Raw genomic sequence first — 179,671 nt, 5'->3', positions numbered from 1 at the left:
GTCTGGGGGCTGAAGTTACCCGTGGCCTCTCCAGGATGGAGATGGGATTAGGCCTTCGAGCGGGCCTGGCCATTGTCGCTATTGCGCTGCTGTTGGATCGACTGTCACGGGGCGCGTTACAGCGTCACTCCCCCAGCAAACTCCTTTGAAAGGGCATCAGTATGAGACGCAGCTTTTTTTGCATTGATTCGCACGCGTGCGGCAACCCGGTTCGGGTTGTAGCGGGCGGAGCACCGCTGATGCCCTCCGTATCGATGGCGGAGCGTCGCGATATTTTCGTGCGTGACCACGACTGGGTACGCACCGCATTGATGTTCGAGCCTCGGGGGCACGACATCATGTCTGGCGTCATTGTTTATCCATCGGTACGTGATGACTGCGACTTCGGTGCGCTGTTTATCGAAGTCAGTGGCTGCCTGCCGATGTGTGGAGCGGGCACCATCGGATTATCGACCGTGGTCATTGAAGAGGGCTTGGTGACACCTCGTGAGCCGGGAAAACTGGCGATTGAAACACCGGCGGGACGGGTCAATGTCGAATACACAATGGGCGGCGAGTTTGTTGAGTCGATTCGCTTGTTCAACGTAGCCAGCTACCTGCACAGCGCCGATGTGGTGGTGCAAGTACCTGGAATTGGTACGTTTACGGTGGACATCGCCTACGGCGGGAATTTCTATGCGGTGGTCGAACCACAGGAGTGCTGGACTGGATTCGAAGGGCAGACGACGGCTGACATCGTGGGGATGAGCCAGAAGCTGCGCGCAGCGCTCTCGGCCATTTGTGACCCTGTGCATCCAGAGAACAGCAGAATCAGTGGTGTTCATCACGTCATCTGGTGTGACAAACCACAGAGCAGAACCGTGCATGGCCGCTGTGCAGTGTTCTACGGTGATAAAGCTATTGATCGTTCTCCCGGCGGTACCGGTACCTCGGCCCGGATGGCTCAGCTCTTCGGAAAAGGTCGGCTGAACGTCGGCGACGTTTATCGACTCGAAAGTCTGATCGGTACAATCTACGAAGGAAAAGTGGAGGCGTCGGTAAAGGTCGGAACCTTCGACGGCATGAATCCAAGTGTCAGCGGCTGGGCTGAGGTGATAGGTCACAACACTATTTTCGTCGATGACAAAGACCCTCTTGCCCACGGGTTCCAGCTCGCATAAACAGTACGGTCACGGCGCCAGCGGTTGATTCTTCGCAAGTGCAGATTCAACCGTGGTTTGCACAAAGGCTGCATTCGTCAGTGTAAAGAAGCGAGGCGTAAAGTGAGAGAACGACGAGATTTCAGCGGGTGTATGAAAGGTAAAAACCTGCGCTATCTGGAAGAGACTCGTAGTGAGCCGACGGCTCATGCTCGGGCAGGATTTTTACTGCTCGAGCACTTCTCGTTGCCTGCATTTACGCAAGCGCTCGATACGATTGTCACTGCCAACCTTTTGCGTCCTACGTTGTTCTCTTCACGTACCTTCGGGTTGCAGGACGGAGAGGTTACCAGCGACCTTGGCCTGGTCATTCGACCGGATGCGCGTTTGGACGTGGCAGCACTCAAAGACCTTAATTTGCTGGTCATATGCGGCGGCTATCGCACCGAACTCAAAGTCAATCACGAGCTGATCAGCATCCTTAAAACGGCATCAGAACTTGGTATCACCCTGGCAGGGCTGTGGAATGGGGCGTGGTTTTTGGGCGTATCAGGTTTGCTTGAGGGGTATCGTTGTGCGATTCATCCCGAACACCGACCTGCGCTCGCAGAAATTTCAAAAGTCACGCATGTCACCAGTGAAGCATTTGTCATGGATCGAGACCGGCTCACGGCTTCGAGTCCGGCGGGTGCTTTTCATATGGCTCTCGAGTGGATCAAAGGGCTGCATGGCAAGGCGCTTGTCGAGGGCATCGAAGACATTCTGTCTTTCGAAGAGTCGCGGTATCGGCGTATCAAACCGACACAGAACATCTCGTTGAGCGCCCCCCTCAAGGAGGTGGTCAAACTGATGGACGCCAACCTGGAAGAACCGTTGCAAATGGACCAACTGGCGGTATATGCCGGACGTTCCCGTCGACAAATAGAGCGCTTGTTCAAAGAACAACTGGGTACCACGCCGCAACGGTATTACCTGGAATTGCGCATTACCGAAGCGCGGCGATTACTTCAGCACACAGAGCTGTCTCAGGTTGATGTGCTGGTCGCATGCGGCTTTGTTTCACCGAGCCATTTCAGCAAATGCTACAGCTCGTATTTTGGTTACCGGCCTTCGAGAGAAACACGGCTGGTGAAGTAAAAAAGGGCTGTCGCAAAAATTTTAAGGAGGAGGGCATGACCGAGTTGCGATTGAAGTGCGACCGAACAGAAAATGCTGCGCCCACCGTTGCTGCTAGTCCTGGGGTCGCAAGGCCCCAACTCGGGATCTTCTTATGCCTGCTTTCAATGCTTATCTTTGCGAGCCAGGACGGACTAACCAAGGTGCTTGTCAAAGACTTCCCGGTTGCCCAACTGGTCATGATGCGCTATTGGGTGTTTGTCGTTTTTGCCCTCGGATATGCCGCCTACCAAGGTAGGGGCAAAGAGTCATTTCGCAGTAAGCACCCTGGGCTCCAAATCATTCGAGCGCTGTTAGCCGTGGGTGAAACCATACTGTTTGCAGTAGGGCTACGATATTTGGGCCTGGCCGAAATGCATGCGCTCTACGCCGTATTTCCGCTGATGGCACTGGCATTGGCGGGGGCCGTGCTTGGGGAGTTCATAGGTCTGCGGCGCTGGATTGCCGCCGCCATAGGGTTCACCGGGACACTGATCATCCTTCGACCAGGCGCGGGCGTTTTCGAACTCGCGGCGCTGATTCCCCTGCTGGCTGCTTTGGCGTTCGCGGTGTTCAACGTATTGACGCGCCGGATTAGCCAACACGACTCCTTTGCTACGAACATGCTCTTTATGGCAAGTGTGGGTGCCCTGACAGTCACATTTGCGGGGCTACCCGCATGGGTTTCTCCGACTCCGGTCCAGGGCCTCTTGATGGGGATCCTGTCATTGACGGGTGTAGTCGCTCAGATTCTGTTCATTCAAGCACTGAAATACGCAACCGCTTCTACCCTGCAGCCTTTCAACTATGCGCTTCTGGTGTTCGCCACTTTGATTGGTGTGATCGTTTTTGCCGAGCGCCCGGATACCTGGGTGGTTGTCGGAGCCACGTTGGTGATTATTGGGGGGCTGTATGCGATTAAGGCAAAGGCGTGAACGTACCTGAGTGTATGAAGTAATCAATGTTTCCTGGATGAGCACGGCCATAAAAAAGGGCCGCTCAAAGCTGCCCTTTTCCCAACCTACTCCTTAGGCGGCGCTAAACAGCTTGTGCGGATCCATGACAAATTTCTTCGGCACCCCGGCATCGAACTCGTGGTAACCGCGCGGCGCGTCGTCCAGGCTGATCACCTGCACGCCGACGACCTCGGCAATGTTGATCCGGTCCCACATGATCGCCTGCATCAGCTGACGGTTGTACTTCATCGTCGGGGTCTGGCCGGTGTGGAAGCTGTGGGACTTGGCCCAGCCGAGGCCGAAACGGATGTTCAGGCTGCCATGCTTGGCGGCTTTGTTGACTGCGCCCGGGTCTTCGGTGACATACAGACCCGGGATCCCGATATTGCCGGCGACCCGCACCACGCCCATCAGCGCGTTGAGCACGTCGGCCGGGGCCTCGTGCTGCGCGCCGTCATGGCCGTGGCCACGGGCTTCGAAGCCGACCGCATCGACCGCACAATCGACTTCCGGCTCACCGAGCAGGTCGGCGATTTGCTCGTGCAACGGAGTGTCCTTGGTCAGGTCGGCGATCTCGAAGCCCTGGGCCTTGGCATGCGCCAGACGCAGCGGATTCACGTCGCCGACTATCACCACCGCCGCACCAAGCAGACGGGCGGAGGCGGCAGCAGCCAGTCCGACCGGACCGGCACCGGCGATATACACCGTGCTGCCAGGGCCGACACCGGCGGTCACCGCGCCGTGGTAGCCGGTCGGAAGGATATCGGAGAGGCAGGTCAGGTCACGGATTTTCTCCATGGCCTTGTCGCGGTCGGGCAGCTTCAGCAGGTTGAAGTCGGCATACGGCACCAGCACGTATTCGGCCTGGCCGCCAACCCAGTCGCCCATGTCCACATAGCCATAGGCACCGCCGGGGCGCGCCGGGTTGACCGTCAGGCAGACGCCGGTGTGCTGTTCCTTGCAACTGCGACAACGGCCGCAGGCGACGTTGAACGGCACCGAGACCAGGTCACCGATCTGCACGTTTTCCACGTCACGGCCCTTCTCGATCACCTCACCGGTGATCTCATGGCCAAGCACCAGCCCGACCTGGGCCGTGGTCCGGCCACGCACCATATGCTGGTCGGAGCCGCAGATATTGGTCGAAACCACGCGCAGGATTACGCCATGGTCGATGCGCTTGCCGCGCGGGTCTTCCATTTTCGGATAGGGGATGGTCTGCACCTCGACCTTGCCTGCGCCGAGATACACGACACCACGATTACCAGACATGTTTTCACCTCGCTTTTGTTGTTGTGAGAACACGGCCCTTGTACTGCGAAGGGGCGCGCGGCCTTACAGTGCAGTGGTATATGTCTTGCGTTTGCGCGTGAATGCAGATTGGTTGGAAGTCACCTTCCAACGACGCGTGATTAGCAGTTATCGTATCGATCCTACGCCTGGTATCAGCACCCTGCGAGAGCATTTAGTCCCTGTTGAGTATCTCTTTCCCCTCAATTTCCATGGATTCAGGGCTAACCCCGGACGATAGGAGTAAACGCGATGATTGCGGACTGGACAGGTCAGGTAGCGCTTGTCAGCGGAGCCGGTAGTGAGCGAGGAATTGGTATTGCGATTGCGAAGCGTCTGGGCAGCCTGGGCGTGAGGTTGATTGTCACAGGCAGCAGCGCTCGCATCCATGATCGGGTGGAGGAGTTACGTGCCGCAGGATTTGAAGCGCAAGGGCGTACGGCGGACTTGAGTGAAGAGGATCAAGTCCTTGAACTTGCCACTTGGGCCGAATCGGTATGGGGGCGAATCGATATTCTTGTGAACAATGCCGGCATGGCCGCCCAAGGTCATCCGGAGCCTTTTGCCGATCTGGCGGACATGAGTGTCGATAGCTGGAATCTTTCAATTGCTCGAAATCTGACAACCGCCTTCCTGTTGACCCGTGGAATTTTGCCGGGGATGCGCAACAGACACTACGGCCGTATCGTCAATGTCAGCTCCACGACTGGCACTCGGGCAGGTAATCCAGGAGAGGCTGCTTATGCTGCGGCCAAAGCTGGGATGGTAGGTATGAACATGAGCCTGGCCCTTGAGGTCGCGCGCTATGGAATCACTGTGAACTCGGTCGCGCCTGGCTGGATCGCCACAGGGTCAAGCACTCCAGAGGAAGAGAATGCAGCGAAGTATGTTCCGGTTGGCAGGGCTGGTCGCCCGGAAGAAGTTGCTGCTGCCGTTACGTTCCTGGCCTCACCTGAGTCCAGTTACATTACCGGTGAGTTGCTGGTGATCGATGGTGGCAATTGCCTGATAGAGAACAAAGCACCCAAGTAATCAATGCGTTGCCCGCCGCAAAATTTTGCAGCGAACCAGAGTCTGGCTCCGCGCAACCTGCAACGGAGGAGGGTAAGTGACTCCCTCCGTCGCAAGTCGGGCTGATTCGATCAAAACGGCAGTGGCAGTTTCGCCGTGCGCCCCCCATCCACCACCAGCACCTGCCCGGTGATGAAGGCCGATGACTCCGAGGCCAGGAAAACGACTGTCCCGCCAACATCCGCCGGCAATCCGGTACGTCCGACCGGGTGAAGGCGCAGGAGTGCCTGGCGCGCCGCACGCGGATCAGCTTGAGCGGCGAGGTACGCATCACTCAACTCGGAATTGATCCACCCTGGCGCAATGGCATTGCAGCGGATGCCGTCCCGGCCGAGATCGACTGCCAAGGCTCGGGTCAGCCCATGGATACCGGCCTTGGAGGCACAGTACGCGGCATGTTCAGGGTTGGCGCCTATCCCTTCGATCGACCCGATGTTGATGATGCTGCCACCGCCTCGCAGACGCATCTGGGGCACCAACGCCTTGCACAAGAACGCTGGCGCCCGCAGATTGACTGCCATCATGCGATCCCAGTCCTGTTCGGTCATATCATCAATGGATTTCTCGAACATGAACCCGGCGTTGTTAACCAATACATCGATTCCGCCAAGCTGCTCCTGGGCGAATTGTGCAATCAAATTGGGCGACTCCATCGAGGCGAGATCAGCCTCGACGAAATAGACCTGAGGGTGATCTCGCAAGTCGTCGTCCAGTGCCTGGCGCTGAGCGATCAACACGCAAGCTCCCGCCTCAAGCAATTGTTCGGTAATGCCTCGGCCAATCCCTCTGCCGCCCCCGGTCACCACTACATTTTTACCGTTGAGCATCGCTACCTCTCCTTAGCCGGACACCGGCTTGGCGCCTGTGACTTCTACCGTTTCGCCGGCGATGTACCTGGCCTCGTCGGACGCCAGAAATGCGATGACATCCGCAATGTCTTCAGGCTCGGCGATGCGGCCTAATGGCACGCTCTTGTTTAGCTCTTGCACGGCTTTGTCCGGATCCAGGCCGCGACGTTCAAAGCCGCTGCGTATCATCGGGGTATTGATTTCGTGCGGGCACACGGCGTTGACACGGATGCCCAAAGGGGCGCAATCGCGGCCCAGATTTTTGGTTAAAGCCGCGACAGCCCCTTTGCTTGTGCAATACGCCACGTGGGCGGGGCCTGGATAAATTCCCCAGACAGATGATGTGTTGACGATTGCGGCGCCCGGGCGATTTTTCATGTGCGGTATCGCGGCACGGCAGATGAAGAACACTGCATTCAGGTTTACGCCCATGGCGTCAAACCACATATCGTCAGTGGTTTCCTCAATCGTGCCGCGGGGAATGATGCCCGCATTGTTCAACACGATATCGATCCCCGAAAAAATATCGACTGCAGTTTGGACAATCGCTTCACAATATTCTTTTCGGCGTAAATCGCCTGCCATGTAGTGCACTTCGGCACCCAAGTCACGAACTTTGGCTGAGATTGATTTGCAACCGGCTTCGTCAAGATCAGATAAAACAAGCTTTGCGCCTTCTCGGGCGAACAATAACGCTAACGCCTGTCCGACACCGCCGGCAGCGCCGGTAATGACCACCACTTTATTATTGAATTTCATATGGCAACCTACTTGGTAGTTTTTTGGCGCAGCCATTATTTAATTTCAATGGATCGCCGCGTCCAATAACTTTTTTACGGGGCCAAAGATAACCTGACGTTATCCAAAGTTTCTGACTCGAGCATTTGCAATCGCGCCAGACCGGTTGAAAACCGTCAGCCGCTCATAACGTGAAGTCATCATTTATCTATCTAAAATATCATTATGGGTGGGGGATATCAGCTGCTAAGGTTTTCTATAAGCAGATCGCTACAAGCTCGCAGTTTACAAGCCTCACTGTTTTTTGCTGGCAATCTCTAGGTCTTTGAATGCAAAGGGTTTGAGCGCCTAATGAATAAAAATAAATAACTGCCAGTAAAGTCTATTTGTTTGCGCGCAAAGCAAACATCCTCTTGGCAAATCCGCCGACTAATAAAAAACTGAAGACAGGTTGCATCCCCCCCTCAAACGACTAGGAGAGCCGAATGACGTTTACTTTACCCAAGACCATGCACGCTGTGCTTCTGAAGGGGCATGGGGGTACGGAGCAACTGGAGTATCGAACCGATGTGCCAGTGCCTAGCCCTGGTGTCGGCGAAGTCTTGATAAAAGTTGGCGCTGCCGGCGTCAATAACACCGACATCAACACGCGTATTGGTTGGTACTCCAAACAAATAACTGGCGATACAAATTCGGGTGGCGCTTCCGGATTCGCTCAGATCGACACTGAGGACGCATCCTGGTCTGGTGTTCCGCTTAAATTTCCGCTGATCCAAGGGGCCGATTGCTGCGGGCGCATTGTTGCGGTTGGCAAAGGGGTGGACGATGCTCGAATCGGACAGCGGGTACTGGTACGCAACATGCTGCGAGCGCCTGTTGAGAATCGGCCGTTCGAGTGCTGGACTTACGGCTCAGACTGCAATGGTGCTTTTGCTCAATTTACAGTTGCACCGGCAGCGGACACCTGGCCCGTGAACAGTGATTGGAGCGATATCGAATTAGCTTCGATTCCATGTGCCTATTCAACCGCCGAACTTTTACTCCAGCGTGCAGCCGTCAATGGTGCTGACAAAGTACTGATCACCGGTGCAAGCGGCGGTGTGGGATCGGCTGCGGTTCAGTTAGCGAAATGCCGCGGCGCTGAGGTAGTTGCAATTACCAGTTCAAGCAAGGCGGATCAAATTCTGTCTCTGGGCGCCGATCGCATCATTCATAGAGACGCAAACCTGGTTGAGGCGCTTGGTGAAAACAGCGTTAGCGTCGTGCTGGACTTGGTGGGTGGGAAAGATTGGCCCGCGCTGTTGCAAGTGCTCAAGCGGGGTGGTCGTTACGCTGTTTCAGGTGCTATCGCTGGCCCAATCGTTGAGCTGGATCTGCGAACGCTTTACTTGAAAGACCTCACATTTCATGGCTGCACTTTCCAGGAGGATGCAGTTTTCGATGAGTTGGTCGGTCATATTCAACACGGTCGTATCCGTCCCTTTGTCAGCAACAGTTATCCACTGTCCGACATTGCCAAGGCACAGAGTGACTTCATAGAAAAACGTTATGCGGGAAAACTGGTATTAGTGCCACCACAGGAGAGTGTTTGTGAAGATCATTGAAATTGAAGTTTATCAAGTCGATCTGCCCTATGCTGGCGGCGTTTATAAGCTGTCAGGCGGCCGTACTTACACAAGTTTTGACTCCACGATAGTGTGTATTCGCACAGACACTGGCCTTGAAGGCTGGGGCGAGTCGACGCCTTTTGGCCCGAACTATATTGCAGCGCACGCTCTGGGTGTGAGAGCGGGTATCGCCGAAATGGCGGACCTGCTTATCGGCCGGGATCCCCGGCAGGTTGATCGAATCAACGATCTCATGGACAGTACCTTGATGGGCCACCTTCATGCGAAAGCTGCGATTGATGTGGCTTGCTGGGACATCCTGGGCAAAGCGGTCGGGATGCCGGTGTGTGAACTGCTGGGGGGCAGTACAGGACTGTCCATGCCGATCATCGACTCGACCTATGCCGGCGACCCCGATGACATGCGTCGTCGAGTTGCTCAGACTCGAAAGCAAGGATACCTGGGGCATTCGGTGAAGGTCGGCGCGACACCGGAGGAGGGTGGGCCCGCGCTGGATGCCGCGCGCATTGAGGCATCCCTTGCAGATGCCCGCCCCGAGGAATACTTCATCGTTGATTGCAACGGTGGCCTGACAGTAGAGCATGCATTGCGCATGCTGAAACTGCTGCCATCCGGGCTGGACTTCGTGCTTGAGGCGCCATGCGCTACCTGGGCTGAGCACATGTCCCTGCGCCAGCGTACCAATGTGCCGCTGATCATGGACGAACTGGCGACGGATGAAGCTTCGGTGATGCAACTGATCAGCGAGAAGGCTGCAGATGGTATTGGCTTGAAAGTTTCCAAACATGGCGGCCTGACCAGAGCCCGGCGTCTGCGCGACATGTGCATGACCTCCGGCTTGACGATGAGCGTCCAGGAGACCGCTGGCTCACAGGTAGCGTTCGCTGCGCTGACTCACCTCGGGCAATCTATCCCACACCGAAATCTACGCTGCGTGCTTGATACGCGCGATATGTATCCACCAATCACGGCGCACGTCGACATTCCCGTGGTGGATGGCCGTATCCGTGCCCCGCAGGCCCCGGGATTGGGCCTCACGATCAATCGGGACGTCGTCGGTGAGCCCGTAGCGATCTATCGCTGAGTTGAACTCCAGCGGCGTGGCGCATGATGTACTTCGTGCGTCGCGTTTTTTTGTGTGGAATCCGCACTTTTTCGACCAGTCAATTGATTCGGGTTCATTGATGGTGTGTTCACTTGATTTAGCGATCGAGCGTCTCGAAAATGTACGCCTATGTACATGCCGTGTACGCCAAGGATTCCGGGGTGTACAGTGGAGAAGAATTTTCAAATAAAGGTGCAACCCGAATGTCACAGACAGGAAGGGCGAAAACCAAAGCGCAGGACGCAGGCTGGCGAGGCTCCGTCGATGGCTGGCTGGACGCCGCTTACGATGCTCTTAAAGAGTCGGGTGTGGATGCTGTGCGGGTGATGCCGCTGGCCAAACGCTTGAATTTGTCTCGTACCAGCTTTTACTGGTTCTATGAAGATCGCGAACAGCTGCTCGCGGCACTCCTGGCTCGATGGCGGGACAAGAACACCGGCGGTATGGTCAGCCAATGCGAGAGTTACGCAGAAAGTATTTCCGAAGCGATTCTCAACGTCTTCGAGTGTTGGGTGAACCCTGAGCTGTTCGACTCACAATTCGAATTTGCCGTGCGCAGTTGGGCGCTGCAATCGGACGAGGTCACTGCTGAAATCGCTCTGGCCGATGAGGCACGGATGAATGCCTTGGCCGCGATGTTCCGACGGTTTGGCTACGACGGCGAGGGGGCCGATGTTCGGGCCAGGACGATCTACCTCACGCAGATCGGCTACATCTCCATGAAAACCAATGAAGATATCGTCGTACGATTTCGACGGATTCCTCAGTACGTGAGCGTGTTCACCGGCAAAGTACCGAAGCGGCGCGAGCTGGACCGCTTTTATGGAAAGTTTGGCTACGCGGAAAAAGAACCTGGCGTTTTCGTTCCCTTGGTCGAAACATTCGAGGATTCCCCTGCCGATGGAGAATAGAACTCTGGGCATCATCGGAGGCACCGGCTGGCTCGGGCGCGCAATCGCTGAGGCGGTGCTCGATAGCGGGCTCATCGGGCCTGACCATTTGTTGATCTCGAACCGCTCCGGCGTCAGTACCTTCGGGCCAGGCGTGAGACTGCTGGCCGACAACCAGCAGTTGGTGGACCTCAGCGATATTGTCGTGCTGTCCATCCGGCCGGAGCAGTTTCGCGAACTGCAGATCAACGCCCGCGGCAAACTGGTGATTTCCCTGATGGCCGGAGTTCCGGCGGCAGCCATCAGCGCGGCCACCGGTGCGGATGTAGTGGTGCGGGCCATGCCGAATGCGGCCGTGGAAATCAGGCAGTCGTTCACGCCCTGGTACAGTGCCGGAAACTTTCTAGAGCGCGACCGCCAGTGGGTACAGCGACTGTTCGAGTGCGTAGGTTCGGCGGACGAAGTGCCTGATGAAGACTGTATTGATTACCTCAGCGCGTTGTCCGGGACTGGGCCGGCCTTCCCGGCAATGCTGCAAATGGCACTGACTAATCAGGCAGTGGCTGCGGGAATTCCTCTCGTCATCGCGCAGCGCGCTGCACAAGGCGTAGTAGTGGGGGGCGGCCAGATGCTTGCGAGTCGCGATCCGCAGCAAATGATTGAGTCGTTGATGGCTTACCGTGGCGTGACGGCAGCAGCGCTGCAGTCGATGGCCGATCAAAACATCGAGTCCATTGTGGGGCAGGCAGTGAAGGCAGGCGCTGAGGTTGCGCGGCGGGGAATGTAGCCAGGGCAAGAGATATGCAGTGAAGGCCTGCTGAAGGGTCTTCACTGCAGTAGACATCAGCCGGTTGCGATTATTCGGCCTTGAAGCAATAGACAGCCAGTTTGTTGCCATCAAGGTCCCGAGCGTAAGCGGCATAGGCATTTTCAGCCCAGTTACGCGAACCCGGTTGGCCTTCACAGATGCCACCGGCAGCGAGTGCGGTTTCGTGGAATGCATGTACCGCAGCGCGATTTGGCGCTTCGAAGCTGACAGTCACGCCATTGCCAACGTTGGCAGGATTGCCATTGGCGGGTTTGAGCACGAAGAACGACGGTTTATCCACACCCCAGATGGAGCCGGACTCATCAAGGTCTGCAACACGGTTGAGACCAATTTCTTTCAGAACGCCATCATAGAAGGTCCGTGCTTTGGCAAGGTCATTGGTACCGACAGTGACATGGGTAAAAACAGACATTTTCATTTCCTTTGGGTTGTGATGCGGGTGTGAGCGCTGGCCGATATCACGGCAGTGCCTTGGTCAGAAATGAATGACGGTGCGAATGCTTTGCCCGGCATGCATCAATTCGAAAGCCTTGTTGATGTCCTCAAGGCCGAGGTTATGGGTGATGAAGGTTTCCAGCGGAATTTCGCCGGTGCTCGCTTTCTCGACGTAGCTGGGAAGCTCCGTTCGGCCCTTGACCCCGCCAAACGCGCTGCCGCGCCAGACGCGCCCGGTCACCAGCTGGAAAGGGCGGGTGCTGATTTCCTGGCCCGCACCGGCGACACCGATGATGATCGATTCACCCCAGCCCTTGTGGCAGCACTCCAGAGCAGCTCGCATCAATTTGACGTTGCCGACACATTCAAACGAATAGTCCACGCCACCGTCGGTGAGCTCGACAATCACGTCCTGGATGGGCTTGTCATAGTCCATGGGATTTATGAAGTCGGTCGCGCCGAGCGACAGGGCGACGTCCCGCTTGGCCGGGTTGATATCAATGGCGATGACTCGCCCGGCGTTGGCCATTTTCGCGCCGATGATGGCCGCCAGCCCGATCCCGCCGAGCCCGAATATCGCAACGCTTGCCCCAGCCTCGACCTTGGCGGTATTGAGTACGGCACCAATACCTGTGGTCACGCCACAACCCAACAAGCACACCTGTTCTAGCGGCGCATCCTTGGGGATTTTGGCCAGGGAGATCTCCGGCAGTACCGTGTACTCGGAGAAGGTCGAGCAGCCCATGTAGTGGAACACCGGCTGGCCCTGAAAGGAGAAACGCGATGTTCCGTCAGGCATCAGGCCCTTGCCCTGTGTCGCTCTCACTGCCTGACACAGGTTGGTCTTGCCCGATAGACAGAATTTGCATTGCCGGCACTCGGCCGTGTACAGCGGAATCACATGGTCGCCGACCGACAATGACGTAACGCCTTCGCCGATCGACTCGACGATCCCGCCGCCCTCATGACCCAGCACGGCAGGAAAGATCCCCTCGGGATCATCGCCCGACAGGGTAAAAGCATCCGTGTGGCAGACACCGGTTGCCACGATTCGTACCCTTACTTCACCAGCCTTGGGCGGTGCGACATCGATGTCCACCAGCTGTAACGGCTGTCCTGGGCCGAAAGCGACTGCCGCCCTCGATTTAATGGTCACTGCTGACATGGTTTCCCTCTTGTTCATGGCGAGCCTCCGGTCCAACAAGAATGGAGGTTCGGATTCAGATTTCTTTCACCAGGCGCAAAGCGTCGTAGATGGCTGCATGGGTATTACGAGCAGACACGGCGTCGCCGATCCGGAACAGCTGGAAGCGTCCTTCGGGATTGGTGACGATGTTCTGAGCCGTGCCGGCGATCAGGTCATGCTGTTCTACCGCGCCGCCATTGGTGGAGAGAGGACGCAGGTCGAAGTACAAGTCGTCCAGCGGAAGGGTGCCGTGGTTGACGACCACCTGATCGACCACGCGCTGCTTGTGAACCTGTCCGTAATCGCTGCCAAAGGTTGCAACGAGCCCGCCATCATGTTTTTCCACTGTATCGACCCGGTAGGTCACGGTGAAGGTGACGTCCAGATCCTGCAGGCTGCGCATGTAGGGCACCAGGTTCATGGCCATGACTTCAGGTGCAAACGAGCGATCAGGGGTGACGATTTCGACTCTCGCACCGCTTTGCGCGATGACCTCGGCAGCCTGCAGGGCAGCATGATCCCCCGCATCGTCGAAGATCAGTACGTTGCGACCGGGCTTGATGTCGCCGGAAATGATGTCCCAGGTTGAAACCACGAGTTCGTTGCCTTTGCTGAGCACCTCGGTATCCGGCAGGCCGCCGGTCGCAACGATAACCACGTCTGGCTCGAAGGCTTGCACAGTGTCGGCTTCGGCCCAGGTATTGAAGTGAAACTTCACCCCCAGCCGTTCGCATTGCGCCATTCGCCAATCAATGATGCTGATCATCTCGCGACGACGCTCGCTCAGCGCAGTCAGACGAATTTGCCCACCGGGTTGGTCAGCCGCTTCAAGCACCGTCACGTCATGGCCGCGCTCACCGGCGACCCGCGCTGCTTCCAGCCCGGCAGGGCCGGTACCGACCACCAACACCTTGCGCTTGACGGCGGCTTTGGGAATGTCATGAGGCATGGTGGTTTCCCGCCCCGTCGCTGCGTTGTGGATGCAGTAGGCCGCGCCGCCCTGGTAGATGCGATCCAGGCAATAGTTGGCGCCCACGCACGGGCGAATGTCTTCTTCGCGCTTCTCGATGATTTTGCGCACGATGTGCGGATCGGTCATGTGCGCGCGGGTCATGCCCACCATGTCCACTTTGCCCGAGGCGATCGCGTAGCGCGCGGTGGCGACATCGGGAATCTTCGCAGCGTGGAAGGTCGGAAAGCCTGTCGACGAGCGGATCTCGCCAGCGAAGTCGAGATGGGGCGAGTTGCGCATACCCTGAATCGGGATGACATCGGTCAGCCCTGCATCCGTATCGATGTGACCGCGCACGACGTTCAGGAAGTCGACCAGTCCGCTGTCCTTGAGCATGTGAGAAACCTGCATGCCCTCACTGGCAGTGAAGCCGCCGGGCAGTTCTTCATCACCGGTGTAACGAACTCCCAGCAGAAAATCTTCACCTACCCGCTGGCGGATGCCACGCAGGATGTCGAAGGTAAAGCGCATGCGGTTTTCCAGCGAGCCACCGTAAGGGCCGTCGAGGTCATTGGTCAACGGCGACCAGAATTGATCCATCAAATGCCCGTAGGCCTGAAGCTCCAGACCATCGAGACCTGCCGCCTTCATGCGCTCCGCGGCGTCTACATAGTCCTTGATGATCCGCTCAATGTCCCATTCCTCCATTTTCTTCGGGAAGGAGCGGTGCGACGCCTCGCGGCGGTGTGACGGCGACACCACCGGTAACCAATCGGCCTTGTCCCAGCGGGTACGGCGGCCCAGGTGGGTCAACTGGATCATCACTGCCGCGCCATGTTCGTGGCATTCATCGGTCAGGTCCTTCAACCATCCAACTACTTCGTCCTTGTAGGCGAGCACATTGTTGAACACCGGCGGGCTGTCTCGGGATACGGCAGCGGAACCGGCGGTCATGGTCAGGGCGACACCGGCTTTGGCGCGCTCCACGTGGTAGGCGCGATAGAGATCCTTGGGCATGCCGTCCACAGGGTAGGCCGGTTCATGGGAGGTGGTCATGATCCGGTTTCTGAGGGTCAGATTCTTGATTTTATAGGGTTGCAGCAAGGGATCGCTGGACATCGTGGTGCGCTCCAAAGTGGGCTTCATCAGGCTCGGTGACTTAAAATTAGGATAAATGTACACCTGTGTCAACTATTAGTGACACAGGTGTACATTTTGCTTGCGTGCCAAAAAAACCAGGATTAACATCCGCCCAAACAAGGACGAATGTGGCTCGTCCGCGTCTGTCATCCATTTAGAAAGGAGAGAAGCGTGACTGAGTTATTTGATATTCGTTTGGCCAGCAAACAAACTGCCTTCACTGAAATCCCGGTCATAGATATTTCGCCACTCATAAACGGCGAAAATCCGCTGCGGGTGGCAAGCCAGATAGGCGAAGCGTGCGAAAAGGTGGGTTTTTTTTATATAAAAAACCATGGCGTTTCGCAGCAACTGATAGATGAGATGTACAGGGTCACCAAACTTTTTTTCAAGCTTCCATCCGAAGAGAAGAACACACTTAACATCGTGAACTCCGGGCTTACGCTACGTGGTTACATCCCGATGTATGCGGAAAACGTAGATCCTGCTAATACGCGCGACTTCAAAGAGTGTTTTGATTACGGCGCCCATTACGATGAAGTTTCTCCGTTTTTTGGTCCTAATCAAATGCCGTCCGGACTGCCGCAATTCGAAACGGTTGCCGAGGCTTATCATTCAGCTGTATTGGCGCTCGCGAGAACGCTCATCGGCGGCATCGCGCTGAGTCTGGATTTGCCGCAAAATTATTTTGAACAACGCCAACGCAAGCCCATCACTATTCAGCGCGTTTTGCGTTATCCGCCTCAGATAGGAAAGGTCTCCCTGGAAGAGATCGGTATTGGTGCTCACACGGATTACGGCTTCCTGACAGTCCTGTCTCAAGACACAGTTGGCGGTTTACAAGTCAAGAACCGTGCAGGGGAGTGGGTTACAGCCCCACCAGTTGAAGGCACTTTTATCGTCAACATTGGTGATCTAGTTCAAACCCTCACCAACGATCGCTACACCTCGACAATGCATCGTGTCATAAATACTAGCGGTCTAGAGCGCTATTCAATACCTTTCTTTATTGATTTGGATTTCGATGCGGTTGTTGAGCCTGTGCCAACCTGCGTGAGTGAGGCTCTGCCCGCGAAGTATGAAGCGTACACTTGTGGCAAACACAAATTTAAGCGTTTCGTTGATAGCTATGCGCATCTGAAAGTCGAATAGGGAGTTTTCAATGTGCATCCTATACATGGCAGACCCTGCCGATGCGCAGAAATGGCGAGATTGCCTGTCAACGCTCGCCCCTGAACTAGAGTTCCGCCAATGGCCTGATATCGGTAACCCGGCAGAGGTGCACTACATCCTGGCTTGGGAGCCTCTTGCCAACGTTGCGGAGCGGTTTGGTAATCTTCGACTCCTCTACGCTGCCGGGGCTGGAGTTGACCAGTTCGATCTGGCCCGTTTGCCTGCTCACGTGTCGCTAATAAGGCTGGTAGACAGCTCGATGGCTGACATCATGGCCGAGTATGTTCTGTTTGGTGTTCTTGCCTTGCATCGAGACATCCTCGCTTACCAAGAGGATCAGCGCAGTGGTCGCTGGCAACCTCGACCAATCGTGCTCGCTTCACAGCGGCGTGTTGGTGTCATGGGGGTTGGCAATCTCGGACGTGCCGCGCTTGATCGCCTTCAGCCATTGGGATTTCAGCTCAGTGGCTGGAATCGTTCTTTGAAGGAGGTGCCAGGTGGCCACTGTTACGTCGGCCCGGACGAACTGGAGGCGTTTCTAGGGCAGTGCGACATCCTTGTGAACATGTTGCCACTGACTCCCGAAACAGACGGGATACTCAATGCTGCGAGGCTCGATTGCCTGCCTCATGGAGCTGGACTGATTAACGTGGGACGTGGCGCCCACGTTGTAGAAACAGCTCTGCTTTCTGTGTTGAATGAAGGTCGTCTGGGAGGTGCCATACTGGATGTTTTGGCACAAGAGCCTCCCACTCAAGACAACCCACTCTGGAAACATCCCCGGGTGCTCCTGACGCCTCATATTGCAAGCGATGTGCAGATTGAAGGTGGTGTGGCGGTGATAGTTGAGAATCTTCGAAGAGAGCGTGAGGGAATGCCTCTCTTGAACGTGGTTGATCGGTCTAAAGGCTATTAGATTTTCCGCCTGCGACAGCACCATGCTGATAGCGGCCTGACTGGCGCAGGCCAAATCTGCCAACCGTTCCTCTAAAGGAAATTTATAAAACGCATGAGGAATTCCTGAGTAAGGGGTTTATTGGGAAGCTCATCCTCACCATTCCGGAGATCGATCAATGAAAATTACTGAAGTCCATAGCGGCATTTTGATGAGAAAGTTTCAAATTCATGGAGTCGCAAGAGAGCTAACAATGGGAGCAGTTTCATCCGCATACATCATTTTATTTATGGGCGATGTTTACCGTTCATGAGCGATCCAACCTCAATCGTTATTGAGTTTTTACACGATCTATGGAGCCTAATGTTCATGAGGAGCCCTCAACTATCTATAGAAGGCTTTTTTCTGGAATTAGTACCGCGTCCGCCTGGCGCAGACTGAGAAGTTACTGGGACTGAGGGCACGCCTCAATCAGAAAACAGCTCGAACATCAGCTGGCGAAGCCAACGATTGGCTGGGTCCTTGTTATAGCGTGCATGCCAGAACAAATTTATTTCGATGTTAGGCAGTTCCACCGGCGTCGGTAGAACCGCGAGCCCGAAGGGTTGTTCGCAACTGCTGGCGAATCGTTCAGGCACTGTTGCCATTAAGTCGGTGCGTTGAAGGATGTGGCCGACTGCGACGAAATGGGGAACCTCGAGGCGTATGTTGCGCTCGATGCCGGCCCGCGCCAGAAACGTATCTACTTCGCCGTGACCCGTGTTCGCCGCAACGACGCGAACGTGGTCATAACTGCAAAAACGTTCCAGCGTTAACGGTTCCCTGGTAGCCGGGTGGTCCTTGCGGCAAATACAAACATAGCGATGGTGAAACAGGCGCTGCTGAAAAAATCCTGCTTGTAGGTGCGGCAGTAATCCAACTGCGAGGTCTATCGCACCGTTCTGCAACCCTTCGGCCAAGGTATTGGATGTGTTGCGTAGTGTACTGATCGAGCAGCCTGGAGCGCGCTCAGCCAGAGCGTCCATCAGCCGCGGCATAAAGTAGATTTCACCAATGTCGGTCATCGCCATCGTAAATCTGCGATTGCAGTTGAGCGGGTCAAACTTGTCCTGTCGGCTCAGTGCATCACGCAAGGTCTGAATGGCCAGTGCAACTGGCTCAGCCAATTGCCGGGCATAGGGCGTGGGCTCCATTCCTTGATAAGTGCGAACGAAAAGCTCGTCGTTCAAAGCGACACGCAGTCGCTTTAACGCGTTGCTGACAGCGGGCTGGGTCAGATCGAGATTATCTGCCGCCGTCGATACCCGGCGGTCAATCAGCAGTTGGTTAAATACCAGAAGTAGATTGAGATCCAGTTCACGTAATTCCATAACGCCTCGTGCAGATTGCGCGCTCATAAGGGCTATAAATCTTTGCCCACCGTTGGGTCTGCACCGCTCTGAAATCGCCGCTGCAAGAGCCAAAGCCTAACAAGTGCCAGACCGCCGCGTCCATCGTGAGATCGATGGGACTTTTGCTCCCCTTCGATCTTTATTCACGCTCGAAATAATGCCTATTCACCTGGCTGCATTTATCACGGTCGATCGTTTGCCCATGATCGAATCCATGTCCAGTGCTGAACGCTCTGCGTAACACCATTGGGCACTGCGAAATTTCCGGAGGAGTCAGATCCTCCGGCTCTATAACAATGACAAGAAGAGCGATGCCATGCGTACGATTGATGTATCAGCCCTGATTGACGGGGCACGTTTCAATGCCTTCCATGCGCGCTTGCTGTTCTGGTGCGCGCTCATCATCATTTTCGACGGTTATGATCTGGTCATCTATGGGGTCGTGTTGCCTTCACTGATGTCCGAGTGGGGCCTCAGTTCGTTGCAGGCTGGAGCGCTAGGCAGTTGCGCGCTGGTGGGCATGATGTTGGGCGCTCTGTTTTTCGGTTCACTGTCGGATCGTATAGGCCGACGAAAAACCATCATGATGTGTGTCGCCATCTTCAGCGCAGTCACAGCGATCAACGGCCTGGCACGGAGCCCCGAGGCTTTCGCCTTATGCCGATTCATCGCCGGTCTTGGGATCGGGGGTGTAATGCCCAACGTTGTCGCGTTGATGAACGAGTACGCGCCAAAGAAATCCCGTAGCACTTTGGTCGCGATCATGTTCAGTGGCTACTCGTTAGGGGGAATGCTATCGGCGAGCCTGGGCATGGTGCTGATCCCACAATGGGGATGGCAAGCGGTGTTTTATGTAGCGCTGATTCCTCTGTTGGCGTTGCCATTTCTGATACGACAATTGCCAGAGTCGATGGATTTCCTTTTGCGCACAGAGCAGACCGTCAAGGCCCAAAACCTGTTGGCACAAGCTGCGCCGTCTTATAAACCAAGCGCAAACGAGCAGTTGAACCAGATGGTTGCCAAAGGCACGACTGTGTCGATTGCGCAGCTATTCCAAGAGGGACGCAAGTTAAACACCTTCATGCTGTGGTTGGCGTTTTTCTGTTGTTTGATGATGGTTTATGCATTGAGCTCCTGGCTGCCAAAACTCATGAGTGCTGCAGGCTATGGATTGAACTCCAGCCTGGCGTTTCTGGTAGCGTTAAACGTCGGCGCGATTATTGGAGCGGTAGGCGGTGGATGGCTGGGGGACCGAATTGGTATTGCAAAGGTCTTGTTCACGTTTTTCAGTTGCGGAGCATTAGCCCTGAGCCTGTTAGCGCTCAAGGCGCCGTTACCGATACTTTATTTGCTCATCGCCATAGCTGGGGCTTGCACCATTGGCACGCAGATCCTGGCCAACGCCTGCACGGTGCAGTATTACCCTGCGCACATACGGTCTACAGGGCTTGGTTGGGCGATGGGCGTCGGTCGCACCGGAGCCATCATCGGTCCTTTGTTAGGAGGCGCACTGCACGCTTCTTCATTGCCGCTGCAGGCGAGCTTTCTCATCTTCGCAGTACCAGGACTGATAGGGGCCGTCGCTATTCTGGTCTTTCTGATTCAGAACTCTTCAAGCCGACAGGCCGTTTCATCCAAGCAATCTGTGCTGCAGTAACGATTGCAGAAAAAGGCGAGCTCAAGGAGGGGCTCGTTTGGCCAATAACTGCTCGTCCTGAGAAGTAATATTCACACTCGTGATGGCATGTATGGGAGTTGCGGTATTTATCAATAGCACTCAGATGGCGATGATTTGGTTACTCCAATAACAATCAGCCTCATGGGTAACTTGCTATGCGTACTTCTCAATCTAAATTGCACATCGGTATTGTTGGCGGTGGTATTGCCGGCGTGGCTCTGGCCCTGGACCTGTGCCGTCATTCCCATCTGAGCGTGCAGTTGTTCGAAGCGGCTCCAGCCTTTGGCGAGGTCGGAGCAGGTGTCTCCTTCGGCGCCAATGCCGTTCGTGCCATCGCGGGTCTGGGTATTGCCGAACCCTACCGCAAGATTGCCGACCAAACGCAGGACCCCTGGCAGGACATCTGGTTCGAATGGCGTCGTGGTGAAGATGCCGGCTATCTAGGCGCAAGCCTGGCTGAAGGGGTAGGGCAGTCTTCGGTACACCGTGCTGACTTCCTCGATGCTCTGGCCAGCCAGTTGCCCGAAGGGATCGCCCAATTCGGTAAACGCGCCGTCAGCGTGGAGCAGGATGCCGAGCAGGCTCGCGTCCTTTTCACCGATGGCACTGAGCATCGCTGCGATCTATTGATCGCCGCGGACGGTATCAAGTCTACAATTCGTGATCATGTTCTCAACGGTCTTGGCCAACCCCTTGTGGCACCGCGTTTCAGTGGTACTTGCGCCTACCGTGGGATGATCGACAGCCAACAGCTGCGCGCAGCCTACCGGGCTCGGGGTGTCGATGAGCACTTGGTCGACGTCCCGCAGATGTACTTGGGTCTTGATGCACATATCCTGACATTCCCCGTTAAACAAGGCCGGCTTATCAACGTTGTGGCCTTCATTTCCGATCGCAGTCGCCCTGATCCAACCTGGCCAAGCGATTCTCCATGGGTGCGCAATGCCAGCCAGGAAGAAATGCTCTCTGCCTTCAATCATTGGGGAGACGCTGCACGGGTGCTGCTCGAATGCATTCCGGCACCCACCCTATGGGCTCTGCATGAACTCGATGAGTTGCCAGGCTACGTGCACGGCCGCGCGGGGCTGATCGGCGATGCTGCGCATGCAATGTTGCCGCACCAGGGCGCTGGCGCAGGTCAGGGGTTGGAAGACGCCTGGCTTCTGGCGCGATTGCTGGCCGATCCGCAGGTCCTGGACAGCCAGCCACAAGCGGTGCTCGCGGCTTATGACGCAATTCGTCGTCCACGTGCCTGTCGTGTACAGCGTACCTCCTGGGAAGCCGGGGAGCTTTATGAACTGCGTGATCCAGTCGTAGCCGATGATGAACAACTGCTGGGAAAAACCCTCGCAGAGCGTTTCGGCTGGCTGTGGAATCACGATATGCAGTCCGACCTTCAAGAGGCTCGTGCCCAGTTGGGTTGGCGAGCACTTGCCTAACGACTTGAACCGACATGCACGGAGGGAGCATCCAGCGGCTCTCTTCGTTCGTGAATACCAATAAGATCAGGTGAATCAAGATGACAGTAAAAATTTCTCAACTGCCGCAATTGCAGCAATTCTTCCGACAAGCCTCGGGACTGGACAACACCGAAGGCGATCCACGCCGCAAGCAGATCGTTTTACGTTTGCTGCAGGAAGTCGCCCGAGTGATCGATTGGTCAACGTGATCGAGGAGGGTTTCGATGCCGTGATACGTATCGGTGAGGTTGAAGACTCGCGGCTGATGATGCGCAAGCTCAACGGCTACAGTCATCGCCTGGTGGCGTCTCCACACTATCTTTCACTACGGGGTATTCCTTCACGGCCATCGGAACTGTCCAGCCATTCATGCCTGCGTTACCGATACACCACCAGCGGTAAACTCGACGCTTGGCCTCTGGTGGCAAAAAAGGGGCAGGCCATTGTTGAATTGGGACAGTCGGCTACCGCCAACGCGATTGAACCGTTGCTGGCAATGGCTAAGGCGGGGCAGGGAATAGCTTGCCTCCCTGATTTTTTTGTCGAGGACGCCATCGCTGACGGACGATTGGTGCCGGTATTGGACCGCTACGTTCGCGACCACGCACCTTCAGCATTCTCTGGCCATCCAGTCGCCAGCCGTTGCCCAAGATAAAGGCCTTCGTGAGCTTTATGACTTCGCGCCTGACGTGATTCGTTACGGTGACCCAAGCGCAAACCGCCGACGCGCTGGGGGGAGGGCGTCGGCAGAATTTGCGCCAGCAGTGACTTACGCTTTGCTGGATGCTTTTGTCGCCATGGCGCCGTCACCCAGCAACGCGACGACCAGTGCTGTCGCCGCCAGGTAGACAGGATATTCCCAGCCGCCATTGGCGTTGGTGAAGCTCCAGCCATTGCCGAAGTGGACGGTCGCGGCAACGAACAGTTGAACCACCGCCAGAGCGGCCACCCAGCGCGCATAGACACCCAGCACCAGCATTAAGCCGCCGATGACTTCAAAGGCCATGACCGGGTAGGCCAGGAAGCCCGGGAAACCGATGGATTCAAAAAAGCCTGCGGTGCCTGCTGGGGTGAACACAAGCACTTTGGTCAGGCCGTGAGCAATGAACATGATGCCGAGGGCCAGGCGCATAACGAGTGCGGCATACGGAGCGGTGCGTGAGTCGATCATGGTGTGGTTCCTTTGTTTATTTGGAGAGTGACAGCGTGTGGGTCAGCCATTGCGAGAAATCCGCCAGTTCTTCAGTGACGATCTCGTGGGCCATGTCGTAGAAATGCGTTTCGTGGGCGACGCCGATTCGATCCAGCCAGGCGTCCGACTCTTTCGCCCAAGCCACTGGCAGGATGTTGTCTTGATGGCCATGGGCGATGAACGCGCGGATGGAACTGAGCCGATCGGCGGAAGCGATCCGGGGGGCAAGTTCGCGCAGCATCCGGCCGCTCAATATTGCGAAACCGGCAACCAGCTCGGGCTCGGTGACCCCAAGGCTCGCGCTCATGATGCCGCCCTGGCTGAAGCCGGCGATCACGGTCGGCAACTTGGGCAGTGCTTCGATGAAGCGCTGCAACAGTTGCCGACTGGACTCTGCTTGCTCTTGATTGAACGAAGGGCCGTTGCTGGTGAAGTTCACCTGATACCAGGCGAAACCCTGTGGGCCAACTTGCAGCGGACCGCGCAGCAGAATCACTTCCAGTTCTTCGGGCAGCGATGCGGCCAATGAGGCGAGATTCGCTTCGTTTGAACCGACACCATGCAGTAAAAGCAGGCGGCCCCTGGGGGCCGAAGTGCTGCACCCTTTGCGGAAAAACAGGCCCGTTTGCGGCTCGCGGGCCGCTTCAGAAAATGTAATGTCACCCATGGTCTGTCATGCCTTAACTGAGTTGAATGGATTCAGATCCATCATTGTCGTTCGAGGTAAACAGGTAGCTGTCCATCGCCAGCACTCCGTAGCTCACGCCGCCTTCCAGGACACGCGTTTCATACCGTTCGCCGGCCGCACCAAGGGCGATGAGCAACGGTAAAAAATGCTCATCAGTCGGGTGGGCACGTTCTGCAGAAGGGGCGTGCTGCATATAGTCCAGTAGCAAATCGGTGTTGCTCGCCTGCAGGTTTTGGGCTGTCCAGGCAGCAAACTCTTTCACGTAGTGAGCCTCATGGCTGGCAGCCCCCCGAAACTCATACAAGTTATGGGTCAGGCTTCCGGAAGCCACGATCAACACTTTCATATCGCGCAGTGGCGTGAGGGCTTTGCCCAATTTCCATGCATGGTAGGTGTCGAGGCCGGCAGGCATCGATACCTGAACGACCGGTATGTCTGCCTCAGGGGCCAGATACAGCAGAGGCACCCAAGCGCCGTGGTCCAGACCTCGACGGGCGTCAAGCCGCGACTTCCATCCCGCATTCTGCAGCAGACCCACGATATGAGCGGCGAGAGCCGGAGCCCCCGGAGCGGGGTAGCGCAACTGGTACAAGGCGTCGGGAAATCCGCCGAAATCGTGGATGGTTTCAGGGGCGGTGCTCGCCGTAACGCTGATTTCGCCGCGGGTCATCCAGTGCGGAGAGAGGATGACGATGGCATCAGGTCGCGGCAGTTCGCGACCGAGTTCGGCCAGACGTTGACCCGCCAGACCAGGCTCGATGGCAAACATTGGAGCACCATGAGACACAAACAACAGGGGGAACGAAGTGTTCATGGTAAATGCTCCTGACGAATTACTTGTTAAGCCAGACAGGGGCGATTGAAGTGCCCAGGCCAGCGCCGTAACCGAGGTAGATATTCAGACCTGCCAATGGCTCCAGGTAACGGGCATTGATCAGTCCACCCGCGTCCACCGTGTTCCAACCCAGGCTCTGTGCCATGGCGGTAGCGGTCTGTTTGGCGCGCTCGCTGTCGCTGGCGACGAACACGCTGCCGCGCTGGTCATTGGCGAATGTCGGGCCGTCGGCAAGCATTTGGGCGAACAACGTATTGAACGCTTTAACGACGTGGGCTTGAGGCACTGCTTTGGCAATTTCTTCACCAGCGCTCGTCACGTGACCGATGGTCAGCGACATGTAGTCGGCGCTCAGTGGGTTGGTGATGTCGATGACTACCTTGCCCGTCAGATCGCCCAGGCTTTGCAGTGCTTTGGCGGCATCTTCATAGGCGGTTGCAACAACAACGATGTCGCTGTCACCCAGTGCTTCTGCAGCCGGATAAGCGCTGACATTGTCAAATTGAGCGGCTAGGGTTTTGGCCTTGTCGATGTCGCGGCCTGTGATCCGAACGATATGGCCGACACTGGACAATTGTTTGGCGAACGCCGAACCCATGTTGCCCGTACCCACTACTGTAATTTTCATCGCGACCTCATTTAAGTTGATGTGCGTATCGATGGGCTCAGTTTATAGATTGAGATATCGAGATAAATAAGGCCAAATGCGACTAACCGTTCCACTTATCGAGACAATGATGGACAGAGCGCTGGAGATGCAGGTCTTCTGCACCGTGGTCGATAAAGGCAGTTTTGTCGGGGCGGCCGAACCCTTGGGAATGTCGAAAGCGGCGATTTCACGCTACGTGAGCGGCCTTGAAGAACGCCTCGGTGCGCGGCTTCTGCATCGCACGACCCGCCGGCTTTCATTGACGGAGGAGGGGCGCCAGTTTTACCACCAAGCGCGTGAAGTCCTGGCGCTCATGGATCAGGCCGAGGAGGCCGTATCGTCCACCGCTCCAGAACCCAGTGGCGTTTTACGAGTGAATGCACCGGTCAGTTTCGGTGTGCTGCACTTGGCGCCGCTATGGGGCGACTTCATGAAGGCTTACCCCAACGTCGAGTTGGACATCAGCTTGAACGACCGACTGGTGGATCTTGTGGAGGAGGGCTTCGACGCCGCTGTTCGTATTGCCCGCATGGAAAGCTCTTCCTTGATAGGGCGCCGACTGGCGGGCACGCGAATGTGTCTGTGCGCTTCACCCGACTATCTGGCGAGCCATCCACAAGTGCGCACGTTGGCGGACCTGACAGAGCACGGAGTGATTGCGTATACCAACTTCGCCAGCGGCAATGAATGGCAGTTTATGGGCCCTGGTGGCAGCGAAAGTGTGCGCACCCGCTCGATTGTTCGCTGCAACAATGGCGATACCTGTCGCAGTATTGCCTTGGCGGGGGGCGGCATTGCCTTGCAGCCCAGCTTCATGGTGGCCGAGGATTTGCGGGCCGGGATCCTTGTTGAGATCCTGCCTGAGTACCAGTCCGTCGAACTGGGTATCTACGTGGTCTATCCCACCCGCAAGCACTTGGCGACCAAGGTCCGGGTGCTGATCAACTTTCTGGCTGAGCGATTTGCCCACCCTCAATGGGAACAGTAGAGTGGATGTCGCCAAATAGTGTCTGACTCAGCACTTATCCAGAAAGCCTCGCAGGTCGGTCGCGAATTTTTCCGGATTTTTTAACGCCAGGAAGTGATCGCCCTGTTCGGCCTTGGTGTACACATGCAGCACAGATCCCGCGACGACCGAATTCATCCAACGTTGGCTGTCCAGCCAGTCGCTGTATTCGCCGGTGAAAATGGCGGTTGGAACATCAATCTTTGTCTGGATGACATCCCGCCAATCGTTGGTGACGTGATCGAACAGCACGCGCTCCATAAATGCCATGTCATCCTTCACAACGGCCTGAGCAAGGCTTATTGCGTTGTGAAAGTAGGGTGAGTCCAGGGCAATGGCCCGTTCCAGTACCCGAGTTGCGCTGATCAGTTGGTTGGTAGGCGCTCCTTTGGCGTAGGACGCAATCATGCGCTCTGGCGAGGTGGTGAACGCCCCGGCTTGCAGTCGCTCCTGTTCGGTCCAGTCTTCATGACAATAAACCGAGGGCGCCTGGTCAATGATGCTCAGCGTGCGTATGCCTTGTGTACCGAACAGGTCGATATAGGCCCAGAGGATTGACGCGCCCATCGACCACCCGCAGTAATCGGCTTGGGACAGCCCCAGGTGATCTGCAAACTCTTTAACGTCCATGGCATATCGGGAAATCCGGTTGCCAAAGGCTACCTTTTCGGAGAGCCCCTGGTTTCTGACATCCAGCACGTACACGTGATAATGCTGGCTGAGGATGTGCATGAGGTGGAAATACAACGCACCGTTGGCTGACCAACCCGAGATGAAAATCAACGGCGTGCCCGCACCGGCTTCCCAATAGGCGAGGTTGACACCGTCGCTGGTGACAAAGCTGTTGAGTTTCAGGCCTTCAAAGTCAGAAACCCGAACCCGTTGACCAGGGATTTCATGGGGAAAGTGAAAGTCTTCGCCGAGCAGCGAGAGAAGCGATTGATTGTTCAGTGGGTATTTCAAAGTGCAATCCCATCCAGTTGAAGAAATGGCGCAGTTGATTCAGGGTGCAAGGGCGCGACTCTCATCCATACCGGCATTTATCGACGCCGAGCTGAGGCTGCGTACAGGTTTACGGCGATGCAGATTGCCAGGACCAACGCTGAAAACAGCATCGAGCGCGATAGCCCGGCAGAAAAAGCGGCTTTATCCGCATGGGCGATCATCGTGCCGAAGACAGCGACGCCAATTACACCGCCCAGTTGCCTGGCGGAGGCCATCAGGCCGGAGGCGATGCCCGCGTCATGCTGTGTGACCGAGGACAGCATCGAGTTGGTAATGAACGGTACTGACATGGCGCTGCCAATTCCCACCAGCATCAACGCATCATTGAGCGACCAGAGCGAGCTATTGGAAGTGGTTTGCGAAAGCGCGATGAATCCGACGATCTGAACCGTGAAACCCGTCGTGATAATACGAGTGGCACTGAACCGCCTGGCGAACCTAGACGAGAGCATCGTAGAAAATGTCAGCACCGCCGTCAGCGGGATAAACGACAACCCCGTTTTGAATGCGTCGTAGTGCAGGAAGGTTTGAAAGTAAATACTGAAAACGAAGACCGTTCCATAAAACGATCAGATTGATCGCAGCGCCTGCAAGCGCCATGCTCCCCAGCACTTTGTTTTTTGCCAGGTGAGCGGGCAGCATCGGATGCTTTTCCCGACGCTCGATCAGAACAAATGCCGCCGCACTAATCGTGGCAATTGCAATCGCGGTGAGTGTTTCGCTTACCCAACCTTTGGCACTGGATTCGGTCATGCCATAGGTCAGTGACGCCAGGCAAATCGCAATACTGATTTGCCCTGGAATATCGACGTGCTTATCAATCCGAGGGGAGGCGGGGGCGTAACGCAGGATCAGCCCGACAGCCAGCAGGCCGATCGGAATATTCAGCAGAAATACGCTTCGCCAGCCGAAGTACTCGATCATCAGGCCGCCGATCACGGGACCGGCGGCCAAGGCGACACCCCCACAGGCGCCCCAGAGCGCAACAGCGGCACGACGTGCATCGGGGTCGTGAAATGACACGCGAATCAGAGTAAGGGAGGTCGGTATCAGGAAGGCGGCGCCGATGCCCTGCACGACCCGCATCGTGATCAGCATGGTCATGCTGTCGGCGAGACCACAACCGATAGAGGCGAAGGTAAAGATAGCGAAACCCGCCGCAAAGACAGATTTTGCTCCCCATTTGTCACCCCATGCGCCTCCCAGGATGAGCAACGCAGAAAAAGGCAGCGCGTAACTGTTAATGACCCACTGCAAGCCCGTGAGGTCGGTGCCGAACGCATTTTTGAGTGCGCCAAGGCCGACGTTTACGACGCTGACATCAAGTTGAACGACAAGAAACCCTAAACAGGCAGCGGTCAGAATCGCGCGTAACGAAGAGTGTGATTTGGATTCAGCAATCAATGGTTCACAGCCCCTGGCATGTGGTGGTTGCGAGTCGATCAGCAACAGCCAGCGAAGCCAGGTTGTACCTGGCTATCGCCGGCAGCACTGCTTACACGAACTGCAGAACGTCGTTGACAGCTTTACGGGGCTTTTGCGGCCAGTTAGCCGAGCCAGGGTAGCCAACGGTGATCAACATCACCGGAATCTCCGTAGCGGAAAGACAGAATGCTTGTGCCACTGCCGACTGGTCGAACCCGATCATGGGTGTCGAAACAAGGCCTTGTCCTTTGGCGGCCAGCATCAGGGTCATGGCCGCCAGCGAGCCTGAGCGGATCGCTTCGTCGCGTTGTAACTGCGGGTTGTCCTGGTACATGCCTTGAGCGGCGCCAACCCACATGTCGTAGATCGCCTGATCAATGATCCCTGCATCCAGCGTCGGCTTCAGGGCTGATGGCAGGGTTTCATGGGGATTGAGGGTGCCACAGACAATAAAGGTCACGGCTGAATCCATGACCTTTTGTTGACCGAAGGCCAATGGCAGCAATCGCGCCTTTGCTTCGGTGCTGCGTACCGCCAGGAACTTCCAGTTTTGAAGATTGAAGGCGGAGGGGGCGTGCGTTGCCAAATCGATCAGCTCGGCAATTTGTTGATCCGTCAACTGACGTTCAGTGTCGTAGCTGTTGGCGGAAATTCGGGACTTAATAACTTCAGCAATACCGGACATGGGGATCTCTGTGCAGGGAAGGGGATGTGCGCAGTCCCGGTTGTTGCCGTCGAGCCTGCGCCTTCATTGAACTCAGCGGCTGAAACCGTCGAAAGGGGTCATGTACACCGCCCCGAACGGATCAAGGCGTTTGCGGATTTCTGCATCCGGTGTGCCGTAGACCACCAAGCTGGTAACGGTGCACAGCTCGAGGAAACGCTTGCCGAATGGTGCGAAGGTGGTGTCTACGTGACTGACTACGGCGTAGCCCTTGTGTCAGAGGCTTCATAAAAAGCCTGGTGAGGATGCATCGCTGGCCAAGCCGATGCATTCGGTGCTGAAGGCGGTCAGGGTTTCTCGGGCGCGTCGCCAAACAGTTTGCCTGCACCCGCCCAATCCGAAGCCGCTACGTCTTCAAAAATGACATAGATGTAGTTGGCATCGGTACCGGTGTGTTTAACGATGCTTTCAGTGATATCTGCGGCCACAGCGGCTTTTTGTGCGTGTTCTTTACCTTCGAACCAGCTCACACGTACGACGGGCATGATGGTGTCCTCTTGGGGCATTGACCTGGAGAGAGGTGCGTGATGTGCACCGTTGTCTTTCTAGAACTCATCCTACTGTTGAGTGTGCTGGCGATAAACGGCCTCAAGCTATAATCTGGGTAGATTAAAACTCTACAATCGGCGAGCAGGCATGGTTCCTATCGATTCGTTTCAGGGCGTCATCACGTTCGTCGTAGCCGCGCGCTCGACTAGCTTCACTCAGGCTGCCGAGCGCTTGGGGCTGTCAAAATCAGCCGTAGGCAAAGCCATTGCGCGTCTGGAAGAGCGCTTGGGTACACAGCTGTTTCATCGCACCACTCGCCGGATTTCCCTGACCGCGGATGGTGAGGCTTATTTCGTGGCGTGCTCTACCGCCCTTGAGGAGATTGGTGCTGCAGAGAGCGGATTGGGCCCCCGCGCTGGTCAGCCCTCCGGACGCCTGCGAGTAGACATTCCTGTGGCATTCGGGCGTCGGGTCGTAGCCCCGTTGCTGTTTGAGATCGCCAACAAATACCCGGCTCTGCAACTTAACCTGACGTTTTCTGACCACCTGGTTGATCCCTTCGAGGAGGGCATCGATTTGCTGGTCCGCTTTGGAGAACTGCAAGACACCAGCGGTCTGGTGGCGCGGCGGCTGACCCGACAACGCTGGGCCATTTGTGCCGCCCCCGACTATTTGACGCGCTTTGGCATTCCGCAGACCCTGGAAGACCTGAGCCAGCACCGTTGCATTGTCGGGCATCGACGCGGCCAGCCGCTGTCGTGGCGGGTCATGCAGGCGGGGCAGACCGTACGATACGCGCCACCGTCGACCCATCAGATTGGCGACGGGGAAGCCATGATTCTCGCGGCGGTCGCCGGCACCGGTTTGTGCCAGATGCCACGCAGCCTGTTCCAGGACGATATCGAGGCGGGCAGACTGGTGGAGGTTCTGCAAGTGTATGAACCAGAAGCTGTCGATGTGCATGCCGTATGGCCAAAGGTGTCACATCTGCGGCCGAAGGTCAGGTATGTGGTCGATGAGCTGGTTAAGCTATGTGAGCACTGGCAGTGATGCAGACTGACGCCGGGTCAATTCCAATTGATTGCTCTAAAGAGCCTTACACATCATTTAACTTGTGCGCGATGACCGATGCTCATAAGCGGCTATAACCCTGGATTTTGAGACCCGTTAGTCAGAAACCAAGTTAGAGTGTTCATCAATGTCTGTTCATTAGGTCCCTCCACTCGATTCGCGTAGTCGCGCCAAGCGGTTCCAGCGAACGAACCGGGCAAAAAAACCGTATCTCAATCGTTATGCGAAGAATGAATCGTCCGCTGTTTGTTTCTCTAGATGGGCCCAAGGGAGCCGGCAAAACCACACTGTTGGAAGCCGTGACGAAAGTACTAAGGGCAGACAACAAAAAGGTGATCCGACTTTGCGAGAAAAAAAGCGATCCCTATAGGGGTGAAACAATGACCCTCGTTAACAAGCTCGTCAGAAATCCCACCCGGGATTTGGAGTTGAGGGTTTGTGAGCGCTTTGCTGATAGCCGTACCTGGATTTCCCGGCACGTGCTGACTAAACAGCCACCAGACAGCATCATCTTGATCGATCGCTGGTACCCGTCTGATGCCGCGTTTCGCCGGATAGTCCCGTTTGCTGAGATTCTACAGTTGAACATTGATCGAAACGTGCGAGTACCAGACCTGCATGTCGGGGTTGTCACCACCCCTGATATTTCGTGGGCAAGGGCAGCGACACGACGGCGTGGGCTGGGCAGTACCGTGATCCATAAGCTGGAAGAACATGTCGCTTGTACCAAGGCGTTCGAGCAAGCAATTGCAGATCACGGCTGGGTTTTATGCCGTAACGAAGGAACGATCGAAGACGCAACGATGCAGGTGATTTCTGAGATCTATAGAGTCCTTCGGTGCCCGTAGGCGAAGTTCGCTGCGCCGGCCTTGATCAGACGGATCAAGCGTCGATTGCTGGAGATGTATGCCAAGAGGAAAGCGGAAGTTAGGAAAACGGACAGGACCTATGCGCATCTATTGAGTAATACTTGATTTAACTTGTGGGCGATGTTCACTGTTCATCGGCGATCTATGTCCCAACCAGCATTGGCTTTTCGTACGGCCTATGGAGTCAAGTGTTCACAGATTTACGTTCATGGGTGCATCCGACTCAGTCCACAACACTGAACACTCAGCGAAAGCGTCACTCTTAATTAATAGAGGACTAATAAGGCTTTCGTCGGGAGCACCATCATGATTCAGCGACGCAGATACTATCTTTCACAAATATCACTTCGTCTCGTGGCATTGCGCGCCAACGTCAGTCAGTTCAAACACGATGAATTGAGCATTCAGAAAGCCCTGAGCGGTGGGCAGGTGCCGGATAGCGGACAGGCGCTGGATCACGCGTTTGACGAGATACGGGAATCCATAGATCACACACAAGCGCTGCTGGAAGCCCTGGCCGAAGCAACCGGAGATTCAGAAGTGGTGAGAATGAACAATGAGCGACAACAGGAAAACCAAAGAGCCGGAAGCCTGGTTTGAGTTGTTGGACGACGAAGGCTATCGCATGGACTCACTTGGTGCGTATCACGGTGCGCTGTTGCGGCTGGCCGAACACCTGCTCAAAACCGTGTGATTGATGCTATAGATTGGGTGGTGCTCAAGGAACCAGTCTCGCCAGCAAAAGTGCTTGTTATCGGGAACAGCGGGCGCGGAATCAAGTCTGTTGTCAAACACACTTCAAAAAGAGGTAACGGCCATGCCACTCGTGCTCGATTCTCCCGCTTTTCATGTCCAGGGTCCGATACCGGCGATCTACAGTTGTGAAGGCAAGGATGTTTCTCCGCCGTTGGCCTGGAGCGGTGTGCCGTCAGGCACCAAGAGTCTGGCGCTGATCGTCGACGACCCGGACGCACCGGACCCCGCTGCCCCTAAGATGACCTGGGTCCACTGGGTACTCTATAACTTGCCCATGGGGACGACTGAGCTGCCCGAAGACTTGCACGCGCTGCCGCCCGGCACGCTACAGGGGCTCAACGACTGGCAGAAAACCGGCTACGGTGGACCTTGTCCGCCGATCGGCACCCACCGGTATTTTCACAAGCTCTACGCGCTGGACACCGTCTTGCCGGACCTGAAGCAGCCCACCAAGGCCAAACTCGAAAGCGCAATGCGCGGCCATGTACTGGCACAGGCCGAGCTGATCGGCACCTACCGTAAAACGAGGTGAGGATTTAAGTTTCATGAAAAACGGGGCGCTGAGCGCCTAATGCCAGTCATTTAAGAGTAGAGACGTCGAATGCAGAACCTGTGGCGAGGGAGCTTGCTCCCGCTGGAGCGCGAAGCGGTCCTAAAATCTGCAACTGAGGTTTTTCAGGTAGAACGCATCGCAGGTTCTACGACTGCTTCGCAGCCGAGCGGGAGCGAGCTCCCTCGCCACAATTGATCACCAAACTGTAGATTTTTGTTAACTGACTGGCATTGGGCGCTCAGCGCCCTGTTTTTCATGCCTATGGCAATTAGCTTCCAGCTTGTCTATTCAACGCCTCTTCAGCGGCTGCGATTTCTGCCTGACGCTTCATGATCATGTCGCCCACGGGTGGGCCCTGGAAGCGCCGGGCTTCAAAGGCGAACCAGACGATTGCCGTCAGAATCAGAAAACCGATGGTGATGTACAGCGCCCAAACGTTCGGCGGCTGGATGCCAATGACGAAGATCAGCACCATTGAGATGATCGAGAGAATTGCGAACAACGAGTACAACCCGCGCCCCATGTTCCACGGCCCCATGGTCGGCCACTTCGAGGTCCCGAAGGTAAACATGCCTAGCACGATGGGAATCATGAAAGAGAAGAACAGGAAGATCACCGTACAGGAGACCACAATCGTGTAAACCGGCGTTTCGCCGATCGATACCAGGGATGATCCCCAGTCGAACAACACCGCGAGAGTGGCACCGGTCCAGATCGCCGCCACCGGGCTGCGATGGGTCGGCGAGACCGTGGCCAGCGCTTTCGAGCAGGGTAGGCCGCCGTCACGCGAGAACGCGAAGATCATGCGTGAGACCGAGGTCACGGTCGCCAACCCGCAGAGAATCTGCGAGATGAAAATCGCCACGTAAAGCGCGATCTTGATGGCCGGGTTCACCTGGGTGTCCATGGCCCAGAAGAACACGTTCCAGCCATGCTTCGCTACTGTTGCTGTGCGCAAGTCTCGTCGATCGAAACTGGCGAATCAGGAGCCGGGGGCAGAAGTGCGCCGCCTTATTGACAATCGAGGGGGGACGGTCTAGCTGTTGAGTTTGGCGGCTCAGCGTCCTGCTACGAGCGCCGGTTGCACCCTGGAGTGGCGCCATGAGTGAATTCGTCAAGGTCGCATGCGTGGTCGATATCGAAGCGGGTACCGGCAAGACCGTGAACCTGGAGGGAACGCCCGTCGCGCTGTTCAACGTGGACGGCCAGTATTTCGCCATCCACAACACCTGCCCGCACGAGGACGGCCCGCTGGGAGAAGGAACGCTCTGCGCAAGCGTGGTGACCTGCCCCGTGCACGGCTACGAGTTCGACGTGACCAGCGGCGAGTGCCTCACGGAACCGGCTTATCGAGTCGAGCAGTTCGAGGTCCGGGTGGACGGCGACGACATCCTGCTGCGGCAATCGGCGGATGCTTGAGCGCTGCGGAGGAGCTCGGGCCGCAACCGCCAAAAGGCGAGGGCGCGGCCTGATGCCAGTCAGTTAAGTGCAGGGGGCCTAAAAAAGATCGCAGCCTGCGGCAGCTCCTACAGGTTTTGTGTGCACCTGTTATTAGATGTATTTTCTAACATGTTGAATTTACAGGCTATTCATGCCTTATAAAGAGCATGTTTGCTAAATTAGGGATGGAGTATAGTTAAAACAATCGAATCGTCCTGCCAGCAGCAGGAGGAGTCAGCGATGAGCACTGACAATGCCAGGATCCGCGAACTCAGCAGCCGGGCGTACAAGTACGGCTTTGTCTCTGATATTGAGAGCGACGCGGCACCGCGCGGGCTCAACGAAGACGTCATCCACCTGATCTCGGCGAAGAAGAACGAGCCGCAGTGGCTGCTCGACTGGCGCCTGAAGGCTTACCGCCACTGGCTGACGATGCGCGAGCCAACCTGGCAGAACGTCCACTACGAGCCCATCGACTACCAGGACATCATCTATTACTCGGCGCCAAAGCCGAAAACGCCGGGGCCCAATAGCCTCGACGAGGTCGACCCCGAGCTGCGCGAGATGTTTGGCAAGCTCGGCATCTCCCTCGCCGAGCAGGAGCGCCTGACCGGCGTCGCGGTGGACGCCGTGGTTGATTCGGTCTCGGTGGCGACCACCTTCAAGCACAAGCTCGCCGAGGTCGGCGTGATCTTCTGCTCCTTCTCCGACGCCGTGCAGAACCATCCGGAGCTGGTGCGCAAGTACCTGGGTTCGGTGGTCCCCTACAGCGACAACTTCTTCGCCACACTGAACTCGGCGGTGTTTTCCGACGGCTCCTTCTGCTACGTGCCCAAGGGCGTGCGCTGCCCAATGGAACTGTCGACCTACTTCCGCATCAACGCCGCGGATACCGGCCAGTTCGAGCGCACGCTGATCGTCGCCGAGGAGGGCGCCTACGTGAGCTACCTCGAGGGCTGCACCGCGCCGATGCGCGACAAGAATCAGCTGCATGCGGCGGTGGTCGAGCTGGTTGCGCTGGATAACGCCCAGATCAAGTACGCCACGGTGCAGAACTGGTACCCGGGCGATGCACAAGGGCGCGGCGGCATCTTCAACTTCGTCACCAAACGCGGCAAGTGCGCCGGTGTGCACTCGAAGATCTCCTGGACCCAGGTCGAGACCGGCTCGGCCATCACCTGGAAGTATCCGGGGGTGATTCTCCAGGGCGACTATTCGGTCGGCGAGTTCTATTCGGTAGCGCTGACCAACCATTACCAGCAGGCGGACACCGGCACCAAGATGATCCACATCGGCCGGCACACGCGCAGCACCATCCTCTCCAAAGGGATCTCCGCTGGCCATGGGCAGAACACCTACCGCGGCCTGGTGAAGATCCAGAAGGCCGCGACAGGCGCCCGCAACCATACGCAGTGCGACTCCCTGCTGCTGGGCAGCCAGTGTGGCGCGCACACCTTCCCCTATGTCGAGGTGAAGAACCCGAGCGCCCAGGTCGAACACGAAGCCTCCACCTCGAAGATCAGCGATGAGCAGCTCTTCTACTGCCGGCAGCGCGGCATCAGCGCGGAGGACGCGGTGCCGATGATCGTCAATGGCTTCTGCCGCGAGGTGTTCAAGGAGCTGCCGATGGAGTTCGCGGTGGAGGCCCAGAAACTGCTGGGCGTGAGCCTTGAGGGCTGCGTGGGCTGAGGCCCGGGGTGGAGCATGCTCGAGATCAATAATCTGCATGCCAGCGTCGAGGGCCGCGAAATTCTGCGGGGCATCACGCTGCGGGTCGACGCCGGCGAGGTGCACGCGATCATGGGGCCGAACGGCTCCGGCAAAAGCACGCTGGCCCAGGTGCTGGCGGGCCACGAGACCTACGAGGTCAGCGGCGAGGTGCTCTACGAGGGCCAGGATCTGCTCGCGATGCCAGCGGAAGCACGCGCGGTCGCCGGCATCTTCCTCGCGTTCCAGTACCCGGTGGAGATCCCCGGCGTCGGTAACCTTTATTTTCTGCGCACGGCCCTCAACGCCGTGCGCAAGCAGCGCGGGCTCGAGGAGCTCGACGCGCTGGATTTCCTCGCGCTCGCCAAGGAGCGCATGGCGCTGGTCGAGATGGACCAGAGCTTCATGAACCGCTCCGTCAACGTGGACTTCTCCGGCGGCGAGAAGAAGCGCAACGAGATCTTCCAGATGGCGATTCTGGAACCCAAGCTGGCGATCCTCGACGAGACCGACTCGGGCCTCGACATCGACGCGCTGCGGATAGTCGCGGCGGGCGTCAACGCGCTGCGGCGCAAGGATCGCGCGCTGCTGGTCATCACGCACTATCAGCGACTGCTCGACTACATAGTCCCGGATCGCGTCCACGTCATGGCCAACGGCCGGATCGTGCAGTCCGGCGACAAGGACCTGGCCGTCGAGCTCGAGAAGCACGGCTATGCGAGCTTCGAGCAGGAGTCGGCAGTGCCCGGAGTCAGGCCATGAATACGGCGCAGAGCACAACGTTCCTGGCCCGGCTAGAGTCCATGGCCAACGGCCGGCATCCCGTCTGGCTGCAGGAACTGCGCCGCGCGGCGTTCCAGTGGGTAACCGAACACGGCTTTCCCACGGCAAAGGACGAGGCGTGGAAGTACACGCGCGTCGCGCCCATCCTGGCGATCCCTTTCCAGCCGGCCGAGCCGGCCATGAACCGGCGCCTGTCCGCCGCCAGCGTCGAGCGGCTCGCTGGCGACTACGGTGGCCCGCGGCTGGTCTTCGTCAATGGCTATTTCGCCGCTGAGCTCTCGGTGCTCGAGGGGCTACCCCCAGACACCCAGGTGACCAAACTCGCGACGCTACTACGTGCCGACAGCTGGGCGCTCGAAGCCCTGTTCGCGCATGCGTTCCGTGCGCAGCCGCAGGCCTTCACGGCGCTCAATGCGGCCCTCGCCGAGGACGGGGCCTTGGTACAGATACCCGCCCACACCACGGTCGAAGAACCGATCCACCTGGTATTTCTCTCGGACCCGGGCGCCACGCCGCTGGTGGTGCAGCCGCGCGCCTTGGTGCTGATGGGGGCAGGGAGCCGCGCGACCTTAGTGGAAAGCCACGTCGGCAGCGGGGGAGAGGTCTACCTCAGCAATTGCGTCACCGAGGTCGTGCTCGAGGCCGGCGCGACACTCGATCATTACAAGGTGCAGAACGAGAGCACGGCGGCGTTCCATGTCGCGCTGCTCAGTGTGCGCCAGGCCCAGGGCAGCCGCTTTGCCGCGCACTCCTCGGCACTCGGCGCGGCGCTGGCACGGCAGGAGGTGCGGATCGTGCTCGAGGGCCCCGGCGCGGAGGTCGCCCTGAACGGTCTGTACCTGCCCCGGGGCGAGCAGCACCTGGACAACCAGACGACCATCGAGCATCTGGCGCCGCGCTGCACCAGCCGCGAACTCTATAAGGGCGTGATCGACGGGCATGGGCATGGGGTCTTCGACGGGCGGATCATAGTGCGCCCGGGTGCGATGAAGACGGATGCCAGCCAGACCAACAAGATTCTTTTGTTGTCGGCGTTGGCCCAGGTAAACACCCAGCCACGGCTGGAGATCTTCGCCGATGACGTCAAGTGCGCCCACGGCGCCGCCGTCGGCCAGCTGGATGAACAGGCGATTTTTTACCTGCGCTCGCGGGGGATTCCCCAAGCGGCGGCGCGGTCTCTGCTGACCTACGCATTCGTCAGCGAGATGCTGGAGCTGATCAGCCTGGCGCCGTTGCGAGCGCAACTCGAGCTACTGGTCGCCGCGCAGCTGCGCGGCCTGGAGGTGGCAGCATGAGCGACCTCGAAAGCAGCCTCCAGGCACTACCGAAACAGCTCGACCGCGCGGCAGGCTACGACGTCGAGCGCGTGCGCCGGGCGTTCCCGATCCTCGCAGACACGATCTACGGCAAGCCGCTGATTTACCTCGACAGCGCCGCGACGAGCCAGAAGCCGCAGGCGGTCATCGATGCCATGTCGCGCTTCTTCTTGAAGGAGAACGCCAACGTGCACCGTGGCGTGCACTACCTCTCGGTGCGCGCCACCGAGGAGTACGAGAAGGCGCGGGCCAAGGTCCAGGGCTTCCTCAATGCCGAGCACGTCGAGGAGATCGTCTTCGTCCGCGGCACGACCGAAGCGGTCAATCTGGTGGCGCAAACCTATGGCAAGGCTCAGCTCCGCGCGGGCGACGAGGTGCTGATCAGCGCCATGGAACACCACTCGAACATCGTGCCCTGGCAGATGCTCTGCGAGCAGACCGGCGCCCGGCTGCGGGTAGCGCCCATCGACGACACCGGCGAACTCCTGCTCGATGAGCTGGAACGGCTGATCGGGCCCAGGACCCGGCTGGTGGCCGTCGCCCATGTCTCGAATGTGCTTGGCACCGTCAATCCGATCCAACGCATCGTCGAACTCGCCCACGCCCGGGGCGCGTGTGTGCTGGTCGACGGCGCCCAGGCGGCCCCGCACCTGCAGATCGATGTGCGCGCGCTGGGCTGTGACTTCTATGCCCTGTCGGGCCACAAGATGTACGGTCCCACCGGTATAGGCGTGCTCTATGGCCGCCGCGATCTACTCGAAGCCATGCCTCCCTACCAGGGCGGCGGCGACATGATCCTCTCGGTCACCTTCGAGAAGACCGTCTACAATAGACCGCCGTACAGGTTCGAGGCGGGGACGCCGAACATGGCCGGCGCGATCGGTCTCGGCGCGGCGATCGACTTCCTCCGCGAGCTGGGACCAAAGGCCATCGCCGCCCACGAGCAGAGCGTGCTGGCCTACGCGCAGCAGGCGCTGGCGGCGGTGCCCGGGCTCAGACTGATCGGCACAGCGAAGGACAAAGTCGGCGTCCTCTCGTTCGTTCTCGACGGCATCCATCCCCACGATATCGGTACCATCCTCGACCGTGAGGGGATCGCGATTCGCACCGGGCACCACTGCGCACAGCCCTTGATGAACCGCTTCGGTGTCGCCGCCACCGCCCGCGCCTCGCTCGGCTGCTACAGCACCGAGCTTGATATCGATGCGCTGGTGGCAGGTCTGGCCAAGGTCCAGGAGGTGTTCCGATGAGCGGCGATGAACTGCGCGACCTCTATCAGGAAGTAGTCATCGACCACGGCAAACGGCCGCGCAATTTCCGCGAGCTCCTGGACGCTACCTCTACGGCGGAAGGCTTCAATCCGCTGTGCGGCGATCAGCTGAGGATTTATATCAAGCTTGCGGACGGGGTGATCGAGGACATCGCCTTCCAGGGGGCCGGCTGCGCCATCTCCCAGGCTTCGGCATCCTTGATGACCCTGGCGGTCAAGGGGAAGAAACCGGAGGAGGCGCTGGCACTCTTTGTCCGTGTGCATACGCTGCTCACCGAAGGGCCGAACGCCAAGGTGACGCCCACGGAGCTCGGCAAACTCGCGGTGCTTTCGGGAGTATGGGAGTTCCCGGTGCGGGTCAAGTGCGCCACCCTGGCCTGGCATACGCTGCGCAGCGCCCTCGAAGGCGGCGGCTCACAGGTCTCGACGGAGTAAGCCATGACTGCCGATCCAGCCATCCCCAACATCCGCCTCAGCGATTCGGCGCAGCAGATCCTCGGCGCCGCCCTGGCGGATGGGCGCGCGGACTCGGTGCGACTCAGGATCGACGAGCGCTTCGCCCATGAGTTGCTCTTCGAGCCCGGTGTCGAGGGCGATGTCGTCGTCGAAACCGACTACGGCATCACGCTGTTGCTCGATCCCGTCAGCGCAGGGCGAGCCGATGGCCTGTTCATCGACTTCGCGTATGAACTCAACGGCACTGGTTTTCAGTTCGACAACCCGAACCAGCCGGGCCGTCCCCAGCCGATCGAGCTCACGCGGGACTGCGCGGCGACCCTGATTCCGGGCGGGGAGCGGCTGCAGCTGAGGCGCGGCGAGCGCGTGGTGGTGACCCAAGCGCTCGGTGGCAGCTTCACGGTTCAGATCGCCAGGGGCCGGCTGGCACGGATCGCCGCCGCTGACGCCGATGCCTTGGGGCTGGATGCTCGCCAGGGAGGGCTGCCCCAGGCGAGCGGCCAGCCGGCGGCCAGCGGCGCCTTCGACATCCAGCAGGTGCTCGACAGGCTAAGGACCGTCTACGACCCGGAGATTCCGGTCAACGTGGTCGATCTCGGGTTGATCTACCAATGCCAGGCGCAGCCGCTCGAAGGCGGCGGCCAGCGGATCGAGATCAAGATGTCCATGACCGCGCCCGGTTGTGGGATGGGCGAAGTGCTGAAAGAGGATGCGCGCGCCAAGGTGCAGACGATTCCCGGCGTCACAGAGGTCGAAGTCGAGATCGTCTGGGAGCCGCCCTGGGATCAAAGCCGCATGTCCGAGGCGGCCCTCCTGCAACTCGGTTTGATGTGAGGAGCCAGCCATGAGCAATCGACTCGCCAAAGAAACCTCCCCCTATCTGCGGCAGCACGCAGAGAACCCCGTCGATTGGTATCCCTGGGGCGAGGAGGCGTTCCGCCGCGCGCGCGACGAGGACAAGCCCATCCACCTGTCGCTGGGTTACGCCGCCTGCCACTGGTGTCACGTGATGGCCCACGAGTCGTTCGAGAACCCGGAGATCGCGAGCCTGATGAACGAGCGCTTCATCAACATCAAAGTTGACCGCCAGGAGCGGCCTGACCTCGACGACATTTATCAAACAGTCGTGCAGATGCTGGGGCAGGGCGGCGGCTGGCCGTTGACGGTGTTCCTCACGCCGCAGCGCGAGCCGTTCTTCGGCGGCACCTACTTCCCGCCGCGGGAGGGCTATGGCCGGCCTGGATTCACTCAGCTCCTGCGCGGTCTGAGCGAAGCCTGGCAAAACAACCGCGCGGCGCTACGGCAGAATGTCGAACAGTTCCTCCAGGGTTACCGCACCCTGGAGACGTTAATGCTGGAGGGCGACACGCCGCTGGAGCAAGACCAGCCGGCCGCCGCTGCTCGGCTGTTTGCCAAGAGCACCGACCCTGTGCACGGCGGCCTGGGCAACGCACCAAAGTTTCCCAACCCGGCCTGCCATGATCTCGTCCTGCGTCTCTTTCAGCGTCTACACGAGCCGGACTTGCTGCGCTCCCTGGAGCTGACCCTCGATCGCATGGCCGCCGGTGGGCTCTACGATCACCTGGGCGGCGGCTTTGCTCGCTATTGTGTGGATGAGCGCTGGGCCGTGCCCCATTTCGAAAAGATGCTCTACGACAACGGCCAGCTCGTGAAGCTCTATGCCGACGCCTATCGCGCGACCGGCAAACCTGCCTGGCGGCGCGTGTTCGAGGAGACGATCGACTACACCCTGCGTGACATGACACACCCTGAGGGTGGTTTCTACGCCAGTGAGGACGCTGACAGCGAGGGTGAAGAAGGCAAATACTATGTCTGGACACCCGCGCAGGTGCAGGCCGTCCTCGGCGACCCGGACGCCGCGCTGGCCTGTCGGGCCTACGGCGTGATCGCCACCGGCAATTTCGAGCATGGCACCACCGTGCTGCATCGCGCAGCCACACTGGACGCGGCGCAGGAAGTGCAACTGGCGGGCCTGCGCGGCAAGCTGTTGGTGGCGCGTGCCCAACGCATTCGTCCGGGGCGCGACGAGAACATCCTCACCAGCTGGAACGCGTTAATGATCCAGGGCCTCTGCGCCGCCTACCAGGCGACCGGAACCACAACCCACCTGGACGCCGCGAGGCGCGCCGCCGATTTCATTCTGGACCGACTCTCGACTCCCGAAGGTGGCCTGTACCGGGCTTGGCGGGAGGGCATGGCCAAGGTTCCAGGCTTCCTCGATGACTACGCCTTCCTCGCCAACGCCTTGATCGATCTCTACGAATGCGACTTCGATCAGCGTTATCTCGAACGCGCCACGCAGCTGGTCGAGCGAATCCTCGATAAGTTCTGGGAGGACGGACTCTACTTCACGCCCAGCGATGGCGAGCCGCTGGTGCACAGGCCACGCGCACCGCATGACAATGCCTGGCCGTCGGGCACCTCGACCAGCGTGTTCGCTTTCTTGCGACTCTTTGAACTAACCGGCCGCGAGCTTTACCGCGAGCGTGCCGAGCAGGTGTTCACGATGTACCGCGCCGCAGCCGCGCAGAATCCCTTAGGCTTCGCCCATCTCCTGGCGGCGCAGGACTTCGTACAGCGAGGCCCAATCAGCATTGTCATCGCTGGCGAACGTTCCGCTGCCAGTGCCTTGGTGGCGAGCCTGCAGCGCCGCTACCTGCCGGCACGCGTCCTTGCCTTTGCCGAGGATGTTCCCATCGGCGTGGGCCGGCAGACGTTCGCGGGGCAAACCAGCGCCTATGTGTGCCGAAATCGCACCTGCGAAACCCCTGTGACCAGCGCCGCGGAGCTCGTAGAGCGTTGTCTGAAGTGAAGGGCGAGAACTGAATCGCACCTCTAACGCGAGGAGACAAAGATGGAAAGCAAGAGAGACCACAACACGTACCAACGTCTCAAACAGCAGTACCCTGATTACTTTGGCGCTGTGGAGGCCTTGGGTGCAGCTGTGCGTCACGCCGGCCCGCTGGACGAGAAAGTCGTCCAGCTGATCCAGCTCAGTGCCGCGGCGGCCATCCGCTCTGAGGGCGCAGTGCACAGTCATACCAGACGGGCACTGGAAGCGGGCGCCACGACAGAGCAGATCCATCACACGTTGCTCTCACTGACGAGCACGATCGGTTTCCCGACCGTTGTTGCGGCCATTAGCTGGGCGGACGATGTGATTGGGAGAGGAAGCAAGTCTGTCCAAGAGTAATACTAGACTGGCGGACGATAGGGTGAATCATCTAACGTGCGACATATTCGTAACATAAGCCTCTGTTCGAATGATGATGATTCCTGCAAACCTGCGTCGCTGCGCTGCGCTCCGACTGCCTGGCCGGATGAGCGTGGAACGGGTGGCCGGATATTGGTGGACTGAGTGGCCGGATGGCGTGGAATCCGCATGTAGGTCTTTCATGTCACGAAGCGGCGCGTCAAACGTGGCAGCCGTATGGCGAAGCCAGTGCAGGGACGCAGACCGAAGCTGGTCGACTTCATCTTCACTCCAACCTTCACTTTGCATACGTTGCAGTGCCTTATCAAACACCATTTGAAGAAGCGATCTTACGTATCGATCCGACAGTCCACCGCGTCCTTTAAGCGTCGCAATCAACGGCGTTTTTTCTTGTGGTGAGGGTAGGGGGGAGAGCTTCAGGGATCGGCGATAACGCACGAGATACTCATGGATATATTCGTTCCGCACACTGATTTTCGCCGCTTTGTTGCCTTTGCCAACCCACGTTTTTTATGCAATATCCGGGTCTGACAGTTATCGGATATTACATTGGAGAGGCAAACCGGAACCATCGATCGTAGGATCTCATCATCCTTGCTTTCAAACTTCACGGGGTCTCTCGCGGATGCAAAAGACCTGACCAATCTCGACGAAGCAAGATCAAGCAGGCGGTAGGCGCCCCTCCAAAACACTTTAGCGAAACAGTATTGGCTTATAGCCTAGGCTCTGGGAGGCTGAACGCGCACTAGGTGCTTCGTTGAATAAACTCCGATAGAACGCGTTGAACAGTTCCAAGTAATCCTGCGCTGCAGCAAGTCGTGATTATCCCATTTAAGTAATCAAGCGAAGGGGGTAATCAAAGCAGCCATCTAAGCTATTGATCTCTCGGTATCATTTTTTCCTGCCACCCTTATCATTTTTAAGTAACGGTCACAAGAAATGGAGTTCGATCAACCATAGCACATGATTTAACATAATATACATTACACGTAATACGACATTGCCAGATTACCCCCGACTGTCGTTGTCGAGAACACTAAAAAATAGTACTCGGAAGTAAAGATTCAGATAAAATCGGAAGTAAACGGTTGGTAAGCCGTTTCTTCGTCTATTTCAGTCAATTACTGCCAGTTTTTTCCAGAGATCTCACTCCGTTTCAACCGATTACTGACACGATTTCAGCGTCTACCTCCGTTTCAACCGATAACTGACACGATTTCAGTGTCTCCCTCCGTTTCAACCGATAACTGACACGATTTCAGTGTCTCCCTCCGTTTCAATCGATTGCTGACACGATTCCTAGCGTCGTCTGTCTCCATTTCTAAAGATTACTGACACGATCCCGATCGCCTACTTCTATTTTTATCCTCTTCTTCCAGACTGCAACTGGATAGCCGCTTTGGTACAGGCGTTGCCAATCACCTTACCCTGAGTAATCTGGAGGCCTGCAGTGCTGTAGCCGTAAGTTGGGCAACTCCAGTTCAGGCTAGTCGTAACGCTTGGGCGAGACATCTCTACCGGCGTATATGCCTCGTTGGCCAACGTTGTGGCCTTATGTACCAACCTGCACCTGCACCTGCAGCTGCACCAGAGCTGTCCGTGGGGTCACGGACTTTGGGGATCCCGAGGTTGACACCAACCAGGTGGGCGTCTGATGTTTAGCATCGGACATGAAGCTTGGGAAAAAGCGCCGTCCAGTCTGGACACGGCGGTTTATTTTTTGGCTCAGTCAGTGACATGTGTGACATGTGTGACATGTGTGACATGCTGCAAGCGCTCCCCGCCCAAGATCGAACCTCTGCTTGATACTAGCTCAACTAAATAGTGCTTTAGTCGAGTTGGCTTTTACTCTGGCTCGAAACCGTACCAGAAAACCGGTCGACTTCCCCGCTCCTCAGTCTCAGCTAAGTTTCGCTGCGTATCGTCTCCCTTGCGCAACTTCGGCGCTGCTCAGGAGAGGCAACCCGCCCATGAAACCCTTTACAGCCGGATGGCTCAATAAAGTACCCGAGGTGACGCTGTCATTCTGGGTGATCAAGATCCTGTCCACGACCGTGGGTGAAACCGGCGCGGACTTCCTCGCTGTCGATGCCGGCCTTGGCCTGGGCTGGACCAGTGTCGGCATGGCGACATTGCTGGCCATCGCCCTGTTCATACAGATGCGCAAAAGCGCCTGTTCGCCCTGGATCTACTGGCTGACCGTGGTGCTGGTGAGCATTGTCGGGACGCAGCTCACCGACATCCTGACCGACGTTCTCGATGTCAGCCTGTACACCAGCACCGCCGTGTTTTCAGTCCTGCTGGCACTCAACTTTCTCGTCTGGTACCGGATGGAACACAACCTGTCGATCCGCGAGATCGTCACCCCGCGCCGGGAATGGTTCTACTGGACGACCGTACTCTGCACCTTTGCCCTCGGTACGGCAGCCGGTGACCTGGCCACCGAAGCACTGGGCCTGGGTTTCACCCTCGGCGCCGTGATTTTCGCCGCGCTGCTCGCCGCGACCCTGGTGGCCTGGCGCCTGGGCGCCAATGTGGTACTGGCCTTCTGGGTCGCCTACATCCTGACCCGCCCGTTCGGTGCTTCTCTGGGCGACTTGCTGACCCAAGCCAAGACCTACGGTGGCCTCGGCATGGGCGCCACCTGGACCAGCGCGATATTCCTGTGCGTCATCGTCCTGCTGGTCGCTGTTGCGCAGATCAGCGTCGGCAACCGCAAACCCGTCACTCAGTAACGCTTAATAGTCCATCAAGGAATCGTCATGCGCCCTTTTCAAAACATCATTCGTCACGTCGCCATTGTCTCGTCGATCTTGCTGCTCAGCATCGCCGCCGGCTGCTCGAAACCCGCCGACAAGCCCGCTGCGGGCGGGCCCTCCGGTGCGATGAGTGCACAAACCCAATCCGGTTCAAAACTGGGTGACCTGTCCGAGTTCCGCACCATCGCCGCCGACGTTGCCACGGTCGTCGATAAAAACGACCTGCCGGGTGCTAAAGCCCGCATCAAGGACCTGGAGAGCGCCTGGGACTCGGCCGAAGCCGGCATCAAGCCTCGCGCAGCCAGCGACTGGCATGTAGTGGACAAGGCCATTGACCGCGCGCTCGACGCGTTGCGCGCCAGCAATCCGCAACAGAACGACTGCAAGGCCCGCATGGACGAGCTGATGAAGGCCTTCGATTCGATGAAAGGCGCGTAATAACCGGGCGGACAAACGCCGGTACAGGTGCTTCAATACAGGCGCGACGGTCATGACCGCCGCGCCTTTTTTTTCGGAGCGGGACATGCGCATATTGCTGGTCGAAGATGACCCGATGATCGGGGACGCCATCCAGGGCGCACTGAGTGATGCGAGCTACGCGACCGATTGGGTGAAAAACGGCCTTACCGCACTCTCGGCGCTGCAGACCCAGCCCTACGACCTGGTGCTGCTGGACCTCGGGCTGCCAGGCAAGGACGGGCTCGATGTCCTCGACAACATTCGCGCCCGCAACAACCCGGTGCTTCTGCTGATCATCACCGCACGGGACAGCCTCGACGATCGCCTGCGCGGCCTCGACGGTGGCGCCGACGACTACTTGCTCAAACCCTTCGACATGGCCGAACTGCTGGCCCGCATGCGCGCCGTGCTGCGCCGTAACGGCGGGAACGCCCAGTCATTGCTGGACAACGGCGTGGTGGCGCTGGACCTGCTGTCGAAACAGGCCAGCACGGCGGAAAACCCCGACGTGCAACTGTCCAGCCGCGAGTTCGCCCTGTTACAGGCCCTGTTGATCCGCCCGGGGGCGATCCTCTCGCGCAGCGAACTCGAAGACCGCCTCTACGGCTGGGGCAATGAAGTGGAAAGCAATGCCGTGGAGTTTCTGATTCATTCGCTGCGACGCAAGCTGGGCAGCCAGGTCATCAAGAACGTCAGGGGTATGGGATGGATGGTTTCAAAAAGCGCTTGAGCGACTCGGTGCAGGTACGGCTGTCGGTCGCGCTGTCGCTGGCCATCCTGATCGTGGCGGTGCTGGCCGGGATATTTGCGTTCGTCTCGGCCCTCGACGAGGCCCACGAAATGCAGGACGAAACCCTGCGTCATGTGGCGGTCCTGTTCGATCGGCAACAGATGACACTGCACTACCCCGCCGCCGAAAAAATCGCCGGCGACGACGAAGAATCCAGGGTCATCGTGCAATACCTGGCTGACAGCAGCCAAGCCGTCGGCAACAACAACGACGACAGCGTCCTGCCACTGCCCTTCCCCACGACGCTGGCCGATGGCTTGTCGACCTTGAGTATCGCCGGCGAAGACTTTCGCGCGCTGGTCCGGACCACCGCCCGGGGCGAGCGCATCGTCGTCGCCCAGGAGACCGGTGTTCGCGACAAAGAGGCACGCGAGAGCGCCTGGCACAGCCTGTTGCCGTTTCTCATTCTGTTTCCGGTGCTGTTGCTGGTGGTGGGCGATCTGGTGCGCAAACTGTTTCGCCCCATCGCGACCCTTTCCGACGAAATTGATCGACGGGACAAACAGGCCCTGCACCCGATCGACGAACACCATCTGCCAACCGAGATCCGCCCTTTCGTCGTGGCCATCAATCGCTTGCTGGCGCGGGTTGCGCAGTCTATGGAAACCCAGCGTCGCTTCATCGCCGACGCCGCCCACGAACTGCGTTCGCCCATGACCGCCCTGTCGCTGCAAGCCGAGCGGCTGAAAGCCACACCTATGCCGACGCAAGCCGTCGAGCGTCTGCTGCCGCTGTCCCGCGGCATAGAGCGCAGCAGAAAGCTGATCGATCAGTTGCTGGCCCTGGCCGCCGCGCAATCGAACGCCGAGCGGCCGCAGACCACGGTTTGGGTGCATGAGGTGTATCGACGGGTACTGGAGGACCTGTTGCCCCTGGCTGAACGCAAGAACATCGACATCGGCGTTGAAAGTACCGAAGACGTGCAGGTCGTCATCAACGAAATGGACCTGCTGATCCTGATCAAGAATCTGGCGGACAACGCGATCCGCTACACCCCTTGTGGCGGACGTGTCGACCTGTCGGTGGAGCTGGCGCAAGACACCGTGATCCTTCAGGTCAAGGATTCCGGCCCTGGCATCACCGCCGATGAACAAATGCGCGTGTTCGACCCGTTCTATCGCAGCGTGGGAACAGAGGAAGCGGGCTCCGGGTTGGGCTTGTCCATCGTCAACGCCATCGCCGAGCGTACGGGCGCTCGCGTGCGCCTGGGTTTCTCGGATGAGACGAACAAGAGCGGCTTATGTGTCTCGATCGAGTTGAAAAGAAGCTCAGGCTAAATGTCTATGTATCACAGTGTGTCAAAGCGAGATCTCGATACACAGACTTTCAACCGGCCTACGATTGGACACAGGCCAGATACGTTGCCGCGTTTCAATGCAAGCAAGGTTTGAAGGGGCACAGACCGGACCCCTGACCCATGGCTGGTAATGGAGACATCCCATGAAGAAGGCACTGCACTACAGCAAAACCGGCAAGACTCGCCGCCACCTGGTCGGCCCTTCGATCCTCGCGCTTACTCTGTTCGGCGTGCTCGGCGCGGCCCACGCGCAAACGGCCGCCACCACGCAGCCAGCGGCGACCCCTGCCGCTACCACGCAGGCGGCGCCCTTGCCCTTCGGCCCCCTCAAGCATGTCAACGCCGGACTGCTGAACGTGGCGTACGCCGAAACTGGCCCGACCAACGGGCCGGTGGTGATCCTGCTGCACGGCTGGCCGTACGACATTCACAGTTATGACGAGGTCGCGCCGTTGTTGGCCGCCAAGGGCTATCGGGTGCTAATGCCCTATGCGCGCGGCTATGGCGATACGCGTTTCCTGTCCGTAGAAACCGAGCGCAACGGCCAGCCGGCTGCGCTGGCCAGTGATGTCATCGACTTCATGGATGCCCTGAAGATCAAACAAGCGGTGCTCGGTGGCTATGACTGGGGTGCGCGGTCGGCCGACATTGTCTCGGCGCTGTGGCCGGAGCGGGTCAAAGCGCTGGTCTCGGTCAGCGGTTATCTGATCGGCAACCAGGCGGCCGGCAAGAACCCGCTGCCCCCCAAGGCGGAATTGCAGTGGTGGTATCAGTTCTACTTCGCCACTGACCGTGGTCGCGCTGGTTACGAGAGAAACACCCACGACTTCGCCAAGCTGATCTGGCAACTGGCTTCGCCGAAATGGGCGTTCGATGACGCCACCTTCGACCGCAGTGCCAAGGCGCTGGACAACCCGGACCATGTCGACATCACCGTGTTCAATTACCGCTGGCGCCTGGGCCTGGTCCAGGGTGAAAGCCGATACGAAGCGCTGGAACACAAACTGGCCACTGCGCCGTCCATCAGCGTACCGACCATCACCCTTGAAGGCGATGCCAACGGCGCACCGCACCCGGCGCCTGAAGACTATGCCAAGCGTTTCACCGGCAAATACGAGTTCCGGCTGATCACCGGCGGCATCGGCCATAACCTGCCGCAGGAAGATCCGCGGGCGTTTGCCAAAGCGGTGATAGACGCGGATCACCTTTAAGCCCGATCTGACATCCGCGTACGTATCCAGAAGCAATGCCTCGAAAAAAACGGCTCGTTTCAGCTAACCAGCCGTTTTTTGTGAAGTCGATGCACACCAGTCCTTACGCCGAGCCAAACGCCGGCAAAGATGAGCTATCTTGTCAGCGACTCGCCTGCATCAGGCGACTGCCAACAAGTAAGGACGCTTTATGAACTGTTCACCCCAGCGCCACGCCCTCTTCGCACTGACGCTCATCAGCACACTCACGGCAACCGCACTGAGCACGCCGGGCTACGCTGCCGAAGCAGCCAAAGTCGCACCCGTCGCGGGGCCTGTCACCGGAACCAAAGTGACCGAACCCTATGTGCGCATGATGGCGCGCGAGGCGTATTTCTGGGGTTGGCCGATGGCCAACATCTTCAATCGTCGCCAGACCTTCAAGGACCTGCCCGAGCCCGGCTTGATGGGCGGCATCGTACCCGTGGCGCCGATCAATCGGCTGTCGATGCTCAGCGACTACATCGACCCGGCCGAGCGGCTGGTGGCCTGCCCGAACCAGGACGTGGTGTACGGCGCCGGCAGCATCGCCCTGGACCTTGAGCCGGTGGTGCTGCAAGTACCGGACTTCGACGGCCGCTTCTGGGTGTATCAGGTGGTCGACCTGCGTTCCGACAGCTTCGCCGAACTGGGCAAAATGTATAACACCCAACCGGGTTTCTACCTGCTGGTCGGCCCGGACTGGAACGGCAAGGTGCCGCCCGGCATTAAACGGGTGTACCGCTCGCGCACGAACACCGGGTTCGTGATCCCCCGGGTGTTCCAGGACGACACCGCCGCCGACCGCCAGGCCGTGCAGCCGGCATTGTCGGGCATCGACATGTACCCGCTGTCGCAATACGACGGCAAGATGAAGAAGCGCAACTGGGCCAGGCTGCCGAAATTCCCGGCACAGGCTTCTGAAGGCAACGCCGAAACCAAATGGGTGGTACCGGAGAAGTTCTTCGACGAACTGCCGGCCCTGCTCAAGGACGCCAAGCCATTGCCGGGCGAAGAGGCCCGCTACGCGCAAATGGCCGCCCTCGCGGCCATCGCCAAGGCCGACCCGCAACTGCGCGCCGCGATGATCGACGAGGCGAAAAAGGCCGACAGCGAAGTGATCGACCCGCTGTTGCAGTTCCGCAACTATGGCCTGCAATTGCCGGATCACTGGAGCACGGTGAGCAACGGCGCAGCGTTCGGCACCGACTATTTCACCCGCACCGCCGTAGCGCGGTCGAACATATTCGTCAATCAGCAGAAAGAGACCAAGTACTTCTACCAGGACCTGGATGAGAACGGCCTGCGCCTCAACGGCCAGTACGGCTACAGCGTCACGTTCGCCAAAGGCAAGCTGCCGCCGGTCAAGGGGTTCTGGTCGCTGACGCTGTACAACGAACAGCACTTCTTCTCGCCGAACGAGCTCAAGCGTTACTCCATCGGCACCAAGAACAAGTCCCTGCAAAGCAACCCTGACGGCTCGCTGACTATTTACGTGCAAAGCGAATCACCGGGCAAGGACAAGGAAAGCAACTGGCTGCCCTCGCCTAAAGGCGCCGAATTCTCGCTGTACATCCGCGCCTACTGGCCGCAAGCCGATGCCCTCGACGGCGACTGGACTCCACCGGCGGTGGTGAAAACCAATTGAAAGGACTTCGACGATGAACGCGGCAAGCAAAACGCTGACCGCACTGGCGTTGGCCGTTTCGGTCAGCCTTGGCGCCCAGGCGGCCACGCACTATGAACAACTGGCGGATCTGCCCTTCGCCGGCGGTTATCCAACCCTCGAAGGCGTGGCTCAGCTCAAGAACGAGCTGTTGTTCCAGCGCGCCGTGCAGTCCTACATCTGGGCACTGCCGGCACTGAACATGTACGCCATGAAGGAAGGCTCGGAAAAAACCTTCGGCGCCGGCTACAACGTGCTGCCGATCTGGAAAGACCGGCTCAATGCCAAGACCCTGGTGACCACGCCGAACTCCGACGTGATCTATGCCATGGGCTACCTCGACCTGAAACAGGATGGCCCGATGGTGATCGAAGTGCCGCCGGGAATGCAGGGCATTCTCGACGACTTCTTCCAGCGCCCGATCTGCTCCGAAGGCCAGATCGAGGGTCGCCAATGGTGCGGCGATGTCGGCCTGCCCGGCCCGGACAAAGGCAAGGGCGCCAAGTACCTGGTGCTGCCACCGGATTACAAGGGTGACGTGCCGCCGGGCTACCTGACCTACCGTTCGCGCACCTACAACGTGTTTGTGTTCTGGCGCGGTTTCTTCAAGGACCCGAAACAGCTCGACGCACCAGTCAAGCTCATGGAGCAGACGCGCATCTATCCGCTGGGCAAAGAAGCCACGGCGAAGAAGATCGAGTTCCCCAACGCCTCGAAAACCCCGGTCAACATGCTCTACCCCACCGATGGCAGCGCGTTCGACATGCTTTCGCGGTTTATCGACCATGAGTATGTCGACCCGCAAGACATGGAAATGCGCGGCATGCTCGCCGCCCTGGGCATCATCAAGGGCAAGCCGTTCCAGCCGGACGCGGCGACTCGCGACCTGCTCGACAAGGCCGCGAAGACTGCAAGCAAAATGGGCCACGCCACTTCCTACACCCCGCAAACCATCGTCGTCAATGGCACCTGGTATCCGGACCGCAAGTGGCTGAACGTCTTCCCGGGCAACGCCACGTTCACCGCCGACACCTTCAACTACATCGACCCGCGCACCGGTTTCTTCACCAATGCCTACTCGGCCAGCCCCGGCATGGCGGTGAACATGGAGAACGTCGGCGCCAAGTACCCCGCCACCTTCGTCGACGCCAAGGGCGAGTTCCTCTCAGGCAGCAATGCCTACACGCTGAACCTGCCCAAGGGTATTCCGGCGGCGTTGTTCTGGTCGGTGACCGTGTACGACTCGATCACCGCCTCGGGTGTGGACAACGGCCAGCCGTTCCCGTCGTTGAACGCCATGGACAAACCGCGGGTGAATGCCGACGGTTCGATTGACGTGCACTTCGGGCCGGACTCGCCGGGTGAAGGCAAGAACTGGATTCGCACCCTGCCGGGCAAAGGCTTCTTCGTGATCCTGCGCCTGTACGGCCCGACCAAGGCGTTTTTCGACAAGGCCTGGAAACCCAGCGATTTGCACAAGCAGTAACCCGTAATGCCGTGAACAAATGAGCGCCCAAGTGGCGCTCATTTCGTATTGGCGGCATGGAAAACACAAATCCCTATGGGAGCGAGCCTGCTCGTGATGGCTTCGGTACAGTCGATATCAAAGAGCCTGACACACTTCAGGTCGACGACAGACAGGCGCCCTTTTCCGGTACCAGACGAATATCGACACGACGGTTGGCTTCCCGCCCCGCCTCGGTGTCATCAAAGACGGCACACCGATTCAATATTCCCGACCCGATCTACGTAACCATCACGTCCTCAATCACACCCGTAAGGACAGTGTCATGGCCATTGCAAAGGCAGTACCCGGCAAAACCCTGCTGACCCCGACCGACCACACCCTGATCATGATCGACCACCAGTCGCAGATGTCCTTCGCGACCAAGTCGATCGACGCCGTCACCCTGCGCAACAACGCCGCACTGGTGGCCAAGGCAGCGCGGGGCTTCAAGGTCTCGACCATTCTCACCACCGTCGCCGAGAAGAGCTTTTCCGGGCCGATCTTCGACGAAATCAAGGCGGTGTTCCCGGAACACAACGTGATCGACCGCACCAGCATGAACACCTGGGAAGACGAGCGCATTGCCGTGGAAGTCAACGCCATCGGCAAGCAGAAGATTGTCCTCGCCGGTCTGTGGACCTCTGTTTGCATCGTCGGCCCGGCATTGTCGGCCATTGACCAGGGGTTCGAGGTGTATGTGATTGCCGACGCCTGCGGCGACGTCAGCACCGAAGCCCATGAAATGGCCATGCAGCGCATGATCCAGATCGGTGCCCGGCCGATGACCTCGCTGCAATACCTGCTGGAACTGCAACGCGACTGGGCCCGCAGCGAGACCTACGACGAAACGGTCAAAACCTCGATTGCCAACGGTGGTGCCTACGGTCTGGGCCTGATCTACGCCAAAACCATGTTTGGTGCCTCTGAAGGCCACTAAGGCTCTCGGAAAAACTAGCGACTGCGGGCGACCCCTGTAGGAGCGAGCTTGCTCGCGATGATCCTTAACGATAACGCGTGTTTGCTGGCTAAACGCGGCGCTATTGAGACCATCGCGAGCAAGCTCGCTCCTACAGTGTGTCATCACCCGCCATCCCTGTGCCTGTGGTGAACGATTGATGAAGTGTGACTCGCAAGAACTCAGGGTCGGATTCCCGTTCTGGTTATCGGTGCTGCTCGCCAGCACGGCCGGAACCGCGGTGGCGGATGAATCGGCGCAGGGCTTTCTGGACGGCGCGTCGCTTGGCGTGCTCAGCCGAAACTTCTATCTGAACAGCGACTATCGATCGCCCTCGCCGACCGGCAAGAGCTACAAGGCCGAATGGGCTCAAGGTTTTATCAGTGCTTTTGAATCCGGCTTTACACCGGGCACGGTCGGCTTCGGCCTTGATGCCCATGCCTTTGTGGGATTGAAACTCGATGGCGGCAAGGGCCACTCCGGGACCGGATTACTGCCGGTGGGCAGTGACGGCCGCAGCGAACGCGACTACTCCAGCGGTGGCGGCGCGATCAAGCTCAAGGCTTCAAAAACCACCCTGGCGTTTGGCGAAATGGAGGTCGAATCCCCGGTGTTCGACACCGCGGACAAACGCCTGCAACCGGAGTATGCCACCGGTTTTCTGCTCAACAGTCGCGAAATCGACGGGATGAACCTGCAAGCCGGCCACTTCACGGCATTCAAGAATCAGGACAGTGCTTCAGGCAAAGGCAACTTTTTCGGCTATGGCGCCAACACCGAAGCCGGTGGCATTTCGTTTGTCGGCGCCGATCTGTTTACCCAAAGCCCGGTTGGTGGCGCCCTGTACGCTTCGGAACTCACCGATACCTGGCATCAGTACTACAGCAACCTGCACTTCAAGCAGTCCGAGGTGTTCCTCGACGCCAACCTCTATCACACCCGGGACACCGGCCAGACACTGGCCGGCGCCATCGACAACACGGCGTACAGCCTGTCCGGTAGATACACGCTCGGCGCTCACAGCTTTACCCTGGCGTACCAGAAAGTCGACGGTGATACGCCGTTCGATTTCGTCGGTGGCGATTCAATCTACCTGGCCAACTCGATCAAGTACGCCGACTTCAACGGCGCCCACGAACGCTCCTGGCAGGTTCGTTACGACCTGGACCTGACTGCACTCGGGATACCCGGCCTGAAGTTCATGACCCGCTACGTCACCGGCGACCAGATCGACGGCACCCATGCGCCACAAGGCGGGGCCTACAACCCGTTCGACCCGGCAACCGGCACCTTCGCGCCGCAACAAGGTGATGGGGGCAAACACTGGGAGCGAGACATTGATTTGAAGTACATCGTCCAAACGGGTGCGGCGAAGGACCTGTCGGTGCAGGTGTCGCACGTTTCACACCGGGCCAATGAGGCGCAGGCGGGTGATGACATAGACCGGATATATGTAGTGATTCAGTACCCGCTGGGGTTCTGAGGAAAGCATTCGGCAATGTTTGGAATGCATTCAATTGTTGGAGCGGGCTTGCCGCAAAGCTGCAATTTCTGTTCGGATTGGATGGATCGCAATAGAGGCCCGACCGCTCGATACCGCACCAATAGTATGATAGTTTGCACGCAGTCGACCATCTCCGTGGAGGCCCAATCATGGGAACCGTACGAAAAACCATCACTGTGACTGACCAGCAAGACAACTGGATCAAAGCGCAGATAGAAGCGGGCCATTACACCAACGACAGCGAATATATTCGCGATCTGATCCGTCGCGAACAGGAGCGCAGCGCTGAACTCGAAACGATCCGTGCCGCCCTTCGGGAAGGTGAATCCAGCGGAAAACCTCGCCCATTCGATCCAGCTGCATTCAAACAGAGAATGTTAACCGCGCATGGCTGAATATCGTCTAACGCCTGCCGCAGAGGGTGACCTTGAGGCAATGTGTTGCTTCGAGCAACTGCCATCGCGCGCAGGCTCGCAGGGGATTGGGTTGAGTCGGAAGGTTTGGGGTTGATTGGCGGAAGGCAGCCGGAGTCGAACCTGCCCGGGAACGGATGCCGTCCCCAACCGGGTTTGAAGCCCGGCCGCGCCACCGGGCGCGATTGCCTTCCTTGAATTCTTGCCCGTGAATCAGAGCTCATTGCGCTGGGCCAACGCACTGTCCAGGCGTATCTGCCGACGATCTCCAAAACGCCGGGTCAGACCGATACGGTCAAAGTACTCCAGTATCTGAATGCTGCGCTTGCGCCCCAGGCCCACCGCATCACGAAACGCCGCCACCTGAATCACCGGATTGGCGTCTGCCAGTTGCAACAGCATAGCCGCCAATCGGTGGATCATGCTGTCGGTGTAAAACAGATCGCGCACCACTTGATGGAGCAGCCCCAGCCGGGCCATTTTGAGCAGCAATGCGCGGACGGTTGCCTCATCATGCCCCAGGTCGCGCACCCAGGGCGGATCGAATCCGGCTTGTTCGAACAACGGCTGCAAGCGTTGCCACAAGGCTTCGTCCTCTTCACTCAAGCGCACCTGATGTTCGGGCAGGTGCAACCACGGTCCGCTGCTGACGATAGCGCCACTGGCCAGCAGTTCATCGAGCAGGCTGATAAACGTCGGGCGCTCCAGAGTGCTGCCGGCAAATCGGCGCAGGCGATCCCGATCCGGCCCCATCTGATCCGGTTCTTGCTGATGAAAGCGTGCGAGGTGCTCCAGCACTGCTGCCTTCAGGGCTTCCCAACGACTGGCACTAAACAGCAATGGGCCTTGACGGGTATCGATCAGGCGCACGTCTGCGGGCAACACCCAACTGCTGCGCGGTCGGTTGAACTGCCGCTCCAGGCGCTGCGGATCGAGCCCGCTGTCGCTATGGGCCAGCAATGCCGGTAGCACATCTTCCAGCGTTGCGCTGTTTGCCAGCGCTTCCAGCTGCGCCAACCGTTCGGGGCTGCGGCGTTGCCGGGTGGGTGCAAACGGATCGAGCACCCGACCGCCACCCAGCGTACGTTGGGCACTCTGGTCACGCAGGATCAGCGGATCGCCCTTCACCGCATGTACCGGTGTATTGAGCAACAGTTGCGCAAACATCCGTCCACCGGGCGCCAGGCTGGTGCCTTCCAGCAAGGCGACGCGCCCGGTAACGTCCTGGGTGCCGAGGTGCACGTGCACCGGTTGAAAGTGCTCGAAGGCCCGGGGTTCGTCGGCCAGCAGTTGCATGTCGATGTCCAGGCGCTGGGTGGGCGCATATAGGCCTTCGGCGAGTAACCAGTGGCCGCGATGGATGTGTTCCAGGGCCAGCCGTTCGGCACTCAGGTTCAACGCTACGCGCTGGCCGGCAATGGCGTGGTCGGCGGCCTGGTTTTGCGCGTGTAGGCCACGAATGCGCACCGGTTTGCCTTGTGGTCCCAACAGCAGGGTATCACCCACTGCGACCTGGCCGGACAGCGCCGTGCCGGTCACCACGATGCCGGCCCCGGCCACGCTGAAGGCCCGGTCGATCGCCAGGCGAAAACCACCTTCGGTGCTGCGTTGCTGAACTTCACGCTGGGCTTGCAGCAATTGTTGGCGCAAGGTTTCGATGCCCTCACCGCTCACGCTCGACAGCGCAATCAGCGGTGCATCGGCATAGGGTCCGGGCGCCAGCAAGGTACGGATCTGCTCGCGCACGTCCTGTACTCGGGCGCTGTCGACCCGGTCGCACTTGCTGATCGCCACCAATGCCCGGGGGATACCCAGCAACTGGACAATCGCCAGGTGCTCGCGGGTCTGCGGCATCACCCCGTCATCGGCGGCCACCACCAGCAACACCAGATCGATGCCCTGTGCCCCGGCGAGCATGTTGTGGGTGAAGCGCTCATGCCCGGGAACATCGATGAAACCGGTCAGGCCCGCTCCCAGCTCCAGCGCGGCATACAGGTAGCCGAGGTCGATGGTCATGCCGCGCTCACGCTCTTCGCGGCGTCGGTCACCCGCCTGACCGGTCAACGCCTGGAGCAGCGCCGTTTTGCCATGGTCGATGTGCCCTGCGGTGCCGACAATCACCCTGCCCGGCCCTCCACCTGTAATTGATCGAGTTGCGCCAGCCATGCCGGCTCGTCGTCCAGTTGCCGCAGATCCAGCCACAGGGCGTCATCGTCGATGCGCCCAAGGACTGCAATCGGCAAGGCGCGAAAGGCCTCTTCCAGCGTCAACAGGGATCGCCCGCGCAAGCGCTTGGACGTCAGCGGGCGCAAACACAGCGCGGCGCTGGCCAGCCTCGCCACCGGTTGGCTGCCGCTACCGATCATGCCCAGTGCCGGCATTGCACTGACGCTCCAGCCATCACCCAATACTTGGGCCAGCGCTGGCCGCAATCGCTCGGCCTGGGCGAGGATATCGGCCTGTGGCCGGGTCAACAGGCGCAGGCTGGGCAAGCGCTCGGCCAGTCGGTCCGGATTGCGGTACAAAGCCAACACCGCTTCCAGGGCAGCCAGGGTCATTTTGTCGACCCGCAGTGCACGCTTGAGCGGGTTTTTCTTGATCCTGGCGATCAATTCCTTGCAGCCGACAATCAACCCGGCCTGTGGTCCGCCGAGCAGTTTGTCGCCACTGAAGGTGACGATGTCCGCGCCATCCAGCAGCGCCTGACGCACAGTCGGTTCCGCCGGCAAACCCCAGCGGGTCAAATCCAGCAGGCTGCCGCTGCCGAGGTCTTCGAGCAGCGGCAAACCGTGCTGGTGGGCCAGTTGCGCCAGTTCGGCGGTCGGCACGCTCGTGGTGAAGCCTTGAATGCTGTAGTTGCTCGCATGCACGCGCATGATCAAACCACTGCGCGGGCCGATGGCTGTCTCGTAGTCGCGGGCATGGGTGCGGTTGGTGGTGCCGACCTCAACCAGCTTCACCCCCGCGCGGGCCATGATGTCGGGGATGCGGAAGGCGCCGCCGATTTCAATCAGTTCGCCCCGGGAAATAATCCCTTCCTTGCGTGCGCCCAGGCTGTTGAGGGTCAAGAGCACCGCGGCGGCATTGTTGTTGACCACGGTCACCGCTTCGGCGCCGGTCAGTTCGCGAATCAAGCCTTCGATCAGGTCGTCGCGATCTCCGCGCTTGCCGCTGCGCAGGTCGAATTCGAGGTTGAGCGGATAGCGCGCGGCCATTTGCACCGCCTCGATCGCTTCCTCGGGCAACAGCGCCCGGCCGAGGTTGGTGTGCAAGACCGTACCGGTGAGGTTGAACACCCGACGCACCTGGCTGCGATGCTGAATAGCCAATCGCTCGCCGACCCTGCCCGCCAGTACCTCAGGGCTGACTTCAACAGCTTCGAGCAAACCCTGTCGCCCCCCTTCGCGCAGTTCATCCAGCAATCGCCGCAAGGCGCCCAGCAAGGCGTCGCGTCCATAGCGCTCGGCCAACGGCCGGCATGCCGGGTGACGCAACAAACTGTCGATGGAAGGTAGACGCAGGGGTTGGCTGGCACTGCGTGCAGACATCTGGCGCTCCTGAAAACGAATGACCCTCGCGCCAGAGTGTAGACGCTGCGGTTACTCGTCTCCCGGCGCCAGCAACAGATTGGGTGCCAGACGCTGATAACCGTCCTGGGTCAGGCGCATGTCGAGCATCAGGCTGGACAGGTCGGCCGACAACGCTTCGGCGTCCGCATCGTTCTCCAGATAGAGCAACTTCAGATAGCTGTTACAACCGGGGCAGATTTCGGCGCGCAACGGCGCCTGGTTGGCGGCATGCCGATCATCTTCAAGGCTGAGGTATTCCAGGCCCTTGCTCTGCTCGCAATACACGCACTTGACCCGCACCACATGCCACTCGCAGGCGCACAGCGAACAGACCAGGTAACGCAAGCCGTTGTGCTTGCCGCGATGGCGGATGACCCCGGCCATGGCCGGCGAGCCACAGGCCGGGCACTGGCTGAGGCTGTCGCCGGCGGTCAGTGCCAGGTTCGGCGTACTCAACAGCCAGTGGCTCCAGGCTGTTTGCAGCGCCGCGCCGAGGAACGGCACCAGCGCGGCCGGCACCAGCGAATACTGGCCGCTGACCAGTGCCACTGCCCAGGCACGACGTTGCCCGGCACCGGCCAGGCGCAAGGTTTCCACGGCATCGGCCACGGCAGATTGCGGCGGTGCGCTATAGCGCTGCAACAAGGCATCGAGGTAAAGCTGCCAATCGTCTTCGCGCGCCAGGCTGTCGGCCGCGAACGGCGGCAAGCCGTGTTGCTGGCACAATTCGATGCGTTGTCGGTCGATGGGTTCACTTTGCGGCGGGTCGTCCAGCACCTGTTGCTGCACCCGGCACAACCCGGCGATCAGGCGTAGGTAGTCGGCCAGCGGGTGCCCTTCGGCCAGGGTTTCCAGGCGCTGGGCGCGCAGGCTGAACAGGTTATGCGGTGGCATATACAGAAACGGCGGCGAACTGGCCGCCGCTTCGATTTCTCCAGGTTCCAGGATGGTTGGCAAATGTCAGCCCTTTTTGGTGATCGGTGGCTTGGGAGCTTCGTCGCGGGTCACTTCGCGATACCAGAGTTCGTGGTGTTTCCTCGCCCAGCCGCGGCTGACCCAGCCGTGCAACATGGCGCTGACCGAGCCCTTGATCCAGATGCCGGCATAGATGTGCACGATGATGCTCAGGATCAGCACAAAAGCGGCCAACGCATGCAGCAACATCGCCCAGCGTATCGCGGTGATGCCGAAATACTCGCTGAAGTACGCACGCCAGATCACCAGCCCGCTGAACAACAGCACCAGCATGCACAGCAGTAAAGTCCAGAACAGCAGCTTCTGCCCGGGGTTGTACTTGCCGATGGGCGGAACACCCTCCTCTTCATTTTTCATCACTCGGTCGATGCGCTTGAGCCACAGGCGATCATTGGCGATGAAGTAGTTGGCGCGCCAGAAACGCAGCACCAATCCGAGGAACAGCAGGAACATCAGCACACCCATGAACGGGTGCAGGATGCGTGTCCATGGCCCGCCGCCGAACAGGTTGCTCAGCCAGAACAGCGCCGGGTGGAACAGCGCCAGCCCGGACAGCCCGGCCATGAGGAACAGAATCGCCACCAGCCAGTGATTGGTGCGCTGGTTGCTGGTGTAGCGCAGGATCGTCTTGTTGCTCATGGCCTGCCCTCCCCACGGGGATCGAAGGTGTGCACCGACGGATCGACTTCATGCACGGCGTTGTCCGGCGGCTCCGGATGTTCATCCTCTTCGACGACTTGCGGGCCGACGCGCACGTAGTGGAAGAACCCGGCCAGCACCGCCGCGCCCATGGCCAGCAGTGCCAGGGGTTTGCTGATGCCTTTCCACAGCCCCACCAACGGGCTGATCGCCGGGTGATCGGGCAAACCGGCGTACAGCCTTGGCGTATCGGCGTGGTGCAGCACGTACATCACGTGGGTGCCGCCGACGCCTTCGGGGTCGTACAGGCCGGCGTTTTCAAAGCCCCGGCTCTTGAGGTCGACGATGCGCTCGGCCGCATGCTCCTTCATGTCGTCCTTGGAGCCGAACACGATGGCACCGGTCGGGCAGGTTTTCACGCAGGCCGGTTCCAGCCCTACCGCCACCCGGTCCGAACACAACGTGCATTTGTAGGCCTTGTGATCCTTTTGCGAGATCCGTGGAATGTTGAACGGACACCCGGTGATGCAATAGCCGCAACCGATGCAATGATCCTGATCGAAATCGACGATGCCATTGGCGTGCTTGATGATCGCCCCCGGGCTGGGGCATGCCGCCAGGCAACCGGGCTCGGCGCAATGCATGCAACCGTCCTTGCGGATCAGCCATTCCAGGTTGCCGGCGTCGGTCTCGTGCTCGGTGAAGCGCATCAACGTCCAGGTTTCGGCGGTGAGGTCCTGAGGGTTGTCGTAGGTGCCATGGTTGTGACCGACTTCGTCCCGCAGTTCGTTCCATTCCGAACAGGCGACCTGGCAGGCCTTGCAGCCGATGCATTTGGTGGTGTCGATCAGCTTGGCGACTTCCTCCATGCCACGCACCGAGGGTGCAGGTGTGGTGGTGGCCGAGCGGGCAATGATGTCTTGGCTGGCCATTTAGACTTTCTCCACGTTGACCAGGAATGACTTGGATTCCGGGGTCTGGGTGTTGCCATCGCCGAGGAACGGCACCAGGGTGTTGGTCAGGTAACCGTGGCGCGTGAGGCCGGTGAAGCCCCAGTGCAACGGAATGCCGATCTGGTGCACCACCTGATTGTTGACCTGCAGCGGACGAATCCGCTTGGTCACCACCGCCACCGCTTCGATGAAGCCACGCTTGCTGCTGACCCGCACCCGATCACCGGCGACGATGCCTTTTTCTTTGGCCAGCACTTCACCGATCTCGACGAATTGCTCCGGTTGGGTAATCGAGTTGAGCTTGCAATGCTTGCTCCAGAAGTGGAAATGCTCGGTCAGCCGGTAACTGGTGGCGGCGTACGGGTAATCCTTGGCCACGCCGAGGGAATCCCACACCGAATCGAAGATCCGCGCCGCCGGGTTGCTGGTGGCTTTCTTGTTTTGCGGGTGCAGCGGGTTGATGCCGATCGGCGTCTCGAACGGCTCGTAGTGTTCGGGGAACGGGCCTTCGTTCATCTTGTCGACGGCAAAGAATCGCGCCACGCCCTCGGGGTTCATGATGAACGGATTCATCCCCGCTTCCGGCGGCACGTCGGCCTTGTAGTCCGGCACATCGGTGCCGCCCCAGGTTTTACCGTTCCACCACACCAGGCGTTTTTTCGGATCCCACGGCTTGCCTTGCAGGTCTGCCGAGGCGCGGTTGTAGAGAATCCGCCGGTTGGCCGGCCAGGCCCATGCCCAGCCTTGATGCTGGTGCATGCCGAATGGGTCGCTGTTGTCGCGGCGGGCCATCTGGTTGCCCAGTTCGGTCCAGCTGCCGCAGAAAATCCAGCAACCGGACGCCGTGCTGCCGTCATCCTTGAGCTGGCCAAACCCGGCCAGTTGCGCATTGGCCTTGATCGCCGCCCCCGTGGCGTCGGTGAAGTCCGTGGTGGCGGAGCCGTTGATTTCCTTGGCCAGCTCTTCTGGCGAAGGTTCGGCGGGGATCTTGTACGGCCACGACAATTTGAGCAGCGGATCGGGGTATTTGCCGCCATTGGCCTGATAACGCTGACGCAGGCGCATGAACAGCTCGCTCATGATGCGGATATCGGTCTGCGCTTCACCCGGCCCGTCGGCGCCCTTCCAGTGCCATTGCAGCCAGCGACTGCTGTTGACCAGCGAGCCGTCCTCCTCGGCAAAACAGGTGGTGGGCAGGCGAATCACTTCGGTCTGGATGTCGGCGCTTTTCACGTCATTGTACGGCCCGACGTTATGCCAGAACTCCGAGGTCTCGGTGGCCAGCGGATCCATCACCACCAGCCACTTCAACTTCGCCAACGCGAGCATCACCCGGTTTTTGTCCGGCAGCGCGGCAATCGGGTTGAAGCCCTGGCACAGGTAGCCATTGACCTTGCCCTGGCCCATCAGGTCGAACACCTTGAGGATGTCGTATTGGGGAATGTCCAGTTTCGGCAGGTAGTCGTAGGCCCAATTGTTCTCGGCTGTGGCGTTGGCGCCGTACCAGGCTTTCATCAGGCTGACGTGGAATTTGCCGTAGTTTTGCCAGTAAGACAGTTGCCCCGGGCGCAACGGTTTTTGCGTGCGCTTGACGATGTAGGCGTTGTAGTCCTGTTCGGCATCGCCGGGTAGCGAGAGGTAGCCCGGCAGTGAGTTGGACAACAAGCCCAGGTCGGTCAGCCCCTGGATGTTGGAGTGTCCGCGCAAGGCATTCACGCCCCCGCCCGGCATGCCGACGTTACCCAGCAGCAGTTGCACCATCGCCGCGCTGCGGATCATCTGCGAACCGATTGAGTGCTGGGTCCAGCCCAGGGCATAGAGAATGGTCATGGTCTTGCCCGGTTGCGAGCAAGTGGCGATCTCCTCCCAGATTTTCTGCATGGCATCGACCGGCATGCCGCAGATCTGGCTCGCCAGCTCCCTGGTGTAACGGCTGTAATGCTGCTTCATCAATTGATAGACGCAGCGTGGGTCTTGCAGGGTCGGGTCGACCTTGGCAAATCCGTCTTCACCGAGTTCATAGCCCCAGCCGGATTTATCGGTGTAGAGGCGCTTGGCCGCGTCGTAGCCACTGAAAATCCCGTCCTCGAAGCCATAACCGGCTCTGACGATGAACGACACGTCGGTGTAGTTGCGCACGTATTCGTGCTGGATCTTGTCCTCGGTCAGCAGGTAATTGATCAACCCGCCCATGAAGGCAATGTCGGTGCCGGTGCGGATCGGCGCGTAATAGTCGGCCACCGAGGCGGTCCGGGTAAAACGCGGATCGACCACGATCAGCCGCGCCTTGTTGTGCGCCTTGGCTTCGGTCACCCATTTGAAGCCGCACGGATGCGCTTCTGCTGCGTTGCCGCCCATCACCAGAACCAGATTCGCGTTGGCGATATCGGTCCAGGTATTGGTCATGGCACCACGGCCGTACGTCGGGGCAAGACTTGCCACCGTCGGGCCGTGTCAGACACGCGCCTGGTTATCGAACCCCAGCATGCCGAGACTGCGCACCACCTTGTGGGTGATGTAGCCGGCTTCGTTGGACGCCGCCGATGCCGCGAGGAAACCGGTGGTCAGCCAGCGGTTCACCGTTTGGCCCTGGGCGTTCTTCTCGATGAAGTTGGCGTCGCGGTCGGCCTTCATCAGGTCGGCGACGCGATCGAGCGCTTCATCCCAGGAGATGCGGGTCCACTCAGTGCTGCCGGGTTTGCGCACCTGCGGGTATTGCAGGCGGCCGGGGCTGTGAATGAAATCCAGCAGGCCCGCGCCTTTGGGGCAAAGGGTGCCGCGGTTGACCGGGTGGTCGGCGTCACCTTCGATGTGGATGATGTTTTGCGCGACATTCTTCGCCGTATCGCCCTGGCTGTACATGATCAAGCCGCAACCGACCGAGCAATACGGGCAGGTGTTGCGGGTTTCATGGGTGTGGGCGAGCTTGAAATGACGCACCTGTTCGGCAAAGGCAAGTGTCGGGGCCATGCCCAACGCGCCCAGGCTAGAGCCTGCAAGGCCGATACCGGCGACCTTGAAGAACTGACGACGGCTGAGATCCATCGTGCACTCCTGATCAGGTGGAACCCGGTACATGGCCGGGCTTTATTGAACAACCACGGTCGGGGCAGTCTGGCTGCCGACACTACAAACTGTAGTCAATGCTGTCGAATTCACCATGACAGCCGACCGTCGGGCGATTCCCCGATGCGAACCAAGGCATACAACCTGTAGGAGCGAGCCTGCTCGCGAAGAGGCCAGCAGGTCCGGCATGAGTGTCGACTGACACTACGCTTCGCGAGCAGGCTCGCTCCCACAGGGATTGGCGCTTATCATGGCTGCCATGTTTAACCCGGCCTTTATGAGATTTGCGCATGACTTTCGATTTTGATCAGGTGTTCGACCGCCACCACACCGGCAGTACCAAGTGGAGCCGCTACCCGGCCGACGTGTTGCCGATGTGGGTCGCCGACATGGATTTCGCCGCGCCGCCGGTGATCATCCAGGCCCTGCAAAAGCGACTGGAACACCCGATGGTCGGCTACAGCGTGGCCCAGGATGACCTGCGCGAGGCGATCGTTGCCGATCTCTGGAACAAGTACGCCTGGCGCGTCGAACCCCAGGAACTGATTTTCCTGCCGGGCGTCGAGTCCGGTTTCAACATGGCGTTGAAGGCACTGGTGCAGGCGCCACAGAATGTCGTTGTGCAGGTGCCGAACTACCCGCCGCTGCGCCATGCGCCCGGGCATTGGGGCCTGAACAAGGTCGAACTGAATTTCGATGCACAAGCCGACGGCACCTACACCACTCCCCTGGATACCCTGAGCCAGTCGCTGCAAGGTGGTGGCGCACTGCTGCTGAGCAACCCGCATAACCCGCTGGGCAAGGCTTTCCCCCGCGCAGAGCTGCAAGCCATTGCCGACATTTGCCTCGAGCATGATGCCTGGATCATTTCCGACGAGATCCACGCCGAGTTGTGCTTCGACGGTCGCCAGCACATTCCGATGGCGACCCTGAGCCCACAAGTCGCCCAGCGCACCATCACGCTGATGTCGGCGAGCAAGGCCTACAACATCGCCGGCCTGAAGACCTCGTTCATGATCATCCAGGACCGCCACCTGCGCGAGAAGGTCAACCACGCCCGTTGCGGCATGGTCGACAGCGTCAATCCGCTGGGCATGGAAGCCACCCGCGTCGCCTACAGCGAAGCCGCGCCATGGCTGGCCGAGCTGAAGGACTACCTGCAAGGCAACCGCGATTTCCTGGCCGAGGCCGTACGCACCCGCTTGCCGGGCATCACCATGAACCCGCCGCAAAGCACCTACCTGGCATGGCTCGATTGCACGGCACTGGGGCTGGACGACCCGCAACAGTTCTTCCTGGAACAGGCCAAGGTCGGTTTGAGCGCCGGCCTGGACTTCGGCGATGACTGCAAGCAGTTCGTGCGCCTGAACTTCGGCTGCCCACGTTCGCTGCTGGAAGAAGGCATTGCGCGGATGGAGCGCAGCTTGCGCCACCTCAAGGCCTGATACTCCCCCTCAAGTCAAAGGCAATCCCCTTGTGGGAGCGAGCCTGCTCCGGGCGGCGATCCGACGATGGCGTCCTGTCAGTCGACATTGATACTGGCTGACACTGCGCTATCGTCGGATCGCCGCCCGGAGCAGGCTCACTCCCACAGGGCGGCAACCCTATGCTGTGATGCTCCGACTAATTGAACCGATGCAAGCCTGTTATGGCCCACCAACGCGGTAGCAACTGCCTGACCTTGCTCTCGCCAAAACGGTCGTCGATCAACATCACCACCCCTTGATCCTGTTGCGTACGGATCACCCGTCCTGCGGCCTGCACCACTTTCTGCACACCGGGATAAAGGTAGGTGTAGTCATAACCGGCACCGAAAATCGCGGCCATGCGCCGTTTCAGTTGCTCGTTCACCGGATTGAGCTGCGCCAGCCCCAACGTGGCGATAAACGCGCCGATCAACCGGGCGCCGGGCAAATCGATGCCTTCACCGAAGGCCCCGCCCAGCACCGCAAAGCCGATACCCTGGCCGTCGGCGTGGAACTGATCGAGAAACGCCTGACGCTGCGCTTCGCCCATGCCTCGGGACTGCGACCACAGAATGATATGTGGATGTTTCTCGGCGAGTAACTGCGCCACCTGCTGCAAGTAATCGAAACTGCTGAAAAACGCCAGGTAATTGCCGGGGCGCTCGCAGAACTGTCTGGCGATCACGTCCACGATCGGCTCAAGAGACGACTGGCGATGCACGAACCGCGTGGAGATCTGGTCGACGATGTGCACTTGCAGTTGATCGGCGTGAAACGGCGACTCGACGTCGATGCACACCGTGTCCGCCGGTGTTCCCAGCAGATCGGCGTAATAGTGCCGGGGGCTGAGGGTCGCGGAAAACAGCACCGTGCTACGCGCGGCGGTCAGGCGCGGGCGGATGAACCCGGCGGGGACCACATTGCGCAGGCACAGTTGCGAGAGGTTGCGCTGGCGCTCGAGGTCGCGCTTGCTGATGTCGAACAGGAACTGCTCATCGAACAGTTCGGCGACCCGGCAAAAGTGCAGCATGTCGAAGTAAAACCCCTGCAGCGCACTGTCCAGGCCTTGAGGGTGATCGTTGAGGTAGTCACCGATGCTGGCGCTACACGATGACAGAGCCTGAAGGAGCTTTTCCGGCGCCTTGTCATAGGCCTGATAGGCGCCGGTTTGTGCGTTATGCAGGGCATTCCACTCGCGGTTGACCCGCTGCATCGGTTTTTTCAGCACTTCGGGCGCGGTTTTGCGCACGCCGTTGAAGGTCGCCTGATCGAGGCTGGCGCTGTACATCTGCCGGCCGCGCTCCACCAGGTTATGGGCTTCGTCGACCAGCACCGCGACTTTCCAGTTGTTGGCCTGGGCCAGGCCGAACAGCAACGCGCTGAAATCGAAGTAATAGTTGTAGTCGGCAACCACCACGTCGGCCCAACGCGCCATCTCCTGGCTCAGGTAATACGGGCAGACATCGTGCGCCAGGGCAACGTCGCGCAAGGCGCTCTGGTTCAACAGGCTCAGTTGGCTGGCCGCCTGCCGTGCGGCGGGCAGGCGATCGTAGAACCCCCGGGCCAGTGGGCAGGACTCGCCGTGGCAGGCTTTGTCCGGATGTTCGCAGGCTTTGTCCCGGGCGATCATCTCCAGCACCCGCAATGGTGGCGCGTCGGCGCTGTTTAGAATCACTTGCGCGGCGTCCAGGGCCAGTTGCCGTCCCGGGGTTTTCGCCGTGAGGAAGAACACCTTGTCCAGTTGCTGCGGCGCCAGGGCCTTGAGCATGGGGAACAAGGTGCCCAGGGTCTTGCCGATGCCCGTGGGCGCCTGGGCCATCAGGCAGCGCCCCGTGCTGACGGCCTTGAACACCGACTCGGCCAGATGACGCTGCCCCGGTCGAAAACCGGCATGGGGAAAGGCCAGGCCCTGCGCCGCCCGATTGCGCCCTTCACGATGGGCGACTTCCTGTTCGGCCCATTGCAGGAACCGCGCGCAATGTTGTTCGAAAAATTGTTGCAGCTCGGTGGCGTCGAAAGGCTCGACCAGGCAGGTTTCCTTTTCGCTGACGATGTCGAAATACACCAGTGCCAGATTGATCCGTGCCAGATCCAGTTTCCGGCACATCAACCAGCCGTAGATTTTCACCTGGGCCCAATGCAATTGGCGGTGGTTGGCCGGTTGTTTGCTCAAGTCGCCGCGGTAGGTCTTGACTTCCTCCAGACAGTTTTGCCCGGGGTCATAGCCATCCGCCCTGCCCTTGACCGTCAAGGTCTGATACTGGCCTTCGAGGGTGACTTCGCTTTGGTAGCCCTCGCTGCGCCGCGAGGCCACCGTACGGTGGCCGACGATGCCTTCCAGCGCAGTCGGTGACGGTGTGAAGCGCAGATCGAGGTCGCCGACCTTGGCGGTGAACTCGCACAGCGCCCGAACCGCAATGCTGTAGCTCAATCGCCCGGCTCCGCCCATTGCACGTAGCACACGGCGATGGGCATCTGGTGTTCATGGCAGAACTCCAGCCAACGCAGCTGGTTGTCCTGCAGGCGATCGCCCGGGCCTTTGACTTCGATCATGCGGTAGGTCTTTTGCTGCGGCCAGAACTGGATCAGGTCCGGCATGCCGGCGCGATTGGCCTTGATGTCCAGCAACAGGCGGTTGAACCAGTGCTTGAGGTGCTCGGCCGGGAGGCAATCGAGGGCTTGCTCCAGCAACTCTTCACTGAGCACGCTCCAGAACACGAACGGCGACTGCACGCCCCACTTGGCGGCATAACGTTCGCGGATGGTCTGCCGATAGCGCCCATCGTCGAGTTCGGCCAGGCACGCCTGAAACAGTTCGGCCCGGCGGGCCTGGAAGTCTTCGCTGAGCAGGTCCACCGGCCCGCGCTGGAACGGGTGAAAAAATGCCCCCGGCAACGGCGCGAAAATCGCTGGCCAACACAGCAGGCCAAACAGTGAATTGACCAGGCTGTTTTCCACGTAGTGCACCGGCGCCGACTCTTGCGCCAGATGCGCCTGAACGTAGAACTCCACCGATAATGCCGGGTCTGTCCTGGGCAATTGCAGGTCCAGGCGCTGCATTTCCCGGGGCGCTGCCCGCTTGATGGGCGGCCCGCCGAGCTTGCGCCGCAGGCGTGGCAGCACACGGAGCAACTGCTGGTGTTCGGCGGCGCTTTCTGGAGCCTGTTCGGCCTGTACGGCCAGGTCCATGGCCTGCTCAAACTGGCCGCTGCGTTCCAGCACGCGAATGAACCGCGCACGCGCGCCGGGATAAGCGCATTCGCGGTAGAGGTTCAGGGCCATGGAGAAATCCGCGATGCGTTCGCAGTACTGGGCCATCTGGAACAGCAGCTTGCCGCGCCGGCGTTGCAACCACGGATTATCCAGCGTCAGGCCCTTGATCCGCTCGGCCACCTCTTCCAGCGCTTCACCGGCCTCGAATTGTTGCTGGTACGCGTGCAGGAGGACGCAGGCATCCACGTCTTCGCGGCTACGCAAGCCACGGGACTCGGCGCAGAATTCGACTTTTTCGTAGGTGTAGATACCGAGGTCGGCGAGCACGAACTCCGACCAGTCCTGATACAGGTTGCCGAAAAACATCAGCCGCAGGCGATCACACAATTGCATGATGGTCAGGCTGAACAGGCGCTCGTCCAGGTTGGGGCACCAGTCGTTGAAGCTTTGCACCTGGGGAAACTGTTCGCACAGCGCTGGCAACCAATCGGCTTTCTTGCCTTTGGGTTGATCGATGACCGGGCCAAAGGCCTGGAGGATTTCATCCTTGAGCAGCAGTTCGAACAGCGCTTGGACCGTCAATGGCATTCGCTCATCGACCCAACCGAGCGCTAACAGCGGCCCGACGGCGCTGCAGATATCACCAATTTCGTCGTAGTGCAGTTTGCCCGCCCTGAAATGAACGCCCTTGCGCATGACCATTCTGACCAGCAGTGCCTGCGATTCACGGGGCAACCGCTTAAACTCATGAATGAAACGCTGCTCGTCGACGCTCAGCACATCGGCAAAGCGCAGTTCAAGCCAATCAAGCACTTGCATGAAGTTGTTCAAGTAATAGAACGGATCGTCGAGGGGATTTGCGGTCACTGGAAAATGGGCCATGGCGAGAGGTACTGGTTATGCATACAGATACCAGTTCTACGCTGCGCGGTGCAATCGGAAAAGGATAAATGGCGGCGCTGTACGGAATTTTCCCCGGGCAGTAGAACTTTCTGCCTCCTGGCGGCACCAACCGCCATACAGGTGCAGTGACAGCCTCGGGCTGATGGCGCTGCTTTATACGAACGGGAGGTGTTCATGGACATCAAGACTTTGGGCTTGCCCCTGGCTGTAGCGGCCCTGCTGGCGCTGGCCGGTTGCTCGACGCCAACGGTGGTGACGCTGCAGAACGGCACTCAATACCTGACCAAAGACATACCGAAGACCAAAACCAAGGACGGGTTCTTTGAGTTTGAGGACATTTCGGGGGCGATGGTGAAAGTCAGGGCCGATGAAGTGGCGACGATTCGCGAGGAAGACTGACGTTTATCCTGGCACGATGTGGCAGGTTTCGAGCACTGCTTTACACTCGATAGACCCCGTGCGACCGAATGACTGTGCAACGCTTCGACACAGGCGTTGCAATACGGGCATCACGCAAAGACTCAGGTGACGCCGAAATGAAAATGGTCATGCCACTTCTGGCCTCTGTGCTCGCCGTCAGCGCGTGCGTGACGGCGAGCGTGTGTGACGCCGCCAAGAAGGCCAAGCCAAAGCCCTTGCCAACGTACAAAACCAGTTTCGATTGCGCCACGCCCCAGGCATCCGCCGAAAAGCTTATCTGTCACGACGCTCAACTGGCGCGCATGGACCTGGAGCTCAATCGCCTTTATCTCCTGGCGCTCACGGATGAACATTCCGTGCCGCGCCCGAATAAAGTCGAGATAGATCAGCGGTTCTGGATTGAGTCGCGTAACCAGTGTGGTACCGGGCCGCAAGCCAAGGCGTGCGTCGTGCGAAGTTATGCCGAGCGTGCGTTCCAACTGCGCCAGGGCTCGGCCATTGCGAGAACCAAGGACCCAAGCAGGCTCACCGAAGGCCCGTTGGCTTATCGTTGCGCAGGGTTTAACGCATTGGTTGCCGCAACCTTCTTTACGGTCGAACCGGGCGTGGTGTTCCTGAAATGGGCCAACACCTCGGTTACGCTGAACCAGGTGCCGAACAATTCCGGAACCCAGTACACGGGCAAGGACTACAAAGGCAGCTACAGCTTCTGGCAAATCGGCGATGACGTGTTTTTCCAGATACCCGGCTCAGGCCAGATGAGTTGCGCAGCCGAGCCGGTCGGCTGATGGCGATGGCAACGGGACGTCCTGTCCCGATTGCCTGACCAGGCCTTCAGCTGCCAGTGCGAATCTTGTTCCACACTCGCGTGCGAATCCGGTCGATGTTCAACGGCATGGCTTCCAGGGCAAACAGCTTGCCCATCATTTCCGGGCTTGGGTAAACCTTGGTGTCGTTCTTGATGGCCGGGTCGATCAGGCTGTCGGCCTGTTCATTGCCATTGGCGTAATGCACATGGTTGCTGATGCTGGCCATGACGTCCGGGCGCAGCAGGTAGTTCATGAAGGCGTAGCCGGCCTTTTCATCCGGGGCATCGGCCGGCATGGCAACCATGTCGAACCAGATCGCTGCGCCTTCCTTGGGAATCGAGTAGCCGATGTCGATGCCGTTCTTGGCTTCCCTGGCGCGGTTTTCCGCTTGCAGGATGTCACCGGAGAAGCCGACCGCGACGCAGATGTCGCCGTTGGCCAGGTCGCTGGTGTACTTGGACGAATGGAAATAGCTGACATACGGCCGCACCTTCATCAGCAGGGCTTCGGCCTTCTTGTAGTCTTCCGGGTTCTTGCTGTGAGGCGGCAGCCCGAGGTAGTTCAACGCCGCTGGTAGCAGCTCAGGGCCGTTGTCGAGGATGGCCACCCCGCACTTCTGCAACTTCTGCATGTTCTCGGGTTTGAAGATCAGGTCCCAGGAGTCCACCGGGGCGTTGTCCCCCAGCACGGCCTTGACCTTGGCAATGTTGTAGCCGATGCCGGTGCTGCCCCACAGGTACGGGAAGCCGCGCTCGTTGCCCGGATCGTTGGTCTGCAACGCCTTGAGCAACACAGGGTTGAGGTTCTTCCAGTTCGGCAGCTGACTCTTGTCGAGTTTCTTCAGCGCGCCGCCTTCAATTTGCCGGGCCATGAAGTGGTTGGACGGGAACACCACGTCGTAGCCGGATTTGCCGGTCATCAACTTGCCATCGAGGGTTTCGTTGCTGTCATAGACGTCATAGGTGACGTCTATGCCAGTTTCTTTCTGGAAGTTTTTCGTGGTGTCTGGCGCGATGTAATCCGACCAGTTGTAGATCTTGACGGTTTCGGCGGCCTGGCTGATCGATGCAACCAGCATCAGCGGGGCCAGAGTCAGTGTCTTTCGGAGCATGAGTCGATTCCTGTAGGGTTTTTTTTGTTGGCAGGCAATCAAAGGATCAGCTTTCAAATTTCAAAGAATTGAAAATTCAAAAAATCAGGACATAGGTCTTGCGCACGGTTTCCTGGATGTCCCAGATGCCGAGGCTGTTGGCCGGCAACATCAGTGCGTCGCCGGCTTCTATGCGCAGGGGCTCGCCGCCGTCCGGGGTGAAGGTGCAGCGGCCCTGGATGAAGTGACAGAATTCCTGGGCGACGATCTGCCGCCGCCAGCGCCCAGGGGTGCATTCCCAGACGCCGGTCTCGACGCCGTCGTCGCGCTCGACGCTGGTGGTCGACGCCACGGCCACGGGGGTGCCCAGGGGCACGGCGACCGGATTGGATTCGTCCAGTTGCAGGGTTGCGGTGTTCTTGAATTGCGTGATGCTCATGGGGATACCTGTCGATGTAGCCTGTAGATGAAGAGCGCGCCGTTTAGTGCATGAAACCTTCCATGAAACCAGCGACCCCGCTGGCCAGCTTGCGCCGCCAGGGCGCAGTGGCCGGGTTGGCCAGGGTCTGGTCCTCATGGACAAAGCTGCGGATGATCGCGTTGTAGCCGAGCCAGCGGATCGGCTCCGGCTCCCAGGCCCGCAGTGCGTCGAGGCCGCGCTGGGGGATGACCCAGGGCTGGCGCACCAGATCGGTGTCGCGCCCCAGGATCAAGTCGGCCAGCGTGCGGCCGCCCAGGTTGCTGGCGCCAACGCCCTCCCCGCCATAACCGCCCGACAGAGCAATGCCGTTGGCCCGATCGCAAAGCATGTGCGGCTGGAAATGCCGGGACATGCCCAGGTTGCCGCCCCAGGAATGGGTGATCTGCACGTTCTTCAACTGCGGGAACAGTTCACCGAACAGGTAGCGCCGCAGGTGTATTTCGTCAGTGGTCAGGTCGAAGTCGTGGCGCAGCTTACCGGCGAACTGGTACCCGCCACGGGCGCCAAAGATCAATCGGTTGTCAGCGGTGCGCTGACCGTAGGTGACCTGGCGACTGGCCTCGCTGAACGCCTGGCCGCGACTCAGGCCGATTTCGTCCCAGGTGGCCGCAGACAATGGTTCGGTCGCGACAATCAGGCTCTGCACCGGCATCTGATAACGCCCCAATGGCGGCAGCGTGACCGAGTAGCCTTCTACCGCCGGCACCACCCAGCGACCGCGCACCGAAGCTTTCGCCGTGCGCAGGCTGCCGGACTGCCAATGGGTGACCGGGCTGTTTTCGTAGATTCTGACGCCCAGGCGCTCCACCGCCCGGGCCAGCCCGCGTACCAGCTTGGCCGGGTGTATGGTCGCCACGTGCGGCGCGTAGATACCGCCGTAGGGTTTGGTGACGCGAATCTGTTGCGCCAGTTGCTCCGGGGTCAGCCAGCGATAGTGGCTGTCGTTGAGGCCCTGGCGATGGAGATCGTCCAGGTAGTGACGCAGGCTGGTCTCCTGCTCCGGATAGCGTGCGGCGCAATACAGCACCCCGCCTTTACGGTAATCGCAGTCGATCTCCTCACGTTCGAGGACAATTTTCACTTCATCCGGAATGCTGTGCAACAAAGCGTAGGAGGCGCGGCGCTCTTCGGCCGACAGCGCGGCCAGCAGGCGATCTTCACCCAGCAAGTTGCCCATCAACCAGCCGCCATTGCGCCCCGACGCGCCGAAACCGGCGGTTTGCGCTTCGACGATGGCGATGTTCAGGTCTGGTTTGTGTTGCTTGAGGTAGTACGCGGTCCAGAGACCGGTATAACCCGCACCGATGATCGCCACGTCGACATCCAGGTCCCGCTCCAGCGCCGGACGCGCCAATAGCGGCTCGTCGAGCTGGTCCATCCACAAACTGATAGTGCGCCACGCCGGCATGCAAGACTCCGCCACTCAAACTTCGATGGCGTCGATCCTAGTGCGTGGGCTCAGGCGCTGTCTTGCGCGCGTGCACGCAAAGAAATTTGTTTGACGTAGGCCTTGGGGGACTGGCCGGTGTGCTGGCGGAAACAGCTGTAGAACGCCGACAGCGAATTGAATCCGGCAGCGAAGGCCAGCTCATCGATGCGCAGTGGCGGTGTGGCGGCATCCAGCGCTGCAAGCAAATGTTGCAGGCGTGCCTGGTTGACGTAGCGGTAGAAGCTCTGGCCCAGCACCTGATTCAACAGGTAGGAAATCTGGTTGCGGCTGTAGCCACACTCCTTCGCCACTCGTTGCAGATCGAGCTCCGGGTCCAGATAAGGCTGTTGACCCTGGAAATACTGCTGCAGGTCATCGGCCATGAAGCTCAATTGGCGCGGCGACAGGCCGAGCCGGCTGACCGCCGGGCGCTGGTTGCTGGAAGCTTTGTTGCCGGGTTGTTCGTGCACCAATGAAGCGTATTCGTTGACCCGCCAGATCAGCCCATCCTTGACGGTGATCGCTTCGCTGGCGCGAAACGACACCAGCCCTTCACCGCCGCGCAAGGTGATGCGGTACTGAATGAACGCGGTATTGCCGTCCAGTCGAATGCGGTCGGAATGCTCCAGCGCTTCATCCGGATCCCGGGGCATGCTGCTGCGCACATATTCGCGCAACTCGGCCAGGCCCATGACCCGGTTCTGGAAAAAATCGTTGTACTGGACCTCAGGGTGATAAAGCGCCATGACGCCGTCCAGATCCCGGTGCTTCCAGCGCAAGTGATAGCGCATGACCGTCTCGCCCGTGGCCTGGGTTTGCAACGGGCCATCATCATCGGCGTGCATTGAACATCTCGACGGGAAAACACCGAGCTTGCCCAACTTCGGCTTTGTCTTCAACGACTAAACCGATGAAGGCTGGTGCGCGCAAGTTGCCGATAAGCGTGAGCTGAATCAAAAAAATGGCGGCAATCGCCAAACGGCCTGAAAACTCCACATTATTTTCACATCCGGATGCTACTTTTAAAAACTGTCACTGGTTGAACCAATGAAGGTTCTTCCCTCCTACCATGAGCTAAAGGAAGCGCTCGAAAATGAAGGCGGGTTACACATGAATAGAGGGTTCAGTAAGGTCACGTTTCCAAACGCCTGCCAGCTGATGCGCTGGCATTTTCATCCCATGGGTTTCGAGGCGAGCATGGACGCGCCGGGCAGCATGATTGCCCGTCTGTTTAATCGTGCCACTGGCGAGACCATGATCGCCATTGCCGGTATTCCGTGCGCCACCGTCATGAATGCCGCGGATGTAGAGCGAATAATCGAAGCGGTGGAGGATGAACTTGAAGCTTTCGTACCACCTCAAGCCTTCAGAAGTTATGCATGAAGGTTGTCCACAAAAGAAGCCCACATCAGGTGGGCTTTTTTGTGGGCCAATATTCGCTCAAGCAGAAGCCTTGCCCTGCCGATGGTCGACAAAGAACGCCTTGCCCTTGCCGATCCGGTCGGAGGCCTTGGGCATGTTCGCGGCCTGGGTGTCTTGGGCATCGACGTACCAGTAGCAATGGCTGACGGCGCGGGTAATACCCACGTAGGCCAGCCGCAGGATCTCGTCCTTCTGGGCGTTGTCGTAGGGCTCACTGTCACCGGCCTTGCCCAGGCCCGCCATCCGGTAAACCTGATTCTTGTAAGGTGAACTGGTCAGGTGCTGGCAGTCGCCCAGCAAAAACACCGCATCGGCCTGGAGGCCCTTGGCGCTGTGATAGGTCAGTTGCTTGAGCCTGCGCGCCTCATACGGCAAGCTAGAATCATCATTAACTACTGACTGAATATGCTCTTCTATCAATAACTTATCGCTGCTTTTTCGATAAAGCATCAAGATCGAATCGCCCTTTCGGTAATGCTCCATCAAGCGCTGGGCCATGCCCTGGTCATCACGATCGAGGACGTTCACCGGCAGCAATGCCTTGGGTTCACCGCTGGCCTTGGCTTTCTTCCCGGCAATCGCCGGTGCTGCACGTACGATGTGCTCGGCGGCATCGATGATGTGCTGGTGGCTGCGGTAGTTGTCGCTGAGCATTACCTTGGTGGTGCTCGGCGACGGGAACTCCTTGTTGAATTCCATGAAGTAGGTCGGCGAACTGCCGCGCCATCCATAGATGGACTGCCAGTCATCGCCCACACAGAGCAGCGAGGAACGCTGGGCTCCGCGCCCTACGTGCATGGCCGGCCCGCGACTGCGGATCTCTGCCAGGCTGGCCCTGATCCAGGAGACGATCTGCGGCGAGACATCCTGGAATTCGTCGATCATCAGGTGTGACAGCGGCCGCAGCAGATCATCGCCGAGCAGTTTGAAATTCTCCGGCGAATGCTCGCTGAACAGGGCGAACATCCGGTTGTAGGTCATGATCGGCGGTTTCTGATCGAGCAGATGATCTTCCAGCGCCCGCCAGTAAAGGCTCAAGGCTTCGAAGAAGAACCGGTCGGGATCGTCCTTGGCGAAACTCATCCGACCTACCGCGCTCGGCACATCCAGCCCGAGGTTTTCGATGAAGCCGGCGGCGGCGACAAAACAATCCAGCAACGGCGCTGAAGCGAGCTCGCCCTTGACCTTGTAATCGAAGCCCGGCCCGGCGCTGGCATCGCCGGCGAGCGAGGCCAAGACACGCTTTGATGATTCGTAACTATCCAGCCATATCAATGGCTTACGACAGAAAGCTTGAAACAGGGTGCGCTTTACTGCCCACTCTGCACGCACTGTCAGCTTGGCGTTTGGTCGCGTGACCTGCGGGTTTTCCCGAGGATCGAACCCCAGCACCACCCAGGCATCCAGGGACGGGATGTAGCCGTGACAATGGAATGTCGAACCGTTGATATCGAACGACTGGCGATTCGGTTCGATGCCCTTGATGGGCCAGGCACCGGCGCGAAACCATAGGTCCTCGATGGCGTCGCACAGTTCTTCATCGCGCTTGGCCGCAAGCTCGGTAACGCCCATGCGTTTCTGCACATCCGGGTGATCGCGCTCCAGCTCCTTGAGTTGCAGGGCATGCCGGGACAATGGCTTGATCAGCTCGCGAAAACGCTCATCGTCACTGTGCAAACGGTGATAGCAGGCGTTGAGTTGTTGACGTTGAGCGTCGTTGATGCGCAGATCGAACGGATTGCTGTCGACCTCCTCGTCACCCTGTGCGGCCCGCAGGCTGAGGTTCTCGAAAGCCTGCAAACGCTCGAAACCGGGAAGACTGCGCACCATCGGCAGGATCCGCGAGTGAAAGGTGCGCACCAGATCCCGCGCCTCCTTGAAACTGATCGCGCGGCCCCAGAGTGCAAACAGTTCGATCAGCTTGTTGATGAAGTCCTTGCGCGATTCACGGGTGAAGGTCACCACCGTCATTGAACTCAGTTCGAAACCCAGGTAATGGGTCAACAGCAAGATACGCAGCACCAGGGTGGTCGATTTGCCTGCACCGGCACCCGCGATCACCGAAGTGGACGGTGTATCGCTGAAGATCATTTTCCACTGTGCGGCGCTGGGTTGGGCATGGGCTGGCAGCAAGCGGGCGACATCGGCCTTCATGCGCTTCTTCAACTCGGCACTCAACGGCAGGCGCCAGTCGTCGAACAGCAGGTCATCGACATTCGGCGGTCGGTGTTCAGTGCAGCGCGAGTCGCGGATCAGCAGGACCTGCCGACCCTCCTCCAGCCCTTCGAGCTTGCCTTCCTTGTAGCCGTAATCGACCCCGGCGCTGTGACCGCTGCGAAAACCGTCGGCCTGGCCATGCAACCACGACGCACGATGCTGTGCGTGCAGGCGGGTCAGGCTGTAGCCGAAGAATCGGGCGAGCAATCGCTTGATCAGCGGCATCTCGGCCAAGGGGCGAAGTTCAGGAGGAAAATCGGGGGTGTGTTGCGGCACGCGGACTGACTCCAGGGTGTGAGGCTGTTGAGCGCTATGGTGTCTGCATTTGCCCTTGAGTTCTAGTGAATTGCTTATGACTCATTGGCTTATGCGATGAAGTGAAGGCTGGGTGAGAACCTTTCGAGTTCGTTTTATATCAATCCATTCGATGGGAATGCTGCATTTTTTACGCTTTTTATCGATTGTTGCCTGTTGGATGATGGCCGTCATCACTCACCGGTCTCGCTTCGTGGCTCAGGCACCTGGCCCCATGACGAACCTTTTCTGGAGACGATCATGCTTGAACTCAGACCTTTCAACACCCTCGGCGGCGCTCACCACGGCTGGTTGGATGCTCACCACCATTTTTCGTTCGCCGAGTACTACGATCCCAAGCGCATGAACTGGGGCAACCTGCGGGTCTGGAACGACGACGTGATCGCTCCCGGCACCGGTTTCCCGCAACACCCGCACCGCGACATGGAAATCATCACCTATGTCCGCGAAGGCGCCATTACCCACCAGGATAACCTTGGCAACAAGGGCCGCACCGAAGCCGGTGACGTCCAGGTCATGAGCGCCGGCACCGGCATCGCCCACAGCGAGTACAACCTGGAAGCCACGCCGACCAGGATTTTCCAGATCTGGATCATCCCGAATGAGTCCGGCCTGGCCCCGTCCTGGGGCGCCAAGCCGTTCCCGAAAGGCAACCGCGAAGGTTTTGTCACCCTGGCCAGCGGCAAGGAAGGCGACGATCAGAGCCTGCGCATTCGCGCCGATGCGCGGCTGGTAGCGGCCAACCTGAAGGCCGGCGAGTCTGCCGAATATCCGCTGGACATGGGGCGTCGTGCTTACCTGGTGCCGGCCACCGGGGTCATTGAAGTCAATGGCTTGCGTGCACAGGCTCGAGATGGTGTCGCGGTTGCTGATGAGCAAGTGCTGCGGGTGACGGCCATCGAGGACAGCGAGATCGTTCTGGTGGATCTGGCGTGATCTTCTGAGTGCAATCCAAAAAAAGGGGCGACCGTATTGGTCACCCCTTTTTTAGTTGCTGCAGCGAGCCCTTTGTGGGAGCGGGCTTGCTCGCGAAAGCGGTGTTTCAGTCAACATTGATGTTGAAGCTGATACCGCCTTCGCGAGCAAGCCCGCTCCCACAGGGTTGTGTGCTTATTTCGCAGAAATGGCACCATCCACCAGCGTTTGCGCCTCAGCCACCAGTTGCTTGAGGTGGTCGTCGCTGACAAAGCTTTCGGCGTAGATCTTGTAGATGTCTTCCGTGCCCGACGGCCGTGCCGCGAACCAACCGTTCTCGGTCATGACCTTGAGACCGCCAATGGCCTGGTCATTGCCCGGTGCGTGGCTGAGGATGCTATGGATCGGTTCGCCGGCCAGTTGGGTCGAGGTGACCTGTTGCGGCGACAGCTTGCTCAACAGCGCTTTCTGCTCCGGATTGGCCTTGGCGTCGACCCGCACCGAGAACGGCTCACCCAGTTCATCGGTCAAGGCGCGATACGCCTGGCTCGGGTCGCGCCCGGTTCGGGCAGTCATCTCGGCGGCCAGCAGGGCCGGAATCAAACCGTCCTTGTCGGTGCTCCAGACGCCGCCGTCCTTGCGCAGGAACGAGGCACCGGCGCTTTCTTCGCCGCCGAAACCGAGGGATCCATCGAACAGGCCGTCGGCAAACCATTTGAAACCGACCGGCACTTCGTACAGGCGGCGACCCAGGCGCTTGGCCACGCGATCGATCAAGCCGCTGCTGACCACGGTTTTACCCACGCCAGCATCGGCGCGCCATTGCGGACGGTTCTGGAACAGGTAGTCGATGGCAACGGCGAGGTAGTTGTTCGGCGCCAGCAAACCACCGGACGGCGTGACGATGCCATGGCGGTCGTGGTCCGGATCGCAGGCAAACGCCACGTCGAAGCGTTGTTTCAGGCCAATCAGGCCTTGCATGGCGTGGCTGGACGATGGGTCCATGCGGATCTGGCCGTCCCAGTCGACGGTCATGAAACGGAAGGTCGGGTCGACCTCTTTGTTCACCACATCCAGGTCCAGGCGGTAATGCTCGGCAATCGCCGACCAGTAGCGCACCCCCGCTCCACCCAGCGGATCGACACCCAGGCGCAGCTTGGCATCGCGGATGGCGTCGAAGTCGATCACGTTGATCAGGTCGGCGACATAGGTATTGAGGTAATCGTGACGATGGGTGGTGCTGGCCTTCAGTGCCTGCTCGTAGCTGATGCGCTTGACGCCAGCGAGCTTGTTGGCCAGCAGTTCGTTGGCCTTGGCTTCGATCCACTTGGTGATGTGGGTATCGGCCGGACCACCGTTGGTTGGGTTGTACTTGTAGCCACCGCTTTGCGGTGGGTTGTGGGACGGCGTGATGACAATGCCGTCCGCCAGGCCGCTGGTGCGACCGCGGTTGTAGCAGAGAATCGCATGGGAAATGGCCGGTGTCGGCGTGTACTCGTCACCAGCGGCAATCATCACGGTCACGCCGTTGGCCGCCAGCACTTCGAGGGCGCTGGCGCCGGCCGGTGTGGACAGCGCGTGGGTGTCGATACCGACAAACAGCGGGCCATCGATGCCTTGAGCTTCGCGATACAGGCAGATCGCCTGGCTGATCGCCAGCACGTGCCATTCGTTGAAACTCAAGTCGAACGAGCTGCCCCGGTGCCCGGACGTGCCGAAGGCAACACGCTGGGTCGAAATCGCAGCATCAGGCTGGCCGGTGTAATAGGCCGTTACCAGTCGCGGGATGTCGACCAACAATTCTGCCGGTGCCGGTTTACCCGCAAAAGGACTGAGTGTCATGCAAAACCTCTGGAATAGAGTGGTTCAGGAATTGGGCCGCAGTTTACTGGCAGTTTGACCGCAAGGCGATGGGATCGATCCAACAGAGTCAAGGGTGTTATTTTTTGTCTCACTCACTCGATCGATTCCAGACGCAGCGCATCCCCCAACAAGCCCAGTGCGACAGCCAGATTGTGATCGCCGCCGAAGGTATGACTCAAGCGCAAATGCTGTCCGTGCAGACCGTGGAGGCTGAACAGTTCGCCCGGCGCGATGACCACTTGATGGGCCAGCAGGCGCTGGAACACACGACGGACATTGACCCGACGCAACGAGCGCACCCAGATCGTTGCTCCGCCTTCAGGCTCGACGAAATGCAAGGCATCCCCCAATCGCTCCTGCAATAGCAGGGTCATTTGACTCTTGCGCTCCTTGAGTAACCGCCGCAGCACCAGCAGGTGTTGATCGATGCGACCGCTGCAGTACAAGCGGGCGATGGCTTTCTGGCGAATCGGCGAGAGACGGAAGGAACGCAGCAGAAAGTGCCGTTGCAGTTCAGCGCTCAAATGCCTTGAAAGCAGATAACCATAGGGCGCTTCAGGCCCGATGATTTTCTCGAACGTAGAAAACACCATCAGCCGTTCAGGGTCCAGCAAGTCTCGAAAGCGCACGCCGCCCAGGTCGAATCCAAGTTCGCCATAACAGTCGTTCTCCAGCACCCAACTGTCATGCGCGGCCAAAAGCCGGGCAATGGCCTGCCTGTTTTCGTCAGGCGCCAGGCTGCCGCGGGGCATATTCAGGGCCGAGGACAGCATCACCAACCTTACCGGTTCGGTATCCAGCAGCATGTTGAGCCGTTCCGGATCCAGGCAGCCATCGGCTTGCACAGGCAACTCGATCACCCGCACGCAGGCGGCTTGAAACAAACGCAGGATCGTCCAGTCGCACGGCGATTCGACCACCACGGTGGCGTCTTTCAAGCCCAGCACGGCGATCAGGATTTCCAGTACACCGCGAAGGTCGGCGCCGATATAGACATCATCGGCGTGCCAGTAACGCATCGGAGACGTGGTGTAGCGGGCTGCCAGGGCGGTGCGCAATTCGAGCTCGCCGCAGGGTTGCGAAGGCGACTGCGGCTGGCGGGGATACTGGCGCAGCAGCTCTCGCTCCAAAAGCAACAAAGGACTGTCGAGCGGCTGCAGCAACGCCGGTTCATCGGTGCTCAGGACCAGCATCCCCGGGCGCCTGGCATTGACATAGACGGCTTCCAGCAGATCGCTGCCGCTGTCCTGCAGGTTGATCGAGGACACTGGCAACGCGTAGTAACCGGACTTGGCCACCGAATAGACGCGCCCTTCTTTCTCCAGCAGCGAATAGGCGTACTGAATGGTCGAGATCGACACATTGAGACGTTCCGCCAGATGCCGCAGCGACGGCAGGCGGATGCGCGAATCCCCTTCAGACTCGTTGATCAGGCTGACCAGGTATCGATAAACCGCCTGATAGGCGAAATCCGTTTCTCGTGGACCTTTCATGGGCGAAGGCCAACCGCACTGGCTGAAAATCCGCCCACGCTCAGTGACCCGCTGACCATTCATCCACCAATGTGATGCCGGCGTCAGGATCGCCCGGCGTATTTTGCGGCCCGCCCCTCTGGATGATTGCTTCAGCCGCCCCGCCAGCGCCTGCTGGCGTCCACTCCGTGCGGTAAAGCTGGCCAACCAGGCTGACGGGCAATCCGCTGACATCAATCATCCATTGCATGATCTGTTCGGCGACTGGATGCCCCTGCATGGCCCGATGCAACTCGGGCATGGCCACCAGCATGCCGGGATGGCACTGACGCAGGAAACGCTCAAGCCCCGCACCTTTTTCGATGAAAGGAGAAAAAAGCAGGCACACCAGCTGTGCTTCGCTCAGGCCCAGGTTCTTTTGCGCTTCGGCCGCCGCTCGGGCGCGCTGCTCGGTCAGTGTCGCCGGGTTGCCGAAGACCTCGATGGCCTGCTCGCACAAACGCTCGGGCAAGCGCTTGCGGCGCATCATCACCAAAGCGCGTTGCAGGTATTGCGCAATGCCGGACTCGTAATTGCGGCCCTGCACGTAGCACGCCTGCAACCCCCTGACGTGCGCCGAGATCAACGGGCTGATGAATTCGTTGTCGCTGATCTGCGCGGACAGTTCGTCCGGCTGGAACCGGAGAAACTCAGTCAGCAATGGCCAGCGCTCTTCCAGGTTGCTGACCAGCAGGTCGTGAATGTCGATGCAGGCCGTACGACGACACGTCTCAAAGCGCTCTTGCGGGCGCCACGGGGCCTGGCCGTAATCGGCGTAGAACGCGTGATAACAGTCGCTGCCCAGTTCATCGAGCAATGCAAACAATCCCGCATAACCGGCCTCTCCCGCGGGCGAAGGCTTGAGCCCTGCCTTGGTGGCGGCACGCTTCAAACCGTCGATGAACTGCTTCTGCTGACGCGGCGTGTCACTGATGAGCAACGCGTCGACACCACCGTCCCAGCGGGCGATTTGTCCATAGAACTCTCCCGTGGCCAGATAACCGTCATCCCACAGGTCGAACCCATCCCGCCACTCCCGGCGATGGCCGATCAGCAGCAGGTTCAGGCGACTGGACTCGCGACCGGCGTCGGAGATCGGCGTCAGGGGGTTGAACGGCAAGACTTCCCGATCATCGACCATCAACACCTCGACCCGGGGATCGTCATAGACAAACAATGCGCTGTTGGTCCGGTGCATGTTTTCCACGGCCGCGCCGTTTGCCCCGTTCAACCGCAACGAGGCTATGCGCAACTGGAATGTCGCCGGCGACCGAGTGGCAATGGTCAACTGCGCAGCACGCAACAGCGCCAGGGTGTAGCAGTTGTCACGGGCCCCGGACTGGATCGCCAACACCTTGTAATCGCCAATGCGCTCCATGCCCCCCGCCGCAACCGCCAGACGCTGAATCAACAATTGCAATGCAGTGCGTTCGGCACGAGAGAAAAAACCCAGCAATCGCTGCAGCACTTGTTGATAGACATAGTTCATCGCTTGGTCATGGATGCTGGTCATCGTTATTTACCTGATACTCGTAAGTTCAACATCGCGCAGACAGCAAATCCCGTTGGACTGTCTGCGCGAATGGAGTCATGGACTTTATTGCCAAATGCTAACACTTGAATTTTCTTGAAATCATTTGAAACGATCGCAGCGCCTCCTCGGGTTAACGACGACGTCAGGGCTGTAGTGCCCGGCTGGCAAGGGTTTCCCCGATTGAAAGCGGAGTCCTAGGAAATGTCCGACAAAGTCCCACAGACTCTTAATACAAGAAATAAAGAAGGAAGTTGTCGCTGTGTTTTTGGCAACTAAACAACAACAAACTAATTTGGAGATTTGCACCGACGGCGCACATTGAAAAGTTTCAGCCTGACACCCAGCCATGACTCATTCCTTGAGATGAAAGTAATCATTCAATTATCAGGGCTTAGTGGCTGATTAGAAGCTACAGATTACGAGCAAAAACCAGTTCAGTTGCTGGACCGGCCTGCGGATCGACGGGTTTCGGGGGCTGAAACGAAAGAGTCCGTGTGGGCACGGACTCTTGGATAGCTTCTTGGTAAGTATTACGCCGGTTCGACCTGCAGCGCGACCCTCTCGTGACACGGGCATTCGTCCATGTAGCGGTGTGCTTCGACAAACTCGGCAAACGGGAAGACCCGAGTCTTGAGCGGCAGCAGAACGCGGTCGGCGGTCAGCTGATTGATGTCGCGCAAGGCACGTTGCAGTGCAACCTGGTCCTGGGTGATGCCCAGTTCCGGCTTGCCAGTGAAGTTGCCGATGCAGTGCACGAAGAACTGAATATTCTTCTGGAACGCTGCGCAGGCCGGGAAAGGCGTCTGGTTGCCACCTTGCAGGCCGTACAGCACCAGGCTGCCGCGAGGTGCCAGCACATCGCCCAGCAACGACATCTGCGGACCGCCCAAACCATCGAACACCACATCCACGCCGCGGTTGTCTGTGATTTTGTTGACCCGCATCAGCAGATCTTCTTCCTCGGTAACGATGACTTTCTCGGCCCCCAGCGACAGCAGATACTCACGCTCTTCTGCTGACTTGGTTGCGGCAATCACTCGAACACCCAAGGCCTTGCCCAGCTGTACGAACGAAGGTCCGGCGCAATGGCTGGCGTCGGTCACCAGGGCAAACTGCCCGGGTTTGACCCGTGCCAGATCCGCATAGGCGAAATAGGCAATCAACAACGGCGTGTAGTGCACACTGGCTTCAATCGGGCTGAGAATGTCCGGATAACGGGTGACCGCCGAGCGCGGCAGAACGATCTGCTCGCCGTAAACCGGGTAGTCGTTCGGGCTTTGGGCCGGAAAGCTGGCAACCTTGTCACCCACTTCCAGGTCATCGATGCCATCACCGACAGCGGTGACGATACCAGCCATCTCCTGGCCAAGGCCTGAAGGCAGACGGGCATGGGACGGGGCCAGGTTCTGGCGCCAGAGAGTGTCATACCAACTGATGCCGATCGCCTCGACGCGCACCTGCACTTCGCCCGGTGCAGGCAGAGACGCCGCATGCTCTTCGCATTTGAGCACCTCGGCAGGACCAAACTTGTGAAAACGGATCGTGCGGGACATCGCAAACCTCGCCAAATGAACCTCTAATGCCTTGAACTCTAGCTGGGCTTTCAACCCAACACTATCTGTGGCTATTAATAGTCGACATGCCTGTCATTGATTCCGCAGCAGCGGCAACATCGTTAAATGCCGTAAGAAACCGAAACCGCTTTTGCAGGAAATCTGAATTACCCGGTGCAGAGTACCAGCCTTTCCCCGTAATATTCCTGCTGGCCATTGTTCTCATATGGCTGCCCACGTCAAGTTTGCTGACTCTGCCAGGACTCCAGATGAATCGTAATGACCTGCGTCGTGTCGACCTGAACCTGTTGATCGTTTTCGAAACATTGATGCACGAACGCAGCGTGACCCGTGCTGCGGAAAAACTGTTCCTCGGCCAGCCAGCCATCAGTGCGGCGCTCTCGCGCCTGCGCGGCTTGTTCGATGACCCATTGTTTGTGCGTACCGGCCGCAGCATGGAGCCGTCCGCCAGGGCGGTAGAGATCTTCGCCCTGCTCTCGCCGGCACTGGATTCGATTTCCACCGCCGTCAGCCGTGCCGCCGAGTTCGATCCTGCCACAAGTACCGCCGTGTTCCGCATCGGCCTTTCGGACGATGTCGAGTTCGCCTTGCTGCCAATGCTGCTCAAGCGCCTGCGTGCCGAATCGCCGGGGATTGTGCTGGTGGTGCGCAGGGTCAACTACATCCTGATGCCGGGGTTGCTGGCATCCGGCGAGATATCCATTGGTGTCAGCTACACCACCGACCTGCCGGCCAACGCCAAGCGCAAGGTACTGCGCCGCAGCCAGCCGAAGCTGTTGCGCGCCGACACCGTGCCGGGGCCGTTGAGCCTGGATGATTACTGCGCCCGCCCTCATGCCCTGGTGTCGTTCGCCGGCGACCTCAGCGGCTTCATTGATGAAGAACTGGAAAAGCTCGGGCGCAAACGGCATGTGGTGCTCGCAGTGCCGCAGTTCAACGGCCTGAGCACCCTGCTCTCCGGAACCGACATCGTGGCTACAGTGCCGGACTACACAGCCGATGCGCTGACTGCCGCCGGCGGTGTGCGAGCTGAAGATCCGCCGTTGCCGGTGCGCAGTTTCGAACTGCACATGGCTTGGCGCGGGTCGCAGGATAACGATCCGGGGGAGCGCTGGTTGCGGTCGCGGATTCAGATGTTTTTCGGCGACCCGGACAGCCTGGCTTGATCCCGGTTTTGCATGAGGGCTTCTGGCCCCTTCGCGAGCAGGCTCGCTCCCACATTGGTTCGGTGGTGCACATGATCCCCTGTGGGAGCGAGCCTGCTCGCAATGGCCGCAACACGGTTCCAAGCCTGACTATTGCATCCAATGCAACACACAATTGTCATCAGTCCAGTTGATGACGACCGAACGCAAGGCGCAGGCTAGAGGGCTGGCTTGGGTCTTATATCATTCCGAATGATAGTTACCTTTGCCCCATTCGATTCGTGAGATACAAACCCGCCGCGCATCATTCGCCAATCTCAACACATTGGCGGATGCATCCATGGAACAGTCACTCAAACATTTGCGCTTCCCGTTGGCTTTGTTGGCCGTAGTGGTGATCAGCGCTTGCGGCAAGGCCCCGGAAACCGCCGCCAGCATGCCAGCAGCCAAGGTCAGCGTGGCCAAGGTGCTGGAACAACCGGTCAACGAGTGGGACGAATTCACCGGCCGCCTCGAAGCGCCGGAAACCGTCGAGATTCGTCCACGGGTCTCCGGCCAGATCGATGAAGTGGCGTTCACTGAAGGCGCCCTGGTCAAGAAAGGCGACCTGCTGTTCCAGATCGACCCGCGTCCGTTCCAGGCTGAGGTCCGCCGCCTCGAAGCCCTGGTTGCACAATCGCGCGCCAATGCCACCCGTAGCGAAAACGAAGCCCAGCGCGGTGAGCGTCTGCGTACCAGCAACGCCATTTCCGCCGAACTGGCCGACTCGCGTACCAGCGCCGCCCAGGAAGCCCGCGCCGCCGTCGGTGCCCTTCAAGCGCAACTGGATCTGGCCAAGCTGAACCTGAGCTTCACCCGCGTCACCGCACCGATCAGCGGCCGCGTCAGCCGTGCGGAAATCACCGCCGGCAACCTGGTGACCGCCGATACCACGCCACTGACCAGCGTCGTTTCCACCGACAAGGTGTACGCCTACTTCGACGCGGACGAACGTGTGTTCCTCAAGTACACCGAGCTCGCTCGCCAGGGCAAACGCGGCGCCACCACCCCGGTCTACATGGGCCTGTCCAACGAGGACGGCAACCCGCACCAGGGCGTGATGAACTTCGTCGACAACCAGGTCAACCCGAAGACCGGCACCATCCGTGGTCGCGCAGTGTTCGACAATAGCGATGGCAGCTACACACCGGGCCTGTATGCACGCCTGAAATTGGTGGGCAGCGGCACCTACAGCGCCATGCTGATCAATGACGAAGCGGTCGGCACTGACCTGGGCAAGAAGTTCGTGCTGGTGATGGATGGCGACAACAAGACCGCCTACCGCGCGGTGGAGCTGGGTCCGAAGATCGAAGGTCTGCGCATCGTGCGCAACGGCCTGAACAAGGACGACACCATCATCGTCAAGGGCCTGCAACGGGTACGCCCTGGTTCACCGGTCACCCCTGAAGTGATTCCGATGGCCAGCGAACAAACCCTCGCGGCACTCGCACAACAACGCCAAGCGCTGGAAGCCAGCAACCTGCCCCAAGTCGCGCCTGCCAAGGTTGCGCCGGGTACGGCTGTGAAACTGGCTGCCACGACCCCACGCGGTTAAGGGATTTTTACGATGAATTTTTCCCAATTCTTCATTTCGCGGCCGATCTTCGCAGCGGTTCTATCGCTGTTGATCCTGATCGCCGGTGCGATCTCGCTGTTCCAGTTGCCGATCAGCGAATACCCGGAAGTGGTGCCGCCGACCGTGGTGGTCCGCGCCAACTTCCCGGGCGCCAACCCCAAGGTCATCGGCGAAACCGTGGCCGCGCCGCTGGAGCAAGCCATCACCGGCGTCGAGAACATGCTGTACATGTCCTCGCAATCCACCGCCGACGGCAAGATCACCCTGACCATCACCTTTGCCCTGGGCACCGACCTGGACAACGCCCAGGTGCAGGTACAGAACCGCGTGACCCGCACCGAGCCGAAACTTCCCGAGGAAGTGACGCGCATCGGTATCACCGTGGACAAGGCGTCGCCCGACCTGACCATGGTGGTGCACTTGACCTCGCCGGACAAACGCTACGACATGCTGTACCTGTCCAACTACGCCCTGCTCAACATCAAGGATGAGCTGGCGCGCCTGGGCGGTGTCGGTGATGTGCAGTTGTTTGGCATGGGCGATTACTCGCTGCGAGTGTGGCTCGACCCGAACAAGACCGCTTCGCGCAACCTGACCGCGACCGATGTGGTCACGGCGATCCGTGAACAGAACCGTCAGGTGGCGGCCGGTGCGCTGGGTGCGCCTCCTGCACCGAATGCCACGGCATTCCAGCTGTCGGTCAACACACAGGGCCGTCTGGTGTCCGAGGAAGAGTTCGAGAACATCATCATTCGCTCTGGCGACAACGGTGAAATCACTCGCCTCAAGGACATCGCTCGCGTCGAACTGGGCTCCAGCCAGTACGCCCTGCGTTCGTTGCTGAACAACCAGCCGGCGGTGGCGATCCCGATCTTCCAGCGTCCGGGCTCCAATGCCATCGAAATCTCCAACGAAGTTCGGGCAAAAATGGCCGAGCTGAAGAAGAGCTTCCCCGAAGGCATGGATTTCAGCATCGTCTATGACCCGACAATCTTCGTGCGTGGCTCCATCGAGGCGGTGGTTCACACCCTCTTCGAAGCGCTGATCCTCGTGGTGCTGGTGGTGATCCTGTTCCTGCAAACCTGGCGCGCCTCGATCATTCCATTGGTCGCTGTGCCGGTATCGCTGATCGGTACCTTTGCCGTGATGCATCTGTTTGGTTTCTCGCTCAACGCCTTGTCGCTGTTCGGCCTGGTACTGGCGATCGGTATCGTGGTGGACGATGCCATCGTGGTGGTGGAGAACGTCGAACGGAACATCGAGCTTGGATTGACCCCGGTCGAAGCCACCAAACGCGCCATGCGTGAAGTGACCGGCCCCATCATTGCCACGGCGCTAGTGCTGTGTGCGGTGTTTGTTCCTGCGGCGTTCATTTCCGGCCTGACTGGCCAGTTCTACAAGCAGTTCGCCCTGACCATCGCGATTTCCACGGTGATCTCGGCCTTCAACTCCCTGACCCTGTCGCCGGCCCTGGCCGCGGTATTGCTCAAGGGCCATGACGCGCCGAAAGACCGTTTCTCCAAGGTACTGGACAAGATTTTCGGTGGCTGGCTGTTCCGTCCGTTCAACCGCTTCTTTGAAAAGGCCAGCCATGGTTACGTCGGCACCGTTGCCCGTGTGATCCGCTCAAGCGGCATCGCCCTGCTGCTGTACGCCGGCCTGATGGTCCTGACCTTCTTCGGTTTCTCCAGCACCCCGACCGGTTTCGTCCCCGGCCAGGACAAGCAATACCTGGTGGCCTTCGCGCAACTGCCGGATGCCTCGAGCCTGGACCGTACCGAAGACGTGATCAAGCGCATGTCCGACCTGGCCCTGAAACAGCCTGGCGTGGAAAGTGCCGTGGCCTTCCCTGGCCTGTCGATCAACGGCTTCACCAACAGCCCGAACGCCGGCATCGTGTTCGTGACTCTAAAGCCGTTCGACGAGCGTAAAGACCCGAGCATGTCCGCCGGTGCGATTGCCGGTGCCTTGAACGGCCAATACGCGAACATTCAGGAAGCCTACATGGCGATCTTCCCGCCGCCGCCGGTACAAGGCCTGGGCACCATCGGTGGTTTCCGCCTGCAGATCGAAGACCGGGGCAACCTGGGCTACGAAGAGCTGTACAAGGAAACCATGAACATCATCAACAAGAGCCACAACGTGCCGGAACTGGCGGGCCTGTTCACCAGCTACACGGTGAACGTGCCGCAGGTCGATGCCGCTATCGATCGGGAAAAAGCCAAGACCCACGGCGTGGCCGTCAGCGACATCTTCGACACCCTGCAGATCTACCTGGGTTCGCTGTATGCCAACGACTTCAACCGCTTCGGTCGCACCTATCAGGTCAACGTTCAGGCCGAGCAACAGTTCCGCCTCGAGTCGGACCAGATCGGCCAGCTGAAAGTACGCAACAACAAGGGCGAGATGATTCCGCTGGCGACCTTCATCAAGGTCAGCGACACCTCAGGTCCCGACCGCGTGATGCACTACAACGGCTTCATCACCGCTGAAATCAACGGTGCGGCAGCCCCCGGCTACAGCTCCGGCCAGGCCGAAAAAGCCATCGAGAAACTGCTCAAGGAAGAACTGCCGAACGGCATGACCTACGAATGGACCGACCTGACCTACCAGCAGATCCTGTCCGGCAACACCGCGCTGTTCGTGTTCCCGCTCTGTGTGCTGCTGGCGTTCCTGGTACTGGCGGCCCAGTACGAAAGCTGGAGCCTGCCACTGGCGGTGATCCTGATCGTACCGATGACCCTGCTGTCGGCCATTACCGGGGTGATTGCGTCCGGTGGCGACAACAACATCTTTACCCAGATCGGATTGATCGTATTGGTGGGCTTGGCCTGTAAGAACGCGATCCTGATCGTCGAGTTTGCCAAGGACAAGCAACTGGAAGGCCTCAACCCGCTGGCGGCGGTTCTGGAAGCTTGCCGCCTGCGTCTGCGGCCGATCCTGATGACCTCCTTCGCGTTCATCATGGGCGTTGTGCCGCTGGTGTTCTCCAGCGGTGCCGGTGCCGAAATGCGTCATGCCATGGGTGTGGCAGTGTTCTCCGGGATGCTCGGGGTGACCTTCTTCGGTCTGTTGCTGACGCCAGTGTTCTACGTATTGATTCGTAACTTTGTCGAGCGCGGCCAAGCGCGTAAAGCCGCCAAGGCCGCCCTGAAGCTGGAGTCGCATTGATGAGTTTGAAAGCCTTCCTGCCGAGCCTGCTGGTACTGGCCCTGAGTGCCTGTGCCGTGGGCCCGGACTACAAGACGCCAACCACCGAGGCGGCCCACATCACGGCCGTCACCGATGGCGCCGCCGGCCAGAAGAACTTTGACCGTTCGCGTTTCGAAGGCATCTGGTGGCAGCAGTTCGAAGACCCGACCCTCAACCAGCTGGTGACGCAATCCCTGCAAGGCAACCGCGATTTGCGCGTCGCCTTCGCCCGCTGGAAAGCCGCACGGGCGATCCGCGACGACGTCAGCAACGACGCCATGCCGACCATCACCAGCCGCGTCAGCAGTGACCTGGGCAAAGGCCAGATTCCGGGCCAGGCCACCGACCGGGTCAACACTGAACGCTATGACCTGGGCCTGGACATGGCCTGGGAAATTGATCTGTTCGGCCGCATCCAGCGCAACCTGGAGTCGGCCAACGCCGAGCAACAGGCGTTCGAGGCCGATCTGTACCAACTGCAAGTCACCATGATTGCCGAACTGGTGGATTCCTACGGTCAACTGCGCGGCGCGCAGCTGCGGGAAAAGATCGCACTGGCCAACCTGCAGAATCAGCAGGAGTCGCGCAAGATCACGGTCAGCCTGCGTGATGCCGGTGTCGGCGATCAGCTCGATGTGGAGCGCGCCGATGCGCGACTGGCGTCGGTCGAAGCCAGCGTGCCACAACTGCAGGCCGAACAGATCCGGCAGAAAAACCGTATCGCCACCCTGCTGGGTGAACGTCCGGACAAGCTGACCGTGGACCTGAGCCCGAAAGACCTGCCGGCGATCGCCAAGGCGTTGCCGATCGGTGATCCGGGTGAATTGTTGCAACGCCGTCCGGACATTCGCAGTGCCGAGCGCCAATTGGCGTCGGCCACGGCACGTATCGGCGTGGCCAAGGCTGATCTGTTCCCACGGGTCAGCCTCAGTGGCTTCCTTGGCTTTACGGCCGGGCGCGGTTCGCAGATCGGTTCCTCGGCGGCCAACGCCTGGGCACTGGGCCCGAGCATCACTTGGGCAGCGTTTGACCTGGGCAGCGTGAAGGCCCGGTTGCGCGGTGCCGACGCCGATGCCGAAGGCGCCCTGGCGACCTACGAGCAGCAAGTGTTGCTGGCCCTGGAAGAATCGGAAAACGCCTTCAGCGACTACGGCAAACGCCAGCAGCGCCTGATCTCGCTGATTCGCCAGAGCGAATCGAGCCGCTCGGCCGCCGACCTGGCGGAGATCCGCTACCGCGAAGGCACGGCCGATTTCCTCGTGTTGCTCGATGCCCAGCGGGAACGCCTGGCGGCCGAAGACACTCAGGCCCAGGCCGAAGTCGACCTGTATCGCGGCATCGTCGCGATCTACAAGGCCCTCGGTGGCGGCTGGCAGCCGGAGACGGTCGCGAGCAATTAACCCGATGTGTTGAAGTGCTCCTTTGGTTGGCCGCAACCAACCAATTTCTTTGCCCTGCGTCTCATTCGGTCGCGGGGTTTTTTTTGCCTTAACACAATACTGAAACCACCACAGTTCCCTGTGGGAGCGGGCTTGCTCGCGAAGGCAGTGCGTCAGTAAACATATGTATTGCCTGACACACCGTCTTCGCGAGCAAGCCCGCTCCCACAAGGGTTAACGGTGATCTTCAGTCCGATGGTTTTCCTGGACGGTCACAGTGGCCGTGGTCCCCGCCCGCAGGTTGTTTTTACCCGCATAGTCGGCATCGATCTCGATCCGCACCGGCACCCGTTGCGCCAGTTTGATCCAGGTGTAACTAGGGTTGATGTTGGCCAGCAGGCGGCCACCGGGCAGGTTTTCCCGGTCGGCAATGGCGAAGGCAATGCTCTGCACTTTGCCCCCAAACGTCTCGCCACTCATCAATTCGATCTTGACCCGGTCGCCCTCCCCGATCCGCGGCAACTTGGTTTCTTCAAAGTAACCGCTGACATAGAACGAGTCGCTGTCCACCAGCGCCAGCAATGGACCACCGGCCGCGGCATAGTCGCCCTCCCGGGTCAGCAGATTGGTGACATAGCCGGTTACCGGGGAAACGACGTGGGTACGCTGCAAATCGAGCTCGGACTGGGTCAAGGCCGCGATGGCAAGTTGCACGTTGGCCTGGGCCAACACCAGGTTGGCCTGATTACGCAGCAAGTCAGCCTGGGCCACCGACACATCGGTGTTGGCCTTTTCCCACTCTTCGCCGGAAATCGCCGAACGATCCTTGAGCGTGCGCCGCCGTTGCTCCTCGCTCTGACGTTGTTTGAGCAAGGCTTCGCTGGCGGTAATGGCCGCCTGGGCCTGCCCAAGTGAGGCTTTCGCCACCTCCACCGCGCGCTTGGCATGCTCCACCGAAAGGGTATAACGCGCCGGGTCGATCTCCAGCAGCGCCTGGCCTTTGTTCACATGTTGGTTGTCCTGCACGGCCAGGCTGACGATTCGCCCCGAAACATCGGCGGACAAGGTCACCACATCGGCACGCACCCGGGCATCCCGGGTCCAGGGCGCGCGGGTGTAATGCTCCCAGGCGAACCACCCCAGGATCAAGGCCAGCAGGACCACCGCCACCGTCGAGAGTCGGGAAAGGATGTTCTTCAAGGCATCAGGCTCCCATGACCAGAATCAACGTGGCGCAGACGCAGGCGTACAACGCGCCTTCGAACAATGCCTCGTGCCAGACAAACTGCAGCACCCCGAGGCGCCGCAACGTCCAGTCCAGCAACAGAAAAATCGGCAAGCCCAGCAGCAGCGCCTGAGCAATCGGGGGCAGATAGGCACCACCCACTTCCAGATCAATGGGCAAGGACAGGGTCTCCTTCAAGACCAGAGGGTTGAAAATAGCCGCGATAACGTTCAACGAACGACACCACGATCAACAGTGCCACACGCATGCGGAACACCGACCACAAGCGCTCATGAACATCGGTATGCAGGGCATCCAGGTCGTCGCCCAGGGCGTGGAGGCTATCAAGCACCTGCGCCACTTCGACCCCGGGCCGGCCGGCGACCAGCCTGCCCGTTTCCCGGACTGTCGAAAACAGGCGACTTTGCAGTTCCGGACTCAGCAATGCGTTGTTCTGCCCCTGCTGCCTGAGCTGATTCAAGGCAGTACCCAGTGCCATGCAGCCCAGGCTGACCTGGAACCGCTCACGTGATTGTGGCTCCCGGGCCGCCGGCAGCAACCCCAGCATCATGGTCAGGCGATCAACCATGCGGCTCTCGAACGCAAACTGCTGCTCATCGGTCGCCAAGGTTTTCAGCAAGGCGTACACCTGATCGCAGTTCTCTTTGTGGAGCCGGCGCATGCGCAAATCCGGCATGAACGGAAAGATCAGCGCGTAGACACTCAAGGCCAGCACGGTCGCGCAGGTATAAGCCCCGGCAAACTCAAACCACTGGATGGCGGTGTTCTGGCCAATCCCCACGTTCAACGGGCCGAGCAATAGAAACGTCGTGAGCCCCAGGCCAATCCCGGTACCTGTGGTGGGTGGACTGGCCAGCCCCACCGCAACGGCGTAGAGCAAGGGCGCCAGCAGCAAGGCAAGCATCTCGAAATTGCTGATCATCGGCACAAACATGAACTGAAGGAGCGCCGAGGCCACCAGTGCCAGCCCGAATCCCCTCGCGTAGCTTTGAACGGCCAGCAGCGGCCGTGGAAACGTCGACATCAGCGAGCAAAGGATGCCCACCAGCACCATCCCGCCTCGCGCACCGTCCCAGCCGGTTTCGATCCAGATCAGACCGGCGATCAACAGCGCGGAAAAAGCCCGGACGGCATTCATGGTCGCCAGGGTAAAGTCCAGGTGCAGCGGGTTTTCCCGCCCGCGAAACACGCTGCTGGCTGGGCGCCCGCTCTGGATGGCATCGCTCAATTCCAGAATCTGCTCCAGTTGCTGCAGCAGGCGCGCCTGCTCCCAGCGCAGCGACCAGGCCAGCGAACGCAAGGTGGCTGGCAGTGGCTCGGTCAATTGTTCGGCCCTGTAGGCCAGCTCATCAAAGCGTTGTTGCAGCGACGTGAAATGATGGCGCTTGTCACTGGACAGCGAACGCCCCTCCCGCGCCAGTTCATCGAGAAAGGCCAGTTCTTCGGCACGCAGCCGTTGAATTTCTTCAGGCAACTCGCCCTCCCAGCGCTCAGTCAACAGCAGCCGCTGGTGGCGCAAGGCGGTCAGCCGCGCGGTCAATAACACCAATTGGTTGCCCAGCAGTTGCACCAGACCGTTGGCACTGCGTAACCGTGGCGCATCGAAGTACATGTGTCGGCGCACGCCCTCCAGGCCGCTGATCTGACCCAGCAGTTGCATTTGCCGCTGCTGGAAATCGGCTTCGCTCTCTTCGGTGCGGATGACGGCGCTGGCATGGGTGGCCAGCAACCGGGTGATTTGATCGATCCTGGCGAAGTAATCCCGGGCCACGGCTTCGGGCCTGGCGGTAAGCAGGCTGACCACGCACACACAGGCAACCGCCAGCAGCGTCTCGGTGACGCGGGTCACCGCCAGCAAAAACATGCCGTCCTGGTCCGGCACCGCCAGCAAGGCCACCACCACGGCGGTGTAGCCGCTGAGGACAAACGCCCCGGAACTGGTATAGCGCAACAAGGTGCCACCAGCGGTGCATAACGCCAGCCACAACGCCAGGGTGGTGATGAACGGCAGCGGCGCCTGGGGAAAGATCGCCATGATCAGCACCGCAACAGCCGCGCCCGTCGTGGTGCCGATCACCTGGCCAAAGCTGCGCGCCAGCACCATGCCGCCCAGTGGCTGGCTGATGATGACCACGGCCATGATCGACCACTTGGGCTGGTCCAGATCGAACAAAAACGCCAGGTACAGGGTCAACAACCCGGCCGCAATGGTTCGCAGGGCAAACAGCAACACCCCGGGCCCGGGGTTGAGCATGGCCTTGAAGTACTGCAACAACGCTTGCATGGGAACACTCGTCGAAACACCTCCAGCAAGCGTAGTCACTGCTGCGGTGCCTCGAGAGGTTTTGCTGACGACGCAGCTTGCAGGCCCGTTGATTGTCGACTGAAGGGCTGTTCAACCGTTTGAATCGAGCGTGAGCGTCGTCAAGGTTTGACTCAAAGCCCGGCCTGACCGAAGCTGGCGCCTTTGCAAAAGCTTGCCAGCTTCCGGATTCCTGCATGCCCAAGTCTCGCCGCTATCTGTTTATCAGCCTCTTCGCCCTGCTCGTCATCGGTCTTGCGTGGTTTTCCCTGCGCGGTACCACCCCGGTGGTTCCCGAAGCCATCCAGCATGGCTACAGCGAAGCGCTGGCGGCAGCCCGGGCCGGCAAACCAGGTGCCGCGCGGGTGCTCTATCAGCAACTGGCCCGTCCGGACCTGTCCCCCAAGCGTCGTGTCTGGCTGCATGCCGAACTGCCCAACTACCCAAGTTCGGTGGCCCTGAAACTGGCGGATGCCGACTTGCAGAACGAGTCGCCCGAAGTACGTATTGCGGCGATCAGGAGCATCAGCGGCCTGGTGCCGAACGGCCAGCGCAGTCTACTGCTGGGGCCATTGCTCGATGACAGCGATCAAAGCGTGCGGCTGGCGGCGATCAACGCGCTGCTGGGGTTGTCCCCGGATGACCTGGGTTTGTATTTCGGGCCGCTGGAGCAAGCCATCGATGCCTGGGAGCAAGTGCTCAGGAGCGAGCCGCAAAGCGCTGAAAACCAATACCAACTGGCCCGGCTGCACTTGCACAATGCCGAGCTCAAGGAAGCGCAACAGGCGCTGGACAACACCCTGCGCCTGGCGCCGGAGAACCTGCCAGCGCTGGTGCTGCAAATCGAGGTGCTGGATAAACAGGGCCAGAACGACGCCGCCCGGCAACTGTTGGCCAGGCAACTCCAGGCACAGCCCAACTCGGCCTACCTTCAACACGCCCTGGGGCTCTGGCTGCTGCATCACGAGCAAAGCGAATTCGCCCTGCTCGGCCTGTCCAAGGCCGTTGAACTGGAGCCCAACAACCGGGATTACCGCTACGACCTGGCCACCACGTTGCATGGTGAACAGGAGCTCGAAGCGGCACAGAAACAGTTGCAGGAAATCGTTCAGCGCCATCCGAACGATCGCAAGGCTCGGGTGCTGTTGATCAATTACTGGAAGGAAAGCGGGCAACTGCAAAACGTGCAGATCCTGTTGGCCCAACTCGAACAGATGAACCCCGACGATCCGTCGTTGCAACAAGGGCTTTGACCCCGCCTGAAATTTCGTTGAACCGTCGTCCCGGCCCAGGGTCAAGTGAAAAGGCAGCCCGTTGCGGCACTTCGCAGCGGCTGCCTCGTTGACCCTGGCCATGTGAGGACGTTTGTTTGTCTCTATCTAACGATTTGAACCAAGCCAAGGCCGCCACCGGTATCGAAGGTCTGGACGCTATCCTCGACGGCGGATTGTCCCATGGATGGCAGCTGGACAATATCCCGTGAAGGCCGTGCAAGCGACGTCCGAGCGCGCAATCATCCTTGCACCGCGGGGGCGCGACGGCCAGATGACCTTGATGATGCTCAAAAAGGCAGGGTTCCATGGAGTGGTCAGTCGCGACCTGCCGGGATTGTGCGCCAAACTGGAACAGGGTGCCGGCCTGCTGCTGATCTCTTCCGAGGCGCTGCTGAGCGCTGATCTCGAACCGCTGATCCGCCTGATTGAACAGCAGCCCCCGTGGTCGGACCTGCCGATCGTGTTGATGACACACCATCGTGGCCCGCAACAGAACCCGGCATCATGCTTCGGCGCGCAATTGGGCAATGTCACCTTCCTTGAACGGCCTTTTCACCCGGTCACACTGATCAGTCTGGTCACCACCGCCTTGCGCGGGCGACGACGACAGTACGAAGCCAGGGATCGGCTGATCGATCTGAGCCAGAGCGAGTTGCGCCTGCAAAACACCCTCGAAACCCTTGAACAGCAGGTGGAGGAGCGCACCACGCAACTGCGCCACAACGAAGAAGTGCTGCGCCAGTCACAGAAAATGGAAGCGGTAGGCCAGCTCACCGGCGGCATCGCCCACGACTTCAACAATATGCTGACTGGCATCATCGGCAGCCTGGAATTGTTGCGCCGACGCCTGGCCCGGGGGCGAACCGAAGACCTCGACAGCCTGATCGATCTGGGGGTGACTTCGGCCAACCGCGCGGCGGGTCTGACTCACCGCCTGCTGGCGTTTTCCCGCCGCCAGTCGCTGGACTCCAAGCCCGTGGAGATGAACAGCCTGGTGATCTCCATGGATGAACTGCTGCAGCGCAGCATCAACGAAAGCATTCGTCTGGACATGCAACTGGACGAGCAACTGTGGGTGGCCGAAGCCGACCCCAATCAACTGGAAAGCGCCCTGCTCAACCTGGTGATCAATGCCCGCGATGCCATGCCCAATGGCGGCAGACTGGTGGTCTCTACCTCGAACCAGCACTTTGATGAGGACTTCACCCAAGGCCAGAGCAATCTCGATGCGGGTGACTACGTGGTGCTCAGCGTGACCGACACCGGCTGTGGCATGCCGCAAAGCACCATCAACCGCGCCTTCGACCCGTTCTTCACCACCAAGCCCATCGGCCAGGGCACCGGCCTCGGGCTATCGATGATCTACGGTTTCAGCAAACAGTCGGGTGGCCACGTCGCTATCCACAGCGAAGTGGGCAAAGGCACCACAGTGAGTCTGTTTCTGCCGCGCTTTGGCGGTGACCTGCCCCGGGACCATCCATTGGACGTCGAACATTCGCCCATCGCCAATAATGGCGAGACGGTGTTGATTGTCGAGGACGATCCGGCGGTGCGGGTCCTGGTCAGCACGGTGTTGAGCGATCTGGGTTATGCCTTCGTCGAGGCCTGTGATGGTGATAGCGCCGTGCCGATACTCGATTCGGCCCAGCGCATCGACCTGCTGATCAGCGATGTCGGCCTGCCCGGCATGAATGGCCGGCAACTGGCAGAAATCGGCCGGCAATTGCGGCCCGATCTCAGGGTGCTGTTCATCACCGGCTACGCCGAGCACGCCGCGGTGCGCGGCGGGTTCCTCGATCCGGGCATGCAGTTGATCACCAAGCCGTTTACCTTCGACCTGTTGACGGCGAAGGTCAGGGAGATGATCAGCGCCTGAACACTTACGAAAGCATGTCCTGCATCAATTCCTGCAATTTATCCAGATCGAACGGTTTGTCCAGGATCGGCGCCTTGCGCGTGATCGGGCTGTCGGTCTCACGGATTTCCTGGGCATAGCCGCTGATGAAAATCACCTTGAGTTCCGGTCGCAGCTTCACGGCGGGCTCGGCGATCTGCACGCCAGAGATTCCACCGGGCAGGCGGAAGTCGGTGATCATCATGTCCAGGTGCGGTTTGCTCGCCAGGATTTCAAAAGCCTGTTCGCCGTTTTCGGCCTGCAACACGCGGTAACCCTCGCCCGACAGATAAGCGGACAGCACCATCAGAATCGAGGGATCGTCCTCGACGACGAGTACTACATCTTGTGCATCTTCGCTCATGGGAAGCCTTTGTTCGGTCAATTGCTGCTGATACGACCGTGGGGTCGATCAGAGGTTGCGTTTATCTGGCTGTTTTCCTACAGAGGCAGACAAACGCGAAACAAGGCGCCCTCGCCAATCCTGCTCTGGACGGTAATAGTACCGCCATGGGCGGTGACAATCTGTTCTGAAATAAACAATCCCAGGCCCAGTCCGGCGATGGCGTGCTTGGCCGATACCCGCTCGAACTGCTGGAAAATCCGTTTCTGGTTTGCCTCGCTGATGCCGATCCCTTGATCCTGCACGTCCACCAACGCCTGGCCACCTTCACTGTAGACCTTCACCGAGATCGGGCTCTTGGCCCCGTAGCGCAAGGCGTTGGTCAACAGGTTGGATATGACCTGTTCAATACGAAACTCGTCCCAGTTCCCGATCACCGGTTGCGCGGCATCGAGGGTGACCGACGCCTCGGCGGCATCGATCTGCTGGGAAAAGTTGTGCAACAGGTGGCGAACCAGCGTCGAAAGATCGATGCGCGTTGGCCGAATCGACAAATTTCCGGTGCGAATGCGCGAGACATCGAGCATGTCTTCGATCAAGCGAATGAGGCTTTTGATCTGCCGCTCGTCGCGGTCGACCATGGCATGCATCTTGTCCAGGGTGAAGGCGGCGGCGTTGTCCCGGGCCAGGTGCATTTTGCGCAACTGGGTTTCAAGGATCAGACCGTTGAGCGGTGTGCGCACTTCGTGGGCGACGATGGACATGAAGTCATCGCGCATGCGCACCGCCTGTTCCAGTTCCAGCTGGGTGTTTTGCAGTTGCTTGAGCAGGGTCTCCTGTTCGCGGCGACTTTGCTCAAGGGCCAGCACTTGTTCCTTCATCGCCTTGCTTTGGCGATACAGGTCGACGAACACATTGACCTTGCTCTTGACCGCCTGGATGTCCAGCGGTTTGTACAGGAAGTCCACGGCACCGCTTTCATAGCCCTTGAACGCGTAGTTCAGTTCACGCCCGGCGGCGCTGACGAAAACGATCGGAATGTTCCTGGTTTTTTCCGTGCCACGCATCAACTCGGCCAGCTCGAAGCCATTCATGTCGGGCATCTGCACATCGAGGATGGCCAAGGCGAATTCGTGTTGCAACAGCAGGGACAAGGCTTCGTCGGCGGACAGCGCCTTGTAGACGATGCGGTCCTCACGCTTGATCAGCGCTTCGAGCGCCAGCAGATTCTCCGGCAGATCGTCCACGATCAGCAGTTTGGCTTGGATATTACTTAGCATGCGATTCTTTCCAGTTCGACAAGCAGACGGCCGATGCCGCGTACAGGAAGTATGTGGTCTGGCTGGTGCATATCCAGCGCAGCCAGGGGCATGGTGGCGACCTGAGCCTCTTGCGGGTCCTGCACGATGGTCATGCCACCGCGCTGCTTGACCTGGGCCAGCCCGCGCGCGCCATCGCGGTTGGCGCCGGTGAGCAATACCGCAGCCAGATTGGCGCCGTACGCATCGGCGGCCGATTCGAACAGATAATCGATAGCGGGTCGCGAATGATGCACTCGAGGCTCCAGGCTCAGGGAAAAGCTGCGGTCATGCTCCACCGACAGGTGATAACCGGGCGCGGCGAAATACAGCGTGCCGGCCTCGACCGGAGTCTTGTCGCACGCCTCCAGCACCGGCAGGGCAACCCGGCGGGAAAACACGTCTGCCAGCTGGCTGCGGCGCTCGTCCGGCAGGTGCAGCACGACAATGATCGGCAGTGCGAAGCCTTCGCGCAGCGGACTGAGGATGTTCAACAGCGCCTCGACTCCACCGGCGGAGGCACCGATCACGATCGCTTCGATCGCCGGCAATTTCGTTGCACTGTTCATGATTTTCGATAGATCCGTTCTTGTTTGACCAGCGGCTCGAACTGATTGCCGAAGGCTGAAAAATCCGGGGTTTCCTTACTGCCCAGTACCAGGAAACCGCGATGGCAGAGGGACTCATGAAACAGTCCGAATGCCCGATCCTGAAGCTTTTTATTAAAATAAATCAGTACGTTACGACATGAAATTAATTGGGTTTCGGAAAATACGCTGTCCGTTGCCAGGCTGTGATCGGCGAAGGTCACGTTCTCGCGCAGGGTCTTGTCGAAAATCGCGTACCCATAGGCCGCCGTATAGTAGTCGGCAAACGAACACTGGCCACCGGCCTGCTGGTAATTAGCAGTGTAGGCGCGGACATTCTCCATCGAGAAAATCCCTTGCTTGGCTTTTTCCAGGGAACGCGGGTTGATGTCGGTGGCGTAGATGATCGTGCGGTCGAGCAGGCCCTCTTCGCGCAGCACAATGGCCATCGAATACACCTCTTCACCGGTGCTGCATCCGGCGATCCAGACCTTGATCGAAGGGTAGGTTCGCAGCAGCGGCACCACTTCCTTGCGGATGGCCAGGAAGTGCGAGGGGTCGCGAAACATCTCGCTGACCGGAATGGTAAGCAATTGCAGCAATTGCATGAACGCGGTGGGGTCGTGCAGGACCTTATCCTGCAACGCCGAGATGGTATTGCACTCGAACTGACTCAACGCATGGTTGATCCGGCGCTTGATCGAAGCGCCGGAGTAATCGCGAAAATCGTAGCTGTACTTGAGGTAGATCGCCTCGATCAACAACCGCAATTCGATTTCACTGTCTCGCTCCACTGAAAAATTGCGCTCCACTAGATACGTTCCATCTTCGGTAACCACACACGAATCAGCGAAAACAGGCGATCGAGGTCGATGGGCTTGGCCAGGTAATCGTTGGCGCCGGCCTGCAGGCAACGCTCCTGATCGTCCTTCATGGCCTTGGCCGTCACCGCGATGATCGGCAGCTTGCGCCAGCGCGGGTCCTTGCGGATTTCAACGGTGGCTTCAAAGCCATCCATTTCCGGCATCATCACGTCCATCAACACCAGATCGATGTCTTGCACCTCATTCAATCGTTCAATCGCTTCGCGGCCGTTGCGGCCAATGACCACGACCGCGCCCTTTTGCTCCAGCGCGCTGGTGAGGGCGAAAATGTTGCGCACATCGTCATCCACCAGCAGCACCTTGCGGCCCTCGAAGACCTTGTCGCGGCTGCGGGCGACCTTGAGCATCTTCTGCCGTTCATGGGACAACCGTGATTCGACTTTGTGCAGAAAAAGCGTCACCTCATCCAGCAGCCGCTCCGGCGAGCGTGCACCCTTGATGATGATCGAACGCGAATACTTGCGCAGTTCAGCCTCTTCATCCCGGGTCAGGTTGCGTCCGGTGTAGACGATGACGGGCGGAAAGGAGCAGATGTCTTCGGTGGACATGCGCTTGAGCAGGTCATTGCCGAGCATGTCCGGCAGCTTGAGGTCGATGATCATGCAATCGAAGACGGACGTGCGCAGCAGGTCCAGCGCCTCCTGCGCCAGGCCAATGGCAGTGATCTCGATGTCATCGTCGCCGATCAGGCGGGCAATGCTGTCGCGCTGCAAGGCGTCGTCCTCGACCAGCAGCACGCGCTTGACCTTCTGGGTCAGCTTGGCCTCGAGGCGTGCAAACACGTCCTTGAGTTCCTCGCGGGTGGTCGGTTTGACCGCATAGCCAATGGCGCCCATGTGCATCGCCGCTTCGACCCGATCCTCGACCGAAATCACATGCACCGGGATGTGCCGGGTTTCGGCGTGTTCCTTCAGGCGTTGCAGCACGGTCAGGCCGGAATGATCCGGCAGGCGCATGTCCAACAGTATTGCATCGGGGATGAACGCCTTGGCCAGGTCGTAGCCTTCGTCGGCGCCGTGGGCCACCAGGCACTGATAACCCAGTTCATGGGCCAGGTCGTAGAGGATGTGCGCAAAGTTCGGCTCATCCTCCACCACCAGAATGCAGCGATTGGTGAACGGCCCCTTGTTGCGATCGTCGTCGAAACGCGGAATGTCGACTTCGGCCACCAGTGGCGACAACGTTGGCGGCAATACACTCGGCGTGGCCGCCACCGGAACGGCTCGCATCGGTTCGACTGGCACTTCGCCCGGTTCCACGTACTGCTGTGGCAAGACCAGGGTAAACACACTGCCCTGCCCCGGCGTGCTGCTCACACTGATGGAGCCGCCGAGCAAGGCCGCCAGGTCACGGGAGATCGACAACCCCAGCCCGGTGCCGCCGTAACGCCGATTGGTGGTGCCATCGGCCTGACGGAACGCTTCGAAGACGCTTTCGTGCTGATCCGGCGCAATGCCGATCCCGGAATCGCGGACGCTGAACGCGATGCCGTCATTCGGCGCCGTGGCGACGGACAGGCTGACGTTGCCGCTCTCAGTGAATTTCACCGCGTTGGACAACAGGTTCTTGAGGACCTGCTCCAGGCGCTGGCGGTCGGTGAACAGCATCAGCGGCGCACCGTCCTGCATATCCACCTGGAAATCCAGTTGCTTGTCCGTGGCCAACGGCTGGAACACGCCGCGCAGGCCATCCACCAGACGCACCACGCTGGTGTTCTCCGGACGGATTTCCAGCTTGCCGGCCTCGACTTTGGAAATATCCAGAATGTCGTTGATCAGGTGGAGCAAGTCATTGCCGGCGGAGTAGATCGACTCGGCGAATTTGACTTGCTCGGCAGTGAGGTTTTCCTCCTGGTTTTCCGCCAGCAGCTTGGCCAGGATCAGCGAGCTGTTCAGCGGCGTGCGCAGCTCATGGGACATGTTGGCGAGGAATTCGGACTTGTACTTGCTCGAGCGCTGCAATTCTACTGCGCGTTCTTCGAGCTGGATCTGGGCCTGATTGAGCTCGGTATTCTTCAGGTCCATAGCGTCGCGTTGCTCAGCCAGTGCTTCTGCCTGCTCGGCGAGTTGTTCGTTGGTCTGCTCCAGCTCCACCTGCTGGGTTTCCAGGTGCGCCTGGGACTCCTTGAGAATCCGCGATTGTTCTTCGAGCTCTTCGTTGGCGGTCTTGAGTTCTTCCTGCTGAACCTGCAATTCTTCGTTGAGTTGCTGGGTTTCCGCCAACACATCCTGCAAACGCTGGCGATAGCGTGCCGCCTCGATCGAGGTACCGATGTTGCCGGCAATCAGCTCAAGCAATTCAACGTCACGGTCCGTCAGTGGACGCAGAAAGCCCAACTCGATCACGCCGTTGACCCGCTCGTCGTCGCTGGTTGGCACCACCAGCACACTGCGCGGCAAACCGTCACCGAGGCCGGAGCTGACCTTGAAATAATCCCCCGGTACCTCGTCCAGGCGAATCAGCCGTGCCTGCTGCGCCACCTGGCCGACAATGCCTTCGTCACTGTAAAGCTGCTGTTCACGCTCCTCCTGTTCGCGAGAGAAGCCGTAGGTAGCTATGCGCTTGAGGCCGCCGTGGTCTTCGCGCACATAAATAGCCGCCACGGCGGTGCCCAGGTACTGCGCGCAGAATTGCAGGATATTGCGACCCAGCATATTCAGGCTCAATTGCCCCAACACCTGCTCGGCCAGCTCGGTCTGGCCGTTGCGCAGCCAGGCCTGCTGCTCCAGACGACGGGCGCTGGCCTGCTGGGCGGCAAGGTTGACACTGTAGTTCTGCGTCAGCGTCAACAAATCGCGGCGCCCGACATACGCCAGCAACCCGCTGACCCCGGCTATGAACAACAGATAGAGGCTGATGCTCATGACGGTGGTACGTCGCACTTCATCATTGCGCGATGTGCGCAACTGTTGCTCGGTGTCGATCACCTCCTCGAACTGCTTGCGAATTTCATCGGTCAGCCGTTTACCGCGTCCGGCCTTGACCACAGCGCGATAGTCCCCGCTGCTGCGCTGCAAATCGATCATCGATTGCGCGTAGTTGGTCCATTCCAGCTGCAAGGCCTGCAACCGCAACAAGCGGTCGGTCTGCAGCGGGTTGTCGGCGGTCAGTTCGAGCAAGGTGTTGAGCGCCACGGCGATGCGCGGCTTGGCGGTTTCGAAGGGTTCGAGGAAATGTTCGTCGCCACTGAGCAGGAAACCGCGCATCCCGGTTTCCAGATCCACGGTCAGCTTGACCGCTTCATTGGCGTTATTGATCACCCGGTCGGTGTGCTCCACCCACTGGATCGTCGACAGTAAATAGCTGATCAGCGACACAAAGAATACGGCGCTGATGAGACCCAGACCCAAAGGCAGGCTGATGTTGCGGCTCAGGAGTTTACGAAATCGTTGTTCATCAACCGAGGACGCGGAGGACATGGGGCAGGCCTTGTCGAACTGTCAGAATGCAAGGAGTTTGCCCCAAAACTGGCACATTGATCCAATTTTCTGACATGTTTGCGCGCAAGGTCCTACATTGCGCTGCGCCCGCTCCAGGCCACGGGTTATCCTTGCGTGGCCTACACTGCAATTCTTTTTTACAACGTTGGGAACTTGTCGGGATCCGCCACTTACTCATGCAAGAGGCCGACGATTTCCAGCGACTGGCAAAGCCAATCTTTTTCGGGAATTCGACTATGTCATCCGCCAACGCCTCCACCATCCTTGTCGTCGAAGACGATGCCATCGTGCGCATGCTGATCGTCGACGTACTGGAAGAACTGGAATTCAAGGTGCTGGAAGCCGATGGCAGCGAACAGGCGCTGGTGACACTCAAGGACGTGAACCAACACATTGACCTGATGATGACTGATGTTGGCCTGCCGGTCATGGACGGCCGCGAACTGGCCAATCAAGCACGTGCTTTACGTCCAGCCCTGCCGATCCTGTTTGCCAGCGGGTATGCCGAAAACATCGAAGTGCCTCAAGGCATGCACTTGATCGGCAAACCGTTCTCCATTGATCAGTTACGCGACAAGGTCAAAGGCATTCTCGGGTGACCCTGCACTGCGCTGTGGTTTAATGCGCGCCTTTTTCGTCCCTGCCCTGTCTTCGCTTCAAGGAAATCCCGTACATGATTGAGCCCCACGCAACCAAAGTCCTGGTCATTGGTTACGTCTGGCCCGAGCCCCGCTCTTCAGCGGCCAGCGGGCATGTCATGCAAATTCTCGATGTTTTTCTGGAACAAGGCTGGGACATCACGTTCAGCAGCCCGGCAGGCTTCGGCGAGCAACGCGCAGACCTGACGGCGTTGGGTATTCGCGAAGTCCCCATCGAGCTGAACAACAGCAGTTTTGACGCTTTCATCAGCGAACTGGCGCCGGACATCGTGCTGTTCGATCAATTCATGATGGAGGAACAGTTCGGCTGGCGGGTCGAGAAGCATTGCCCAGATGCCTTGCGCGTGCTCGAAAGCTGCGACCTGCAAAGCCTCCGGCAGGGTCGGCATCAACGCCTCAAGGAGCGCTTGAAGGCCAGTGAGGACAACAATGACTTCAGCGACCTGTTCGCCCCAGCGTCGCGCGAAGAATTCGAACATATGGCCAATACCGATATGGCGAAGCGCGAGATCGCCTCATTTTATCGTTGTGATTTGACGCTGATGGTTTCCGAAGTGGAAATCGAATTGCTGGTCGAGCAGTTCAGGTTTGCGCGCAACTTGTTGCACTGGTGCCCATTGATGGTCGATGTTCCGACCAATGCGCCGGTACCGTTTGAAGACCGGGCACACTTTCTTCATATCGGTAACTTTCGCCATGCACCCAACTGGGATGCGGTGCTCTGGTTGAAAACCGCTATCTGGCCGCTGATTCGCGAGCAATTGCCCGGCGCTCAATTGCATATCTATGGTGCCTACACACCGCCCAAGGCGACTGCCCTGCATAACCCGGCCCAGGGTTTTCATGTCATGAACTGGGCAGAAGACGCACTGCAAGTCATGTCGGCGGCGCGAGTCTGTATGGCGCCTCTGCGTTTTGGCGCGGGAATCAAAGGCAAGATTGTCGATGCGATGCTCTGTGGCACACCGAATGTGACGACGCCAGTCGGCGCCGAGGCGATGCATGGCGAAGAGACATGGCCCGGTGCGGTGACCCGTTCGGCACGCGAGTTCGCCGATCATGCCGTGCAACTCCATAACGACAAGACGCGCTGGCTGGACGCCCAGGCGCACGGGCAAACCCTGCTTGCCGGCCGCTACCAGAAATCCGTTCATGGCCCGGCCTTGATCCAGCGGCTGGTCGATTGCCAACGGGATCTGGCCAACATCAGACGAGATAACTTTACCGGCAGCATGCTGCGTCATCACCAGCACAAGAGCACTCAATACATGGCGCAATGGATCGAGGCGAAGAACCGCCTTAATCAGGAGTAGCCCACCCTCCTTGCGCGCGCCTTGCATGAACAGTCACACCGGCGGTAGTAGCGTTAGCCCTGCGGCAAGAGGCATGATCGGGGCGGGATAACAACATAAGCGCCCTGACATGACCCGCACCGCCAGAGTCACCGATCCTTCCTATGAGTTGATGGACGACCACAACGGCTTGTCCATCATCTACCGCCAGCATGGTTTCCCCTGCCCCCTGGTGCGCTGGCATTTCCACAAGGAATACGAACTGCACCTGATCGTCGCCAGTTCTGGCAAGGTGTTCATCGGCGACTACATCGGCAACTTCTATCCTCAGACACTGTTTCTCACCGGCCCCAACCTGCCCCACAACTGGATCAGCCAGGTAGCCGAGGATGAAGTGGTGCCCAAGCGCGACATGCTGGTCAACTTCACCGACGAGTTGTTCGACAGCGGCTATCAGGTATTCGGCGAACTCAAGGCCCTGGCGCCGTTGCTGGAACGCGCGCAGTACGGCATCGAATTTCGCTGCAAGCACACCATTGGCAAGGCGATGGATCTGATGCAGCGCATTGCCGATACCACCGGTGTGACCCGGCTCGGGCACTTTTTCATTCTGTTGGAATTGCTTGCGGCCACCGACGATTACCAATTGCTCTCTGGCGCCACGACCCCGCAACTGGCGGACGAGCACAACATCGATCGCACCAACCGCGCGGTGGATTACATCTTCGCCCATTACGCCCGGGACTTGACGCTGGAGGAAGTCGCCGAGCATCTGGGCATGAAACCGACTTATTTCAGCCGGGTATTCAAGCAGGCCACCGGACGCAATTTCATCGAATTCGTCAATCGCCTGCGTATCAGCAAGTCCTGCGAGTTGTTGGCCGATGGCAACAAGCCGGTCACTGACGTGTGCTTCGAATCGGGCTTCAACAATATTTCCAACTTCAACCGGCGCTTCCAGCAACTCAAGGGCATGACCCCGTCGCACTACCGGCGGTTGGTGGTGCAGCGGTTGACCGAGCAAAACCTGGGTTGACCCCTCACATACCTGTGGGAGCGGGCTTGCTCGCGAAGGCGTCGTGTCAGACGACATTTTGCAAACTGACACACCGCCTTCGTCGGATCGCCGCCCGGAGCAAGCCCGCTCCCACAGGTACAGCGCTAAGCCTTGAAACCTGTACGGATTCGATGTCTCCCCATCGCTGAAAAGCCCTTCCCTGCGTCTACCCCCCTAAACTTCAGTGCAAAAAAGTATTGATTAAAGTGCGATGGATGATTTGTCTCGCCTGCCATTGAAGGATGTAATCAGCACAGATTCTTCCTGCCTTCGGAAGACACAAAAACAATAACTGTCCTTCTGTATCCCGCCGGGTGCAGAAAAGGAGTGCACGATGCAACCTTCGGTAAAAGCTCTGCTTGCCCTCACCTGCATGACCCTCAGCAGCGTCAGCCTTGGCGCACAGACCCTGACCATCGCCACCGTCAACAACAGCGACATGATCCGCATGCAAAAGCTCTCGAAAACCTTCGAGGCGTCGCATCCGCAGATCAAGCTCAATTGGGTGGTCCTCGAAGAAAACGTCCTGCGCCAGCGCCTGACCACCGACATCGCCACCCAGGGCGGGCAGTTCGACGTGCTGACCATTGGCATGTACGAAGCCGCACTCTGGGGCGCCAAGGGCTGGCTGGAGCCGATGAAGGATTTGCCGGCCAGCTATGCCCTCGATGACGTGTTCCCGTCGGTGCGCGAAGGCCTGTCGGTGAAAGGCTCGCTGTACGCCCTGCCGTTCTACGCCGAGAGTTCCATCACCTACTACCGCACCGACCTGTTCAAGGATGCCGGCCTGACCATGCCCGAGCGCCCGACCTGGGAGCAGATCGGTGAATTCGCCGCCAAATTGAACAAACCCGAGCAGGAACAGTACGGCATCTGCCTTCGCGGCAAGGCTGGCTGGGGCGAGAACATGGCGCTGATCAGCACTGTGGCCAACGCCTATGGCGCGCGCTGGTTCGATGAAAAGTGGCAGCCGGAATTCAATGGTCCCGAATGGAAAAACGCGCTGAACTTCTATGTCGACACCATGAAGAAATCCGGCCCGCCGGGGGCGTCGAGCAACGGTTTCAATGAAAACCTGGCGTTGTTCAACAGTGGCAAATGCGCGATCTGGGTCGATGCCAGCGTCGCCGGCTCGTTCGTCACCGACAAGTCCCAGAGCAAGGTCACCGATCACGTCGGCTTCACCTATGCGCCGCATCAAGTCACTGACAAGGGCTCGGCCTGGTTGTACTCCTGGGCGCTGGCCATTCCGACCAGCTCCAAGGCCAAGGACGCGGCGAAAACCTTCAGCGCCTGGGCCACGTCCAAAGAATACGGCGCACTGGTCGCAGAAAAAGACGGCATCGCCAACGTACCGCCGGGCACTCGGGCCTCGACCTACAGCGAGGCGTACATGAGCGCCGCCCCGTTCGCCAAGGTCACGCTGGAGTCGCTCAAGGCCGCGGACCCGAGCAAGCCGGGCGCCAGGCCTGTGCCGTACATCGGCATCCAGTTGGTGACCATTCCCGAGTTCCAGGGCATTGGTACCCAGGTCGGTAAATCCTTCTCTGCGGCGCTGATCGGCCAGACCACGGTCGACCAGGCGTTGGCGGCGGCCCAGCAAACCACCGAGCGCGAGATGAAGCGTGCGGGTTATCCCAAGTAACCCCCCTATCCAGTGTGGGAGCGGGCTTGCTCGCGAAAGCGGCATTCCAATCGCAAAAGTTGTGTCGGATGTACTGGCCTCTTCGCGAGCAAGTCGGATCGCCGCACCGCCGCTCCCACAGTTGATCTTCATATGCCTGTAAATAATCGGTTCTGATCACTATGAATACATCAACTGCAAAAGCTCACATGGACATTGTCCAACCGCTGCGCAAAAGCCGCGTGGCCAATCCCGGCTGGTTTCTGGTCAGCCCTTCGGTGGCATTGCTGCTGTTGTGGATGATCGTACCGCTGGGTATGACCGTCTACTTCTCGACGATTCGCTACAACTTGCTCAACCCCGGCGAGAACGAATTCGTCGGGTTGGAAAACTTCACCTACTTCCTCACCGATTCGGGCTTCCTGCCCGGCGCCACCAACACGCTGTTGCTGGTGGGCAGCGTGCTGCTGATCAGTGTGGTATTGGGTGTGCTGATCAGTGCTTTGCTTGAGGCCAGCGAGTTTTTCGGTCGCGGTGTCGTGCGGGTGATGCTGATCTCACCCTTCTTCATCATGCCCACGGTCGGTGCGCTGATCTGGAAGAACCTGATTTTCCATCCGGTGTCGGGGATTCTCGCCTACGTCTGGAAGCTGTTCGGCGCGCAACCGGTGGACTGGCTGGCGCACTACCCGCTGCTGTCAATCATCATCATTGTCTCGTGGCAATGGCTGCCGTTCGCGATCCTGATCCTGATGACCGCCATGCAGTCCCTCGACCAGGAACAGAAAGAAGCCGCGCGCCTGGACGGTGCCGGGCCTGTCGCAATTTTCTGGCACCTGACCCTGCCACACCTGGCGCGGCCGATCGCGGTGGTGGTGATGATCGAAACCATCTTCCTGCTCTCGGTGTTCGCCGAAATCTTCACCACCACCAACGGCGGCCCCGGCTACGCCTCGACCAACCTCGCCTACCTGATCTACAACCAGGCGCTGGTGCAGTTCGACGTCGGCATGGCCTCGGCGGGCGGCTTGATTGCCGTGGTCATCGCCAACATCGCCGCGATCATCCTGGTGCGGATGATCGGCAAAAACCTGACCGACAAAGCCTGAGGCCTGCCATGACTCTTCAACAATCCCGTCGTCTGCAAAGCCTGCTGCTCGGTACGCTGGCCTGGGCCATCGCGATCGTGATTTTCTTTCCGATCTTCTGGATGGTGCTGACCAGTTTCAAGACCGAGATCGATGCCTTCGCCACGCCGCCGCAATTCATCTTCATGCCGACGCTGGAGAACTACCTGCACATCAACGAGCGCAGCGACTATTTCAGTTTCGCCTGGAACTCGGTGGTGATTTCCTTCAGCGCCACGGCCCTGTGCCTGCTGATCGCGGTGCCGGCGGCCTACTCCATGGCGTTCTACGAAACCCAGCGCACCAGGGGCACCCTGCTGTGGATGCTCTCGACCAAGATGCTGCCGCCGGTGGGCGTGCTGATGCCGATCTACCTGCTGGCCAAGAGTTTCGGCCTGCTCGATACGCGGATCGCGCTGATCGTGATCTACACGCTGATCAACCTGCCGATCGTGGTCTGGATGATTTACACCTACTTCAAGGACATCCCCAGGGACATCCTCGAAGCCGCGCGGCTGGACGGCGCAACGCTGGCCCAGGAGATGCTCCGGGTGTTGCTGCCCATCGCCAAGGGCGGCCTGGCATCCACGGTCCTGCTGTCGCTGATCCTGTGCTGGAACGAGGCGTTCTGGTCGCTGAACCTGACCTCGTCGAAAGCCGCACCGCTGACCGCATTGATCGCTTCGTACTCAAGCCCCGAAGGGCTGTTCTGGGCCAAGTTGTCGGCCGTCTCGACCCTGGCCTGTGCGCCGATCCTGATCTTCGGCTGGATCAGCCAGAAACAACTGGTACGCGGCCTGTCGTTCGGCGCCGTGAAATAGCCCTCAAAGAACAAGCACAAAAGGAGCGCCACCATGGCCAACCTGAAAATCAAGAATCTGCAAAAAGGCTTCGAAGGCTTTTCCATCATCAAGGGCATCGACCTTGAAGTGAACGACAAGGAGTTCGTGGTCTTCGTCGGCCCGTCGGGCTGCGGAAAATCCACGCTGCTGCGGCTGATCGCCGGGCTGGAGGAAGTCAGCGGCGGCACCATCGAGCTCGATGGCCGCGACATCACCGAAGTGAGCCCGGCCAAGCGCGACCTGGCGATGGTGTTCCAGACCTACGCCTTGTACCCGCACATGAGCGTGCGCAAGAACATGTCGTTCGCCCTCGACCTGGCCGGCGTGGCAAAAGCCGAAGTGGAGAAAAAGGTCAGCGAAGCGGCGCGCATCCTCGAACTGGGGCCGATGCTGGAGCGCAAGCCCAAGCAACTGTCCGGCGGCCAGCGCCAGCGCGTGGCGATTGGCCGGGCCATCGTGCGCAACCCGAAAATCTTCCTGTTCGACGAACCGTTGTCCAACCTCGATGCCGCCCTGCGAGTGCAGATGCGCCTGGAACTGTTGCGCCTGCACAAAGAGCTACAAGCCACGATGATCTACGTGACTCACGACCAGGTCGAAGCGATGACCATGGCCGACAAAGTGGTCGTACTCAATGGCGGCAAGATCGAGCAAGTCGGTTCGCCGCTGGATCTCTATCACCAGCCTGCCAACCTGTTCGTCGCCGGTTTCCTGGGCACGCCGAAAATGGGCTTCCTCAAGGGCAAGGTCACCCGCGTCGACAACCAGGGCTGTGAAGTGCAGCTGGACGCCGGAACCCGCATCAACCTGCCCTTGAGCGGCAGGCACTTGAGCGTCGGGAGTGCGGTGACGCTGGGCATTCGCCCGGAGCATCTGGAACTGGCCAAACCCGGTGATTGCACCCTGCAGGTCACCGCCGATGTCAGCGAACGCCTGGGCAGCGACACCTTCTGCCACGTCCGGACGGCATCCGGCGAAGCCCTGACCATGCGCGTTCGCGGCGATCTGGCCAGCCGCTACGGTGAAACCCTGAGCCTGCATCTGGATGCGCAACACTGCCATTTATTCGATGCCGACGGCGTGGTGTTGACCCGTCCGTTGCGCGTTGCTGCCTGATTTCAGAGAGCCTGCGATGAAACTGAATAAACACAACCTCAGCCGCCTCGCCCCTGAAGTGGTCCTGCCCGCCTACGCCCTGGGCGAGACCCGCCAAGGCATCGCGCACATCGGCGTCGGCGGTTTCCACCGTGCCCATCAGGCGTACTACACCGACGCCTTGATGAATACCGGCGAAGGCCTGGACTGGGCCATCTGCGGTGTCGGCCTGCGCGCTGAAGACCGCCGCGCCCGTGACGATCTCAAGGATCAGGATTATCTGTTCACCCTGTTCGAACTCGGCGATAGCGACGACACCGAAGTGCGGGTGATCGGCGCCATCCGCGACATGCTGCTGGCCGAAGACGACGCCCAGGCGTTGATCGACAAACTGGCCAGCCCCGAGATCCGCATCGTCTCGCTGACCATCACCGAAGGCGGTTACTGCATCGACGACAGCACCGGTGAGTTCATGGCGCACTTGCCGCAGATCCAGCATGACCTGGCGCACCCGGGCGCCCCGAAAACCGTATTCGGTTTCCTCTGTGCCGCGCTGGCCAGGCGCCGCGCCGCTGGCACAGCGGCCTTCACCCTGATGTCCTGCGATAACCTGCCGCACAATGGCGCAGTCACCCGCAAGGCCCTGCTGGCCTTCGCCGCCTTGCACGACAGCCAATTACGCGACTGGATCGACGCCAACGTCAGTTTCCCCAACGCCATGGTCGACCGCATCACGCCGATGACCAGCACCCGGCACCGCCTGCAACTGGCGGACCAGCATGGCGTGGACGATGCCTGGCCGGTGGTCTGCGAACCCTTCGCGCAATGGGTGCTGGAGGACAGGTTCGTCAACGGTCGCCCGGCCTGGGAAAAGGTCGGCGTGCAGTTCACCGACGATGTCACGCCCTACGAGGAAATGAAGATCAAGCTGCTCAACGGCAGTCATCTTGCGCTGACGTACCTGGGGTTCCTCAAGGGTTACCGCTTCGTCCACCAGACCATGAACGATCCGCTGTTCGTGCGCTACATGCGCGCCTACATGGACCTGGACGTGACGCCACAGCTGCCGGCGGTGCCGGGAATCGACCTGACCGAGTACAAGAACACCCTGGTGGCGCGTTTCTCCAATCAGGCGATTGCCGATCAGCTTGAACGGGTGTGTTCGGACGGCTCGTCGAAGTTTCCGAAGTTCACCGTACCGACCATCAACCGCTTGATCGCCGATGGCCGCGAAACCAGGCGCGCGGCGTTGGTGGTGGCGGCGTGGGCGCTGTACCTCAAAGGCGTGGATGAGCATGGCGAGACCTACACGATTGCGGATCCGCGCGCAGCGTTCTGCCAGGCACTGGTGGCCGATGATGTGCTGATTACCCAGCGCTTGCTGGTAGTCGAGGATATTTTTGGTACGGCGATTGCGCGCTCGCCGGAGTTTGTCGCGGCGTTTGAGTGGTGCTGCAACAGTTTGCGCGAGGTTGGGGTGTCGCGGACTCTGGAACGAGTGTTGGCGTAAGTCCTGCGGTGGAACTGCTACCGTCTTCGCGGGCTTGCTCGCGAAGGCGGCCGGACAGGCACCAGGGATACTGAATCCAGACTTGTATTGAGCTGACGACCAAGGATCTTGCATGACAACCCAACAACTCTTCCTCGGCATCGACTGCGGCACCCAGGGCACCAAAGCCATCATCCTCGACGCCGACAGCGGCGAGGTGCTGGGCCAAGGCGCAGCCACCCACACGATGATCAGCGTCGCCAACGGCCGTCGCGAGCAGGACACCGGCCAGTGGCTGGAAGCCTTCGCCACCGCCACCCGCCGCGCATTGATCGCGGCCAAAGTCGATGGCCAGTCGATTCTCGGCATTGGTGTCTCCGGCCAGCAACACGGCCTGGTGCTGCTCGACGATCAGGGCAAGGTGTTGCGCCCGGCGAAACTCTGGTGCGACACCGAAACCACCCCGGAGAATGACCGACTGCTGGCCCATCTGGGTGGCGAAAAGGGTTCGCTGGAACGCCTCGGCGTGGTCATTGCGCCGGGCTACACCGTATCCAAGCTGTTATGGACCAAAGAGCAGCATCCCGAGGTGTTCTCCCGGATCGCCCGCATTCTGCTGCCCCACGACTACCTCAACCATTGGCTCACCGGCCGCAGTTGCAGCGAATACGGCGATGCCTCGGGCACCGGGTATTTCAATGTGCGTACGCGCCAGTGGGATCTGCAATTGTTGCGTGACATCGACCCCAGCGGACGCCTGCAAGCCGCGCTGCCGGAGCTGATCGATGCCCATCAGGCGGTCGGCACGATTCTGCCGGGCATTGCCGAACACCTGGGCATCAACCCCCGGGCACTGGTGTCCAGTGGCGGTGGCGACAACATGATGGGGGCCATCGGCACCGGCAACATCCAGCCCGGTGCAATCACCATGAGCCTCGGTTCGTCGGGCACGGTGTACGCCTACGCCGATCAACCGAACGTCGCCGCAGATGCCGCGGTAGCCACCTTCTGTTCTTCAAGTGGCGGCTGGTTGCCGTTGATCTGCACCATGAACCTGACCAATGCCACCGGCCTGATTCGTGACCTGCTGGACCTCGACATCGATCAGTTCAACGAACTGGTTGCCCAGGCGCCGATCGGGGCCGAAGGTGTGTGCATGCTGCCGTTTTTCAATGGCGAACGGGTGCCTGCCCTGCCCCATGCCAGCGCCAGCCTGTCGGGTTTGACCATGACCAACCTGACCCGGGCCAACCTGTGCCGCGCGGTGGTCGAAGGCACGACGTTCGGTTTGCGTTACGGACTGGACCTGCTACGCCGCAATGGCTTACAAAGCCGCAGCATTCGGCTGATTGGTGGTGGGTCAAAAAGTGCGGTCTGGCGGCAGATCGTCGCCGATGCCATGAATACACCGGTGATCTGCACCGAACAAAGCGAGGCCGCAGCCTTGGGTGCGGCGATTCAGGCGGCCTGGTGCGCAGCCCGGGCGAACGGGCGCGAACACAGCCTGGCGGATTTGTGCGAGCGCTGCGTGAAACTCGACCCGGCCAGTGAGACCCTGCCGGTCGCCGACAATGTGCAAGCCTGCCAGCAGGCATATGAACGCTATCAACAGCAAGTCGCAACCCTAATTAAAGAGTGAACAACTATGTACCTGGTGTGTGGCGAAGCGCTGTTCGATTTTTTCAGTGAAAACGACGCCAGCGGTCTGGCGTCCAAAGTGAATTTCAAAGCCATTGCCGGTGGCTCGCCGTTCAACGTGGCGGTGGGCTTGCGCCGGTTGGGCGTGGACGCGGCGCTGTTGGCCGGGTTGTCCACTGACTACCTGGGCCGGCGCCTGCTGCAAGTGTTGCAAGATGAAGGCGTGCGTCAGGACTTCCTGCTGGATTTTGCCGCGCCGACCACCCTGGCGATGGTCGCGGTCGGGGCCAATGGCTCGCCGCAGTACAGCTTCCGTGGCGAAGGCTGCGCGGATCGACAACTGAAACCGGAGCACCTGCCGGCACTCGGGCCTGAGGTACGCGGCCTGCATATCGGCTCGTTTTCCCTGGTGGTGCAGCCGATTGCCGACACGCTATTGGCATTGGTGCGCCGGGAAAGCGGCAAGCGCCTGATCAGCCTCGATCCGAACGTGCGCCTGAACCCGGAGCCGGACATCGACCTGTGGCGTAACCGGATCGCGACCCTGGTGGAGTTGGCCGACCTGATCAAGGTCAGCGACGAGGACCTGCATCTGTTGTACCCCGGCCAGGACCCGGCGCAGGTGATCGAAGGCTGGCTGCAGCACCGCTGTCAGCTGGTGTTCCTGACCCGGGGTGGCGAAGGCGCGAGCGTGTTCAGCCGGACTCACGGCTCGTGGTCGACTCCTGCCTGTGGGGTAAAAATCGCCGACACTGTGGGCGCGGGCGATACCTTTCAGGCGGCGCTGATTACCTGGCTGACCGAACAGCAACTGGACTCGGTAGAGGGCGTGAAGCAACTTGGCCGCGAGCAGATCGACCGCATGCTGAAGTTCGCGGTGCAGGCGGCGGCGCTGACGTGCAGCAAGACCGGGCCGGATTTGCCTTATCGCAAGCAACTGGATTTGCGCTGAGTTCGAGGGCCTGCTCGCGATAACTTTCCATCAGGCGCCCGATGGTCTTAACTGATACACAGGATCGCGCATCCGCGACAAGCGGCGTTCAGCCGGGTTAACCCTCGTTTAACCGTGCGGTCCAACACTTCACTGGACCGCACGCCCTCAGACTGTTCTGACGCCCAGTGCGGCAAGTTCGACAAGCGCCACATCGAACTGACATTCCGTCCGCACCGGAGATCGCTGATGAACACTCGCACCCTGCTGGTTACCGCCGCCCTCGCCTGCACCGCGTTTACCGGCCTGGCTCAGGCCAATGACACCCCGACCTCTCAAGCCGTGCCCTATCACTACGGCATGCCATTGCATGTCAGCAAAGTGATCTCACTGACCGAGCCGGACACCCTGGAGTGCAAAGTGGTGAAGGCCGAGATGAAGTACATCGATGACACGGGAAAACCCGCAGAAATTTCCTACCGTAAACTTTCCGACGCCTGCGAGAACCAGAGCTGACTGAAAAGTCTGATTTGGTACTTGGCGGTATGCCTTTGAGGGTTGCGGCGCTATGCTCTAGCGCCTCCCTCTCTGCCCGCAAGGATTGGCCATGCAGTTGTCGTTTCGCACGCTGTCGACGTTTACCGCCGCCTTATGTCTTTTGCTGAGCCTGGTTTGGGGCTTTGCAACGCAATGGTTATTGTCGTTCTGGGATATCGAGTTTTCATTCGCGGCGGGATTGGTCGCGCGACGCACCGCCGTGCTGTTTGGGGCGTTGAGCGTGATTTCTTTTCTGGTTCGCAACGAGCCCCCTTGCGCAACCCGCAATGCGCTGAGCCTCGGCTTCGTCGTCGGCTGTTGGGGATTGGCTGTGCTGGGTTTTGTCGAATGGCTCGACGGCCATGTCGGGCCGGGCATTTTGCTGGCGGTCGGGGTTGAACTGGCGCTGGGCCTGGCTTTCTTCCAGACCCGGCGCGTGTCCATGGAACTCGAAACCGCAGGTTAGAGCGCTTTGCCCAGCATAGAGTGCGGCTCGACCTCGACGTGATGCTGTCTGGAGCGCAGTTGGGCAATCAAATCGTTGATTTCCCGACAACCATTGAGCCCGGAAGCATCGATGCCAGTGACCAATAGATCCAGATGATCGGTTTGCCCGTCGGCATAGACCTTGACGGTCATCGACAGATCCGGTGACAGCGTGCACTGGCAGCGCTTGGGCAGAAAACTGCTTTCGATGATATTGCGAATTTCCAAGGCAGAAAGAAACATGGCGACTCCCTCCTTTGTGAGACTGCCCGACGATCAATGCTCGCTCATTTGAAATCCCGGCAAGCTTCAAGGACAGCTACAGCATAAAACATACCCTGAGTTTCGCGGTGCAGCTCATCGGCAATTCAAGTATTTAGACGAATCACCTGTAAACCTGCCATACCGTTTGCAATAAGCGCCTCTGGCGAGCCTGCAATTTGCACACTGGGCATCCCGGGTTTGCATTCACTGCAAACGACCGTGAGAATGCCGCCCCTCACTTCAAGCAAGGAGGCACCATGAGTTCTTTGACCGTTAACGCTTGCGCAGCGCTAGTCGCACTGGGGCTTGCCGGCGTGGCGCACGCCGCCAAACTCGAAGACACCGCGCCCTATCCGAAGGCCGAAAACGGGTTTACCCGCCAAGTGATTCACCTCGCGCCACAGACCCGGGAAAACGACTTCCAGGTCGAGATCCTGGCCGGCAAGACGATGACCGTCGACTGCAATAACCCGCGCCTGGGTGGCATTCTCGAGGAGAAGAACCTCGAGGGTTGGGGCTATCCGTTCTACCGCCTGGAAAAAGTCATTGGCCCGATGAGCACGCTGATGGCCTGCCCGGGCGGCACCAGCAAACAGGGTTTTGTACCGGTGGTCGGTGACGGCTTCCTGCTGCGTTACAACAGCAAGCTGCCGCTCGTGCTGTACGTGCCCAAGGACATCGAAGTGCGCTATCGGATCTGGTCGGCGTCGACCAAGGTCGAGAAAGCCATTCAGGAATAACCCGGCCATCCGGCGGACCCTCGCGGCGCCCGCTTGCGGCGTCCGCTGTAGACCGGCCCAAGCGTCATGCCGGGGCGCCACTCAACGCGGCGCGCTCGGCCACGTACCCCAGGCTGTCGAAGTTGATATTGGCACCCGAGTCGATCGCCACTAGGGTCTGCCCCAAAGCACCGGTCTGCGCGACGTATTTCTTGATCCCGGCCACGGCCAGCGCACCGGAAGGTTCGGTGATCGAGCGGGTATCGTCGTAGATATTCTTGATTGCGGCACAAAGCTCATCGTTGCTGACCGTCACCACGTCATCAACGCAGAACCGGCAGACCTCAAAACCGCAAGCGCCGATCTGCGCCACCGCCACCCCATCGGCGAAGGTGCCGACGCTCGGCAGCACGACCCGTTCGCCGGCATGCATCGCCGCTTGCAGGCATGCGGAATGTTCCGACTCGACACCAATGATGCGAACTTCCGGCCGCAAGTATTTGACGTAAGCGGCGATACCCGCGATCAGCCCCCCGCCACCCACCGGCACGAAGATCGCGTCCAGCGGCCCCTGGTGCTGGCGCAGGATCTCCATGGCCACCGTGCCTTGCCCCGCGATCACCTCCGGGTCGTCGAAGGGCGATACAAAGGTGCAGCCGGTTTCCCCGGCCAGCTCCAGCGCATAGGCCAATGCAAACGGAAAGCTTTCGCCGTGCAGCACTGCATCGGCACCACGACTGCGCACCCCGATGACCTTAAGTTGCGGCGTCGTGCAGGGCATGACGATGGTGGCGTTGATCCCCAGCTCCCGCGCCGCCAGTGCCACGCCCTGCGCATGATTGCCCGCAGAAGCCGTGACCACGCCACGAGCCTTTTGCGCTTCGCTCAGTTGCACCAGCTTGTTGTAGGCGCCGCGGATCTTGAAGGAAAAGGTCGGTTGCAGGTCTTCGCGCTTGAGCAGGATCTGGTTGCCCAAGGCTTCGGACAAGGCCGGCGCCAGTTGCAACGGCGTGCGCACGGCCAGTTCATACACCGGCGCGGCGAGGATTTTTTTGACGTAGCGTTCCAGCAGGGCTTGTTGATCGGTTGTAAAACTCATCGTCGTCTCCTGACGTTGATCGGGGCCCGGGAGACAGAAAGTAAAAACCCGCCTCCAGGGCGGGTTGGGTGCTGCAGTCGTGAGCTAGCCCGCCAAATGAGGAATGGCGGTAATAATGCTTGGCTGGCAGCGCAATACAGTGGAAGTCATGGCTCGAAATTAGCCGGGCGTTGATAGCAAGTCAATGGCAAGTTTTTGTAGATGCCTTAGTCTGCCGGCAACTTCAAACCCACCTTGTAAATGCCACCGTTCTCCTCATCGGTCAAAACATACAAGTAGCCGTCCGGCCCCTGCCGCACATCGCGGATGCGTTTTTTCAACTCCCCGAGCAAGCGCTCCTCGTGGATCACCTTGTCGCCATCGAACTCCAGGCGGATCAGCTCCTGGCTGACCAACGCGCCGATAAACACGTTGCGTTGCCAGGCCTTGAAACGATCGGCATCGTAGAACGCCATGCCGCTCAGGCCCGGGGATTTTTCCCAGACATGATTCGGGGCGACGGTGCCTTCGGCGGTATCACCCTTGGCTTCGGGAATCGGTTGACCGGAGTAGTCGATGCCATGGGTCGCCAGCGGCCAACCGTAATTCTTGCCGCGCTCGATGATGTTGATTTCATCGCCGCCCTGAGGGCCGTGTTCGTTTTCCCACAGCGTGCCGTTCCACGGGTTGAGCGCCGCGCCTTGCGGGTTACGCTGCCCGTAGGACCAGATCTCCGGGCGCACGTTGGCCTGGCCGACAAAGGGGTTGTCCTTGGGCACCGTGCCGTCCGGGTAGATGCGCACCACTTTGCCTTGCAGCTTGTCGAGATCCTGGGCGGTCGGGCGGTCGTTGTTTTCCCCCAGTGTCACAAACAGATAGCCGTCGCGATCAAACACCAGCCGCGAGCCAAAATGGTTGCCGACCGAGAGTTTGGGTTCCTGACGCAGGATCACCTGGAAATCCTTGAGCGCCGTCAGATCGTCAGAGAGCCGGCCGCGCCCCACCGCAGTACCGGCCTTGTTACCCTCACCGCCACCTTCGGCATAGGACAGATAGACCATCCGGTCCTGTTTGAAATCCGGTGACAACGCCACGTCGAGCAATCCACCCTGCCCCTTGGCCCAGACCGTGGGCACACCATTGAGCGGTGCCGACAATTTGCCCTCGGCGGTCACCAGCCGCAGGTTGCCGGACCGTTCGGTCACCAGCATGCCTTTACGATCCGGCAGGAATGCCAACCCCCAGGGGTGCTCCAGCCCTGTCACGACGGGGGTGACCTCAAGGGTGCCTTCTTCGCTTTTCATCGTCTGGGTGGGCGCGGCAAGCACAGGGACGGTGGCGCTGATCAATACGCCGGCACAGAGGGTTGCCAACAGGTTTTTACGCAACATGCAGGATTCCTTTTCTGATGGAAATGGGGCCTGGTGAAAAATAGCGGGCAGACGTCATGCCTGCCACTCAACGGTTGCTGGTGCCGGTGTCTCGTGGGGGAGGATTGGGAATGAATTTCGGTGGGCTGGCGGGAGCTGTCCGGTCGGGATAGCGATTACCGATGCCACCGTTGTCCAGCGTCGGCGAGCGCTGGACCGGCACGGTATTCGGCCCGCGTATTGCCGGGGCACTGGGTTGGGTGCCTTGCATGCTGTTGGGATTGGCCCGCTGAATCGGACTGTTGTAAGGGTTGTTGCGGGTGCTGCCCGGCAGGTTCTGGGCCAACTGCAACGGAGCAAGGGCATCGGCCTGGGCCAGTGGGCCCAATACGGTACTCAAGGCCAGCGCGATGGCGCCAAACGCATATCGGTTCATGGGGTGCCTCTCTGCGTCCGCGTGGATAAGGACTTCGATACCACGCTACGCCCGAGGTTCGGATTTGTTAACCAAAAACTCCCCGGCACGATGCAACACGGCGTTGATTCGGCCTCTTCGCGAGCAGGCTCGCTCCCACAATGGACGGTGGGCATTCATGACATTTGTGGTTGACTCAAACCTGTGGGAGCGTGGCTTGCCCGCGATGAGGCCTGCCGCCCCAACACCCGGCTCAGATCAGAATGAACACCACCAGCAACCCGGCAAAGATCGACCACTTTTCAAGGTAGTAAAGCTTGCGGTTGCGCTTTTTCAGTTCCTTGGCGCGCAGGCGAACCTTGTAGACCTTGCTGAACAGTCGGTTGAGCCCGCCGGTCCGGTCTCCGTCCTCGTTCGGTGCACCTGCCGCCGACATGACATGGCGACTGAACCAGCGATTGAATGCCGCTGCCCACCGATATTTCATCGGCCGCTCGACGTCGCAGAACAAAATGATGCGATTGTGCGGCGTGGTGTTCTCTGCGTAATGAATGTAGGTCTCATCGAACATCACGGCTTCGCCATCGCGCCAATGGTAGTTCTTGCCATCGACATTGATGTAGCAACCGTCGGCGTTGGGTGTGTCCAGCCCGAGGTGATAACGGTACGAACCGGCATACGGGTCGCGATGGCGCACCAGTCTGGAGCCCGGTGGCAACTCGGCGAACATCGCCGCCTTGATCGAGCAAATGCCCTGTACCAGTTCGGTGGTGCGCGGGCAGAGTTTCATGGCCGACGGGTGGCTATCGCCGTACCACTTGAGATAGAAGCGCTTCCAGCCGGTCTTGAAAAACGAGTTGAAACCGACGTCATCGTATTGATTCGAACGCTTGATCTCGCCGGCGTGAAGCAAGTTCTGGCCTTCGGCACGAATTTCTTCCCAATGCGCCTGCAGTGGGCTCAGGTCGGGGAAGTCGACCGGGTCGAGATAAGGCTTGTTGGGGATTTTCGAAAACAGATAAAGAAAGCAATTGATCGGTGCCAGAAACGTCGAGTGATCACTCAACTGGCGACCCAGCTTATGGCGTACTTGACCACGCAGATGGACATACGCGATAGAGACAACGTAGAGAACGGCAATGATCAGTTTCACGAAAATCGTCACAGGTCGGAAGTAAACAAACTGCGCCCTTTCCCGGCATGCCGGTCCCTGGGTCTTGTACAGCGGCTGAATACGAAACAGCGGCACCGTAGTGCCATTGAACTACGCCGATGGTCGGCATTCAGCTGATGGATGGCATTTTAGCCACAGTTTGTAACCAATAGTTAACCTGCAACTGTGAAAATGTGTGCGCAAAAACCGCCAAAGCGTTGCAGAGGCCTCATCGCCCTATCGTTTAAAGAGCCAGACCAGTACAATCGCCGCCAAACTTTACGCGCCCCCAGGTTGAGAGCGGGAAAAATCCCCTTTCAGCCTACGTTGACTCGGGCCAAGCGCGCCACATGCTGCTGTCCACTTAAATGCCAGATGGATCTTCCACTGCTGATCGGGATGAATGTCCCGGGTCCGAACAGTGGAACGGGTACTGAACCGGTACTGCCGCAACCCTAGCTACTCTGAATGCTTCGCAGGAAAAACCTTTGATTTCTACAGCTAACATCACGATGCAGTTCGGCGCCAAGCCGCTCTTCGAAAACGTTTCGGTCAAGTTCAACGGTGGCAACCGTTACGGTCTGATCGGCGCCAACGGTTGCGGCAAGTCGACCTTCATGAAGATTCTCGGCGACGACCTCGAGCCGTCCGGCGGCCAGGTCATGCTGGAGCCGAACGTGCGTCTGGGTAAATTGCGTCAGGACCAGTTCGCCTACGAAGAATTTACCGTGATCGACACCGTGATCATGGGTCACGAAGAGCTGTGGAAGGTCAAGGCCGAGCGCGACCGCATTTATTCGTTGCCGGAAATGAGCGAAGCAGACGGCATGGCCGTGGCCGAGCTGGAAACCGAATTCGCCGAAATGGACGGCTACACCGCTGAATCCCGCGCCGGCGAACTGCTGCTGGGCCTGGGTATTCCCCTGGAACAGCATTTCGGCCCGATGTCCGAAGTCGCTCCAGGCTGGAAACTGCGGGTATTGCTGGCCCAGGCGCTGTTCTCCGATCCGGAAGTGCTGTTGCTCGACGAACCGACCAACCACCTGGACATCAACACCATTCGCTGGCTGGAAACCATTCTCAAGGCGCGTAACAGCACCATGATTATCATTTCCCACGACCGTCACTTCCTCAACAGCGTCTGCACCCACATGGCTGACCTGGACTACGGTGAGCTGCGCCTGTTCCCGGGCAACTATGACGAGTACATGACCGCGGCAACCCAGTCCCGCGAGCAGTTGCTGTCGGACAACGCCAAGAAGAAAGCCCAGATCTCCGAACTGCAGACGTTCGTCAGCCGCTTCTCGGCCAACGCCTCGAAAGCCAAGCAGGCCACCTCCCGCGCCAAGCAGATCGACAAGATCCAGCTGGCCGAAGTCAAGCCATCGAGCCGCGTGAGCCCGTTCATCCGTTTCGAACAGACCAAGAAGCTGCACCGCCAGGCCGTGACCATCGAGCAGATGTCCAAGGGCTTCGACGGCAAGACCCTGTTCAAGAACTTCAGCTTCACCGTCGAAGCCGGCGAGCGCCTGGCGATCATTGGCCCGAACGGTATCGGCAAGACCACCCTGCTGCGCACCCTGATGGGCGAGCTGACCCCGGACGCCGGTTCCGTGAAGTGGACCGAAAGCGCGGAGCTGGGCTACTACGCCCAGGACCACGCCCATGACTTCGAAGACGACGTCAGCCTGTTCGACTGGATGGGCCAGTGGACTCAGGGCGAGCAGATCATCCGTGGAACCCTGGGCCGCATGCTGTTCTCCAACGATGAGATTCTCAAATCGGTCAAGGTCATCTCCGGTGGTGAGCAAGGCCGCATGCTGTTCGGCAAGCTGATCCTGCAAAAGCCGAACGTTCTGGTGATGGACGAACCGACCAACCACCTGGACATGGAATCCATCGAGTCGCTGAACCTGGCGCTGGAAAACTACCCGGGCACGCTGATTTTCGTCAGCCACGACCGTGAGTTCGTATCGTCTCTGGCCACCCGCATCATCGAGTTGAGCCCTAACGGCGTGACCGACTTCAGCGGCACCTACGACGACTACCTGCGCAGCCAGGGTGTGGTGTTCTAAGGGCAGCTATCAGTTTTAAGCTGCAAGCTACAAGTTAAGAGCCCTGTCCATGTGACGGGGCTTTTTGCGTTTCATGGGTGGGATTTTCTGGGTGCAGAATCCTTCGCGAGCAAGCGGGCTTGATCGCGAAGAGGCCATCAATGACTGCAAAATTAGTTAGCCTGCTTCCTTTTATGACAACGCCGCGCCATGATGCAGTTCTCCCACCGCCGCCCGCGAACGAGCCATCATGTCTGTGCAGCAAGTTGCTCCGCAAAGCTCTATGGCGATCACCCTGCAGATCGTCTCCATCGTTTTCTATACCTTTATTGCCTTCCTCTGCATCGGTTTGCCGATTGCGGTATTGCCGGGTTATGTCCACGAACAACTCGGGTTCAGTGCCATCGTGGCCGGGTTGACCATCGGCTCGCAATACCTCGCCACCCTGCTCAGCCGGCCCATGGCCGGGCGGATGTCCGACAGCATCGGCACCAAGCGCGCAATCATCTATGGCTTGTCGGGGATTGTGCTCAGCGGCGTGCTGACCTTGCTGTCGACCCTGTTGCAAGGCTTTCCCTTGCTCAGCCTGCTGATCCTGATCGCCGGGCGCCTGCTGCTGGGGATCGCCCAAGGGTTGATCGGCGTCGGCACCATCAGTTGGTGCATGGGCCAGGTGGGCGCCGAGCATACCGCGCGCTCGATTTCCTGGAACGGCATCGCGTCCTATGGGGCGATTGCCATTGGTGCACCGCTGGGCGTGGTCATGGTGCAACAACTGGGTTTCGCCAGCCTGGGCATCGCCCTGTCGCTGCTGGCCCTGGCCGCACTGTTGCTGATTCGCAACAAGCCCTCGGTGCCGGTGGTGCGCGGTGAACGTTTGCCGTTCTGGGCGGTGTTCGGGCGCATTGCGCCGTTTGGCGCGAGCCTGAGCCTGGCGTCCATTGGGTACGGCACCCTGACGACCTTTATCACACTGTACTACGTCAATCGCGGCTGGACTGGCGCGGCCTACTGCCTGACCGTGTTTGGCGTGTGTTTCATTCTGTCGCGGCTGTTGTTCATATCCGCCATCAGTCGTTTCGGCGGGTTCACGTCGGCCATTGCCTGCATGTGCATTGAGACGGTTGGCCTGGTGCTGCTGTGGCTGGCACCTTCGACCGGGTATGCGCTCATTGGCGCCGGCCTGACCGGGTTCGGCCTGTCCCTGGTGTATCCGGCGCTGGGTGTCGAGGCCATCAAGCAGGTGCCCAGCTCCAGCCGGGGCGCGGGCCTGAGTGCTTATGCGGTGTTTTTCGACCTGGCGCTGGCCATCGCAGGCCCGTTGATGGGCGCAGTGGCGTTGAACCTGGGTTATGCGTGGATTTTCTTCAGTGCGGCGTTGTTGTCGGTGACAGGCCTTGGTCTGACGTTGTTGCTCAAGCGCCGCGCGATGGCTTGATGTGGGAGCGGGCTTGCTCGCGAAGGCGGCGTGTCAGGCAGTACTTATGTCTACTGACACACCGTATTCGCGAGCAAGCCCGCTCCCACAGAGGGTCGAGGACACTCACTGATCAGCCGTTTGCATACCCGCCCGAGTCGCCCTGCCCAGTGTGCGCGAGAAGAAGCGTCCGGCTTCAGAGATCAGATTGCGGTGAATGTCTTGCCGATCGACGCCATCGGCATCGGTGCACAGCGCGGGCATGATCACGATCTGCTCGTCATTGCATGGCGCCATGAACACGAAGTGCCCTGCCCCGGCCAATAACTTGAAGTCAGGCGCCGTCGGCAGTTTGCGCGCCAGTGCCGCGGCGTTCTTGTCGACTGCCACCAATTTGTCGCCATCGCCGCTGTAAAGCAGCACCGGCACATGCACATCGGCCAGGGTGTGGCGGCCGAACTTCAGGCTCAACGGCGCCATCAGCATCAAGGCGTGGACGCGAGGATCAGGCACCGGTTGCAGGTCGTCGCGGTCGACAATCAATTCGCCCTGGGTGTTGCAGGCATCGTGGTCATCCGGGCGCTCCTGGCAGTATCGGCGCAGGCGATCCAGGTCCGGGGTCGCGCCGGACAGAATCAATGCGGTCTCGCCACCGGCCGAGTAACCGATGACCCCCACCTGGTCGGCATTGACGAACGGCGACAGCATACGGTCGCCCAAGGTAGCGGTAATGGCTTCGGAAATCTGGATCGGCCGGCCGTACAGGTTACTCAAAGTACCGAGTCGGCTGTGGTCTCTGGAGTTGTCACCGGGGTGAATCACCGCCACCACGACAAAACCTTTGCGCGCCAGCGACGTAGCAAGGTCGTGCAGTGCCAGGGGGGTGCCGGTGTTTCCGTGGGACAGCATCAGCATCGGGAACCGGCCAATGGCGACCTTGGTGTCCTCTCCGGCTTCGACGGTGTAACCCTCGAGCTTGCTGGTGTGCTCCCGATCACTGGAAGGATAGAAGGCGATGGCACGCATCGGCTGCAGGTCCAGCGGGTCGAGGAAAGTCATCTCGTGGAAGCCGACGCTCCAGTGAGGATGCGGTGCAGGCGCGGCGTGCACTGTATTCAAGCTGCTGAGCAGGCAAAACAGTAAAGTTGCACAAAGACGCATCATCGGATGCCCCACCTTGTTACCGGACTTGTGACGTGAACCCTGACTGCATAAGTCAGGCCACAATCTGAAACGACCAGAAACAAAAAACTCCGTAGCTGGTACTTGCGTAACCAGACTACAGAGTTTTTTGGGGCTTTACCTGTACGGTTGCCTACTTTTACGCAAGCCTTACGCTGCGGCGAACAACTGCTCGCTGATTTGTGCGTGGGCAGCGCTCATGGCTTTGTTGCGAACGTCGTCACCGTAAGCCAGGCCTTCGGCGCGGACGATTTCGATGTCGGTGATGCCGATGAAACCGAACAGCAACTTCAAGTACTCTTCGTGGGCAACACCGCTTGCCTGACCGGCGTGCATGCCGCCGGAAGTCGAAACGATCACGACTTTCTTGCCACCGCATAGGCCTTCAGGGCCGGCTTCGGTGTAACGGAAGGTCTGGCCGGCAACGGCGATGCGGTCGATCCAGGCCTTCAATTGAGTCGGAATGGTGAAGTTATACATCGGTGCGGCAATCACCACGGCATCGGCGGCGAGGAATTCGGCCAGGGTCGAGGCGCTCAGTTCGGCTTCGTGCTGTTGTGCGGCGTTGCGCAGTTCAGCGGTGGTGCCGGCGGCGACCAGGGTGGTGGCGGAGAAGTGGCTGATGGCGTCGGCGGCCAGGTCGCGGTAGGTCACCACAGCGGTTGGCTCGGCGGCTTGCCAGGCCTTGACGACTTCGCCGCTCAACTGACGGGAAGCCGAGTTGTCGCCCAGAATGCTCGAATCGATATGCAGCAGTTTCATGTGGGATCTCCAGGTGAGGATCGCCCACAAGGGCGATCTGATGGGACTAATCCTACAGACGAAACCAATAGCTGATTAGACGGCAACAATGCGATAGTTCGTCCCACAGATAGAACAATCGGATTCACATCATGCAAGACCTCAACGACCTGTATTACTTCGCCAAAGTCGTGGAAGCCGGGGGATTCGCGGCGGCCGGGCGTTTGCTGGGCATCCCCAAGTCACGATTGTCACGGCGCATCGCCGAACTGGAAGAACGCCTTGGCGCACGATTGCTGCAACGCACCACCCGACAGCTGAAGCTGACTGCCGTGGGTGAACGCTACCTCAGGCACTGCCAGGCGATGCTGCTGGAGGCGGAAATGGCCGACGAGGCTGTGGCCAGCATGTCCAGCGAGCCTCGCGGGCGTTTGCGGGTGTCCTGCCCCGTCGGGCTGGCCCATGAAATATTGCCCGGGGTGATCAGCGACTTTCTGGAACGCTTTCCGCAAGTCCAGCTGGAGGTGATGCTGCTCAACCGGCGGGTTGACCTGGTAAACGAAGGCATTGACGTGGCCCTGCGTGTGCGGGAGCTTGGCGACGAAGACCCGCTGCTGGTCACCCGCCGTCTGCGTCAGGCGCAGATGCTGATGGTCGCCAGTCCCGGCTTCCTCGTTGGTCGTGAGATCAACCATCCCGAGGACCTGAAAAGCCTGCCAGTGCTCGGCGCCCTGGAAGCCGACCGTATGGTGCACATCCGCCTGCTGGATCAAAAAGGCAAAAGTTATGAACTCGCGCTCGAGGCCCGGCTGGGCATCGATGACTTTATCGTGCGCAAGGCCAGCACCCTCTCTGGTCTGGGCTTTACGATGCTGCCCATGATGTATTGCGAGCAGGAACTGGAAAACGGCTCACTGGTGCAGTTGTTGCCCGACTGGTCGTTGCCCGGTGGCTGGCTGCAAGCGGTCTATCCTCATCGACGCGGGGTCATGCCGGCGGTACGCGCCTGGATTGACCACTTGGTCGAGTCATTCAATGCCTGTGGGGAACGCTTGTTATGAAAGCCGGACGGATGAGCGAAGAGGATGTCGCGAAATTCTGCCTTACCCTGCCCGGAGCACGGGAAGACTATAAATGGGGAGGCGTGCGGGTGTTTTCGATTGCCGGGAACAAGATGTTCGCCTTGCAGGGCCTGCGGGGTGATTCCCTGGCCTTCAAGGTCGACAAGGATCTGTTTCTCGGTCATTGCGACCGTCCGGGGATTCATCCGGCGCCTTATCTGGCGCGCGCCCAGTGGATCATCATGGAAACGCCCTACCCGCTCGGTAGCGAAGAACTACAGGGATTGCTGCAGCGTTCCCACCAATTGGTGGTCAGCAGACTGCCAAAGCGCACTCAAGTCGGTATGTTGCTATAGGTCCTTGTTTTATCGGAACAAGGCGAACAGGTGCGCGCCGAGGAACAGGTGGTCAATCCAGAACACCTGGTGCAGTAGCACGATGATCCAGAACACCAACTGGTACGAGACTTTGCGGGTTTTGTGCCGAAACGCTTGCTGGGCCAGCAAGGCGCCGGGCCAGCCACCGGCGAGCTCCAGCGCATGCAGGACATTCTCCGGCGTACGCCATTGCTCGGCGCGGGCCTTGCGCTTGTCGCTCCAGTACAGCAAAAACGTCACGACGCTGACGATGCCGTAGGCCGCCAGAGGAATCAGAGATACCCCGTGCAGCCATGACGACACCGAGCCTGACAACGGCAACGCGCACAGGATTGCAAACACCAGCCACTTCAGCCGTGAATAGCGGACCTGTCCCCCGGACTGGCGTCCGGGGTTATTGCGCGAGCGCGAGTCACTCACGGCTTGGCCGCGCTCCAGTCGACCCAGCCGAATTGCCAGGTCGCCAGGATGATCAGGCCGAACACAATGCGATACCAGGCAAACGCCGCATAGCTGTGGTTGGCGATGAACTTGAGCAGCCCGCGGACCGCGATCATCGCGAAGACGAACGCTGTGACGAAGCCGATCGCGAACACCGGGAAATCCGCCGGGACAAACAGGTGACGGTATTTATAGCCCGAGTACACCGCTGCGCCGACCATGGTCGGCATCGCCAGGAAGAACGAAAACTCGGTAGCGGTCTTGCGCGACAGGCCGAACAGTAACCCGCCGATGATCGTCGAGCCCGAACGCGAAGTGCCCGGAATCATCGCCAGGCATTGGGCGAAGCCGACTTTCAGGGCATCTTTCCAGGTGATGTCATCCACTGTTTCGGCGTGTACTTCATGCTGCCGGCGCTCGGCCCACAACATGATGAACCCGCCCACGACCAGTGCCGTTGCCACAGTGATCGGATTGAACAGGTACTCGTGAATCAGGTCGGCGAAGATCACTCCCAACACCACGGCCGGCAAGAACGCGATCAGCAGGTTCGCGGTAAACCGCCGCGCACCCGGCTGGGTCGGCAGACCGATGACCACGTCAAAGATCTTGCGTCGAAACTCCCACACCACCGCCAGGATGGCACCCAACTGAATAATGATGTTGAACGCCATCGCCCGCTCGCCCCCGAAGCCGAGCAAGTCGGCCACGATGATCTGGTGGCCGGTACTGGAAATGGGCAGGAACTCGGTCAGCCCTTCTACAACCCCAAGAATCAATGCCTGAAAGGCGGTCCAAAGATCCATCAATCCCCCAAAAGGCTATGCGCGTCGGCATGCCCCGTTAGTATTTTTCAAAAGCTTGAATTGCGATCAGCGTAGCTGAAGCCCCACGCATCAAGGATCACCACTGAACCGTAAAAATCCTGTGAAAAAACAACCCTGATTCGGGGTTTACCCGTGCGGGGCCGAAATCCTATCAGACAAGTCCGATTGGCGCTGCCGCGTTATCAATCGCCGCTCGCACAGGCTCGTGCGGCAAAGCGTGGCTGGATGCTGGCAATGATTTATGACAGGAACAAGAATCCGCGGCTGTACCCGCAAGATCACGACCGATTTCAGGATTGCTTCGCGCGCCAATGAAGCACACCTTGCGCCGCGGGATTCCCGACGCCAATCCGGTTACAATCCGCCCCCTCTTCGATTTCCCCAAGGAACCTCCATGTCCGGGCTTGAACTGTTTGCCGCCGCCCTCGGTGTCATTGCCGTCTGGTTGACGGTCAAACAGAACCCCTGGTGCTGGCCCATCGGCCTGGTCATGGTGCTGCTGTATAGCTGGATCTTTTTTGAGGTGAAGCTGTATTCGGACATGCTGCTGCAAGTCGTTTATGCCGCCTTGCAGCTTTACGGCTGGTGGCAGTGGACGCGGTTTGGCGAAACGACCCATGGCCGCGAAGTCAGTCGGCTCGATACCCGGTCTGTGGCGTTGAGCCTTGCCATCGGTGCAATCGGCAGCCTGTTGCTGGGGGCGGCCATGGCCCACTGGACGGACGCTGCGCAACCCTGGCTCGATGCGGCATTGACCGGATTCAGCCTGGTGGCGCAGGTCTGGATGGCGCAAAAACGTGTCCAGTGCTGGCCGCTGTGGATCGCCCTGGATGTGATTTTCGTCGGGCTGTTCATCTATAAGGACCTGTACCTGACCGCCACCCTGTACGGGTTGTTCACCGTTATCGCCGTGCAGGGCTGGCGCGAGTGGCGCGCCGATCCGGCATTGCACGCATGAAAGTCCTGGTACTCACAGGCCCCGAATCCAGCGGTAAAAGCTGGCTGGCGGCCGAGTTGCAACAGCGTTTCGGCGGGGTTCTGGTCGACGAGTATGTGCGCTGGTTCATCGAGCAGAATCCGCGGGACACCACCTTGGCCGACATTCCGCAGATCGCCCGCGGTCAATTGGCATGGGAAGACGAAGCGCGGGCGCAACAACCGCCTTTGCTCATCCTCGACACGCACCTGCTGAGCAATATCCTCTGGAGCCAAACCTTGTTTGGCGACTGCCCCGCCTGGATCGAACAAGCGCTACTGGCCCGGCATTACGACTTGCACTTGCTGCTGTCGCCGGAACACGTCGACTGGACGGATGATGGCCAGCGCTGCCAGCCCCGACTGAGTGAGCGCCAGGCATTTTTCGAGCAGACCCTGGCCTGGCTCGAGCGCCACGCACAACCGGTTCAAGTACTGCACGGAGACTGGGCAGAACGCCGATTCCAGGCACTGAACGCCGTGACCCGATTGCTCGATGCCTGACCGGCCTTTGGGGCAATTTCCCCACCATCCCCCCCTGTTTTTGGGGGAAAGTGTCCGATCCTGAAACACCCTCTCTGTCTCAAACCACCCATTTCAGCGCCTTTCATCGTTTGGTCATCGGTTTTGTTAAGTCATTGATACAACGTCGCTGAAACCCCTGTTCCAGAGCGGTTTATCCGCATTTGCGGGTTGCCTGCGCAGGGTTTTGTCTCACCTTTGAAACATTCTCGGCAAAGGGTTCCCGGAAAAAGTCTGCAAGCCATTGAATCAACGCGATATTCAAAAACCGGCACAGGTTTCGCTCTATTCCTTAAACAGCTGACCAGGGACGGCCGTCAAATGAAGGAATAACCGTCGTGGGGATATTCAACAAAAAGGGCTTGGCGTGCCTCCTGCTGATCGCGAGCGCAGGTGGCACGATACTCAGTTTCAACGCTCAAGCCGAAGGCAACGGTGTCATCGTGCTTGATCGTTCTGTTCACCCGACTCCCATCGGTCGCAGCGGCGGCAGGGATCCGAACCCGAACACCATCAATGCCAACCCATCAGCCCGCGTCACCGGCGAACTCAGCGACGCCGACATTGCCGGAGTAACCACCGGAACGGCCCTTCGTAACAGTAACGGGCAAAGCCTGAGTGGAATGCAAGGCCTCAACGTCATCACCAACCCCAATGGTTTGCCTGGCATGTCCGTCGGCCACGGTGGCGGCAGTGGCGGTGCCATTTCCGGAACCATCAACCGCGCCATGAGCACCGGCCTCGGCTCACTGGGCAGAATAGCGGGAGGCCAATGAGATGAGTCGATCCCTCCTGTTACTTGCCCTGCTCGGCTGCACCAGTGTGATGGCCGATTCGGGCGTCAGTTCGGTTAACACCGCCTCCATTCAGGATTCCGGTACTCAATACCGAGGCAACTTCAACGTCAACCAGGCGGCCGGTGATCAACAGCAGCAGGCCAACGTCCGCGCAATCGCCATTGGTACCCAAGCCGGTGCGACCACCAGCGTCCAGCAGAAAATCACCACGCCCGCCAATCCGTCGATGGATGCAACGACCAATATCGGCGGCGCCGCCTTCAGTAATGGCAATGGCGTACTGGGCGTCAACCAGGGTGCCGGGGCGAACAACCAGATGGCCAACGCCATGCGCATCAGCATCAGCGCTGCACCGCAAGCCATTGACGATAGTGCCCTTTCTCAACAGAACGTGGCGTTGTTACCGAACTCGGGAGCAACTGGCACCCCAGACGGCAGTCGCCAGGTCGTGACAAGCGACCAGGCCTTCACCGGCAGCCGGGGAGTCATCCAAGTGAACCAGAGTGCCGGGGTGGGGAACCGAATGGCTAACACCCTGAGCATCCGGGTCGCTGACTGACCCCATTACAGTGCGTTTAGGGACGTACCAACACTTGACCAACTAATGAGCACGGAGAAACACCATGAACCCGATAACTGCTCTCAAACCTCTGGCTTTCGCTCTGGCAGCAGTGATGGCATTCGCAGCCCAAGCAGGCGGTATTGATGGTCAAGGCAACGGTCAGGGCACTGAGCAAGGCAACAACCTTCAGCCTGAAGGCCCGACTCTGGATCAATTTCTGCAGATTACAGCAGGCGCCGGGGCCGCCGTGCTGGACTCGCAGAACAGCAGTCACAACTCCGTATCGAACCATGGCACCCAAAACGACGCTAAAGTCGATAACTCCCTGAACAACTCCAACGGCAACATGGGTGCCAACGTTGCAGCCGGTGACGGCAACCAACAAGACAACGCCGCCGCCCTTGCCACTGCTGACGAAAGCTTTATTTTTGGCACTGCCGTCGCCGTCTCCAGCGCGACACAGAGGAGCAACGGCAACACCGCCAGGAACCGCTCCAACACCAACAACACAACGCTCAATAACGCCGGCAACAGCGGTTCCGGCAACATCGGCATCAACGTGACCACCGGCGCCTTCAACCAACAGAAAAACAACCTGGCGATTGCCGTTTCGGGCGGCCGTGTAGCACTAGCGGCGGCAGCGGCCAACCAAAGCACGTCCGGGATGAAGGTCACCAACAACGGCAATTCCACGACTGATTTCGTAGCCGTGGGTGTATTCGGTCTGGCTGGCGTAACCACTCAACAAGTGATCACTCCAGATAGCTGGAGACCCCCTGTAACCAACAATGCTTCGATAACGGGCTCGATGAACAACTTCTCCGGCAACGGCGGAGCGAACATATCGTCCGGCGTAGGCAACCAGCAAAGCAACTCGCTGTCCATCGCCGCAGGCTGCAAAACTTGCCAGTAATCGCGATCGCAATCGCAATGAAAGCCCCGGCGACGGGGCTTTTCTACAGCCCCAAGGCGTATCGATCATGCGTAAGACTGTCCTTTTCGCCCTGCTCTGCCTGTCCGGCCTGACCCAGGCCGCACAGATGCCGGTTGCCGCCCTGCCGGGTGGCGTGCTGGTGTACAAGCACGTACAGAGTTTGCGCGAGCGCAAGTTCAGCGACATCGTCGAACAAAAAACCGATTTCAGCTGCGGCGCCGCTGCGCTGGCAACGATACTGCGCCAGGCCTATTGGCTCGACGTCGATGAGGAGCACATCATCAAAGGCATGCTGGTCACCGCAGACCAGGACCTTGTGCGTACCCAGGGTTTTTCCATGCTGGACATGAAGCGCTACATAGAACGCATCGGCATGCGCGCCCGGGGCTACAAGATCCCGCCGGAAAGACTCGATGCAGTGACGATTCCGGTGGTGGTACTGATGGAAATTCGCGGCTACAAGCACTTCGTGGTGTTGCAGCGGGCGGACAAGCACTGGGTCTATATCGGCGACCCGGTACTCGGACACAAACGCTACTCCCATGATGACTTTGTCAAAGGCTGGAATGGCATTATCTTCGCCATCGTCGGTCCCGGTTACGACAAAACCAATGCGCTACGCAATCCACCGGAACCGCTGACAGCCAAGAACAAGATGGATAACTTCAACCCGGTCAAAGATGCTGAATTGATGGATTTTGGTTTCATACAGAGCGACTTCTTTTAATCGCCAATAAGATGATAGGGGGCAGGATGCTCCGGGAGCAGCAAATGAAAACCTCGTATTGGGTGGTCGCTGCCTGTCTGGCAGCGACCACTTCAGGTTTTGCTGATGAGTTCAGACCCATCGAAATCAAGGACCAGGAACTGGCCGAGTTGCGTGGCCGGTATGTGATGCCGGGGCGGGTCATCAGCTTCGGTGTTGTCATGAGCAGTACCTGGCGCAATGCCAGTGGTGATCTGATCGGAGCCTCCAGCTCGATGCAGCTTCAAGCCGCAACGGTCAAACCCGAGTTCTATGTTTCAACCATCAAGCAGTCCGGTCATGGCGGTTCGCCCAAATCGGGTAGCGGTCACGTGTCGGGGGGCGATGGGCTGAGCACTTCCCGGGGCATAACCCAGGTCACACGGGCCGCAGGCGATGGCAACAGCGCAAACAACAACATCGCCATCAACGTCAAAGAGGCCAGCACGGCCCCTGCACTGGTGCCGAGCCAGGGTCAGGCGCTGATAGCCGGTCAAACCATTACCGGCAGCAATGCCGCAGGCAGTGTCGCCGTATCCGCGACCAGCGGCGGCGTTCAGATGGCCATTACCGCCAACAACAATCAGGGCTCAAGCCTGCAACAAGTCGCCCAAGGCGGGTTGCTGCAAAACACCCGATTGCTGGGCAGCAGCAATGTGGTCAACAACATGACTCAACTCAACGTGGTGCTCAACAATAATGGCCCTGGTGCTGGTGTATTGGACGGCAATCTGAGCCAACTCGCTGCATTACGGACCTTGGGGTATTGAACTACGCTGAGATACGACTGTTGGGCACAAATGGACGGCTTATTTCATGTACCGATCAGTATCACTGCGTGCAGTTGCATGCTTGAGTGCTCTACTCCCCGCGGCGATGTTGCAGGCAGCACCTGACCCGGAATTGGAGGCTCTCAAACAAGAGCTTCTGGAGTTGAAACAACGATACGAAGTACAGCAAAAAGCCCTGGCGGTTCTCGAACAACGGGTCCGCCAGGTTGAGGACCAGCCCGCTTCACCCCCTCCCAAACGCCTGGCCAAGTCGCCAGCGGACCTCAAGGGCAATCCGAAAGTCGCCACCGGCACCGGTGCCGCGGCGGCCTCAGGGGGCGCCGCCGGGGGTAGCGGCAGTTCTTATGGACAATCGCTGGCCGATGACTCACAACCGGCGCAAAGCGTTTCAAACCTGTATGACGAGGCCAGCGGGTTCTTCGGCGGTGGCAAGTTCAGCTTCGAAACCGGGATAACCTACTCCCGATACGATACCCGCCAACTGATCCTCAACGGCTTTCTCGCCCTGGACTCGATCTTCCTGGGCGCCATCAACCTGGACCGGATCAAGGCCGACACCTGGACGCTTGACCTCACCGGCCGCTACAACTTCAACAATCGCTGGCAGTTCGACCTGAACGTGCCGGTGGTCTACCGTGAGTCCACGTACCAGTCCGGTGGCGGCAATAACGGCGCCGCAAATATCACGACCGAAGACACCGTCAAAGAAGACCCGACCATTGGTGACGTGAACTTCGGTATCGCCTATAAATTCCTCGACGAATCGGTCAACACGCCGGATGCCGTGGTGACCTTGCGCGTCAAGGCACCTACCGGCAAAGACCCGTTCGGCATCAAGTTGATTCGGGTAGCGGATAACTCCAACCTGGCCGTGCCTGAATCCTTGCCTACCGGTAATGGCGTCTGGGCGATTACGCCGGGGATCTCTCTGGTCAAGACGTTCGATCCGGCAGTGCTGTTCGGCAGCCTGTCCTACACGCACAACCTGGAAGAATCTTTCGACGACATCAGCTCCAACCCGGCGGTCAAGACACCGGGCAAAGTACGCATTGGCGACAGCTTCCAGATTGGCGCCGGTATTGCGTTCGCCTTGAACGAAAAGATGAGTATGTCGTTCTCGGTCTCTGACCTGGTGCAGCGCAAAAGCAAGCTCAAGGAAGATGGCGGGGATTGGCAATCGGTGGTTTCCAGCGATGCCAACGCCGGTTACTTCAACATCGGCATGACCATTGCGGCCACCGACAACCTGACCATCGTCCCCAACCTGTCCATCGGCATGACGGACGATGCCCCGGACTTCCAGTTCAGCCTGAAACTCCCTTACTACTTCTGACCCGAACAAAAAAACCGCTGCAATTGCAATCGCAACGGTTTTTTGGTTTCAGGCTGCGGTTCAGCGAATCTGGTGCTTGTGCAACAAGCGGTAGAAGGTTGGACGCGACACACCCAATACTTTGGCGGCGACACTCAGGTTATCGCTGTGGCGGTTCAATACATCGCACAATGCCTGGCGTTCGGCCCGGCTCTTGTATTCTTCGAGGGTGCCCATCGGCGCAGTGCTCGTATGCTGACTGATCAACCCCAGATCACGGGCCTCGATTTGCCGGCCTTCGGCCAACACCAGCCCGCGACGAACGCGATTGGCCAGTTCGCGAACATTGCCTGGCCAGTCGTGTTTGCCCATGGCAATCAACGCGTCGTCGCTGAAGCTGCGTGGGCGGCGCCCGGTTTCACGGCTGTAGAAATGGGAGAAGTGGTTGGCCAGCGTCGCCAGGTCGCCATGGCGCTCGCGCAGCGGAACGGTCGACACTTGCAGTACGTTCAAGCGGTAATACAAGTCTTCGCGAAAGCGTTTCTTCGCGATGGCCGCTTCAAGGTCGACGTTCGTCGCCGCCAGAACCCGCACATCCACCGGAATCGGCTGACTGCCGCCCACCCGTTCGATGTGTTTTTCCTGGAGGAACCGCAGCAGGTTGGCCTGCAACTCCAGTGGCAGGTCACCGATCTCGTCGAGAAACAGAGTGCCACCGTTGGCGGCCTCTATCCGCCCGACCTTGCGTTGGTGCGCGCCGGTAAATGCACCTTTCTCATGGCCAAACAGCTCGGACTGGATCAAGTGTTCGGGAATTGCACCACAATTGATCGCGATGAAGGGTTTGCTGTGACGCTGAGACAGTCGGTGCAGGGTTCGAGCGACCATTTCCTTGCCGGTGCCGCTTTCACCGCGAATCAACACTGGAGATTCGGTCGGAGCCAGTTTATTCAACAGTTTTCGCAGTTCACGGATAGGTTTGCTGTCGCCCAGCAATTCGTGCTCGGGCTGGTCAACATGGACCGTGCCCTGACCGCGCAACCGCGCCATGCCAAACGCCCGGCCCAGCGTTACCTGAACCCGGGACACATCGAACGGTAAGGTATGAAAGTCAAAAAACCATTCACAGACGAAGTCGCCGACATTTTGCAGTCGCAGCACGTCCTGATTGAGTACGGCTATCCACTCGGTGCCGCTGCGACTGATCAACTCTTTGACAGCCTCCGGGTGCTCAAGGTGAAAGGGCTGCAAACGTAACAAGCCCACGTCACAGGTTCGGTCGGCGGCGTTCTCCAGCGTGCAGCTGTCAACGTCCCAACCGATAGCGCGCAATCCAGGGAGCAGACGATAGCAATCGTCACAGGGGTCCACCACTAATAAACGTCGTAAGGCAGGCGCATCGCTCATGACTGTTCCTTGGCGCCAAATTTACAAAAATTTATTAAAAACAGTCATTTGGCAGACCTGACTGTAACATTAGCAAGAATTTGACAGGGGCTTGTACCGTTTGACTATAGGGATGCAATGCAACCAGTTATAAGTTGCGATTATGTTAGTTACCTAACGACTCTTTCCTTTCATTCAGCTTTCAATGACAGGCTCATTCTTGAGCCTGTGAAATAAACTTGAAATTTCTTTTGATTGTGTGTGACCCAAACCCCGGTTGCGGGCATCAGTACAAGTAACCAGCCGAACGGTAAGCCCAACCGGCGGCACATCACTTGATTGGGCATACAGAGAGAAGACCCTATGAACGCCCCGCTGCGTATCAACGAAGCACTTCTGATTGCCGACCGCGCATTCAAACCATTCAAATGCGTGGCCTGGGCTCCACAAGACGGTAATGGCGAACTCAGCCTGACCGTTATCGACCGCACCAGCACCAGCATTGGCCGCAAACAGATCCCAAGCAGCGCTTATTCCGATCCCGCACAACTCGAACTGCTGCTGGAACAGGCCCGCGCCGAATTGAGCGAGGAAGGTTACACACTGCAGTCGTGGTCGATGCCGCACTGATCGTTTTGCGGATTACTCCGGAGTAATCCGCGCCCTCCTCCTGTCTTCAGCTCGAGGTTTTTTCTGGCCGCGCGCACTCGTTGACACTGTTTAATTGGAACTTTGCATACGCCTGATACTTTGCAGGCTCGCCATTGGTTCGAAAAGACACTGTTGTGGCACACAACGACCCTCCGTCTGTTAGTTCTTACCGTTGCGCATCCTTTCATTCAGGGATTGAATATTGTCCTTACAAGTCGCCACCCAAACTTCTGGATCAAGACGACTCGCAAGGAGATGCGGCGAATGTCTATCCAGTCCGCTTTTGCCTACCCCGCCACCCGGAACAACGCCGGGGCCCTCGATACGACGTTTGCCGCCAACGGCAAAACCCAGGTCTATTTCGCCGACAGCCTTTTCAGCCTGGCCAATGGCGTTGCGATCGATGCGCAAGGTCGCTTGCTGGTAGCCGCAAAAGTCGCCATGGCCGATGGCAGCCGCTTTGGCCTGGCCCGCTTGCTGAAGGATGGTTGCGCAGACCTCGCGTTCGGCAAACAAGGAAGCGTCATCGGGCAATTCGAGCCGGGGTTCGAAGCCATGGGCGCCAAGGTCCTGATCCTGCCCGACGGCAATATCCTGTTGGCCGGCCTGCAATACGAAAACGCGCACCGCACGCTCCCGGCCCTGGCATTGCTGGATCAAGACGGTCGCCTGGTTCGAAGCTTTGGCAATAATGGCCGCCGTGTCGTGCGATTGCCTGGCGGTCTGTCCCTGGGCATGCGCGATAAATGGCTCCCTCCCGGTGTGCCAGGCGCTGAAGCCTGCGACATCGACGTACAACAAGACGGCCGGATCCTGATCCTGGCCAACCATCACTTCGAACTGGCCGATCACGTCGGTATGTTGATACGACTGGATGTCGAAGGCTCGCTGGACTACTCGTTCAATGGCCGCGGCTTCGTGATGGTCAGGCACCTGCTGATGAATACCTGGCTCAGCAGCCTGACGGTACAACGTGATGGCCGAATTCTGGTCGGTGGATCGATCAACTTTCCCGACGAAGGCTTGCTGGCACGCTATCACCCGGACGGGCGCCTCGACGACCGTTTTGCCGTGGATGGATTCATGACCTTCAAGACGCAAGGGCATGGCGCCCGGGTCAGCCAGGTGGTCCAGCAAAACGAAGGCGGCGTCCTGTGTTTTGGCTGCAGTCGCGAGCCAATGCACTGCCTGGCATTTAAAATGCACAGCAACGGCCGACCCGACACTCATTGCAACGGAGGGCACCCGCAGCGGCGGGAAATCGGTTACAGCGGATGCCAGTGGACCGCCGCGCAGTTACAGCCCGATGGCGCTGTGCTGACGGCGGGCGCCACCATCGGCGGCGTCGAAGCAGACTTCATTCTCGGGCGATACCTGCCCAACGGCCTTCCCGATCGCCGTTTTGGCAAAGGCAGCGGCTATACACGTACCCGCCTCGGCCCCAGCCTGGATACCGCCACCTGTGTCGCCGCGCAAGCCGATGGAAACATCATCGTGGGAGGCTATTCGCTGCAAGGTAACTACAAGGCGGTCATCGCTCGCTTCCAGGGATAAACACCGGCACTTTTCCTACGCTTGATCTTCTGGCGCGCTTACGGCAAGTTGCGCGCTTCTCAAGACAAGGAGCAGCCGATGTCCGGTTCAATGGCCCAGGCGTTCGCGCACAACTTTCTCGGGCACTCGCCCCGTTGGTACAAGGCCTGCATCGTCGGCTTTCTCATCCTCAATGCCCTGGTGCTGTTGACCGCAGGCCCGGTGGCTGCCGGCTGGCTGTTGGTGCTGGAGTTCATCTTCACCCTGGCCATGGCGCTCAAGTGCTATCCGCTGATGCCCGGCGGCCTGCTATTGATTGAAGCCCTGCTGCTGAAGATGACCACACCCCAGGCGCTGTACGACGAGTTGCTGCACAACTTCCCGGTGATCCTGCTGCTGATGTTCATGGTGGCCGGTATCTATTTCATGAAGGACCTGTTGCTGTACCTGTTCTCGCGCCTGCTGCTCGGGGTCCGCTCCAAGGCCCTGCTGGCCCTGATGTTCTGCTTTTTGTCGGCCTTTCTGTCGGCGTTCCTCGATGCCTTGACCGTGACTGCCGTGATCATCAGTGCCGCCGTAGGCTTTTACTCGGTGTATCACCGCGTTGCCTCGGGTAACGATCCACGTCAGGACAGCGAGTTCAGCGACGACAAACATCTGCCCACCCTGCACCACGGCGATCTCGAACAGTTCCGCGCCTTTCTGCGCAGCCTGCTGATGCACGGTGCCGTGGGCACTGCACTGGGCGGTGTCTGTACGCTAGTCGGCGAACCGCAGAACCTGCTGATTGGCCATGAAATGGGCTGGCACTTCGCCGAGTTCTTTACCCGGATTGCGCCGGTATCCCTGCCGGTACTGGTTGCCGGGCTGGTAACCTGCGTCCTGCTGGAAAAGCTGCGCTGGTTCGGATACGGCACGCTGCTGCCGGATAACGTCCGTGCGGTGCTGGCCAACTACGCCGCCGAAGACAATGCCGAGCGCACCACGCGCCAACGTGCAGCGCTTCTGGTGCAAGGCTTTGCCGCATTGATTCTGATTGCCGGGCTGGCGTTGCACATCGCCGAAGTGGGCTTGATCGGCTTGATGGTGATCGTGTTGATCACCGCCTTTACCGGCATCACCGACGAACACCGTCTCGGCACCGCGTTCAAGGACGCCATGCCGTTCACCTCATTGCTGGTGGTGTTTTTCGCCGTGGTCGCGGTGATCCACGATCAGCAACTGTTCGCCCCGCTGATCCACTGGGTGCTGACGCTTCCGGCAGACCAACAACCGGGCATGCTGTTCATTGCCAACGGCCTGTTATCCGCCATCAGCGACAACGTGTTCGTGGCGACCATCTACATCACCGAAGTGAAGCGCGCCTTCATGGCGGGCGAGATGACCCGCGAGCATTTCGAAACGCTGGCCATTGCGATCAATACCGGCACCAACCTGCCGAGCGTGGCGACGCCCAACGGTCAGGCGGCGTTTCTGTTCCTGCTGACCTCGGCGATCGCACCGCTGGTGCGCCTGTCTTACGGGCGGATGGTCTGGATGGCATTGCCGTACACCGTGGTGATGGGCTTGCTCGGGTGGTATGCGGTGAGTTACTGGCTCTGACACCGCCGAGCCTTTGTGGCGAGGGGGCTTGCCCCCTCGCCACAAAGGCTCGCTCCCACAGGGGGGCGTAGTTATCGAGGGAGGATGTATTGTTCGATCGCCTGCGCCGCACCGTCCTCGGTATTGGCCCCGGTGACCACATCGGCCTGACGCCTTACCGCCTCCTCCGCCTGCCCCATGGCGATCGACAACCCGGCAACCTGAAACATCGCCGGGTCATTGCCGCCATCCCCGATCGCCGCCGTCTGTTCCAGCGGCACGCCGAGATGTCTGGCCAGCGCCACCAATGCCTCGCCCTTGTTGGCTTGCATGGCGGTCACATCCAGGTACACCGGTTGCGAGCGCGATACCTGTGCCTGGCCTACTACCTGCAATAACAGTCGCGCTTCAAGTTCGATCAACAATTGGGTGTTGTTGCTCGCGGCGACAATCTTGTCGATACGTTCCAGATACGGCTCGAAACTGTCGACCACCACCGGCGGATAGCCCAGGCCGTGCTGTTCGCGAGGCACCATCTGGCCGTTCGCATCCTTGACCAGCCAGTCGCCGCCACTGAACACCCACACCTCAACATCAGGCAGGTCGCAAAGCAGCGTCAATGTGGTTAACGCGGTAGTCGCCGGCAAATAGTGCGCGACGAGCAAACTGCCGTCCGGATTGACCAGCGTCCCGCCATTGAACGCCGCCGTCGGCAGGTCGACGCCCAACGCTTCAATGACTTGCAACATGGCTTTGGGTGGTCGGCCGGTGGCCAGGCTGAACAATACACCTGCCTCGCGCAACGAGCGGACCGCTTCGATGGTGCGCTGGCTCAGGCTGTGATCGGGCAGCAGCAAGGTGCCGTCCATGTCACTGAGCAGAAAACGGATGGGGCGTTGCGAGGTTTCCTTCATCCGAGGCGGTGCCAGACGCGACCGTCACGGGTGAGCAATTCTTCGCCGGCCTTGGGGCCGTTTTCCCCGGCGGCATAGCTCTGCACGCTGGAATCCTGCTGCCAGGCATCCAGGAACGGTTGCACGGCGCGCCAGCCGTTCTCGATGTTGTCGGCGCGCTGGAACAGCGTCTGGTCGCCCGTCAGGCAATCGTAGATCAGGGTCTCGTAGCCGGTAGACGGCTGCATCTCGAAGAAGTCCTTGTAGGCGAACCCCAGCTCGATGTTGTCCATTTTCAAGGCCTGACCAGGACGCTTGGCCAGCAGGTCGAACCACATGCCTTCGTTCGGCTGGATCTGAATGCGCAAATAGGTCGGCTGCAACTCATCGACCTCTGTATCGCGGAACTGCGCATAGGGCGCCGGCTTGAAGCAAATCACGATCTCGGTGTCACGCACGCTCATGCGCTTGCCGGTACGCAGGTAGAACGGCACGCCGACCCAACGCCAGTTATCGATCATGACCTTGAGGGCCACATAGGTTTCGGTATTGCTGTCGGGGGCGACGTTGTTTTCCTGGCGATAGCCCGGCAGTGCCTTGCCGTCGATCTCACCCACGGCGTATTGGCCGCGTACCGAGTTGGCGCGGGCCTCCTCGACCGTCCAGGGACGGATCGCGCCAACGACCTTGGCTTTCTCGCCGCGCACCGCATCGGCGCCAAACGCCGCGGGTGGCTCCATCGCCACCATCGCCAGCAACTGGAACAGGTGATTGGGCACCATGTCCCGCAGCGCACCGGTGTGCTCATAGAAACTGCCACGGGTTTCCACGCCGACGGTTTCGGCGGCGGTGATCTGCACGTGGTCGATGTAGTGATTGTTCCAGAACGCTTCGAACAGGCTGTTGGAGAACCGGCTGACCAGGATGTTCTGCACGGTCTCCTTGCCCAGGTAATGGTCGATCCGGTAGATCTGCTTTTCCGTCATCACCTTGAGCAGGCACGCGTTCAAGGCTTCCGCCGTATGCAGGTCGGAGCCGAAGGGTTTTTCGATCACTACCCTTCTGAATGCCTCGGGGGTTTCTTCCAGCAAGCCGGCCGAGCCGAGGCGGCGCACCACTTCACTGAAGAAACGCGGCGCGGTGGCCAGGTAGAACACCGCGTTGCCGGTACCACTGTCGGCAATTTTTGCCGCCAGCGCTTGATAAGTGCTGTCGTCCAGGAAATCGCCCTGGACGTAGCTGATGCCTTTGGCGAGCTTGGCCCACAGCGCCGGGTCAAGGGCTTGATCGCCCTTGCCGGTCCTGGTGGCCACCTCGTTGCGGATGAAGTCTTCGAGCTTTTTCGCGAAGCCTTCATCGCTGATGGCGTTGTGGTCAACGCCGATGATCCGCAGTCCATTCCCGAGTAAACCGTCACGGCTCAGGTTGTACAGCGCCGGCATCAGCAGGCGCTTGACCAGATCGCCGTGGGCGCCGAACAGGAACAGCGTGGTTGGCGGCGCGGGTTCAGCCTTGGATTTTCTGCGGATCGCGTGGGTCATTTTTTCGAGGTCTCCACATGGCCGCCGAAGCCGAAGCGCTGGGCCGAGAGAACCTTGTCGCCAAAGGTCCCTTGCCCACGCGAGCGGTAGCGAGAGAACAGCGAGTTCGACAGCACCGGCACCGGCACCGCTTGCTCCATCGCGGCTTCGATGGTCCATTGTCCTTCACCGCTGTCGGCCACGGACCCGGAGAAACCGTCAAGCTTCGGATCGCTGGCCAGGGCGTCGGCAGTCAGGTCCAGCAACCACGAGGACACCACGCTGCCACGACGCCAGACTTCGGCGATGTCGGCGACGTTCAGGTCGAAACGCTGGTCTTGCGGCAGGCTCTCGCTGTTTTTGGTCTTGAGGATGTCGAAGCCCTCGGCGAAGGCCTGCATCATTCCGTATTCGATGCCGTTGTGGATCATCTTCACGAAATGCCCGGCGCCGGCGGGACCGGCGTGAATGTAGCCGTGTTCGGCACGCTCGTCATCGGACTTGCGGTCCTTGGTGCGCGGGATGTCGCCCAGGCCCGGGGCCAGGGTTGCGAACAGCGGGTCGAGGCGTTTAACGGTCTCGGCATCGCCGCCGATCATCATGCAGTAACCGCGATCCAGGCCCCAGACGCCGCCGGACGTACCGACGTCGATGTAATGCAGGCCTTTTTCCGACAGGGTCTTCGCCCGGCGGATATCGTCCTTATAGAAGGTGTTGCCGCCGTCGATGATGGTGTCGCCGGCTTCGAGCAAGGTGCTCAGGGTGTCGATGGTTTCTTCGGTCGGCGCGCCTGCCGGCAGCATGACCCAGACCGCACGCGGCCTGGCCAGGCCAGCGACCAGCGCTGGCAGATCGGTGACGCCCGTGGAGCCTTCTGTGGCCAGGGCTTCGACAAAGGCGGTATTGCGGTCATAAACAACGGTGGTGTGCCCGTTGAGCATCAGGCGCCGCGCAATATTGCCGCCCATGCGGCCCAGTCCAATAATCCCGAGTTGCATGTGCTGATGCTCCCTACTACAAATAAAAGTGTGTCAAAGGTTATAGCCCAACGCGACTCATGAGGTTAGTCCAGAGCGTTGGCGTGAAGTTTCCGGGCATTGTGCCCGATCCTGATGGATAACGTCGGGAATCAAACCGAAGACACAACGACCATGAAAAATAAAAAAGTTCCCTTCGGGGGCAAAAGAAATCAAAATTGGCGCCGATAGTAGATCAGCCGTTGATTTCGAGGCGGTTCTACAGTTGAGACACGCCATTTGCGAGGTGAGCAATGGGCACAGTACATACCGCACTGCCAGCACAAACCCTTTACGTCACAATCCGTCGCGATGAATTGCGCCAGTTGAAGGACGAACGCGATCAATTGAAACAGGAGCTGGCGCAATTGCGGCTGCTGCTGCAAGCCGGTCAGACGCAGCCCCTGGCTGTGACGCAACGCGCCCCACTCGCCTGACCCCCTCCTTTCAAGCGGGAGCAGTCTGCACTGCTTCCGCGCCGGCTCGCGAACTTCTCCGAGCAGGCTTCCCGTCCCGCGCTAGCCACGAAGGCCGTTGGTGAAGTTAATTCCCAATTAACGGATTCGGCGGATAATGCCATTTCGACACTGCTTCATTGATTCATGGACGAAAGGCATCCGACATCTGTAGTGGGAGGCAAACCATGAAACGCACCGCATTGATTCTCGCCGGCCTGATGGCTTTGGGCTCAACCAGCGCTTTTGCCGAAGGTGGAGCCGAACGCATGCGCTATTACTACGAAAGCCTGCGACTGGCCCAGCAACAAGCCTTGGGCCACCCCATCCAAAGCACTGAGCTGCGGGTTCCGGACGATCAAACCGCACAAATGACTGAAACCTACAGACCGAAATGATCCATGGCCCCCTAGGGTCGCAGAAGACTGCCGGGCGTCTTGATGGACGCCCTTTTTTTGCCTGTTGAGTCAGAGGCTCTTGGTCCAGAACAGCATCCGCCCATGGGCCGGGTCGAACATGCCGGCGGCGAAACCGGCTTTTTCATACGAACCCTGCGCCACGGCATTGCCTTCCAGCACTTCCAGGGTGAGCTTGCAGCAGCCACGTTGACGGGCGATGTCCTCGACCTTTTGCAGCATCTTCTGGCTCAGGCCCAAGCCGCGAAATTTTTTCACCACCGACACATCGTGCACATTGACCAGCGGCCGGCAGGCAAAGGTCGAGAACCCCTCGAAGCAATTGACCAGCCCGGCCGGCTCGCCACCGACAAAGGCCAGCACACTGAAAGCGTGGGGGCGCCGGGCGAGCTCTGCCGGGAGTTGCGCCAGTACATTGGCTGGCAACGGCTGGCCGCCCCCCATCGGGTCCTCGGCGTAGTGGTTCAACACCAGACAAATAGCCTCGGCATGCACCGGATTGGTGTAACTGGCCTGAAGCACAAGAATTTCTGCGGAGTCCATTTCCATCCTCGATCACACATGAAGTAGCCCCCAGCATGTACTTCACGCTGAAGTGCCCGCTGACCATAGCGCGAGCACCGTGTTACCGACAATCGCAACCGTGCAAATCTTTGGCGCTCAAGCGCCCCAGATCAATGCCTCCGTCCATCCCAGCTCGGCAAAATCCTTGGCCCGCAAATGCGATTCACCGACGCAGAAAAACTCGTCGAGTTGCGGTGGCTTGATCGAGGTGCCGCTGAGCATGGCGTGAACCTGGCCGCGGTGATGGATCTGGTGTTCAAACAAATGGGACAGCAGGCGCAAGCGACTGTCGTGTTGCGGGGTGTCGCGGGCGATGGTCACGATTTTGCCGAGGTCGGCATCGCGCATCTGCTCGCAGTAGGCGATCAGCCGGCGGTCGACGTGGGCCTGTTCGCCAACCAGGTCCGTCGCCATGAGGCAGGGCTCGTCCTCCTTGAAAAACACCCGGCAATCGGGATGCGGATCGTCGCCGCGCAGTTCGCGCTCCAGGGCGTCCACATAAAACCAGTCACAGGTGAGGATGTGGTTGAGCGTGGCGCGGATCGTCGGGAAGAAGCTGACCCGGGGTGCGCTCAGTTCCTGCGGACTCAACTGATGCCAGGCCTTGGCCAGTCGGTGATTGGCCCAGGCGTTCTGATAGGCCATGGTCAGCAAATGGTGTGACAGGGGCTGATTCATGTTCGCTGCTCCCGATCAAATCCCGATCAAACTTCGGCAAACCGCTGCAGTTGCATTTCCTGCAATCGACTGAGGGTGCGGCGGAACGGGAATTCCAGATAACCCTCGGTGTAAAGCGATGCCATCGGCACCTGCGCCTCAAGGTACAGCGGCACTTTGCGGTCGTAGCACTCGTCGACCAGGGCAATGAACCGTCGCACACCGTCGTCATGCACCGACAACTGCGGCAACTCGCGATCCCCCGCTTCCACCCGTTCGACACCGTCCTCGGTGCCGCGGGCAATGCGCCCGGCGCGTTTCTGTGCGCTGAGGTTGGGCACGTCACTCAACAGAATAGCGCCGTAGGTATCACACAGGGCGATGAAATCCATAGCCGAGAAGGGTTGCTCGCACAGCGCGGCGTAACGGGTCCAGAGCACAGTCGGGCCGGCCTTGATCACCTCAAGGGAACGGTAGCCGACCTGGATCGGCTCGCTCGATACTGACTGGCCGACGCTTAGTACCTGGAACACTTCATCCAGCGCGCCGGGCCTGCCGGACTCGGCCACCCAATAACGTTGCGAACCGGCCCCCGGATGAAGGCGATGATCTTCCCCGCCATCCACCGCAATCACCTGCATGTGCTGCTTGATCGCCGCGATGGCGGGCATGAAGCGGTCGCGATTGAAGCCGTCGGCGTACAACTGGTCCGGCGGCAGATTGGACGTGCAGACCACCACTACGCCCTGTTCGAACATCACCTGGAACAGGCGCCCGAGAATGATCGCGTCGCCGATGTCGTTGACGAACAACTCATCAAAACACAGAACGCGCACTTCTTCGGCCAGTTCACGGGCCAACGCCTTGAGCGGATCGGCGGTACCGGTCAGTTGAAACGAGCGCTGGTGCACCCAGCCCATGAAGTGGTGAAAGTGCTGGCGCCGCGCTGGTACTCGCAGGCTTTGGTAGAACTGGTCCATCAACCAGGTCTTGCCCCGCCCCACCGGACCCCACAGGTACACGCCGGAAATCGGGGATCGGCCTTCGTGCAGCGCTTCGTGGCATTTTTGCAGGGCCCACACGGCATGTTCCTGGGCCTCGTCCTGGACGAAGCCCTTTTGTTCGATGGCATGCTGCCAGGCGCTTAAGGGGGAATCGATAGTCATGGGCGGCAGTATGCCATTGCGCATGAATAACGTGACCAGTGATCGGCAGTTTTATGCAGGAAGGAAAAGCGCCTTGACGCCTTAAATTACTCGCATCATATTTAATACATGTCGTATGTAATTTATTAGTCCTGTCGCCACCCCTCTGGAGTCATCCCATGCATTACAAAGTTTTCGGTCGTAAAACCGGCTTGCGGGTTTCCGAACTGGCGCTGGGCGCCGGTAATTTCGGTACCGGTTGGGGCCATGGCGCCGAGCGTGACGAAGCCAGGCGCATTTTTGATGGCTACCTGGAAGCCGGCGGCAACTTCATCGATACCGCCAATGGTTATCAGGGCGGACAGTCCGAGGCCATGCTCAGCGAATTCATTGCCGCAGAACGGGATCGCCTGGTCATCGCCACCAAATACACCCTTGGGACTACACCGGCGGCCAGCATTTCCCACACTGGCAACAGCCGCAAGAACATGGTGCGCGCCGTCGAAGAAAGCCTCAAACGGCTGAAGACCGAGCATATCGACCTGTTCTGGGCCCACATGAGCGACGGCGTCACGCCCATGGAAGAGATCTTGCGCGGGTTCGACGATCTGGTCAGTGCCGGCAAGATTCATTACGCCGGGCTGTCGAACTTCCCTGCGTGGCGCATCGCCCGCGCCGACCTGCTGGCCGAGGTACGTGGTTTTGCACCGATTGCCGCGATCCAGGTCGAGTACAGCCTCGCCGAACGCACCGCCGAGCGTGAACAACTGCCGATGGCCGAAGCCCTGGGCCTGGCCGTAACCTTGTGGTCGCCGCTGGGCGGCGGCTTCCTCACCGGTAAGTATCGCAACAGTGAAGGCGACAACCGCGCGAACAAGCTCGGCGTGCTGATTCACGCCGAAAAAAGCGCCCGGGAAACCGCCCTGCTCGACACCCTGATCGATGTCGCCGCAGAACTGGACGCCAGCCCGACTCACGTGGCCATTGCCTGGCTGCGGGAAAAGGCCAGGCGCTCGACCACGGCACTGATTCCGATCCTCGGTTCCCGGACCCGGGAGCAACTGGACGCCACGTTGGGCGCGCTGAATGTGCAGTTGAGCACCGAGCAACTGGCACGACTGGACGGCGTCAGTGACGTGGCCAAAGGCGTGCCGCACGAATCCATTTCCGGTTCGTTCGCACGGTTCAGCGGTGGTCAGATCCTGGATCTGCCGATCGTTCCGGTGGCCTGACACCCATTAAAACTGTAGGAGCGAGCCTGCTCGCGATGAGGCCCTGTCAGCCAACAGAGATGTTGAATGCAAGACCGCCATCGCGAGCAGGCTCAATATTCGCAGCATCCATCATGGGCCTGGCTTAGTTTGGTACCGTACTTCTCTACATAAGTCGGCGCAATACGACTGAACGCATGCACAAAACCTGGATTTCCATTCCCTTTTCCGTCAGAAAAAACACTAGGCATTATTTAGCATCCATATATCAATAGTTATCCATTACGGAACTTAGTAGCGAAACCCATCCCATACAATTAAAATAAAAATAAAATAAGCAGCCACCATCAGGCAAACAATATCCGCCCCCTAACTAGTCTCCTGACTCAAAAATAAACCTCCCATTTTAGCTACCTTTATATAGTCTGGCGTGACTTAGGGAAACTCTAAATAAACCCACTCTTTTGCACAATATCTGTCTGGAGCCCCCGTATTTCCAGAACTTATTTTGTTGGATGCTGGGCTTCTTCAGAACATTCCTACAGATCATTCATAAAAGTTGGCTTCCTACCCCAATTTTTTGGACCCTCGCAATATTTTGTTACTTCCTTATCATTTGATTTGCAATCTAAATAGTCAATCATAAATCCAACTGCAACAGCCGCACGACGCCTAAAATTCAAAGTTAAAAATTCAACCGCACCTTGTAATCAAGGACACTTCACAAGCTGCATTAGATATAAAGCTCCGCTGCTTCCCCGCATCAGCACGACAAGCAAAAACGCTTACCCCATTACCAAGTAGATGGTATACGGCGCAACCAGATAAAGCGCCTACCAAGTGAAAACGGCATTATCTTCGCCTACCCGAAATAAATGATCACCATCGCCCCTCGCCACTTTCCAGAGGGGCTCTTTATTTACGGGTCATTTCCCACCTGCATGATTACAAGGAAAACACATGTCGACGCTGGTCTATTACGTAGCTGCCACCCTGGATGGTTATATTGCCACTCAACAACACAAACTCGATTGGCTGGAGAACTTTGCGCTGGGGGATGATGCAACGGCCTATGATGATTTTTATCAGACGGTCGGAGCGGTGGTCATGGGGTCGCAGACCTATGACTGGATCATGTCGAACGCTCCCGATGACTGGCCCTACCAGGATGTACCCGCCTTTGTCATGAGCAACCGGAATCGGTCAGTCCCCGCCAATCTGGATATCACCTTCGTACGCGGTGATGCCGGGGCCATCGCGGCCAGGGCCAGGCAAGCGGCGAAGGGCAAGAATGTCTGGCTGGTCGGTGGCGGCAAAACGGCAGCTTGTTTTGCCGACGCCGGGGAATTGCAGCAGCTGTTCATCACCACCATTCCGATCTTTCTGGGCTCCGGCGTTCCCGTACTGCCCGTTGACCGCGCGCTTGAAGTCGTTCCCAGAAAACAGCGTACGCTGCAGAGCGGTGCCATGGAATGCGTCCTGGACGTGAAAGCGGATTAACGCCCACAAGACGATCGGGTATCGAAACTCGCAGCGTCGGACCCCAAGGAAGAAACCAGTGAAGCGTTTGGTATTGAGTATATGTTTGCTGGCCGTTGTCGCTCTGGCGAGTGTTCATGGAACAGGGATGGTGAAAACCGCCGCCCTGGCAGCCGCCGATGCTCGCGATATCAGATATCTGAATGTACGCAATAGCCTGGGCGTCATCGCCACCGCCCCCCACCCCACCGCGTCACCACGCCAGCCGCACGAATCCATTTCCGGTTCGTTCGCGCGGTTCAGTGGTGGCCAGATCCTTGACCTGCCATTCGTTCCAGTGGCCTGACACCCATCACGACTGTGGGAGCGAGCCTGCTCGCGAATGGGGAGTGTCAGTCTACCGCTGCACCAACTGACACACCGCTTTCGCGAGCAAGCCCGCTCCCACAGGGGGTTTGCGTTTTACTTATCGACCTTGTGTTTGGCCGCATACAGACACAGCATCTCCATCGCCAGCGTCGCCGCCGCCAGTGACGTGATCTCCGCGCTGTCATAGGCCGGAGCCACTTCCACCACGTCCATGCCCACCAGATTGATCCCGCGCAGACCGCCGAGAATCTCCAGCGCCTGCACCGTGCTCAAGCCGCCGCACACCGGTGTTCCGGTGCCCGGAGCGAACGCCGGATCGAGGCAGTCGATGTCGAAGGTCAGGTACACCGGGTTGTCGCCGACCCGAGCACGAATCGCCTCGACAATCGCCTCGCAGCCACGGCGATGCACCTGCCGCGCGTCCAGCACCTGAAAGCCCTGATGATCGTCATTGGTGGTGCGCAAGCCGATTTGTACCGAGCGCGACGGGTCCACCAGCCCTTCCCTGGCCGCGTGCCAGAACATGGTGCCATGGTCGATGCGCTTGCCCTCTTCGTCCGGCCAGGTGTCGCTGTGGGCGTCGAAGTGGATCAGCGACAGCGCCCCGTGCTTGCGGGCATGAGCCTTGAGCAGCGGATAGGTGATGAAATGGTCGCCGCCAAAGGTCAGCATCGCCGTGCCGGCGTTGAGGATGTGCTCGGCGTGGGCCTCAATCATTTCGGGCGTCGACTGCGGCGAGCCGAAATCAAAGTCGCAATCGCCGTAATCAATCACCGCCAGATGGTCGAACGGGTCGAAGGTCCATGGCCAGTGCCGCTCCCAGGCAATGCCGGTTGAGGCCGCACGAATGCCCCGTGGCCCGAAGCGCGCCCCGGGACGATTGCTGGTCGCCGTATCGAACGGCACACCACTGACCGCCACGTCGACCCCGCGCAAGTCGCGGCTGTAGCGTCGACGCATGAAGCTGGTGATGCCGCCGTAGGTGCTTTCAGCGGCCGTGCCGTAAAGGCTGTCACGGGTAATGGCTTGATCGTTCTGCACAGGGACGTCCATTTGAGGCTCCTTCATTTCTAGTTATTGGCGGCTACGGAAAGTGGTCCACAAGCGGGTGCGCTGGCGCATGTCCTTGAGGCTCATGCTGCGGTCGGCGTAAAGCCGCTCACGTACATCGGCGGGTGGGTAGATATCCGGATCGGTGCGCACCGCTTCATCCACCAGCGGCGTGGCAGCCTGGTTGGCGGTGGCAAAAAACAGCGTGTTGGTCAGCGCCGCAACGGACTCGGGGCGCAACATGAACTCGATGAACTGGCGGGCAGCCTCGGGGTGTGGCGCGTCCTTGGGAATCGCCAGGTTGTCCTGCCACACGATGGTGCCTTCCTTGGGAATCCGGTAGGCGATTTCATAGGGTTTGTTAGCCTTGCGCGCCTGATCAGCAGCCATGCTGGCGTCACCGTTGTAAGTCAGTGCAAGGCAGAGGCTGCCATTGGCCAGATCGTTGATCTGCCGCCCACTGGCGACGTAAAGCACCGAAGGCTGCAATTGATGCAATAACACTTGGGCCGCATCGAGATCGTGCTTATCGGTGCTGTACGGATCCTTGCCCAGATAATGCAATGCCAGGCCGATCACCTCCTGCGGTGAATCAATGACCGCGATGCCACAGTCCTTCAGCTTGCTGGCATATTCCGGCTTGAACAGCAGGTCCAGGCTGTTGAGCGGCACATTCGGCAAGCGTTCGCGCACCGCCTCGACATTCATCCCGAGCCCCAGGGTGCCCCAGGTATAGGGCACGCCATAGCGATTACCGGGATCGACCGCAGCCATCTTTTCCAACAGGTCGGGATCAAGATTGGCGTAGCCCTTCAGCCCCTCATGGGGGATGGCCTTGAGCGCGCCTGCCGCCAGGCCGCGAGCCAGGACACTGGACGACGGGACGACCACATCGTACCCACTGCCACCGGTGAGCAGCTTGGTTTCGAGTACCTCCGGCGCATCGAAGGTGTCGTAGCGCACATGAATCCCCGTCTCCTGCTCGAACCGTTGCAGGGTTTCAGGGGCGACGTAATCGGCCCAGCTGTACAGATTGACCACCTTGTCTTCGGCCTGGGCCGATGCGGCCATGGCAAGGAACAGCGCGGGTAAACACAGCTTGAACATGGGAGCCATGACGAACACCTGACCAGAGGAAGTGGTTGCAGGATGCGTCGTCGGATACATTGGTGAAATATCAAGTTAATTAACCTGACTTTATGACGGAGTAATGTTTGATGCTCGGCCAACTGCATGATCTGGATCTGCAATTGTTGCGTCTGTTTGTCAGCGTGGTGGAGTGCGGCGGCTTCAGCGCCGCCCAGGGCGAGTTGGGGTTGAGCCAGTCGAGCATCAGCCAGCAAATGGCCAAACTGGAAACCCGTCTCGGCTACCGCTTGTGCAGTCGCGGCAAGGGAGGGTTCCGGATCACGCCCAAGGGCGAACAACTCCTCAGCGCCACCCGTGGATTGTTCCAGTCCATCGAAGCCTTCCGTCATCAATCCAACGGCGTGGCCGGACGCTTGATCGGCGAAGTGCGCCTGGGTCTGTCCGAAGCCCTGGATCAATCGGTGCTACAACGGGTGGCCGAAGCGATCCGGCGTTTTCGTGAACGGGACGAGTCAGTGCGCATCGAACTGATCAGCGCCATGCCCGGTGAAATGGAGCGCCTGCTGCTGCAACAGCGCCTGGACCTGGCCATCGGCTATTTCTCGCAAGTGCAAAGCGCCTTTGACTACCGCCAATTGTTCATTGAAACCCAGCATCTGTATTGCGCCCCCGGCCATCCGCTGTTCAGCAACCCGGACCCGAGCGATCAGGATCTGCAGGCCAGCGACCGGGTCGATCACCCCTACCGTTTCCTGCGCAGTGACGAACCCTTCCAGGGCAAGCGGTGTTCGGCGCGTTCGGAACAGGTCGAAGGCACCCTCGCCTTCATTCTTTCCGGCAAGCATGTCGGCTATTTGCCCAGCCACTTCGCCCGTGGCTGGGAAGACAAGGGTTTGCTCAGGGCCGTGAGCCGAGGCGACATGAGTTTCGATGTCGCGTTTCATCTGGCCCGGCACCGGGCGCAGGTGGCCGGCGAGGCGCAGAAGGCATTCGAAGAGGATCTGCTCGCGGCGTTTGCCTGAACAGACCGTGGTCTACGCTGAAACAGTGCCGGTCCTCACCATGCAAAAATGCACAGATAACCTGCACTTATCCGGGTTGTACAAGGCAAATTTGCACTGATACGATCCGTCATCGCTCGCGCGCGAGCATCTCGATAAAGACAATAAAAGCAGGGAGTTAGTGATGACTGCTCAGGTTTCATCGAAGGGGGCGCAGTTCATGGATGCCATGCAAAACGAAGTGCTGGCCGAAGTGCGCAACCACATTGGTCATCTGACCCTCAACCGCCCCGCCGGCCTCAATGCCCTCACCCTGGACATGGTGCGCAACCTGCACCGCCAGCTCGACGCCTGGGCCCAGGATCCGCAAGTCCATGCCGTGGTCTTGCGTGGTGCCGGGGAAAAAGCCTTCTGTGCCGGCGGCGACATTCGCTCGCTGCATGACAGCTTCAAAAGCGGCGACACCCTGCACGAAGATTTCTTCGTCGAGGAATACGCCCTCGACCTCGCGATCCACCACTACCGCAAACCGGTGCTGGCCCTGATGGACGGTTTTGTCCTCGGCGGCGGCATGGGTCTGGTGCAAGGCGCAGACCTGCGCGTGGTCACCGAGAAAAGCCGCCTGGCCATGCCGGAAGTCGGCATCGGCTACTTCCCGGACGTCGGCGGCAGTTACTTCCTGCCGCGCATCCCCGGGGAACTGGGGATTTACCTCGGCGTCAGCGGCGTACAGATTCGCGCCGCCGATGCGCTGTATTGCGGTCTGGCCGACTGGTACCTCGAAAGCGTCAAGCTGGGCGCCCTGGACGAAAAACTCGACCAGCTCGAATGGCACGACACGCCACTCAAGGACCTGCAAGGCCTGCTGGCAACACTCGCCGTGCAGCAACTGCCTGATGCGCCACTGGCGACCTTGCGCCCGGCCATCGACCAGTTCTTCGCCCAACCCGATGTGCCGAGTATTGTGAAGCAACTGCGTCAGGTAACGGTCGCCGACAGCCATGAGTGGGCGGTCACCACCGCCAACCTGCTGGAAACCCGCTCGCCGCTGGCCATGGCCGTGACCCTGGAAATGCTCCGTCGCGGACGCGAGCTGCCGCTGGAACAATGTTTCGCCCTTGAGCTGCATCTGGACCGCCAGTGGTTCGAACGCGGCGACCTGATCGAAGGCGTGCGCGCCTTGCTGATCGACAAAGACAAGACACCGCGCTGGAACCCGCCCACCCTCGAGGCGCTGGACGCCGAACACGTGGCGAGCTTCTTCAGCGAGTTTGACCAGAGCGAGAACTGAGCCATGCACGATATCGAATTGAGCGAAGAGCAAGTCATGATCCGCGACATGGCCCGGGATTTTGCCCGCGGCGAAATCGCGCCCCATGCCCAGGCCTGGGAAAAGGCCGGCTGGATCGATGACGGTCTGGTGGCGAAGATGGGCGAACTGGGCCTGCTGGGCATGGTGGTCCCCGAGGAATGGGGTGGCACCTATGTCGACTACGTCGCCTACGCCCTGGCGGTAGAAGAGATTTCCGCCGGCGACGGTGCTACCGGCGCCTTCATGAGCATCCACAACTCCGTGGGCTGCGGGCCGGTGCTCAACTACGGCAGCGAAGAACAGAAACAGACCTGGCTGGCGGACCTGGCCAGCGGCAAGGTCATCGGCTGCTTCTGCCTGACCGAGCCCCAGGCCGGTTCCGAGGCGCACAACCTGCGCACCCGTGCCGAACTGCGTGACGGCCAGTGGGTGATCAACGGCGCCAAGCAGTTCGTCAGCAATGGCAAGCGCGCCAAGCTGGCGATTGTGTTTGCCGTAACCGATCCGGACCTGGGCAAACGTGGCATCTCGGCGTTCCTGGTGCCGACCGACACTGCCGGTTTTATCGTCGACCGCACCGAACACAAGATGGGCATCCGTGCCTCCGACACCTGCGCTGTGACCCTGAACAACTGCACCATTCCCGAAGCCAATCTGTTAGGTGAGCGCGGCAAGGGTCTTGCCATTGCCCTGTCCAACCTCGAAGGCGGGCGAATCGGTATCGCCGCTCAGGCGCTGGGCATCGCCCGCGCTGCGTTTGAAGCGGCGCTGGCCTATTCCCGTGATCGTGTGCAGTTCGGCAAAACGATCAATGAGCACCAGAGCATCGCCAATTTGCTGGCCGACATGCACATGCAATTGAACGCCGCTCGGTTGATGATCCTGCACGCCGCACGCCTGCGCACGGCCGGCAAACCCTGTCTGTCGGAGGCGTCACAAGCCAAGCTGTTTGCTTCGGAAATGGCGGAAAAGGTCTGCTCGTCCGCCATTCAGATTCATGGCGGCTATGGCTACCTGGAAGACTATCCGGTGGAGAAGTACTACCGGGATGCCCGGATCACACAGATCTACGAAGGGTCGAGCGAGATTCAGCGGATGGTGATTGCACGCGAACTGAAGAACTACCTGGTTTGAAGCCCTGAAAGCATCGCGAGCCTGCTCGCTCCCACGCGGAGATCCAATGTGGGAGCGAGCCTGCTCGCGATGAGGTCAGCGAAGACGCCGCATTACTTACCTTGGAATTCAGCCTCGCGCTTGGCAATAAACGCCGCCATCCCTTCCTTCTGATCCTGCGTCGCAAATGCCGCATGGAACACCCGGCGCTCAAAGCGCACACCTTCGGCCAGGCTCACTTCAAAGGCACGGTTGACGCTTTCCTTGACCATCATCGCAATCGGCAACGACTTCTTGGCGATCAGCGCCGCGACTTTCAGCGCTTCGTCCAGCAGCTCATCGCTCGGCACGATACGCGCCACGATGCCGCAACGCTCCGCTTCCACGGCATCGATCAGACGACCGCTCAGGCACATTTCCATGGCCTTTGCCTTGCCCACGGCGCGGGTCAGGCGCTGGGTGCCGCCCATGCCCGGCAACACGCCGAGGTTGATTTCCGGCTGGCCGAATCTGGCGTTGTCACCGGCCAGGATGAAGTCGCACATCAGCGCCAGTTCGCAGCCACCGCCCAAAGCGAAACCATTGACCGCCGCGATGATCGGCTTGCGGCGATTGGCCACGCGATCGCTGTCGCTGAACAGGTCGTCGATGTAGATCTGCGGATAGGTCAGCTCGGCCATTTCCTTGATGTCGGCACCGGCGGCGAAGGCTTTTTTCGAACCTGTCAGGACGATGCAGCCGATGTTCGAGTCCGCCTCGAAGCCATCGAGGGCCTGATTCAGTTCGCTGACGATCTGCGCATTCAACGCGTTCAACGCTTGTGGACGGTTGAGAGTGATCAGGCCAACGCGGCCGTGGGTTTCCAGCAAAATCGTTTCATAGCTCACAGGGGACTCCTTCTTATAGATTGCGCGAAATGACCATGCGCTGAATATCGCTGGTGCCTTCGTAGATCTGGCAGACCCGCACGTCACGGTAGATCCGTTCCAGCGGGAAGTCGTTGAGGTAACCGTAACCGCCAAGGGTTTGCAGCGCCGAGGAGCATACCTTCTCGGCCATTTCCGAGGCGAACAGTTTGGCCATCGACGCTTCGACCAGGGCCGGCTTGCCGCTGTCACGCAGGGCGGCGGCGTAGTGCACCATTTGCCGCGCCACGGCGATCTGGGTCGCCATGTCCGCCAGACGGAAGGCCACGGCCTGGTGCTCGATGATCGGCTTGCCGAAGCTCTCGCGTTCGCGGGCGTAGTCGCGAGCCGCTTCGAATGCGGCGCGGGCCATGCCCACCGATTGCGAAGCGATGCCGACGCGGCCGCCTTCAAGGTTGGCCAGGGCAATCCTGTAGCCATCGCCCTCCTCGCCCAAACGATTGGCCACCGGCACCTTCACGTCTTCGAAGAGAATCTGGCAGGTGTCGGACGCATGCTGGCCGAGCTTGTCCTCGACCCGCGCAACGGTATAGCCCGGCGAGTCGGTCGGCACGATAAAGGCGCTGATGCCGCGTTTGCCAGCGCTCGGATCGGTCACCGCAAACACGATCACCACCCCGGCATTCTGCCCGGAGGTGATGAATTGCTTGCAGCCGTTGAGCACGTAATGATCGCCTTCCAGGCGCGCACGGGTTTTCAGGCCGCTGGCGTCGGAACCGGCCTGGGGCTCGGTCAGGGCGAAAGCGCCGAGCATCGCACCGCTGGCCAGCGGTTTGAGAAAGCGCTCTTTCTGCTCATCGGTGCCGTATTTGAGGATCGGCACACAGCCCACGGAGTTGTGCACGCTCATGATGGTCGAGCAGGCGCCATCGCCGGCGGCGATTTCTTCCAGGGCCATGGCGTAAGCCAGGTAACCGGTGTCGCATCCGCCCCACTGCTCCGGCACCAGCATGCCGAAGAAGCCCAACCCGGCCATCTCGCCGATGGCTTCCTTGGGAAAGCGATGCTCGCGGTCCCATTCGGCGGCGAACGGTTTCAGCCGTTCCTGGGCAAAGTCCCGGGCCATGTCGCGGATTTGTTGTTGGTCGTCATTGGGGATCATGGTGAATCCTTGAAGTTTAATTGCCCCCTGTAGGAGCGAGCCTGCTCGCGAAGAACGTCAGGGCACCGCGTTCCTCCAGGCACCCCGCGTCATCGTTAACGCCCATCGCGAGCAGGCTCGCTCCTACAAGGGACTGCGTAGTCAGTAGAGGCATTCCACGGCCATGGCCGTCGCTTCACCGCCGCCGATACAAATCGCTGCAACGCCGCGCTTCAGGCCTTTCTGGCGCAGGGCCGAAAGCAGGGTCACCAGAATCCGCGCGCCGGACGCCCCGATCGGGTGACCGAGGGCGCAAGCACCGCCGTGCACGTTGAGCTTCTCGTGGGGGATTTCCAGATGAGTCATCGCGGCCATGCCGACCACGGCGAAGGCTTCGTTGACTTCCACCAGATCGACGTCATTGAGCGACCAGCCGGTTTTCTTCATCAACTTCTTGATCGCACCGATTGGCGCCACCGGGAATAGGCCCGGGGTGTCGGCGAATGCGGCGTGGCCATGAATCACCGCCAAGGGTTTCAGGCCTTGCTTCTGTGCCTGCGACTGGCGCATCAGCACCAATGCCGCAGCACCGTCGGAGATCGAACTGGAGTTGGCCGCCGTCACCGTACCGCCATCGCGGAACGCCGGTTTCAACGAAGCGATCTTGTCCAGCCTGGCTTTTGGCGGCTGCTCGTCATTGCTGATCACCACCTGCTCTTTGCCGACCGTCACGGTCAGCGGCACGATTTCGGCCTTGAAGCTGCCGTCCTTGATCGCCTGCTGCGCGCGAGTGGTCGAGGCAATGGCGAACGCGTCCTGGGCTTCACGGCTGAAGCTGTTGGTTTCGGCGCATTCTTCGGCGAAGGTGCCCATCAGGCGGCCCTTGTCGTAGGCGTCTTCGAGGCCGTCAAGGAACATCGAGTCCTGCACCCGGCCATGGCCCATGCGGTAGCCAGCACGGGCGCGGTCCAGCAGGTAAGGCGCGTTGGACATGCTTTCCATGCCACCGGCGACCACCACATCGGCACTGCCCGCCACCAGCATGTCATGGGCCAGAATCGCCGCTTCCATACCGGAACCGCACATCTTGTTCAGGGTGGTGCAGCGGGTCGATTTATCCAGCCCCGCGCCCAGCGCCGCCTGACGCGCAGGGGCCTGGCCAAGGCCTGCCGGCAGCACGCAGCCGAACAACACTTCGTCGACAGAATCGCTGGCAACGCCAGCGCGTTCCACCGCTGCTTTGATGGCCGCCGCGCCGAGTTGCGGCGCGGTCAGGCTTTTCAGTTCGCCCTGGAAGCCGCCCATCGGGGTGCGGACGGCGCTGACGATAACAATTGGATCGTTGGAAATAGTCATGACAAATCCTCCTTACTTGGCGGCCATGCGCAAGGCACCGTCGAGACGGATCACCTCGCCATTGAGCATGCTGTTTTCAATGATATGCCTGACCAGCCCGGCATACTCGCCCGGTTTGCCTAAACGCGGCGGGAATGGCACGCCAGCGGCCAGGGAATCGCGAACTTCCTGGGTCATGCCGGCCATCATCGGCGTCTCGAAGATGCCCGGGGCGATCGTCATGACACGAATGCCGAAACGCGCCAGCTCACGGGCAGCCGGCAAGGTCAGGCTGACAATCGCACCCTTGGACGCCGAGTAAGCCGCCTGGCCGATCTGACCGTCGTAAGCCGCGGCAGACGCGGTGTTGATGATCACGCCGCGCTCGCCATCGGCATCCGCTTCGGTCTCGGCAATCGCCGCTGCCGCAAGGCGCAGCATGTTGAAGCTGCCGATCAGGTTGACGTTGATCACCTGGCTGAAACTGGCCAGCGTGTGTGGACCATTCTTGCCGAGAATCTTCTCGCCACGCACGATGCCGGCGCAATTGACCAGGCCATTGAGGCCGCCAAAAGCCTTGACCGTCGCCTGCACGGCGGCTTCGGCCGCCGCTTCGTCGCTGATGTCCGCCACCACGCTGTGTGCGCCAAGGCGCTGGGCCTGGGCTGCAACGGCTTCGGCGTTCATGTCCACCAGCATCACTTTCGCGCCAGCGGCGACCAGTACCTCGGCAGTCGCTGCACCGAGGCCGGAAGCGCCACCGGTGACGATAAAAATCTTGTTCTCGATCTGCATCATTGTTTCCCTGGATTCAAGCTGGAAGGTTCTTCGCCGCGGCCTCTTGAGCCTTGGCGATTTCCTGGTTGCGCAAGATAAAGCGCTGCAATTTGCCGCTGGGGGTTTTCGGCAATTCGCTGACAAATTCGATTTCACGGGGGTACGAGTGCGCCGCCAGACGCTTGCGCACGTGCTGGCGCAGCTCTTCGGCCAACTCGGGGGCGGCGCGGTATTGCGCGCTGAGCACGACGAAGGCCTTGACCAGTTCGGTGCGCTCCGGATCGGGCTTGCCGACCACGGCGGCCTCGACCACGGCCGGGTGTTCGATCAACGCACTTTCCACATCGAAGGGACCGACCCGGTAGCCGGAGGTGGTGATCACGTCATCACTGCGACCGACGAAGCTGATGCTGCCGTCCGGGTTCCACTCGACGGTGTCGCCACTCAGGTAATAGTTGCCGACAAAGGCCTTGGTTGGCCCGCCTTCGTAGCCGGCGAACCAGCACATCGGCGACTGGCTGCGGTCGATGGCCAGAATGCCCGGCTGGCCAACGCCGAGTTCCTTGTATTCGTCGTCCAGTACCACAATGCGGTGGCCCGGCGAGGCAAAACCGGCGGCGCCCATGTGAATCGGGTGCTCAAGGCCGTGGTGGTTGCACAGCACCATGCCCAGTTCGGTCTGGCCGTAGTGGTCGTGGATAACCACGTCGAGGTTGTCGGCGAACCAGCGGATCACTTCCGGGTTCAGCGGCTCGCCGGCGCTGCTGACGATACGCAGCTTGCCCTTGATCGATCTGGCGAACTCATCGCCGCCGGCAATCAGCAAGCGGTAGGCCGTCGGCGAACCGGTGAGGTTGGTGATTCCGTACTTGTTAATTACCCGGCAGGTGCTTTCGAGGGTGAACGGGCCATCGTAAAAGGTGATCGGATGGCCCATGGACATTGGCCCGGTGACACCGAAATAAATGCCGTAGGCCCAACCCGGGTCGGCGACGTTCCAGAAGGCGTCCTCCGGGCGCAGATCCACCGCATCGCGGGTGTAGCTCTGGAACGCAACGATGGCCTTGAGCGGCACCGACAGTGCTTTCGACGGGCCGGTAGTGCCCGAGGTGAACATCAGCAGGAACGGGGCTTCGCCGGTCAGTAGCACCGGTTCACAGTCGGCGGAATAATTGGCCAGTTCGGCCCAGAAACTTGAATCGCCACGAACCAGGCCCTGCCCTTTGGGGCCGGTGACGGTCACCGTGGTCGGGCAATCGGCGACTTCGGCAAGTTTCGGCCGGTTCACCGCATCGGTCACCACCACTTTGGCGCCAGAGCAGCTCAGGCGATGCTCGATGGCCTTGGGGCCGAACGCGGTAAACAGCGGTTGATACACGGCTCCGATGCGCCAGGTGGCGAATACGGTGATCAACAATTCGATGTTGCGTGGCAACAGGCCGGCCACCTTGTCGCCTTTCTTCACGCCCTGGGCCAGCAGGTAGTTGGCGAAACGCGCGGCCTTGTCCTGCAAGTCGGTGAAGGTGTACGTCGTGCCGGTGCCGTCGCGTCCTTCCCAGAACAGTGCGATGCGACCCGGCAAGGCATGCCGGTCACAGCATTCGACGCAGGCGTTGAGGGCCGTCAAATCGCCTGCGAGTGCGGCATCGACGGTGTGCTGATAATTGAACTGAGAAGTAGCAGACAAGTAATCGCGCATTGCCAGAATCCCTCTGTGTTTTTATTAGGTTGGGGGGAACCGTAATCAACAGGGAAATACTCGCTCTGCGCGGGGTGGCGGGCAATGGTCAAAGTTATCAAGTTGTCTGACTGCTTTGGCCAAAGCCCGCAGGGTATCAAGTGATAAAGCGCACCCCGGGTTTGGCCCGTTCGTCCACGGTCAGTTCGAACACATCCGGCCTCGCGTAGTGGCCGACCACGTCATAGTCGTAGCGGGCGCATACCAGGTCGTCCGTATCGATTTGCGCGGTAAGCAGCCCGGCGCTGTCGCGCAGAGGTCCTGCGAGGATGTCGCCCATGGGACCGACGATCACGCTGCCGCCGGCGATCAACGGCCGATCCACCGGCCAGTTGGCGATGTCCACACCCAAGGCTTGGGGCGATGCCTGGACCTGACAGGCGCTGACCACGAAACAACGCCCCTCATGGGCAATGTGGCGCATGCTGACTTGCCACATTTCCCGCTCGTCCACGGTCGGCGCGCACCACACCTCCACGCCCTTGGCGTACATCGCGGTGCGCAGCAGCGGCATCATGTTTTCCCAGCACACCAGCGCACCGACGCGCCCGACCTGGCTGTCGATCACCGGCAAGGTCGAGCCATCGCCCTTGCCCCAGATCAGCCGTTCGGTGCCGGTGGGCATCAGCTTGCGGTGTTTGGCCACCAGCCCGGCCTGCGGATCGAAGTACAGCGCGGTGCAATACAAGGTGCTGCCGGCGCGCTCGATCACGCCGATCACCAGATTGGCTCCGGTGCGTGCGGACAGCGCCGCCAGCGCCTCGGTTTCCGCGCCGGGTACGTCGATGGCATTGGCAAAATAGCGGGCAAAGGCTTCGCGCCCTTGCGGCAGGCGATAACCCAATTGGGTTCCAAAGCCCTCGCCCTTGGGATAACCGCCCAACAGTGCTTCCGGCATCACCACCAACCCGGCGCCGGATTCGATGATCGCGTTTTCATAGGACAGGATCTGTTCCAGGGTTTCAGCCTTGCCACCGGGCAAGGCGCCGATTTGCAGGGCCGCAACGATTGATTTGGGCATTTTGGAAACTCCATTCGCATCAGGTGTTGCTCATTCTCCAGCGTCACGTGATCATCAATAAAGACCGATTCACTGCTGAATGATATGAACCAAATGAATATCACCGACGTCGACCTCAACCTGCTCAAAGTCTTCGAAGCACTGCACGAAGAGTCCAGCGCCAGCCGTGCCGCACTGCGCCTGGGCGTCACGCAATCGGCTGTCAGCGCGGCCTTGCGTCGCTTGCGTGAGGTGTATGGCGATCAGCTGTTCGTGCGCACCGGACGTGGCCTGGCCCCCTCGCTCAAGGCCAATCAGCTCAAACCGGTGGTCAGCGACGCCCTGAACAAATGCCGGCAGAGCCTGGCGATGGTCGATCCGGCTGCGCAACAGTACGAAGGTCGCTCGGTCACCGTGGGAATGTCGGATGATTTCGAAATTGCCTACGGCCGGCGGCTGATCGAAGAAATCGCCCGGTGTGCGCCGAAACTGCGGCTGATTTTCCGCCAGACCCACAGCCAGATCGTCGCCCAGGCGTTGATGGAGCGCAGCATTGACCTGGCGATTGCCGCGGGCGGGTTCGCCGAGCGGCTGCTCAGCCGTCAGGTGCTGGGGGAAGGCGGCTATCTGTGCCTGGCGGACCCGTCGAGCCTGGTCGAGGGCCAGCAGAGCATCAGTCTCGAGGAGTTTGTAGCCCGCGAACACATTCTGGTGTCGTCCGGCGGTTTTATCGGGATTACCGATGAAGGATTGGCGGCGCTGGGGTTGAGTCGGAGGGTGTGCGCCTCGACCACGCATTTTGCCGCGTTGCCGCATTTGCTCAAAGGTAGCCGGGCCGTGGCGACCATTCCGGCCCATGCCGCCCAAAGCATCGCAACGCTCAGCGGGCTGGCGCTGCTGCCCTGCCCCTTGGCCTTGCCGCGCTACCCGATCGAACTGGGCTGGCGGACCAGCACCCAGCTCGACCCGGTGCTATTGAAAGTGCGCGAGGCGATTGTCGCGAGTTTCGCCTGACGGCCTATGTTATTTGTTGGCCGCCATCAGACGATTGACTTCACTGCGCACCATGTTGGCGTACTCCGGGGGCGACATGCCGTCCAGCTCGGCGCGCACCCATTCCGCCCACTTGCCTTTGCGCTTGGCCCGTTCGCCGAACAACCGCGCGGCCTCACCCTTGGCTTTGCCCAGGTTGTTTTGCCAGAGTTCGAACAGACGGGATTTCTCGTCTTCAAGCGCAGCGCGCTCGGCGAGGGGTTTGTCGGCCAGATTGAAGCTCATGGGAATTTCCTGCTGCGTAAAATAGGCGACATCTTACACTGTAGGACGAAATGTCCTGCGCCGGTTTTTCAGCAAGATGGCCTTCCCGGGCAAAATAGCTGCAACTTTTCCGACGACGGCTGACTCCATTGTTCACTGTCCACTTACCTGCAAGGAGTACTTCAATGGCCCGCAAAACCGCCCTGCAAGCCGCCGAAGATCAAATCAAGGATCAAGCGTTCAGCGAGCTTCAATCGCTGATCGAAGAGTCGGAAAAGCTGCTGAAAAGCAGCGCCTCGCTGGTCGGGGAAGAAGCGGAGACCCTTCGCGGACAAATCGCCCTGAAACTCCAACAGGCCAAGGACTCGGTGAGCAGCGTACGCGACCGCACCTTGCCCGCGGTCGAGGCCACTGAAACCTATATCGGCGGGCATCCATGGCAAACCGTGGCGATTTCCGCCGGGTTTGGCCTGGTGGTGGGGTTGTTGTTGGGGCGTCGATAAGCACTGGCAAACACTGAGCCTTGTGGGAGCGGGCTTGCTCCGGGCGGCGTTCCGACGAAAGCGGTGTGTCAGCAACTTGGATATTGGCTGACACGGCGCCTTCGCGAGCAAGCCCGCACAGGGATTGCGCAAAACTGACCCGATCAGAGCCCCGCCAGCTCCCGCAAGTTCGCCAGCGTCCGGGCATCCAGTTCAATGCCGTTGACCTGTGACTTGGCGCGCTGATGATGACGCCGATCCCCCGGCAAACGCTTCAGGCCGACACCGTGCATTTGCCGCACCAGTTCCTGGCTGCGTTCGGCAAAACTTTGCCCCGCCGCTTTGCTCGGGTCGATCACGATAAGCAATTGGCCAGTCCAGGGGGTCTTGGCGCCGGGGTGGTTCTTCCAGTCGAATTCGAAGGAAAAATTGCCGCCGGTCAATGCCGCCGCGAGCAACTCGACCATCATCGACAACGCCGAGCCCTTGTGCCCGCCGAAAGGCAGCAACGCGCCGCCCTCAAGAATCGCTTTCGGGTCTGTGGTCGGCTGGCCGAGGCTGTCTACGCCCATCCCTGCCGGCAAGCGTTCACCCTCGCGGGCGGCAATCTGCACATCGCCATGGGCAATGGCACTGGTGGCCAGGTCGAAGACAATCGGCCCGCCATCGGCCCGCGGCGCAGCGAAGGCAATCGGGTTGGTGCCGAACAGCGGCCGGTCGGCACCGTGGGGCACCACGCAGGTCATGCTGTTGACCACGCTCAATGCCACAAGACCTTCATCCGCGAAGGGTTCGACATCCGGCCATAGGGCAGCGAAATGGTGCGAGTTACGGATCGCCAGCACCGCAATGCCGGCACTTCGGGCCTTCTGCACCAGTAACTCGCGTGCCGCCGCCAGGGCCGGTTGCGCAAAACCGTTATTGGCATCGACCCGCACAAACCCTGAAGCCACATCTTCGACCACCGGAACGGCCTGGCCATTGACCCAGCCGCTTTGCAGCGTCGAAACATAACCTGGAATGCGGAATACCCCGTGACTGTGCGCGCCGTCGCGCTCGGCACCGGCGCAGTTTTGCGCCAGCACCCGGGCAACCTCGGCCGATGTGCCGTGACGCAGAAAAATTTTCTCTAGCAAAGCGCTCAGCGCTTCGAGTGACAGGTGTGACGAGACCGCAGTAGACGCGTGATCGTGTGGCGCAGACATCTGAAGCTCCAGACTAATTATTGGAGGGAACAACAGCGTACAAAGACCCGCCGATTAACAACGCGCGGCGAGTAACCTGTCAACCTTTCGCTCAGGGTCGATGAGGTATATCCCTGTCACGAATGCCCGCGGCCCGTGCGTTATCTATTTACCACCCGTGTCAACGCACCGGCTTTTAGTCTCGATGCTCAATCCACCGGCGCCATTGAGTGGCACCCTGAACGAGACTCGACGATGTCTACACCAGTAACTCCGCTGTTTTTCCCCGAGGCGCTGACATTGCGCGGCCGCTGGCGTGAACTTGGCAAAACCCACGGGCTGACGCAAAGGGACTTCGAATGGTTCAGCCATATCGAACTGGCCAGCCAGGCACTGCGCGATGGGCAGACGCCGCCCATGCTGGCGAAGAAAATCCTGCTGAAAATCCCTGGCCTGGAACCCGTGGCGCTGGCCGGCAGTTTTTTGCTGACCGCGACACCCGATGACAACGGCTTGATTCTCTACACCCCGTACGCCGGAATAAAAAAGTTCTCCAGCCGTACGGACCTGACCGAACAACTGGTGACGCAACTCAAGGCGGCCAGCGAAGACGATGACCTGCTGGCCTTCATGGCGCTGTCTCAACGCAAGGCCGTGGTGGACGCCACCGACATTGAGCTGAACTTTCAAACCATTGACGGCGACGTGTTCGAAGACCAGCGCAACACCCTCTCCACCCATCAGCAACTCAACGACCAGGCCCTGCTCGACGAATTGAAAGCACTGCCGTCCCTGACATCGCTGCTCGACGCATTACTCAATGAACAGCTGGCAGCGGCTTTCCCCGGTCTGGATCAGGGCCGGACCCAAGTGAACTTCTACCAGGCAACAACGCCAGAGAACGCTGACGAAAGCCATCCGGCGCGACGCTGGGTCAACTCCCTGTCCCTGAGTGAGGCCGTCCTCCTGCACTATCGCCATCAGCGTTGGCCGTCCGGGTCTTCCCCTGAGTTTTCCCATCCGAAAAAGTCCCCGGCAAAAGCCGACCAGCCACTCTGGGAGGCAGGCGTCACGACGATCTCGCGCCAACTGATCAGCCTGCTGGTCGGGCAGCTCGAAGGTTTCTGGGATGCGGCGAGCGCCGATGGCGCATCACGTCGCAAGTTCTTCGGCCAGGCCATTGCCGATCAGGCCCGAGTGCAACTGCTGCTCAAGCGCGAAGCCGGGATCATCACCCCGGAGCAAAGCCAGGATTTGCACGCGTTGATCTCGACGACCACTCGGACGAACAAATCAATGACAGTCGAAACCGTGCGTCTGTGGGAGTACCAGGCCAATTATGTGGAGTTGGCCGGCTCACTGATGATCAGCGCCGGCAACGCGTTTCTCTACACGCCTACTGAAGGCCTGCAGGTGCTCAAGGACTATCAGGACTTGTGCGATACGGTGCTGAGCAAGTTCAGCGCGGCCGGTCACGAGGATGAGCTCTATGGCCTGCTGAGCCTGGAGGAGCGCCAGCGTTTCATTGGTTTTGACTGGCCAAACGTGACCGGCGAAGTGATTTCCGGCGCGATCTTCCCCAGGCTCTTCGACGGGATCATCGGCAAGCAGCTGCAGAACATGGATTACGCCCTGCAAGTGTTCCGTCACAGTGACGGTGCCGTAGACATCCACGCCCTGTTCGACAAGGCGCTGGATATCCGCTCGATGATCAGCGAGCGCCTGCTGACGCTGGCTACCGACGAACGCTGGAGCACGCGCCCCGTGTTACCCGGCGATCAGCATCCCTCCATGGTGCTGGCCGATACGGTGGCGGCTTTCATCAAGACCTTCAGCGACATCGAAACACAGATAAACGCAGATTTTGCAGCACAACCGGTCGCTTCCCTGGCCTTGCAACGGGTCTATCTGGAAAACATGAAACCCCGCCTGACCCATGCACTTTCCGTTGGCATCCGTGGCGAGGCCAGTCTGCGGGTACTCGGCGCGACACTGCGGGATGCGGATCGGGCCATTGTCGACACGGTCTTCAACCCGGACCAGCCCGACCGGCAAAACCGCCTGTCACTCAAGGGCTTCCGCCCCGATGCCTACTCATTGACCCTGGAGTGCTCCGGCCAGGAGGATGTCCTGCCCCTGGCTCATTGCCTGCTGTTGACCGAGCGTGGCGGACTCGATTCCTCGCATTCCGGCCGGACGATCCTGTGGACACCCGCCGAGGGCCTGGAAGTCTTTGACACCATCAGTCGTGCAAGGCTGGAACTGAACCGCCGCCTGCTCGAACCACAACAACGCCTGGCGTTGCTGGAAAACCTGACCCCGTCCCAGCGCATCTTTCACCAACGCTACTCATTGGGTCCGCTGCGGCTGATTGAAGGGCCTGTATTGGAGCGGGTCACGCAATCGTCCATCGAGCACTTTTTGGCTCGCTGCGAACACGTACGCACTTTCGATCTGAGCGACACGAAGCAGAAAAAAGCCCTTAAAGCCCTGACCACAACGGTGCTCAACACCAACCTGGGAAGAGCCACGTCGATTGCCCGGGCGATCAGCCAGCAGCAGTCCCTGCCCGCCTGGCTGGGAATGGCTCCGCTGCAAGAGCAGCGACTGCACCTTGAACTGCTGGAGCAATACCGCAACAGCGTTGTTGAGGACAGCAACTGCTGCAACACGCCCACGAACTGAAACTCCAGCAACGGCTGTCCGACAGCGCTTTCGATTTGCTTCAGCAAGTATTCGACATGCCGGACGCCATCGCCCGGGCGGCCGTAGAAGGCGCGCACGCAATCGCCCGGCCACTGCAATTGATCAAGACAAGCGGTGCCGCCGCCGTCACCGCGCTGAGCCTGTACCTGATTGGCCCAGGCACGGGCAAGGCAGGCCCGCAAATCCTCTATGCCCCTTACCACCCTGGTGGTTCACCGTTCGTTGAGTTCGACAATGAGGCCAGCGTTGTCTCGGCGCTCAACACACCGGGGCCATTGCAGGACATGTTGATACGTCGCCTGCCGGACAGTCAGCAAACAGTGTTTCGCAACCTGTTCAAGTCCACCGCCGGCCAGTCGAGCGAAATCACCCTTGCGTCCAACCCCATCGGCGGCAACCTGTTCACCCAATTGTTCCATGACAACACCCAACTGCTGGTGAAGATGCTCGGCAGCCAGGCAAACGCTACCGCTCAGTCTGACTGGGAGGCCGTCAAACACCTGTTCGGCTCCGGCATCGAGTGCATTTCAGGCCTGCTGCCGGGCAAACTCGCGTATGTGCAGTTTCTTTGGAAGGCCTACAAGGACGCCCTGAACTCAGCCGAAGCCCTGCACGACCATCACTGGACGAGCGCATTGCGCGACTTTATTGCCGGTGCGGCACAAATCGTGTCATTGGGCCGGTTGTCGCTTGAAGGATCGGCCGAAAGCGCCCAAGCAACCGGCGAAGCGGCTGCTGAACCGGTTGCCTCCCCCGTGATCGCACAACCCTGGTCGCGGGTCCGGTCGACCGCAGCACTGCGTACCCGGCTGCAACCGTTCGAAACCACGCTTGAACTCAAGGACCTCGCGAAAAGCAGCACTGACGGCACCTATCTCGAAGCGGGCAGCCAGAAAACCTTCGCCGCCATTGCCGGCAAGGTGTACGGCGTGAACAAGACCGGAGCGGTCTGGAGAACGATCAAAGGCAAGGAAGAAGGCCCCGTGTTACTGGCTGCATCTGACAACCAACTGGTAATCGACCCGGATTCCCACACCGTTCACTTCGGGAAAGTCGTCTCGAAAATGCACAATCGGTATGCCAACGCCTATGTTGCCAGGGAGGTACTGAATATCGAGGCCCGGGGGATGGACGAAATCCGGGCCAAACATCCCGATAAGGCCCGCATGATCGTGCAGGCCATCGACATGGCTCGCTATTACGCGTTCAACAGTCTGCACAACCTGGTACAACTCAGAAAACTCGCCCCGGGCACACGGCTCGATACCTTCCTCAAACAGTTCTTTGATGTTGGTCGGGTCGACAAAGCACTGCTCGAAAAAATCAAACAGGCCATCGTCCCCATCTGCAATGCGCTGGTCGATCCCGATGAAGACTGGATGAACTCGCAACGCTTTATCGTGGGTTCAAGCCGGGACCCGGAGGACAATCTCGTCGCGTTTGTCGTGGACAAGGATCTACAGCGCAATGTGCATTTCACGGAAAAGTTTTTCGATCAACAACTCGACTGGTACAAATCCAGTCTGACACAACCCTTTGATGTCGACGGCCACAGCCAGGCCGTGACCCTGATACACGAGTTCGCTCATTTGTTTTCCGGGGCCGTGGACATTGCATACCTTGAGGCCAGGCTGCCGTTCAGCGATTTGGTAGCGTCGATCACCAGCTATGGCGCAGCAAAGAAACAGACTCAAATGGACTTCCAGCGAGAAGCCTTGTCAATGGAAACGCCCGAGGAGGAACTGTTCGCACGCTGGAACAATGGGCTGCAATCGTGGATCAGCCTGGATTCGATTCCGGATTCTTACCACATCGGCAAGGCTATCCTGCGGCTGACGGGCAGCAAGACCATGGATGAGGCACGAGACGCTTTTTTTGACGTGCAGGATTCGAAGTTCCGAATCGACGTCATTTTGCATAATGCCGACTCGATCGCCTTTTTGATCTGCGAAATGGGCCGGCAACTGGATCCGGTAACGGTGACGGCGTCCACTGGCCTCTGATCCCATCGTAATAACGCGCAGATCCCCGGATCTGCGCTGCACAGCGGTGTTTGTCTTGATCTTTTTTTCGCGCGCCCCTATGGATACTGCTACCCGACAGCAGGCGCTCCAGAGGCGAGGCGCTGAAAAAAAATACCCATTGATGGTTAAATGCCATGACTGATGTTCTCGCAAACTTCCCCCAAGGTTAGAATGCAGGAAATCAGGATGGGCCAATGACCGACCACACCCTCTCGGAAGCCGAATACGATGCCATCACCGATGCCGCTGCGCATTGGTGCATGCGTCTGCACGCCAATGACTGTACCGAGCAAGAGCGCCACGCGTTCGAGCAATGGCGTGATGCGCATCCGCTCCATGCCTTCGAGTACGAAGCGATGCTGGAGATCTGGGATGTCGCCGGCGACTTGCCCCGTCCCGAACCTGTGGTGCCGCTGGTTCGCACCCAACCCGTAAACCCGTGGCGCCGCCTGGCTACTGCAGCGGCGGTGTGTGCCCTGGCACTGCCTTTGGCCGGTTATGGCGGCTGGCACCTGGGCTGGGTTCCGAACGCGTACCAGCATTTCGAAGCGTCCGACAATGTTCGAACGGTCACCTTGAAGGACGGCAGCCAGGTGGAGCTGAACCTAGGCAGCGAGCTGACGTACAGCAACTACAAGGATCAGCGGCAAGTCACGCTGAAAAAAGGCGAAGCCTTCTTCAGTGTCAGCCATGACACCCGTCACCCTTTCGTGGTCAAGGCCGCCGAAGGCCGAATTCGCGTGACCGGAACCCAATTCAACGTCTGGATGTATGAAGACCAGGTCAAGGTCAATCTGATCGTGGGTTCGGTACTGGTCAGCAGCAACGCCGACCTGCAAGGCGACGGTTTGCGCCTTGGCCCGGCGATGCAGGCCAGTTATCGCCACGGCGACTTCATCCCCCGCATCAGCCAGACTTATGACAATGACAGCTCACTGGCCTGGCGCCAGGGCAAACTGGTGCTCGACGATCTGGCCCTGAGCGATGCGCTGCCATTGATCAATCGCTACCTGGACAAACCGTTGATGGTGGCTGACAACAGCACCGGCGCGATCCATATCGGCGGCATCTACAACATCAGAGAGATCAACGGCCTGGTGAAGTCCTTGCCGCGGGTCCTGCCGGTCTACCTGACCCGCAACCAGAACGGCAATCTGGTGGTCAACGCAATTCCGCAAACATCCCCGAAAAGCTGAAAAGGCCGCCACCCTTGCGGGGTGCGGCCTTCAGCGTTCATGCAAAACGCCACTTCCTTACTGCCGCGGCCACCTTGGCAGCCTTTGCATCCTGCTGACGAATCGTCTGCACCTGATATTGCGCCAGCTTGTCGGCGCTGACGTTGGGCACCACCGACAGGTTCATGTACAGCATCTGCCCCTGATCGTCCGCCGCCAGCGTGTTGACCCACGCAATGCCCTGGATCTGGTGCACCGAGGCCTGGAAATCCTTGAGGTTTTTAGCGCGGTTTATCGCGTACCACTGCTGCAGAACACGGTCGTTATCCAGATTGGCGTCGCGCAGGCTGAAGGCGTACTGACGATCCCAATCCAGTTTTCCAGGCCATTGCACCACCGGACCGAATTTCGAGCTGTAGACCTCATGGGAAATCGCCTGGACCTGCCCGTCCGCCTGCCTGACGTTGACGGTCTGCCTGTCCATCGGCAAGGACTGGCCGTCTAGCAGGTAGCGGGTCGAATCCTTGGGATCGAGTTGCAAGCGATACAGCGTGAAATGCCTGGACGAATCCACGGTGTGGGTCCAGGCCAGATGCTGATTGAAACCGATGTTGATCAGCGGCAGGCCGGGTAACGCCGCGCCCATGACGTCCAGTTTGCCGGGAATGGTCAGGTGCATCTGATAAAAACGCATGCCACCCACCCACGGAAAGTGCGGATTGGCCAGCAACATGCCGCGTCCGTTGAAGGAACGCTCGCTGCCGACCGCGACGGCGTTGCTGCCCCGGTCCAGGGCAAAGCGCTGCATCCGCGTGGCGGCTACCTGGAACGCTGCCTGTGCACTCGACGTCTGGGCAACGGCTTTGGGTGGTGTGGCACCGGCCAGGGCTTCGGCAAACTGGCCGACGCCACCTTCGACCAACAGGCGCCGGGTCAGCTTGACCAGATCCGACGGGGTGATGTCGCGCACCCAATCGCCTTGGCACTGCGGCGGCAACCCCTGGGCCCGACGTTCGCTCAAGGAACGGTTGTACCCCGCCACATAGCCTTCGACCAGCTCACGCACTTCGGGGGTCTGGGCCTGCCAGAAACCGGCGACGGCTTGCGGGGTGTTCAGCCAGGTGAAAAACACATCGCTGACCAGGTTCTCACGCTCTTCTACGGTGAACTGATCCGGCCCGAAATACCGCGAACGTTCGCCGTTGACCGTAGTGATTTCGTTGGCCAGCAGGCACAGATTGTCCTGGGCGTAGGCATAGCCGATGCCGTAGCCGAGCCCGCGCTCGTTGTCGGCGCGGATGTGCGGCACGCCGAAACCGGTTCGGCGGATGTCGGCGCTCGTTGGCGCCGGCGTACCACTCGCGCTCGCCGCAAGGCTCAGCCCCAGGCTCAACCCCAAAGTCACACCCGCCAGGCTCAACCTGGTTAACTGGCTGGAAATAATCACGCTCGCTCCTGATCGAAAAAACGATGGCCACAGGTGCGCATATCCACGCGGACCGGGCCTCCCTGTAGGGACGAAGCTCACCACAAAAATTTAGGGATTTACCGTGAAACTGCCCATGGGCTGACAGGTTGATCACGCGATGGCGACAAATTTTCTACATTTGAGCCTGCATGATTCGGGCTGCTCATACGTCTAGTACTGTAAGAGCGCCCACTTTTTCCTGATCAGGCTCTGAAAAGGAGTTTTTGCAATGTACAACTCGCAACTGCCAACGGACGGTAGCAATGCGCCAAAGGGTACTTCCATGGGAGTCAGCGCATTCGAGCCGCGTACCGATCGCCACCGCAACGAGCGGATCAGGATCCTGCTCAAAAGCTTTGGCCTTCGAACCAGCCTGATCCGCCTGAAAGTCATCGACGCCCTGCTGACGGCCGCCGAAAGCGACCGCAGCCTTGGCGTGCGCGGCGTGCACAGCCAATTGCTGGACCTGGATGTTCCCCTGTCCTTTCTCAGCGTGCGTGAAGTGCTAAAGCGCTTGTGCAGCGAAGGCGTGATTGTCCTCAACCCCGACAAAAGCTACAGCCTGCATCCCCAGGCTGCTGCCATTCTGCGCAACCGATGATCGAATGATCAGGGCTTGACCTTGCGGCGCATCACGCCATTGACGACCACCACTATCACTGCCACACCAATGGCGATGTACTGGAACATTTTTTCGCTGATGACGCCGGTGTTCTGCAACCAGGAAAGGCCAAACATGATCCCCAGCACCACCAGGGAGATCAGAATCGAGTATTTCAAACGTTGCGACTGAGTCATTGCGGGTTCCTGAATCTGAAAATGTATCCGGTTTGTATCGACACGCATGCCAAGCGCTTACCCGGTTTCGGGGATAAGCCGCTACAAGCGGGGTCTCATGTTACAGCCGATGAAGAGTTTTAGCTTCATTGCGGCGATTACCATGAGGACTTTCAAATGTTGCGTCGAATCACACTGCTGATTCCCCTGCTTGCCATCCTGACCCTGAGCGGATGCATTGTTTTCCCCCACGGGGGCTGGCACCACGATCACTATGACAACCATGGCGGACCGGGTTACTACCAGCATCGTTAACCGCTGCTCAATGTCCAGAATTCTTGCGGTAAAAGTCATTGCCGGGCTGGGCACACAGTTCCACCAGCCAATCGACAAACACACGCACCCGCCGGGATAACTGGCGGTGCGGCGGATAAAGCGCCGTCATCGGCATGCCCGGTGGCGGCACTTCCTTCAGCACTTCACATAAACGTCCCTCTTCGAGTTGGCGCGCCACGTGATAGTACGGCGTCTGCACCAGGCCATATCCCGCCTCGCACGCCGCTAGATAGCCATCGGCACTGTTGACCGCCACCTGCTTGGGCAGGTCGACCGACCGCACCTGGCCATCCACGACAAACTCCAGCCCATAGCGTTTGCCACTGCTGCTGGAGACGTACTCGACCATCCGGTGCCCGCTCAGGTCATCCAGGGTATGTGGCGCTGCGTGCCGCTGCAGGTAGTCGGGGCTGGCACAGGTCACCTGATCCATCATCACCAGCGGCCGCGCCACCAGCGAATCGTCCAGCGACGAACCACCGCGCAAGACACAATCGACACCCTCGCGTATCAGGTCCACCGGCCGGTCATTCAGGCCGATTTCCAGTTCGATCAACGGATAGCGGGCGGTGAATTGCGGCAGTGCCGGAATCACAATCAGGCGCCCCACGCCCGCCGGCATGTCCACTCGTAACAACCCCTTGGGATTATGACGTGCAGCACTGAACACTGCTTCGGTCTCTTCCAGATCCGCCAGCAAGTGCACGCAACGCGGGTAATAGGCCGCACCGTCGAGCGTCAGGCTGATCTGCCGCGTGGTGCGTTGCAGCAGTTGCACCCCCAGATGCGCCTCCAGTTGCTTGATCAGAATGGTTACCGAGGCCCGGGGCAATTGCAGGCTGTCGGCGGCCCTGGCAAAGCCACCCAACTCGACGATTCGGGTAAAGACGCGCATGGCGTTGAAACGGTCCATTGCTGGCTCCACCGGCTGATTATTTAGATTTAACGAATAGTGATAGCCGTTTTAGCCGGTTTATCTTGTTTCTGTCGAGGCGAACAATGGCGATTCATTTCACAGGGAGCTGATTTCATGCACACACGTCAATTGGGAAAGAACGGTCCGCAGGTATCGGCCATCGGCCTGGGCTGCATGGGCATGACCGACTTCTACACCACCGGCACGGACACCCGCGAAGCCACGGCCACCTTGCACCGCGCGCTGGAACTGGGCATCAATCTGCTCGATACCGCCGACATGTACGGCCCTCACACCAATGAAGAACTGATCGGCAAGGCCATTGCCGGCAAGCGCGATCAGGTGTTCCTGGCCAGCAAGTTCGGGATCGTCCGCGACCCGGCCAACCCTACCGCCCGTGGCGTCAACGGTCGGCCGGAATACATTCGCCAGTCCATCGACGGCAGCTTGAAGCGCCTGGGCGTGGACACCCTCGACCTGTATTACCAGCACCGAATCGACCCGCAGGTGGCCATCGAAGAAACCGTCGGCGCCATGGCTGAACTGGTCAGTGCCGGCAAGGTG

159 protein-coding genes, 1 tRNA gene and 6 pseudogenes (1 of these 166 cut by a window edge) are annotated in these 179,671 nt (G+C 59.5%); 94 read left to right on the top strand and 72 right to left on the bottom strand.

Annotated features, from left to right (window positions below):
* The 4 genes and pseudogenes from KGA85_RS08245 to KGA85_RS08230 all read left to right on the top strand — a co-directional run.
* Positions 1-149: pseudogene (locus KGA85_RS08245) on the top strand (proline/glycine betaine ABC transporter permease); the annotation flags it as partial.
* Between the two features lie 12 nt (positions 150-161).
* A complete protein-coding gene (locus tag KGA85_RS08240; protein WP_223543047.1) occupies positions 162-1,160 on the top strand; it encodes a 4-hydroxyproline epimerase in 999 nt (332 codons plus the stop codon).
* 102 nt (positions 1,161-1,262) lie between these two features.
* Positions 1,263-2,276, top strand: coding sequence for a GlxA family transcriptional regulator (locus KGA85_RS08235; RefSeq protein ID WP_223532481.1), 1,014 nt, complete (start codon positions 1,263-1,265; stop codon positions 2,274-2,276).
* Between the two features lie 35 nt (positions 2,277-2,311).
* Positions 2,312-3,229, top strand: a complete 918-nt coding sequence (locus tag KGA85_RS08230; RefSeq protein ID WP_223532479.1) for a DMT family transporter — start codon at positions 2,312-2,314, stop codon at positions 3,227-3,229.
* Between the two features lie 93 nt (positions 3,230-3,322).
* Here the strand turns inward: KGA85_RS08230 and fdhA are convergent, their stop codons facing one another.
* Entirely contained in the window at positions 3,323-4,522 is a 1,200-nt protein-coding gene (gene fdhA, locus KGA85_RS08225; RefSeq protein WP_134099950.1) for a formaldehyde dehydrogenase, glutathione-independent, read from the bottom strand.
* Positions 4,523-4,792: 270 nt separating this feature from the next.
* Here fdhA and KGA85_RS08220 point away from each other — a divergent pair, with 270 nt between their 5' ends.
* Complete coding sequence (locus tag KGA85_RS08220) at positions 4,793-5,572, top strand: SDR family NAD(P)-dependent oxidoreductase (protein WP_223532477.1); 780 nt, start codon at positions 4,793-4,795, stop codon at positions 5,570-5,572.
* Positions 5,573-5,682: 110 nt separating this feature from the next.
* Here the strand turns inward: KGA85_RS08220 and KGA85_RS08215 are convergent, their stop codons facing one another.
* Entirely contained in the window at positions 5,683-6,438 is a 756-nt protein-coding gene (locus KGA85_RS08215; protein WP_223453721.1) for an SDR family NAD(P)-dependent oxidoreductase, read from the bottom strand.
* Between the two features lie 12 nt (positions 6,439-6,450).
* Complete coding sequence (locus KGA85_RS08210) at positions 6,451-7,254, bottom strand: SDR family NAD(P)-dependent oxidoreductase (RefSeq protein WP_223543046.1); 804 nt, start codon at positions 7,252-7,254, stop codon at positions 6,451-6,453.
* A 428-nt stretch (positions 7,255-7,682) separates the two neighbouring features.
* Between KGA85_RS08210 and KGA85_RS08205 the strand changes: the two genes are divergently transcribed.
* The 4 genes from KGA85_RS08205 to KGA85_RS08190 all read left to right on the top strand — a co-directional run bounded on the left by KGA85_RS08205 (position 7,683) and on the right by KGA85_RS08190 (position 11,607).
* Positions 7,683-8,801, top strand: a complete 1,119-nt coding sequence (locus KGA85_RS08205; RefSeq protein WP_223532470.1) for an alcohol dehydrogenase family protein — start codon at positions 7,683-7,685, stop codon at positions 8,799-8,801.
* Positions 8,788-9,909 (top strand): mandelate racemase/muconate lactonizing enzyme family protein, encoded by a 1,122-nt coding sequence (locus tag KGA85_RS08200; protein WP_223543045.1) that lies wholly within the window; start codon positions 8,788-8,790, stop codon positions 9,907-9,909. Before KGA85_RS08205 ends, KGA85_RS08200 begins: the two co-directional genes overlap by 14 nt.
* A gap of 224 nt (positions 9,910-10,133) precedes the next feature.
* Complete coding sequence (locus KGA85_RS08195) at positions 10,134-10,841, top strand: TetR/AcrR family transcriptional regulator (protein ID WP_223543049.1); 708 nt, start codon at positions 10,134-10,136, stop codon at positions 10,839-10,841.
* Positions 10,831-11,607: a pyrroline-5-carboxylate reductase family protein gene (locus KGA85_RS08190; RefSeq protein WP_223543048.1), complete on the top strand. Its 777-nt coding sequence runs from the start codon at positions 10,831-10,833 to the stop codon at positions 11,605-11,607. Before KGA85_RS08195 ends, KGA85_RS08190 begins: the two co-directional genes overlap by 11 nt.
* 70 nt (positions 11,608-11,677) lie before the next feature.
* Here the strand turns inward: KGA85_RS08190 and KGA85_RS08185 are convergent, their stop codons facing one another.
* From KGA85_RS08185 to KGA85_RS08175, 3 genes are all read right to left on the bottom strand, one after another.
* Positions 11,678-12,061 carry a VOC family protein gene (locus tag KGA85_RS08185; protein WP_046046576.1) on the bottom strand — a complete coding sequence of 128 codons (384 nt, stop codon included), beginning with the start codon at positions 12,059-12,061 and terminating at the stop codon, positions 11,678-11,680.
* Positions 12,062-12,124: 63 nt separating this feature from the next.
* Complete coding sequence (locus KGA85_RS08180) at positions 12,125-13,249, bottom strand: S-(hydroxymethyl)glutathione dehydrogenase/class III alcohol dehydrogenase (RefSeq protein ID WP_223543044.1); 1,125 nt, start codon at positions 13,247-13,249, stop codon at positions 12,125-12,127.
* Between the two features lie 55 nt (positions 13,250-13,304).
* Positions 13,305-15,341, bottom strand: coding sequence for an NADH:flavin oxidoreductase (locus tag KGA85_RS08175; protein WP_223453905.1), 2,037 nt, complete (start codon positions 15,339-15,341; stop codon positions 13,305-13,307).
* 192 nt (positions 15,342-15,533) lie between these two features.
* Here KGA85_RS08175 and KGA85_RS08170 point away from each other — a divergent pair, with 192 nt between their 5' ends.
* The 3 genes from KGA85_RS08170 to KGA85_RS31135 all read left to right on the top strand — a co-directional run bounded on the left by KGA85_RS08170 (position 15,534) and on the right by KGA85_RS31135 (position 17,743).
* Entirely contained in the window at positions 15,534-16,514 is a 981-nt protein-coding gene (locus tag KGA85_RS08170; protein ID WP_223532468.1) for an isopenicillin N synthase family dioxygenase, read from the top strand.
* Between the two features lie 10 nt (positions 16,515-16,524).
* Positions 16,525-17,451 carry a 2-hydroxyacid dehydrogenase gene (locus KGA85_RS08165; protein WP_223453732.1) on the top strand — a complete coding sequence of 309 codons (927 nt, stop codon included), beginning with the start codon at positions 16,525-16,527 and terminating at the stop codon, positions 17,449-17,451.
* Positions 17,452-17,608: 157 nt separating this feature from the next.
* Positions 17,609-17,743 (top strand): hypothetical protein, encoded by a 135-nt coding sequence (locus tag KGA85_RS31135; protein WP_263287311.1) that lies wholly within the window; start codon positions 17,609-17,611, stop codon positions 17,741-17,743.
* A 154-nt stretch (positions 17,744-17,897) separates the two neighbouring features.
* Here the strand turns inward: KGA85_RS31135 and KGA85_RS08160 are convergent, their stop codons facing one another.
* On the bottom strand, positions 17,898-18,800 hold the full coding sequence (locus tag KGA85_RS08160; RefSeq protein WP_223453734.1) for a LysR family transcriptional regulator: 903 nt from the start codon (positions 18,798-18,800) through the stop codon (positions 17,898-17,900).
* A gap of 337 nt (positions 18,801-19,137) precedes the next feature.
* Between KGA85_RS08160 and KGA85_RS08155 the strand changes: the two genes are divergently transcribed.
* From KGA85_RS08155 to KGA85_RS08140, 4 genes are all read left to right on the top strand, one after another.
* Positions 19,138-20,478, top strand: coding sequence for an MFS transporter (locus tag KGA85_RS08155; RefSeq protein WP_223453735.1), 1,341 nt, complete (start codon positions 19,138-19,140; stop codon positions 20,476-20,478).
* A gap of 176 nt (positions 20,479-20,654) precedes the next feature.
* On the top strand, positions 20,655-21,938 hold the full coding sequence (gene salA, locus KGA85_RS08150; RefSeq protein WP_223453737.1) for a salicylate 1-monooxygenase: 1,284 nt from the start codon (positions 20,655-20,657) through the stop codon (positions 21,936-21,938).
* An 80-nt stretch (positions 21,939-22,018) separates the two neighbouring features.
* On the top strand, positions 22,019-22,168 hold the full coding sequence (locus KGA85_RS08145) for a hypothetical protein (protein WP_223453739.1): 150 nt from the start codon (positions 22,019-22,021) through the stop codon (positions 22,166-22,168).
* Positions 22,165-22,614 carry a LysR substrate-binding domain-containing protein gene (locus KGA85_RS08140; protein ID WP_317848692.1) on the top strand — a complete coding sequence of 150 codons (450 nt, stop codon included), beginning with the start codon at positions 22,165-22,167 and terminating at the stop codon, positions 22,612-22,614. Before KGA85_RS08145 ends, KGA85_RS08140 begins: the two co-directional genes overlap by 4 nt.
* 114 nt (positions 22,615-22,728) lie before the next feature.
* Here the strand turns inward: KGA85_RS08140 and KGA85_RS08135 are convergent, their stop codons facing one another.
* The 4 genes from KGA85_RS08135 to KGA85_RS08120 are packed head-to-tail and all read right to left on the bottom strand — an operon-like array spanning position 22,729 to position 25,302.
* Positions 22,729-23,130, bottom strand: a complete 402-nt coding sequence (locus KGA85_RS08135; RefSeq protein WP_223453743.1) for a DoxX family protein — start codon at positions 23,128-23,130, stop codon at positions 22,729-22,731.
* Between the two features lie 16 nt (positions 23,131-23,146).
* Positions 23,147-23,818 carry an alpha/beta hydrolase gene (locus tag KGA85_RS08130; RefSeq protein ID WP_223453745.1) on the bottom strand — a complete coding sequence of 224 codons (672 nt, stop codon included), beginning with the start codon at positions 23,816-23,818 and terminating at the stop codon, positions 23,147-23,149.
* 13 nt (positions 23,819-23,831) lie between these two features.
* Positions 23,832-24,653: a DODA-type extradiol aromatic ring-opening family dioxygenase gene (locus KGA85_RS08125; protein ID WP_223453747.1), complete on the bottom strand. Its 822-nt coding sequence runs from the start codon at positions 24,651-24,653 to the stop codon at positions 23,832-23,834.
* 19 nt (positions 24,654-24,672) lie between these two features.
* Positions 24,673-25,302 (bottom strand): NADPH-dependent F420 reductase, encoded by a 630-nt coding sequence (locus tag KGA85_RS08120; protein ID WP_223453748.1) that lies wholly within the window; start codon positions 25,300-25,302, stop codon positions 24,673-24,675.
* Positions 25,303-25,411: 109 nt separating this feature from the next.
* Between KGA85_RS08120 and KGA85_RS08115 the strand changes: the two genes are divergently transcribed.
* Positions 25,412-26,311 carry a LysR family transcriptional regulator gene (locus KGA85_RS08115; protein WP_223453907.1) on the top strand — a complete coding sequence of 300 codons (900 nt, stop codon included), beginning with the start codon at positions 25,412-25,414 and terminating at the stop codon, positions 26,309-26,311.
* A gap of 27 nt (positions 26,312-26,338) precedes the next feature.
* Here KGA85_RS08115 and KGA85_RS08110 read toward each other — a convergent pair whose 3' ends face one another.
* The 4 genes and pseudogenes from KGA85_RS08110 to KGA85_RS08095 form a co-directional block, all read right to left on the bottom strand.
* On the bottom strand, positions 26,339-27,292 hold the full coding sequence (locus KGA85_RS08110; protein ID WP_223453750.1) for an alpha/beta fold hydrolase: 954 nt from the start codon (positions 27,290-27,292) through the stop codon (positions 26,339-26,341).
* Between the two features lie 77 nt (positions 27,293-27,369).
* Positions 27,370-28,738 (bottom strand): annotated as a pseudogene (locus tag KGA85_RS08105) (MFS transporter).
* 91 nt (positions 28,739-28,829) lie between these two features.
* Positions 28,830-29,444 carry a nitroreductase family protein gene (locus KGA85_RS08100; protein WP_223532466.1) on the bottom strand — a complete coding sequence of 205 codons (615 nt, stop codon included), beginning with the start codon at positions 29,442-29,444 and terminating at the stop codon, positions 28,830-28,832.
* 326 nt (positions 29,445-29,770) lie between these two features.
* The gene (locus KGA85_RS08095) at positions 29,771-29,968 is read right to left on the bottom strand and encodes a tautomerase family protein (protein ID WP_020723503.1); all 198 of its coding nucleotides are present in this window, start codon (positions 29,966-29,968) and stop codon (positions 29,771-29,773) included.
* Positions 29,969-30,119: 151 nt separating this feature from the next.
* On the opposite strand from KGA85_RS08095, the gene KGA85_RS08090 reads away from it, so the two are divergent.
* The 4 genes from KGA85_RS08090 (at position 30,120) to KGA85_RS08075 (ending at position 33,200) form a co-directional block, all read left to right on the top strand.
* Positions 30,120-31,022: a LysR family transcriptional regulator gene (locus KGA85_RS08090; protein WP_223543043.1), complete on the top strand. Its 903-nt coding sequence runs from the start codon at positions 30,120-30,122 to the stop codon at positions 31,020-31,022.
* Between the two features lie 251 nt (positions 31,023-31,273).
* Positions 31,274-31,891, top strand: a complete 618-nt coding sequence (locus tag KGA85_RS08085; protein WP_223453758.1) for a dTMP kinase — start codon at positions 31,274-31,276, stop codon at positions 31,889-31,891.
* Positions 31,892-32,218: 327 nt separating this feature from the next.
* Positions 32,219-32,512, top strand: a complete 294-nt coding sequence (locus tag KGA85_RS08080) for a hypothetical protein (RefSeq protein ID WP_223453760.1) — start codon at positions 32,219-32,221, stop codon at positions 32,510-32,512.
* Positions 32,513-32,729: 217 nt separating this feature from the next.
* Complete coding sequence (locus tag KGA85_RS08075; RefSeq protein ID WP_223453762.1) at positions 32,730-33,200, top strand: YbhB/YbcL family Raf kinase inhibitor-like protein; 471 nt, start codon at positions 32,730-32,732, stop codon at positions 33,198-33,200.
* A 289-nt stretch (positions 33,201-33,489) separates the two neighbouring features.
* Here the strand turns inward: KGA85_RS08075 and KGA85_RS08070 are convergent.
* A pseudogene (locus tag KGA85_RS08070) lies at positions 33,490-34,161 on the bottom strand (amino acid permease); the annotation flags it as partial.
* Between the two features lie 161 nt (positions 34,162-34,322).
* Between KGA85_RS08070 and KGA85_RS08065 the strand changes: the two are divergent.
* The 9 genes from KGA85_RS08065 (at position 34,323) to KGA85_RS08025 (ending at position 43,407) form a co-directional block, all read left to right on the top strand.
* Positions 34,323-34,640, top strand: a complete 318-nt coding sequence (locus KGA85_RS08065) for a Rieske (2Fe-2S) protein (protein ID WP_223453764.1) — start codon at positions 34,323-34,325, stop codon at positions 34,638-34,640.
* A gap of 261 nt (positions 34,641-34,901) precedes the next feature.
* On the top strand, positions 34,902-36,350 hold the full coding sequence (gene sufB / locus KGA85_RS08060; RefSeq protein ID WP_223453767.1) for a Fe-S cluster assembly protein SufB: 1,449 nt from the start codon (positions 34,902-34,904) through the stop codon (positions 36,348-36,350).
* 15 nt (positions 36,351-36,365) lie between these two features.
* Entirely contained in the window at positions 36,366-37,130 is a 765-nt protein-coding gene (gene sufC, locus KGA85_RS08055; RefSeq protein ID WP_223453769.1) for a Fe-S cluster assembly ATPase SufC, read from the top strand.
* On the top strand, positions 37,127-38,446 hold the full coding sequence (sufD, locus tag KGA85_RS08050) for a Fe-S cluster assembly protein SufD (RefSeq protein WP_223532464.1): 1,320 nt from the start codon (positions 37,127-37,129) through the stop codon (positions 38,444-38,446). The genes sufC and sufD overlap by 4 nt, the downstream gene beginning before the upstream one ends.
* Positions 38,443-39,717 (top strand): cysteine desulfurase, encoded by a 1,275-nt coding sequence (locus KGA85_RS08045; RefSeq protein WP_223534883.1) that lies wholly within the window; start codon positions 38,443-38,445, stop codon positions 39,715-39,717. Before sufD ends, KGA85_RS08045 begins: the two co-directional genes overlap by 4 nt.
* Complete coding sequence (gene sufU, locus KGA85_RS08040; RefSeq protein ID WP_223453774.1) at positions 39,714-40,172, top strand: Fe-S cluster assembly sulfur transfer protein SufU; 459 nt, start codon at positions 39,714-39,716, stop codon at positions 40,170-40,172. The genes KGA85_RS08045 and sufU overlap by 4 nt, the downstream gene beginning before the upstream one ends.
* A gap of 3 nt (positions 40,173-40,175) precedes the next feature.
* Positions 40,176-41,027, top strand: a complete 852-nt coding sequence (gene sufT, locus KGA85_RS08035) for a putative Fe-S cluster assembly protein SufT (RefSeq protein WP_223453776.1) — start codon at positions 40,176-40,178, stop codon at positions 41,025-41,027.
* A 10-nt stretch (positions 41,028-41,037) separates the two neighbouring features.
* The gene (locus KGA85_RS08030) at positions 41,038-43,026 is read left to right on the top strand and encodes a thioredoxin domain-containing protein (protein ID WP_223532462.1); all 1,989 of its coding nucleotides are present in this window, start codon (positions 41,038-41,040) and stop codon (positions 43,024-43,026) included.
* 42 nt (positions 43,027-43,068) lie between these two features.
* Positions 43,069-43,407: a carboxymuconolactone decarboxylase family protein gene (locus KGA85_RS08025; protein ID WP_223534882.1), complete on the top strand. Its 339-nt coding sequence runs from the start codon at positions 43,069-43,071 to the stop codon at positions 43,405-43,407.
* Between the two features lie 183 nt (positions 43,408-43,590).
* Here KGA85_RS08025 and KGA85_RS08020 read toward each other — a convergent pair.
* A pseudogene (locus tag KGA85_RS08020) lies at positions 43,591-43,929 on the bottom strand (site-specific integrase); the annotation flags it as partial.
* 1,469 nt (positions 43,930-45,398) lie between these two features.
* On the opposite strand from KGA85_RS08020, the gene KGA85_RS08015 reads away from it, so the two are divergent.
* From KGA85_RS08015 to KGA85_RS07970, 10 genes are all read left to right on the top strand, one after another.
* Positions 45,399-46,163: a hypothetical protein gene (locus KGA85_RS08015; protein ID WP_223532411.1), complete on the top strand. Its 765-nt coding sequence runs from the start codon at positions 45,399-45,401 to the stop codon at positions 46,161-46,163.
* Positions 46,164-46,190: 27 nt separating this feature from the next.
* Positions 46,191-46,625 carry a hypothetical protein gene (locus tag KGA85_RS08010; protein ID WP_223453823.1) on the top strand — a complete coding sequence of 145 codons (435 nt, stop codon included), beginning with the start codon at positions 46,191-46,193 and terminating at the stop codon, positions 46,623-46,625.
* An 85-nt stretch (positions 46,626-46,710) separates the two neighbouring features.
* Positions 46,711-47,376 carry a response regulator transcription factor gene (locus tag KGA85_RS08005; protein WP_223534881.1) on the top strand — a complete coding sequence of 222 codons (666 nt, stop codon included), beginning with the start codon at positions 46,711-46,713 and terminating at the stop codon, positions 47,374-47,376.
* Complete coding sequence (locus KGA85_RS08000) at positions 47,352-48,713, top strand: ATP-binding protein (protein ID WP_223543042.1); 1,362 nt, start codon at positions 47,352-47,354, stop codon at positions 48,711-48,713. The genes KGA85_RS08005 and KGA85_RS08000 overlap by 25 nt, the downstream gene beginning before the upstream one ends.
* A 163-nt stretch (positions 48,714-48,876) precedes the next feature.
* Positions 48,877-49,944, top strand: coding sequence for an alpha/beta fold hydrolase (locus KGA85_RS07995; RefSeq protein ID WP_223453829.1), 1,068 nt, complete (start codon positions 48,877-48,879; stop codon positions 49,942-49,944).
* Positions 49,945-50,134: 190 nt separating this feature from the next.
* Entirely contained in the window at positions 50,135-51,610 is a 1,476-nt protein-coding gene (locus tag KGA85_RS07990) for a DUF1254 domain-containing protein (protein ID WP_223453830.1), read from the top strand.
* 13 nt (positions 51,611-51,623) lie between these two features.
* On the top strand, positions 51,624-53,114 hold the full coding sequence (locus KGA85_RS07985) for a DUF1254 domain-containing protein (protein ID WP_223453832.1): 1,491 nt from the start codon (positions 51,624-51,626) through the stop codon (positions 53,112-53,114).
* A 304-nt stretch (positions 53,115-53,418) separates the two neighbouring features.
* Positions 53,419-54,072: a hydrolase gene (locus KGA85_RS07980; RefSeq protein WP_046043338.1), complete on the top strand. Its 654-nt coding sequence runs from the start codon at positions 53,419-53,421 to the stop codon at positions 54,070-54,072.
* A 178-nt stretch (positions 54,073-54,250) separates the two neighbouring features.
* Positions 54,251-55,573, top strand: coding sequence for an OprD family porin (locus KGA85_RS07975; protein WP_223453834.1), 1,323 nt, complete (start codon positions 54,251-54,253; stop codon positions 55,571-55,573).
* A 170-nt stretch (positions 55,574-55,743) separates the two neighbouring features.
* A complete protein-coding gene (locus tag KGA85_RS07970) occupies positions 55,744-55,989 on the top strand; it encodes a type II toxin-antitoxin system ParD family antitoxin (RefSeq protein WP_046043337.1) in 246 nt (81 codons plus the stop codon).
* 116 nt (positions 55,990-56,105) lie between these two features.
* On the opposite strand, the gene KGA85_RS07965 is transcribed toward KGA85_RS07970, so the two are convergent.
* From KGA85_RS07965 to fdnG, 7 genes are all read right to left on the bottom strand, one after another.
* Positions 56,106-56,201, bottom strand: a tRNA-Sec gene (locus KGA85_RS07965).
* A 19-nt stretch (positions 56,202-56,220) separates the two neighbouring features.
* Positions 56,221-58,128, bottom strand: coding sequence for a selenocysteine-specific translation elongation factor (gene selB, locus KGA85_RS07960; protein ID WP_223532483.1), 1,908 nt, complete (start codon positions 58,126-58,128; stop codon positions 56,221-56,223).
* A complete protein-coding gene (gene selA / locus KGA85_RS07955; protein WP_223453837.1) occupies positions 58,125-59,555 on the bottom strand; it encodes an L-seryl-tRNA(Sec) selenium transferase in 1,431 nt (476 codons plus the stop codon). Before selA ends, selB begins: the two co-directional genes overlap by 4 nt.
* 51 nt (positions 59,556-59,606) lie before the next feature.
* On the bottom strand, positions 59,607-60,533 hold the full coding sequence (gene fdhE / locus KGA85_RS07950; RefSeq protein WP_223543041.1) for a formate dehydrogenase accessory protein FdhE: 927 nt from the start codon (positions 60,531-60,533) through the stop codon (positions 59,607-59,609).
* A 3-nt stretch (positions 60,534-60,536) separates the two neighbouring features.
* On the bottom strand, positions 60,537-61,190 hold the full coding sequence (locus tag KGA85_RS07945) for a formate dehydrogenase subunit gamma (protein WP_223453841.1): 654 nt from the start codon (positions 61,188-61,190) through the stop codon (positions 60,537-60,539).
* Complete coding sequence (fdxH, locus tag KGA85_RS07940) at positions 61,187-62,122, bottom strand: formate dehydrogenase subunit beta (protein ID WP_223532402.1); 936 nt, start codon at positions 62,120-62,122, stop codon at positions 61,187-61,189. Before fdxH ends, KGA85_RS07945 begins: the two co-directional genes overlap by 4 nt.
* Positions 62,123-65,188 carry a formate dehydrogenase-N subunit alpha gene (gene fdnG / locus KGA85_RS07935; protein WP_223453845.1) on the bottom strand — a complete coding sequence of 1,022 codons (3,066 nt, stop codon included), beginning with the start codon at positions 65,186-65,188 and terminating at the stop codon, positions 62,123-62,125. It lies immediately after the preceding gene.
* A 311-nt stretch (positions 65,189-65,499) separates the two neighbouring features.
* On the opposite strand from fdnG, the gene KGA85_RS07930 reads away from it, so the two are divergent.
* Positions 65,500-66,654, top strand: coding sequence for a MalY/PatB family protein (locus KGA85_RS07930; protein WP_223453847.1), 1,155 nt, complete (start codon positions 65,500-65,502; stop codon positions 66,652-66,654).
* 178 nt (positions 66,655-66,832) lie between these two features.
* Here the strand turns inward: KGA85_RS07930 and KGA85_RS07925 are convergent, their stop codons facing one another.
* On the bottom strand, positions 66,833-69,106 hold the full coding sequence (locus KGA85_RS07925) for an ATP-dependent DNA helicase (protein WP_223543040.1): 2,274 nt from the start codon (positions 69,104-69,106) through the stop codon (positions 66,833-66,835).
* Positions 69,103-70,770 (bottom strand): VRR-NUC domain-containing protein, encoded by a 1,668-nt coding sequence (locus tag KGA85_RS07920; protein WP_223543039.1) that lies wholly within the window; start codon positions 70,768-70,770, stop codon positions 69,103-69,105. Before KGA85_RS07920 ends, KGA85_RS07925 begins: the two co-directional genes overlap by 4 nt.
* Positions 70,771-70,965: 195 nt before the next feature.
* Here KGA85_RS07920 and KGA85_RS07915 point away from each other — a divergent pair, with 195 nt between their 5' ends.
* Both KGA85_RS07915 and KGA85_RS07910 read left to right on the top strand, forming a co-directional pair.
* Entirely contained in the window at positions 70,966-71,190 is a 225-nt protein-coding gene (locus tag KGA85_RS07915; RefSeq protein ID WP_223453853.1) for a YgdI/YgdR family lipoprotein, read from the top strand.
* A gap of 137 nt (positions 71,191-71,327) precedes the next feature.
* Positions 71,328-71,999, top strand: coding sequence for an MliC family protein (locus KGA85_RS07910; protein ID WP_223453855.1), 672 nt, complete (start codon positions 71,328-71,330; stop codon positions 71,997-71,999).
* Positions 72,000-72,045: 46 nt separating this feature from the next.
* Here the strand turns inward: KGA85_RS07910 and KGA85_RS07905 are convergent, their stop codons facing one another.
* From KGA85_RS07905 to KGA85_RS07890, 4 genes are all read right to left on the bottom strand, one after another.
* The gene (locus KGA85_RS07905) at positions 72,046-73,131 is read right to left on the bottom strand and encodes a polyamine ABC transporter substrate-binding protein (RefSeq protein ID WP_223534874.1); all 1,086 of its coding nucleotides are present in this window, start codon (positions 73,129-73,131) and stop codon (positions 72,046-72,048) included.
* Positions 73,132-73,207: 76 nt separating this feature from the next.
* Positions 73,208-73,549 carry a cupin domain-containing protein gene (locus KGA85_RS07900; protein ID WP_223453859.1) on the bottom strand — a complete coding sequence of 114 codons (342 nt, stop codon included), beginning with the start codon at positions 73,547-73,549 and terminating at the stop codon, positions 73,208-73,210.
* Between the two features lie 43 nt (positions 73,550-73,592).
* Positions 73,593-74,999: an NAD(P)/FAD-dependent oxidoreductase gene (locus KGA85_RS07895; protein WP_223532394.1), complete on the bottom strand. Its 1,407-nt coding sequence runs from the start codon at positions 74,997-74,999 to the stop codon at positions 73,593-73,595.
* Positions 75,000-75,049: 50 nt separating this feature from the next.
* The gene (locus tag KGA85_RS07890) at positions 75,050-75,865 is read right to left on the bottom strand and encodes a helix-turn-helix transcriptional regulator (protein ID WP_223532392.1); all 816 of its coding nucleotides are present in this window, start codon (positions 75,863-75,865) and stop codon (positions 75,050-75,052) included.
* A gap of 265 nt (positions 75,866-76,130) precedes the next feature.
* On the opposite strand from KGA85_RS07890, the gene KGA85_RS07885 reads away from it, so the two are divergent.
* Positions 76,131-76,403, top strand: coding sequence for a DUF1652 domain-containing protein (locus tag KGA85_RS07885; RefSeq protein WP_223453910.1), 273 nt, complete (start codon positions 76,131-76,133; stop codon positions 76,401-76,403).
* Positions 76,404-76,460: 57 nt separating this feature from the next.
* On the opposite strand, the gene KGA85_RS07880 is transcribed toward KGA85_RS07885, so the two are convergent.
* Positions 76,461-78,935 (bottom strand): UvrD-helicase domain-containing protein, encoded by a 2,475-nt coding sequence (locus KGA85_RS07880; RefSeq protein ID WP_223453864.1) that lies wholly within the window; start codon positions 78,933-78,935, stop codon positions 76,461-76,463.
* Between the two features lie 279 nt (positions 78,936-79,214).
* Between KGA85_RS07880 and KGA85_RS07875 the strand changes: the two genes are divergently transcribed.
* The gene (locus KGA85_RS07875; protein WP_223453866.1) at positions 79,215-79,910 is read left to right on the top strand and encodes a pirin family protein; all 696 of its coding nucleotides are present in this window, start codon (positions 79,215-79,217) and stop codon (positions 79,908-79,910) included.
* Between the two features lie 174 nt (positions 79,911-80,084).
* Here the strand turns inward: KGA85_RS07875 and pgm are convergent, their stop codons facing one another.
* From pgm to KGA85_RS07855, 4 genes are all read right to left on the bottom strand, one after another.
* A complete protein-coding gene (gene pgm, locus KGA85_RS07870) occupies positions 80,085-81,731 on the bottom strand; it encodes a phosphoglucomutase (alpha-D-glucose-1,6-bisphosphate-dependent) (protein ID WP_223453868.1) in 1,647 nt (548 codons plus the stop codon).
* 113 nt (positions 81,732-81,844) lie between these two features.
* The gene (locus KGA85_RS07865; protein ID WP_223532388.1) at positions 81,845-83,245 is read right to left on the bottom strand and encodes a PLP-dependent aminotransferase family protein; all 1,401 of its coding nucleotides are present in this window, start codon (positions 83,243-83,245) and stop codon (positions 81,845-81,847) included.
* Between the two features lie 40 nt (positions 83,246-83,285).
* Entirely contained in the window at positions 83,286-84,776 is a 1,491-nt protein-coding gene (locus tag KGA85_RS07860) for a hypothetical protein (protein WP_223453873.1), read from the bottom strand.
* Positions 84,777-85,327: 551 nt separating this feature from the next.
* Positions 85,328-86,350: a zinc-dependent alcohol dehydrogenase family protein gene (locus KGA85_RS07855; protein ID WP_223453875.1), complete on the bottom strand. Its 1,023-nt coding sequence runs from the start codon at positions 86,348-86,350 to the stop codon at positions 85,328-85,330.
* Between the two features lie 269 nt (positions 86,351-86,619).
* Between KGA85_RS07855 and KGA85_RS07850 the strand changes: the two genes are divergently transcribed.
* The 4 genes from KGA85_RS07850 to KGA85_RS07835 all read left to right on the top strand — a co-directional run bounded on the left by KGA85_RS07850 (position 86,620) and on the right by KGA85_RS07835 (position 93,723).
* The gene (locus KGA85_RS07850) at positions 86,620-87,537 is read left to right on the top strand and encodes a LysR family transcriptional regulator (protein ID WP_096511328.1); all 918 of its coding nucleotides are present in this window, start codon (positions 86,620-86,622) and stop codon (positions 87,535-87,537) included.
* A gap of 319 nt (positions 87,538-87,856) precedes the next feature.
* Positions 87,857-89,110, top strand: coding sequence for a multidrug efflux RND transporter periplasmic adaptor subunit MexE (gene mexE / locus KGA85_RS07845; RefSeq protein WP_223453876.1), 1,254 nt, complete (start codon positions 87,857-87,859; stop codon positions 89,108-89,110).
* 12 nt (positions 89,111-89,122) lie between these two features.
* Positions 89,123-92,302, top strand: a complete 3,180-nt coding sequence (locus tag KGA85_RS07840; RefSeq protein ID WP_223453878.1) for an efflux RND transporter permease subunit — start codon at positions 89,123-89,125, stop codon at positions 92,300-92,302.
* A complete protein-coding gene (locus KGA85_RS07835; protein WP_223453880.1) occupies positions 92,302-93,723 on the top strand; it encodes an efflux transporter outer membrane subunit in 1,422 nt (473 codons plus the stop codon). The genes KGA85_RS07840 and KGA85_RS07835 overlap by 1 nt, the downstream gene beginning before the upstream one ends.
* Before the next feature lie 213 nt (positions 93,724-93,936).
* On the opposite strand, the gene KGA85_RS07830 is transcribed toward KGA85_RS07835, so the two are convergent.
* The 3 genes from KGA85_RS07830 to KGA85_RS07820 are packed head-to-tail and all read right to left on the bottom strand — an operon-like array spanning position 93,937 to position 97,232.
* Complete coding sequence (locus tag KGA85_RS07830) at positions 93,937-94,902, bottom strand: HlyD family secretion protein (RefSeq protein WP_223453881.1); 966 nt, start codon at positions 94,900-94,902, stop codon at positions 93,937-93,939.
* A gap of 4 nt (positions 94,903-94,906) precedes the next feature.
* Complete coding sequence (locus KGA85_RS07825) at positions 94,907-95,107, bottom strand: DUF1656 domain-containing protein (RefSeq protein ID WP_032829912.1); 201 nt, start codon at positions 95,105-95,107, stop codon at positions 94,907-94,909.
* The gene (locus KGA85_RS07820; RefSeq protein WP_223543038.1) at positions 95,097-97,232 is read right to left on the bottom strand and encodes an FUSC family protein; all 2,136 of its coding nucleotides are present in this window, start codon (positions 97,230-97,232) and stop codon (positions 95,097-95,099) included. The genes KGA85_RS07825 and KGA85_RS07820 overlap by 11 nt, the downstream gene beginning before the upstream one ends.
* Before the next feature lie 215 nt (positions 97,233-97,447).
* On the opposite strand from KGA85_RS07820, the gene KGA85_RS07815 reads away from it, so the two are divergent.
* Positions 97,448-98,503, top strand: a complete 1,056-nt coding sequence (locus tag KGA85_RS07815) for a tetratricopeptide repeat protein (RefSeq protein ID WP_223453885.1) — start codon at positions 97,448-97,450, stop codon at positions 98,501-98,503.
* A gap of 226 nt (positions 98,504-98,729) precedes the next feature.
* A complete protein-coding gene (locus KGA85_RS07810; protein WP_223453887.1) occupies positions 98,730-100,400 on the top strand; it encodes an ATP-binding protein in 1,671 nt (556 codons plus the stop codon).
* A 4-nt stretch (positions 100,401-100,404) separates the two neighbouring features.
* On the opposite strand, the gene KGA85_RS07805 is transcribed toward KGA85_RS07810, so the two are convergent.
* The 5 genes from KGA85_RS07805 to KGA85_RS07785 form a co-directional block, all read right to left on the bottom strand.
* The gene (locus tag KGA85_RS07805; RefSeq protein WP_007970583.1) at positions 100,405-100,782 is read right to left on the bottom strand and encodes a response regulator; all 378 of its coding nucleotides are present in this window, start codon (positions 100,780-100,782) and stop codon (positions 100,405-100,407) included.
* 77 nt (positions 100,783-100,859) lie between these two features.
* A complete protein-coding gene (locus KGA85_RS07800; RefSeq protein WP_223453889.1) occupies positions 100,860-102,041 on the bottom strand; it encodes a hybrid sensor histidine kinase/response regulator in 1,182 nt (393 codons plus the stop codon).
* Positions 102,035-102,628, bottom strand: coding sequence for a chemotaxis protein CheB (locus KGA85_RS07795; RefSeq protein ID WP_223453891.1), 594 nt, complete (start codon positions 102,626-102,628; stop codon positions 102,035-102,037). The genes KGA85_RS07800 and KGA85_RS07795 overlap by 7 nt, the downstream gene beginning before the upstream one ends.
* Positions 102,625-103,458 (bottom strand): CheR family methyltransferase, encoded by an 834-nt coding sequence (locus tag KGA85_RS07790; RefSeq protein WP_223453892.1) that lies wholly within the window; start codon positions 103,456-103,458, stop codon positions 102,625-102,627. Before KGA85_RS07790 ends, KGA85_RS07795 begins: the two co-directional genes overlap by 4 nt.
* Entirely contained in the window at positions 103,458-106,949 is a 3,492-nt protein-coding gene (locus tag KGA85_RS07785) for a response regulator (protein WP_223453894.1), read from the bottom strand. Before KGA85_RS07785 ends, KGA85_RS07790 begins: the two co-directional genes overlap by 1 nt.
* Before the next feature lie 257 nt (positions 106,950-107,206).
* Here KGA85_RS07785 and KGA85_RS07780 point away from each other — a divergent pair, with 257 nt between their 5' ends.
* From KGA85_RS07780 to KGA85_RS07725, 12 genes are all read left to right on the top strand, one after another.
* Positions 107,207-107,569: a response regulator gene (locus tag KGA85_RS07780; protein WP_223453895.1), complete on the top strand. Its 363-nt coding sequence runs from the start codon at positions 107,207-107,209 to the stop codon at positions 107,567-107,569.
* A gap of 74 nt (positions 107,570-107,643) precedes the next feature.
* Positions 107,644-108,942, top strand: a complete 1,299-nt coding sequence (locus KGA85_RS07775) for a glycosyltransferase (protein ID WP_223453897.1) — start codon at positions 107,644-107,646, stop codon at positions 108,940-108,942.
* 109 nt (positions 108,943-109,051) lie between these two features.
* Positions 109,052-109,957, top strand: coding sequence for an AraC family transcriptional regulator (locus tag KGA85_RS07770; protein ID WP_223453899.1), 906 nt, complete (start codon positions 109,052-109,054; stop codon positions 109,955-109,957).
* A 355-nt stretch (positions 109,958-110,312) separates the two neighbouring features.
* A complete protein-coding gene (locus KGA85_RS07765) occupies positions 110,313-111,623 on the top strand; it encodes an ABC transporter substrate-binding protein (RefSeq protein WP_223461320.1) in 1,311 nt (436 codons plus the stop codon).
* 161 nt (positions 111,624-111,784) lie between these two features.
* Entirely contained in the window at positions 111,785-112,711 is a 927-nt protein-coding gene (locus KGA85_RS07760; protein ID WP_411741659.1) for a carbohydrate ABC transporter permease, read from the top strand.
* 8 nt (positions 112,712-112,719) lie between these two features.
* Positions 112,720-113,550, top strand: coding sequence for a carbohydrate ABC transporter permease (locus KGA85_RS07755; protein WP_223461317.1), 831 nt, complete (start codon positions 112,720-112,722; stop codon positions 113,548-113,550).
* Positions 113,551-113,583: 33 nt separating this feature from the next.
* Positions 113,584-114,687, top strand: coding sequence for an ABC transporter ATP-binding protein (locus KGA85_RS07750; protein ID WP_223543037.1), 1,104 nt, complete (start codon positions 113,584-113,586; stop codon positions 114,685-114,687).
* Between the two features lie 16 nt (positions 114,688-114,703).
* Positions 114,704-116,176: a mannitol dehydrogenase family protein gene (locus KGA85_RS07745; protein ID WP_223461313.1), complete on the top strand. Its 1,473-nt coding sequence runs from the start codon at positions 114,704-114,706 to the stop codon at positions 116,174-116,176.
* Between the two features lie 112 nt (positions 116,177-116,288).
* Positions 116,289-117,794, top strand: a complete 1,506-nt coding sequence (xylB, locus tag KGA85_RS07740) for a xylulokinase (protein ID WP_223461311.1) — start codon at positions 116,289-116,291, stop codon at positions 117,792-117,794.
* 6 nt (positions 117,795-117,800) lie between these two features.
* A complete protein-coding gene (locus tag KGA85_RS07735; protein ID WP_223461309.1) occupies positions 117,801-118,745 on the top strand; it encodes a carbohydrate kinase family protein in 945 nt (314 codons plus the stop codon).
* A 228-nt stretch (positions 118,746-118,973) separates the two neighbouring features.
* A complete protein-coding gene (locus KGA85_RS07730; RefSeq protein WP_223461307.1) occupies positions 118,974-119,240 on the top strand; it encodes a DUF2790 domain-containing protein in 267 nt (88 codons plus the stop codon).
* A gap of 91 nt (positions 119,241-119,331) precedes the next feature.
* Entirely contained in the window at positions 119,332-119,727 is a 396-nt protein-coding gene (locus KGA85_RS07725) for a hypothetical protein (RefSeq protein ID WP_223533885.1), read from the top strand.
* Here the strand turns inward: KGA85_RS07725 and KGA85_RS07720 are convergent.
* Positions 119,724-119,990 (bottom strand): DUF1652 domain-containing protein, encoded by a 267-nt coding sequence (locus tag KGA85_RS07720; protein ID WP_223461304.1) that lies wholly within the window; start codon positions 119,988-119,990, stop codon positions 119,724-119,726. The two genes, KGA85_RS07725 and KGA85_RS07720, sit on opposite strands and share 4 nt — an antisense overlap.
* A 278-nt stretch (positions 119,991-120,268) precedes the next feature.
* Here KGA85_RS07720 and eco point away from each other — a divergent pair, with 278 nt between their 5' ends.
* Positions 120,269-120,751 carry a serine protease inhibitor ecotin gene (eco, locus tag KGA85_RS07715; RefSeq protein ID WP_223461302.1) on the top strand — a complete coding sequence of 161 codons (483 nt, stop codon included), beginning with the start codon at positions 120,269-120,271 and terminating at the stop codon, positions 120,749-120,751.
* A gap of 64 nt (positions 120,752-120,815) precedes the next feature.
* Here eco and ilvA read toward each other — a convergent pair whose 3' ends face one another.
* The 4 genes from ilvA to lpxO form a co-directional block, all read right to left on the bottom strand.
* Entirely contained in the window at positions 120,816-121,829 is a 1,014-nt protein-coding gene (ilvA, locus tag KGA85_RS07710) for a threonine ammonia-lyase, biosynthetic (protein WP_223461300.1), read from the bottom strand.
* A gap of 206 nt (positions 121,830-122,035) precedes the next feature.
* Positions 122,036-123,199, bottom strand: coding sequence for a PQQ-dependent sugar dehydrogenase (locus tag KGA85_RS07705; RefSeq protein WP_223461299.1), 1,164 nt, complete (start codon positions 123,197-123,199; stop codon positions 122,036-122,038).
* A gap of 67 nt (positions 123,200-123,266) precedes the next feature.
* Positions 123,267-123,614: a hypothetical protein gene (locus tag KGA85_RS07700; protein ID WP_223461297.1), complete on the bottom strand. Its 348-nt coding sequence runs from the start codon at positions 123,612-123,614 to the stop codon at positions 123,267-123,269.
* A 232-nt stretch (positions 123,615-123,846) separates the two neighbouring features.
* Positions 123,847-124,746 (bottom strand): lipid A hydroxylase LpxO, encoded by a 900-nt coding sequence (lpxO, locus tag KGA85_RS07695; RefSeq protein ID WP_223533884.1) that lies wholly within the window; start codon positions 124,744-124,746, stop codon positions 123,847-123,849.
* A gap of 488 nt (positions 124,747-125,234) precedes the next feature.
* Here lpxO and KGA85_RS07690 point away from each other — a divergent pair, with 488 nt between their 5' ends.
* On the top strand, positions 125,235-126,821 hold the full coding sequence (locus KGA85_RS07690) for an ABC-F family ATPase (protein ID WP_223461293.1): 1,587 nt from the start codon (positions 125,235-125,237) through the stop codon (positions 126,819-126,821).
* A gap of 229 nt (positions 126,822-127,050) precedes the next feature.
* Entirely contained in the window at positions 127,051-128,238 is a 1,188-nt protein-coding gene (locus KGA85_RS07685; protein WP_223461291.1) for an MFS transporter, read from the top strand.
* Positions 128,239-128,343: 105 nt separating this feature from the next.
* Here KGA85_RS07685 and KGA85_RS07680 read toward each other — a convergent pair whose 3' ends face one another.
* Entirely contained in the window at positions 128,344-129,381 is a 1,038-nt protein-coding gene (locus tag KGA85_RS07680; protein WP_223457128.1) for an alpha/beta hydrolase family protein, read from the bottom strand.
* Between the two features lie 168 nt (positions 129,382-129,549).
* Positions 129,550-130,161 (bottom strand): FMN-dependent NADH-azoreductase, encoded by a 612-nt coding sequence (locus tag KGA85_RS07675; RefSeq protein WP_223457126.1) that lies wholly within the window; start codon positions 130,159-130,161, stop codon positions 129,550-129,552.
* 131 nt (positions 130,162-130,292) lie between these two features.
* Here KGA85_RS07675 and KGA85_RS07670 point away from each other — a divergent pair, with 131 nt between their 5' ends.
* Together KGA85_RS07670 and KGA85_RS07665 are read left to right on the top strand one after the other, a co-directional pair.
* Positions 130,293-131,201: a LysR substrate-binding domain-containing protein gene (locus tag KGA85_RS07670; RefSeq protein WP_223534850.1), complete on the top strand. Its 909-nt coding sequence runs from the start codon at positions 130,293-130,295 to the stop codon at positions 131,199-131,201.
* Complete coding sequence (locus tag KGA85_RS07665; RefSeq protein WP_223533439.1) at positions 131,198-131,557, top strand: MmcQ/YjbR family DNA-binding protein; 360 nt, start codon at positions 131,198-131,200, stop codon at positions 131,555-131,557. The genes KGA85_RS07670 and KGA85_RS07665 overlap by 4 nt, the downstream gene beginning before the upstream one ends.
* Before the next feature lie 9 nt (positions 131,558-131,566).
* Here KGA85_RS07665 and KGA85_RS07660 read toward each other — a convergent pair whose 3' ends face one another.
* Positions 131,567-131,998, bottom strand: a complete 432-nt coding sequence (locus KGA85_RS07660) for a DUF1294 domain-containing protein (protein WP_223534846.1) — start codon at positions 131,996-131,998, stop codon at positions 131,567-131,569.
* Positions 131,995-132,825 (bottom strand): undecaprenyl-diphosphate phosphatase, encoded by an 831-nt coding sequence (locus KGA85_RS07655; protein ID WP_223457117.1) that lies wholly within the window; start codon positions 132,823-132,825, stop codon positions 131,995-131,997. The genes KGA85_RS07660 and KGA85_RS07655 overlap by 4 nt, the downstream gene beginning before the upstream one ends.
* A gap of 415 nt (positions 132,826-133,240) precedes the next feature.
* On the opposite strand from KGA85_RS07655, the gene pnuC reads away from it, so the two are divergent.
* The 8 genes from pnuC (at position 133,241) to KGA85_RS07615 (ending at position 139,505) form a co-directional block, all read left to right on the top strand.
* Positions 133,241-133,804: a nicotinamide riboside transporter PnuC gene (pnuC, locus tag KGA85_RS07650; RefSeq protein ID WP_223457115.1), complete on the top strand. Its 564-nt coding sequence runs from the start codon at positions 133,241-133,243 to the stop codon at positions 133,802-133,804.
* The gene (locus KGA85_RS07645) at positions 133,801-134,325 is read left to right on the top strand and encodes an AAA family ATPase (RefSeq protein ID WP_223533436.1); all 525 of its coding nucleotides are present in this window, start codon (positions 133,801-133,803) and stop codon (positions 134,323-134,325) included. Before pnuC ends, KGA85_RS07645 begins: the two co-directional genes overlap by 4 nt.
* Positions 134,326-134,681: 356 nt before the next feature.
* Positions 134,682-135,119: a hypothetical protein gene (locus KGA85_RS07640; protein ID WP_223457113.1), complete on the top strand. Its 438-nt coding sequence runs from the start codon at positions 134,682-134,684 to the stop codon at positions 135,117-135,119.
* A gap of 1 nt (position 135,120) precedes the next feature.
* Positions 135,121-135,699: an adhesin gene (locus KGA85_RS07635; RefSeq protein WP_223457111.1), complete on the top strand. Its 579-nt coding sequence runs from the start codon at positions 135,121-135,123 to the stop codon at positions 135,697-135,699.
* Positions 135,700-135,763: 64 nt separating this feature from the next.
* Positions 135,764-136,615: a heme utilization protein gene (locus tag KGA85_RS07630; RefSeq protein ID WP_223543036.1), complete on the top strand. Its 852-nt coding sequence runs from the start codon at positions 135,764-135,766 to the stop codon at positions 136,613-136,615.
* 67 nt (positions 136,616-136,682) lie between these two features.
* Complete coding sequence (locus KGA85_RS07625) at positions 136,683-137,363, top strand: C39 family peptidase (RefSeq protein WP_223457100.1); 681 nt, start codon at positions 136,683-136,685, stop codon at positions 137,361-137,363.
* A gap of 26 nt (positions 137,364-137,389) precedes the next feature.
* Entirely contained in the window at positions 137,390-138,151 is a 762-nt protein-coding gene (locus tag KGA85_RS07620; protein WP_223457098.1) for a hypothetical protein, read from the top strand.
* Between the two features lie 46 nt (positions 138,152-138,197).
* A complete protein-coding gene (locus KGA85_RS07615) occupies positions 138,198-139,505 on the top strand; it encodes a hypothetical protein (protein ID WP_223457096.1) in 1,308 nt (435 codons plus the stop codon).
* A 60-nt stretch (positions 139,506-139,565) separates the two neighbouring features.
* Here the strand turns inward: KGA85_RS07615 and KGA85_RS07610 are convergent, their stop codons facing one another.
* Positions 139,566-140,891 (bottom strand): sigma-54 dependent transcriptional regulator, encoded by a 1,326-nt coding sequence (locus KGA85_RS07610; RefSeq protein WP_223533435.1) that lies wholly within the window; start codon positions 140,889-140,891, stop codon positions 139,566-139,568.
* Positions 140,892-141,233: 342 nt separating this feature from the next.
* Here KGA85_RS07610 and KGA85_RS07605 point away from each other — a divergent pair, with 342 nt between their 5' ends.
* The 3 genes from KGA85_RS07605 (at position 141,234) to nhaB (ending at position 144,656) form a co-directional block, all read left to right on the top strand.
* Positions 141,234-141,500, top strand: a complete 267-nt coding sequence (locus KGA85_RS07605; protein ID WP_007970062.1) for a hypothetical protein — start codon at positions 141,234-141,236, stop codon at positions 141,498-141,500.
* A gap of 285 nt (positions 141,501-141,785) precedes the next feature.
* A complete protein-coding gene (locus KGA85_RS07600) occupies positions 141,786-143,075 on the top strand; it encodes a hypothetical protein (RefSeq protein ID WP_223457092.1) in 1,290 nt (429 codons plus the stop codon).
* A 78-nt stretch (positions 143,076-143,153) separates the two neighbouring features.
* Positions 143,154-144,656 carry a sodium/proton antiporter NhaB gene (gene nhaB / locus KGA85_RS07595; RefSeq protein ID WP_223534826.1) on the top strand — a complete coding sequence of 501 codons (1,503 nt, stop codon included), beginning with the start codon at positions 143,154-143,156 and terminating at the stop codon, positions 144,654-144,656.
* A 71-nt stretch (positions 144,657-144,727) separates the two neighbouring features.
* Here the strand turns inward: nhaB and KGA85_RS07590 are convergent, their stop codons facing one another.
* The 3 genes from KGA85_RS07590 to gnd are packed head-to-tail and all read right to left on the bottom strand — an operon-like array spanning position 144,728 to position 148,046.
* Entirely contained in the window at positions 144,728-145,549 is an 822-nt protein-coding gene (locus KGA85_RS07590) for an HAD family hydrolase (RefSeq protein ID WP_223457089.1), read from the bottom strand.
* Positions 145,546-147,069 (bottom strand): glucose-6-phosphate dehydrogenase, encoded by a 1,524-nt coding sequence (zwf, locus tag KGA85_RS07585; RefSeq protein ID WP_223457087.1) that lies wholly within the window; start codon positions 147,067-147,069, stop codon positions 145,546-145,548. Before zwf ends, KGA85_RS07590 begins: the two co-directional genes overlap by 4 nt.
* Complete coding sequence (gene gnd, locus KGA85_RS07580) at positions 147,066-148,046, bottom strand: phosphogluconate dehydrogenase (NAD(+)-dependent, decarboxylating) (protein ID WP_223457085.1); 981 nt, start codon at positions 148,044-148,046, stop codon at positions 147,066-147,068. The genes zwf and gnd overlap by 4 nt, the downstream gene beginning before the upstream one ends.
* Positions 148,047-148,318: 272 nt before the next feature.
* Here gnd and KGA85_RS07575 point away from each other — a divergent pair, with 272 nt between their 5' ends.
* Both KGA85_RS07575 and KGA85_RS07570 read left to right on the top strand, forming a co-directional pair.
* Positions 148,319-148,501, top strand: coding sequence for a DUF6026 family protein (locus tag KGA85_RS07575; RefSeq protein WP_108228275.1), 183 nt, complete (start codon positions 148,319-148,321; stop codon positions 148,499-148,501).
* A 206-nt stretch (positions 148,502-148,707) separates the two neighbouring features.
* Positions 148,708-148,917 carry a hypothetical protein gene (locus KGA85_RS07570; RefSeq protein ID WP_223457083.1) on the top strand — a complete coding sequence of 70 codons (210 nt, stop codon included), beginning with the start codon at positions 148,708-148,710 and terminating at the stop codon, positions 148,915-148,917.
* A gap of 69 nt (positions 148,918-148,986) precedes the next feature.
* Here the strand turns inward: KGA85_RS07570 and KGA85_RS07565 are convergent, their stop codons facing one another.
* From KGA85_RS07565 to zapE, 3 genes are all read right to left on the bottom strand, one after another.
* The gene (locus KGA85_RS07565) at positions 148,987-149,478 is read right to left on the bottom strand and encodes a GNAT family N-acetyltransferase (RefSeq protein ID WP_150723745.1); all 492 of its coding nucleotides are present in this window, start codon (positions 149,476-149,478) and stop codon (positions 148,987-148,989) included.
* Positions 149,479-149,595: 117 nt separating this feature from the next.
* Positions 149,596-150,177, bottom strand: coding sequence for a DinB family protein (locus KGA85_RS07560; protein WP_223457081.1), 582 nt, complete (start codon positions 150,175-150,177; stop codon positions 149,596-149,598).
* A gap of 26 nt (positions 150,178-150,203) precedes the next feature.
* The gene (gene zapE, locus KGA85_RS07555) at positions 150,204-151,322 is read right to left on the bottom strand and encodes a cell division protein ZapE (RefSeq protein WP_223457079.1); all 1,119 of its coding nucleotides are present in this window, start codon (positions 151,320-151,322) and stop codon (positions 150,204-150,206) included.
* A 158-nt stretch (positions 151,323-151,480) separates the two neighbouring features.
* On the opposite strand from zapE, the gene KGA85_RS07550 reads away from it, so the two are divergent.
* The 3 genes from KGA85_RS07550 to KGA85_RS07540 all read left to right on the top strand — a co-directional run bounded on the left by KGA85_RS07550 (position 151,481) and on the right by KGA85_RS07540 (position 154,337).
* Positions 151,481-152,533, top strand: coding sequence for an aldo/keto reductase (locus KGA85_RS07550; RefSeq protein WP_223457077.1), 1,053 nt, complete (start codon positions 151,481-151,483; stop codon positions 152,531-152,533).
* A gap of 939 nt (positions 152,534-153,472) precedes the next feature.
* Positions 153,473-154,012 carry a dihydrofolate reductase family protein gene (locus KGA85_RS07545; RefSeq protein ID WP_223457075.1) on the top strand — a complete coding sequence of 180 codons (540 nt, stop codon included), beginning with the start codon at positions 153,473-153,475 and terminating at the stop codon, positions 154,010-154,012.
* 127 nt (positions 154,013-154,139) lie between these two features.
* Complete coding sequence (locus KGA85_RS07540; RefSeq protein ID WP_223457073.1) at positions 154,140-154,337, top strand: hypothetical protein; 198 nt, start codon at positions 154,140-154,142, stop codon at positions 154,335-154,337.
* A 116-nt stretch (positions 154,338-154,453) separates the two neighbouring features.
* Here KGA85_RS07540 and speB read toward each other — a convergent pair whose 3' ends face one another.
* Both speB and KGA85_RS07530 read right to left on the bottom strand, forming a co-directional pair.
* Positions 154,454-155,413, bottom strand: coding sequence for an agmatinase (speB, locus tag KGA85_RS07535; RefSeq protein WP_223457071.1), 960 nt, complete (start codon positions 155,411-155,413; stop codon positions 154,454-154,456).
* Between the two features lie 21 nt (positions 155,414-155,434).
* Positions 155,435-156,526 carry a polyamine ABC transporter substrate-binding protein gene (locus KGA85_RS07530; RefSeq protein WP_223533431.1) on the bottom strand — a complete coding sequence of 364 codons (1,092 nt, stop codon included), beginning with the start codon at positions 156,524-156,526 and terminating at the stop codon, positions 155,435-155,437.
* 101 nt (positions 156,527-156,627) lie between these two features.
* Between KGA85_RS07530 and KGA85_RS07525 the strand changes: the two genes are divergently transcribed.
* From KGA85_RS07525 to KGA85_RS07515, 3 genes are all read left to right on the top strand, one after another.
* Complete coding sequence (locus tag KGA85_RS07525) at positions 156,628-157,521, top strand: LysR family transcriptional regulator (RefSeq protein WP_223457068.1); 894 nt, start codon at positions 156,628-156,630, stop codon at positions 157,519-157,521.
* A gap of 163 nt (positions 157,522-157,684) precedes the next feature.
* Positions 157,685-158,791: an enoyl-CoA hydratase/isomerase family protein gene (locus tag KGA85_RS07520; RefSeq protein WP_223457066.1), complete on the top strand. Its 1,107-nt coding sequence runs from the start codon at positions 157,685-157,687 to the stop codon at positions 158,789-158,791.
* A 3-nt stretch (positions 158,792-158,794) separates the two neighbouring features.
* A complete protein-coding gene (locus KGA85_RS07515; protein ID WP_007970104.1) occupies positions 158,795-159,946 on the top strand; it encodes an acyl-CoA dehydrogenase family protein in 1,152 nt (383 codons plus the stop codon).
* A 92-nt stretch (positions 159,947-160,038) separates the two neighbouring features.
* Here KGA85_RS07515 and KGA85_RS07510 read toward each other — a convergent pair whose 3' ends face one another.
* The 6 genes from KGA85_RS07510 to KGA85_RS07485 form a co-directional block, all read right to left on the bottom strand.
* Positions 160,039-160,812, bottom strand: coding sequence for an enoyl-CoA hydratase (locus tag KGA85_RS07510; protein WP_057714717.1), 774 nt, complete (start codon positions 160,810-160,812; stop codon positions 160,039-160,041).
* A 13-nt stretch (positions 160,813-160,825) separates the two neighbouring features.
* Entirely contained in the window at positions 160,826-161,953 is a 1,128-nt protein-coding gene (locus tag KGA85_RS07505) for an acyl-CoA dehydrogenase (RefSeq protein ID WP_223457064.1), read from the bottom strand.
* 141 nt (positions 161,954-162,094) lie between these two features.
* Positions 162,095-163,288 (bottom strand): acetyl-CoA C-acyltransferase, encoded by a 1,194-nt coding sequence (locus KGA85_RS07500; RefSeq protein WP_223457062.1) that lies wholly within the window; start codon positions 163,286-163,288, stop codon positions 162,095-162,097.
* Between the two features lie 12 nt (positions 163,289-163,300).
* Positions 163,301-164,062, bottom strand: a complete 762-nt coding sequence (locus KGA85_RS07495; RefSeq protein WP_223457060.1) for an SDR family NAD(P)-dependent oxidoreductase — start codon at positions 164,060-164,062, stop codon at positions 163,301-163,303.
* Positions 164,063-164,078: 16 nt separating this feature from the next.
* On the bottom strand, positions 164,079-165,743 hold the full coding sequence (locus KGA85_RS07490) for an AMP-binding protein (protein ID WP_223543035.1): 1,665 nt from the start codon (positions 165,741-165,743) through the stop codon (positions 164,079-164,081).
* Between the two features lie 136 nt (positions 165,744-165,879).
* Positions 165,880-166,803, bottom strand: a complete 924-nt coding sequence (locus KGA85_RS07485; protein WP_223457056.1) for a carbon-nitrogen hydrolase family protein — start codon at positions 166,801-166,803, stop codon at positions 165,880-165,882.
* 84 nt (positions 166,804-166,887) lie between these two features.
* Between KGA85_RS07485 and KGA85_RS07480 the strand changes: the two genes are divergently transcribed.
* Positions 166,888-167,796, top strand: coding sequence for a LysR family transcriptional regulator (locus KGA85_RS07480; RefSeq protein WP_223543034.1), 909 nt, complete (start codon positions 166,888-166,890; stop codon positions 167,794-167,796).
* A 9-nt stretch (positions 167,797-167,805) separates the two neighbouring features.
* On the opposite strand, the gene KGA85_RS07475 is transcribed toward KGA85_RS07480, so the two are convergent.
* Positions 167,806-168,060, bottom strand: a complete 255-nt coding sequence (locus KGA85_RS07475; RefSeq protein ID WP_007970091.1) for a hypothetical protein — start codon at positions 168,058-168,060, stop codon at positions 167,806-167,808.
* A 164-nt stretch (positions 168,061-168,224) separates the two neighbouring features.
* Here KGA85_RS07475 and KGA85_RS07470 point away from each other — a divergent pair, with 164 nt between their 5' ends.
* The gene (locus KGA85_RS07470; protein WP_223457052.1) at positions 168,225-168,542 is read left to right on the top strand and encodes a YqjD family protein; all 318 of its coding nucleotides are present in this window, start codon (positions 168,225-168,227) and stop codon (positions 168,540-168,542) included.
* A 143-nt stretch (positions 168,543-168,685) separates the two neighbouring features.
* Here the strand turns inward: KGA85_RS07470 and KGA85_RS07465 are convergent, their stop codons facing one another.
* Positions 168,686-169,726, bottom strand: coding sequence for an Ldh family oxidoreductase (locus KGA85_RS07465; RefSeq protein ID WP_223457050.1), 1,041 nt, complete (start codon positions 169,724-169,726; stop codon positions 168,686-168,688).
* 234 nt (positions 169,727-169,960) lie between these two features.
* On the opposite strand from KGA85_RS07465, the pseudogene KGA85_RS07460 reads away from it, so the two are divergent.
* Positions 169,961-174,414: pseudogene (locus KGA85_RS07460) on the top strand (dermonecrotic toxin domain-containing protein).
* 215 nt (positions 174,415-174,629) lie between these two features.
* Positions 174,630-175,631, top strand: a complete 1,002-nt coding sequence (locus KGA85_RS07455; protein WP_223457048.1) for a FecR family protein — start codon at positions 174,630-174,632, stop codon at positions 175,629-175,631.
* A 118-nt stretch (positions 175,632-175,749) separates the two neighbouring features.
* On the opposite strand, the pseudogene KGA85_RS07450 reads toward KGA85_RS07455, so the two are convergent.
* Positions 175,750-177,057, bottom strand: a pseudogene (locus KGA85_RS07450) (penicillin acylase family protein); the annotation flags it as partial.
* Between the two features lie 250 nt (positions 177,058-177,307).
* Between KGA85_RS07450 and KGA85_RS07445 the strand changes: the two are divergent.
* Positions 177,308-177,679, top strand: coding sequence for a fe2+ zn2+ uptake regulation protein (locus KGA85_RS07445; protein ID WP_223543033.1), 372 nt, complete (start codon positions 177,308-177,310; stop codon positions 177,677-177,679).
* A gap of 8 nt (positions 177,680-177,687) precedes the next feature.
* Here the strand turns inward: KGA85_RS07445 and KGA85_RS07440 are convergent, their stop codons facing one another.
* Positions 177,688-177,876 (bottom strand): hypothetical protein, encoded by a 189-nt coding sequence (locus KGA85_RS07440; protein ID WP_007983579.1) that lies wholly within the window; start codon positions 177,874-177,876, stop codon positions 177,688-177,690.
* Between the two features lie 156 nt (positions 177,877-178,032).
* Between KGA85_RS07440 and KGA85_RS07435 the strand changes: the two genes are divergently transcribed.
* Positions 178,033-178,170, top strand: a complete 138-nt coding sequence (locus KGA85_RS07435) for a hypothetical protein (protein WP_008054152.1) — start codon at positions 178,033-178,035, stop codon at positions 178,168-178,170.
* Positions 178,171-178,177: 7 nt separating this feature from the next.
* Here KGA85_RS07435 and KGA85_RS07430 read toward each other — a convergent pair whose 3' ends face one another.
* Positions 178,178-179,104, bottom strand: a complete 927-nt coding sequence (locus KGA85_RS07430; protein WP_223543032.1) for a LysR family transcriptional regulator — start codon at positions 179,102-179,104, stop codon at positions 178,178-178,180.
* Positions 179,105-179,221: 117 nt separating this feature from the next.
* Between KGA85_RS07430 and KGA85_RS07425 the strand changes: the two genes are divergently transcribed.
* Positions 179,222-179,671, top strand: the beginning of a protein-coding gene (locus tag KGA85_RS07425; protein ID WP_223543031.1) for an aldo/keto reductase. The gene runs 546 nt beyond the window's last position; 450 of the gene's 996 nt are visible here — the first part of the coding sequence; it begins with the start codon at positions 179,222-179,224; the stop codon falls past the right edge of the window.

The sequence above is a fragment of the Pseudomonas sp. GL-B-12 genome, assembly GCF_019955895.1.
GTDB lineage: Bacteria > Pseudomonadota > Gammaproteobacteria > Pseudomonadales > Pseudomonadaceae > Aquipseudomonas.
Note: the sequence above shows the minus strand (reverse complement) of the source record. Positions and strands in the feature narration are given on the sequence as shown.

Coding starts and splice junctions, on each gene's coding strand:
- KGA85_RS07470 (WP_223457052.1), top strand. CDS start 168,225: ATGGCCCGCAAAACCGCCCTGCAAGCCGCCGAAGATCAAATCAAGGAT.
- KGA85_RS07445 (WP_223543033.1), top strand. CDS start 177,308: ATGTACAACTCGCAACTGCCAACGGACGGTAGCAATGCGCCAAAGGGT.
- KGA85_RS07745 (WP_223461313.1), top strand. CDS start 114,704: ATGAAACTGAATAAACACAACCTCAGCCGCCTCGCCCCTGAAGTGGTC.
- KGA85_RS07675 (WP_223457126.1), bottom strand. CDS start 130,161: ATGAAACTGCTGCATATCGATTCGAGCATTCTGGGCGACAACTCGGCT.
- pnuC (WP_223457115.1), top strand. CDS start 133,241: ATGTCCGGGCTTGAACTGTTTGCCGCCGCCCTCGGTGTCATTGCCGTC.
- fdhA (WP_134099950.1), bottom strand. CDS start 4,522: ATGTCTGGTAATCGTGGTGTCGTGTATCTCGGCGCAGGCAAGGTCGAG.
- KGA85_RS07570 (WP_223457083.1), top strand. CDS start 148,708: ATGAAACGCACCGCATTGATTCTCGCCGGCCTGATGGCTTTGGGCTCA.
- KGA85_RS07530 (WP_223533431.1), bottom strand. CDS start 156,526: ATGGCTCCCATGTTCAAGCTGTGTTTACCCGCGCTGTTCCTTGCCATG.
- KGA85_RS07895 (WP_223532394.1), bottom strand. CDS start 74,999: ATGCCGGCGTGGCGCACTATCAGTTTGTGGATGGACCAGCTCGACGAG.
- KGA85_RS07800 (WP_223453889.1), bottom strand. CDS start 102,041: ATGCTAAGTAATATCCAAGCCAAACTGCTGATCGTGGACGATCTGCCG.
- gnd (WP_223457085.1), bottom strand. CDS start 148,046: ATGCAACTCGGGATTATTGGACTGGGCCGCATGGGCGGCAATATTGCG.
- KGA85_RS07550 (WP_223457077.1), top strand. CDS start 151,481: ATGCATTACAAAGTTTTCGGTCGTAAAACCGGCTTGCGGGTTTCCGAA.
- KGA85_RS08135 (WP_223453743.1), bottom strand. CDS start 23,130: ATGATCGACTCACGCACCGCTCCGTATGCCGCACTCGTTATGCGCCTG.
- KGA85_RS07495 (WP_223457060.1), bottom strand. CDS start 164,062: ATGCAGATCGAGAACAAGATTTTTATCGTCACCGGTGGCGCTTCCGGC.
- KGA85_RS07980 (WP_046043338.1), top strand. CDS start 53,419: ATGGCCATTGCAAAGGCAGTACCCGGCAAAACCCTGCTGACCCCGACC.
- KGA85_RS07515 (WP_007970104.1), top strand. CDS start 158,795: ATGCACGATATCGAATTGAGCGAAGAGCAAGTCATGATCCGCGACATG.
- KGA85_RS08000 (WP_223543042.1), top strand. CDS start 47,352: ATGGATGGTTTCAAAAAGCGCTTGAGCGACTCGGTGCAGGTACGGCTG.
- KGA85_RS07490 (WP_223543035.1), bottom strand. CDS start 165,743: ATGCGCGATTACTTGTCTGCTACTTCTCAGTTCAATTATCAGCACACC.
- KGA85_RS07455 (WP_223457048.1), top strand. CDS start 174,630: ATGACCGACCACACCCTCTCGGAAGCCGAATACGATGCCATCACCGAT.
- KGA85_RS07970 (WP_046043337.1), top strand. CDS start 55,744: ATGGGAACCGTACGAAAAACCATCACTGTGACTGACCAGCAAGACAAC.
- KGA85_RS07735 (WP_223461309.1), top strand. CDS start 117,801: ATGTACCTGGTGTGTGGCGAAGCGCTGTTCGATTTTTTCAGTGAAAAC.
- speB (WP_223457071.1), bottom strand. CDS start 155,413: ATGGACGTCCCTGTGCAGAACGATCAAGCCATTACCCGTGACAGCCTT.
- KGA85_RS07440 (WP_007983579.1), bottom strand. CDS start 177,876: ATGACTCAGTCGCAACGTTTGAAATACTCGATTCTGATCTCCCTGGTG.
- KGA85_RS07930 (WP_223453847.1), top strand. CDS start 65,500: ATGACTTTCGATTTTGATCAGGTGTTCGACCGCCACCACACCGGCAGT.
- zwf (WP_223457087.1), bottom strand. CDS start 147,069: ATGACCCACGCGATCCGCAGAAAATCCAAGGCTGAACCCGCGCCGCCA.
- KGA85_RS07755 (WP_223461317.1), top strand. CDS start 112,720: ATGACTCTTCAACAATCCCGTCGTCTGCAAAGCCTGCTGCTCGGTACG.
- KGA85_RS07770 (WP_223453899.1), top strand. CDS start 109,052: ATGACCCGCACCGCCAGAGTCACCGATCCTTCCTATGAGTTGATGGAC.
- KGA85_RS08155 (WP_223453735.1), top strand. CDS start 19,138: ATGCGTACGATTGATGTATCAGCCCTGATTGACGGGGCACGTTTCAAT.
- KGA85_RS07625 (WP_223457100.1), top strand. CDS start 136,683: ATGCGTAAGACTGTCCTTTTCGCCCTGCTCTGCCTGTCCGGCCTGACC.
- eco (WP_223461302.1), top strand. CDS start 120,269: ATGAGTTCTTTGACCGTTAACGCTTGCGCAGCGCTAGTCGCACTGGGG.
- KGA85_RS07875 (WP_223453866.1), top strand. CDS start 79,215: ATGCTTGAACTCAGACCTTTCAACACCCTCGGCGGCGCTCACCACGGC.
- KGA85_RS08095 (WP_020723503.1), bottom strand. CDS start 29,968: ATGCCCGTCGTACGTGTGAGCTGGTTCGAAGGTAAAGAACACGCACAA.
- KGA85_RS07430 (WP_223543032.1), bottom strand. CDS start 179,104: ATGGACCGTTTCAACGCCATGCGCGTCTTTACCCGAATCGTCGAGTTG.
- KGA85_RS07815 (WP_223453885.1), top strand. CDS start 97,448: ATGCCCAAGTCTCGCCGCTATCTGTTTATCAGCCTCTTCGCCCTGCTC.
- KGA85_RS08165 (WP_223453732.1), top strand. CDS start 16,525: ATGTGCATCCTATACATGGCAGACCCTGCCGATGCGCAGAAATGGCGA.
- KGA85_RS07850 (WP_096511328.1), top strand. CDS start 86,620: ATGAATCGTAATGACCTGCGTCGTGTCGACCTGAACCTGTTGATCGTT.
- KGA85_RS08230 (WP_223532479.1), top strand. CDS start 2,312: ATGACCGAGTTGCGATTGAAGTGCGACCGAACAGAAAATGCTGCGCCC.
- KGA85_RS08190 (WP_223543048.1), top strand. CDS start 10,831: ATGGAGAATAGAACTCTGGGCATCATCGGAGGCACCGGCTGGCTCGGG.
- KGA85_RS07990 (WP_223453830.1), top strand. CDS start 50,135: ATGAACTGTTCACCCCAGCGCCACGCCCTCTTCGCACTGACGCTCATC.
- zapE (WP_223457079.1), bottom strand. CDS start 151,322: ATGACTATCGATTCCCCCTTAAGCGCCTGGCAGCATGCCATCGAACAA.
- KGA85_RS08100 (WP_223532466.1), bottom strand. CDS start 29,444: ATGTCCGGTATTGCTGAAGTTATTAAGTCCCGAATTTCCGCCAACAGC.
- KGA85_RS08240 (WP_223543047.1), top strand. CDS start 162: ATGAGACGCAGCTTTTTTTGCATTGATTCGCACGCGTGCGGCAACCCG.
- sufU (WP_223453774.1), top strand. CDS start 39,714: ATGAGCGGCGATGAACTGCGCGACCTCTATCAGGAAGTAGTCATCGAC.
- KGA85_RS07705 (WP_223461299.1), bottom strand. CDS start 123,199: ATGTTGCGTAAAAACCTGTTGGCAACCCTCTGTGCCGGCGTATTGATC.
- KGA85_RS07780 (WP_223453895.1), top strand. CDS start 107,207: ATGTCATCCGCCAACGCCTCCACCATCCTTGTCGTCGAAGACGATGCC.
- KGA85_RS07910 (WP_223453855.1), top strand. CDS start 71,328: ATGAAAATGGTCATGCCACTTCTGGCCTCTGTGCTCGCCGTCAGCGCG.
- sufB (WP_223453767.1), top strand. CDS start 34,902: ATGAGCACTGACAATGCCAGGATCCGCGAACTCAGCAGCCGGGCGTAC.
- KGA85_RS07730 (WP_223461307.1), top strand. CDS start 118,974: ATGAACACTCGCACCCTGCTGGTTACCGCCGCCCTCGCCTGCACCGCG.
- pgm (WP_223453868.1), bottom strand. CDS start 81,731: ATGACACTCAGTCCTTTTGCGGGTAAACCGGCACCGGCAGAATTGTTG.
- KGA85_RS07975 (WP_223453834.1), top strand. CDS start 54,251: ATGAAGTGTGACTCGCAAGAACTCAGGGTCGGATTCCCGTTCTGGTTA.
- KGA85_RS07600 (WP_223457092.1), top strand. CDS start 141,786: ATGTCTATCCAGTCCGCTTTTGCCTACCCCGCCACCCGGAACAACGCC.
- mexE (WP_223453876.1), top strand. CDS start 87,857: ATGGAACAGTCACTCAAACATTTGCGCTTCCCGTTGGCTTTGTTGGCC.
- KGA85_RS07680 (WP_223457128.1), bottom strand. CDS start 129,381: ATGATGCGTCTTTGTGCAACTTTACTGTTTTGCCTGCTCAGCAGCTTG.
- KGA85_RS07500 (WP_223457062.1), bottom strand. CDS start 163,288: ATGACTATTTCCAACGATCCAATTGTTATCGTCAGCGCCGTCCGCACC.
- KGA85_RS07685 (WP_223461291.1), top strand. CDS start 127,051: ATGTCTGTGCAGCAAGTTGCTCCGCAAAGCTCTATGGCGATCACCCTG.
- KGA85_RS08025 (WP_223534882.1), top strand. CDS start 43,069: ATGGAAAGCAAGAGAGACCACAACACGTACCAACGTCTCAAACAGCAG.
- KGA85_RS07720 (WP_223461304.1), bottom strand. CDS start 119,990: ATGTTTCTTTCTGCCTTGGAAATTCGCAATATCATCGAAAGCAGTTTT.
- KGA85_RS08065 (WP_223453764.1), top strand. CDS start 34,323: ATGAGTGAATTCGTCAAGGTCGCATGCGTGGTCGATATCGAAGCGGGT.
- KGA85_RS08185 (WP_046046576.1), bottom strand. CDS start 12,061: ATGTCTGTTTTTACCCATGTCACTGTCGGTACCAATGACCTTGCCAAA.
- KGA85_RS07590 (WP_223457089.1), bottom strand. CDS start 145,549: ATGAAGGAAACCTCGCAACGCCCCATCCGTTTTCTGCTCAGTGACATG.
- KGA85_RS07610 (WP_223533435.1), bottom strand. CDS start 140,891: ATGAGCGATGCGCCTGCCTTACGACGTTTATTAGTGGTGGACCCCTGT.
- KGA85_RS07700 (WP_223461297.1), bottom strand. CDS start 123,614: ATGAACCGATATGCGTTTGGCGCCATCGCGCTGGCCTTGAGTACCGTA.
- KGA85_RS07525 (WP_223457068.1), top strand. CDS start 156,628: ATGCTCGGCCAACTGCATGATCTGGATCTGCAATTGTTGCGTCTGTTT.
- KGA85_RS07655 (WP_223457117.1), bottom strand. CDS start 132,825: ATGGATCTTTGGACCGCCTTTCAGGCATTGATTCTTGGGGTTGTAGAA.
- KGA85_RS07760 (WP_411741659.1), top strand. CDS start 111,785: ATGAATACATCAACTGCAAAAGCTCACATGGACATTGTCCAACCGCTG.
- KGA85_RS08175 (WP_223453905.1), bottom strand. CDS start 15,341: ATGTCCAGCGATCCCTTGCTGCAACCCTATAAAATCAAGAATCTGACC.
- salA (WP_223453737.1), top strand. CDS start 20,655: ATGCGTACTTCTCAATCTAAATTGCACATCGGTATTGTTGGCGGTGGT.
- KGA85_RS07885 (WP_223453910.1), top strand. CDS start 76,131: ATGAATAGAGGGTTCAGTAAGGTCACGTTTCCAAACGCCTGCCAGCTG.
- KGA85_RS07540 (WP_223457073.1), top strand. CDS start 154,140: ATGGTGAAAACCGCCGCCCTGGCAGCCGCCGATGCTCGCGATATCAGA.
- KGA85_RS07775 (WP_223453897.1), top strand. CDS start 107,644: ATGATTGAGCCCCACGCAACCAAAGTCCTGGTCATTGGTTACGTCTGG.
- KGA85_RS07785 (WP_223453894.1), bottom strand. CDS start 106,949: ATGTCCTCCGCGTCCTCGGTTGATGAACAACGATTTCGTAAACTCCTG.
- KGA85_RS07855 (WP_223453875.1), bottom strand. CDS start 86,350: ATGTCCCGCACGATCCGTTTTCACAAGTTTGGTCCTGCCGAGGTGCTC.
- KGA85_RS07795 (WP_223453891.1), bottom strand. CDS start 102,628: ATGAACAGTGCAACGAAATTGCCGGCGATCGAAGCGATCGTGATCGGT.
- KGA85_RS07435 (WP_008054152.1), top strand. CDS start 178,033: ATGTTGCGTCGAATCACACTGCTGATTCCCCTGCTTGCCATCCTGACC.
- KGA85_RS08080 (WP_223453760.1), top strand. CDS start 32,219: ATGATTCAGCGACGCAGATACTATCTTTCACAAATATCACTTCGTCTC.
- sufC (WP_223453769.1), top strand. CDS start 36,366: ATGCTCGAGATCAATAATCTGCATGCCAGCGTCGAGGGCCGCGAAATT.
- KGA85_RS08220 (WP_223532477.1), top strand. CDS start 4,793: ATGATTGCGGACTGGACAGGTCAGGTAGCGCTTGTCAGCGGAGCCGGT.
- KGA85_RS07575 (WP_108228275.1), top strand. CDS start 148,319: ATGGGCACAGTACATACCGCACTGCCAGCACAAACCCTTTACGTCACA.
- KGA85_RS08090 (WP_223543043.1), top strand. CDS start 30,120: ATGGTTCCTATCGATTCGTTTCAGGGCGTCATCACGTTCGTCGTAGCC.
- KGA85_RS07890 (WP_223532392.1), bottom strand. CDS start 75,865: ATGCACGCCGATGATGATGGCCCGTTGCAAACCCAGGCCACGGGCGAG.
- nhaB (WP_223534826.1), top strand. CDS start 143,154: ATGTCCGGTTCAATGGCCCAGGCGTTCGCGCACAACTTTCTCGGGCAC.
- KGA85_RS07505 (WP_223457064.1), bottom strand. CDS start 161,953: ATGATCCCCAATGACGACCAACAACAAATCCGCGACATGGCCCGGGAC.
- KGA85_RS08115 (WP_223453907.1), top strand. CDS start 25,412: ATGGACAGAGCGCTGGAGATGCAGGTCTTCTGCACCGTGGTCGATAAA.
- KGA85_RS07915 (WP_223453853.1), top strand. CDS start 70,966: ATGGACATCAAGACTTTGGGCTTGCCCCTGGCTGTAGCGGCCCTGCTG.
- KGA85_RS07865 (WP_223532388.1), bottom strand. CDS start 83,245: ATGAAAGGTCCACGAGAAACGGATTTCGCCTATCAGGCGGTTTATCGA.
- KGA85_RS08120 (WP_223453748.1), bottom strand. CDS start 25,302: ATGAAAATTACAGTAGTGGGTACGGGCAACATGGGTTCGGCGTTCGCC.
- KGA85_RS07725 (WP_223533885.1), top strand. CDS start 119,332: ATGCAGTTGTCGTTTCGCACGCTGTCGACGTTTACCGCCGCCTTATGT.
- KGA85_RS07750 (WP_223543037.1), top strand. CDS start 113,584: ATGGCCAACCTGAAAATCAAGAATCTGCAAAAAGGCTTCGAAGGCTTT.
- sufD (WP_223532464.1), top strand. CDS start 37,127: ATGAATACGGCGCAGAGCACAACGTTCCTGGCCCGGCTAGAGTCCATG.
- KGA85_RS07840 (WP_223453878.1), top strand. CDS start 89,123: ATGAATTTTTCCCAATTCTTCATTTCGCGGCCGATCTTCGCAGCGGTT.
- KGA85_RS07565 (WP_150723745.1), bottom strand. CDS start 149,478: ATGGACTCCGCAGAAATTCTTGTGCTTCAGGCCAGTTACACCAATCCG.
- KGA85_RS07620 (WP_223457098.1), top strand. CDS start 137,390: ATGCTCCGGGAGCAGCAAATGAAAACCTCGTATTGGGTGGTCGCTGCC.
- KGA85_RS07560 (WP_223457081.1), bottom strand. CDS start 150,177: ATGAATCAGCCCCTGTCACACCATTTGCTGACCATGGCCTATCAGAAC.
- KGA85_RS08075 (WP_223453762.1), top strand. CDS start 32,730: ATGCCACTCGTGCTCGATTCTCCCGCTTTTCATGTCCAGGGTCCGATA.
- KGA85_RS07995 (WP_223453829.1), top strand. CDS start 48,877: ATGAAGAAGGCACTGCACTACAGCAAAACCGGCAAGACTCGCCGCCAC.
- KGA85_RS08215 (WP_223453721.1), bottom strand. CDS start 6,438: ATGCTCAACGGTAAAAATGTAGTGGTGACCGGGGGCGGCAGAGGGATT.
- KGA85_RS07670 (WP_223534850.1), top strand. CDS start 130,293: ATGCAAGACCTCAACGACCTGTATTACTTCGCCAAAGTCGTGGAAGCC.
- KGA85_RS07645 (WP_223533436.1), top strand. CDS start 133,801: ATGAAAGTCCTGGTACTCACAGGCCCCGAATCCAGCGGTAAAAGCTGG.
- KGA85_RS07630 (WP_223543036.1), top strand. CDS start 135,764: ATGAACCCGATAACTGCTCTCAAACCTCTGGCTTTCGCTCTGGCAGCA.
- KGA85_RS08130 (WP_223453745.1), bottom strand. CDS start 23,818: ATGGGTGACATTACATTTTCTGAAGCGGCCCGCGAGCCGCAAACGGGC.
- KGA85_RS07520 (WP_223457066.1), top strand. CDS start 157,685: ATGACTGCTCAGGTTTCATCGAAGGGGGCGCAGTTCATGGATGCCATG.
- KGA85_RS08045 (WP_223534883.1), top strand. CDS start 38,443: ATGAGCGACCTCGAAAGCAGCCTCCAGGCACTACCGAAACAGCTCGAC.
- KGA85_RS07920 (WP_223543039.1), bottom strand. CDS start 70,770: ATGGCCCATTTTCCAGTGACCGCAAATCCCCTCGACGATCCGTTCTAT.
- KGA85_RS07605 (WP_007970062.1), top strand. CDS start 141,234: ATGAACGCCCCGCTGCGTATCAACGAAGCACTTCTGATTGCCGACCGC.
- KGA85_RS08145 (WP_223453739.1), top strand. CDS start 22,019: ATGACAGTAAAAATTTCTCAACTGCCGCAATTGCAGCAATTCTTCCGA.
- KGA85_RS07465 (WP_223457050.1), bottom strand. CDS start 169,726: ATGTCTGCGCCACACGATCACGCGTCTACTGCGGTCTCGTCACACCTG.
- KGA85_RS07835 (WP_223453880.1), top strand. CDS start 92,302: ATGAGTTTGAAAGCCTTCCTGCCGAGCCTGCTGGTACTGGCCCTGAGT.
- KGA85_RS07635 (WP_223457111.1), top strand. CDS start 135,121: ATGAGTCGATCCCTCCTGTTACTTGCCCTGCTCGGCTGCACCAGTGTG.
- KGA85_RS07805 (WP_007970583.1), bottom strand. CDS start 100,782: ATGAGCGAAGATGCACAAGATGTAGTACTCGTCGTCGAGGACGATCCC.
- KGA85_RS07820 (WP_223543038.1), bottom strand. CDS start 97,232: ATGCAAGCGTTGTTGCAGTACTTCAAGGCCATGCTCAACCCCGGGCCC.
- KGA85_RS07480 (WP_223543034.1), top strand. CDS start 166,888: ATGAACCAAATGAATATCACCGACGTCGACCTCAACCTGCTCAAAGTC.
- ilvA (WP_223461300.1), bottom strand. CDS start 121,829: ATGAGTTTTACAACCGATCAACAAGCCCTGCTGGAACGCTACGTCAAA.
- sufT (WP_223453776.1), top strand. CDS start 40,176: ATGACTGCCGATCCAGCCATCCCCAACATCCGCCTCAGCGATTCGGCG.
- KGA85_RS07475 (WP_007970091.1), bottom strand. CDS start 168,060: ATGAGCTTCAATCTGGCCGACAAACCCCTCGCCGAGCGCGCTGCGCTT.
- KGA85_RS07860 (WP_223453873.1), bottom strand. CDS start 84,776: ATGACCAGCATCCATGACCAAGCGATGAACTATGTCTATCAACAAGTG.
- KGA85_RS08180 (WP_223543044.1), bottom strand. CDS start 13,249: ATGTCAGCAGTGACCATTAAATCGAGGGCGGCAGTCGCTTTCGGCCCA.
- KGA85_RS08160 (WP_223453734.1), bottom strand. CDS start 18,800: ATGGAATTACGTGAACTGGATCTCAATCTACTTCTGGTATTTAACCAA.
- fdxH (WP_223532402.1), bottom strand. CDS start 62,122: ATGGCCAGCCAAGACATCATTGCCCGCTCGGCCACCACCACACCTGCA.
- KGA85_RS07665 (WP_223533439.1), top strand. CDS start 131,198: ATGAAAGCCGGACGGATGAGCGAAGAGGATGTCGCGAAATTCTGCCTT.
- KGA85_RS08195 (WP_223543049.1), top strand. CDS start 10,134: ATGTCACAGACAGGAAGGGCGAAAACCAAAGCGCAGGACGCAGGCTGG.
- KGA85_RS08005 (WP_223534881.1), top strand. CDS start 46,711: ATGCGCATATTGCTGGTCGAAGATGACCCGATGATCGGGGACGCCATC.
- selA (WP_223453837.1), bottom strand. CDS start 59,555: ATGTCTGCACGCAGTGCCAGCCAACCCCTGCGTCTACCTTCCATCGAC.
- KGA85_RS31135 (WP_263287311.1), top strand. CDS start 17,609: ATGAAAATTACTGAAGTCCATAGCGGCATTTTGATGAGAAAGTTTCAA.
- KGA85_RS07485 (WP_223457056.1), bottom strand. CDS start 166,803: ATGCCCAAATCAATCGTTGCGGCCCTGCAAATCGGCGCCTTGCCCGGT.
- KGA85_RS07900 (WP_223453859.1), bottom strand. CDS start 73,549: ATGAGCATCACGCAATTCAAGAACACCGCAACCCTGCAACTGGACGAA.
- KGA85_RS07985 (WP_223453832.1), top strand. CDS start 51,624: ATGAACGCGGCAAGCAAAACGCTGACCGCACTGGCGTTGGCCGTTTCG.
- KGA85_RS07545 (WP_223457075.1), top strand. CDS start 153,473: ATGTCGACGCTGGTCTATTACGTAGCTGCCACCCTGGATGGTTATATT.
- KGA85_RS07765 (WP_223461320.1), top strand. CDS start 110,313: ATGCAACCTTCGGTAAAAGCTCTGCTTGCCCTCACCTGCATGACCCTC.
- KGA85_RS08030 (WP_223532462.1), top strand. CDS start 41,038: ATGAGCAATCGACTCGCCAAAGAAACCTCCCCCTATCTGCGGCAGCAC.
- KGA85_RS08210 (WP_223543046.1), bottom strand. CDS start 7,254: ATGGCTGCGCCAAAAAACTACCAAGTAGGTTGCCATATGAAATTCAAT.
- KGA85_RS08125 (WP_223453747.1), bottom strand. CDS start 24,653: ATGAACACTTCGTTCCCCCTGTTGTTTGTGTCTCATGGTGCTCCAATG.
- KGA85_RS07905 (WP_223534874.1), bottom strand. CDS start 73,131: ATGCTCCGAAAGACACTGACTCTGGCCCCGCTGATGCTGGTTGCATCG.
- KGA85_RS08015 (WP_223532411.1), top strand. CDS start 45,399: ATGAAACCCTTTACAGCCGGATGGCTCAATAAAGTACCCGAGGTGACG.
- KGA85_RS08010 (WP_223453823.1), top strand. CDS start 46,191: ATGCGCCCTTTTCAAAACATCATTCGTCACGTCGCCATTGTCTCGTCG.
- KGA85_RS07615 (WP_223457096.1), top strand. CDS start 138,198: ATGTACCGATCAGTATCACTGCGTGCAGTTGCATGCTTGAGTGCTCTA.
- xylB (WP_223461311.1), top strand. CDS start 116,289: ATGACAACCCAACAACTCTTCCTCGGCATCGACTGCGGCACCCAGGGC.
- KGA85_RS08205 (WP_223532470.1), top strand. CDS start 7,683: ATGACGTTTACTTTACCCAAGACCATGCACGCTGTGCTTCTGAAGGGG.
- KGA85_RS07945 (WP_223453841.1), bottom strand. CDS start 61,190: ATGAGCAACAAGACGATCCTGCGCTACACCAGCAACCAGCGCACCAAT.
- KGA85_RS08085 (WP_223453758.1), top strand. CDS start 31,274: ATGAATCGTCCGCTGTTTGTTTCTCTAGATGGGCCCAAGGGAGCCGGC.